Below are 225,601 nucleotides of genomic sequence, written 5' to 3' on the forward strand. Positions count from 1 at the left end.
GCCCCTGAAGCGACGGCGCTTTTGCAGCAGAGCCATGCCCTAATGCAGGAACTGTTTGATCCTGAGGACAATCACTTCCTCGAGATCGACGCCCTATGCGCGCCGCATATCCATTTTTTTGTCGGCCATACCTTTGGCAAGATCATGGGCTGCGCAGCTCTGGCGAATATGGGCGACTATGGAGAGATCAAGTCGATGTTTGTTGATCCTGATGCGCGTGGAACGGGTCTGGCGGATGCTTTGATGAGTGCTTTGATCGAAGACGCAGAAGCGCAGGGGTTGCCTGTACTGAAACTAGAGACCGGTGATCTTTTGAAAGCGGCCCATAGGCTTTACGCGCGACAAGGGTTTATGGAATGCGAACCATTCGGCGATTACACAGCCAACAAATCTTCGATCTTTATGACCAAGACATTGTGACCAAAACGCTGGGCGGGTCAGAAACACTCTAGGCTGACATTGCGCCAGTCGCCCCAATGCGACGCCACGCTTTCCCCTTGGCAACGCAGCCCGCGTTTGCGCGGTGCTTTCCATGCGGCCCATTCCCCAGCGACGGGTCGCTTGGTGCAATCGAGTTGGCCCGTCAGTAAGGCAACATCGCCTTGGATTTCGGTCACCGAACAACCGCTTGCCGTTTCAATCGCGGTTTCAGCTTGGCGCGCGATGGTGCGGATGTCAGGCCGAGGTGCAAAGCTTGTTCGGATGGCCTGCGCCTGCGTTTCCGTGACATAGACAGAATACTGATTGCCGCCAATCACGTGCTTCGTCGCATCGGCATTCCGAAAGGCAGGGGCCGGAGAGTCACAGGCCAAAAGCGCCGTGCACACAGAAAAACAGAGAGGAAACCGCATGGTCCCTCTCTGCCAAATCTTGCTTAAGAAACTTCTAACTTCGAGGCTGGGTCTTAGAGAAGCCCCTTGATCACCGAACTCAGGCGGCGGATGCCTTCGCGGATGGTGGCTTCGTCAGCGCAGGAAAACGCGAGGCGCATGGTGTTCTTGCCGGTTCCGTCGGCGAAAAAGGCCTGGCCAGGGACAAAGGCGACTTTCTCGGTTTCCAAGGCGCGTTTGAACACCTCATTGGCTTCTAGATGCGCCGGCAGGGTGATCCAGACAAACATGCCGCCTTCTGGTTTGGTCCAAGAGACACCTTTGGGCATCATCTCTTCCAGTGCCGCCAGCATGGCATCGCGGCGCACGGAATAGACGCTGTGCAGCGTCGCGACGTGCTGATCGAAATGGGTTTCAGCAACGGTATTGATGGCCATCTGGTTGATCGTCGACACGTGCAGGTCCCCCGCCTGTTTCAGCAGCACCATTTGCGAAATCAGTGGCATCGCCCCGCACACCCAGCCGATCCGCAGCCCCGGTGACAGGGTTTTAGAAAAGCTGCCGCAATAGACAGTCCGGCAGTCTTCGATGCTGCCTTTACGCGCAATTTCAAGAGCAAGGATTGGAGGAATAACCTCGCCATCGTAGCGCAGTGACTGATAGGCCCCATCTTCGATGATCAGACAGTCAAGTTCATCTGCTAGATCGATCAGGTTCTCGCGCCCGCGCTGGTCGACGGTTTCCCCAGTTGGGTTGGCAAAATCTGCAGAGAGGTAAGCGAACTTCACGCGCCCGCCTTCGGCCTCGGCAGCGGCCGCAAAGTCAGCAGCCGAGCGATTGCCGTTGATGCTGAGTTTGTCATAGCGCGGCTCATATGCGTTGAAGGCCCCGAGCGCGCCCAGATAGGTCGGCCAGTTGATCAGCGCCGTGTCGCCCGGCGACAGCAGCATCTTGCCCAGATAATCAAGCGCCTGCTGCGAGCCAGAGGTGATCATAATATTGTCGACTGTGCAGTCGACACCCAGCTTTTGCATCTCTTTGGCCAGCCATTGGCGCAGCGGCTTATAGCCCTCACTGATGGAATACTGCAAAGCCGTCGCCGAGGTTTCAGCACTCAGGGCTGCTTGGTAAGCCGCGCCAAATTGCTCTGCTGGGAAGTAGCTTGCGTCTGGGATACCACCGGCAAACGAGATGATCCCCGGCTGATCAAGCAGCTTTAGAAGCTCCCGAATTTCAGAGGCCTTCATCCGCGATGTGCGGCGCGCAAATACATGTTGGAAGTCCATCGAATCCTCTCCCGTCAGACGCAATGGGCGGACAGTATGCTTGCCGAAATTAAAGTCAACTATTCTGTCCTAAATTCGAGTTTGCACGCGGCGTCACTTGCGGCGCAGAGGCTGACGTGGTCAAATGACCTGACCAATAACGACCAAGTGCCTTTCACCTCATCATGCCATTCCAAAAAGTCACCCCTGAAAAGCTGTCGACCTCTGTCGTGAAGCAGATCGAGCTTCTTATTCTGCGCGGCGTCCTGCGCCCCGGTGAGCGTTTGCCTGCTGAACGTGAACTCTCTGACAAACTCGGAGTTTCACGGCCTAGCCTTCGCGAGGCGATCTCAGAGCTGCAAGAGCGCGGCCTGCTAGCGGCCAAGGCCGGTGCCGGGGTGTTCGTGGCCGATGTGCTTGGCAATGCGTTCTCGCCTGCTTTGGTCAAATTGTTTGCAGCTCATGAGGAAGCGGTCTTTGACTACGTCTCCTTCCGCCGCGACATGGAGGGCCTCGCGGCAGAACGCGCGGCAATCTACGGGTCTGACACCGATTTGCAGGTGATCAATGCGGTGTTTGAAAAGATGCAGCAAGCCCATCCCAAACGGAACCCGGCAGACGAAGCACGGCTGGACGCGGATTTTCATCTGGCCATCATCGAAGCCAGTCACAATGTGATCATGCTGCATATGATGCGGTCGATGTATGACCTGCTGCGCGAAGGGGTGTTTTACAACCGGACCATGCTGTTCAAACACCGGGCCAGACGATCTGAGCTGCTAGAGCAGCACCGCTTGATCAATGACGCGTTGCAGGCACGGGATTCCAAAGGCGCGCGCGCCGCCGTCGAGGCGCATCTGACATTTGTGGAACGCTCGCTTGCTGACCACAGCAAATCGCTGCGCAATGAGTTGGTTGCTCAGCAACGGCTAGAACACGAAAGCGGACGTGCCTAGCACCGCGATCAGTCATTAAGACACAAAAAAACCCGGCCACTTGGACCGGGTTCTTTTAAATTATTCTAAGCGGAGCTTAGTGCAGCTTTGCGTCCACGTCAGCAATAGCCGCGTCGATCAGCTTGTTGCCGTCCGCAGCGGTCATGCCATCGGCGATGACTTGACGCGCAGCACTCACAGCAATCACGATTGCTTGGTCACGCACGTCTTTCACAGCAGATGCCTGAGCGGAAGCGATCTGATCTTCTGCCGCAGCCATACGGCGTGCGATCGAAGTTTTCAGGTCTTCTTTCGCCTGATCAGCCGCTGCCTGAGCGTCTGTCTTGGCTTGCGCCACGATGCGCTCTGCCTGTTCCTGTACTTCTTTTTGCTTACGCTCATAAGAGGCGAGGATGGTCTGCGCTTCTTCACGCAGCGCGCGGGCTTCTTCCAGTTCGGACTGAATGCCTTCGGCGCGCTTGTCCAACATCCCTGCCAGCATGCCTGGTACTTTGAAGTACACAAGAACCGCAATGAACAGCAGGAAGGCCAACAGAACGACGAAGTCGGTGTTGCCGAGTGAGAAGAACGGACCGGAGGCTGCAAAGGCAGGGGTCGCGGCGGTCAGGGCAAGAAGAGTAGCCAATTTACGCATGTCTCTTACCCTTTCATCCGTGTGTCTACCGCAGCTTCAACAGCTTTGGCATCCGCCTTGCCGCCCAGAGCGGAAACGATTTCTTTTGCCGTGTCGGCTGCAACTTCGCGGATGCTGTCGATAGCGCCTGCACGGATTTCGGCGATTGCCTTCTCCGATTCAGCTGCCTTGGCAGCGATCTCTGCGTCCGCTTTCGCGGTGGCTGCATCCAAGTCGGCCTGAATTTCAGCTTTCGCTTCGGCCACGATGCGTTGTGCTTCCGCACGAGCATCAACGAGCGCCTTATTATAGGCCTCTTCGGCTTCAGCCGCTTTCGCCTTCAGCTCTTCAGCTGCGGCGATGTCATTTGTAATTGTCCCCTGACGCTCGGCCAGAACCGCAGCAATGCGCGGCAGCGCGATGCGCGACAGGACGAAGTAGATCACAACAAGTGTGACCAAAAGCCAGAAAATCTGGTTGCCCCAGTTCGAGAAATCCAGCTGTGGCATGCCGGGAGCAGATGCAGCCTCTGCTGCGTGACCCGCGGCGGCGTGTGTATCAGTCGCCATAACGTCCTCCTGGGAACTTCCGTTTGATTACGGGTGGGGCGTCAAAGCGCGCCCACCCGCACGTAAGGATGGTTCCGCTAGATTAGACGGCGAACATCAGCAGAAGTGCAACCAGGAACGAGAAGATGCCCAGTGCTTCTGCGAACGCGATACCGATGAACAGTGTCGCTGTTTGGGATGCTGCTGCGGATGGGTTGCGCAGTGCGCCTGCCAGGTAGTTACCTGCAACGTTACCAACACCGATAGCTGCTGCGCCGGAACCGATTGCTGCAAGACCTGCGCCGATGTGTGCGAGTTGACCTTCCATGGTGAATTCTCCTTACGTTGGAAGTTTGGAATAAGTAGGTGAGTGTTCGACTTGTGCAGGCCGGGCTTCGGCCCGGCACATACTTAGTGCGATGGATGCAGAGCGTCCTTCAGGTAAACACAAGTCAGAATGGTGAAGACGTAGGCCTGGATGAAGGCCACGAGGACTTCAAGACCGTACATTGCAGTGATCGCGACGACGGACACCGGGGAAACCACGGCGATGGCAGCGAAGCCTGCAAAAACTTTGATAACCGCGTGACCCGCCATAACGTTGCCCGCCAAACGAATGGAGTGGCTGACAGGGCGCACGAAGTAAGAGATCAGTTCGATGATCGCCAGAATGGGGCGCAGTGCCAGAGGCGCAGAGCTGACCCAGAAGAGACCAAGGAAACCCAAACCGTTCTTGACGAAACCTACGATGGTCACAGTCAGGAACACCAGCAGTGCCAGAACCACAGTTACAGCGAAGTGCGATGTTGTGGTGAAGGACATCGGCAGAAGGCCAAGGAAGTTGGCGAAAACGATGAACATGAAAAGCGTCATGATATATGGGAAGAACTTCACAGCGTCTTTGCCGGCGACGTCTTCAACCATTTTGTAGACAAAACCATATGCCAGTTCCGCGATGGACTGACCACGGCCCGGCACGATTTTGCGGCTCGAGGTGCCGAAAACCATCAGCGCAACAACTGCAACAACCGCGAGGGCCATCCAGAGGGTCACGTTGGTGATGGTGAACATGCCAATAGCGTCACCACCAAACAGTGGCTTCACGATGAACTGATCCATCGGGTGGAAAACAAGGCCACCCTCTTCTGCGCCGTGTGCTTCGCTTGCCACGTCTAGTCCCTCTCATCCTTTTCGGCCTGTTCGGCCAATTGTTTCGCCTGGATTTCTTTCGCGCTGCGGATCATCACGTTGACCCCGGCGGCGAAACCCAAAAATATAAACAGAATTAGGAAAATCGGCTTAGTCCCGAACAGGGTGTCTAGCCCCAACCCAACTCCAAACCCGATCAAAAGACCGGCGACAAGCTCAATCACCATCCGCCAGGCCAGCTGTGCCTGAGAATAGTGTTCCTCCATGTGGTCTTTGGGTGCCTGGGTCTTTTTGACCGCCTCGATCCGTTCCTCAAGCTGCCTTAGGCGCTCTTTGTCTTCAGGATCGGTCACGCGCATTCCCACCGGTTGAACTTGCGCGCATTCCTAGGCGCGAGGGGGCCATGAGTCAATGTGAGTCTGGGCGCGAAATGACACAGGTGTAACTCATTGATATTTATAAAACTTCAGCGCAGATCGGCACAGATAATTTAGCCGTGAATTGCGGCTTATGCGCTGATCTGGCTAAAATCCAGTATTCAACTACCTGGTTGAATATCCCGCGGCCGAAAAATCCGCCCGTCCACAAAGAGCATCCCGAAGAAGATCACCACCATCCCGAGATACTGGATGAGGGCGAGAGTTTCATTCAGGATAAGCACGCCAAGCAGGACAGATGACACCGGCGCGATGAAGGTAATGGTCGAAGCCGTTGTGCCCCCGACCAGCGGGATCAGCCAGAACAAAAGGATGAAGGCCGCCGAGGTTAGAACAAACCCAATGGTGAAAAGCGCATACCATGTGGTGGCTTCTTGGATGACCGGAAGCCCTTCGCTGATCAACGTGGATGGCAGCAGCAAGATCGCCGCAAATGTCAGGGACCATGTGGTCAGTAGAACCCGGTCCATGCCATCCATCCAGCGGATCAGGTTCAGGGCAATCGCATAGCAAAGCGGCGCGCCCATGGTGGCAAAAAGCGCCAGCGGGTCGGACTCCCCCTGCCCTTGCAGCGCGGGAACGGCAAGCAGGACAATACCGCAAAACCCAAGGCCAACCCCGATGCTGCGCAGGGAGGTCATCTTTTCACCCTGTGGCCAAAGGTGACTGACAATGACAACCATGATGGGCGTCATGGCATTCACAACGCCTGCCGCGGAAGAGGTGATGTATTGTTGGGTCACCGGGTACAGCGTCAGCGGGATTGCGTATTGGAAGGCGCTAAAAAGGAGCAGCACGGTCAGATTGACGTTGCCAAGGCCGACGCGCCCGCCTTTGATCGACTTTCGCCCCAACAGCCAGATCCAGCAGCCAAGCGCGCCAAATGCAACCCGGCCGAGGCCAACGGTCAAGGGACCGAGTTCCCGCAGCAGAATTTCGTTGAAAAAGAAGGATGACCCCCACCCTGCCGCCAGAAGCAGAATGATGGCCCAATATCGCATTGGCATGGTGCAGTCTCATGGTCGAACTCGCGCCACTATGCAGGAGTTATAGACGAAGTCGACCCGTTTGTTGACCATGCGGTCAAATGATCAGTGCTTTCACTTGCCAACCGCAATCAGTAGGATCAGCGCAATGAGCGATCTGGATATCAAATTTGCGGCCCTCGCCGACGCCACCCGGCGCAGCATCCTGACAATGCTGCTCGAGGACGATATGGCTGTCACCGATGTGGCGGAACCATTTGATATGTCGCTTGCCGCGATTTCCAAGCACCTGATGATCCTCGCCAATGCGGGGCTGATCAGTCAGGAAAAGCGTGGGCGCGTGAAGTGGTGCAAGCTGGAACCTGACGCATTGAAAACCGCGAGCGTTTGGATGCAGGGCTTTGGCCAGTTTGAACCTGTGAACCTCGACGCCTTTGAAAGGTTCCTTGAAACGGAACTGCAAGACACGGCGACACAGGGTGAGGACGCTCAGCCGCAATCTTCTCCGTAGCACTTCCAATCTTTGGACCGCTGCTTGAGATAGGTCAGAAACGATTGCACTTTTACCGTGCGGTGCAGGTCCACATGGGTCACGAGCCACACTGCCCCATGCCAGACCGGATCTGCAGGCCAGACCTCTTCCAATTCGGAATAGTTGTGCTGATACCAACGCGGTAAAAATCCGATGCCCGCGCCGCTTAGAACAGCTTGCTCCATCGCATTGGCATCGGTCGCACGGAAAGTGATGTTTTCACGGGGCACGACGTTGCTGAGCCACTGCAAGAATGGCGCGCGGCTTTTCTCGTTGTCGTTGCCAACAAAGCGATGCTTGGTGAAATCCTCTAGGCTTTCGGGTTTGCCGTTTTGCGCCACGTAATCCTTTGTGGCAAACAGTCCGACCTCCATCTGAACCAGCGGCTGGACAACATTGTCAGGTTCCTGCGGTGTTGATCCGGCGCGGATGGCGACATGGGCCTCGCCATATTCCAGCCGAAAGACCCGGTCGTCGGTCAAATAGCGCACCATAAGGCCCGGATGCATGGCTTGAAATTCGGCCAAGACGGGCGTGACAAGCCGGGACATATTGGCAAGAGAAGTGACCACCAACTCACCGGAGACGTCATTTCCACGGCCTTTGATGCGGCCCTCAAGCTGGCCAAATTGGTCGTCTGTCGCCTGTCCGACCCGCATCATATCCTGCCCGGCTTCGGTTGGCGTATAGCCCCGTGCATGGCGTTGGAACAGCTTAACACCCAGCCGCGTCTCTAGCGCATCGATGTGCCGGATCACGGTCGCGTGGTGCACGCCCAGAACATCAGCGGCCCCGCTAACAGTCCCGTGGCGTGCAACCTGATAAGCCGTCCGAATTTCATCCCAATTGTCCATTTGGCGCCTCCGGCTCGCAACAGAGATGTGTGCGAAATCACACATCATGCGTTCATATTCTGATATTGTGTTTGAATTTGCAATGGCCAAATTTGTGTCATCAACCAAAGGAACTGTCTCATGACACATACTGTTCTACACATCGACGCCTCCGCCCGCGACAATGGGTCGGTGTCTCGCACGCTGTCTTCTCAACTGGTTGACAGCCTTCGCCCTGCGCAGGTTATCCGGCGCGACTTGAAAGACGGTCTCCCATTTCTGAGCGAAGATTGGGTCAGCGGAACGTTCACACCGGTCGCAGAGCGGTCCGACGCACAGAACGCCATCCTTTCTCAATCGGATATTCTGGTGGCAGAAGTCCAGGCCGCCGATACAATTGTCATCGGCACCCCAATCTACAATTTCAGCGTCCCGGCGGTTCTGAAAGCTTGGATTGACCAGATCGCACGTGCCGGCGTGACCTTTCGCTACACCGAGAACGGTCCGGAAGGGTTGCTATCTGGAAAGTCCGTGATTGTGGCGGTCGCGAGCGGGGGCGTGAAAATCGGCACTGACTACGATTTCGCGACGCCATATCTGAAATTCGCCCTTGGCTTTCTTGGCATCACCGACGTTCGGTTCGTCGATCAAGACAGCTTGGAAGAGCTTGGCTTGCAAGCGGCATAAAACTTCACCCGGAGCCTTGGCTTTAAGGCCAAGGCTCTGTCATCTCTCAAGTCGCCAATTTAGGCACGTTTGGGGATCTGCGCAGGCTCGTCATTTGCGACACGTTTGGCATCGGCACGTTGCAGGGTGAAGGTGAAGGAACTGCCTGCGCCCTCTTCGCTTTCCACCCAGATATCACCGCCATGCATTTCGACAATCTTTTTGGTGATCGCCATGCCAAGGCCGGTGCCTCCTGCCTTACGCGTAGAACTGCTGTCGACCTGCGAGAACTTATTGAACACCTGATTGAGGTGCGCCGCCGGGATGCCGCAGCCGGTGTCTGACACAGTTACATGCACGCGCGCACCCCGATCATCGGCAGAGATGCGAATGCCGCCTTCGTCGGTGAATTTAAAGGCATTCCCAAGAATATTGATAAAGACCTGCCGCAAGCGCAACTCGTCCGCTTCGACAAAGATGTCGCCAACTTCGCTTTCCAGGTAGAGCGACTTTGACTCTGCTTTTAATGAGAATTCCTCGATCAGGTCTTCGACCAGATGCGCCAAATTGATCGGCTCTTGGCTGAGGTCCATGCGCCCCGCTTCGATCTTAGAGAAATCAAGCACGTCATTGATCAGTGTCAGCAGGTGTTTCGCTGAGCGGTCAACCTTACCGGCAAGCGACTTCAGCGACGCCAGCAGCGCCTCGACTTCTAGCTTTATGTCCTCTGCTTCTGCGCCCTTGGCTTCGAGCGTGCTAAAGAGTTTCGTTGCCGCAGGCAGAAGCTCAGGTCGGCACAGAAATGGCGTGCCGCCCAGGACAACGGTTAACGGGGTGCGCAATTCGTGGCTCATCACATCCAAGAATTCCGATTTTGCGCGGTTGGCTGCCTCAGCCTCATCCCGCGCGTTCTTCAGTTCGGTGATATCAACCCGGAATCCAACCGTGCCGCCATCAGGCGTTTTCGCCTCAACAATCTTCAACCAACGCCCGTCATCAAGCTGTTGTTCAATGTTAACCCCACCAGCCTTATGGGCTGCAAGCCGCTCTCGTAGGAATTGGGACTCTCGGCCAATGGCTTCAGAGTATTGCTTGTGTTCAATCCCGAACCGGATGATCTCTTCAAAGGTGGCACCCGGCACCATCGCTTCGGCAGAAAGTGAATACATTTCTTTGTATTTGGTGTTGCACAGTACCAAACGATCATCGCGGTCATAATAAGCGAAACCATCATTGATGCTGTTCATCGCAGCGGTAAGCTTGGCGTCCGCACGCATCCGAAGCTGCACAAGCCGCATCACACCCCAAACCAAGATGATCAGCGCCATAGCGCTTAGCAAAAAGCCAAGCCGTGGGCTGAGGAACGTCACGTGCGAAACCGTCCAGCCATCTTTCGGCACCGCGCCAATGAACCAACTGCCATAGGGCAAATCGACATCAACCGTCACCGGATCATGCGCGAACAAGGATGGAGAGCCGCGAATGATGCCGCCACCGCTGCCAAGGCCATCCTTACCGCGCAAGGCGAGGTCAAAATCGACGTCATAGGCACCGACATTTTCAAGGATCGTGTCAAGATCGATCACCATCGAAACGATGCCCCAATCGCGTGGACCGAACGCGCCAAAGTCCGTTGTTTTTACAGCGCGCCTTGCAATTAAGGCCTGACCGCCCTGAATCAGATCAACAGGCCCGGCAATGACAACGTTATCCGCCGCCATCGCACGCTTAACCGCAGCCAACTGAGCAGGAATTTCGTTGTAATTTGACCCGATCACGGCCTGATTACCCTCGAAGGGAAAAACATCCGCCACAACGAGGTCGGGCGCCAACGCCACAAGCTTGAACTCTGGGATGTGCGAAAATGTCCGACGCGCGAAAGCGCGAAATTCTTCTTTGTCCACATCCGGATGCAACGAAATATGCGTTGCCAACGCATCAATGGCGAGTGAGTCGCGTAAGATCGCGTTCTCGATCCCTTGCGCGATCATATCGATTTCGGACTTGACCGATGCACGCATCTTTTCAATTTCGACGATCCGTGCTTCGCGTTCGTACAGCACCCATGTCGTTGCAGTGATCAGAATGATCACCGCAGCCGCCATGAAATAGCTGGCCGCCCAGGCCCATCTACCGCGTAATCTGTTCATCATTCAGCCTTTATGCTCGACTGGACAAATCATATTGTTCTTGCCTCGCTTCCATTTAAGGCATCTCGCGAAGTAGAATCAACTAAAGGTAGAAATTATCCTTACCTTTTCAGCATATTTGCCGAAAATCGCGGCCAAAATGTGACTGAATCCGACCCGGCCACGTCACTTTTCTAAGGATTCAAAGAGAATTTGCATTGGCAACAGCAGTTCAGAGGGATAATGCACACCAAAGGCGTGCTCATGTATTTCCCGTCGTCCGCAAGTTTCTGAAACATATTACGCTTCTTTGTTTGCGATATCAGGATGACACCCGATAGCTGTGCAATAGATATCTTTGCAACGTCACACATCTTTCTGCGGCGACTGGGGATTTCTACGATGGTGCGAATGATATAAACGGCATACCAGCCCCTGAAACCGCTATTCTACCCCGACGCGAATGACGGTGTTTGATCCGCGTTCGGGAGAGACCCACCCAAAGTTTAGCTCCCATTTTCCGGTTCGCCTTCACCGGGTGGGTGATACCATACTTGGAGGCTCACGCGTCCCTGTAGAAATCCCCCCGCGCCTACAAACACCAGAGCAGCCACGCGCGTAATCGTTTGAATGACTTGACTCATCCCGGCACGCAGAGTATCCGCGCACACATTCCGGGAGTCCCACAAAGCTTCCGGTCCTAGGCAGATAGCCAGGATCGCCCCCCGTCAGCGAGTTTCGCCCACGGGGGCCTTCGTGCATTTGCTCTGGTGTCAGGTCGGATCGTGCCTATCTTCGGTCCATGTCGAAACGGTCAATAAGGAGCCGAAAAAGATGTTTGAGAATCTAAGCGAACGCCTTTCCGGGGTCTTTGACCGTCTGACGAAACAGGGTGCGCTGTCTGAAGACGACGTCAAAGCCGCTCTACGAGAGGTCCGCGTTGCCCTGCTAGAGGCAGACGTTTCCTTGCCGGTGGCCCGCGACTTTGTCAAAGCGGTGCAGGACAAGGCGACAGGTCAAGCCGTGACCAAATCGGTCACGCCCGGCCAACAAGTTGTGAAGATCGTCCATGACGAATTGCAGCATGTTCTGGCAGGCAATGATGACAATCCGGGCGAGTTGAAAATCGACAACGCCCCGGCGCCGATCCTAATGGTCGGTCTGCAGGGTTCTGGTAAGACAACCACAACCGGTAAGCTGGCCAAGCGCCTGAAGGAAAAGAACGGCAAACGCGTTCTGATGGCCTCACTGGACATCTACCGCCCAGCGGCGATGCAGCAGCTTGAAATTCTTGGCACCCAGATCGGCGTTGATACGCTGCCCATCGTGGCAGGCGAATCCGCAGTTCAGATCGCCAAACGCGCCAAACAGCAAGCGACGCTGGGTGGCTATGACGTCTATATGCTCGACACTGCGGGTCGTTTGCAGATCGACGAGACCCTCATGCAAGAGGTCGAAGATGTTCGCGACGCGGTGAACCCGCGCGAAACGTTGCTCGTGGTTGACGGCCTAACAGGTCAGGTCGCTGTTGAAGTTGCCGAAGAATTTGACGGCAAGATCGGCATCTCTGGCGTGGTCCTGACCCGTATGGATGGTGACGGTCGTGGCGGTGCGGCGCTGTCGATGCGTGCCGTTACCGGCAAGCCCATCAAATTCGTCGGTCTCGGCGAAAAGATGGACGCCCTGGAAACCTTTGAACCAGACCGGATTGCAGGCCGAATCCTTGGCATGGGCGACATCGTCGCCTTGGTCGAAAAGGCACAAGAAACCATCGAGGCTGAACAAGCCGAAAAAATGATGAAGCGCTTCCAGAAGGGTCGCTTCAACATGAACGACCTAAAGATGCAGCTTGAACAGATGATCAAGATGGGCGGCATGGAAGGCGTCATGGGCATGATGCCCGGCATGGCCAAGATGAAGAACCAAGTCGCGGCTGCAGGCATGGACGACAAAGTCCTGAAACAGCAGATCGCCCTGATTCAGTCGATGACCAAAATCGAACGCGCCAACCCACAAATCCTGCAGGCGTCCCGCAAAAAGCGGATTGCAGCGGGCGCAGGCATGGATGTGTCTGACCTTAACAAGCTTCTGAAAATGCAGCGCCAAATGGCGGACATGATGAAGAAGATGGGCAAAATGGGCAAAGGCGGCATGCTGAAACAAGCCATGAAAGGCATGTTCGGCAAAGGCGGTATGCCAGACATGCCAGCTGGCATGGACCCGTCCGCAATGGACCCAAAAGCCCTAGAAGCGGCTGCTAAACAGCTTGGCGGCAAAGGCATGGGCGGCCTTCCCGGTCTCGGTGGAAGCGCATTGCCCCCTGGTCTCTCTGGCTTTGGGAAAAAGAAATAAGTGACCAACACGCCCACCATAACCACAGACCGCCTGATCCTGCGCAAGCCAGCGGCGCGCGACGTTGATACTGTCGTGGCGTTTTTCTTGTCTGACCGCGCAGCCCATGTGGGCGGGCCATATACACTTGGCAAAGCATGGCGACAGTTTGCGGCAGAGGTGGGTCATTGGGACCTGCTTGGATTTGGCATGTGGGCGGTCACTACAAAAGAGAGCGATCAGATCATTGGCCTTATCGGCCCTTGGTGCCCGGCAGATTGGCCTGAAACTGAAATTGGCTGGCTGATGTTTGAAGGTTCCGAAGGCAAAGGTTACGCCTTTGAAGCTGCCCAAGCGGCCGTGCGCCATGCCTATGAGGTGCTCGGTTGGGAGACCGCTGTCAGCTACATCGACCAGGATAACAAACGGTCTATCGCCTTGGCGGAGCGTTTGGGCGCAGTTTACGACCCAGAGGCGCCGCAGCCGAAACCTGATCAGCCGTGCCTGATCTACCGCCACCCGCGCCCTGAGCCCGACGGAAGTGTGGAGGCCTACGCATGATCGACCATCCTCAGGAGACACCAATGACGGACGCCGCAGAACGCGCAGCTGAACTGCTGAAAGAGCACCGCGACAGCATTGACCGCCTCGACGCGATCCTTGTCTACACATTGGGTGAGCGCTTCAAACACACACAGGCTGTCGGCAAATTGAAAGCCGAACATGACCTCCCGCCTTCCGACCCGGCCCGCGAAGAACTGCAAATCGCGCGCCTTGAAGATCTGGCGAACCGGGCCCACCTGGACCCCGATTTTGCCAAGGCTTTTCTGAATTTCATCATTCAGGAAGTCATCCGACATCACAAGAAACACCAGGAATAACAGAGCCGAGGCTCTGCTCACGCCATCATAGGAGAAACACACCATGGCAATGAAAATTCGTTTGGCCCGCGGCGGCTCTAAGAAACGTCCATTTTACCGTATCGTTGCAGCGGACAGCCGCATGCCACGCGACGGCCGCTTCATTGAGAAGCTGGGCACCTACAACCCGCTGCTGCCAAAAGACAGCGAAGAGCGCGTCAAGCTGGACCTAGAGCGCGTCAAATACTGGGTTGGCCAAGGTGCACAGGTCACTGACCGCGTTGCACGCTTCCTCGAAGCGGCTGGCGTGAATGAAAAAACCGAGCGCAGCAACCCTAAGAAAGCGGTTCCAGGCAAGAAAGCCCAAGATCGCGCAGAAGAAAAAGCCGCGAAAGCAGCTGAGGCAGCGGAAGCTGCAGCAGAAGCCGAAGCAGCACCTGCAGAAGAATAAGAAGGGCGGGGTCGGAATGCAGTCTTTTTCCAAAGACTTCCAATCCGAATTGACCCGACTTCTTCGGTGGCGGCGTGATGTGCGCCGCTTTCGCACCGATCCGGTGGACGAGGCGCTCTTGTCAGAGTGCCTCGACGCCTTTCTACTCGCCCCCTCCGTTGGCCTTTCAGAACCTTGGCGCGTTGTACGTGTCGAAAGCCAAGCAGCGCGGGCGGCAGCTTATCATAATTTCGAAGCCGCCAACCAAGAGGCACTTGCCGGTTATGCTGGCGAGAAAGCCAAGATCTATTCAGGTCTGAAGCTTTCCGGCATGCAGGATGCTCCGGTGCAGCTGGCGATCTACTGCGATGAAAGCACCGCAAAGGGCGCAGGGCTTGGCGCGAAAACCATGCCAGAGATGCGCCGCTATTCGGTTGTGGGCGCGATCAACCTGTTTTGGCTGACAACACGCGCACGCGGCTTGGGTGTGGGCTGGGTTTCCATCCTCGACCCGAAACAACTTTCCCAAGACCTGAGCATTTCGAAGGACTGGTCCTTGGTGGCCTACCTTTGTGTCGGCTGGCCGGAAGAAGCCTCAAACACGCCGGAACTTGAACAGCTTGGCTGGGAAGACCGCCGTGGCGACCTGCCGATTGAAAGGCGATAGCAAAACGCGATTGCGCTTAGCCTCGCGACAGGCGCTTGAACATCGCCCGGACAATCCATCGGTGAGCCACACCGACGGGGAGCATGTAGACTCTGCCAAACCAATTGTGGACGCAAACCGACGACGTCACCAATAGCTCTCCCGTATCCGTCGAAATACAGGTCATGACATCAAGGTGGCGGTCTCGTGCTGTCAGGACCAGACAGCTGTCTTCAATGTGCTCTACGAGAAAAAAATCTAGGTGTGTCCCGACTTGGACGTTTTGGGCTGAGCCTCCACTGAAACCGCCGATCTTCTTGACGCCAAATAGGGCAGAAATTGCATCGCGCACTCGAAATGCCGTCTGCAAAAATGGCACAGGAGTTCGCATGAGGCAGTTCCACGCCTCTAATGCGGTCATATCGTGGGGCATCTGTGTTCTTTGCTCATCGTAATAATAAAGCTGTGATACCGGCTTGAGCAGCCAGATGTTGGTATCCGGCAAAAGAAACATTTCGCCTTTTGATGACATCTTTGAAATTGTCAAAGAACGGTATCCTTTCAGTTCGCGCGACGTCGCGCTTCAAAATATGTCTGCCCAGCCCTTGCGCGCATGAATTGCAACCACCCGAATGAAAAGGTATCACCTCGCTATATCACAGAGGTGACGACTGTCATGGCTAATGTAAATGATCTAATTTGTGTAGGAGCCATCGGCGGCGCTTACGGCGTGCAGGGCGAGGTGCGCCTGAAAAGCTTTACGGCAGAGGCCCAGGCGATTGCGGATTATGCTCCGCTTTCGACCGAGGACGGCAGTCGTGAATTTGACCTTGTCATCACGCGTACGATCAAAAACGGGCTTGCTGCACGCGTGTCAGGGGTCATCACGAAAGAGGATGCCGATGCCCTAAAGGGTACACAGCTTTATGCGCCGCGTGACCGTCTGCCGGAACTGCCTGAAGATGAGTTTTACTATACCGACTTGATCGGGCTAGAGGTCCGCGACACGGGCGGGACTGTGTTGGGCAAGGTCAAATCTGTGCAGAACAATGGCGCGGATGACCTGTTGGAAGTGCACGGGCCCGGATTGAAAAACACCGTCCTTCTGCTTTTCACGCGAGCGGTCGTTCCAACAGTGGACCTAAAGGCAGGTCGCATTGTGGCGGACCCACCGGCCGGGCTTTTTGATTAACGAACGGCACCCAGCCCGCATTAATATCCCGCCTCGCGCAAAGATCGAAAGATGTGCTTCATGGCTTTGAATCGCACTTTGGTCCGCGCGCCTTCCTCGGTTTGCCGTGACCAATCTCTCAGGATTTGGAAGGCAAGGCAGAGGGCAAGCACCGGCGTGTCTCGTAAATCACGCCCATATCCGATTGCCAGATTGTCCCAATCGCTTTCTGCTATTCCGCCAAGCCCAGCACTGCCGGGCGCAGTTTCAAACCGGTAGGCCACGCGCGTCATCAGACGCACAGCATCCAGTTCAACCGGCCCTTGGCCCCTGCCGGTAAAGTCAATGGCAAAGAGGCCCTGCGACCCATAGATGAAGTTTCGTAAATGCGGATCACCATGCAAAGTCGCAGTAAGGGCGCCGTGGCCTTCGGTCGCGCGTATCAGCCTGTGAATCATGGCGCATTGCCCCAAGAACATGCGGGGCGACGGGGGCGACAAATACCCTTGCCGCGTTTGCTCTGCCAGGTTCCGCGCCACGCGTCCCATCCAGCTAAAGGACGAGTTTCGCTGCCCGTTCGACCCAAAGTGATCTTGCGTCGCCTTGTGAAACTGTGCCAGCCAACCGCCGCAGTCCTGCAAGACATCGGCCCGCTGCTGCGCCGGGTTCGGCGCATAATCCAGCCGATCAAACGCCGTCGGGCCGGGCACATACTCCAACAGGTGCGCCCTTTCCTTTTCAGAGTTCCAAAACTGCTGCGGTACTTTGTAGGTCGCTTCAGACGCCATCGCCATCTGCGCTTGAGCGAGAGCGTCAGACACGCGCCGAAAGTCAGCAACCGACAGCCCGGGTTCATATTTTAGAACATAACCCTGATCGCGGCCTGTTTGCGCCAGCAATACGATCTTGCCGTGCTTCCCGTTTTCTGCTGTCTTAATCGGCCAAACGCGTGATGACTCTGCCAAAGCTGGCGTGCCGACCTCGGTCAATGCGCGCGACATGATCGACCGCGCCTGCGTTTCCAGTGAAAAATGGTCCAAGTTGCAGCTGCTCTGATTGGGCTCTTGTCATAATATGCGTTTGGCTTACCGCCTTGCCCTTGCTAAAGCAAACACAGCAAAAATGGGCCTGCGAATATGAGCGAACCAAAAAACAAATCTCACGGTCGCAAGTCGATTTCCGTGTCGTTCAAACCGCGGGAATTGATGACGCATAATCCGACTTTGGCGAATGCATGGACAGCGCGGATCATCACGTTGTTTCCGCAGGCCTTTCCCGGCGTGCTGGGCGAAAGCCTGACCGGCAAGGCGCTGAAAGACGGGAAGTGGCAGATCGAAACCACGGACCTACGTGTTTTTGGCGATGGCAAACATCGCAACGTCGACGACACACCGGCAGGCGGTGGCGCGGGCATGGTGCTGCGCCCCGATGTGCTGGGCAAAGCCATCGACCATACACTGCGTGGTGTGCGCGGCACGGTGCCGCTCGTTTATCTTAGCCCGCGCGGAGCACCCTTCACACAGGCCATGGCGCGACAATGGAGCCAATGTGACGGGGTTACGTTGCTCTGTGGCCGGTTTGAAGGCGTCGATCAGCGCGTGCTGGACCACTACAATATCCAAGAGGTCTCGCTTGGGGATTTTGTCCTGACGGGCGGAGAGATCGCAGCACAGGCGATGATTGATGCGACCGTGCGGCTGCTGCCGTCGGTGCTAGGCAATGCCGATAGTATCGAGGACGAAAGCCACTCCAACGGGTTGCTGGAACACCCGCAATACACGCGCCCGACCGAATGGATGGGCCGCGAAATTCCCGAAGTTCTGATGTCAGGTCACCACGGGAAGGTCGCCGCATGGCGGCAAGAACAGTCTGAGGCACTGACCAAGGCACGCCGCCCGGACATGTGGGAAAAGTGGCTCGCCAGAAAACCTAGCTGAGTAGACCCTTACGGATCAGGTTCAACCCCGCAAGGATCAAGACCACCAGCGTGACTTTGCGAAAGACATTCTGGTCCAGCCGGTCTTGGATACGAAACCCGATCCACAGCCCGATCATGGCAATCGGCAGGAGCGCGGCAGACAAAGGCGCGGTGTCGCGGTTCAGGATGCCTGATTGCAAATGCGCGGTGATCAACGTGATCGAGCCCAGACCATAAACCACACCCTGCACGACCATCTGCTTTGCCTTGGGTGTGTCAATCGCCATAAGGTAAAGCACAGTCGTCGGGCCCCATGTCCCGGCAAATCCGCCAAGAACACCGGAAATAATACCAAGCCCCCATTCAGCGCGCCGCCGATACTTTGGCGCGACAGTCATTCTTACACCAGCCAGCTGCAGAACGGACAATGCGACGACCGGGATGCCAAGGACCCAATAGAAAACCGTCGTCGAAATATGCGGCACCAATTGCGCCGAAAGCGCGATAAATACGCAGACCACAAGCAAATACCGCCAATACTCCCGCGCGGCCTCAAGTGCAGGGGTGACACCCTTGCGGAAGGTTTGGAACAGATTGCTTAGGACCGTCGGCAGCAACATAGCCGCAATCGCCAGCTTTGGGTCGGTCAATGAGCTGATGCCTGAAACAAGGATCAAGGGCATGGCAAATCCGATGGCCCCCTTCACGACCCCCGCGATCAATGCCACGCCAAAAGCCAGCAATAGGGTGATCGGTCCGATCTCAGATACTACGCCTAGGTCCATGGTCACTCCGCGCGTGGGGATGCGAAATAGACCCCACGCGCAGCACCCTGCGGATATGTGCGCAGAATTCAAGCCGCAAACGGCACGCTGCGATCCATTGCGCCGATCAATCGTCTGTGGATTTGGCAGACATCTTTGCCATGAACTCTTCTTTGGCCTGGTGCCCAAGCATCGCCGGATAAGCCAAAGCCGTTAGAGTCAGGACACCAAACTTGTTCAACGCGGCGAAGGCCAAAGCGTCGATAAACCAACTAAGTGGCACGGCGGCTGGTCCCCAGAATTCGGGCAGCTGTACAAAGCCCGCGATAAACCATTGCCCCGTTACTGCGTGCAACAAAAGCCCGATCCAGAACCCAGCGCAATAGGGGCAGCGCCATTGTTCATAGAGAGTCTGCAATGGGCGAGGCAACACACCTAGAAGCCGCGAGAACCAAGTTCCCCAATGCGGCAGGTGTTCCCACAGCAGCATGTGTAATGAGACCCCAAGGATGAGGGTTGGGATATTGAGTACGTCTGTCATTTTACTTTCCTTAAGTTAGCCTAACTTACATTTAAGCGCTTAGAAACCGCATACCGGTGGTTTCGTTTCACTCATTCGTCGAATTCAAACGCGCGGCCACCCGTTCATAGACCGCTTCGCCCTGAGCCATCAAAGCCCGTCCCGCGTCGGTCAAAACAATATGCTGCGCGCGTGCATCAACTTGGCACTGAAAGCGCGTCACCAATCCGCGTCCTTCAAGCTTGGCGATCATCGTGCTGGCAGAGGCTTTGGTCACTCCGAGCGTCGCGACAATGTCCTGAAGGTGTTGCCCGTGCGCGTCCTCGATCCGCATACGGTCTTCTTCGGCCTGTACTGCCGAGAGATACTCAAACTCATTGAAACTCAGATCGAGTTTGCGCGCCGCCGCCGTCCATTCGCGATGGGCAAGCCTGTGGATGCGGTGTATGTGCTCTTTGGTCATCATCATGAGGCACAAATAAGTTAGCTAACCTAACCATTCAAGCCCCATTTGCTAGAAAACCCAGTGAAAGTTGGGTTTAGCCAAAACGGTACGCTTGCCAAACGCCTCGTCTTATCCTACACCCCGCCTGTCCGAGGCTCGTTTGAGTCGTGCGGACCTGTTTTGGTTTGGCTAACCGCTTTTTCTTCGAAGGGGCCGCCGGGTGAAACAGCACAAATAAGTAACGACGGACACCCTCTGGCGGGCGCTCTTGAATGAAAGACGCGGACCCGGTGAAGACACAGAGTTCTTGGACGGCACCTAACTTCGTGGGCAAACCACGGGCAACATAGGAGATGGTCATATGGACCTGATCGCACAGCTCGAGGCGGAACAAATCGCCTCCCTGGGAAAAGACATCCCAGACTTCAAAGCGGGTGACACCATCCGCGTTGGCTACAAAGTGACCGAGGGCTCCCGCTCTCGTGTTCAGAACTACGAAGGCGTCTGCATTTCCCGTAAAAACGGTGCAGGCATTGCCGGTTCTTTCACTGTTCGCAAGATTTCCTTTGGTGAAGGCGTGGAACGTGTGTTCCCACTGCACTCCACCAACATCGACAGCATCACCGTGGTTCGCCGTGGTCGCGTGCGTCGCTCCAAACTGTACTACCTGCGCAGCCGTCGTGGTAAGTCCGCACGTATCGCAGAACAAACCAACTATAAGCCGCAAGCGTAAGGATTGGTCTGATGAAAAAAGATACGCACCCAGATTACCACTTCATCGACGTCAAAATGACCGATGGCACCATCATCAAGATGCGCTCCACCTGGGGCAAAGAAGGCGACACAATGTCCTTGGACATCGACCCATCTGTGCACCCAGCATGGACAGGCGGCAACTCTCGCCTGATGGACGCGGGCGGCCGTGTTTCCAAGTTCAAAAAGAAATACGAAGGCCTGGGCTTCTAAGAGCTTTCACCTTATCGATTTCGAAAACGCCGTTCCCTCTGGAGCGGCGTTTTTTGTTTGGCGTGCCAGTTCATGACAGAGACGAGTGCCCGGTACGAAGTTATTGTGCGATTTCGTCATTTTCGCGGATTGCAGCTTCGAATTTCGCCCTGTCCGACTTCACAGTGTCATAAGCTTCATTCTTTGGGCTGTCCGACTCGTTATAAGCGCCTCCCCAAAGAATAATTTCTGCCAACACTGGCGCGAGGTCTCGGCCTTTCGGCGTCAACTCGTAGATTGAGCTTCTCCAGTTGGCCGGGTTCTTTCGCTTTTCGACAATTCCATTGCTTTCGAGATGCCTCATGCGTTGCGCAAGAATATTCGTTGATATCCCCTCCCAACCATCGAGCAGCTCTGCATAAGTCTTTGCGCCCCTAATTGCTAGGTCGCGCACGATAATCAAAGACCATCGATCTCCGAGTACGCTTAGCGCGTAGTCAATCGGGCAGCCTGACAGATTTCGTTTGGATTTTGTACTCATTCTCTTTCGATAGATTATCTACTTGCATTTTGCAATCACATCGATCAAACACCTATCAACTTGCATATTGCAAGTTGATAGGAGATAATGATGCATACTTCAAACCCACCCCATGAATACAAGCTCTCGCGTCGCGCGCTACTGGTAGCTAGCGCCGGAGCGGCCTTGGCACCTTCAATTATTCGAGCAAAGGAACACCAAATGACACCAAAAGCGTTCGTTTACACCGAAGTCGCGATTTCGGTCCCATTCGACAAAGCCCCGTGGCCAACCATCAACGACGAAATCAAGAAACAACCCGGTTTCTTAAACAAAACGTGGTTGCACGGGCATGGGACTGGCTCAATCGGCGGGTTTTACTCATTTGACAGTCTTGAAAATGCGCGCAGTTTCGTCACCGGATATTTCCCGACCGAGCCACGCTCATTTGGCGTCGCTCACAACACACGCGTGTTCGACGCTGCGATCGTTCGGGAAGCCAGCGAAGACTTGGGCGCAGTGCATTATGGGGCTGACCCCAAAGCAAAACCGGGTGCATTCGTCTACACTGAACTACAATTCTCTCAGCCATTTGAGAATTTTGATTGGCGCTCCCGCAACAGCCAGCTGAAGCAGGTGCCCGGTCTACAAAGTAAAATTTGGCTCAGCGGATTGTCCACACATACTCTTGGAGGTTTCGACGCGTTCGACACCGTCGAACATGCGCTTGACTACGCTATCAACCAGTTCCCTGAGGTCGCGCGCAACCTTGACGCTGCATTCTATACAAGAGTGTTCGATGCGACGACTACAGAAGTTGCAAGTCGTCAGATGCAATCACCATTTTATCTTTGAGTTTGCTGTTGTGTTGCGCCTCGGTTCAGTCCGAGGCGCAACCGCTGCGAATGCAAATATAGAATTTCTGCGCTCGTGATTGACGCGCCAAACAATTGTTTATCGCTGAGCAAAGCGCGTCAATTTCGCCCCCTCCGATCCAAAACACCCTTCGCCACCAACCCCAGTAACAGCCCCCAGACGGGTGCGCCGATGTTCAGGAAACTCACGCCGCTTACGACCATCATAAAGGTCAGCACCGCCGCGTCGCGGTCTTGGGTATCTGTGATGGCGGCCGAAAGGCTGGAAGTGATGATCCCCAACAAGGCAATGCCGGCAATCGCCAGAACCAAAGCTTCTGGTGCCATCAGGAACAGGCTTATGACGGTTGCGCCAAACAGGCCTGCGATCAAATAAACCACGCCTCCGATAAGAGCGGCTTTGTACCTCTGCCCTGGATCAGGATCGGTGTCTGGCCCGGCGCAGAGCGCGGCGGTGATGGCTGCGAAGTTGAAAGCGTAGCCGCCGAAAGGTGCTAGGATGAGGGATGTCATCCCGGTGACAACCAGTGTCGCGGAGACAGGCGGCTCATAGCCTGCTGACTTCAGGACCACAACGCCGGGCATATTCTGCGAGGTCATCGTGACCAGATAAAGCGGCAGACCGAGGCTGATCATCACGGCCCAGTTGAGATCTGGCATCACGAACACTGGCGTCGCGAGGTCCAAAGACACGCCCACCGCAGGATTGTACTGACCGGTTGCCGCGCAGAATGCGGCCCCAACAAGCAACACCGCCGCAACCGTCACCTGCGGAAACCAAAGCCGCCCAGCAAGCCATGTGGCGAGCATCATCAAGACCATCGCCGGGGCTTGTTCCATGGCTTCGAATGTCCCCAATCCAAAGCGAAAGAGGATACCCGCCAGCATCGCATTTGCCAGCGCCGGAGGGATCAAGCGGGTCAAGCGCGCGAAAAGTCCCGTCGCGCCGGTGAGGACCAAAAGCACAGCACAGAACAGGAAGGCACCAACCGCTTGCTCTAGCGGGATGCCTTCGGCTGAAACGGCAATCAACGCGGCCCCTGGCGTCGACCAAGCGGTGAGGATGGGCATTTTGTAACGCAGAGCGAGGATGAAGGAGCTGACCCCCATCCCGATGCCCAGTGCCCAAAGCCAGCTATTGGCCTGTGCTTGCGTTGCGCCCAGCGCCTCGATGGCGGCAAAGATCACAGCGATGCTGCCGGTGTAGCCCACCAAGGCCGGCAGAAGGCCCGAGGTGACATGGGTTAGTTTCAGTCCAAACATCCTTGGCAACCTTTCTGACCTTGGCGGCATCCCTTTTGTGCGTTATAACGCACGATAATTGGAGATGTCTACGGATGAAAAAGAGCAGCACCGATATTCAGATCAATTTGAAAGCCATCCGCGGTGAAGCCGGCCTCAGCCTGTCCGCGACAGAGGCGCTAACAGGCGTCAGCAAGTCCATGCTGGGTCAGATAGAGCGCGGCGAAAGCAGCCCCACAATTGCAACGCTTTGGAAACTATCCAAAGGACTGAAATGCCCGCTTTCTGCGCTCATCACAGAACCGCCTGAAACGGCGTATCAGTTTCAGGACAGCATCTCTGGGCAGACCCTTTTCCCTTTTGATCCGGCGCTCGGTTCAGAGACCTTTGTTATTGGTCTTGCGCCCGGTCTTAGCCACGAATCTGCCGCACACCGTGCGGGGGTGATTGAGGACATCTATGCCATTGATGGCGACTTCGAGGTCTTTATTGACGGCACCTGGCAGACAATCCGCAAGGGGGAGGCAAAAAGATTTGCCGCCGACCAGCCCCACGGCTACCGTAATCTCGGCCCATTTCCTGTGCATTTTCACAATACGATGCATTATCCAAGCTGATTAAAGCCGAGATTTTTATGAACAAAAGATTTTTCGCCCCGATAGTATTGCCGCTTTTTTTGATGAGCTGTGTGCAACCCACCAGTGCCCCCGAAGTGACCCGTGGCCCGCGTATTCTGGCGATGGGGGATTCGATGATGGCCGCGCACAAAGTGTCCGGGCGGGCGGTTGCTGATCATGTGGCGCGCGCCTTGAACGAGCCGATCAAAGACCATTCCATGATCGGGGCAAGCATGTCCTATGCGCTGCCCATCACCGGTGCGATGGGGTTGAATATTTCCAAACAATTCCGAGGCGGCCGCTGGGATTGGATTGTCCTGAATGGCGGCGGCAATGACCTATGGCTCGGCTGCGGCTGCCATTCTTGCGACAACAAGATGGAAAAGCTGATTTCGGCGGATGGGCGGATTGGGAAGATCCCAAGCCTCGTGGCGCGCCTGCGTGGCTCTGGCGCACAGGTGCTTTGGGTCGGCTATCTTCGCAGTCCCGGACGAGGCAGCCCCATTGAAGGCTGTCGCGAAGAAGGCGATGAACTGGAACGCCGCCTCGCAACGATGGCAGAGACGACCTATGGGGTGCATTTTGTCTCCATTGCCGACTTGGTCCCATTTGGGGACCGGTCTTATCACGGCATCGATATGATCCACCCGTCTTTGAAAGGCAGCGCAGAGATTGGACGGCGCGTGTCAGACTACATCCGCGCAGTTGACCCCACGCGCTAGGGTCGGTTGGCGGTGCTACTGCCCTAAGGCCTGTGCGAAATCGTCAATCAGGTCCTGAACATCCTCGATCCCCACAGAAAGCCGCAAAAGATTTTGCGGCAGCCCGGTATGGGATTCAACCGAATAGCGATGCTCTACAAGGCTTTCGACCCCACCCAACGAGGTCGCACGCACAAAGAGGTTCAGTCGACCAGCGACCGCAAGAGCGTTTTGCATGTCACCTTTGACCAGAACTGACATTAGTCCACCAAAGCCACCCGTCATCTGGGATTTTGCCAGTGCGTGTGCGGGGTGCGTTGGCAGCCCCGGATAAAGCACGTCCTCGACGGCAGGGTGATCGGCAAAATAAGTGGCCAAGGCTTGCGCGTTCTCACTCATCCGTTCCACACGCAGGGCCAACGTGCGCATGCCGCGCATCAGCAACCACGCCTCAAACGGGCCAAGCATTGCGCCCGAGTCCGCGCGGTCCGTGCGGATCGCCTCCCAAATCTCGCCCTGCTCGCGGCAAGACAAAACGCCACCCAAAACATCTGAATGCCCGTTCAGTGCTTTGGTCGCAGAGTGCATGACGATATCCGCACCAAGCGCCAAAGGTTTGCTGAGGATCGGTGTCGCTGCCGTTGCATCGACGACCAGAATGCCACCATTTGTATGGGCGGCTTCGGCGGCCTTGGCGATATCAGCAATCTTCAACCAAGGGTTTGACGGCGTTTCGACAAAAACCAGATCGACCCCATCCTGACAGATCGCGGCCAAAGCCTCTGTGTCGCTCGCATCGACGGTCAGCAACGTGATGCCGCGCCGCTGGCAAAAGGCCTGAATCCATTTGGTTGTGCCCCAATAGATGCCGTCTTGCAAAACCACGCGCGCGCCGTTGGGCAACCATCGAAAGGCTGCTGCAATGGCCGCCATGCCCGAGGGGAAAAGTAAGGTTTCGGCCGCACCTTCAAGCTTTTGGATGACCGCCTCTGCCTGCCGCAGGTTTTCACTGTGGGGCCGCAGGTAAATGTTATCTGGATTGTGCAGACCATAGTCGCTGTCGCGATAAAACGTCGTTGCAGGCTGAATTGCTGGGACAACACCGCCGCTGCTTTGGTCTTTGGCACCCCCAGCATGGGCCACCCAGGTTGCCGGCTTTACATCATGTTCCATCGCACGCTCCTTTGCGGCAAGTTAGATGACGAAATTTACCGCTCTGCAATAGCCAAGCGGTGGCGAACTCTGTAAAGCCACCACATGTCCAAAGTCATCCTGTTCAACAAACCCTTTGATGTGCTGTCGCAATTCACCGATCGCGGCACCGAAGGCAGCCCACGGCGCACCCTGTCTGATTTCATCTCGGTGCCCAATGTCTATGCCGCCGGTCGGCTGGACCGCGACAGCGAGGGCCTGCTGCTTTTGACGGGTGACGGCAAGCTTCAGCACAGGATCGCGGACCCAACGAATAAGATGTCCAAATGCTATTGGGCGCAGGTCGAAGGCGTGCCTAGCGACGAGGCGTTGGAACAGTTGCGTAGCGGTGTAAAACTCAAAGACGGGATGACCCGCCCCGCCAAGGCTGCGCGGATGGAGCCGCCCGCGACGCTGTGGCCCCGCACCCCGCCCATTCGGTTTCGCAAGAACGTGCCCGACAGTTGGATCAAGATCACCCTAACCGAAGGGCGCAACCGTCAGGTGCGCCGCATGACAGCGGCCATCGGTCACCCGACCTTGCGGCTGATCCGCTACCGGATCGGCGCATGGACGATTGATGGGATCAACAACGGCGACTGGGTTGAGATTGAGGTCTAAGTGACCTTTTGCACCGACAAACCTGTGGATAACCGCATCCATCGCGCTTCCCCTATTGCACACCACAACATATAGTGTAGCCACGCAGCCTCGGGCATTGGGACCGAAGCGAAGACGAAGACAAATGGGGATCGACGCATGGCACATATTATTGTCGTGGGGAACGAAAAGGGCGGCGCGGGCAAATCGACGGTATCGATGCATGTCGCAACAGCTTTGGCCCGCATGGGACATCGGGTTGGCGGCCTTGACCTTGACCTGCGCCAACGCACCTTCGGGCGCTATGTCGAAAACCGGAAAGCCTTTTGCGAAAGCGCCGGATTGGAGCTGCCAAGCCCCAGCTACCACACCCTGCCCGATATTGATCCAAGCACGGTGAAAGACGGCGAGAATATCTATGACTTGCGCCTGTCCGCCGCTGTGGCAGCGCTGGAGCCGGAAACCGATTTCATCTTGATCGACTGCCCCGGCAGCCATACCCGCCTCAGCCAGGTCGCGCATTCTTTGGCAGACACATTGGTGACGCCGCTGAACGACAGCTTTGTCGATTTTGATCTATTGGCGCATATCGACAGCACGGGTGAGAAGATCCTCGGCCCGTCGGTTTATTCCGAAATGGTCTGGAACGCACGCCAGCTGCGGGCGCAAGCCGGACTGAAACCCATCGACTGGATCGTTGTGCGCAACCGGCTTGGGGCGCAGCAGATGGTCAACAAGGAAAAGATGGGCAAAGCGCTTGATCGCCTTGCCAAGCGTATCGGATTCCGCACCGCACCGGGTTTCAATGAACGCGTGATCTTCCGCGAACTCTTCCCGCGCGGTCTGACACTGCTTGATTTGAAAGATATCGGGGTCAAGCAGCTCAATATCTCGAATGTGGCCGCACGTCAGGAACTACGTGAGTTGATCAAGGCGCTGGACCTGCCTGAGGTGGCTGCGGATTTCTAACCGCTTTCTCGCAATTTCGACCGTTATCTTGGAGAATCACACGCAAGCGCCCTTGCGCGGCCTTTGGCGGCGCGGCGCTTAGAATTTGCGACACCTGCTAAAAATGCGACTATCGCGGAAATCCATCCGCTAGGGCGCACAAAGCGCGCGCTACGGGTGAGATATCGTTGATCGAAATGCCCCATATCACAGGAATGCGTGGGCATTGGCCTTTTGTCCTGTGGAAAACAGCGCTAATAGGGCGCGTCCGAATAATGGAGATTTACAATGGGCTATCGCGTCGTTGTCGTTGGCGCCACAGGCAATGTGGGCCGCGAAATGCTAAACATTCTGGCGGAACGCCAGTTTCCGGTTGATGAACTGGCCGCTCTGGCGAGCCGTCGTTCTCTCGGCACCGAGGTTTCTTTCGGCGATAAAACCCTGAAAACCAAAGATCTGGACACCTTTGATTTCACCGGTTGGGACATGGCGCTGTTTGCGGTCGGCTCAGAGGCGACAAAGGAATATGCGCCCAAGGCGGCAGCTTCGGGTTGTGTCGTGATCGACAACTCGTCGCTCTACCGCTACGACCCTGACGTGCCTTTGATCGTGCCTGAGTGTAACCCAGAGGCCGTGCACGGCTATTCCAAGAAAAACATCATCGCCAACCCCAACTGCTCCACCGCGCAGATGGTTGTTGCGTTGAAGCCCTTGCACGATCGCGCAACGATCAAACGCGTTGTTGTGTCGACCTATCAGTCTGTCTCCGGCTCTGGCAAAGAGGCGATGGAGGAACTGTGGGATCAGACCAAAGCGGTCTATAACCCAACACAAGACGTGCCAGCCAAGGTCTATACCAAGGAAATCGCCTTCAACGTGATCCCGCACATCGACGTCTTCATGGAAGACGGTTCCACCAAGGAAGAGTGGAAGATGGTCGCGGAAACCAAAAAGATCGTCGACCCCAAGATCAAAGTCACAGCAACCTGCGTGCGCGTGCCTGTGTTCGTGGGCCACTCCGAAGCGGTGAACATCGAGTTTGAAGAGTTCCTCGACGAAGACGAAGCACGTGACATCCTGCGCGAAAGCCCGGGCATCATGGTGATCGACAAACGCGAAGACGGTGGCTACGTGACCCCGAAAGAATGCGTCGGCGACTTCGCAACTTTCATCAGCCGTATCCGTCAGGACAGCACGATTGAAAACGGCCTTAACCTGTGGTGCGTCTCTGACAACCTCCGCAAGGGTGCCGCCCTGAACGCTGTCCAGATCGCAGAACTGCTGGGCCGTGAGGTTCTGAAAAAGGGTTAAGTTGCCTTTGTTTGAGTTCTAGAGGCCCCGTCTGCGAAGGCGGGGCTTTTTTGTTGCGAAACTTCTGTTCTAGCGCCTCGAATCTGCCAGAATATCGTGCATAGTTACCTTTGATTTTTGAAGGTCATATTATGCGCAACAGTTTCATTTCGACGTTTCGTCTTCTTACTTTCCAGTCCCCTGTTACACCGGGCTTTAGTTATAGCGCCAAAGTCGCCACCATCGCGGTGCTTTTTAATATTGCACTTCGCTTGTCGCTACAGTTCATAGCGGCCCAGCCGTCCGCCGCATTTGATCTTTGGGGCATTCCTTATTTTGTCACAGTCGTGACTGCTGAATTGGGTTTGCTATTCAGTTTCATAGTCTTGATCGCACGCAGGGTAGCACCTTCACAGGTAATAACGGCGTACTGCCTATCTGCTTCAGTATTTTACTTGTTGGCAACGGGTCAGTTACTCTTTGAAGTCTCGGACCTTTGGCTGCAATGGATAAACTTTGCGATTGGTTGGGTGTTTGCAATATTTTTCAGCCTGCGCGTCAGGAAATTTGTCCTCAATGGCAGCTGGCGCCTGTCGGCGACAATTTTGGTTTCCCTTATTGCAACAGGCATCTTGATCACACCCTACTGGGAGTACAGAGCCGTTTTCTTTTCAGAGAAGCTGCAAGATGAACAAGCTGAAACACAATATTCAAGAGTGCCACTAGAAGACCTTTACTACGCACAAGAAAACCTAATGGCTACGCAACTCGCGAAGCTACAGACCCGCCAGTCAAATGCGCCACATCTATTCTCAATCGTTGCAGGTGGCACCGCACATCAAGGTGTCTTTCGGCGTGAGGTTGAAAAGATACCACCGATCCTGACGTCTCGCTTCGGGGAAAACTTAACCCAGCTACAGCTCCTCAACTCAAACACCGAGCCTTTCAGCTATCCGCTCGCCAACAAGCACAATTTGCGACGTGTTTTGAGCGAAACGGCAAAGGCTATGAATCCTGAAATTGACTTGGCATTGATCTACCTGTCTTCTCATGGCTCTCCGGATCTTTTCAGCCTGAGTTTTTGGGATGCGTTCACCACCGACATGTCGGCCCAAGATTTTTCTGAAATGTTGGATGCCTCCGGCATTCAGAACGCGATCATAGTGATCTCTGCTTGCTACGCAGGGTCGTTCATCGACGATATTTCAAACCCCGACCGCGTCGTCATAACAGCGGCGGACGCGAAAAGTACGTCCTTTGGTTGTTCCGACGACAGCGAATGGACATGGTTCGGGCGTGCGTATTTTGAAGAGGGCATCGCGGAAACACCGGATTTTCTGGCAGCGTTTGAAATCGCCAAAGACCGCGTTCAAGCATGGGAAATAGAAGGCGCGTTGTCGCCTTCTAATCCGCAGATTTTTGTGGGCGAGCATATGCGCGCAAAAATAGAAGCTTTCAGTAGCGTTCAAAGCGCGGCATCCATCCAGTAGGCGGCGCTAAGTGGGCCCTAACAAATCGCGCGCGATCTGGTGGAACAATGCCGCCCCGACCGGAATCAAATCGTCGGGAAAATCGTAGTCGGGATTGTGGAGGGCCGCGTGGGTCTCTCCTGCGCCGAGGCAGAGCATCGCGGATTTTGCCGACCACCCGAAGACGCCGAAATCCTCTGATGCGCGCATTGGGATGCCTGCGTTTGTGCTCGGAATGTCCAGAGTACCCGCTGCCTTGAGCGCGATTTCAGTTGCCTCTGTGTCATTGATCGACGCGGCGAAGTCGTCAAAAACCTCAACCTCCAAGCCAAGTCCGTGGCGCTTGGCAGCATCTTCAAGGATTGTGTTCGCCTGATCAGCAAGACCCGCCATCGCCGTGTCTTCCGCCGTGCGTAGCGTTGCAAAGAGATGCGCCTCACCCGGTGATATCCCAAAGCTGGGTGCCCCAACCGAAAGGTGCGTCAGGGTCACCAGTTGAAAACTGTCATCAAGTGCGCCGCCCTGGCCCAGCGCGGTCAGCGCAGGGATCAATTCTGAAATCGCCTGCATCGGCGACGTGCCATCCTCGGGCATGGCGGCATGGGCGGTTTTGCCTGTCAGATGAATGCGCAGACCGCGCGAGGCGCAGTTCATCAATCCCGGACGCGTTGCAAGTTGCCCCAAAGGGATGCCTGGTAAATTATGAATTGCGAAGGCCCAGTCAGGTTGGATGTCGGCAAACCGCGGGTCCGCGACCACCGCGCGCGCGCCGCTGCCATCTTCTTCAGCGGGTTGGAACAGCAGGACCACTCGACCCTTGGCAACAGGCTTGCGCCGCAACAACCGGCCCAGCGCCAAAAGCATGGTCATATGGCCGTCGTGCCCGCACAAATGCCCCTGCCCCGCGATCTCAGACCGCCAGGCCTTTTCTGAAATCTCTTGAATGGGCAGCCCGTCCAATTCTGCGCGAAATAGAACGGTCGGCCCATCCAGACCGCTGTCAAAAACCGCCGCCACGCCATGCCCGCCAAGGCCTGTGATGATCTGTGTAGGAGACAATGCGTTCAATGCGCGTCGTACCGTCTCAGCCGTCTCTTGCTCCTGACCAGAGACCTCCGGGCGGCGATGCAACGCGCGTCGGAGCTCCGTCAGTTCCATCAAATCGCTGTTTGTGAGCATTCTGGTGCCTCCGCCTTTGCCGAGACCCTGACATGTAGCGACCCTGATGAAAAGCCAGAGACGAAAAAAGCGCCCCGTGGGGCGCTTCTCAGGTCAATCTGCAAAGTTGATCACAGAGCGACAAAGGCTTTCTTTTCAGAGTCATAAACCTCGACACCACCAGCCGCGATGTCGTGCCATGCACCGTGCAAGGTCAATTGACCGGCTTCGACGCGGTCTTTGACAAATGGGAAGGTCAGCAGGTTCTCGAGCGAGGCCAGAACCGCATGTTTTTCAAACTGGCGCGCCTGATTTTTTGGATCTTTGATATCAGCGACCTTGGAAAAGCGTGGCTTCAAGATATCCATCCAACGGCCCACAAAGCTTTCCTTGGCTTCAAGATGCGGCGCGTTGCCTTTGCACATGTCAATGCAGCCCTGAACCCCGCCGCATGACGAATGGCCGAGCACGATCACATGCGCCACTTTCAGCGCGGTGACCGCATATTCGATGGCTGCGGATGTCCCGTGGTGATCACCATCTGGCGCATAGGGCGGAACGAGGTTTGCGATATTGCGGTGGATAAAGAATTCGCCCTGATCTGCACCAAAAATCGACGTCACATGGACCCGGCTGTCACAGCAGGAAATCACCATCGCGCGCGGGTGTTGGCCTTCTTCACCAAGGTGGCGGTACCAGGATTTGTTGTTCTCATAGCTGGTCGCTTTCCAACCGTGGAAGCGTTGCACCAGATAGCTCGGCAGAGGTTTCGCGTGTTTCATTGTCCCTCCCATGATTTTGGGTTCTGCCCCTGTTAAAGACAATTTGGGTCATTTTCGAGAGAAATTTTGCGGCCTTTGAAACGATAGCATAACGCCAACTTCCTAGATTTGCGCCGGGGCCACAGCAAGAAAGGCAAAGCCATGGGAACAGTTGACGTTCTTTTCAATAATGAACCCATCCAATTGGAAAGCGCAAAGGTGCTTAAATTGAACAAAGCGCTTGGACCGAAACGATCGCAGATCATTGTGACCAATGCCATGGAAGATGTTGCAATGCGGATGAGCCATAGTGAGGCGTTGTTTCAGCAGGGCGATTGGGAAGGTCTTGGCAAGGCGGTCAGAACCATCGGAAAGATCAGCGGCCAAATCGGTATGCGATCGCTTTCTGCGGTCTGTGACGCCGCCTCTATCGCGCTCCAGAACGGGGATGCACCAGCCATCGCGGCCACTTACGCTCGATTGCTGCGCGTCGGCGACCAGAGCCTTTCAGAGCTTTGTGAACATCGTGATTTTCCCTGAGATCTTCTTCGATATTTTCCCGTGACAAAGGGCTTGCAGAGGTCGCCGATGTCGATAGGCTGAGGGGAAGTGACCTACATAAAAAGAAGCGCATATGCCTCCGACTTTCGCCACCCCCACCGCTGAAACACTGCCGCTCTATGTCGTGGAACATGACAGTTTTGAGCCATGGCAAGCGTCGCTTGATCCTGCGACGCGGGCTTGGGTTCAGGCCACGGATTTCAAACCGTCAATTGGCGCGGTTGCGCTGTTGCCCGGGGTCGATGGCACAATTGCGGCAGCAGTTGTTGGATACGGCAAGCCAGCAGAACGTGCGCGCGGACGGTTTGCCTTGGCCGCAGCTGTCGCGAAGCTCCCCGCGCGCGTTTTCTATTTTGAAACGACGCCGGAAGGTTTCGATGCCGAAACCGAAGCTTTGGGTTGGCTGTTGTCATCTTATGCGTTTGACCGCTACGCCAGCGCGCATGGCGCGAAAGCCGAGCTGATCTGTCCAGACGGCGTAGACGCCACGCGCATTGAAGCGATTGCCGCTGGTGAAATCCTGACCCGCGACTTGATAAACACCCCGGCCAATGACATGGGGCCGGATCAACTTGAAGCGGCGGCGCGGGCCCTTGCTGATCAATTTGGCGCGGCAATTATGGTCTGCGCCGGCGACGACCTTCTGGCGCAAAACTTCCCGATGATCCATGCCGTCGGGCGCGCGTCGACCCGAGCGCCGCGCCTGCTGGACATGACATGGGGCGATGCTGGCCCAAAACTGACCTTGGTGGGCAAAGGGGTTTGCTTTGATACAGGTGGTTTAAACCTGAAGCCCGGCAACTCCATGGGTTTGATGAAAAAGGATATGGGCGGGGCCGCTACGGTGCTGGGTCTGGCGCATATGGTCATGGCATTGAACTTACCGCTGCGTCTTCGGGTGCTTATTCCGGCGGTGGAAAATTCCGTCAGCGGCAATGCCTTCCGGCCCGGCGATATCCTGACCTCGCGCAAAGGGCTAACGGTTGAGATCAACAACACCGATGCCGAAGGGCGGTTGGTTCTGGCGGATGCGCTGGCGCTGGCTGCTGAGGACACCCCCGATCAGATCATTTCGATGGCGACGTTGACAGGCGCGGCGCGCGTGGCGGTTGGCCCTGACCTTTCACCGTTTTATGTCGATGATGACGCGGTCGCAAATGCGCTGATGCAGGCCGGGGCCAAGGTTGCTGATCCCCTGTGGCGCATGCCGTTCTGGGACCCCTACGAAAGCATGATCGAACCGGGCATCGCCGATCTGGACAATGCACCAAGCGGCGGTTTCGCCGGGTCGATCACTGCGGCGCTTTTCCTTCGACGTTTTGTCGAAGGCGGGCGTTACACGCATTTTGACATCTACGGATGGAACCCAAGCGCAAAGCCTGCGCGCCCCAAAGGAGGCGTGGGCATGGGCGCGCGCGCCATTTTGGAAGCTCTGCCAGAGGTTCTTGGATTATGAAAGACCGGCGGCTGACCCCTGCCAATAAACGCGTTGCGGACCCTGCTTTGCGGGCAGACTGGCCCGGCGTGACCTACGTGGAGCCTGAACCATTGGCGGTGCATTGGCCACTGGTTGATCTGATGAACGCGCCAGAAGGGCACCGGGACCGGCAGCTATTGTTCGGCGATACGGTCGGTGTCTACGAAACCCACGACGGTTGGGCCTTTGTGCAATCAGACAAAGACGGCTACGTCGGCTATGTCCCACGATCTTCGCTGGTTGCCCGTCCTGAAGCAACGCATCGTGTATCTGCCGCAGCAACGCATGTTTATGAACAGCCACAATTCAAATCACGCGACCGCATGCGCCTGAGCCATGGCTGCAAGTTGCACGCGCTTGGCAGCGAAAGCGGGTTTCTAAAAACGGCAGATGGTTACATACCCGAGGTGCATTGTGCCCCGGTAGACACCTATTCCCCCGACCCGGTCAGCGTTGCGAAAACCTTTCTCGACACGCCGTATCTTTGGGGGGGCAATAGCAGATTTGGCATCGATTGTTCCGGTTTGGTGCAAGCGGCCTTTCTGGCCTGCGGTCTGCCCTGTCCTGCCGACAGCGACATGCAAGAGAAATCTTTGGGAGAAGAGCTGCCCGATGACGTGCCGTTGCAGCGCAATGACCTCCTATTCTGGAAAGGCCATGTTGCATTGGTCGTTGATGACACGCGGCTGATCCATGCAAACGCACATCATATGGCTGTTACCTTTGAAGGCATCCAAGCGGCGATTGAACGGATTGAACAACAAGGCGATGGTCCGGTCACGCAGCGTAAGCGCGTCACCTTGTCTGCCGAAGGGACAGATTAGTCGAGATCCACCGCACGGATCAGCTTTCGCTCGAGCACCCGCAGAACCGTTTTCAGGTCATGCCCGCGCTTGAGTATCTGCCCATCCATTCCAATCACTGCGTAAAGCCCCTGCCGATTGCGCAGCTTGGGGCATTTTTCGATCCGGTAGAGCGGATGCTCTGCCGTGCGACGAAACACCGAAAACACCGCGACATCTTTCAGATGCGAAATGCCATAGTCGCGCCACTCTCCGGCGGCGACCATACGGCCATAGAGTGAAAGAATCATATTAAGCTCAGTACGATGAAAGGCCACTTGCGTCGGCGTGGCGCGATCTCCGGGGAAAGGTGTCATTGGAGACATGTTCATGTGATTAGATTCGCCTCGAAACGAAATAAAATCAAGCCTGCCTCGAATTTGCCGCAGATAAATCTGCAAATCGCCTCTGACCTTCCCCGAAAGCGCCCAAGGAGCGCGCGACAAAAGGATCAGCGAAGTTACCGCTACCCCGACGACGTGCATTTTCTTGCCCCCACCCAGTCGCGTCGTCGGGGGCTCTATTCCCCCCAAAAAAATTTCCGTGACTTCTGGAAAACACACCTCAGCTTTATGAGCGGTGCCGCGCCAGATGCGTTTGACTTTTGAGACGAGGACAACATCTTTCTGCGAAGGTGACTGCTGCGGCGCCCACCGACGGTAAAAGTTACGATAAAGGATGTGGTATGAAGGGTCTTGTTTGTTGCGTGGTTCTCTCGCTTTCTCTGGGTGGTGTCGCGATCGCCCATCAGGGCGTCATGGACAGCCAAGTCAAGGCTTGGATGCACGCGATGGGTGAGGCGGGCAAGGCAAGCAAGGTCCTTGGCAGCATGACGCGCGGGGCGGCTGACTACGATCCAGAAGCAGCACAAGAGGCGCGTGAACTCCTGATCACCGTTGCAGCGGATATTCCTGCCCTGTTTGAAGTACCACGACACGACCCTGTCAGCGAAGCACTGCCCACCATTTGGCAGGATTATTCCGACTTTACTGAAAAAGCCGAGGCCATGCGCATTGCTGCAGAGGCCCTGGATGTAAGCAGCCCCGAAGGCCTGCAACAGGGCCTTCGAAATCTCGGGCGTAGCTGCAGCGGTTGCCACCGGGACTACCGTGAATAACCCCTATGCGACGCAACTGTGAGGTTTCCCGTCGCAGAGCGTGTTGAATCGTTCTGCCGTTTGACGCAGAGTCCTGACAAATCATTTGGAGGATCAAAAATGATGCGGACACGCGCGGCAGTCGCTTTAGAAGCGGGTAAGCCCCTTGAAGTTATGGAAGTGAACCTTGAAGGCCCAAAGGCTGGCGAGGTTCTGGTGGAAATCAAAGCAACCGGTCTGTGCCACACCGACGAATTCACCCGGTCTGGCGCCGACCCAGAGGGGTTGTTCCCTTGCATCCTCGGCCACGAGGGCGCCGGTGTTGTGGTTGAGGTTGGTGAAGGTGTGACCACGCTGAAACCCGGTGACCACGTTATTCCGCTTTACACGCCAGAGTGTCGCGAATGTCATGCTTGCCTGTCTGGCAAAACCAACCTTTGCACCGCCATTCGCGGCACGCAGGGACAAGGTCTGATGCCTGATGGCACAACCCGTTTTTCGATGCTCGATGGCACCCCGATTTACCACTACATGGGCTGTTCCACCTTTGCGAACCACACGGTTCTGCCGGAAATCGCGCTCGCCAAAGTCCGAGAAGACGCGCCGTTTGACAAGATTTGTTATATCGGTTGCGGGGTGACCACCGGGATCGGTGCCGTCATCAACACCGCTGGCGTCGAAATCGGGTCGACTGCTGCCGTGTTTGGCTTGGGCGGCATTGGCCTGAACGTTATCCAGGGCCTGCGCATGGCCGGCGCGGATATGATCATTGGCGTCGATCTAAACTCGGACAAAGCGGAAATGGCGAAGAAATTCGGCATGACGCATTTTGTGAACCCGAAAGACGTCGACAATGTCACCCAAGCGATCATTGAACTGACCAAGACCGAGAAAGACCAGTTCGGCGGTGTCGACTATTCCTTTGATGCAACCGGAAACGTCCAAGTCATGCGCGACGCGTTGGAATGCAGCCACCGGGGTTGGGGTGTTTCGGTGATCATCGGCGTGGCCCCTGCCGGGGCAGAGATTTCAACCCGTCCGTTCCAATTGGTCACAGGCCGCGTCTGGAAAGGCACAGCCTTTGGTGGCGCAAAGGGCCGCACCGATGTGCCGCAGTTTGTTGATTGGTACATGAACGGCAAGATCGAGATTGACCAGATGATCACCCATAAACTGACGCTGGATCAGATCAACGAAGGCTTCGACCTGATGCACGAAGGCAAGTCCATCCGGGCGGTCGTTGAATTCTGAGGCGCCAGACAACTGACACACCCAATGCCCCGCTTTTGGTGGGGCATTTTTGGTTCAGTGCGGCGCGTAGGTCTTTAGAAACATGTCGACGGTCGCGTCAGAGACTTCACGAATTTCCGCGTCAGTGAACTCAGTCCGCACCCCGAAACAAGCCAGATTGAAGTTGCGCGCCTTGCAGAGTTCAGAGAACTGATAGGCGGCCATTTCAATATCGGGGATCACAAGCTCACCCTTGGCAACGCTTTCCTCCAAATGTTCAACCAACTGCTGATGCCCATTCCCTGGTCCGGCCTCATAGTAAGCCTGCCCAAGCTCTGGAAAGCGATCACTTTCTGCAACGCAGATACGGAAAACCTTCTGTGCAAAGTCCGAAACCAAGAATTTCGCCAGCCCATAAGAGGCACGGGACAGCGCCTCCCGGATTGGCATAGAGTCGTCGAGTTGCGACACAATTTCTGTCGACATCCGCTGGCATTCCGCCTGCACAACCTCTTTGAACAGCTGCCGCTTGTCAGAGAAATAGCTGTAAAGCGTGGCTTTAGAGACACCCGCAGCCTTAGCGATGTCATCGACGCTCGCCCCCTCAAATCCATCACGCAAAAAGACTTCCCGCGCCCCGGAAAGAACCTGATCAACTTTGCGTCCTTTTCGGTAAACGGGAGTTTGCGTGTTCATGGCTGCCTTAATAATGTGTTCTTCGAATATAAACTGATCAGTTCAATTTTGCCAAGCAAAGCCTTAGATTGCATTGGCAGAGTTCGGCCAATAGATTAGAACGATTCTAAAGAAAAGGGACAACATGCGATTTCTAAGTCAACGGAAACACTTCCGCGACCTTAGCGAGCAAGAAGTTCTCGCATTGGCAATTTCCAACGAAGAAGATGACGCACGCATCTACCGGAGCTTTGCGGAAGCGGTGCGGCAGGATTACCCGGCGACAGCCCAGATTTTTGAGGGCATGGCCGCCGAAGAAGACAGCCACCGCCAGCAGTTGATCGACATGCATGTGGCGCGGTTTGGAAAAACGATTCCGCTTTTGCGACGCGAACATGTGGCCGGCGCCTATGCGCGGCGCCCTGTCTGGCTGACTCGCAATCTGGACGTGGTGCGGATGCGCGCGGAAGCCACTGATATGGAGCGCACGGCAGAACGTTTCTACCGTGCGGCTGCGGCACGCAGCACCGATGCCGCGACGCGGAAACTCTTGGGCGACCTAGCAGCTGCCGAAGCTGACCACCAAGACGCAGCCAATACTTTGGAAGAAACACACCTTTCGCCTGACCGGAAGGAAACAGAGGCTGAAACCGCAAAGCGGCAGTTCATCCTCACCTGGGTACAGCCGGGGTTGGCCGGGTTGATGGACGGTTCGGTGTCGACACTGGCACCCATTTTCGCAACAGCCTTTGCGACGCAAGACACATGGACGACGTTCCTTGTTGGCCTGGCCGCGTCGGTTGGGGCTGGTATTTCGATGGGATTCACCGAAGCCGCAAGCGATGATGGCGAGCTTTCTGGGCGCGGCTCACCGGTGAAACGCGGCATTGCCTCGGGCGTCATGACCACGGTCGGTGGCCTGGGCCACGCCCTGCCCTATTTGATCCCGGATTTTTGGACGGCAACGATCATCGCAATCATCGTCGTGTTCATCGAGCTTTGGGCCATTGCATGGATTCAGAACCGCTATATGGAAACACCGTTTTTCCGCGCTGCCTTTCAGGTCGTTCTGGGCGGCGCGCTGGTATTCGCAGCCGGTGTCTTGATCGGCAGCGGATAACGCGGCAATAGGCGATGTCAGCAATTACTGGTAACCTTGCAAAATGTTCGAAGTCTTCCTTCAGACGCTCCCATTCTTTGCGATCATCGGCCTAGGGTACTTTGCCGTGCGCAAAGGCGTGTTTGATGAAGCCGCTGCCGCCTATCTGACGAAGTTCGTCTTTTACTTTGCGCTTTCTGCGATGCTGTTTCGTTTTTCGGCGAACTTGCAACTGTCTGAAATCCTCGATTGGAACGTGATCATGGCCTATTTGGCCGGAACGTGCCTGATCTATGCGCTGGCGATGGGTGTGGCGTTGCTCCGCCGTCAAAGCTTTGAGATCACCGCGTTTGAGGCGCAATGTGCGGTGATCGGCAACACCGGTTTCCTTGGCATCCCCATGCTGACGCTTTTGATTGGACCGCAGGCGATCGGGACTTTGATGCTCGTCCTTGCCGTGGATCTGATCGTTTTTTCGTCGCTCATCGTGATCCTCGTCAATGTGGCGCGCTCTGGTCGATTGACGTTAATGGTGTTCCGCATTGTCGGGCTTGGTCTGCTTAAGAACCCAATGATTGTCGCCATGGGCCTTGGATTGACCTGGTCAAGCCTATCCGCGCCCATGCCAGCGGTCTTCAACGAATTCCTCGTCACCCTCGGGGCCGCCGCCACGCCGGGCGCGCTTTTTGCCATTGGGGCCTCACTTGCCAGCAAATCGGTCGAAAACCTTAGCGTTTCTGGGTGGATCACATTTTGCAAACTGGTTTTGCACCCGCTTGCGGTTGCCGGGTTTGCCTTGTTTGTTTTTGACATCGGTGCTTTTGAAGCCACGATTATTATCGCCGCTGCCGCGCTGCCTGTTGCGGGCAACGTCTATATCCTTGCCCAGCACTACCGCATCGCGCCGCAATTGGTGTCGGCCTCTATTCTGATCTCGACCGCCATCTCGATCCTGACGTTTTCGATGACTGTTGGATGGCTTGCGGCGCTTTAACTGTGCAGATTGACGCAAATCGTCCGTAAGCCGCCGTGCCTTAGCTTGCCCCTGCCCGTCTCTATGGGTTAGCCATGCCTCAAACAATGTGAGGTGACGATGGAACTCCTGTCGGAAAACAAATGCTTTGGCGGCCAGCAAGCGGTCTACAAACATGCATCAACTAGCTGCAGTTGCGACATGACTTTTGGGCTTTTCCTACCAGAAGAAAGCCGCGACGGCCCGGTGCCGGTTTTGTGGTTTCTGTCCGGCCTGACCTGCACCCATGAAAACGCCATGATCAAGGCCGGTGCGCAAGCATGGGCCGCAGAGCAGGGCATCGCACTTGTTTTCCCTGACACAAGCCCACGTGGCGCAGCCGTTGCCAATGACGACGCTTACGACCTTGGGCAAGGCGCTGGCTTTTATGTGAACGCCACACATGCGCCGTGGGCTGCACACTTTAAGATGTGGGACTACATCGCGACCGAACTGCCAGAGCTGCTGGCCGAAAACTTCCCACTTGATATGGAGCGGCAGGCCATCACCGGGCACTCTATGGGCGGCCACGGCGCGCTGACCTTGGCGATGTCCCTGCCCGGTCGCTTCAAATCGGTCTCGGCCTTTGCGCCAATCAGCAACCCGACCCAATCCGACTGGGGCCGCAAACAGTTCACCGCCTATCTGGGCGACGATGAAAGCAAATGGACGGCGCATGACGCGTCGCTTTTGATGCAGGAAAAGGGCTTTGACGGGCCGATCCTGATCGACACCGGCAGCGACGACCAGTTTTATGATCTGCTGAAACCCGAAGCCTTTGCAGAAGCTGTGGCCAAGCGTCGTCAGCCGGCCACGCTGCGGTTGCAGAGGGGCTATGACCATAGCTATTTCTTCGTTTCGACCTTTATGGAAGACCACATCACGTTCCACGCCGAAGCCCTTTACGCGGAGTAACCAATGTCCCACTTTGATCTCATCGTCATCGGCTCTGGCCCGGCTGGACGCGCCGCTGCCATCCAAGCTGGCAAATTGCAACGCCGCGTTCTGGTGATTGACCGCAAGGACAGGTTGGGCGGGGTTTCCGTGCACACTGGCACAATCCCATCCAAAACCCTGCGCGAAACAGTGCTAAACCTTTCGGGCTGGCGCGAGCGCAGTTTTTATGGCCGCTCCTACCGCGTGAAGGATGAGATCAAAGCCGACGACCTGAAAGCGCGCCTGCATATGACGCTCGACTATGAGGTCGATGTTTTGGAGCATCAATTCAATCGCAACCATGTGGACACATTGAACGGCGTCGCGAAATTTATCGGTCCGAAGGAGATCGAGGTCGCGACCGAGGCTGGGGAAACCACAACACTGACCGCAGACAATTTCCTGATCGCAACCGGGACCAAAACCTATCGCCCGGATACGGTGCCATTTAACGGGGTCAATATTCTCGACAGTGATGAATTCCTCGACATGGCCAAAATTCCGCGCTCTCTGGTGGTGGTTGGTGCCGGGGTTATCGGCGTGGAATACGCCACGATGTTTTCGGCACTGGACGTGCGGGTTACGCTAATCGAACCGCGTGACAGTTTCCTCGATTTCATCGACAAGACTTTGATCCAAGATTTCACCCATCAGATCCGGGAAAACGGCGTTGACCTGCGACTTGGCTCTGCGATTGAAAAGATCGAAGAACACGGCGACATGGTTGAGGTCAGTCTTGAAAATGGCCGCCATGTCCGTGCAGAGATGCTGCTGTTTGCGGCGGGGCGCATGGGCGCAACTTCGAAACTGAACCTTGACGCGATTGGGCTGGAAACGGATCACCGTGGCCGTATCTCGGTCGATCGCAAAAGCTACCAGACGGCCATCCCGCATATCTACGCCGCTGGCGATGTGATCGGGCACCCGAGCCTTGCGTCGACGTCGATGCAACAAGGCCGCGTCGCAGCCTGTCACGCGCTAGAGACTCCCACCTTGGCCGAAAGCCCGTGGTTCCCCTATGGCATCTATTCGGTCCCTGAAATCTCGACCTGCGGCATGTCCGAAGAAGAACTACAGGAACGCGGGATCGCCTATGAGGTTGGCGTCGCACGCTTCCGCGAAACTTCGCGCGGACACATCATGGGGCTTGAACATGGCATGTTGAAAATGCTCCTCTCGTTGAAAACGCGCCGCCTTTTGGGCGTGCAGATCGTCGGCGAAGGAGCGACAGAGCTGATCCACATCGGCCAGGCGGTGATGAACCTGAAAGGCACCGTAGATTACTTTGTCCAAAACACCTTTAACTACCCAACCCTTGCAGAGGCTTACCGGGTGGCAGGTCTGGATGCCTTTAACCGGATGCCCATCCCCGAAGAATTCAAAGTGCGGCGCAAAGAGCGGATGGAAGAAAAGAAAGCCACCCAAGCGCGCCTGAAAGCCGAAGCGGACGCCAAATCGTGACTTCGATCTACGTGGATGCCGATGCCTGCCCGGTGAAAGCCGAAGTCGAACGCGTCGCGACACGCCACAAGGTCAAGGTTTATGTGGTCAGCAATGGCGGCTTGCGCCCTTCGATGAACCCGCTGATTGAAAACATCATCGTGCCCGAAGGCCCAGACGTTGCCGATATGTGGATTGCCGACCGGGCAAAAACCGGTGACGTAGTCATCACCGGCGATATCCCTTTGGCCGCGAAGTGCGTTGAAGCGGGTGCCAAGGTTCTCAAACACAATGGCGAGGCGCTGAACGACCGCAATATCGGTCAAGCGCTTGCTGTGCGCGACTTGATGAGCGACCTGCGGTCTGCTGATCCTTTCCGGCAAGGCGGCGGCAAAGCGTTTTCCAAAGCCGACCGCAGCCGGTTTCTTGACGCGCTGGAGCGTGACCTGCGCGCGGCCAAATCCCTTTGAAATCAGGAATTGATCTATGCCCATTGAAGCGGTGATTTTTGACGTCGGCAATGTTCTAATCGAGTGGCAACCGGAACGTGCTTATGACCGCCTGATCGGCGAGGCCCGGCGCAAAGAGATGTTTGCCGAGCTCGACATGCACGACATGAACAATGACATCGACCTTGGTGCACCCTTCAAAGAGCGTATTTATCAGTTTGCCGAAGAAAACCCGAAATGGCGTGATGAAATCCGCATGTGGCATGACAATTGGTTCGACCTTGCCAGCCCGGCGATTGATCATTCATGGCGTCTGCTGCGCGCCCTGCGCGCCAAGGGCATACCGGTCTTTGCACTGTCCAACTTTGGCGTCGACAACTGGCCACCGGCGGTCAAGGTCTACCCTGTTCTGGGAGAGTTTGACCGTGAATATGTTTCGGGCCGCATGGGGCATGTGAAGCCCTTCAACCGAATCTATGAGATGGTCGAGGAAGACTGCCAGATCGAACCGGACCGGTTGCTGTTCACCGACGACCGGGATGAGAACCTTGTGACCGCCCGCGCGCGCGGGTGGAAAACGCATCTGTTCGAAGGCCCGCAAGGCTGGGCCGACCGGCTTGTCTCAGAAGGGCTTTTGACCCGCGAAGAAGCTGCCTGATCTTAGGCTGCGAGCGCCGCAGGTGGTGGCCGGTTTTCGCGAATGGGAAGATGCACAATGGCGCTGAAGGCCCCGACGCCGACACCGATCCACCAGACCGCGTCATAGCTGCCGTAGGCGTCATACATCCGCCCGCCAAGCCAAACACCCAAGAAGCTGCCCAACTGGTGGCTGAAGAACACGATGCCATAAAGCGTCCCCATGTAGCGCAGCCCATAAAGATGCGCGACCAATCCAGATGTCAGCGGCACCGTCGCCAGCCACAATGACCCCATCACGATGGAGAATAAGATCACTGTGGTCGGGGTCATCGGCAGCAAAATGAAGGCTGCCGCCGCAATCGTGCGGCCCGTGTAAATCCCGGCCAGCAGATACTTTTTAGAGTAGCGTTTACCCAGATAGCCCGCATAAAGCGTCCCGGCGATATTCGCAGCGCCAATCAGCGCGATGGCCCAAGCGCCAAGCTGCGAGGTTGTACTGATCCCGACGGAGGCCAAGACGCCACTGGGGTCAATCGCGGCGCAAACCTCGGTGACGAAGGCTGGGAAGTGTGCAGTCACAAAGGCCAATTGATAGCCGCAGCTAAAGAACCCGAGGAAGATCAGCGTATAAGACGGGTCTTTGAAGGCGCGCAGCAGGATGGTGCCCATGCTTTCTTCCAACTCGGTTTTCGAGACTGCAGGCGCGCGCATCATTGGCAGCGTGAACAGGACAGCCAAAATGGCCACCGCAAAGATCAGGAAAGTGCTTTGCCAACTCATGATGCTCAGCATCCACTCGGCAACGGGTGCGCCAAACACCTGACCCGCGCTACCAGCGGCTGTCGCAATCGCGAGAGACATGGAGCGGTTTTCATCCGTACTGGCGCGCCCAACCACGGCCAAAATCACGCCAAAACCTGTGCCCGCCACACCAAAACCAACAAGAACCTCATAGAGTTGATGTGCTCCGGGTGTGACTGCAAATGACGACAGCACCAGCCCAACGGCATAGGTCAACGCGCCAAGAATGATCGCTTTACGATCCCCAATCCGTTCTGCAAGTGCGCCGAAAATCGGCTGCCCGATCCCCCAGGCAAGGTTCTGTATTGCGATCGCCAGCGAAAAGTCACTGCGCAGCCAGCCGAACTCTTCGGCGATGGGAATTTGGAACACACCGAAACTGGCGCGGATCGAGAAAGAAATCAGGATAATGATGCACCCCGCAATCAATACGGGCGTCATCAAAGGGGCGCGATCAGTCATGGTGAAACTCCTGCAGCAGCACGTGCATGATGGCCGCAGCAATGTGCCTTGGTCAAATCAGGATTTGTGAGGCAAAATCGCCATTTCCTGATGCTTTTGACCAGACTCCAATGTTGTCGATACGCGCTGAACGGATTGCTGAACTCGTCCGCACTGCAACACGACGGAACGTCTTGAAAAACACATCTTTTCTCAGCCGCAGCCAAAAGCTATGCACCCAGCATGACTTCTGTGCATGACATCTACGAAGCGCGTATTGCGGCGGGTGAGCTTGAACGTGATCCGGCGCAAGCTGCTGTTTTGGACGAATTCGAACGCATTCGCTCTGAACTGGCGCAACCACAGCAGCCTCAAAAGAAGGGCTGGTTCCGCAAAGCCAAGCCAGAGGCCGTCAAGGGTCTCTATCTTTGGGGCGGCGTTGGACGCGGCAAATCCATGTTGATGGATATGTTTGTGGAAACGCTTGAGGTGCCTGCGCGGCGCGTTCACTTTCATGCCTTCATGCAGGAAATTCACGCGGGCATGCACAAGGCGCGGCAAGACGGCGTCGACGATGCCCTCGCGCCTGTTGCCGCGAAGGTTGTCGAAGAGGTCAAGCTGTTGGCCTTTGATGAAATGCAGATCACAGACATCACAGATGCGATGATTGTTGGGCGGCTGTTTCAGTTTCTATTCGAGGCTGGCGTGACTGTCGTAACCACGTCCAACCGCATCCCGGATGACCTATACAAAGAGGGTCTGAACCGTCAGCTTTTCTTGCCCTTCATCGACATCCTCAAAGACAAGATGGTCGTTTGGGAGATGGTCTCTCCAACCGATTATCGCCAAAACCGCCTAACCGGAGAGCAGGTCTATTTCGTGCGCGGATCAGGCGGCGCGCGCAAACGGCTGCTGGCGCTTTGGAAGGATTTGGCGGGCACCGGTGCCCCGCCTCTGATCCTGACGGTCAATGGGCGTGAGGTCGAAATTCCGATGTTCCGCAATGGTGTCGGCAAAGCCAAATTCTATGATCTTTGTGGCAAGATGCTGGGACCAGCGGATTACCTCGCCATAGCAGAGGCCGTGCGGGTCTTGGTGATCGAAGATATCCCGCGCCTCAGCCGTCACAACTTTAATGAAGCAAAGCGGTTCGTGACGCTGATTGATGCGCTTTATGAGGCCAAAGTGCGCCTGATCTGCACAGCAGCTGCCGAACCAGAGATGCTTTACGTCGAAGGCACCGGCACCTTTGAGTTTGAACGCACCGCCAGCCGGTTGCGTGAGATGCAGGATGCCGATTGGGGTAAGAAGACCTAGCGCGAATCGCTGTTCTTAAATTGAAACAGGGGACGCCAAATGGCATCCCCTGATCTCGATAGACTTGCCTGTATTCAGGATTAGAAGCGCTGCTCGGCCACCTCTATCCCACTGCCTTTATTGAAAAAAGTCCTGCTATTGGGACTATACGCGCTGCGAATCGAATCGGTCAAGTGGCTGCGATTCGCTTTTTTCGAATCGGGGGAGGAATGATTCGCAGAACTGAGTCGTTTCAATCACTTAGCGGGTCAAAAAAATTCACCCGTTCTCTCGCAAGACGCCGCCTGCCAGGTAAAGCGACCCGCAGATCAGGATGCGGCAATCAGGCGATCCGGCGACAATCTCTTGTACGGCGTCTGCAACGCTCTCTGCGATTTGCGCCTTCATGCCGCTTTGCTGCGCGGCCAAGGCAGTCGCTTCAGCCGGCAGTGTGTTGGTTTCGCCCGGTATCGAGACTGCCGTCAGGCTTTTTACATGTGGTGCCAGCGGACTCAGATAGCCGCCAACATCCTTGGTGTTCAGCATTCCGCATATCAAATAGGTGTCGCGTTTTGGAAGGGTTGCCAATAGGTCTGCGATGGCGATACCAGCCGCCGCGTTGTGCCCGCCGTCGAGCCACAGTTCCGCCGTTCCAGCGATGTCCACCAATGGCCCCGTCTTCAACCGCTGCATGCGTGCAGGCCATTCTGCATTTGTCATAGCGGCTTCGCAGGCGGCGTCATCGGCCCCCAAATGACGCAGCACTGCCAGAGCAGCGCCCGCGTTCATCACTTGATGCGTGCCCAGCAGGGCCGGCATCGGTAGGTCCAAAAGGCCGCGATCATCTTGATAGACCAATCGGCCGCGCTCAGTGGTCACATGCCAATGCTGGCCATAAACCAACAGCGGGGCACCCAACCGCATGGCGGTTGCTTCGATCACCTCAAGCGCTTCATCTTCTTGTGGCCCCACAACGCAAGGCACACCGCGTTTGATGATGCCCGCCTTTTCGGCGGCGATTTTGGCCAGCGTGTTTCCGAGAAATTGTTCGTGATCAATCGACACCGGCGTAATCACCGTGACCTCTGGATCGATCACATTGGTTGCATCCAGCCGCCCGCCAAGGCCGACCTCAAGCAACGTGTAATCTGCGGGCTGACGCGCGAAGGCCAGCAATGCGGCGCAGGTCGTAATCTCAAAATAGGTGATGTCGATGCCGCCGTTCTTGGCGTAACACTCATCCAAAACCTCGGTCAGATAGGTCTCAGAAATCAGCTCACCTGCCAAACGAATGCGCTCGTGAAACCGTGCCAAATGCGGAGAGGTATAGGCGTGGACAGATTTGCCCATCCCCTCTAGCCCCGCGCGGATCATGGCTTGGGTCGATCCCTTGCCATTGGTGCCCGCGATATGGATGACCGGCGGCAGGTTTTCTTGCGGATTGTCCAATGCTTTAAGCAACCGCCACACGCGATCAAGCGTCAGGTCGATGACTTTTGGGTGCAGGGCCATCATGCGGTCTAGGATGGCATCAGAGGTTTTGGCGGTCATGGCAAATCTCGATTCAGCGGTTGGTGAAATCGCTATATAAAAAACGCGCCCGGCTCAATGCGGGGCGCGTCAGAATTTCAACGAAATGCGGAAGGCTTAGTCAGCTTTATTCGCCTTGGGTGCGTCTTCCTTTGCCGCAGGCGCAGTTTCGGCAGCCGGTACCGGTGCCGGGGCAGGCAAGTCGCCCTTAACGGCAGGGGGCAGCCCCAGCAGCATCCGTACAATCGTGATCAACTCATCTCGCATCTCTGTGCGTTTGGTCACACGGTCCAGCATGCCGTGATCCAGCAGATATTCCGCACGCTGGAAGCCTTCGGGTAGTTTCTCGCGGATAGTCTGTTCAATCACGCGTGCGCCAGCAAAGCCGATCAGCGCGTTTGGTTCTGCGATCTGCACATCACCCAGCATCGCATAGGACGCCGTCACACCGCCGGTTGTCGGGTGTGTCAGGACAACAATGTATGGCAGCCCCGCTTCTTTCAGCATCTGAACGGCGATGGTTGTACGAGGCATCTGCATCAAGCCAAGAATGCCTTCCTGCATCCTCGCACCACCTGCGGCGGAGAACAGGATCAGCGGACGCTTCATTTCAACGGCGCGTTCTGCTGCGGCCACGATGGCGTTACCCACATACATGGACATCGAACCGCCCATGAAAGAAAAGTCCTGCGCACAGGCAACGATAGGCGTGCGGCCGATCTCACCTTCGGCGACCAGCATCGCTTCTTTTTCACCGGTCTTTTTCTGCGCGGCTTTCAGGCGTTCAGGGTATTTCTTTTGGTCTTTGAAGTGCAGCGGATCAGCAATCGGTGCAGGGACGTCGATTTCGGTGAAGATCCCACCGTCAAACAGCGCTTCAAACCGCGCACGGGGCGAAATGCCCATGTGGTGATCGCACTGCGTGCACACATTCAGGTTTTCGCTGAGTTCCCGGTGGAACAGCATCGTGCCGCACTCATCACATTTCGACCACAGGTTTTCGGGCACTTCGCGGCGCGAGAAAATTGAATTGATCCGTGGGCGGACGTAGTTGGTGATCCAGTTCATGCACAAAACCCCTGAAGTCGTACAGCAGCACTGAGATAGTCCGCAATTCAGGGAATTGCAATCAACGCCTGATCGCAATCCGCGCGGTAAGCCAGAAACACAAGAGAACGGGGCCTTCGATCAGCAATGTCGCCCGCACAAGGTCGGTATCCTGCGGCCCATAAGGCATATTCAACAGGGCCAAGCCGTCCCAATGATCGCGCAGGGCGACGATCATTATGGCCAGAACGTTGTTCACAAAGTGAAGTGCGATGGCGGGACCCAAGTTTCCGCTGCGCGCAGTGATATCCGCGGCAACGCAGCCAAATGCCACGGCCCACAGCGCAATCAGCATTGCGTTTTCGCCATAGGCTTCTGGGCTGTAGTGAAGAAGCCCAAAGATCACGCTCGGCACAACAATCCACACCCAAGGCTGCGCAAATCGCGCGGCAAGCTGGCTTTGGAAATAGCCCCGAAAGATCACTTCCTCTGTGCTAACCTGAATAAAGATCGCCAAGAGTGCGGGAAGGACCCAAGGCAGCCACTCTGCAAACCGCATATGCGTGCCGGGGCTTTGCTCGGGCGTCGAGGGAAGCACAAGGAGCACCGCAGAGAGCACGATCAAGAGGCGAAAAACGCGGAAAAAGTCAGAGACTGTGGCTCCGAGAGGCCCCACCAAGCTTAGGAACGCCCGCCGGTGGAGCAGCCTAACGACCACCCACAATGAAGCGGCGGCCATCACGAAGGAAAAGAGCATGATCAGCATCGCACGCGGCGAATTGCCGACCATCAACTCATATTGCAGCCGCTCCCAGTCGGCAGACGATTGCAGTACCCCGACCAAGCTGAAATTCAATGCGATCACCGAGATCAGCAATAGGATCAGCCCAGCCACAAGCCGAAACAGCCCCGCGCTGGCTTTGGCAGGGGCAACAAGCGTTTGATGCGGCTCATAAGCGGTCATGTGTCATGCCTAGCGAGTAATTTCTCATGCGTATAGCCCCGGTTGCTGCGAACTTGCCGAACTGCGGAAGCTCCGATAAGCATGCTCTACTGTGAAAGAGGTTACAGGAATGCGGGCACTACGATTGCCGAAAACAACGTTGCTTGTTGCCTGTCTGATGGCGGCAGGTTGCATTGCCCCCGAGACAGATCAAGCCCAACCCTCCGCGTGGGTGAAAACCCATCGTTTGGCGGGTGGCGACATCATCGTTCGCGCACCAAAGGACTACTGCGTCGCGCGCAGCGCCAAGCCGACCTCTGACTTTGTCTTGCTTGCCCGCTGTGATGCTTTGACAGCGCAGGGCAATGTTTCTCCGCGATCAAGCGGCGTCCTGACCGTGAGCACAAGCGCCCCGATGCGCAATTCAGAGACCTCGCTGGACCTAGCGGCAGCGCTTGGTGATGACAGTGTTGCATCGAAGAAGGTACCGGACCTAACGCTCCGCAAGATGAATGCCCGCCCGGGCGGCCCTCTGCCCGGCGCAGCCGCAGAACATTGGCGCGGATTGCTGCGCTTCCAGAACCGCGTGATTAGCTTTGCCGCCTATGGGCCGGAAGGCAGCACTGTATTGGGTCAGTCTGGCTTGCGCCTGTTGGAAAGCTTGGCGCTTGAGACCGTGAAGGCAAGTGAAGCCACAAATCAGGCCGCAAACTAAGCGGCGCTTGACAACACAGCACCCCAAACTCGCGGGGCTGACGATTTAGACGTTTGTTTCAATTAAACCAATCCGCTACACAATAGGGAAACAGGTGGCGAATTGTCTTTGGTCGCACACCAAAGCTTGGGTAAGTCAGGGCAGCATGGGCACGCGATCAGCAAAACTTTGGCAACGGATTATGCAACGCGGTGTCCGCCGGTTTTGGGCGCAGGCCGCGCGTGAGGCGCATGAAACTGCCCTCCCCGTTCTGCGCCGTCGCCGCTTGGTTGCACGGCAGCTGCGCAATCAGCTGGACACGCTGATTTCTATAGCTGACGGGCGTCTGGCACTGCCGATCATCGGGTCAAACACCTTTCCCAAACCGCACGGAACGGACTGGGCGTGGCGGCCAACGGTCTGGCGCGAAAGCCTGCCAACCAAGGGCAAAGTCGCCGTGCAATCCAAAGAAGGCCTAGGCGACGAAGTCACGCTGTTTCACGACTGCACAGTCTCTGAACTGACACTCCGGCAGTTGCGCAACACCCGCGCGAAAGACCTTGCGCCTTTCGGTTTGCGAATGGACGTCTTCCGGTTTGACGGCTCGTTCCTGTCGCTGGTCATCGACTTTCCGCCAGAGGCGCTTGCTGGCTTGAACCGTCATTATCTGATCCGCATGGACACAATTGTCGAAATGGAGAAGCCGCTCGAAATCTTTGCGCGGTTCAATATCAAACACGGCCCGAACACGGAACAGATTGTGCGCGAACTGCCGCTGCATGAAGAAGACATCATGGTCGAATTCGACCTCGCCTATTCAAAGCTGAATGAAAAACGGATCGAACGGGCCTGGGTGGATTTGATTTTCGAAGGCCCGGAAATGAATCAGGTTATCCTACGAGATGTGACCTTCAGCCGTCGCCTGCGGGCAGAGATGTAAGGACCTATTATGAGCCGATATAGCATCAGCAAAACGCGCCTGTTTGAAGGCATCTGGGATGGGGTTGTCACCGCTGACGAAGCTTCCGACGACCAACCTCATCTGGAGGCGACCCACCTTGAAAAACCGCTTGAAGGCATGAAGCTTGTGGAGCTTGGCGAAGACCAATGGTCCCTGCGCCTGCCAATTCCCTCTGACATTTTAAGCGACGGCGTTCAGACGATCCTTATTCGCGATGTCCTTGCGCAGGAAACGCTTGAAGTCATCACGATCATGTCGGGCGAAGCCATTGCCGAAGACATCCGCGCGGAAATGGACCTAATGCGCGCGGAACTTGATATGCTGAAACGCGCCTTCAGGCGGCATTGTCTGGAAACCATGTAAGCGGTCGTTTACGCGACGTTGGCCGTGACATGCCTGCACGAGGGCGGCAGAGTTCCGCCTCGTTGACCGGAGACAGACATGACGCGCTACCCGCATCTTTTTGAACCGCTGGACCTTGGTTTTACCACGCTGAAAAACCGCGTGCTGATGGGCTCGATGCACACGGGGCTGGAAGAGACCAAGGATTGGAACCGGGTCGCTGAATTCTATGCAGAGCGCGCCCGGGGCGGCGTTGCCCTGATGGTGACAGGCGGCATGGCCCCCAATCGCGAAGGCGGTGTGTTTCCAGGCGCGGCAGGTCTGTTTTCTGACGAAGATGTCAAAAACCACCGGACGGTCACCAGCCGCGTGCACGAAAACGGCGGCAAGATCGCCATGCAAATCCTGCACGCGGGGCGCTATGCCTATGGTCCCGACTGCGTCAGTGCTTCTGCCATCAAATCTCCGATCTCGCCTTTCCCGCCCAAAGAACTCGATGAAGACGGGATTGAAAAACAGATCCAAGATTTCGTGACCGCTGCGGAACGCGCGCAGGAGGCGGGCTATGACGGGGTCGAGATCATGGGGTCCGAAGGGTATTTTCTGAACCAATTCCTTGTGACCCACACCAACAAACGCACGGATCGCTGGGGTGGGAGCTATGAAAACCGCATGCGCCTGCCGGTCGAGGTCGTGCGCCGCTGCCGGGAGGCTGTCGGCCCGGACTTCATAATCATCTATCGCCTTAGCATGATCGATTTGATCCCCAATGGGTCGACCCATGAGGAAGTTGTGCAACTGGCGCAGCGGATCGAAGCCGCCGGGGCATCCATCCTGAATACCGGCATCGGTTGGCACGAGGCGCGCATTCCGACCATCGCTACCAGCGTACCCCGCCGCGCTTTTAGCTGGGTGACCCAAAACCTGATGGGACAGGTGTCGATCCCCGTGATCACCAGCAACCGGATCAACACACCCGAAGTTGCGGAAGCGGTTTTGGCCGAAGGCTGCGCCGATATGGTCTCGATGGCGCGCCCCTTCCTTGCGGACAGCCAATTCGTTGTGAAAGCGCAAGCTGGCCGCGCGGACAGCATCGCGCCTTGCATTGCCTGCAACCAAGCCTGTTTGGACCACACGTTTGCGGGCAAGCTTTCAAGCTGCCTCGTGAACCCGCGCGCCTGCCATGAAACGGAATTGATGATCGCGCCCGCGACTACTCCGAAATCCATAGCAGTGGTGGGGGCTGGACCGGCTGGCCTGTCCGCAGCCCTGACTGCGGCTGAACGCGGTCACCGTGTCACCCTCTTTGATCGCGCCGCGCAGATTGGCGGGCAGTTGAACATGGCCAAAACCATCCCCGGCAAAGAAGAATTCAAAGGGCTGGTGGCTTGGTATGAAACCATGTTGAAGGAAATGGGTGTCACGACCCGCATGTCCCATGAGGTGACGGCGGCTGACCTTGCGGATTTTGATGAGGTCATATTGGCAACCGGCGTCACCCCGCGCGCGCCAGAGATCCCCGGTTTGGATCATCCCAAGGTTCTAAGCTATGTCGATGTGCTGCGACATGGTCATCCTGTCGGCAGCCGCGTTGCCATTATCGGCGCTGGCGGCATTGGCTTTGACGTCGCCGAATTCTTGGCTGAGGAAGGCCAAAGCCCGACCATGTCTCTACCGGACTGGATGAAAGAATGGGGCGTTACTGATCCAGCAGTCGCACGCGGCGGCATCGCGCAGGAAGGCCCGCAACCGACGCCGCCCGCGCGGGACATTGTGCTGCTGCAACGCAAGGCACAGGCTTTGGGCAAAGGATTGGGCAAAACCACCGGCTGGATTCACAGAATGTCCCTGCGTCACAAGAACGTGCGGATGATTGGTGGCGTAAACTATGAAAAAATCGACGACGCCGGTCTGCACATCTCCTTTGGTGCGGCGCGAGAGCAGAGTGAGATTCTTAACGTCGATCACATCGTGATCTGCGCGGGACAGGAGCCTGATCGCAGCCTATGCGACGACCTTGAAGCGCAAGGAATACCCTTTCACCTGATCGGCGGGGCGGACGTCGCGGCAGAACTCGATGCGAAACGGGCGATTGATCAAGGTGTTCGGCTTGCGGCTTCGCTATAGATCAATCGTGGTGTGAGCGGCTGTCCGACGGCGCCTCCGCGCGCTCCGTCATACCGTAGTCGCGCAGGACCTCGGCAACGCGCAACCTGTAGTCCGAGAAGATACCGCCCCGCCCGCGCGCCTGCGCGACGTGGTGTTCGGCAATGGCGCGCCACGCGGCAACGGCTGCCTCATCACGGAAGAAGGACAAAGACAATAGTTTCCCCTCTGTCGTGAGGCTTCCGAACCGTTCCACAGAAATGAAACCGTCAATCTCTTCCAAGATGGGTTTCAACTCCGCCGCCAGATCAAGGTAGGCCTCCCGCTGTCCTGCGGCGATTTCAACTTCGAATATAACTGCAATCATCTGGCGTCTCCATGCGGGTGCGAGGCCAGTTTCAGGAAGGTGCGGTCCTCTCGCAAGATAAACTTTTCGGATTGGGCAAACTGGTAGTTTTCCTGCCCCAATGGGTCAGCAGCAAGCCGCGCGCGGTAGGCTTCGTAGTCGGCAAGGCTGGCGACATTGTAAATGCCATAGGCCAAAGTGGTGCTCCCTTCGTGCGGGGCATAGTACCCGATCAGATCAGCGCCATTGCGCGGAATGGCTTGCCCCCAGTTGCGGGCGTATTGTTCGAACTGGGCTTTCTTCGTCGGGTCGATTTGATAGCGAATGATGCATGTCAGCATGGTGGTCTCCTAGATTTCACCTGACTCTATCCTGTTGCGTTGCGTAGATGCTTCGCCCATGATCGAAGTATGAAAGAAGGTCCTGACTTCACTCGCGTTGCAGCCCTGATCGGCGATCCGGCGCGCGCAAATATTCTGACCGCCTTGATGAGCGGTAAGGCATTGACCGCCAGCGAACTTGCCGCAGAGGCCGGTGTCAGCGCGCAAACAGCATCGGCCCACCTTGCGAAGCTGCGCGATGGGACCCTTGTTGCGGAACGCAAACAAGGACGGCACAAGTATTTTCGACTGGCCTCGGATGAGGTTGCTCAGGTGCTTGAGGCGCTCATGGGTTTGGCTGCCGGTTCCGGCCATCTGCGCACCCGCACCGGTCCCAAGGATCAAGCCATGCGCGAAGCGCGGGCATGTTACAACCATCTGGCGGGCGATATGGGCGTACATATGTTCAGATCAATGCGCCAGAATGGCCACCTGATTGGCCCGGAGGATGCGCTCCGCCTTTCAGAGACCGGGTCTGAATTCGTGAAAAGCTTGGGCATCGACTTGGAAAACCTACCCAGAAGCAAAGCGCCCCTGTGCCGCGCCTGCCTAGACTGGAGCGCACGAGACACGCATTTGGCAGGGCAGCTGGGCCGCGCCCTGTTGAATCAAATTTTATCGCTCGGTTGGGCGGTTAAGAACGCGGACAGCCGTGTCGTTATCTTCAGCAAAACCGGAAAAAGCGCCTTTTTTGAAACATTTAGGCCCTGAAATCACGCGAAATACCGGCACAAATTACGCGTGTTATGTTGTTTCCATGTGATTTACGATCATTGATAAAATCGCGATATTGTCCGTCCTCTGCCCCTTTCGCGCCTCATTTCACCGGCAAATCTAGGGTCAACAACGTATTGACCACAAGGACAGTCACATGGATCGCCTTACGGAAATGGAAGCCTTCGCCACGGTTGTCGACCAAGGCGGCTTCACGGATGCCGCGAAAAAGATGGGCATCTCCAAATCCGCCGTTTCCAAACATGTCTCCAGCCTCGAAGCACGGCTTGGCGCGCGTTTGCTGAACCGCACAACGCGACGCGTCAGCCCAACAGAGATTGGCTTGGCCTATTATGACCGAGCCCGCCGGGTTTTGAACGACGCCGGAGAGGCAGACGCGCTGGTGACATCAATGCAATCTGCGCCTTCGGGCCTGCTGCGCATCTCGGTCGCGACGGATTTCGGTGTGAATCATCTGAGCCCGGTGCTTGGCGAGTTTTTGGCCGATTTCCCTGAAGTGACGGTCAATATGGTGCTGAACAACCGCTATGTTGAATTGATCTCGGAAGGCTTTGATATGGCCATCCGTGTGGGTGAGTTGGAAGACAGCTCTTTGCGTGCGCGCAAGCTGACCGAAACAACGACTCGAATGATCGCGAGCCCAGAGTATTTTGAAAAACATGGCCGCCCGACCAAAATCGACGATCTGAACGAGCACAAACTTCTCCACTATTCCAGCCAGTCCAACGGAGCAGTCTGGAAACTGACCGCCCCATCCGGTGAAAAGCGCCAAATTCGCACCGCGGGCTGGCTGAGTGTAAATGATGGTCAGTCGCTGCTGAACGCTGCGATTGCTGGCCTTGGCATCGCCTACCTGCCCAGCTTCCTTTACGCAGACGCGATGGAGAAGGGCCTTGTCGAAGACGCCATCCCCGATCTGCCAACAGAGACGCAAGGCATCTACGCAGTCTATCCCCCAGGTCGCTTCACGCAGCCCAAGGTTCGAGCCTTCATAGATTTTCTGGTGCATTCCTTTGCGTCAAAGGGCCCGACAGACTGGTGAACTGAGCAGAACAAGTTCCAAAGCCCCGGCATAGCTTCCGGGGTTTTTTGCATGCGCCAGTCCACAAAAAAAGCCAGCCCAAACCGGCTGGCTTTCTAAGCATCACGATGTGGCGGTCTTAGCCTGCCTTCTTCAACTCTGTGATCAGCCCATCAATATTGCCGCGCTGTTTGTCCAGCATCGCGCCGATTTCGCTTTTTTCGGTCAAACGCAGGCTAATCCCTTCGATGATCATATCAAAGAACAGGTCTTTGCCAGATCTGTCTGACACCAAAAAGTTCAACTGAAATGGCGCTTCGCCTTTCAGGTAGGCCGTGCCCTGCACCTCGTAGAAGCTATTGACCTTGCGCGTGCCGTCCACTTCGATCCGACCGCCAACAAACTCATTAAAGCGTTTGCCGTATTTGCGAGAGATATAGCCTGTGAACGCGTCAACATAGGCCCGCTCTTGAGCGCCCGACAGACCGCGTGCATCTGGACCCAGAGCCGAAAGTGCGATGATTTTGACGTCGCCGTAGCGCTTAAAAATCCCTTCGAAATCGCGCACCATGGTCGACAGTGACTTGCCCGAGGCAATCACTTTGTTGATATCATCCACGAGACGTCCGACAAGCACTTCGGCCTGCGAACTGGTCAAGGCCATCAACTGCGATGGCAGCGCGGCAGTGGCGGCCAAAGCCGCAATAAATCCTCGGCGGTTCATAGCGAAACCTTTATTCTGCATAGGGATCATCATAAGGATCTAGATAAGCATCGTCTGCCGTCACTCCAAGCTCGAAGCGACGATTTTGTAGATAAAGAATACGTGTCTGCGCGTAGCTGTCAGCACTTTCGTAAAGCACCGAGTCGATCGTACCGCGCAATTCATAGCGATCGCCCATTCGATCTGCGATATTTGCCGCAGTACCGATGTAGCTTTCCGGGTTGGGCAGCAGAACCGACACGGGATCAAGCGTGAAATCGAGGATGGTGCCCATGGCGTCACGCTCTGTTGACGGCCCAAGCAGGGGCAGTTCGACATAAGCCCCCTCTTTCATGCCCCAGACGTGGAAGGTCTCGCCAAAATCGGTCTCCCGGCGCGGCATGTCGAAAGCATCAGACGGATCGGCGATCCCACCGAACCCAAAAACCGTATTGAACACAAAGCGGAAACTGTTTGCCCCCGCCCCTTTCAGATCACCCTGGAGGATATTGTTCACAATATCGGCTGGCAGAGAAAGGTGATCGGCGAAATTTGACACCAACAGTCGCGCATCTTCGTGCACGACATTGCCGTAGCCATTGGAGACCGGGCGGAACAACACCCGATCAACACCACGGTTGAATTCGTGCACCTTACGGTTGGAAACCTCTTGCGGGTCGTAAATTTCGCCCGCCGGCACAGAGCCATTGTTCGCCGCGCATGCGCTGACGACGCTGAGAGAAACAAACAAGAGGGCGCCACGCCACAATGGACGTGATTTTAATTGGCTTGACGGCGACACGGATTTTCTCGACTTAAAACTAATGAGTCCCATTTAGATTACAGTTTGAAATACACCACACCCAGCATTCTATTCACCTTATTGTTGTGGCACTAGGGACACAGGCAAATTCTTGCCATAGAAATAAGCCATTCTTAGCAGAGCAGCGGTATAAATTAGCGTCATGTCCAAGAATTCAGACCATATCGAAGCCGGATTAGAGGAATTGCGCGCTGCGCGGCGTGAAAGTCGACAGCTTTACTTGGCCGTCGGCCTCTTCAGCGCCTTTGCCAATCTTCTGATGCTGACCGGGCCGCTTTACATGCTGCAGGTTTATGACCGCGTACTTAGCAGCCGCAGCGTTGAAACTTTGGTCGCGCTGACCGTGCTCGTGGCGTTTCTCTATAGCGTGATGGGGATATTGGATTTCACGCGCGGTCGCGTTTTGGCGCGCATTGGCGCTCGGTTCCAGCGCCGGTTGGATCGGCGTGTGTTTAACGCGGTGATCGCAAACACAACGCGTGGACAAGCGGATCGTGCTCAAACGGGGCTGGCTGATCTTGAATCGATCCAGCGCTTTATTGCCTCCCCTGCCCCGACAGCAGCCTTTGACATCCCATGGACGCCGGTATTTTTGATCGGCATCGCGATTTTCCATCCGTGGCTGGGCTATTTGGCCGTTGTTGGCGGCGTCATATTGATCGGTCTGACATTGCTGAACCAAACGTTGTCGACTCAGCCTCTGAACCGCTCAAACATTACGGCCCACCGGGCGTCCCATCTGGGCGAACAACTCCGGTCCGAGGCAGAGATGGTGCAGAGCCTTGGCATGCAGCAGAACGCTTTTGAACGCTGGCAGGCGCGCCGCCGTCTGGCCCTCACTGAGCAACTTGATGCAACTGACATTGGCGGGCGTTTTACTGCACTAACCAAAACCTTTCGTCTGTTCCTACAATCGGCCATGCTGGGCCTTGGCGCATTGCTTGTCTTACGCGGAGAGCTCTCGCCGGGAGCTATGATCGCAGGATCAATTTTGATGGGTCGTGCGCTGGCTCCGATTGAACTGGCCATCGGCCAATGGCCCGTGTTCCAGCGCGCGCGCAAGGGGTGGGACAACCTCGCCAAGCTATTGACCGATACCCCAGAGATCGCGCCGCGCACGGACCTGCCTGTGCCAGCCGCGCGGCTTGAGGCGCAATCGCTCACCGTTATCCCGCCGGGGCAGGCACAAGCCAGCCTGCGCATGGTAAATTTCGCCATCGAACCGGGAGAAGCTGTTGGCGTGATTGGCCCATCTGGTGCGGGTAAGTCGACATTGGCGCGGGCCATCACCGGGACTTGGCGCGCCGCCGGTGGCAAAGTGCGCCTCGACCGAGCGGCGCTGGACCAATACGAACCTGCAAAGCTGGGCGAATACATCGGTTACTTGCCGCAGCGCGTGCACCTGTTTGATGGCACAATCGCTGAAAACATCGCCCGGCTGTCGCAAGCACCGGACGACGCCAAGATCGTGAAAGCCGCGCAGCAGGCCGACGCGCACGACATGATCCTGAAACTGCCAGATGGCTACGACACGCTCGTATCAAGCACAGGTGGGCGCCTGTCTGGCGGACAAATTCAACGCATTGGTCTTGCGCGGGCGCTTTACTCCGAACCTGTTCTTTTGGTTCTGGATGAGCCGAATTCCAATTTGGATAACGACGGTGCAGAGGCTTTGAACGCGACCATCCGCCGTATGAAAGCAGAGGGGAATTCCGTGATCATCATGGCCCACCGCCCTGCAGCGATCCGCGAATGCGACAAGCTTTTGGTACTGAAAAACGGGATTGTCGACGCCTTCGGTCCCCGCGATGAGGTGCTGCGCAAAACGGTCAGCAACCATCAAACGATCCAAAATGCGCAAAATGCCGGAGGGGTACAGTGATGCCAACGGATACCTCTTTCTCGGCCACCCGCTATTTGGTCGTCGGCTTTCTGGCCCTTGCGGCTCTGGTCGTTGGCTTTGGCACTTGGTCCATCGCCACGGAAATCTCTGGCGCTGTGATTGCGTCGGGCCGGATCGAAGTCGACCGCAACCGTCAGGTGGTTCAGCATCTGGATGGCGGTGTGGTGGAGCAAATCCTTGTTGATGAAGGGGACACGGTGGCGGCTGGCGACCCCTTGATTGTGCTGGACGATACCCTGATCAAATCGGAACTCACGATTTTGGAAGGCCAGCTTTACGAATTGATGGCCCGGCGGGGACGGCTGGTCAGTGAACGCGACGATGCTGATCAGATCAGCTTTGACGCAGAACTTCTGGAGGCCGCCGCCAAGAGCCCTGAGATTCAGGACCTCGTTGATGGTCAATCCCGCCTGTTTGCTGCCCGCAAAGTCACTCTGGAACAGGAAATCGAACAGCTCGGCAAGCGCCGCGAACAAATCACAGATCAGGTCGCGGGCATTCGAGCGCAAAGCGACGCGCTAAACAGGCAGCTCGAACTGATTGCCGAAGAACTTGAAGACCAGCAATCGCTGCTGGACAAGGGATTGGCGCAGGCCACGCGGGTTTTGAATTTGCTACGCGAAGAGGCGCGCCTCTCTGGTCAGGTCGGGGAACTCACGGCGAGCAAAGCGCAGGCCGCAGGTCGTATCACGGAGATCGACATAGAGATTCTTAAGTTGCGCACGTCACGCCGCGAAGAGGCCATTACCACCCTGCGCGATCTGCAATACCGCGAGTTGGAACAACTTGAAGCACGTAATGCCTTGAAAGAGCGCCTGTCGCGCCTCGCTATTCGCGCACCGGTGTCTGGCATCGTCTATGGCCTAAACGTGTTTGCGGAAAAGTCCGTGATCAGACCGGCTGACCCGCTGCTGTTTCTGGTTCCGCAAGATCGCCCGCTTGTGATCGCCGCGCAGATTGAACCAATCCATATTGAACAGGTACATGTGGGCCAAGACGTGATCCTGCGGTTTTCAACCTTTGATCAGCGCACCACTCCGGAGTTGAATGGTATCGTCAGCCAAGTTTCCGCAGATATTTTTGTCGATGAGGCCACGCAGCAAAGCTATTACCGCGCGGAAATTCTGGTCAATGAGGGGGAGTTGGACAAGCTAGGCGAAAACCTTGTGTTGATTCCCGGCATGCCGGTCGAAAGCTTTCTGAAAACCGATAATCGCACCCCGCTGGCTTACCTTGTGAAACCCTTCACCGACTATTTTACCAAGGCCTTTCGCGAAAGCTGATTGTCACAAATCTGCGCTTCTCAATCCTGCGTCACCAGTCTAGCTTCGGCGCAAAGACTCAGAGGAGAACCACAATGGGCACATTTGAAAACAAACTGGCTGACCTAGGCATCACATTGCCCGAAGCCCCCGCCCCGGCTGCCAACTACGTGCCATACGTTGTCGTTGGCGATCTTGTATTTGTCTCTGGTCAAATTGCGTCCGGGCCAAACGGGCCGATCATTGGAAAACTTGGCGCTGATATGGATGTCGCTGCCGGAGCAGACGCCGCGCGCAGCTGCGCGATTGCGCTATTGGCGCAGGTGAAGGCTGCATGTGGCGGCGACTTGGATCGACTGGTGAAAGTTGTGAAACTGACCGGCTTCGTGAATTCGACACCGGATTTCGGCGAACAACCCAAAGTGATCAATGGGGCGTCTGACCTTTTTGGCGAAGCTTTGGGAGAAGCCGGACAGCACGCACGCGCGGCAGTCTCAGCCCCAGCGCTGCCGTTTGGTGTCGCGGTGGAAATTGACGGTGTTTTCCAGATCAAATGACCGCGCTTGATCCCCGCTTTCTGGCCACCCCGATCGCGCACCGCGCATTGCATAACGTGACAGACGGCCGCCCTGAAAACAGCCGGGCGGCCATTCAAGCGGCGATTGACGCGGGCTACGGGATCGAGATCGATCTGCAACTGTCCAGCGATGGTGTGCCGATGGTGTTTCACGACTATCGCCTGAACCGTTTGGCGCATTCCAAGGGGGACGTTGTGGACCGCACAGCCAAGGAGCTTTCTGCAATCACCCTAAAAGGCGGTGATGAAGGGATTCCCAATCTGGCCGAGGTCCTGGCGTTGGTTGCGGCGCAAGTCCCATTGTTGATCGAATTCAAAGATCAGGATCGCGGAATGGGTCCGGCGATTGGCCCCTTGGAAGAAGGCGCATCACGGCTGTTGAATAGCTACCAAGGTCCTCTGGCTTTGATGTCGTTCAATCCCCATTCAGTCGCCCGCCTCGCGCAGCTTTGCCCCGAGATCCCACGCGGCTTGGTCACCAGCGCCTATGATCCAGACGTTTGGTCTCCGCTACCAGCGACAACTTGCGACCAGTTGCGCGATATCCCCGACTATGACCGCGTCGGTGCCTGTTTCATCAGCCACGAAGCCGAAGATTTGCAGCGTCCTCGCGTCGCCGACCTTAAGGCGCAGGGTGCCCATATTTTATGCTGGACGGTGACCTCTGCGGCAATGGAAGCCGAGGCGCGCAAGATCGCTGAGAATATCACCTTTGAGCAATACCTTGCCGCGCACCCCGCTTGAAGCGGGGCGTGGCAGAACCACATATGCTCTGTAAGGAGCCGTGATGTCAGAGACCGCAATAGAAATTCAGGCGCATGGGTCATTGCGGGACATCAAAGCATCAGACTGGGATGCTTGCGCGGGCGCTGACGGATCAGAGCGGCCCATCGATCCCTTTACCACCTACCGATTTCTGAAAGCCCTCGAAGACAGCGGCTCTGTTGGGCCGGGCACGGGCTGGCAACCCCAATATCTGACGGCGCATGCGGGCGGGCAAATGATAGCTGCGGCACCGCTGTATGCCAAAGGGCACAGCCAAGGCGAATACGTCTTTGATCACAATTGGGCCCATGCCTATGAACAGGCGGGCGGGCGCTACTACCCCAAACTCCAGATCGCCGTGCCCTTCACGCCTGTGACAGGTGCGCGATTTCTGGTACGGCCCGGCTTTGAAGAAGTGGGCCAAGCCGCGCTGATAGAAGGCGCCATGCGCTTGGCGCAGACGCATGGTGTGGGGTCGATCCATTGCACCTTTTGCACCAAGGAAGAAGCCGAGATTGGCCAGCACCTTGGACTTATGCATCGCACTGGTCAGCAGTTTCACTGGATGAACCGCAGCTATACGAATTTTGATGCTTTCCTGTCGGACCTCAGCTCTCGCAAACGAAAAAACATCCGCAAGGAGCGCGCGCAGGCGCAGGCTTTTGGGGGCGACATTCGCACCTACACCGGATCAGAAATCCAGCCCCACCACTGGGATGCAATGTGGACCTTCTATCAAGACACGGGCAGTCGCAAGTGGGGGTCGCCCTACCTGACCCGTCAGTTTTTTGACCAGATGCACGAGACCATGCGCGATGGTATCCTGCTGGTCTTTGCGGAACGCGACGGTAGGCCCATCGCAGGGGCAATGAATTTCATTGGGCGCGATACGCTGTTTGGTCGCTACTGGGGCTGTTTGGAACACCACAACTGCCTGCATTTTGAAATCTGCTATTATCAGGCCATTGACTGGGTCATTGCGCATGGGCTGCACCGCGTCGAAGCTGGAGCGCAAGGCGATCACAAACTGGCGCGCGGGTATTTGCCGGTTGAAACCCATTCCCTGCATTGGTTTGCCGACGAAGGTTTTTCAGATGCAATTGCCCAATATCTGACGGCGGAACGAGAGGCCGTGGCGGAGGAAATTGAAATCCTCACAGACTACGGCCCCTTCCGAAACGAAACACGAGAGGATCAAGAATGAACGAAAAACTCAGCAGCGCCGCCCGCGATGCCATCCTCGGCCCGCTTTTGGAAACTGGCTGGGAGATCGATGCGGGGCGCGACGCCATTGTGAAGACTTTTAAGTTCAAGACGTTCAATGAAGCCTTTGGCTGGATGACACGTGCCGCCCTTTGGGCCGAGAAGTGGAACCACCACCCGGAATGGCGCAATGTCTACAACACCGTCGACGTTTGCCTGACAACACATGATGTCGGTGGCCTTTCGTCTTTGGATGTCAAACTGGCCCGAAAACTCGACACGCTTTAGCAATTCTTCTCAATAATTTTCGTTTGCCCCCTTGAACGAGGCGCAGGCTTCCCTCATTTGAGTAATGAATATTCATTATTGATTCGAGATCATGCCGCGCCCTAGCAAAGAACAAGTCGCCGAAAACATTCGCAATGCCGTTGTGCGCGCCACAGCGGCCAAGGGGATCAGCGGTGTTTCGATGGCAGATGTCGCCAAAGAGGCCAAAGTCTCTGCTGGCACCCTGTATCTGCATTTCGACAACAAAACAGACATGCTGCAGCAAACATACCTGCACATCAAGCGCGCTTTCTATGCCTCGCTTACGGCCAGTATGACTGCCGCGACCAGCGCAGAAAAAATTCGCCAACTGTGGGTGGGCATGTTTGCCTTTGTCAGCGCCGACCCCCGAGGTTTCTTGTTTATCGACAACACAGGCGCCTTTGAAATCCTGACGGCAGAGCAGGCCGCCGAAGCCCAGATAATGCAGGAAGACATTCGCCAAATTCTGGCCGATGCAATCTCGGACGGCACGCTGGCTGACCTACCGCTAGACGTAGTGACAACCCTGCTGACGGCCCCGGCTCTTTTGATGGCACGCAGTAGCGTCATGCAGGATCGCACCTTTTCCCGCGCCGAATTGGAGCTGACCTTTGACAGGGTCTGGCTCTCTATCAGCGCTTCCCCAACAAACCCACATTAACTCCTTTGGAGAGAACAATGACAAAAGTCATCCTTGTGACCGGCTGTTCAACCGGTCTTGGCATCGCCATCGCGCTTCAGGCCGCAAAAGCAGGCCACACCGTCTATGCAACTATGCGCAACCTCGACAAACGTGCCGCACTTGATGCAGCCATAGCAGAAGCAAGCGTGTCGATGTCCGTCCTGCCACTGGACGTTCAAAAAACAGACACCGTGAATGCTGCTGTTGAACAAATCATCGCAGAACAGGGGCGCATCGACGTGCTGATCAACAATGCTGGCGCTGGCTACATCCGCTCGACCGAGCAGGCCAGTGAAGAAGAAGTTAACTGGGTCATGGACGTGAACTTCAATGGCGTCGTGCGTTGCACCAAAGCGGTATTGCCCCATATGCGCCAAAAGCGCAGCGGTCATGTCATCACAATCGGCTCCGTCGGCGGCCTGGTCGGACAGCCCTTCAACGACATCTATTGCGCGGCAAAGTTTGCCGTCGAAGGCTACACCGAGGCGCTGGCCTCTTATGTTGGCCCGGCATTCGGGCTGCATTTCTCTGTTGTGGAGCCGGGCGGCATTGCCACGGAATTCGCCAATAACGTGCTGAAACAGGTCGAAGAAACCGGTGGCATGTTGGACGATGAATACCTGCCGATCCTTCAGCAATATGTAGCAGGGGCGCAAAGCCGCGCAACGGATGGCGTGTATCAAACCGCAGACGAAGTGGCTGCAGTGGTCATGGATGTGATGAGTGCTGACGAACCACCAGTGCGTGTTCGTTCTTCAGAATGGGCTGAAAACTTTGCCCAGCACAAAACCAAAGCTGACCCAGATGGAAAAGCAGGACAAGCGATGGTGCAGAAATACCTGATGAACGTCGCTGAATAACGCCGAGACGATATGGGCGGGGATCACCCCGCCCGATTTACATTAGATCTTCTCTAACAATTCTTCGCCGGTTGTCAGGCTGCACGTTCCCGCCTGTTCTTCAAGGTTGAGGACCTTGACCTCCCCATCCTCTGCAAGCAGGGCAAACCGCTGACAGCGGTTGAAGAACCCTATCTGCGGCGCGTCAAATTCCAGCCCCAGCGCCTTGGTCAGTTCCGCTTGATGGTCGGCCAGCATTGTGATCCCAGCATCCGCCGCACCAGAAGTTTGCTCCCAACGCTTCATCACAAATGGGTCGTTGACGGCGATACAGATAATTTCTTCCACGCCTTTGGCTTTGAAGCCCTCAGCGGTGCGTATGAAACTCGGCAAATGCGCGCGATCACAGGTGCCAGTAAAGGCACCGGGCAGACCAAAAAGAACGATCGTGCGACCCTTGGACAAGCTTGCCAGTTCCACATATTCAGCGCCTGACTCCTCCATCGTTGAAAGTGTCGCGTTGGGCAAATTGTCCCCGACTGAAATCGTCATTCTGCTGTCTCCGTGATTGCGTTTTGGTCTTTAGCGGATATAGGTTTTCTGCCGCATTCGGCAATGCGATTTGGGAAGGAATACGTATGGAGCACGTGATTGTTGTCGGAGCAGGTCAAGCCGGGGCCTCCTGCGTTGCCAAACTGCGTGCCGAAGGCTTTGAGGGTCAGATCACCTTGATCGGGTCGGAAGCCGCCCTGCCCTATCAGCGCCCGCCGCTGTCCAAGAAGTACTTGCTGGGTGAATTTGAATTGGAGCGGCTCTATCTAAGACCGCAGAGTTTCTACGAGCAGAACAACATCACCTTGCGGCTTGGGCAATCCGTGGACGCCATCGACCCGGTCGCGCGCACGGTCTCTATAGGCGGGGAAACGCTGACCTATAGCGATCTTGTCTTTGCAACCGGATCTTCCCCGCGCCATCTGCCCGCCTCGATTGGAGGCAACTTGCAGCGCGTCTATACCATGCGTGATCTCGCAGACGCTGACGCCATGGCACCTGAATTCATCGCTGGTCGTCATGTTTTGATCGTCGGCGGTGGCTATATCGGGTTAGAGGCCGCAGCGGTCGCTGCCGCGAAGGGGTTGAACGTCACTTTGGTTGAGATGGCTGACCGCATCCTTCAACGCGTGGCTGCGCCTGAGACTGCCGATTACTTCCGCGCTTTGCATCAGTCGAATGGGGTCAAAATTCTTGAAGACACCGGCCTGAAAGAACTTATTGGAGACGGCGAAGTCAGTGGCGCGGTTCTAAGTGATGGCACCCAGCTTGATGTCGATTTTGTCGTCGTTGGGGTTGGTATCGACCCAAACACGACGCTGGCAAAGGATGCCGGTTTGAAACTGGAAAATGGGATCGCGACAGATGCCAAAGGCCAGACCTCCCATCCCCGTATCTGGGCCGCGGGCGACTGCGCTTCGTTCCCTTATCACGGCCATCAAATCCGGCTTGAGAGCGTGCCCAACGCGATTGATCAGGCCGAAGTTGTCGCCGCGAATATCCTTGGAGCCAATCGCGACTACCACGCCAAGCCTTGGTTCTGGTCCGATCAATACGATGTCAAACTGCAGATCGCGGGGCTGAACACGGGCTATGAATCGGTAGTAAAACGTGACCATGGTGAAGGCAGTCAATCTGTCTGGTATTATACGGGCGATCAGTTGATGGCGGTGGATGCCATGAACGCGCCGCGCGACTATATGATCGGCAAGCGCCTGATCGAGGCGGGAAAATCTGTGCCGGCTGAGGTCGTTGCGGATGCCGCCGCTGACCTCAAACCCTTTCTAAAAGCATGAGGATCATCGCCGGAGAATTTCGTGGGACGGCGCTTGCCTCGGTCGGTAAGGGCGACGCAGGGGCGCATCTACGGCCCACAACAGATCGGGTTCGGGAAAGCCTGTTCAACGTTCTCATGGGCGGTAAATTCGGCGATCCCATCTCGGGCGCGCGGGTGCTTGATCTGTTTGCAGGCACTGGCGCGCTTGGGCTGGAAGCGCTTTCGCGCGGGGCTGACAGTGTCTGTTTCGTGGATGACGGTCGCAAATCGGCGAACATTATTCGACAGAATATCCAAATCACCCGAAGCAAGACGCGGTGTCAGATCATCTCCCGTGACGCACTTCGGCTGCCAGCCAATACGGCCCCGCCCTATGACTTGATCTTTCTGGACCCGCCCTATGGCAAAAACCTTGGCCAAAAAGCGCTTAACACCGCTGCTGCGGGCGGATGGATTTCCAAAGACGCTTTGGTGGTGTTTGAAGAGAGTTCGCCGCAAATTCCGCCCGAGGGTTTCACAGCCTTGGATCACAGAAGATACGGCGACACACATGTGTCTTTCTTTGAGTATGCGGGGGCATAGCCCCTTCTCGCTGTGAACCTCACGCGGCTTTGTGAACGCCATGTTCTGAAAACATGCTATACTCCCACTAGATCGCGGGCCTAAGCGGAAGCACACATCGGCTCGTGGGATGACCTTGGCCATCCTGAGGAGCGTTTGTGTTCCGTGATCCCGGCCTGCTTGAACACTCAAGGAGGAAGAGATGGTTCAAACCATAGGAAACCCATTATCATGGGGGGCGCAGGCGCTTGGCGGGGCCGGACGTGCTGCGAATGATGTTGCCACTCACCTGGGCAGCGAAGAGGACATCCGCCCGACTGTCCTACCGCTCGACATTCACGATATCAGCACGGCGCTGAAACTCGGTTGGCAGGACGTGATGCGGTTTCGCAGCGATGTCTTTGCGCTTGTGGTTGTGTATCCGATGATCGGCTTTGCATTGGCATTTTTGGCCTTTGAGCAGGCGCTTTTGCCGATGCTCTTTCCGATGGCGGCGGGGTTTGCACTGCTTGGTCCGGTGGCCTGTATCGGCATGTATGAAATCAGCCGCCAGAATGAGGAAACAGGAAGCGCCAGTTGGGGCACTGCGCTGTCGGCCTTGCGAAGCCGTGTCATTGGACCTGTCATGGTCCTTGGCTTTTTCATGCTGGTTTGGTTCATGCTGTGGATGGCGGCGGCATTTGCGATTTATGCGATCACGCTTGGCCCAGCGATGCCCATAAGCACCATGGGATTCATATCTGACGTGCTTACAACCTCATCCGGTTGGATTATGATCCTGCTTGGCGTGGGCGTTGGTGCGGTGTTTGCCTTTGTGGTGCTGCTGGTCTCTGCGGTTGGGTTTCCGATGCTGATCGACAAGCCAGTTGGGCTGCCAATTGCGGTCGCTACCTCTGTGCGCGCGGTTCGGCTGAACCTAAAGCCCATGCTGCTTTGGGGACTTGTTGTCGCGGCGATGTTGGCGTTGGCGACAATCACGGTGTTCTTGGGGTTGGTTCTGGTGCTGCCGTGGCTTGGGCACGCGACATGGCACCTCTATCGACTGACAATCGCCTTTGACGGCTAACAAGAAAAAGGGCGCTTCATGCGCCCTTTGTCATTTCAAGTGGTTAGCTCTTGTAGGTCGGGTGATACATCCCCGCTGGCGACAGCGTGAAAATATCAAACCCATCTGAGGTCACCCCAATCGAATGCTCAAACTGCGCAGATAGGGATTTGTCGCGTGTGACTGCTGTCCAATCGTCGGCTAAAACCTTGGTTTCCGGACGGCCCAGATTGATCATCGGTTCAATTGTAAAGAACATGCCCTCTTCAAGGATTGGACCGGTGCCCGGACGCCCGTAGTGCAGCACGTTTGGCGGCTCATGGAATTGACGTCCCAAGCCATGGCCACAGAAATCACGCACAACACTCATCCGGTGGCCTTCGGCATAGGACTGAATAGCGTGGCCAATGTCGCCAAAGGTGTTGCCGGGTTTGACGGCCTCAATGCCTTTCATCAGGGCGTCGTGGGTCACCTGGATCAGCCGCTCTGCCTTGCGGGGTAGTTTTCCCGCCACATACATCCGGCTCGAATCGCCATACCAGCCATCGACAATGGTTGTGACGTCGATGTTCAGGATATCGCCATCTTTCAGCTTCTTGTCACCGGGGATGCCATGACACACCACGTGGTTCACAGAAATACAGCTGGCGTGCTGATACCCTTTGTAGCCGATGGTTGCCGAGGTCGCCCCAGCCGCTTCGACTTTTTCGGTGATGATCCGATCAATCTCACCGGTGGTCTGGCCCGGATAAACATGCTCCGCGATTTCGTCCAGAATACGCGCGGTCACCTGACCTGCGGCATGCATGCCTGCAAAGTCGGCTTCCTGATAGATCCTGATCCCGTCGCGGGTCTGTCCTGCCCTTCCAATCATCCGGCTGCTCCAAATCTTCATACGTTCCCCTTACTTAGGATGGATCAACCAGAAGGACCAGAGGGGGGCTAGCGATTAAAAGGTAGCCGACGACCAACGGTAATGCCTTGCGGAGAAATACGGCAATCATAGGCCAGCACCTCAACCCCCGCCGCTTGGGCCGTATCAAAAGCTGCGGCATAGGTCGGGTCGATATCTTCGGCCAAGGTCACATGATCGCAATCGGTCCGCTGCACGAGGTAAAGCATCATCGCCCTGCCGCCACTGCGTACAACCTCCGCCAACTCCTGTAAATGTTTGGTGCCGCGTGCTGTGACGCTGTCCGGGAACTCTGCCTTGCCGGGTATTCGCGACAGCGTGACCGACTTCACCTCCACGTAAAGGTCTTGGCCCGCACCATTGGAAAGCAGAAAATCAATCCGACTGTTCTGGCCATATTTCACTTCGGGGCGAACGTCTGTGTATGCCGCCAGCTCTGGTACCTCACCCGCCATCAAGGCTACGCGCAACGCGCGATTGGGGACAGAGGTATCGACCCCAGTAAAATGCCCATTCTGGTGATCCACCAACCGCCAGCCGTATTTCAGTTTCTTTTGCGGATCATCGTTGGGTTCGAGCCAAATGCGCAGCCCTTCATCCTTAAGGCCCATCATTGAGCCGGGGTTGGCACAATGGGCGGTGACTTCGGTGCCGTCGTCCAGAATGGCATCCGCAAGAAAACGTTTGTAGCGCCGCACAAGCGTTGCGGGGATCAAAGGCGTGCCGAATTCCATGTGCCCGTCATATCAGGCCCGCCGTGCATGAGAACCCCGGAAATCGTCAAAAGACAAAGGCGCTTGCGGTGGGAACGCGCAACGCTATCTTGCAGGAGGTTAGCCGGAGACACCCAATGCCAAACCCAACCGCAGCCATGATCGTGATCGGGGACGAGATCCTTTCTGGCCGGACCCGAGACGCCAATATGCACTACCTCGCAGGGCAGTTGACCGAGATGGGCGTCGATCTGAAAGAAGTGCGCGTGGTCAGTGACAGTGCCGCAGATATCTCAGAGGCAGTTCAAGCGCTCTCGCGGCGCTATGATCATGTCTTCACTTCAGGCGGCATCGGGCCAACCCATGATGACATCACCGCAGATTGTGTCGCTGCAGCCTTTGATCGACCCATTGATGTGCGCGACGATGCCAAAGCGCTGCTTGCTGCGCATTATGAAAAAACCGGGCGGGAACTCAACGCCGCCCGGCTGCGCATGGCGCGCATCCCCGAAGGCGCAGTGCTGATTGACAACCCTGTTTCCATCGCTCCGGGGTTTACCATCGAAAACGTCCACGTCATGGCTGGTGTGCCCTCGGTTTTCAAAGCCATGGTCGCAAGTGTCCTGCCCCAGATTACAGGCGGTGCGCCATTGCTGTCTGATACCCAGAGGATTGATCGCGGTGAGGGCGATATCGCGGGGCCTTTGGCGGCTCTGGCGGAAAAATTCAATGACCTGTCGATTGGCTCCTATCCGTTTCAGGACAATGGTGTCTATGGTGCCAACATCGTTGTGCGTGGCACCGACCGCGCTCGGATCAACGCCGTGATGGCGGAACTTAAGGACATCTTTGCGTGAGCTTACCTGATATCAAGACGCTTTATTCCGTTTGCGAGGCCACATGGCCACCTGCCGCGCGATCGAGTGCCGGGGGTTTCACCATTCGCGACGGAAAGCAGGGCGGAAAAAGAGTGTCTGCCGCGACCTTGGCAGACACGCTTGCGCAGATTGACCTCTTTGATGCCGAACACGCGATGGCAGCACTCAACCAACCGTCGCTTTTTCAGATCCGCGAGGGCGAGGACGCACTGGATGCGCTGTTGGAAACAGAAGGCTATGCAGTTGTTGATCCTGTCAATGTCTGGGCCGCGACAACGGAAACGCTGATGACCGAATTGCCGCCGCGCACCGTGGCAATCCCCGCTTGGGAACCGCTACAGATTATGAAGGAAATCTGGGCTGAGGGCGGGATTGGCACAGCGCGCATCGAGGTGATGCACCGCGTCAAGGGTCCCAAAACCGGCTTTCTAAGCCGCTGGAATGACAAGCCCGCGGGTGCCGCTTTCGCCGCCATGCACCGCGGCATGACAATGGTGCACGCAGTGGAAATCAAGCCCGAGTTCCGACGCAATGGACTTGGCCGCTGGGCCATGCGCCGTGCGGCCTATTGGACCCATGAAAACCAAGGCCACACGGTTTCTGTTATTTGCACGCAGGACAACGTTGCCGCAAACGCGCTGTATCAAGGATTGGGAATGACCCGGATTGGGAGCTATCATTACCGCATCAAACCCTAGAGAGCCGCACATCAGGAGAGTTGCAACGCAACAAATGCTTCGCCATACAGCGCGCATGAAGCCGATACTTGGATTGCTCATCGCCCTTATGCCCCTCAGTGCGACAGCGCTGGAACTGGCCATGCCAAGCGGCAGCACCCTTGCGTTTGATAGCGTCACCGAAGATGCAAGTTTTGCCTTGCCGGATAGCCCTTACATCGACGGCTATGTTTCAACGCGCCGAGTGACCGGGCAGGTCAGCAAACAGGTTTGGCAGCTACCAGGTAAGACAGCGACACCTGAACAAATGGTCGCCCCTTTGCGCAGCCAATTCGAAGCGGCCGGTTTTGCGATTTTGCTGGATTGTGACGCAGACAGCTGCGGCGGCTTTGACTTTCGCTTTTCCATCGACGTGGTGCCTGCGCCTGACATGTACGTGGATCTTGTGAATTACCGGTTTGTCTCAGCGCTCAAGGACACAAGCTCTGGTATCGAGGCGATCTCGGTTTTGGCCAGCGCGTCTGAGGCGCAGGGTTTCCTCCAATTGATTGCCGTTCAGCCGCAATCCGGCGGCACCGCAGTTGTCGCCCCCTCGACCAACCCGCCTGTGGTTGCGCCGAGCGACACATCAACGCTGCAGGCATCGCTTGTCGCCACCGGGCATGTTGTCTTGTCTGACTTGGAATTTGAAACCGGATCATCAAACCTCTCGGCCAGCACCTTTGGCTCTCTTCGCGACCTCGCGGCTTTTATGACAGAGAACCCTGCGCAGCGCATCGCCCTGGTCGGGCACACTGACAACGTCGGCAGCCTGGAAAACAACGTCGCCCTGTCCCAAAAACGCTCTGAGGCGGTTAAATCGCGATTGATCGAAGTTTTTGGTATCCCCGCCGATCAGATCGACGCAACCGGTGTCGGCTATCTTGCCCCCCTCGTGTCCAACCTGACCGACCAAGGGCGCGCGCAAAACCGCCGTGTAGAGGCGGTTCTGCTTTCGCAGTAATCAGTTGCCGCCGAAGATTCCGCGCAGCAGTTGCTCCAAGACATTGTCGCGATTGTTGGACCGGTTTGGCCGCGTTTGCGAAGGCTTGGGCTTTGGCGTGAATGCCGGCAGGGGCCGTGGCGTCATGCCTTCGGTCACGCGCGTCATCACCTCTTGCCAGATTTGTGCAGGCAGGCCGCCGCCGGTGACACCGGTCAATGGCGTGTTGTCGTCATACCCCATCCAAACGCCTGCCACGTAATCCGCCGTGAACCCGATAAACCACGCGTCTTTGGCCGCACTGGTGGTCCCTGTCTTGCCCGCGATTTGCCAGCCGGGAATTTGGGCGCGCGCACCGGTGCCTTCGGACACCACCTTGGACATCATATAGATCAACTCGCGCGCGGCATCTTCGCTGATCACGCGCTCTCGGATACCGCCGCCTGTGCCCATCAACGGCTCTGGGTCATCCAGCAGTTTCAACTCCACCAACCCAAAGGGCGTCACGGATGAACCGCCGTTGAGGATACCAGCATAGGCCCCGGTCATTTCCAAAAGCGACGCCTCAGACGCGCCCAGCGCAAGGGCTGGCCCAGCAGCAAGGTCGCTTTCAATTCCGAAATCTCCGGCGACTTTGCGCACGTTCTCGCGGCCCACCGCCTCGGAAATCTTGACGGCTGGCACGTTCAACGATTGCATCAACGCCCATTCCAGCGACACCTCACCGTAGTGTTTGTTGGTGTAATTGCGCGGACACCATTCGCCAGAGCCGGGAATGTTCAGACAATAGGGCGCATCGAGCACCGTATCGACATGGGAATAACCAAGTTCCAGAGCCGTTGCATAAACGAAGGGCTTGAAGGCGGATCCTGTCTGCCGCTTGGCCTGCACCGCTCGATTAAAGGCGCCCGACACTTTGCTTTGCCGACCACCGACCATGGCGCGCACCGCGCCGTCTGCAGACATGACAACAATCGCGGCCTCTGCTTCTGACCCTTCTTTGACTTTGTTTTCAAAAACCCACTTCAGACCCTCCTCAGCCGCCTTTTGAATGCGCTGATCCAGCGTGGTCGAGATGATCACATCTTCCGTCGTGTTATTGGTAAAGAACTCAGGCCCTGTCGACATCACCCAATCGGCGAAATACCCGCCAGCTTTGGCCTGCGCGGCCTCTGACAGGGTCGCTGGGTTGTTCTGCCACCGAGAGGTCTCTGCGTCCGACAGCAAGCCCTGTTCATTCATCAGACGCAGCACGGTTGCCGCCCGGTCCTGAGATCGTTTCAGGTTGTTCGTCGGCGCGAGACGAGACGGCGCAGTCAACAGACCAGCGATGGTCGCCGCCTCTGCTGGGTTCAAAGTCGCTGCGCTTTTGCCATAATAGCGCTGCGCCGCAGCCTCGGCCCCATAGGCTCCGCCCCCCATGTAGGCGCGGTTCAGGTAGATCGACAGAATATCGTCTTTGGCGTATTTCGCCTCCATGGCGAGGGCGAAAATCGCCTCTTTGATCTTGCGCGCCATCGAGCCACGGCGACAATCCGCGACATAGTCCGCTTCGCTCTTCCATTGGGTTTTATCGTATTCCACACCAAGACAAAGAAGCTTTGCGGTCTGCTGCGTGATCGTTGACCCGCCATGACCTGACAATGGACCACGACCTTCACGCAGGTTAATGCGCACGGCAGACGCCACGCCGCGTGGGCTGACGCCAATGTGGTTATAGAATCGTTTGTCCTCTGTCGCGATCACGGCGTTCTTGAGATGACGAGAGACACTGTTTGCCGTCACCGCACCGCCGAACTGATCCCCACGCCATGCAAAGACATCTCCGTTGCGGTCTTGCAAGGTGACCGACCCTTGCGCGCGCCCATCTAGCAGCTCTTCGAGGTCCGGCAGGGTCGTATAGACATAGGCAACGGCCAATCCGATGATCAGCATGACAACCATGGCACTGCGCCAAGTGATCTTCCAGAATAGCTTCAGCACCCAACCGATAATGCGGCCGAAGAAGCCAACAATACCGCCACGTCTTTGCTTTGCTTTCCGAGGCGCGCTGCGCCGTTTTGGTTTTGCCTTGGGTTTGGACTTTGTTTTTGGCTTTGCTTTCTTCGCAGCCGTCGGCTTTGCGCCATAGCGCTTTTCCGCCACCAACGGTGGTTTTCTTTTTCTGGAATCAGTCATCGCAAAGCCTGCCCGATGTGTTCGCTTTTGGCGCAGTCTAGCGAATGGATTGGGAAATGTAGAGCCGCACAAACCCAGAAAATCCCTTCTATTTCTGCCTATTTTTTAATCTTTTGTCTGGATTTGTGCAAAAATTGTGCGTTCTGCACCCCCTGAAAGCACAAAAAACCCGCATTTCACTTCGAAATCGACGCATCTGGCGGTTTTCTGCCGCTGCATCGACGTGATGGCCCATTGGGCTGTCAGCATCAGAAAAGGGGAACCGGGTGAAACTGATTATTGCGACAATCAAGCCGTTCAAGCTGGAGGAGGTCCGCGAGGCGCTGACCGACATCGGCGTGCGCGGCCTTATGGTGACCGAGATTAAGGGCTTTGGTGCCCAGTCCGGCCACACAGAAATTTATCGTGGTGCGGAATACACCGTGAACTTCGTTCCGAAAGTCAAACTGGAGTTGGTCGTGGCCGCCTCCATGGTTGAGCAGGTCGTCGAAACAATTTCGACCACCGCGCGCACTGGCAAAATCGGCGACGGCAAAATCTTTGTTCTGGACGTGGCACAGGCCGTGCGCGTGCGGACAGGTGAAACCAACGAGGACGCGCTGTAAGGCGCGCATGGGAAAGGGACACTATCCAATGAAACTCGCTACTAAATTTGGTCTGGCCGCTGCGCTGACCGCCCTTCCAACGCTTGGTTTTGCCCAAGACGCGGTTGCTGGCATAGACGCATCGTCTGACTCTATCTTTATCTTGAACTCCCTGCTCTTCCTGGTCGGCGGCTTCCTCGTTTTCTGGATGGCAGCTGGTTTTGCGATGCTCGAAGCGGGCCTGGTACGCGGCAAAAACGTGACCATGCAGCTGACAAAGAACATCGCGCTCTTTTCGCTGGCGGCGATCTTTTACTACCTGATCGGTTACAACCTGATGTACCCGCTGGGCACATGGTCTGTTGACGGCGTTCTTTCCGGCGTCTGGGGCCCTGGCGTTCTGGAAGCCGTTGGTGTCACACGTGATGCCGCAGACGACTACGGTTATGCGTCCACAGGTTCTGACTTCTTCTTCCAGCTGATGTTCTGTGCAACCACCGCGTCTATCGTGTCTGGTACCCTGGCAGAGCGCATCAAACTGTGGCCATTCCTGATCTTCACCATCGTTCTGACAGCTATCATCTACCCACTGCAGGCGTCTTGGAAGTGGGGCGGCGGTTTCCTTGACGAAGCAGGCTTCCTGGACTTCGCAGGTTCCACAGTTGTGCACTCTGTAGGTGGCTGGGCAGCGCTGACTGGCGCGATCATCCTTGGCCCACGTATCGGCAAGTACAAAGATGGCAAAACCGTTCCTATGCCAGGCTCTAACCTGACACTGGCGACACTGGGTACTTTCATCCTGTGGCTGGGTTGGTTCGGCTTCAACGGCGGCTCTCAGCTGGCGATGGGCACAGTTGGCGACGTTGCAGACGTTTCCCGCATCTTCGCAAACACCAACACAGCGGCTGCTGGTGGTGCAATCGCGGCGCTGCTGCTGACGCAGATCCTCTACAAAAAGCCTGACCTTACCATGGTTCTCAACGGCGCTCTGGCGGGTCTCGTATCCATCACGGCTGAGCCTCTGACACCAACTCTGGGTTCTGCAACCCTGATCGGTGCAGTTGGCGGTGTAATCGTGGTCTTCGCGGTTCCGTTCCTCGACAAGCTGAAAATCGACGACGTTGTCGGTGCGATCCCTGTTCACCTGATCGCAGGTATCTGGGGCACCATCGCGGTTGTCCTGACCAACTCTGACGCGTCTTTGGGCACGCAGCTGTACTCCATCGTAGTGGTCGGCATCTTCACTGTCGTGGCATCCGGTCTGGTCTGGTTCATCTTGAAAGTGACCATGGGCATCCGTGTCACCGAAGAAGACGAGATCAACGGTCTGGACATGGCAGAGCTGGGCATGGAAGCATACCCAGAGTTCTCCAAAGGCTAAGGTCTTCGGACATCGAATTGAGAAAGCCCGGGGCACACTGCCTCGGGCTTTTTCGTTGCTTTTGTCGGATGTTTGGCCCACCACAGGAATTCGGTGACATAGACGCGAACGGAGCACCAGATGGACACAGCCAGTTTTCAAGTTCAGAAACTTGCCGAGCAATTGAAAGAGCGCGGCTCTCTGGTCATCCGCACCATCGCCATGCCCTCGGACACGAACCCTTCAGGCGATATCTTTGGTGGCTGGCTTCTGGCGCAAATGGATTTGGCCGCGGGCAACATGGCCGGCCAGATCGCGCGCGGACGCTGTGCGACCGTTGCAATCGAAGGCATTCAGTTCGTGCGCCCCGTGCATGTCGGGGACGAGGTCACAATCTATGCCAAACTCGTGAAACTAGGGCGATCATCGATCACGATGAATATCCAAGCCTGGAGCCGCCCAAGGGATCAGGAGCACGCCGAGAATGTTATCAAGGCGAAGTTCATTTTTGTGGCCATTGATGAAAACGGGAAATCGCGCGCCCTGCCCGATAACGCGGCAGAGAACTTGGTGTTTACGCGGTTGCCGAAAGCCTAGTGCTCAGGCGCGATCTTCTGATAACTGAACCAAATCCCAAAGGTTCCCATAAAAGTCTTTGAACACCGCCACGGTGCCATAGGGCTCTTTCTGCGGAGCGCGGACAAACTCAACCCCGTGTGCGCGATAGGCCTCATAGTCACGCCAGAAATCATCCGTTTGTAAAAAGAGCATGACGCGCCCACCGGATTGGTCACCGATGTATTTGGCCTGATGAGCATCTGTGGCCTTGCCGAGAACAATCGAACATCCGCCGCCATTGGGCCGCACCACAACCCACCTTTTGTTCTGTTCTGGCTGAAATTCGTCTGCGACCAATTCAAATCCGAGCGTTCCGACATAAAAGCGTATTGCTTCGTCATAGTCGCGAACAACGAGTGCAATATGTGCGAGTGATTGTGCCACGGGACCTCACGGGTTTCGATTTTCCAACCCATACACCAGAAACGCAGAAGGCGCCCCTTTCGGAGCGCCTCCAAATCAAAATCTCAAATCGGCTTAGATGCCCGCGTCGACAATCGCCTTGGCCAGCAAAGGCACCGTGTCTTTGTTCAGACCTGCGATATTCATGCGGCTGTCGCCAACCATGTAGATACCGTTGTCGGCGCGCAGTTGTTCGACCTTATCGGGCGTCGTGCCAATTTGGCTGAACATGCCGCGGTGTTCGGCGATGAAGCCAAAACGGTCAGAGCCAGATAGCTTCTGCAACTCGTCGGCCAGTTGTTGACGCAGCTCCAACATGCCCAGACGGATTTCTTCCAGTTCCGCCGCCCAGTCCGCGCGCAGTTCTGGATCGGTGAGGATCATTGTCACCACACGCGCGCCATGGTCTGGCGGGAAGGAATAGTTCTGACGGTTCAGGTAGTTCAGGTTCTGCTGAACGATTGGTGTCAGCTCGGCATCATCAGAGATCGCCATAAGCAAGCCGGTCCGTTCGCGGTAAACGCCAAAATTCTTAGAGCAGCTGGCCGCGATCAGAACTTCTTTGACCGAAGATGCCACAAGACGCGTCGCCTCTGCGTCTTCGTCCAACCCATTGCCAAAGCCCTGATACGCAATGTCGACCATCGCGATCAGACCCTTTTCATTGATCAGGTCAATGACGGACTGCCACTGCGTTATGTTCAGGTTGGCACCCGTTGGGTTGTGACAGCAGCCGTGGAGCAATACCACATCGCCCGCTTTGGCATCGGCGAGGTCTTCCAGCATCCCCTCGAAATCTACCGCGCGCGATTCAGTGTCGAAATAGCGATACTCGATTGTAGGAATTCCTAGGAACTTCAGGATAGAAACGTGGTTCGGCCAGGTCGGGTTAGACACGAAAACGCGTGCGTCTGGGTTTGCCATTTTCACCAGCTCAAACGCTTGACGCACCGCGCCGGTCCCACCCGGAGTCGCGATAGCGGCGATGCGATCACGCTGAACGGAATCGCCAAGCACCAGATCGATCATCGCATCTGCAAAGGCGGGATCGCCGGGCAGCCCAACGTAGCTTTTGCTGGTTTGCTCTTCGACCAGACGGCGTTCTGCCGCTTTCACCGCACGCATGACCGGGGTCACACCTTCGGCGTTCTTGTAGACACCAACGCCCAGGTCAACTTTCTGGATGCGTGGGTCCTCTTTGAATTTTGTCATCAGGGCGAGGATTTTGTCTGCAGGCTGAGACTTTAGGTTGCCGAGCATAGTTAGGCTTCTCCAGTGGCAATTGGGACGGTTGGGAAGGCACCCCATTCGGTCCATGATCCATCATAAAGCGCATGGTCGGTTTTGCCCAACCGCTCCATGGCCAAAACAAGAATTGCAGCGGTGACACCCGACCCGCAGGTCGTGATCGCAGGTTTGGAAAGATCAACGCCTGCGGCCTCAAATATCGCGCGGGTTTCCTCAGGCGATTTCATCGTCTGGTCGGCGTTCAAGAGTGTCGAATAAGGCACGTTGCGCGAATTTGGGATATGGCCTGACCGCATGCCCTCACGTGGCTCTGCGGCCTCGCCGCGAAAGCGTTCTGCGGCACGTGCGTCAATGATAACTTTATCCTGCAGTTTTGACGCGTGGGACACCTGCGTCACGTCCTTCACCATATCGTGCTGAAACGACGCATACATATGGCGGTCACGGATCAGGGCTGGTTCTGTCGTCACTGGACGGTTTTCTGCGCGCCATTTGGGCAGCCCGCCATCCAAGACTGCGACGTCCTTATGGCCCATCAGTTTGAAAAGCCACCACACGCGCGCTGCCGAAAACAATCCCTTGGCGTCATAGACCACAATCTGGTGGCCATCGCCGACACCCATTGCCCGCACACGCGACAGGAATTTCTCAATCGGAGGCACCATATGGGGCAAATCCGATCGCAGGTCAGAGATTTCATCAATGTCGAAAAACCGCGCCCCAGGAATATGGGCTTCGGCAAACTCAGCCTTTGGATCGCGGCCTTCATTGGGCAAGAACCACGTCGCATCAAGAATGCGAAGGTCAGGATCTTTCAGACGTGCGGCAAGCCAATCGGTCGAAACCAGGGTTCTGGGATCATTCTGCGGCATGTTCGGCCTCAATTTCGGAATTCAGATATTGCCTACAACTGCCTCTGCCCAGAGGCAAGGCTCGCCCGCGCAAGATTCTTACGATCACGTCGAAAACTCGAGGATAGGCGGCAAATAACCGGGCGAAATGCGCCTATTGGCGCGTTTCACCGGGCTCTCCTCCGAAGACGTCGATCAGAGCCTGAACCACTGCCGTCTCCCGTGGTGTCGATTTTTTGCTGTCGGTCAGCAGAAACATCATTCCCTTTCTGATGTGTCGATCCGGGAAGACCTCAATCAAACGACCCTCTTTCAGGTCCTTCTCAACACTGGTGCTCAGACAGGCCACCAGACCAACGCCCTCGCGCGCCCATGCAAGGCGTGTCTGATGTGAGCTAGCTTGCAGCGTTTTCTTGAAGGTCACCAATTCATCCGGATTGGCCAGCGGGATGTCGATACCAGACTCGGTGCGTAGATTGCACAAGTAAGGCAATTGCGTAATGCGCTCTTTGTCGAGCGGGTCGATGTCGCCGATCAAATCGGGATGCCCAACGATCACAATGCGCATGAGGCGACTCCAGAGTTGGGTCAACCCCTGCACCGGTGCGCCAAGGCCCACACGCAGAAACAAATCCCGCGCGTGGCGGCTCGGATCAGTCAATGCATCCTCGATCAGAACGCTTAGACGCAGATTTGGGTGACGCTCTGCCAGCAAGGTTATGACCTCGTGAAACCCATTGTCAGAGACTTCCTGTGGCAGCGAAATTGTCAAAAGCCCTTCAACTCGGTCTGTGGCTTCAACATGCAGCGCTCTTTCCAGCGCACCGACAATCTGCGTCGCCTCCGAGTACATCTCGGTCCCGCGGCTGGTCGGTCGCACGCCGCCGCGAATCCGTTCAACCAGAGGTTCACCAATGTGGGTTTCAAGGATGCGAACAGAGTCACTGATCGAAGAGGCGCTGACCTCAAGCTTGGACGCCGCACCCGAAATTGATCCTGCTTCGATCACATAGGCAAAATTTGCTAAATGCCTCAAATATCCATGCATCGGAAATTCCGTGTTTCAGATTTTGTAAATTCAGGATATCCGAAGCACCGAAAAGAGACTAGAAAGAACTTAATTCGGCTGTTGAAGAAATTGTGAACACAACATTCTCATTTTTTGCTTTATGGTAAAAATCGGCTATATGATTCCTCTCTAAGAGGATTCGGAATACGAGTGCCAGGGAGTTATGAGTGCCCCCATGCTGTGAAAACAGCATGGGGTTTTATTTTTTCCTAGTCGCCGTGCCGCAACAATCTTTGCTTTTGCCGGCTCCAGTCCCGTTTCGCTTCGGTTGCACGTTTGTCGTGATTTTTCTTACCTTTTGCGATCCCAACCTTCAGCTTAACCAACCCCTTGTGGTTGAAATACATAACAAGCGGGACAATGGTCATGCCTTTGCGCTGAGTGTCATTCCAAAGGCGGGACAATTCGCGGCGGCTAACAAGCAACTTGCGGCGGCGGCGCTCCATATGGCTGAACATGGCGCGCTCATAGGGCGCGATATAGCTGTTCACCAGCCACAGTTCACCATCTTTGACCTCGGCATAGCTTTCCGCCACATTCGCCGAGTTCTCGCGCAGAGATTTCACCTCGGAGCCGGTCAACACGATCCCGCATTCAATGTCATCTTCGATGGCATAGTCAAACCGTGCGCGCCGATTTTCGGCGATCACTTTGTAATTCGGGTCGGATTTGTCTTTCTTGGCCATGGTCGGATTTGATTACAGGGTCACGCAAACCCTGTCCATCGGATTCACCGCCTCCAGATAGGAGGCGGCGCAATCCAGTTCAAACCCTAGTTTTGCAAAAGGCGACTGCCGTGAGGGTTATCGATAACCATCTTCCAGCCGCAGTCCCGCACCTGTTCGAAGATTTGAAGCATATCCATCGCCTGAGCCTATATCGAGCTAGACAGCATCGCGTGGCGATATGTGACGAAGAACCATAACATACTAAATTTTTTGTGCCGCCGCCTTGGATATCGTTATTCGTACAGGGAATGGCGCGCGTTGGATCAGAGGATCGTTTGATCACAGATGTGGCGCGAACTCCGCCACGACCTGCTCGTAAACCGCGCGTTTGAACGGGACGATATTTGCGACCAATTCGGACACCGGCAGCCAACGCCATTCGGAGAATTCTTGATGGTCGACTTCGATGTTGATCTGATTGTCGGTCCCGTGAAACCGGAAAAGAAACCATTTTTGTTCTTGGCCCTTATAGCGGCCTTTCCAGATACGCGGCACGATGTCATGCGGCAGATCATAGGCGATCCAGCCATCGGTTTCGGCAACCAAGGTAACCAGTTCAGGTGAAACGCCGGTTTCTTCTTCTAGCTCCCGTAGGGCAGCAGTTTTCGCGTCCTCACCCTTGTCGATCCCGCCCTGAGGCATTTGCCAAGCGGGCACTTCGCTATCAAGGCGTTGGCCGACAAAAATCTCTCCCTCCGCGTTCATCAGCATGACACCGACGTTTTTGCGATAGGGCAATCGGGCGATTTCTTCTGGCGTCATGCGAACCTCCGGCTTTCGCGCCTGTTAAAGCGAAGCCATGACGTGAGAGCAAGCAAAACGGGCGCCGAATGGCGCCCGCTGTTAAGAATTCTTGGTATCCGCCTTGTGAATTATTCCTGCGGACCCAGCGCTGACAGACCTTTGAGAATATCAATCGCGTAGGCCAGTTGATAATCGTCTTCGCGCAACTGCGCTGCGGCTTCGGCGACGGCGTTGTCTTCTTCGATCTGACGGATTTCATCCTCTGACAGGCTGTCGTTGTTCAGACTGCCGCGCAAATCGGCCTCTGTGCGATTGCGGCGGGTTTCTTCGTCCTCTTCGTCTGTCCGGCGGCGCGGTTGCTGGACCACGATGTCAGGAGAAACCCCCAGCGCCTGAATAGAGCGTCCAGACGGCGTGTAATAACGCGCTGTGGTCAGGCGCATCGCCCCTTCGCCGCGCAACGGCATCACGGTTTGAACAGAGCCTTTCCCAAAGCTCTTGGTACCGACAACAATGGCGCGGCGGTGATCTTTCAAAGCGCCGGCGACAATTTCAGACGCCGAAGCAGAGCCGCCATTGATCAGAACAACAATCGGTTTGCCGTCGATCAGATCGCCGGGTGTTGCGTTGAAACGCTCGCCATCTGCCGGGTCGCGACCACGGGTCGATACGATTTCGCCTTTTTCAAGGAAGGCATCAGACACGCGGATCGCTTGGCTCAAGAGACCACCGGGGTTGTTGCGCAGGTCCAAGACAAGGCCATTGAGGTTCTCGAGGCCGCCTGCGGCTTCGATTTCTTCAGCGATGCCATCCTTCAGGTTGGGGAAGGTTTGGTCGTTAAACGTTGTGACCCGCATCACCAAGGTATTGCCTTCGGTGCGAGATCGCACCGCCGTCAGCTTGATGGTGTCGCGAATGATCGAAACATCAAACGGCTCTGGCTCACCCTCGCGCGCAATGGTCACGATGATCTCTGATCCGACCGGGCCGCGCATCAGTTCGACGGCTTCATCCAAGGTAAAGCCAAGGACGCTCTCGCCATCCACATGCGTGATGAAATCGCCTGCTTCGATCCCGGCCTCAGATGCCGGCGTGCCATCAATTGGCGACACGACTTTGACAAAGCCTTCTTCTTGCGTGACCTCGATGCCCAGCCCGCCAAATTCGCCGCGTGTTTGCAAGCGCATTTGAGCGGCATCATCTGGGGCAAGATAGCCCGAGTGCGGATCAAGCGAGGTCAACATCCCGTTGATCGCCGCTTCGATCAATTCGCCCTCATCCACTTCTTCGACATACTGCGCGCGAATGCGCTCAAAGATGTCGCCAAAGAGATCAAGCTGCTCATAGACGCTGGCCTGCCGCTCATTTTCCTGGGCGATCAGCGGCCCCGCAATTTGGGTTGTCGCCAGAATTCCGGCCAGTGTGCCGCCAAGTGCAGCCACGACGAATCTTTTCATCTTCATCCATCCTTATCGGTTTGGAACCAATCCTCGGGGTTAACCGGAGTCTTGCCCTGTCTCACCTCTATATAGAGCGTTTCCGTGCGGTCCTGACCAGTGCCTTCACTGGACTGTGAAAGAATGGCATCAATCTTTGGATCATTTCCGCCCATCAACCCGACCGGCGCACCGCTCGCGACCACCTGTCCCACGTCTCCGAACACAGTTTCAAGCCCAGCAAAGACAAAAAGCAGCTGTGGCTGCGGTTCTAGGACGATCACATTGCCAAAATCCAGCAATGGACCGCGATAGCGAATCGTTGCCGCTGCGGGGGCCGTCACCAATGCGTTGGGGCGCGTCGCCAAAACCAAACCGGCCCGGACCAGCCCAGCGGCATCGGCTTCTCCGGGGCGCAGCAATATTTCAGCCTGCACCGGAAGTGGCAGTGCACCTTTGCGGTGCGAGATATCTGGCAGTGCCGAAATGCCTTCGGGCTCTGGGGTCATTTCAATCAAGCCACTGGCAAAGCCTTCCAATGTTTCGGTCGCCGCAATCAGCAATGCGGTTTGAACCGGATCTTCTGTAAAGCGTCGCGGCAAATCCGTGCGTTCTGAGATCGCTTCGGAAAGTGCCCGCCGCGCTTCTTGTGCGCCGCTAAGGCCAACTTGCAATGTCTCTGCCGCGCCTTCTTGCAACTCGCGCAGCACTTTCACTTCGGTCAAGAGATCGCGCAACTTGGCGGCTTCGGCGTCCATCGCGGGCGTGACATCCGCTAGGATCATCCCCGCACGCACGGTGCCTTCAGGGCCATCCGGGTGCAACAACACCGTCGGGTTTTCAGCGCGACCCACAGCTTGCAACACACCAAGCAATTGGGCGATTTCAGCTTCTTTGGATTGCAAAAGTCGGGTGAGTTGGGTTTCGCGAATGGAGGCGCGGCGTAAACCCTCGCGCAGCGCAGCTAAGCCACCTTCGTAGGCCTGAACGGTCTGCGTCAGCGCTTTGACACGGTTGCGCGACGTCTCTGCCTCGGCCAAGGAAAGCGATGCTTCTTCGAGTTTCAGGGCCGCCGCGCGTGCTTCTGCAGCAGCATCGACTTCCGCCGAGGCTGACACGGCGCAGAGCGCCAGCGCTGCGAAAACCGCGAGACCTTTCATCGCTGGATCAGACTCTCGCCTGTCATTTCTTCGGGCTGTGGCAGCCCCATCAGATCAAGCAACGACGGCGCCAAATCCGCAAGGCGACCCGCGGAAAGCGACGCGCCTTCCTGGCCGTTGACCAGAATAACCGGCACTAAGTTCGTGGTGTGCGCCGTGTGCGGACCTTTGGTTTCGGGATCGATCATCACTTCGCAGTTGCCATGGTCGGCAGTCACAATCATCGCGCCACCGACCTTCTCCAAGGCTTCGCGCACCGCGCCAAGCCCCTGATCCACTGCGGCACAGGCGGCTTTGGCCGCTTCCAAATCGCCGGTATGGCCGACCATATCGGGGTTTGCGTAGTTGGTGACGATCAGGTCATAGCCGTGCTCAATCGCGGCCACGAATTTCTCTGTCACCTCGGCAGAAGACATTTCAGGCTGCAAATCATAAGTCGCGACTTTTGGCGACTTTGGCATGTATCGGTCTTCGCCCTCAGATGGCGTTTCGGCACCACCGTTCAGGAAGAAAGTCACATGCGGGTATTTCTCGGTTTCCGCCAAGCGGAATTGCGTTTTGCCTTGTTTCGCGACCCATTCACCTAGCGTGTTCACGATGGCTTTTTTCGGATAGGCCGAGGTCATGAATTTCACATGTTCGTCTGAGTAATCGACCATACCCAACATGGTCAGTGCGGGCCGTGCGCCGATATCGAATGCATCAAAACCCGGCTGACCGATTGCAGCCAGAATTTCGCGCGCCCGGTCAGCGCGGAAATTTAAGCAGAAATAGCCATCGTTCTCTTTGACCCCTGCAAAATCGCCAATGACCGTTGCTTTGATGAATTCATCTGTTTCGCCCCGATCATATCCGTCTTGGACGGCTTTCTGGGCGCTGTCTGCCTTGAGACCTTTTGCAAAGATCATCGCATCATAGGCCTCAGATACGCGCTCCCAGCGATTGTCGCGATCCATGGCCCAGTAGCGGCCAATGAGGGTGCCAATCTTTGCATTTTCGGGCAATGCAGCCTCAAGCGTTTCAAGGTATTTCAACGCGGATTTCGGCGCGACATCGCGGCCATCAGAGATGGCGTGCACAACAACCGGAACACCCCGGTCTGCCACAGCTTTAACCGCTGCAATGATGTGGCTGACGTGACCATGCACGCCACCATCCGACACCACACCCATCAGATGTGCCGTCCCTCCGGTGTCTATCATCGTCTCTGCGAAGGCGACGATTTCAGCGTTGTCAAAGAACGAGCCGTCTTCGATGGCCAGATCGATCTGACCAAGATCCATCGCCACAACGCGACCTGCACCAATGTTGGTGTGTCCAACCTCGGAATTCCCCATCTGCCCCGATGGCAAACCAACGTCCGGTCCGTGCGTGATCAGCGTCGCGTTTGGGCAACCCGACATCATCGCGTCGAAATTTGGCGTTTCGGCCAGAACCGGCGCGTTGCCTTCGGTTGTGTCAGACAGGCCCCAGCCGTCAAGAATGCAAAGGACAACAGGTTTTGGCGTGGTCATGGCGTTGCTCCGGTGGATGATTTGCCCGTGTTCTACCGCGCTCTGCGTCGTGTTTGAACCGCATAGTTGCGACAATCACGCTATTGGCGACCTTCGCGCAGCCAAGCGCCGATGACAAAGGCAGAAATGACCAGCAAAAGGACCCATGCGGGCAACAAAGCCGTGCGCGAGACACGAAGCGTTTCAAAAGCCTCGCGCGGTGTGATGCCGATCCAACCTCGCCCTGCGGCTGGGCGTCCGGCGCGGACAGAACGTATATCAGGGACGCCTTCGGTCAACGCCACAATGCCGCCGCGTAGGGGCGTAATTGCAGGCGCGAGGGCTGCGCCCGTGGCCATGACGTCGGTGTATTCGCGCGGCGCGGCCGGGCCTAATCCAATCACCGCAGTCTGATCGCCATTGCTTAGGCGATAGAGACCGATCTCTGGCCCCTCATATTGCGCTTCAAATAGGCCCGGTTCGATCTCTCGCATGTCCAAGGAGACTTGATCACCTGACGGCGTCTCAATTTCGACCGAACCGACGTCCACAGACAGGGACCGCCTGAAAATCCGCATCTTTTGACCGTTGGCCTCGCCCCAAAGGGCTTCTTCTTCAAGGTCCGGCTCCGCCATCATCCAATGCGCCAGGCGGCGCAGCAGTTCAAGCTGCGGCCCACCCCCATCATAACCGCGCGCCCAGAGCCACGCCTGATCAGAGGCCAATAGCGCCACGCGCCCCTCCCCGACCCGATCCAGCATCAAAAGCGGGCGGTCTTCGGCCCCGGTCAAAACCACATTGCCGCGCTCCGGCGCGACCTCAACCAGCCGCAGCCATTCGCCCCAAGGGTCAATGTCGGGCAACCCTGCAGTCACAGGGTGGCGCTCGCCCACATCGCTTACCTGCGGCACATAGGCTTGGTTCACAACGCGCGCTGTTGGACCCGCTGGTAGAATTTCGGCAAGCGGTGAACGGTATAGGCTATCTGCCGAAGCAAAGTCAGGCCCTGCCGCCAGCAAAACCGCGCCGCCATTGCGCACATAATCCGCCACATTGCGCAGATAGAGCGCGGGCAAGATGCCGCGTCGTTTGTAGCGATCAAAGATGATCAGGTCGAAGTCGTCGATCTTTTCCAGAAACAATTCGCGGGTTGGAAAGGCAATCAATGACAACTCATCCACGGGCACGCCGTCTTGTTTCGCAGGTGGCCGCAGGATCGTGAAATGCACCAAATCGACGGAACTGTCGGACTTCAAAAGGTTGCGCCATGTTCGCCCGCCGGGGTGTGGTTCGCCCGACACAAGCAAAACGCGCAGCCGGTCGCGGACGCCGTTGATTTGCACGATAGAGGCATTGTTGCGGTCTGTCAGCTCGCCCTCTGCCGTTGGCACCGTGAACTGCAACACATTCCGCCCACCATGCTGTAGCGTCAGCGGAATCTCGATATCAACGCCAATCGGAACCCGGAAGCTTTGCGGAGGGCCGCCATCCACGGCAACCTCAAGCGGCGCGTCGACGGCCGATGGCGCAGCGCCGACATCTTCGACCCGCAGACGTAGGGTGATGGGTTCGTCCAAAATGGCAAAAGCCGGTGCATCGGCAACGATCAAGCGCCGGTCCCAATCACTGTCGCGCCCCGTGTGCAAAAGATGCAGCGGCGCAGGCAGGTCTGGCGTGGCCTCGATATCGTGAACCTGCCCATCCGAGACAGCAATGACACCCGCAATCCGGCCCAGCGGCTCCCGAGACATTGCGTCTTTCAGCGCCGCCATAAGGGCGGTGCCACTGTCGTCTTCGGCATCGTTGACTGCAATGCGACGCACCTCGGTCATGCGTCGGTTCTCGAGCCTGTTGACCAGCAGGTCAGTCGCGTCAGCCGTGCGGTCGGCGCGATCAGACAGGGCCTGACTTGCTGTTTTATCCTCAAGAACCAACACGATGTCGGAAAGCGGCGCACGGTCTTCACGGTGCAAAACGGGGCCAGACAATGTCGCAATGATCAAAGCCGCGCCAATCGAACGCAGCCACCAACCGGGCAGGCGGCGCCAAAGTGCAAACCCACAGACCGCAAGCATCACAAGTGCAAGCGCGACCAGGATCGACCAATCCAACAGCGGTGAAAATTCTATCGCACTGGTCATTGGCCCAACCGATCTAGCAAGGCAGGCACATGGACCTGATCCGATTTATAGTTGCCGGTGAGGACATGCATGATCAGGTTCACCCCAAACCGGTATGCCAGCTCTCGCTGCCGTTCCCCGGTGACGCCCCGACCAACCGGAAACAGATGTACACCAACGGTGTCCGTCGCCCATGCCGCCGCCCAATTGTTGCCGCCAATCACAACCGGGGTCACCCCGTCATTCAGGTTACGAAATGGCATGCCTTCGACCAGTTCCGCGTCCGGGGGCGCAGCTTCGACCCAGATATCGCGGCTGGCGTAGCGACCCGGAAAGTCCTGCAGCAGATAGAAGGTCCGTGTCAGCACATGGTCCGAGGGCACAGGCTCTAGCGCGGGAATAATCAGGCGGCTCGCAATCTCCTGTAACCGCCGCCCTGCCGGGCTAGACCGCCCGCCCAGCGCAACATCCGCGTCGCGAGTGTCAAACAAGATCATCCCGCCCGAGCGCAGATAGTCGTTCAACTTTTTAATCGCCGCGGATGAAGGCATCGCTTGATTGGCCGTCATTGGCCAATAGAGAAACGGGAAAAACGCCAGTTCGTCGCGTTCAATATCAACGCCAATGGGGTTCACGGGCTCGACCGAGGTCCGCAGGTACAAGACGTCGCTTAGCCCGTAGAGCCCGGCGTAAGAAACCTCATCAATCGAGGCGTCCCCAGTCAGCACATAGGCCAAGGCGACTTCGTCCGTCAGAGTGATCGGAGAGACATCAGTTTGGGCGGTCTGCGCATCGCTGGGCTGCGGGATTGCAAGCGCCATCGCGATAACAGCGGTTACGCCAAAGCCGCGCAGGCGACCGGACAGAACCAGAGACGCCAATGTATCGACGGCCAAAAGGCAAAGGGCCGCCACAAGGAATATCCATTTCAGATCAACCGTCGACGGCTTTTCAAAGCCAACCACAGGCACGCTGGCGGGCCAGCGATAGGGTGTTAGGTCTTCGTCTTTGGCAGCCGCGTTGCGGGCATATTGCTCGCTGCCATTCTGATAGAGGCCGGGTTGCAGATCCGGGCCAAGGGCAGCCGAAATCAAATCTTGTCCTCTGGCGCCGGAAAGCACCCGCCCATCGACCAGCCGACCTTGCCCGGTGATCACCTGGATCGGCTGCCAGATTGTCCCTTGCATCACTGCAGTCTCATCCTCTGCACGCGAAGACAGGACCGCGAGCCGGTCGAGCATCTGCACAAAAAGCCCGGACAGCGGCACATCGGACCATTCCGCATTGGCGGTCACATGAAACAGCACCACCTGCCCCTGATCCACTGCTTTACGTGTGACCAACGGCGTGCCGTCGCTCAGTTCTGCCAGCACCCGGTCTGCAAGGTTCGGATCAGGTTGTGCCACAACCTGCGCTGTCACACGTAAGTCATCAGGGATAACCAATCCGGCAAATGGGCTGTCGGGATCAAACGGCGCAAGCGTTTTGGGATCACCCCAACTCATCGCGCCGCCAACAGAGCGGCCACCGGCACGTAAGCGCACCGGCATCAGTGGGTCTTCTTCAAGGCGGCTTAGGTCGCTTCCGGCCATCTGCGGTCCGGCGAAGCGCAGCAACAGGCCGCCGCCCTTCACCCACTCCAACAGCTCTGCCTTTTCAGCAGGCGCGATGGTGGCCACATCGGCAAGCACAATCACATCTGGATTGGCGGGAATGACCTCAGGCAAGGCACCTTCGATCACATCTGTGGTCTCTATCAGTGCCTGTTTCAGGTAGTGCATCGGCGACAGCAGCTCTAATCCTTCGCGGGCGCTGTTGGACTGGATCAGTGCCACCTCCCGCCGTTTCAAGCTGTCGTCCGTGAGATACATTGCGCCAGCGGATGAGACGCCTTCGATCTGAACCCGCGTCACACGCGCGCGCTGTTCCGCAGGAAGGCTGAAACTCAGGCTTGCATCGCTTTCGCCGTCAAAGGTCAATCTGCCTTGTGACAGAACACGTTCGATCCCTTGCGGATCTTTCCCGACGACCTGCAGATCAAGCGCCGCTTGAAGGTCCACGGATGCGCGCGCCGTAACGGTGATTGCACCGTCTTCAAGTTGCATATCGGTCAAGGCGACGACAGGCTCTGCGGCTTGCAGAACCTGCACCGATCCCGCGCTTGAGAGCGCCTCAAGCAGTGCAGCACGCCCTTCATAATCAAGCCCGTCTGACACCCAAAGCGTGTCAAACGACTGGTCCGCCAATAAATCGAGTGACGCCGCGACCTGCAAAGCTGAGGGCCGCCACGACCGAGGCGCGAATTCTTCAATCCGTTCTGCCCAGACCGATGCCGGCTGGAATGCCAGAAGTTCCGGGGCGGTGATCTGCAGCACCGCTGCGGTTTGCCCGTTGCGATCAGCCTCTTTCAACCTGGCTTCCAAAACCTCGCTCTGTTGCCGCCAAGTTGCCGCCGAAGCCCAACCGCCGTCCATCAGAACAAGCAGCGGACGGTCCGATCGCGCCTGTGCAGCCGGGTTCAGCAATGGCCCTGCCAAGGCGATGATCACGCTTGCTACCAGCACGAGACGCAGTAGCAACAGCCACCAAGGCGTGCGATCCATGACGCTTTCGTCGTCTTTCAAGCCAAGCAGCAGCACCACGCCCGGAAAACGGCGACGGATCGGCGCTGGTGGGACCGCGCGCAGCAACCACCAAAGGACCGGCAGGCCAATCAATGCGGTCAGCAACCAAGGTGTGGCAAAGGCAAGCGGCAGCCCGAACATCAGCGTCCCCGTTCCATGGCATTGTAGAGCCACAACAAAGCGGATTGCACAGGCGCATCGGTCAAGTGGCAGGTGTATTGCCAACCGGTAATCCGGGCGAGTTTCTGCAAAGCAGCTTTGCGATCTTGCAGGCGCTGCAGATAGGCCTCTTGTAGTTCATTGGCCTTGCGCGTTTCGTGTGAGATTTGCGCCTTCATGCTTTCGAAAATCGCGCGGCCCGAGAATGGGAAGGCTTCTTCCGCCGGATCAAGCACCTGAAGTATCACACCCCGCACGCCACGATCCGCTGCTTTATAAAGCGCTTGTTCAACGTCTTCGAAGTGCCCAAAAAAGTCCGAGATGAACAGGGCGCGGGTATTCGGCAGCATTGCGCGCGCTTCCGGTGCGCCGTAGTCGCGGGTTTCCTCGGTTTCGAGCAACGCCTGCGACAAACGCCAAATCTGCCCATCGCCACGCCGTGGCGGCAAGGTTGTTCCTGCCAATCCAACCCGCTCGCCGGCGCGGATCATCAGGATGGCCACCGCCAAAGCCAGAAGTTGCGCCCGGTCCGATTTCGGAACGATGTCTTTCTGGCTGTGGTAAGACATCGACGCCGCATTATCGACCCAAAGGGTGATGGACTGCGCGATCTGCCATTCTTTCTGACGCACATATTGGGCACCGGTTTTCGCCGATTTGCGCCAGTCAATCATGCGATAGCTGTCACCCGCCTGCACGGGCCGGTACTGCCAAAAGTCATCCCCGAGGCCAGAGCGCTGCCGCCCGTGTTCGCCAAGCAAAACGGTATTGGCCAATGTCTCAGCACGCGCAAGCAACGGCGGAAACCGCGACGCGGCGGCCTCTGCTCTGCGGCGTAGCTGAGGGTGTGCGCTCATGCGGCGGCCTCATTCGCATCGGGGGAAGCAACGATCGTCTCAATCAGCTGTTCAAGGTTGTCGCCTCTGGCCCGCGCGGCGAAATTCAATGCCATGCGGTGGCTTAGAACCGGTCCAGCAAGGTCAACCACATCATCAGCCGATGGCGCAAGTCGCCCATCTAGCAGCGCCCAAGCCCGCGCCATCATCATAAACGCCTGCGCCGCGCGGGGGCCGGGCCCCCATGCCACAACATCTCTGACCTGTTCAGAAGCGGTCTCATCATCGGGGCGGAAAGCGCGCACGATATCGAGAATCCGTTCCATTACGCTTTCGCCGACCGGCATACGTCGCAGCAACGCCTGGGCCTTGATCAACTCGTCGGCAGTAAAGACCTGCGACAGTGTGCTTTCTTCGATGCCGGTGGTCGATACCAGAATATCGCGTTCGGTGTCGCGATCAGGATAAGGCACATCGATCTGCACCAAGAACCGATCCAACTGCGCTTCGGGCAGCGGATAGGTGCCTTCTTGTTCAATCGGGTTCTGCGTGGCCAGAACATGGAAAGGCTCATCGAGCGGACGATCTTCGCCTGCGACAGTGACCTTTCTTTCCTGCATCGCCTGCAGCAGCGCCGATTGCGTCCGTGGGCTGGCACGGTTGATTTCATCCGCCATCAAAAGCTGGCAAAAAATGGGTCCGGGCACAAATCGGAACTCCTTCACGCCGCCCTTGGCTTTCTCAAGGATTTCGGAACCCAAAATATCGGCTGGCATCAGGTCCGGCGTAAACTGCACCCGATTCCCATGCAGCCCCATGACAGTCGATAAAGTCTCTACCAACCGTGTCTTTCCAAGCCCCGGCAGACCGATCAGCAGCGCATGCCCACCACAAAGCAAGGCCGCCAAGGTGAGGTTCACAACCCTTTCCTGACCGATAAAGCGTTGATTGATTGTGGCCTTGGCCTGACTCAGCTTCTCACCCAGCGCTTCGATTTCGCCCAGCAAGTTGTCGGGATCGCTCATGACAAATCTCCTGCTTTGTCTATATTTAGGTGAAGTGTATCGCGTGCAGCGGAAATGGCAAAAACTATGAGTACACAAAATGTTGTTAAATCCTCGCCCAAAGGACTGAATGCCGCTGTTGAGCAATCCAAGGGGCGGAAACTGCCGCCTGTGCACCTTTGGAACCCGCCCTATTGCGGCGATCTGGATATACAGATCAAACGCGACGGGACTTGGATACATGAGGGCGGCAAGATCAATCGGTCAGAAATGGTTCGGCTGTTTTCATCGATCCTGCGCAAAGAGGGCGATTCTTATTTCCTTGTGACACCGGTTGAGAAAGTCGGGATCACGGTCGAGGATGTGCCATTTGTCGCGACAGACATGACCGTCTCTGGAACCGGATCAAAGCAAACCCTGACCTTTGAAACTCATGTTGGCGACAGCGTGGTGGTGGACGCGGACCATCCCATTCGTGTGGCGCTGGACAAAGATGGAGAGACCCCGTTGCCATACGTCATGGTACGGTCAAACCTTGAGGCGCGGATTGATCGCAAGACTTTTTATCGCTTAGTTGAGCAAGGTCACGAGGTTGACGGCTGGTTTGGCGTGACCTCAAGCGGCGTGTTTTTTCCATTGATCAAAGCAGATCAACTTGAGGCCTGATGCCGTTTCCTGACAGCGCGACACGATAGAGGTGGGCTCCTAATTTATCAGGAGCAACTGCATGACCTACCCCGTCAAAGACACACTCGTTTGGTGTGAGATTCCCGTGACCGACATGGCCGAAGGCGTCGCCTTCTACAGCGCGCTGTTTGACGTGCAAATGACCATTGAAGACGGTGGACCAAACCCGGTGTCGTTTTTTCCAAAGCAGGGCGATGACGACGTCGCGGGCCATATCTATCCCGGAAAGCCTGCGCAGAATGGCGAAGGCATCACCGTGCACCTGCACGCGCCTGATACGCTTGAAGCGACCGTGGGCCGCGCCCAAAAGGCAGGGGCCGAGATCATCGGCCCGGTGGTCGACCTGCCCTTCGGTCGCTTTCAATACGCGATTGATCCTTTTGGGAACTCGATCAGCGTCTATTCCAAATCCGGTTAATGCGCGTCGGCCCAGTTGTCCCCGACGCCCGCATCAACAATCAAAGGCACATCCAGCTTCACCGCTGGGTCTGCCGCCCCCTGCATGACCTCACGCGCCACAGCGATGGTTTCATCGACCTGCCCTTCTGGCACCTCAAAGATCAATTCGTCATGCACCTGCAACAACATTTTGCCATCCAGATGAGAGATCGCGTCGGGCATACGGATCATAGCGCGGCGGATGATATCTGCTGCAGTGCCCTGGATCGGTGCATTGATCGCTGCGCGCTGCGCGAAGCCCGCATGCGGACCTTTGGCATTGATTTGCGGCATGTGGATTTTACGACCAAAGAGCGTTTGCACAAAAAGGTTCTCTTTCGCAAAGGCTTTGGTGTCGTCCATATATTTTCGAATGCCCGGGAAGCGCTCGAAATAGCGGGTGATAAAGGCCTGCGCATCACCACGCGGGATGTGCAAATTGCGCGCCAGACCAAAGGCCGAGATGCCATAGATCACACCAAAGTTGATCGCTTTGGCCTTCCGGCGCACATCTGGTGTCATTTCCTCTAGTGGCACGTCAAACATCTCGGACGCCGTCATGGCGTGAATGTCCAGCCCGTCGCGGAATGCCTGTTTCAAGGCATCAATGTCGGCAATATGGGCTAAAATGCGCAGCTCGATCTGGCTATAGTCGAGGCTGACAAGCTTGTTGCCGGGCGCGGCTACAAAGGCTTCACGAATACGGCGACCCTCCTCGGTACGGACCGGTATGTTTTGCAGGTTCGGATCAGTCGATGCTAAACGACCGGTGTTGGCCCCGGTCTGAAGGTATGACGTATGAACCCGGCCACTGTCCGGGTCGATATGTCCCTGCAGAGAGTCGGTATAGGTCGACTTCAGTTTTTGCAGCTGGCGGTAATCTAGCACGAGCCGCGGGAATTCGTGTTCAACCGCGAGGTCTTCAAGCGCGTCAGCGGGGGTGGACCACTGGCCAGACTTGGTCTTTTTGCCGCCTTCCAGCGCCATGTCTTCGAACAGGATCTGACCGACCTGCGCTGGGGACTGCACGTTAAATGGTTTCCCCGCAAGTTCGTGCAGCTCTGCCTCGTACTGTGCCATTTTCTGCGCAAAAGCATTGGACATCCGGCTCAACGTGTCGCGGTCGACCAGCACGCCGTGCATCTCCATCTCAGACAGCACCGGCACCAGCGGGCGTTCCAACGTCTCGTAAACCGTTGTGACCTTTTTTTGGTGCAACTGCGGTTTGAACAGTTGCCACAGGCGCAGGGTGATATCGGCATCCTCAGCTGCATATTTCACCGCCTCATCCAGCGGCACCTTGTCAAAGGTGATGGCCGACTTGCCGGAACCAAGTAGCGATTTGATCGAAATCGGTTTGTGGCTCAGGTACGTCTCGCTGAGTGTATCCATCCCGTGATTGTGTATGCCTGCGTTCATCGCGTAGGACATCAGCATCGTGTCATCAATCGGCGCGACCGACACGCCATAGCGTTTGAAAATCTTGCAGTCGTATTTCGCGTTCTGAAAGATTTTCAAAACCGCTGGGTCTTCAAGCAGCGGTTTCAGCATCGCCACGGCTTCGTTCAAATCCATCTGACCTTCGGCGCGTTCATCGCTGCCAAACAGATCATCCGCGTCGCCCTTTTTATGATCAAGCGGGACATAACACGCTTCGCCTGCCTCAACACATAGAGAGATACCCACCAAGTCGACCTGCATTTCATTCAGACCCGTGGTTTCCGTATCCACCGCGATCCAGCCGCGTTTGTGTGCCTTGGCGATCCAGCTTTCCAATTCGAAGGCGGTGCGGACATGCCGGTATTTTTCGACGTCAAAGGGCAAAGCCACTGGCGCGTCTGCTGCGCTTTCAGATTTGGGGGCCTCAGCAATCACCGGAGCCTCAACGCCTAGCTGATCGGCCATGCGTTTTGCGAGCGTGCGGAACTCCATCTCGGCAAGGAACTGCATCAGTTCTTCACCAACGGGGTCGCGGACTTCAAGGCTTTCCAGCGTAAAGTCCAACTCCATCTCGCAATCAAGCTGCACGAGCGTTTTGGACAGTTCAATCTGTTCGCGGTTTTCGATCAGCGTCTGGCGGCGCTTGGGCTGCTTGATCTCTGCTGCGCGATCCAGAAGGGTTTCCAAATCGCCAAATTCGTTGATCAGCAAAGCGGCGGTTTTGATCCCGATGCCCGGTGCGCCGGGCACGTTGTCAACGCTATCGCCCGCCAAGGCCTGCACATCAACGACTCGCTCTGGCCCGACACCGAATTTCCCGATCACGCCGTCGCGATCAATGCGTTTGTTTTTCATGGCGTCGAGCATCTCGACCCCGTCGCCGACAAGCTGCATCAAGTCCTTGTCGGAACTGATGATGGTGCAGCGCCCACCCGCCTCGCGCGCCTGGCAGGCCAGCGTCGCGATGATGTCATCCGCTTCAAAGCCTTCGATCTCTTTGCAAGCAATGTTGAAAGCCCGCGTCGCGTCGCGGGTCAGCGGGAATTGCGGCACCAGGTCTTCGGGCGCAGGCGGGCGGTTGGCCTTGTATTGATCATATAGATCATTGCGGAACGACTTGCCGGAATAGTCAAAGATCACCGCGACATGGGTCGGCGCGTCAGGGCCAGTGTTGGCCTCTACATAGCGGTGTAGCATGTTGCAAAAGCCCGCCACAGCGCCGATGGGCAGGCCGTCGGACTTGCGGGTCAGCGGCGGCAACGCATGGTAGGCGCGAAAGATAAAGGCCGACCCATCAATCAAATGCAGATGGCATCCTTTGCCGAATTTCGCTTCGCCTGTTGCTGTCATTTCGCGCTCCCCGGTTGGTTGCGTACTTTTGCCATGCAACGCCGCCGTGGGCCAGACCACATTTCCATGTGCCACCACATGCTGCCAAAGTTCGGCACTATTTCTGCCGTGCAAACCTGCGCAACGGAATATCCTTTTGAACTGGCGCTGACCTTGCTGATTGCTGCAGGCTCGACTAGCGTTCCGCAAGCTTTCAATTGGACCCGGCCCCTTGATCCTTTCTCACCCCCTTCCCCCAACAAGAATACGCGCGCAGGTTTCGCGGTTTTTGCCATGGGCGGCAGAGGCGAGTTGGCAGGCGCTGTTCGGCGGCCGCACAAACGCAGCTTGGCTGGTTGAAGACACAGGTCAGGCAGCGGTCCTGAAACTGTACCGTCAGGGCACAGAAAACCCGCTCTTTCCGAACGATCCTGCTGCCGAGGCGCGCATGCTGTCGCATCTTGAAGGACACGCGCTTGCGCCACACCTGATTGCGCATTTCGAATGCGATGGTGTGGCTTGCAATCTTTACCACGCACTGCGCGGGAAACCTTGGCGCAGTGGGGTGACCGAGGTCGCGGATCTTATCAAGACGTTGCACCAGATACCACCACCCAGTGGGGTGCGGCGTATTCCCAATGGCGCAGGCGAAATCAGGCAGCACGCCGAACAAATATTGGCGTTGGCAGACAAGACGCTGCCGCAACCAGACAGTGTTGCCATGGCGACGACCGCGCCTGCGACAACCGAAGTTTTGTTGCACTGCGATGTTGTTCCGGGCAATCTGATCCGCTGCGAAAACGGGCTGCGCTTGATTGACTGGCAATGCCCCGCCGTAGGTGACGCGACAGAAGACATAGCTGTCTTCATGTCCCCTGCAATGCAGTTGCTTTACCGAGGCGAGGTGCTGTCAGCCACTGAAGAGAGCCATTTTCTCGCAGCGTTCCCGCAGGAACAACGGGATCGCTACGCAGCACTCGCGCCCATCTATCACTACCGTATGGCGGCCTATTGTTTGTGGCAGGTGTCACGCGGACACGCCGACTATCAAGAGGCGTTTGAGGCCGAATGCGCCGCGCTTTATCGCGATGACCGCAGCCGTTTGAGGATCGCCAAAGAGGCATAGCCGTCAGGTTCTAGCCCCTTGGACCGCTGGTAATCACGCACCGCGTCAATCGTCAGGGGGCCGATCTTTCCATCAATCTTGACCGTGTCAAACCCGGCGCTTGTCAGCCGCCGTTGTAACTCTTTGCGTTCTGAAAAGGTCAAGGCGCGGTCCTCACGCGGCCAGCGCGCCTTGATTTTGCCGCCGCCCTTGATGCGGTCACTCAAGTGGCCGACCGCGATCACATAAGCATCTGCGGTATTGTAGCGTTCGATCACGTCGAAATTCTTAAAGATCAGAAACGCCGCGCCACTGTGCCCTGCCGGCAGCAACAAAGACGCTTGGCCGTGGTTTGCGACGGATTTCCCGTCCAAACCTTTTACGCCCAAAGCGCCCCAGTCGCTTGGCATCTTTTTGATCCGCCGGTTGGCCAGCGCATAGTCAAAGCCACGCGGCAGGGTGACCTCGATCCCCCATGGCAAACCTGTGACCCAGCCATTGCGCTTCAAATAGGCTGCGGTTGATGCCAAAGCATCCGTCGGGTCGTCTGACCAGATGTCACGACGGCCATCGCCGGTGAAATCCACAGCGAAGGCCATGTAAGAGGTCGGAATGAATTGCGTATGACCCATGGCCCCAGCCCAACTGCCGACAAACCGGCGCGGGGTGGTCTCTCCGCGTTGCAAGATGGTCAACGCCGCCATTAGCTGCTGTTCAAAGAACCGCGCGCGGCGGCCCTCATACGCTAGGGTCGCCAAGGCTTCGATCACCGGAACATCGCCACGCACCGCACCATAGGCGCTTTCCAACCCCCAGATCGCGACGACCACTTCTTTGTCGACGCCAAACTGACGCTCAATCGCATCAAGGGTACGGGACGTTTTTCGCAGAGCAGCCTTGCCGTTTTTGACGCGTGCATCCGAAACGGCGGTATCCAGATAATCCCAAAGCGTTTTTGTGAATTCGGATTGATTGCGATCTCTGCGGACCACATCAGAGTTATAGCTAACACCGCGAAAGGCCCGATCAAACACCGCAGGTGAAATGCCCTGACGCAAGGCACGTGTCCTGAATGATTTGATCCACCCCTCAAACGATGCTTTCACCGGGTGGTTCAGTTGATCCAAGGGATGAGCAGCAGGCGGCAACCGAGGCGGGTCGCCCGCAGCGTTAAGACCACCTCCGAAAATCAAAGCACAAATCAGTACAACTTTGCCTGTCCAACCCATCTCGACTCACCACTCACTATTGCACTGAGTCTACCCAGAATTGTGCAACCTTATGAAGCTGCGTGTTCTGAGTGGGCCATTTTCTGCGCTTCTCTGCGCATTTGCTCCCAATAATCGCGCAGCATGCTGACACGTCTGGGGCGGAAACATTCCTCAAGAACATCTAAGGAGTCCATCCGATCCAAACGGAACACTCTGAAATCATTGCGTAAATGACACCAGGCCACAAGGCAGTGACTTGACTGCATAAAGACAATCGAAAGAGGATAGACCTCTCGGCTGGTTTTCGCACCGACGACATCAGAATAGTCAAAGCGGATACGCCTTTCATCCCAAGCGGCGCGGCGCAGGACGCCCGCGTCGACCTTTGGTGCAGGCGGTGGATTATAACTTTTGGCCGTTAGAACCGCATGTTTCAACCGCCGGGATTGCCCCTCTGGCAAGCGCGCGCCCAGCTTGGCCAATGCAGATTCCGCGCCCTTGGCAAGTGAGGGATCGCCGACCTGCATCACTTCCCGTAGCCCCAGAACAAGCGCTTCAAGTTCTTCGTCCTCAAAGCCCAAAGGCGGCAAGGTCGCGTCTTCGATCAGCGTGTAGCCAAAGCCCGCTTCGCCGTCGATCACGGCCCCAAGCCCACGCAGGCTATCAATGTCGCGATACATTGTGCGGATAGAAACATTGGTTTCATCCGCCAGCCGCTCCGCTGTCACGGGCGACGGCAGGCTCCGCAGGGCTTGCATCAATTGAAAAAGGCGCGCTGTTCTGGACATGGTCGACCTATAGTCCAGCATTCCTGACAGTTTTTGGCAAGAGCCCATGCCATATAACAGACCAATCAAAGGTAGACCGACTGTGCACTTCGAAGACCCTGACATCGCCACCGTTTTTAACGCCTATCCGCCTGACGTGCAGGAAGGATTGCTAAGATTGCGGGCATTGGTCTTTGAAGTCGCCGCGGAAACGCCGGAGATCGGTAGCCTGAAAGAAGTGTTGCGTTGGGGGCAGCCGAGCTACGTCACACCGGATAAGAAGGCCGCAACAACCCTTAGGCTTGGGCCCCACAAGGCCGCCCGTTTCGCGCTCTTTGCGCACTGCCAGTCGCGTGTCATTGCCGACTACGCTGCGCGATACCCCGGTTGGGATCGCATCGATGGCAATCGCGCCGTTTTGTTTGAGCGCGCGGATGAGATTGAACCCTTTCGCCTTCGGTCACTGATCAAAGACGCCCTAACCTATCACTTAGTTTAGCGCCGATTTCGCGCCACCTTGCGTTTGGTTTTCTGGCTTTTCTTCTTCGCTGCCGACATCTTGCGCTTCCCGCCACCACCACTGCCACGGCGCGCTTTACGCCCCTGCGACGGGCGTTTGCCATTCAGTTCCAGCAATTCGAGGATCAATCCACCGGTCACGGGCGCGGCCTCTGCCAAGCGCACGACAACACGTTGGCCCAGGCTAATGGTCAGACCTGTGTCTGACCCAATCAAGGTTGTGGTTTCAGGGTCGTATTTGAAATATTCCGTGCCAAGCTCGCGCATCGGGACAAGCCCATCCGCGCCGGTTTCATCCAGTTTCACAAACACCCCAAACCGGGCGATGCCACTGATCTTACCAGTGAATTCATTCCCCAGCCGCTCGCTCAGATAAGACGCGAGGTAACGGTCCGTCGTGTCCCGCTCTGCCAGCATAGAGCGGCGTTCGGTTTCTGAAATGTGGTTCGCCGTCTGTTCGAGGCTTTCGATATCCTGTGGCGTCAATCCGTCATCGCCCCAGCCATGCGCTGACACCAAGGCGCGGTGTACAATCAAGTCAGCATACCGCCGAATGGGTGAAGTAAAGTGGGCGTAAGCCTTCAACGACAGGCCAAAGTGGCCAAAGTTGTTGGGTGCATAATAGGCCTGAGTCATGGACCGCAAAGTTGTCAGGTTGATCAACTCTGCCTCGTCGGTCAGGGCGGCATCCTTGAGCAGCTTGTTCAGGTGCCGGGTTTGCAGCACCTGACCCTTTGCCAAGGTCAGGCCCGAGGAGCGCGCAACATCGCGCAGGCTGTCGAGTTTTTCTGGGCTGGGTTCCTCGTGAACCCGGAACAACAGGGGCGAACGTTTGGCATTCAGCGTTTCCGCCGCCGCCACATTCGCGAGGATCATGAATTCCTCGATCAAACGGTGTGCATCCAGCCGCTCTCTGAAATTCACCGACTCCACCTTACCATCATCTGAGAGGATGATCTTGCGCTCTGGCAGGTCCAGTTCCAGAGGCTGTCGCTCTGCCCGTGCCAATTTTGTGGCCTCATAAGCGGCATAAAGCGGCGCGATGACCTCTTCCATCAATTCGGCGCAGCGCTCATTCGGAGTGCCGTCTTGGGCGGCTTGCACTTCTTCGTAGTTGAGCGACGCAACAGATTTCATCATGCCACGTACAAAGCGATGGCCGATTTTGTTGCCCTGCGCGTCCAACTTCATGCGCACAGCGATACAAGCGCGCGGCACGCCTTCGTGCAAAGAACAAAGATCACCCGACAGGCGGTCCGGCAGCATTGGCACGACTCGGTCTGGGAAATAACTTGAGTTGCCGCGCTTTTTCGCTTCGCGGTCCAAGTCCGAGCCCGGCGTCACATAATGCGCCACATCGGCAATCGCGACCCAAACGATATGGCCCCCGATATTGTCGGGGTCGTCATCTGCATGCGCCCAACAGGCGTCATCGTGGTCCCGCGCATCGGCCGGATCGATGGTCACCAAGGGCATTTTGCGCAAATCCGTGCGGTCGCCGAGCGGCGCAGGTTTCGCAGCATCTGCTTCGACGATGACCGCATCGGGGAAATCATCGGGAATTCCGTGCTGGTGGATCGCAATGAGCGAAACCGCCTTGGGTGCAGACGGGTCTCCCAGACGTGACACAATTTTGGCTTTGGGCAAGCCCATCCGAGATTTTGGGCCGATCTGTTCGCCTTCGACCAGTTCCCCATCTTTGGCCCCGTTGACTTGCCCGTCAGGCACCAGCCATTCTTTGTCCATGCCCTTGTCGATAGGGACAATCCGACCGCCTTCGGTGCCCTTGCGGTAGACCCCAAGAACGCGTTTGGGATTTGTCCCGATCCGGCGGATCATGCGACCTTCGTAGGCGTGGCTTTCTCCGTCGACCGCAGTCAGACGCGCCAACACCCGGTCACCCTGCCCTAGCGCAGGATCAGAGGCACGTTCGACCATCAGAATGAACGGTTCTTCGCCTTCGCCCTGCCATTCCATCGGCCGCGCCAGCACGTCTCCGTCGGCATCCGGACCAATGATCTGCAAGACGCTGACTGGTGGCAAATGCTCCGGGTCGCGATAGCTGCGCTGACGCTTGGCCAAATGCCCTTCGGCTTCTAGCTCTCGTAGAATTCGTTTCAGATCGATCCGCGCAGCACCTTTGATGCCAAAAGCCTTGGCAATATCGCGTTTGCTGGTGAGGGTCGGGTTTTCAGAGATCCATTCCAGAATCTCATCTTTGGTCGGCATTTTCATATCTGCGCCCTAACACGTCGGACGCGGCCCGTCACCGGGAAAGCGCTTTGAGGTCGCTGAGCGTATCCACATCGCGCAGCGTTGCCACATGGGCAATCCGCATAGTGCCCAAACTGTGCGCGCTGTCCTGCAAGGCATGATCCGTCGACCACCGCACGCCGGTCAAAGCATCGTTTGGCACGCCGCCGCTGCGCTTCATACCGATCAGCCAATAGCCGCCATCATCCGCGGGGCCAAAGACAGCATCATGCGCGCCAAGCGCCGCAAACGCCTGTTCGATCTTTTCAGATGTAATGCCCGGAATATCGGCCCCAATAATGCAGACCGGTCCCGGCGGCATGAACCGCAGAATACGCGCCATGCGTGCCCCAAGGTCACCGCGACCTTGTGGAATACGGTGAAGATGCTCGGGCCAAATGCGGCTTGTCAGGCCTGCTACATCAGGGGCAACGGCCAAAACGAGCTCCCATTTTGGTGACTCTACACGGCGCAACAACGCCGTTACCTGGTGACGAAACCACCACGCCGACGCCGTCATGCCAATATCGCGCCCCAAACGGGTTTTCACACGACCGGGGCGTGGTTCTTTGACCATAACGACCAGCGTTTTCCTCATAAGAGGATTTCCATCTCTCGGTGGGGAATACCGGCGTCGTCATAAATGGGGCCGCAGACACGCAACCCTAATTTTTCATAAAAACCAATCGCATATTCCTGTGCGCCCAGCGCGATGCGCTTTAAATCGCCCCGCGCGCGCAGGTTGTCTATCGAATGGGTCACCAAAGCGGCACCCAGCCCGGTGCCGCGCTGGCTTTTCAACACACAGATGCGCCCGATCTTGCCTGTGGTGCCCGAAATCAGCAGCCGCGCTGTGCCAACCGGTGCGCCTTCAACGCGCGCGAGAATATGGGTTGCGCCATCGTCGAGATCATCAATCTCATCTTCCTCGGCAATCCCCTGTTCTTCGATGAAAACCGCGCGCCGCAATGCGATGCATGCAGCGATGTCATCTGTTTCCGCAATGTCCCACGTCACGCGAAATAGTCCCTTAGAATGCGGGTATAGATGTCTTTCAACTGATGGATTTGCGCAACCGGCACGTTTTCATCCACTTGGTGCATGGACTTGCCCACCAGACCGAATTCCACAACCGGACAATGGTGCTGCACAAAGCGCGCGTCCGAGGTGCCGCCGCTGGTCGACAGTTCAGGCGTCACACCGGTTTCGGATTTGACCGCGTTAGACACCAAATCAGACAATGCGCCGGGCGGGGTGATGAAGTTCTCGCCGGACACTTTGATCGTCACATCAATGTCGATCCCCGTCTGACTTTGCACCTCTGCTGCTTGCTCGTTGATCCAATCCGTCAAGCCGCCGCCAGAATGCGCGTCGTTAAATCGAATGTTCACGGTCGCGCGACACTCTGCCGGAATGACGTTGGTAGCAGGATTGCCCGTGTCCATCGTCACAACCGCAAGCGTTGAGGCATCAAAATGCGCGGTCCCCTGATCCAACTCATGCGATGCCAATTGGTGCATCAACTGCGCCATGGCTGGTAGCGGGTTCTTAGCCCGATGTGGATAGGCGGCATGGCCTTGTTTGCCCTTGAAAGTAAACCACGCGTTCATTGACCCGCGGCGGCCGATTTTCATCATCTCACCCATAGTGTTTGGGCAGGTTGGCTCTCCGACCAAGCAAACAGACATCTGCTCGCCTGTGGTGGCCATGTGATCCAGAAGCGCGGTTGTTCCGTCGATGGCATCCGCTTCTTCATCACCGGTGATTGCCAGAATGATAGCGCCATCCGGGGGTGTTTCGCGGACAAAATCAATTGCCGCCGCTGCAAAGGCTGCAACGCCTGATTTCATATCCGTCGCGCCGCGCCCATACAGGATGCCATCTTCGATGACAGCGCCGAAAGGTGGCTTGCTCCACGCACTTTCGTCGCCAACCGGGACAACATCGGTGTGCCCGTTAAAGCCAAAAGTTTTGGCATGGCCTTTGCTGCCCCAACGCGCAAAAAGGTTTGCAATGCCGCCACGATCAACGCGCTGGCACTCAAACCCCGCATCGCCAAGCAGCTTTTCAAGCAAGACAAGCGCACCGCCTTCCGCCGGCGTCACCGAAGGGCATTTGATCAGGTCGGCTGTCAGCGCGGCAGCATCAATCTTTGACATGGTCACCTCATTTGTCTTGAGCAAAGGCCTATCTTGAATCGTTTGGCTGTGCAAATGCGGTAGCACCCATTTTGACTTGTGCGACTGGTCGTCTTTTCAAGAGGATTTTGGTGCACCAGTAACTTCGAAAGCGCGATTGAAAGTGCCTACTGAGGCAGACCCTCATCCGTGGATTCTTCGCCATTAAAGAACGGCGTCATTTGCGCCACGATGACTGAATTTTCTTCCAATGCACGCTGCATCAGTTCGCGTTCATCCGCGTCAATCTCATGCCCCTGCGCCTCACGTTCTGGCAATGTGCCATAGCCCGTCACATCAAGCGGTGCGAGGTCAGCCTGCTTTAGGATCGCAACGGTTTCGCGCACAGCTTCCGCCTCATCCACGCCCGAGGCATAGATCATCAGCGCCCCACCGGTCGCGCCTTCAGGCAGACCATCACCGGTCTTGCGACCGACTTGAACAAGGAGCGTATAGACCTGCTGACGAGATGTTTTCTTGGGCTTTTCCATGGTCTCGCCTTAGCCTGCAAAGATGTACGGGGTCAACTGCTCTCCAAGACAGTGCGACGCGCAGAAAACCACCGACGATCCCCTCGGATTGGCCGGTTTTTGCTCAGCAAAGGCCGATTTACAAAGTGATTGGTGACGAAAATCACATAATTGTTTAAGCAACATTTAGTATGATTCCCAGCAACCTATACTAATGGTTGGGTAACCAGTCCTAAAGATACAGGCAAAGGACAGCAGTATGAAACAGGCCCTCATGTCTTTGGCTTTGGCAGCCGGAGTTTTCCTCGCATTCGGTGAAGCCGCGCAAGCAGCACAATGCGCGGATCGCGATGCCGTCCACCAAAAGCTGGTGAGCGACTACAAAGAAAATCCGACGACGAGTTTTAGTAACGCGACCAACCACCGTCTGGATATATATACTTCCCGCAACTCAAGAACTTGGTCGATCTTGCTGCATGTGCGGGATTCAAACATGGTTTGCCTAGCCGCTTCGGGCAAAGGCAAACGCCAGCTGAAAAAGACCCTCGGCGAATTGCACAGCAATCGCAGCATGGCGCGTGTAGACCTTCAGGGATAAAGCCCAAACAAAAAAGCCCGCCAAGCGGCGGGCTTCTTACCGTTCTGCGGCTTTGATCAATCGCGCAGCAACTCGTTGATGCCGGTCTTGCTGCGGGTTCTTTCGTCGACCCGTTTCACGATGACCGCGCAGTAAAGGCTTACGTTGTTCTTTGATGGCATAGAGCCGGCCACAACGACAGAATAGGGTGGCACTTCGCCATACATAACTTCGCCGGTTTCGCGATCCACGATCTTGGTGGACTTGCCGATGAACACGCCCATGCCGAGAACCGAACCTTCGCGAACGATGCAGCCTTCAACCACCTCAGAGCGCGCGCCGATAAAGCAGTTGTCTTCAATGATTGTCGGACCAGCCTGCATAGGCTCCAGAACACCGCCAATGCCGACGCCGCCGGACAGGTGCACGTTCTTGCCAATCTGTGCGCAAGAGCCAACGGTGGCCCATGTGTCGACCATAGTGCCTTCATCTACATAAGCGCCAAGGTTCACAAAAGACGGCATCAAAACCACACCTGGCGCAATGAACGCAGACTTGCGCACAACAGCATTCGGCACTGCACGGAAACCAGCCGCTTGCCATTGGTTGTCGCCCCAGCCTTTGAATTTGCTGTCGACTTTGTCCCACCAGCCGCCGCCTTGTGGACCACCTTCCTGCGCTTCCATATCCTTGATACGGAAGCCGAGCAGCACGGCTTTCTTGGCCCATTGGTTCACGTGCCAATCACCGCTGTCTTGTTTCTCTGCGACGCGCAGTTTGCCAGAATCCAGCGCGTTCAGCGTGTCCTCGATGGCTTCGCGGGTTTCGCCAGTCGTTGCCGGGGTAATCGTATCGCGCGCGTCCCACGCGGCTTCGATTGCGGTTTCCAGTTGCGCGTTTGACATGTGTTTCGGCTCCGTCTCTTAGGATTCGGGCTTACATAGCGAAACTGGGCCATTGCGTCACCCAATGTTCGCCCAATCGACCAGAAAAACCGACATAGCCGCATTCAAACACAGATTGGTGTAAGTAACGCTCGGTGCTGGCAATGAGCTGCAGATCGCGATACGCCTGGGGTAACAGGCATTGATCGCAGTGGAACATGCGCGCGGTCAATTGCGTTGGAAAGTAATTGGTAAGGACGCGCGATATGAAAGACGACCACAAGACCCCGTTTCGGGATGCCCACACAGATCGGGATACGGCTCAAGATGTGCCTGATACCCCCCAAACACGAGCCCCCGCTTACCGACTGGCTTTTGCCGATGATGATTTCTTGTGTCGCGAAGAATTGCGCCCCGTGCGCTTGCAGTTGGAACTGCTAAAGCCACAAATGAATTTAGATGAATATGGCGTTCAAAGCACCATCGTGATGTTTGGCGGCGCGCGTATTCCAGAGCCTGCACAGAAGGACAAAGCACGAACCAAAACACTGGCTGATCTTTCTTCGTTTTATGACGAAGCTCGAGAGTTTGCGCGGCTGATGACTGAACGCTCCAAAGCCTGCTCCGGTCGAGAGAACGTGATTGTGACAGGTGGCGGCCCCGGTGTGATGGAAGCGGGCAACCGCGGTGCGGTTGACGCGGGCGGTGTCTCAATCGGATTGAACATCGTGCTGCCGCATGAACAGGCGCCAAACGAATACGTCACCCCTGATCTCTGCTTTAATTTCCACTATTTTGCGATCCGCAAAATGCACTTTTTGATGCGCGCCCACGCGATATGTGTGTTCCCGGGGGGATTTGGCACTTTGGACGAGATGTTTGAAGCGCTGACTCTTATTCAAACAGGCCGCATGGACCGCGTGCCGTTCCTGCTCTTTGGTCAGGCGTTCTGGGAAAAGATCATCAATTGGGAAGCGCTGAGTGACGCGGGGACGATTTCTGCCGAAGATCTCGACCTCTTCCGATTTGTGGAAACCGCAGAACAGGCCATTGACGTGATCGACAATTGGGGCGACGTAAGCTGTCGCGACAGCATTCCGGGGCGCTGAAACGCATCCCTAGTGGCGCGCCCATCTTGGGAAATGCGCGCCAAGGCTGGAACCTGGGCCAAACTTTTGGCGCAGCGACGCAATAGACAATTGGCCGGTGCCCGGCCAATTGCGAAACTCGCCAGTGCTGAGCGACACGACACCAACCCCTTTGTCGCCGCGACGGATCATAAAACCCGCCCGAAGCATCCGGGCCTTGAGATCAATCCAGTCGACTGATCTGGCAATAACCCCCGTAAGATCGTGATGCCCGGCATGTGGTTGGGTTTCCGCGACGGCCTGCGACCTAAGACGCGAAACGTCGCGCGCTCGGTCCTGACCCGATGTGCTCGTCAGGTCCGCAACCTGTCGAGGTTCTTGCCTTAGATCTACACCTTCCATGGCTGTGATCCCCCCATAGGATTTGCCTGTACATGTGCCTCATTGAAATTGCGCAACTCTTTACCTTCGGTCCGCATCACAGCGCGGCCGCGAACGGCTGTCACAGATATAGTGGCCAATCTGCCCGCCATTACCAGAAATGGTAGAACCATTCGCCAGCGTAGGTCAAACGCAAATGCCGAAACACATACTGAAGTCTATAGAATTCAACTTAAAAGTGCGTTAATCCCCAAGGCCCGCCTCGGCTTCAATCTGTTTGCGGGATTTCCGAGCCCGCTCCGTTGCAGATTTCAACTGTCCACAGGCGGCCATAATATCATCGCCACGCGTTTTGCGGATCGGGCTGGCATAGCCCGCTTGGTAAATGATATTCGCGAAAGCTCGAATTCGGTTGTTCGAGGACCGTTTGTAGGGCGCGCCCGGCCACTCATTGAATGGGATCAGATTGATCTTGGCTGGGATCTTATGGCGCTTGATGTGGTCGATCAGACGGTGCGCGTCCTCATCAGTGTCGTTCACGCCATCCAGCATCACGTACTCAAACGTGATCCGTTCGGAATTCGACAGGTTGGGATAGGCCGCTAGCGCGCTAAGCAATTCTTCGATGTTCCAACGCTTATTGATTGGCACCAGCACATCGCGCACATCATCCGTTGTCGCGTGGAAGGAAATCGCCAGCAAACAGCCGATTTCTTCTGCGGTGCGCGCGATTTCTGGCACCACGCCAGAGGTCGACAGGGTGATGCGGCGACGGCTAAGCGAAATGCCCTCGCCATCCATCGCGATTTTCATCGCATCGCGCACGTTGTCGAAATTATAAAGCGGCTCGCCCATGCCCATCAGCACGATATTGGACAGCAAGCGCGTCTCATCTTTCGGCGCACCGGGCACTGGCCATTCTTCAAGGTCATCGCGCGCCATCATAATTTGCCCAACGATCTCACCCGCCGTCAGGTTGCGCACCAGTTTCTGTGTGCCGGTGTGGCAGAAGGAACAGGTCAAAGTGCAGCCCACCTGAGACGACACACAGAGCGTGCCACGATCTTCTTCGGGGATATAGACAACCTCAACCTCATGGCCGCCTGCGATCTTCACCAGGTATTTACGTGTGCCATCCGTGGATACCTGCTTGGAAACAACCTCTGGGATTTCGACCGTGAACTTCTCATCCAATTGCGCGCGATAGGCTTTGGACAGGTTTGTCATCTCGTGAAAATCACGCACGCCCCATTGGTAGATCCACTGCCAGATCTGCCCCACACGCATTTTCGCCTGCTTCTCGGGCGTGCCCGCGTCGATCAATACCTCGCGCAGCTTGTCGCGGGTCAGCCCGACAAGGTTCAGCTTGCCATCGGTCGGCAGCTTGCGCGGAATGGTATGTACGTCCTGCGTGATCGGTGCGCTGGCGGTCATGGTGTGAGTCTCCGGGAGTTCAGGCGCGTCTGATACACGATACAGCGCATTTTGCAAACCACACAGGCCGCTGCCGCTTTTTGTCAGCGCCTTGCGTCATAAGCAGCAGGCAAAGACAATACAGGAGACAACAATGTCTGTCATCGAAACCGTCCGCTACCGCCTGAAAGACGGCGCAACGCAAAAGGACGCCCTCGCCGCTTGGGAGGAAAGCCAAAGCTTCGCGCGCGCGCAAAACGGCTTTTTGGGTCGCAAACTCGCCGTGACCGCCGAGGGCGATTTTCTGGATCACGTCGAATGGGCGAGCATCGAAGATGCAAAATCAGCCGCCGCGAATTTCGATCCCAGCAAATTCCCTGAACTGCTTGGCCTTATGAAAGTGCTGGATGAAAGCAGCATGACTATGACCCATTACGAAGTTTTGGGCGAAGCGACCGCTTGAACCACATTGCATTACCAAAAATGGAAATTACCGAATGAAATCCTCCTATATCGTGCTTGGCACCAACGACATGACAGCAGGCGTCGCCTTTTATGACGCTCTTTTTGCGGACACCGCATTGACCCAAGTACATTCCGATCATCGCATGACCTATTGGCAATGCCCCGACCTCGCTTTTGCCCTGGCGCTGCCGTTTGACGGTGCACCCGCCACCAATGGCAACGGGACCATGGTCGGTCTGGACGTCGGGGCAAACAGCGACGTCGACAGGCTTTATGCCAAGGCTTTGGAGATTGGCGGCACAAGCGAGGGCGCGCCCGCCCAACGTGGCCCTTATTATTCCTGCTATGTGAGAGACCTCGACAAAAACAAACTCTGTCTTTTCTCGATGGCGGTGTGAAATCAAAAAAACCCCGGAGGTCACTCCGGGGTTTCGAATTTCGTCACGCGCGAAGCTTAGCTACAGCGCTGGCCCGCATCGTCGTGTGCGGCGGTGAAACCCAGAAGCGAAAACGTATCTTCGGTCCGCGTGCCTCGGCCGGATTCCCCGACCAGCACCGCTTGTTTGCCGCGCTTCATTGCGGCCACGATCTTTGCGTCATCTTCGACGCTTTGCGGCCATGCCCATTCACCTTCGGTGAAGAGGTCAAAGGTTTCGTCATCGACCTTCATGCTGACGGTTGAGCCAGATTTGAACGGATAGCCTCCGGTAAAACCAACTTGGCCCTTCACCCCGGCTTCGGGGCGGAAAAAGACCATCAGCAAGGTTTGCGTGCGACGCACAGCAACAACAGCACCGTTACGCGTATTCACGCTTTCTTTGAACGTAGAGACGGCCCAGCATTCTTTAGGGTCCGATTCCACAAACACGCTCCAGTCTGTTTGTGCGGCGACCTGATTGCTGCTTTCCTGCGCCATGGCAGATGAGCCAGCAAAGCTCAGCGCGCCCATCAGTGTCCCCAGAACGGTCGCGCGAAATGTCTTCGATCCCATATTTACAGCCTCCAAGCTGTCCAAGCCCTCAAATCCGAAATTGACCGCGCCGCTGCCCGGCTTTCATTTTGCGGCATTCCCTTCTCGATGCGCATACAATAGTCTGAATTCGGCGCGTGGCGAAAGCCCCGTTGGCACGAAATCGCCCATAAAATGTAGGTCACAATGACTGCCCCGGAAAACTTGGTCGAAATTTGGCGTGGGTCGCTTCTGGAAAGCATACACACGGGTCATGTCGTGGTCTGCGGACCCGATGGCGAAATCGTTCATAACTGGGGTAATGCAGACGCGCTGGTCTATCCGCGAAGCTCTGCCAAGATGATCCAAGCGCTGCCGCTTGTCGAAAGTGGTCTGGCCGAACGCAAGCGACTAACGGACGCGCATTTGGCTTTGGCCTGCGCGTCGCACAATGGTGCGCGAATACACACGGACCCAGTGCAGCGCTGGCTTTCGGACCTCGGTCTGGATGACGCGGCCTTGCGCTGTGGGGCGCATGCGCCGCTGGACACAAAAGAACGCCATCACCTGATCCGCGAGGGCAAAGCCCCCTGCCAGTGCCACAACAGTTGTTCCGGCAAACACGCGGGGTTTCTGACCTTGGCGCAATCCCTAGGCACGGATTTGGAATATGCAGACCCAGAACACGCCGTTCAGAAAGCGGTGTTTCAGGCCATTGATGAGGTTACGCAGTTCGCCAGCCCGTGCTTTGGCATCGATGGCTGTGCCGCACCCAATCCGGCGACCACCGTACATGCGATGGCCCGCGCCATGGCGTTTTTCGCAAGCGCAGATAGCAATGGGGATGCGCGCAGCCGGGCAGCGGTGCGGTTGCGCAACGCGATGATGCAGTTTCCAGAACTGGTCGCTGGTGAAGGTCGCCCCTGCACCCGACTGATGCGCGCTTGCCAAGGCAAAGCCGCGATCAAGTTCGGTGCCGAAGGGTATTTCATCGCCATTTTGCCTGAACAACAGTTGGGCGTGGCGCTGAAGATCAGTGATGGCAGCACACGCGCCGCAAATTGCGCGATTGCAGCGATCCTAGTGAAACTAGGCGTCCTGAACCCAAATCATCTGGAAGCGCAGGCCTATATCAATGAACCGATCAAAAACTGGCGGGGCATGCAGACCGGGTGGATGCGTACAGCCGCAACGCTGCAATAAAAAAAGGCGGCAGAAATGCCGCCCCTTTTCTTCTCAGCATCGCCAATCACATTTCAATGCATTCAGCGACTTCGACTGTGCCATTGTTGTTACCAATAATCGGGCAACCTTTGGCTAGTTCAAGGGCGGCATCCATATTGTCTGCTGTCACCATGGTGAAGCCTGACAACGGGTTTGACCCGCCGTTGTCCTCGACCCCGTTTGCTGTAACGGTTTTAGACATGCCAACCGGCGCGCCGCCATCGGCAAGCGCCGGGCCCATCGACTCATACCAAGCCATCCACTTGGCCATAACGGCTTGACCTTCTTCTGGTGTCTCTGGCTTGCCGCCACCGTGATATGCAAAAATAAACTTAGGCATCTTCTCTCTCCTACTGATTAAAATGACGGGCACACAGCCCTATTGGTTCGGGCAAACGGGGTGACCAGCCTGCCAGAAATCTTTGTTTGTTTGTTGCGCTCGATTTAGCCGTTCAAAATCTGGGACATTGTGTTCAATGCATAGGTCCAGCCGTTATTGTGGTTGTTTGCCGCTTCCTCATCACTGAACTCTCGGTGATCAATGATCAGCTTCGCACCAGCGGCCGATTCCGAAACGGTGAACATCACATGACTTTCAGGGCCGCGTTTGTCGTCGGGATCATGCCAGCCCCAGGTAAAGCCAACTGTCTTGGGGCGATCGACATGGGTGACATGGCCTGACAGTTTCAACTTGTTGCCGTCCTTGGTCAGCATTTCAACAAACCAAGGCCCCTTGCGCGAGAAATCCATCTCTTCCGCCGGGAAGGTCATGCCCTCGTAGCCAAACCATTCCAACACGCTCGCGCGTTTTGTGACGAAATCAAACAGCCGCTCTGGTGTTACCTTGAATTCGCGCTCAAGTTTTATGTCTGCCACGTGTCCTCCTCTGCCGCCAAGGCAGCTTCAATGCGATCAAGGCCGGCTTCCCAGAATGCGCGGTGATCAATTGTCCAATCCGAAATGGTTTTCAAAGCCTCTGGGCGTACTGAATAGAACCGCTTGGTTCCTTCGGCCCGTTGCCCCACCAGCCCCGCTTCGCGCAAAACCTTCAGGTGACGCGAAATCGCCGGGCCGCTGATCGCAGCATCTGTGACCAGATCACCTGCTGGCAACTCTCCGACTTTCATCAACCGCTCGACAATGTCGAAACGGGTTTCATCAGATAGCGCAGCAAAGACAGCTCTTAATTCATTCATGCCCAATATTTAACACATTCGTTAAATAAAGAAAGCGATTCTTTCTCACGTCCCTGTGATCTGTCCAGACACCCAACTGCGGAACGGCGGTAAAGCGCGGAGAAAGAGCGTCGGGAGGACTGCACAATCATTCCCTTACGGCATAAATTTATTCTGATTTCTCGCTATTTATGCATATGTTTGTTCAGTATCATTAAGATTACATGCCTAATTGTAATGATTATCGGAATCCGCACCTATGACCTCCGCAGAAAAATCAGCCGCAGACTTGGCGTCCTTTCAGTGGGACGACCCGTTCTTGCTGGACGCCCAACTCACCGAAGATGAACGCATGTTGCGTGACGCGGCGCACAGTTATGCGCAGGACCGTTTGCTGCCCCGGGTCACCGAAGCCTTCGAGTCGGAAACGACAGACACAAACATCTTCCGCGAAATGGGAGAGATGGGCCTGCTCGGTGCGACCATCCCTGAAGAATATGGTGGCCTCGGCACCAATTACGTCTCCTACGGCCTGATCGCCAGAGAGGTAGAACGCGTGGATTCCGGCTATCGGTCGATGATGTCGGTGCAAAGTTCCTTGGTCATGTATCCGATCCATGCCTACGGCACTGAAGCACAGCGGCAGAAATATCTGCCGAAGCTGGCAAGCGGGGACTGGATTGGCTGTTTCGGACTCACCGAACCCGATGCCGGATCAGACCCCGGCGGGATGAAAACAACCGCCAAGAAGACGGCTGATGGTTATGTGTTGAACGGCAGCAAGATGTGGATCACCAATGCGCCGATTGCGGATGTCTTTGTGGTTTGGGCAAAGTCCGAAGCGCATGGCGGCAAAATCAAAGGCTTTGTGCTTGAAAAAGGCATGGCAGGTTTGACAGCCCCGAAAATTCAAAACAAAGCCAGCCTGCGTGCGTCGATCACCGGTGAGATTGTGATGAAAGACGTCGCCGTCGGCGAAGACGCCTTGCTGCCCAATGCAGAGGGTCTGAAAGGACCGTTCGGCTGCCTGAACCGCGCGCGTTATGGCATTGCATGGGGCGTGATGGGCGCTGCCGAAAGCTGCTGGCACGCGGCGCGGCAATATGGACTGGACCGCAAACAGTTCAATAAACCCTTGGCGCAGACCCAGCTTTTCCAATTGAAACTCGCAAACATGCAGACCGAAATCGCTTTGGGCTTGCAAGCCTCACTTCGGGTCGGTCGCTTGATGGACGATAGGCAAGCCGCGCCTGAAATGATCTCTTTGATCAAACGCAACAACTGCGGCAAGGCGCTAGAGATTGCGCGGCATGCACGGGACATGCATGGCGGCAATGGCATTTCGCTAGAGTTCCACGTGATCCGCCACATGCTGAACCTTGAGACCGTCAATACCTACGAGGGCACCCACGACGTGCACGCCTTGATTTTAGGGCGCGCTCAGACCGGCCTGCAAGCCTTCGCGTAGGCATCGCAATGGATCGCGCCGATGTCGTCGATAAAGCCTTCCGAGAGCGACTTGCCCAGGGCAACCTGCCCCAAGGCACGCCGCCCGGTGGACCGTTAAACAACACCGAAGCGCTTGCGATTTTCCGCGCGCAGTGCCGCAGCCGCAACCTTGATCGGCGGTCGCGCAAGATGCAGGCCGAGGGGCAAGGGTTCTACACCATCGGCTCGTCTGGGCACGAAGGCATGGCCGCCATCGCGGCAGCGCTGCGGCCCACTGATATGGCGTTCTTGCACTATCGCGACGGGGCGTTCCAAACCCGCCGCTCTATGCAGGTGCCGGGCGTCAGCGCGGTTTGGGATATGCTTTTGTCCTTCGCCAGTTCATCAGAAGACCCAATTTCCGGTGGGCGACACAAAGTGCTTGGCTCAAAGGCGTTGTGCATTCCACCACAGACATCGACAATCGCCAGCCACCTGCCGAAGGCGGTCGGTGCGGCTTATTCTATCGGTCTAGCAAAGCGGCATCGGCCCGAATATCAGACGTTGCAGGATGACGGCATTATTCTGTGTTCCTTCGGGGATGCCTCAGCCAACCACTCAACCGCGCAGGGGGCGATCAACACTGCCTGCTGGACATCCTACCAATCTGTACCCCTGCCATTGCTGTTTGTTTGCGAGGATAACGGCATCGGCATTTCAACCCGCACACCACGCGGCTGGATCGGCGTGAGTTTCTCGCAAAAGCCGGGCCTGAAGTATTTCCAAGCCAATGGTCTGGACATGTTTGACACTTACCGCGTCGCCAGCGAAGCCGCCGCCTATGCCCGGCAACAGAAAAAGCCCGCGTTTCTGCATATCAACACCGTTCGGCTTTACGGCCATGCAGGGTCTGATGTGCAGCAAAGCTATTTGCCGACTTCTGTGTTCGAAGGCTGGGAAGCGGATGATCCTCTATTGCATTCAGCCCGTCTACTGCTGGAAAGCGGCGCAGCAGAAACAAAGCAACTACTGGCAATCTACACCGAAACCGAAGCGCAATGCGCTCGGGTTGCGAAAGATGTCATCAAACGCCCGAGGCTCAAATCCGCGTCAGATGTGATGCAGAGCATCATCCCCCCACGCCGCGACTGCGCCCCAACCAACGGCCCATCTGCCGAAGGGCGCCACAAAGCGTTCGGGTCAGACTCAAAGCAATTCGACACGCCGCAGCACATGTCGCGCCTCATCAACTGGGCTCTGACCGACTTGATGCTCGAACACCGTGACATCGTGATGATGGGCGAAGACATTGGCCGCAAAGGGGGCGTCTATGGCGTGACCCAGAAGCTGATGGATCGCTTTGGGTCTGATCGCATGATCGACACGCTGCTAGACGAGCAATCCATCCTTGGCCTCGCCATTGGGCTTGCGCATAATGGCTTTCTGCCCATGCCGGAAATCCAATTCCTCGCCTATCTGCACAACGCCGAAGATCAATTGCGTGGCGAGGCGGCGACGCTGCCCTTCTTTTCCAAGGGCCAATTCACCAACCCCATGGTGCTGCGCATTGCCGGGCTGGGGTATCAGAAGGGCTTTGGCGGGCATTTTCACAATGACAACTCTCTGGGCGTGTTGCGCGACATTCCCGGCGTCATCGTCGCCTGCCCGTCCCGTGGAGATGATGCCGCTAAGATGTTGCGCGAATGTGTGCGGCTGGCGCGCGAAGAGCAACGCGTTGTGGTCTTTGTTGAACCGATTGCGCTTTATGGTGCGCGGGATTTGCACGCACCCGGCGACAATGGCTGGACGGCGCGTTACCCAGCCCCGTCAGAACGCATTGCCTTTGGTGAGGTCGGCGTCGAAGGCAACGGCCCGCTGGCCATCGTGACCTATGGCAATGGGCGCTACCTCAGTACGCAGGCACAGGCGTCCTTGCAGAACGATGGTATCAACGCGCGCGTCATCGACCTGCGCTGGATTGCACCCCTTCCTAAGGAAAGCCTGCTGCGCGCCTTGGAGGGTGCCGAAAAGGTGCTGATCGTGGATGAATGCCGCCAATCTGGCAATGTCTCCGAAGCCTTGATGGCGCTTCTGCAGGAAGAGACCAAACTGCCCCATTGTCGTATCGCAGCCGAAGACAGTTTTATCGCAACCGGTCCGGCCTATGCGGCGACCATGCCCTCTGCCGATAGTATTACTGCGGCGGCACGCCAACTTTGGGAGATGACATGAAGAAAACCGCTGTTGTCATCGCCCCCGGTCGAGGCACCTACAACAAAAGCGAACTCGTGTATCTGTCCAAGCGCCATGCGGACAAGGCGGCGCTGTTCAGCACCTTCGACGATTTTCGCTCGAACCTTGGCCAGACCCCAATTTCGGACCTCGACGCGATGGCGCGTTTTCAGGCTGAGGTGCACACGCGTGGCGATCATGCCAGCCCTTTGATCTACAGCTGCGCCTATGCGGATTTTCTGTCCATTGACCGGGACGCATACGACATCGTCGCAGTGACCGGCAATTCCATGGGCTGGTATATTGCATTGGCCTGTGCCGGTGCCCTGACTGACATGGGCGGCTTTGAGGTCGTCAACACCATGGGCCGCCTGATGCAAGAGCAGATGATCGGCGGGCAAGTGATATACCCCTATACTGACCCCAATTGGGTCGAGGTCCCGGGTGAAAAGCAGCGTTTGTTGAACTTGTCTGCTGAAATTTCCCGGCGGCCCGAGCATTTTCTGGCGCTCTCCATTGATCTCGGCGGGCTGCTGGTCCTCGCTGGCAATGAGGCCGGAATGGCGGCCTTCGAAGGCGCGGTCGAGCCGGTTCAGGATCGCTTTCCCATGCGGCTGCGCAATCATGCGGGGTTCCATACCAATCTACAGGAACCCGTTGCCAAAATGGGGCTCGATGCGCTGCCGCAGACTCTGTTTCGGCAACCGCAGTTACCTCTGATCGATGGGCGCGGTGCCGTCTGGTATCCCGGCGCAAGCGATCTGGCCGCGCTGCGCGACTACACATTGGGGCATCAGGTGGTGCGGCCCTATGACTTTGCAACCAGCATTCGAATGGCCGCGCATGAGTTCGCCCCGGACGCCTTTATCGTCCTCGGCCCCGGCACAACGCTTTCGGGGTCCGTGGCGCAAAGCCTGATCCGCTGCGGCTGGCAAGGGTGGTGCGATAAAAGCAGCTTTCAGATGGCGCAGGCAGAAAGCGCCACGTTAATCACGATGGGGGCTTAAACGAGCACGTCGTGTCGAGTTTGCGCGCCAACATCAAACACACGTTTGTAGCGGTCGATTTGATCGATGGGCCCCATGGCTTTGTTCGGATTGTCCGATAGTTTGACGGTAGGTCGTCCATTTGCCGACACCGCCTTGCAAACCAGCGAAAACGGCGCGAGACGATCACCGGGAACCAACCCACGGAAATCGTTTGTCAGCAAAGTACCCCAACCAAAACTGGTCAGCACGCGGCCCTCGAATTGCGCCTGTAACTCTGTTATTTTGTCGACATCAAGCCCATCAGAGAAGATCACAAGTTTCTTCCTCGGGTCCTCACCGCGTGATTTCCACCATGCGATGGCGGTTTCTGCGCCCTTGGCGGGGTCCCCTGAGTCAATCCGAATACCTGTCCAGCTTTCCAGCCACTCTGGCGCGCGTTCAAGGAACCCTTCGGTGCCATATGTATCCGGCAATATGATCCGCAGATTACCGTCGTGTTCCTCGTGCCAATCGGCCAGAACCTGATAAGGCGCTTGCGCGAGATCTTCGTCCGTTTCGGCAAGCGCGGCATAAACCATCGGCAACTCGTGCGCATTGGTCCCAATGGCCTCTAGATCGCGGTTCTTTGCAATCAGGCAGTTGGACGTGCCGACAAACTTCGACCCAAGCCCTTCGCACATGGCCTGAACGGCCCAATCTTGCCACAGGAAAGAATGCCGTCGGCGCGTCCCGAAATCTGCAATCCGCAAAGTATCAACGCCACGCAGCGCTTCGACCTTTTCCCAAAGCTTGGTCATCGCGCGAGCATATAGTACCTGCAGCTCAAACTTCTCCATCTGATCCAGCACAGCGCGGCTGCGCAGTTCCATCAGCACTGACAGCGCAGGGATCTCCCACAGCATCACCTCGGGCCAGGTGCCTTCGAACGTCAGTTCATATTGGTCACCCACCCGTTCCAAGTGGTAGTCCGGCAAGCGCATGTTTTCGAACCATTCCATAAAGTCGGATCGAAACATTTGGCGTTTGCCATAAAACGTATTGCCGCGCAGCCAAGTGCTTTCGCCACGCGTTAACGAGAGCGACCGCACATGGTCCAATTGCTCGCGCAACTCGCCTTCGTCGATCAGGTCGGCCAAGGGGACAGTGGTCGTGCGATTGATCAGGGAAAACGCAACCTTCGTGTCAGGACGATTGCGAAAGACACTTTGGCACATCAATAGCTTGTAGAAATCCGTGTCGATCAAAGATCGCACAATCGGGTCAATCTTCCACTTGTGATTCCAAACGCGCGTGGCGATATCGACCATTCTGCCCTCCGGTCCCTAGCCCCGACGATCTTGGCGAAAGCCAAAGCCAAGAGCAAGCCGCTTAGCGCAGCGTCACTCCGGCCTCTCCCATGCCGTTGATGGCGGCCGCCAAAGAGCCTTCAAGATCAATCGCGCGGCAAAGCGACTGGTCCACTGTGACCGAGAACCCCAATCGCGCGGCGTCAACAGCGGAAAAGTTGACGCAGAAATCTGTGGCCAGGCCGACCATTGTCAGGTCGGTGATACCCCGCGTGCGCAGGTAGCCCTCTAGCCCGGTGGGCGTGGTTTGGTCGTTTTCAAAAAACGCCGAATAGCTGTCGATGGCAGGGTTGTAGCCTTTGCGAATAATCATATCCGCACGGTCGACATTCAGCCCCGCGTGAAACGCCGCGCCCTCTGATCCTTGAACGCAATGATCCGGCCATAGAACTTGCGGCCCAAAGGGCATGTCGATCAGATCATAGGGCGCCCGACCCGCATGCGAACTCGCAAAAGAGGAATGCCCTGCCGGATGCCAATCCTGTGTCAGGATCACGGCATCGAACTCTGCCATCAGCGCATTTATGCCCGGCACAATTGCATCCCCTCCCGGCACCGCAAGCGCCCCACCGGGGCAAAAATCATTCTGCACGTCGATCACGATCAGGGCTTTGGGCATCTGCGGTTCCTTCTGTTGCTTTATGGGTAGAAACTGCAGGCCAACGCGTCAATGGGCGGTCTTGATACGAGACTAAAATGGGCGTAATGGGCTGCGCATGTTTACAGTCTGCGCTCTATACCACTTTACCCGCTTTGATAATCACGTGGCCCTGCGCGCCCCGTTGCTGGATCTGTGCCAGAACGAAGGCATCACCGGCACGCTGCTTTTGGCGCACGAAGGCATCAACGGCACCATCGCTGGACCGCGCAAGGGGATCGACGCGGTGATTGTGCATATCCAATCATTGCCCGGCTGTGCAGATTTTGAATGGAAACTCAGCAGCTCTGCCGAAAAACCCTTCCCGCGCATGAAGGTGAAGCTGAAGAAAGAGATCGTCACACTGGGCCAGCCCAATGTCGATCCGACGGCGCATGTGGGCAACTACGTTGATCCGCAAGATTGGAACGAGCTGATCCAATCCCCGGACGTTGTGACCATCGACACTCGCAACGATTACGAAGTCGCGATTGGCACCTTCCAAGGCGCGGTTGACCCAGAAACCGCAACCTTCCGCGATTTCCCGGCGTGGTGGGAAGAAAACAAAGACCGATTTCACAACAAGCGCATCGCCATGTTCTGCACGGGCGGCATCCGCTGCGAAAAGTCGACCAACTATCTAATGAGTCAGGGCATTGACGACGTCTATCACCTCAAGGGCGGCATTCTGAAATACCTCGAAGAGATGCCACAGGAAAACAGCACTTGGGAAGGCGAATGCTTTGTCTTTGATGGCCGCGTGTCGGTCGGCCACGGGTTGAAAGAAGGGCCGCACGTGCTGTGCCATGCCTGCCGCCGCCCATTGTTGCCTGCGGACACCAAGCGAGCGGAATACGAGGCGGGCGTCAGTTGCCACCAATGCGTGGACGAATATTCAGAGACCGACAAAACGCGCTTCCGCGAACGTCAGAAGCAGATGGAACTCGCCCGTCAACGCGGTGAGCAGCACATTATCGGGGTGGATTGATTTTCACCCTTTGTTCCTGTTTGATGCGCTAAAACGGAGCGCAGCATGCAGGCACCTCTTAAAATCGACAATCGCACCGCGCGCTGGCTTTGGCTGGCATCGCAGGGCCTATCTGACACGCCAACCGGTGCCTTGGATGTCTATGGGACCATCTTAAAGCTAGGCATGGTGCAGCTGGACACCATTCAAGTCGTGGCCCGCGCGCACCATCACATCCTCTGGTCGCGCAATCAGAATTACCGCGAGAACATGCTGAACCCGCTGTTGGCCAAAGAGCGGGTGATTTTCGAACATTTCACCCATGACGCCAGTGTGTTGCCGATGGCCTTCCTGCCGGCATGGCAACGCCAGTTTCGCCGCATGGAGGTGACGGCGCGGCGCTGGCATGGAGATCTGGCCGACGATCCGTACCTGGAAGACGTAAAGGCTCGCATCCGCAAAGAAGGCGCTCTGTCGACCCACGAATTTGACACCAAGATCGAAGGCGAAAAGCAAATGTGGTCGCGCCCACCTCATAAGAAAGCGCTCGACTATATGTGGATGACGGGCCAGTTGGCGACCTGCTTTCGCGATGGGTTCACCAAGTATTACAACCTGCCCGAACGGGTCTTCCCCGAAGATTTGCGCAATCGTAGCCTGACGGAAACCGAAGAACTTGATTTCCTGATGCGTGACGCGATTGACCGGATCGCCGTGGGCACACAGGGCGAAATCCAGAAGTTCTGGGACACGACATCTGCCAAAGAAACCAAGGCCTGGCTGGACACGGCAAACCTTGTCCCAGTCGAGGTCCAAAACGCAGACGGGTCGATCACCGCCGCCTTCGGCGCGCCAGATATTGAGGCGCGCCTTGAGGCGTTGACAGCCCCCACCTCTCGCCTGCGCATCCTCAACCCCTTTGACCCCGCCGTGCGCGACCGTAACCGGCTGGAGCGGCTCTTTGGCTTCAACTACCGCAACGAAATGTTCGTCCCCGCCGCCAAACGTGTTTGGGGGTACTATGTCTTTCCGATCTTAGAAGGCGACCGCTTTGTCGGACGGATCGAGGCCAAAGCAGACCGCAAAGCGGCCACGCTCAACGTCATCAACTTCTGGCCAGAACCGGGCGTGACCTGGGGCAAGGCGCGTCACGCGAAACTGGAGGCGGAATTGGACAGGCTGGGGCGGTTTGTGGGGTGTCAGAGACTTGTCTGGCAACACTGAATCGCCGCCAAGAAATCGAACCACCTCGCCAAAACCTTATGCTGTCCGCGAACTTAGCCGAAGCGCATATTGTCCGACAAGCACACTCAGCAGAACAACCGCCATGCCTGCAAGTTGCGGTACGCTAAGAGTTTCATTCAGGATGAACCAGCCAAGAAGCGTAGCGCTAAGCGGGCTGAGAAGACCCAGAATTGAGGCGGCCGAAGGCTGAATAAGTCGAATGCCGCGCAGCCAGACAATGTAAGTCAAAGCTGCGCCAATCAAACCGAGATATGCGATCCCGAGCACATTGGTAACGTTGATCTCCGACCAAGCCGTCGGGGCAAAGGGTGCGAAGGGTAGTAATATCAAACCGCCTGCGGTTAGCTGCCAACTTGTGAATGTAAGAGCAGAGACGGGTGGCTGCCATTTGCGACTTAGGACCGTGCCAAGCGCCATAGATGTCGAACCTGCAATGCCCGCGATGACACCCCACTTATCTAGGCTTGCTTCCGGCGTTAGTACCAAGAGCGCAACACCCATGGCTCCAGCGGCGACTGCGACAAGCGAAAGCGATTTGATTGGGGATCCAAGCAAAAATCGAGACGCAAAGATCACGACAAACGGCTGCAATGCCCCCATAACTGCGGCAACCCCACCGGGCAAACGGTAAGCTGCAAAGAAAAGCAGCGACCAGAAAATAGCGAAGTTCAGCGCTCCGAGTACAAACATCTTCCAGATCCAATGCCCCTGCGGCAGCTGACGCACCACCGCCAAAAGGACCAACCCTGCTGGCAATGCTCGAAGAAATGAAACCATCAGCGGATCAAGGTTCGGCAAAAATTGCGTGGTGACGATATAGCTACTGCCCCAAATGAGCGGCGCAGAAGCGGTGATGACAAGATCAAGGGTACGTGACATGAACAATCCATTTTATCTTGATGTCAAGATAACCGCATTTAACTTGACGTCAAGATAAATTTCCGTTCACTATTCTCTTATGTTCAATATCGAAGACATCAGAGCGCAATGGGCGAAACAACGGCCAGATATCGACACGGCTCCCATGGCTACGATTGGTCGCGTTGTCAGACTGTCAGCCTTGTTATGCGAGCAGATGAGTAAGACCCATGAGAAACACGGATTGAATTCTGCCAGTTTCGACGTTCTGGCGACGCTGCTTCGGTCCGGGCCGCCTTATGCACTTTCCCCCAATGATCTGCTCGCAACAATGATGGTGACCTCGGGGACAATGACCAACAGGATCGACCAACTGGAAAAGGATGGTCTGGTCGAGCGTGTGCGCAACCCAAAAGACAGGCGCAGCGTCTTTGTGCAGCTTACTGAAACAGGGCGGAAAATTATTGATGCCGCAGTCACAGATCACGTTATGGTCCAGCGTAACCTGGTTGAAGGGCTATCCGATGAAGACCTCGCAACGTTAAATGGCATCCTCGACAAAGGGCTAGCCGCGCTAAGCCAGGACTAAATTGCCAAGCCACAGGCTTTGGATCGCGCATTGCTGCTTGTTCCAAGAGACCTTGCTTCCTTGCCGCGGCTTGCCACTCTCCATGATCGATGCAGATTAAGGTCTGCAAACGGATAGGATCTTTTCAACCAGTTCAGTGGGTCTAGAGAAATATGCCGAATGGCTCGCGTGGATGCTTTCTACGCGGTCGACACCGACCTCCCCTATACATCTGTCTTGCACCTGTCGCGTTACTGCACGATCTTCTGTCAGACGAATATACGCGCGAGGGACGCTCCCATAACGATCCTCTGACAAGACGAGCTTTGAAAGCGCTGGCCGCAAAGGCTCGCGGCACAAGAGACTGCTGGCCAGTGTCACATCCTCTTCAGAGCAGTCGTGGTAAAGCCCCTCACGATAGATGTCAGGGTGAAGTTCGTCCCAAAACCCCGCTTTGCTGATCGTCACATACGGCGTCAAAAGGGATGCTTTGTCGGCTCGGAAATAGCGCGCAGCTCTTGCTTGGTTCGGGATCATATAAGATGCCAGATAGACGACACGCTCGATCTGGTCGGGAAACATTTCGGAAAGGGCGGAGGCTAAAATCCCGTAGCGACTGTGGACCACTATTGTGGTTTTCCGGTCCTTGCAGAGCGTTCGGCCAATCTCTCGAACCATTGCCTTCAGACTGATCAACTGGGTCGCTCTCTTACAGTTCCCCCTGCCCAGAAGGTCGGGCACATCCACAGAGTGCCCAAGGCTTTTCAGCTGGGGGGCGACCTTGAACCAGCACCATGCACCGTGCCAGCTACCATGTATCAACAAGTAATGAGTCATTCGAAGCTCCAGTTTCAGATTACTCCTGAATGACTGGACGGCCTTCTGTCATACCGTTTCGTGCGCTTTCACACAGTGCCGGGTTTTATCTGCATCAGCAGACTACCAAAACGAGACACCGACGGATCACTTAAAGGCCCTGAACGCCACACGCGAACGGGCACACCTGGGCAGTGAGGCTAACCCGAAACAGCGCGCCGCCACAGCGTACCAACTAGGCTTCTGCCTCGAAACCTTGATCGGACAGTTCCCAAGCCAGCCGTCCTACAAACAAAAAGCCCCACCTTTCGGCGGGGCTTTCTGTATCTCAATCCAGCAAAGACTTATGCCGTCTTTTTGCCTTTGTGTGGTGCCCACAGACGCTTGTTGGTCAGGTAAAGCAGCACGGTCAGGATAAACAGAGCAAACACACCGATGAAGCCGGCTTGCTTGCGGGCCATCATCTTTGGTTCTGCGGTCCACATCAGGAAGGCAGAAACGTCTTCGGCCATGTGGTGCAGGTCATTGGCGTGATCATCGTCAAAGTCCACCAAACCATCTTCCAGCGGAGGACCCATTGCGATCCAGCCACCTGGGAAGGCGGTGTTTTCGTAGAAGGTTGTTCCCGCTTGTGTCTTTTCCTTACCGGTGTAGCCGGTCAGGATCGACGTGATGTATTCTGGACCACCCATGCCTTTAAAGAGCTGGTTCAGGCCAGTGCCCTCTGGGCCGTGGAAGCCCGCGCGTGCCTTGGCCATCAAAGACAGGTCAGGTGCGTTTTCCAGGTTAGAGCCGGGGAAGAAATCCGCTGGCTTCGCTGGACGGGTATCGTCAAGCTCTTCGTCGTAGACTTCAAAGTTCTCAGCCGCATAGGCGCGCACCTGTGCTTCAGAGAAGTGTGGGCCACCGTCATCAGACAGCGTCCGCAGAGGCACGTAACGCAGACCGTGACAGGCCGCACATACCTCTGTGTAGACCTTCAGACCGCGTTGCAGCTGGTTCTGATCGAAGGTCCCGAAAGGACCTTCGAAAGAGAAGTCGACGTCTTCGATGTGGCTTTCGCCACCCGCCGCCATTGCACCACCTGCCGCGAAGGTCAGGGCCGCTACTGCGGAAATCGCAAGTTTCTTAAGCATTATCCCTTGTCCTCTTATTCGGCCGGTGTGCCGTTGTGGTCGTTGAAATCGTCTTCGATGGTCGCCGGTGGGGTTTCGGGTGTTTCAAACACACCGAGCAGCGGCAGGATGACCAAGAAGTAAGCGAACCAGTAGGTCGCACCGATCAACGAAATGGTGGAGTATGGTGGCTCTGCTGGCATTGCGCCCGCCCACATCAGGACAAAGAAGTCCAAGATCAGCAGACGGAACCACCATTTGAACATCGGACGGAAGCGACCGGACCGCACGGTGGAAGTGTCCAGCCACGGTGTCAGCGCCATCACAGCAATCGCACCAAACATCGCCAGTACGCCAAAGAACTTCGCGTCGATGATGCCGCCAGTGATCCAGCTTGCGAACATCACAACCCAAACGTCGCCGGTGAAGGCCCGCAGGATCGCGTAGAACGGCAGGAAGTACCATTCAGGCACGATGTGTGCTGGTGTCGCCAGTGGGTTTGCTTCGATGTAGTTGTCTGGGTGACCCAGATAGTTTGGCATAAAACCAACGATCGCGAAGAAGATGACCAGAACCACGCCCAGCGCGAACAGGTCTTTGATCACGAAGTAGGGCCAGAATGGCAGCGTGTCTTTTTCGGCTTCTTCTTTGGAACCACGACGCACCTCAACACCGGTTGGGTTGTTGTTGCCCGTGTGGTGGAAAGCCCAGATGTGAAGGATCACAAGGCCCGCGATCACAAACGGCAGCAGGTAGTGCAGCGAGAAGAAGCGGTTTAGGGTTGCGTTATCAACCGCTGGTCCACCCAGCAGGAAGGTCTGCAGCGCGTCGCCCACAAATGGAATCGCCCCAAACAGGCCGGTGATAACAGTCGCACCCCAGAAGGACATCTGACCCCAAGGCAGAACATAGCCCATAAAGCCGGTTGCCATCATCAGAAGGTAGATCAGCATACCGATGATCCATGTGACTTCGCGAGGCGCCTTGTACGACCCATAGAAGAGACCACGGAACATGTGGATGTAAACGGCCGCAAAGAACAGCGACGCACCGTTCATGTGCAGATAGCGGATCATATGGCCGCCGTTCACGTCACGCATGATGTGTTCGATTGACGCGAACGCCATATCTACGTGCGGCGTGTAGTGCATCACCAGAACAATACCGGTGACGATTTGCAGCGCCAGACAGAAGGCCAGAACGATGCCCCAAATCCACCACCAGTTCAGGTTTTTCGGGGTTGGGATCATCAAAGTGCCGTAAATCAAGCCAACGATGGGCAGGCGGTGGTGAAGCCACTTTTCTGCGCCAGTCTTTGGCTCGTAATGATCGTGTGGAATACCGGACATATGCGCGTTCCTTATCCAAGCACCAGTTCGGTGCCTTCAAAGCGGGCAACCGGAACAGGAAGGTTTTCAGGAGCCGGACCTTTGCGGATACGGCCGGAGGTGTCGTAGTGCGAGCCGTGGCATGGGCAGAACCAACCGCCAAAATCGCCAGCGTCGCCAAGCGGCACACAACCGAGGTGCGTACACACACCGATCATCACCAGCCATTCGCCCGCTTCGTCCATCGCGCGGTTTTCGTCCGCGGCGTCGGTGCCAGGCTTGTTTGCGTTCTGGGACGCGGCATCGATGGTCAGATCTTCCAAAGGCACAGCGCGTGCATCGTCGATCTCGGCCTGAGTACGGCGGCGAATGAACACCGGCTTACCAAGCCATTTGACCGTCAGCTGAGTGCCTGGCTCTACGCCAGAAACATCAACACGGATCGAGGCCAGAGCCTTAACATCTGCGGATGGATTCATCTGGTTGACCAAAGGCCAAACAGCGGCACCTGCGGTCACTGCACCTGCGCCTGCGGTGGCGTAATAGAGGAAATCCCTCCGGGTGCCTTCGTGATCTTCTGCGTGGGACACGAGGTTTACTCCAATTTCTTGGCCAGCTGGCCTATACCGGTTCGGGCCGCGTTCACGCACAGCCTCTCCAGCCCGCTTATTAACGAAGGCTTTTCAACCCGTCCAGATGACATTCGCTTGATATGGATCAAAGCGTTGATGTGTCGCGCTTGAGGACTATGTTATGCGGGTGTATTTGCTGTCTTGAGACGTAAATTTTAGAAAATGAAAGGTTCACCATGCGTAATTTGGGCATGAAAGCCGCCGTTGCGACGGTGATTCTTGCGACGCCAGCGGCGGCAGAGATGGAAGTCAGCTTCTATTTCGGCTCCCAATCCGTGCCACATAGCGTGCTGTCCGGCGATTTGGACGGAACCCCGGTGAACCGGACCATCGCATGGGAAGGCAAATCCTTTTCACCGCCTCCTTATTACGGCGTCAAAGCCGCCTATTGGCGCGACAGCGGCTGGGGCTATGGCGTGGAGCTGACCCATGCCAAGGCTTACGCGTCCGACGCAGATCGGGCGGCGCTTGGATTGGACACCTTGGAATTCACAGACGGCCACAACATCATTACCGCAAACATTCATCGCCGCTGGGAAGACCTGTGGTGGAATGGTCGCTTGACGCCCTTCGTGACCGCAGGTCTTGGCGTCGCCGTCCCGCATGTTGATATTCAGCCAACCGGCGAAGCACATACCTTTGGCTATCAATTGACAGGCCCGGCCGCACGTTTGGGTGTCGGGGTGTCCATGGACCTCACCGAACGGATGAGCGCCTACACAGAGTATCAGTTCACCTACTCTGACAACAAAGTCGAACTCGACAGCGGCGGAACACTTGAAACATCGCTGATCACGAATGCCCTGAATTTCGGGATCAACTACAGTTTCTGATCACGGCCACACCTGTCGGTCAGCGTTTCAGGTGTCTTTGGGTGCAGTGGCCTGCATTGACGGGCGCAGCTTGAAGGCATCATACCACGCAGCAAGTGAGGAATGCCCTGCGCGCCAATTTTGGGCATCAAGCCGAAAGTCCAGATACCCGAGGGCACATCCCACCGCGATGTGCCCCATGTGCGTGGGTGCGTTCAACTCGGTCATCCAATCCGTATCCAACGCCTGCAATGCGCCCTTGATCTTCTGCCATTGCGCGCTGATCCATGCGTTGGATTGCAAGGGTTCTGGCCGAAAACGCCGCTCGTACACCATCGACAGCGCCGAATCCAAAATCCCTTCGGCCGTCGCCTCGACAATTAAAACGTCCCAAAGTTTTTCGTCCGGGTAGAAGTTGCCCCCCGCTTGCTGATCCAAAAATCGGCAGATCACCCGGCTGTCATAAAGCGCGGGTGCATTGTCGCGGATAAGACAGGGGATTTTGCCAAGGGGATTCGCAGATTGCAGCTGTGGGTCAACAGCCGTTGGTTTTGTATTCACGGCAACCAAGTCCAACGCGTCTATCAGCCCTGTTTCATGCAACAAAACTTTGACTTTACGGCTGTAGGGCGATGCAGGGGAGGTCAGAAGTTTCAAAGAGACGGTCTCATACTGGGAAGTGTCGTATTTCATGTTGCAAGCCAAGGACGAGATTGGCAAGGTGCAGGCGTTCTCAGGGCGGGGCGAAATTCCCCACCGGCGGTATGTGGACCAGTTCACGAGCCCGCGAGCGGCCCAATTTTTGGGTGTCAGCAGATCTGGTGAGAGGCCAGAGCCGACGGTTAAAGTCCGGATGGAAGAGAATGAAGGCTCTGTGCGTCGCTTGGCGCGCGGAATCTTTGTGATCGCCTTGGGTGACGTGTCTGTTACTGAAAGGAGTTCATACGATGACACACACCCGATTTGCTTTCATCAAAGCGCAGTGGCACGCTGATATTGTCGACCGCGCGCTTGAAGGTTTCTGCGAAATCATTCCCGCAGAGCAAGTTGATGTTTTTGACGTGCCCGGCGCATTTGAAATGCCGCTGTTGGCCAAGGAACTGGCAGCGACCGGAAACTATGGCGCTGTTGCCTGTGCGGCTTTTGTTGTGGACGGTGGCATCTATCGCCACGACTTTGTGGCCCAAGCCGTGGTCGATGGGCTGATGCGCGCGGGCATGGACACAGGCGTGCCTGTGTTGTCGGTGTCGCTGACACCACATCACTATCAAGAGACAGACCACCACAACGCCATCTACCGCGCCCACTTCGTGGAAAAAGGTCGCGAAGCTGCTCGTGCAGCGCTGGGGGTTCTGAAAACCAAAGCGACGCTTGTCAAAGCCGCTTAAGCATAGGGGCTCTGCCCCTCGGGTGAAGCCACGGCTTCACCCTCACCCCGGAGTATTTTTGCAAAGGTGAAGAGACTACGCGGGGAAATAAACTGGGGCGTCGCCCGCTTCCCACTTTGGGTATTTGGCCATGATGGATTGAAAGCGATCAGAGGCCAGAAAACCCTCAAGCCAGCGTGATAGGTTCGGCCAATCTTCGGCATCAAAGCGCACTTTGTCGATAAAGGCGAATTGGCGCACGAAGGGCAGAATCGCCATATCCGCAAGCGTTGGGCTATCCCCGAAAAGGAAGGCGGCGATGAGTTGCGCGTCCAAGCGGTGCAGAAACGCATGTGCCTTGGCGCGCTGCTCTTCCGGGTCTTCATCTGGGTAGCGCGTCGCGTATTTCGTGCGATCGAGCGCTTGCTTGAAAGGGCCATCAGCCTCTGCAATCAAGTCATGTCCTGCTTCTGGCATTCTGAGCCAGCCCTCTGGGTCCGACAAGTCCAGGGCCCATTTCATCACATCGAGGGATTCATCAATCACGACCTCGCCTGCTTTTAGGCAAGGCACTGTGGCGTTGGGGCTTGATTCAAGGAATTCAGGCGCTTTGTCGCGCAATACGATCTCTCGTAATTCCACGCGTTGGCCCGAAGCCGCAATCGCGAGGCGCGCGCGCATGGCATAGGGGCAGCGTCGAAAACTATAGAGGATGGGCGTCATACCACCAGCTGTCCGTCGCGCTGACCTGTGATGGTGGCGGTTACAACCGAGCCTTCAACTTGCGGCGCGTCAAACTGCACTTCAGTAAACTGTTCGGTCCGGCCCATGTGCGGGTTCTCCATCAGAATATGATGAGTCCTGCCGATCTGAGACGCCAAATGCGTCGCGACCTGCGCATCGCCTGCCGCACGTAATTGAGCGGCCCGGGCCTTGATCACTGGACCGGGCACTTGGCTCGGGATTTTCGCCGCCGGCGTGCCTTCGCGTTTGGAATAGGGGAAGACATGCAGCCACGTCAGGTCGCAGTCCGTCACCAATTTCAGGCTGTTTTCAAAGTGCGCATCGGTTTCAGTCGGAAACCCCGCGATGATATCCGCGCCAAAGGTCATTTCTGGGCGCAGGCGTTTCGCTTCTTCGGTAAAGCGGATCGCATCGTCGCGCAGGTGCCGCCGTGCCATACGTTTCAGGATCAGGTCATCGCCGTGTTGCAGCGACAAATGCAAATGCGGCATCAGACGAGGCTCTGTCGCGATGGCCTGCATCAGGTTGTCATCGACTTCAATTGAGTCAATCGAGCTGATCCGCAAGCGCGGTAGATCAGGCACCAGCTTCAGAATGCGCATGACCAAATCGCCAAGCTTTGGTGTGGCAGGCAAATCAGCGCCCCACGAGGTCAAATCAACGCCGGTCAGCACAACTTCGTTGAAGCCTTTATCCACCAGCCGCTTGATCTGATCCACAACAACGCCCGCTGGCACGGATCGTGAATTCCCACGGCCATAGGGAATGATGCAGAAAGTACAGCGGTGATCGCAGCCATTTTGCACCTGCACATAGGCGCGGCTGCGCGTGCCGAAACCATCAATCAGATGACCGGCCGTTTCAGTGACAGACATAATGTCATCGACCTGAACCTTTTCGGTCTGACCAATAAAGTCGCCCGCCATTTGCTTCCAGGTGTCTGGCTGCATCTTTTCGGTGTTGCCAATAACGCGGTCGACTTCGGCCATGTTAGCGAAGGTCTCAGGCTCGGTCTGTGCCGCACAGCCAGTGACGATGATCGTGCTGTCTGGGTTCTCGCGCCGCAACTTGCGAATCTCTTGTCGCGCTTTGCGCACGGCCTCTGCGGTTACCGCGCAAGTATTCACCACGACAGCATTTGAAAGCCCTGCCTGCTGGCTGAGGTCTTTCATCGCTTCGGTCTCGTAGGCGTTTAGCCGACAGCCAAGCGTGGTGAATTTGGGCGGCTGAATCACTGCGACGCTTCCACGAAATCTACGGTGAGGACACCGGAAAAGACATGCATCGTTTCCCCCGTCATCCAGACACCATCGTCGGCCCAGTCGATATGCAATGTGCCGCCGTCCAGATCGATTTGCACCTGCCGCCCAGTCAGCCCGCGCCGCGCTGCTGCCACAGCCGTAGCACAGGACGACGAGCCGGACGCAAGCGTTGGCCCCACGCCCCGCTCCCACACACGCATGCGCAGGTGGTTTTCACCCAACAAAGACGCGAACTGAACATTCGTGCGCTCTGGGTAAAGTGGGTGGTGTTCCAACTTTGCGCCCAAGGTTTCCAAATCGACCTTCTCAGCATCTTCAACAAAGAATGTGCAATGCGGGTTTCCCATGCCGGTCGCGGTTGGCGTGCCTTCGATGGGCAACTCCAAAGTGTCCATTTCGCGGGCCAGAGGAATTTCATGCCAGTGCAACTGCGGATGCCCCATATTGACAGCGACCAGCCCATTCCCTGCCTCTTTCGCTTTCAACGTGCCCCGGGCTGTTGTCAGGACCAGATCCGATTGACCCGACTCATCCAATAGTTTGCGGCTGATGCAGCGAGTCGCATTTCCGCAGGCGGCCGAGGTCGACCCGTCGGCATTATAAAAAACCAAATGCGCGTCCGCATCCTGCGCCGCTTCAATGACAGCAAGCTGATCAAATCCCACGCCAAAATGGCGATGCGCAATCGCTTTGATCAAAGCTTCGGACAGCCCCGATTCCCGCCCGCGCGCGTCGATCACCACGAAATCGTTGCCGAGTCCGTGCATTTTTTCGAATTGGATATGGTGTCGTACAGCTGTCATGTGCGCGCATATAACCTTGTCGAATGGGTAATTCCAGTCAGCCACGTTTTTTGTGCTTTTTTGGGTTGACCCTTTTCATTGTAATTCATAGAAGCCCCCTCACGCACAGCGAAGTGGGCCGTTAGCTCAGTTGGTAGAGCAACTGACTTTTAATCAGTAGGTCGAAGGTTCGAACCCTTCACGGCTCACCACTTTGTTTCAAAGGCTTAGGCAGAAATGCCTGAGCCTTTTGCGTTTTCAGTGAGATCGTTTCGAGTTGTCGTCAGGATTGGTGCGATTATCTGGCCCTCGCCGGGCCAGAACTTAAGCATTGCAGAGCAATAGCCGCACCTAAGTGCGGGCTTTTTCAAACTCCGCCCAGGCTTCGGCAAAACGATCGAAATCGAAACCTTCTTCTTCGGCTGCATCCAGAATGATCCGCTCGGTTCGCAAAAGAGTTTGAATGGCGTCTTCAAGCTGTGGAATCACCTCGGGCGGGATCACCACCGCGCCGTGCCGATCTGCGTGGACGAGGTCACCGTCTCGCACAGGCATGCCTAAGATGTTTACGGCAGTACCGATTTCTTTGACGTGTACAAAGCCATGGCTGGGACCGATGGAACCAGCGATGACAGGGTAGCCTTCTGGCACGTCTCCAAGGTCACGCATAACGCCATTTGTGAGCGTGCCTGAAACACCAAAACCTTTGTGGATTGTCGTGTTGATCTCTCCCCAGAAGGCACCGATGCAGTCGGGGTAATCGAGGTCCTCGATGACAGTCACAGCCGGGCGTGGCCCGGTCGCCATATGTTTGTAATAGTCCATCCGGCGCGCCTTGATAACATCGGCAGGTTCGCTGGGCGGGGCAATTGCAGCGATTTTGGCCGTGCGCGCATAGCCCACAATAGCGCCCGCTTCAGGATGCGAACTAAGCATCGTGCCGCGTGTGAACCCATTGAACCCGCGTTTGCCTTGCGCGACTTCGATGGCGTTGCAGACGGTGGGGGTGTCAACGGATTGCAGGAGTTTCAAAAGCGATGGTGTCATATTAGGTCTCCAACCAGTGGCGCAGGGCGGCAGTGGTGTCTTGGGGTTGTTCAAGCGTTGGCAGATGGCCGGCGCCTTGAATGACGGACAGTGTGCTGTTGGTCAGGAGGTCATGCATCAAGGTGTGACGGTCCATTGGGCAAAGCGAGTCGTCCTCACCCATCAGAACGAGGGATGGACCCGCGTAAGCACGCAACGTGTCGCATTGGTCACGCCGCGCAGCGAGGGCGCGCGATTGGTCGACAAAGACCTCTGGCCCAAGATCGGTTGCCATGACCATGCAGAGGTCAAGAATGGCCCCTTGGTTGGGGCCATCAGCAAGGTAATTGGGTTTCATTTCGTCTCGCATTACGCGCCGCAATTCACCGCTTTGGGCGGCCTTGATCTGCGGGAGGCGCTTGGCTTTGACGTCGTCTTTTTCGGCCAACGGATTGGTGTCCAAAAGCGCAAGCCGATCAACACGATCAGGCGCTTGTCGCAAAATTTCCATCGCAACAATGCCGCCCATCGACAGCCCTGCCAATGCAAAGCGTTGCGGCGATGCATCCAAAACCTGCCGCGCCAGGCCTTCGATGGTGTCTGTTCCAACAAGTGGGTGACACATCACAGGGTAGCGCGCAGACAGCGCATCAATCTGCGGGCCAAACAACCGCGCGTCGCACATCATTCCCGGTAGAAAAACGACAGGTGTCACAAGCGCCCTGCCGCCAGTTCTGCGCCGTCAGACATGGCCTTCAGCTTGGCATAGGCGATGTCGGGATCAACCGCGCCAAAGCCTGCAAAGGTGCCAAAGCCGCAGTCGGACCCTGCGATCACACGGTCCGCGCCGACAATATCCGTGAACCGTTCAATACGTTGCGCGACAAGTTCGGGGTGCTCGATAAAGTTGGTGGTTGTGTCCACAACACCCGGCACAAGCACCTTGTCCTCTGGAATCTCTGATTTGCGATCCCGGAACACGGTCCATTCGTGTGCGTGACGCGGGTTTGAGGTTTCAAACAGCACATAGCGGGATTTCGTCGCCATTAGCGTTGAAAACACCTTGTCCATCGCGATATCGCAGCAATGCGGACCTTCATAGTTGCCCCAGCAGATATGCACGCGAACTTTATCCGCAGGCACATTCTGCAGCGCATGGTTCAGTGCTTCGACATGCATTTGCGCGATCTTGAGGAATTCGTCATCGGTCATGTCGGCAAAGAGCATGTGACGGGACAGCGCAAGGTCAGGACAATCGAGTTGCAGATCCAGACCAGCGGCAACGATGGTTTCGTATTCCTCTTTCATGGCGTCGGCGAGTGCGGCCAAATAGGCCTCTCGCGTTTTGTAGTGACTGTTCTGCAAGAAAAGCGAAATCACCCCCGGCGAGGCGGCATTCATAAAGCCACGGGTCGCGCCGTGGGCCTCCATCGCCGCCTTAAGGTTGGCGATGTCTTTGTTCAACTCGTCTTGCCCCTTGGATGTCACATCGCCCGTGCACATCGGACGCGCATATTGGGGGGTGCCACCGTCATCAGCCAGCCGCTGCAAAAAGCTTGGGAACATCTTAAGGTCCGCCGGGGCATTGCGCGGGCTGTCCCCTGAAAACCCGGTGTAGCGGTCTTTGACGTAGGTCGCGTAAGAGATCTTGGACGTCTCGCCGTCGCTGACGATGTCGACACCCGCTTCGACCTGTTTGCGCACGGTTTCAGAGACCGCCGCAGTCATGCAGGCGTCAAATGCTGCTTGATCGAAGGGCTGTTTGTTTTCGCGGGCGAAAATGAAATCGACCACCTCTTGGGTGCGGGGCAAAGAGCCCACATGGGTTGTATTAATCTTGGCCATATGGGCTCTCCCTTATTTTAGTTGCCGGTCCAGGTTGGGCCAGCCGGATCGTCGGTTGCCGTGATCCGGTAGAGACCCGCAGTGCCGGTCATGGATGGCTCAACAGAGTATGTTTCTCCTGCCAATACCAAAGCTGTGTCGCCGTTAGAGATTGTCGCCTCATAGCCATCAATCGAGACACGCCAGTGCCCGCTGGCCGGCATCAAGACAACGGGTTTCTCGGCTTTCACACCCTCGGCAACGCTGGAGCCACGGCTGAGGAAGTCGACTTCAAAGCCCGGCTTGTCTTTGATAAGGCCGTTTTCGCCGATCACTACGGCAGGCTTTTTCGCGGACAATGCCATCAGGTCCCAGAAGCGGGCAACGTATTTGCCAACCACATCTTCGACCGGCACTTCTGGGAAGCCCTTCAACTGCTCCTCGGTCAGCAAAGGCATTGGGCGCACGTTATGCGGCAATTCCTGCCCCTTCTTGCTGTCATAAAGCACGCCATTATCGCCCAGCATCAGACCATGGGCCTGCGCGTCCTGAATGACTTGCGGCGCCCAGGTGACACCGCCACCGGCATCATCGCCGCCAAGCATCGACATGATCATGCCGTAGTCTTGACCAACGTTTTCAAAGCCACGGAAAATGCCCGTTGGGATGTTGAAGATATCGCCTTCCTCGGCAATGAATTCACCCGCGGTGCCATAGCGCCCCCAGAAAAAGCGCCAGCGGCCCTTGGCGACAAAAAACACTTCGGCGGTGGTGTGGGAATGCAACGAATTGCGGCACTTCGGCGGCTGACCCGCAGCGCCAATGTTGAAGCCGACCTTGTCAGTGATGTGCACGTGCTGGTCAGGGCTTTCTGACACCCCGCCGCCGATGATGGTGAAGTTTTCCTTCTGGTCGCTGCCCGGTGTGTGGGCATCGATGAAGGCGGTTTTGCAGGGCCGCAGCTCGCCATAGCGAACGATGCGGCTTGGGATCGAAGATTTTGACATGTCGGTATTCCTAAAATTTCCAGAGTGGTGCGCGTTTCCAAGAGGGAGCCGCGCCTATCCGGGTGGGTGCAAGTTCAACCGTCGCGACCGCAGACTTTGGCGATGCCGATGAAACCGCCGCATCGCCTTTGTTTCAATGATCCCAGCCATCTGGGATCGATATCGACGCTCTTGGTGCATCAGAGGTCACCCGTCTGGAGCAATATCTGTTTCCAGATCGCGAGCTCATCAAATAGCGAATATTCGCGGCGGATCTTTGGCTCTCCGCTAATCAACGCGCCAAACTCGGCGTGGCTAATACCAAGCACATAAACCTCCGCCCCGGTCGGAGCGCCAAAAATGCCCCAACCTTCGTGCTTGCCTTGCAGGCTCCACCGGATCGCGGCGCGCGGCGGCATCATTGGGTCGTCGCGACCGATCTGGTGATCGATCTGGAAGGTGGCGTTGGGGAATGAGGCGCGCAGCCCCATCCAGAACCGGTCGACTGCAGGCCAACTGTGGCCTGTTTCACCGCCGGGATATTCGCCTTGCACGGCGCGGTCGTATTCTTGGGGAATAACGGCAAGGTCAGCGCCCATGATCCGCGTCAGGATATCAGCATATCGCTGGCCCCATTCGTTGTCATTTCCACGCCCCTTGTAAGGACCTTCCAGATCGTTGGTGGGCGTCAAAGGTTTCACGCAGCTCTCTGGCCCGCCTTCGCGCGCAATTTGGTCGCGGGTAAACTCAACAGGGTCCCAGCCCATCTGCCGCACCACCGCGCTGTTGTCGCGGATCAACCATTCGTCGTTGATCGCGTTGTTGATCGCATGGCAATCGGCGAGAATGCGATAGGTCAGTGGCTTTCCGGTCGCCTTGCCAAAAGCGCCATCGCCAAGGTGTGTGGCGGTCGACAGGATGCGGTGCGAACTGAGCATGCCCTCTTCTGGCGTGCCGGACCAGATCACGTCTTCGCCAAACAAGGTGCGGTCTGGGAATTCGGCCAGTGTCTGCATCGTCGCGCCGATCACGCCCTGATTGCCGGTCGAGACCGATCCGGGCATGCGCACGACAATATCGGGTGCATAATATTCGTGAAGTGTCGCGAGGCCGCGATCTTCCCAGATTTCCTTGGTGATCCCGACGATATAATCCGGGAAATCTTTAAACTTAGGATCGAAGCCCTTCATCTGACTCTCATGCTTTCTTTTGTTCGTTGGGCACACGGGCGGAACCGCGCACCACAAGCGGCCCGTCAATGGCAACCCGGCGTGGGCGTGCCTCTTCGGGCGATTGAATATGCGACATCAATGCGTCCACGGTTTCTTCGACCATCGCGTTGGCGCGCTGGCGCATTGTTGTCAAATTGTAGCTCGGCCACGAAGACGGCGGCACATCGTCGTAGCCGACAACCGAAACGTCCTCTGGGACGCGGAGGCCCAGTTCATGGCGCAGCACATCCATGACCGCAAAGGCCATGTGGTCGTTGGCGACAAAAACTGCATCCGGGCGCGCCTCTGCCGCGGCGCTGAACATCTTACGAGCAGCCGCGCGCGCCGTTTCGGTTTGGAAATTACCTTCTTCACGCGCGAATATCTCACGGCCCATCTCTTGTAGTGCGGCCCGAAAGCCTGCCTCGCGGTCGCGCTGCGTCGAGGCCCCGTCCCATCCCGCGATATAAGCGATGCGTTCGTGCTCACCTTCAACCAAAAACTGCGCGATCTTGCGCCCGCCCGCATAGTTGTCGGAGGTGACCGAGGTGATCCCGTCGATGTCTTGGCTCCGGTTGAAAAGAACGATGGGCACCCCGGCTTGCTGACAGCGCGAGGCGATATCTGACGACATCGCAACCGACGCCATCACAATGCCATCCACTTGATAATCAAGAATTTCCTCCATCACGTCATCGATGTTCTGTGCTGTCTGTTTGGTCATGAAAACCAAGACGTGATAACCCTGCTCCTGCAGCGCGTTTGAGAGTTTCTCTAAGGTCTCTGGGTAAAAGAAGTTCTCCAGATAGGCGACGACAAGGCCGATGATGCGGCTTTTGCCTTTGACCATAGCGCGCGCCAAAACATTAGGGCGATAGCCCAGTTCCGAAGCCGCTTTGCGCACCTTATCGGCGGTTTTACTGGACACAGATGCTCCGGGTGTGAACACACGAGAGACCGCCGACTGGCTGACCCCTGCGCGTTCCGCAACCTGAAGTGATGTGACCTTTTCCGCCATCAACCCGCTGTCCAACCTCCATCGATCAACAACGACGTTCCGGTCACCATGGCGGATGCGTCAGACGCGAGATATTGCACTGCACCCATGATGTCTTCGACCTCGCCGACACGATCAAGTTTGATCTTTTGCATGATCCAAGCCAGCCGCTCTGGATCAGAGAACGTCGCTTCGGTGAAGGGCGTACGAATGAAGGTGGGGCAAATCGAATTGATGCGAATGCGCTGCTTGCCCCACTCCATCGCCATGGATTTGATCATACCTTCGAGCCCGTGCTTTCCCGCGCAATATAGCGCGCGATCAATGCCACCCGTGTGGCCCATTTGGCTAGAAATATGGATAATCGACCCGGGTTTGCCTGCGTCGATCATGGCCTTGGCCGCCTGCGCCGATAGGAAATAAGCAGAGCGCAAGTTGATGTGCATGACCGCGTCATAGTCTTCTGGCGTGGTCTCAATCGCCGCGCTGTGCCGTGCGATGCCTGCGGAATTCACAACCACATCAAAGGCGTGTTCGGCCAGGGCCTTTGACATGGCTTCGATGTCACTTTGATCCATTGGCAAGGTCTCGGCGCTATAGCCTGCGGCCTGCATCGCCTCAACCGCCTGGGTCAGGCGATCCAACCCGCGCGCGGCGCAATAGGTCTGTGCCCCAGCTTCCGCCACCGCAACAGCACAACCCAATCCGATGCCAGAGCTTGCACCTGTCACGAGAACCTTCTTTCCCGAAAGGTCAAACGAGGGCGTTTTTGGTAGGTTCGTCATTCTTCCATCCCTGTGGGCACATTTAGCGGCCCAACGTAGCGCGCTTTGTTGAATTCTCGCATCCGCGCGAAGACATCGACGCCAAGTTGTCGGTAGACATCCAGCAGGTCGACCAGAACCCAGTTCTCTCGAATCTTGCCATTTTCGACACGCCAGAAGTCGAGAGACCGCAGCGTGATCTTTTTCCCGGTGGGTGGCAAGCCCAGCCAGCCATCTGCGCTATGGGTTTGCGCCATATCAGGCCAGCCTGTGACTGCTGCAAACGGACCATCCCCAAAGAAATGATGCGTGACGTCGTCCGAATACAACCCACGATCCGGCATCGCATTTAAGAACGGGATTTGATGCCAGTTCCTGAACCCGGCGACCCCACGAGCGGTGCCGATCCCTGCCGGACCATACCAGCTCATTTTTGGATGCCAGAATCGATCCAGTTCCATCACCTCAGGCCCACCCTGCGACGGGTAGCGCACAAGGTGCGTCAGCATGTCGAGAATTAACTGACAAGACGCGGCGCTTTCGGCCTCGTTGCGAGGGGCGCTTACCAGCCCGTTCTGCAGCGCGGGCGCAGGTGCCAGCCATTCACGGCCCAAGGAGGGTGCCATCGGCCAAGCGCTGGCTTGCAGCATGACCTCAGGAATGTCCCAGATGGCCTGAACTTCGACGACCTTACCGTTCTCAAATCGGTAGAACTCGTGGAAGCGCATCGCGACCTGATGGCCCGTTGCCGGGATATCCAACCAGGGCGCGAGAAATGTCCCGGTGTAGTAGCCCGCACAGCCGACCCAATCTGCCCCGTTTATGTCAGGGCCCGCGGCCACGATGTAGTCGCGTCGCTCAACATCGGGCCACGCCGCACTTAACCCGGCGAAAGCGGATTGATAGAAGGCGTCTGGCCCAATCACATCGCCAAATGGATGGCACATGTGCACAATCGCGTCGGCAGCCATGACATCTGTCATCGCTGCCTGAACCTGCTTTGGTTCAAAATCATACAGGGCGCCCCGGAGCGGAGCCAAAAGCGCCTTGTGCTGATTATGTCGATCCATGGATCACTCTTATGTTGGCCAGAGCGTTACTCGGCTGGTTCCCGAAAAGCCGCTGCTTCGCCGTAGGGCACATTGATGCCACCAAAGCGACGCACGCGGATGTTGCATTGCTCGGCATGGCCGACAAAGCCTTCCAACATGCAAAGTCGCGAGCCGTATTCACCGATCAACGTTGCCGCCTCATCGGTTGTGATCCGTTGGTAGCTGTGGGTCTTCAGATATTTCCCGACCCAGAGACCACCTGTGTACCGGCCGGCTTTCTTGGTTGGCAATGTGTGGTTGGTGCCAATGACCTTGTCGCCATTGGAGACATTGGTACGTGGACCTAGGAACAAAGCTCCGTAGCTGGTCATGTTTTCAAGGAACCAGTCGTCGCGATCTGTCATCACCTGCACGTGTTCGGACGCGATATCATCGGCGACCTCAAGCATTTCGTCATAGGTGTCGCAGACAATCACTTCTCCGTATTCTTCCCAGCTCACGCGCGCAGTCCCCGCAGTCGGGAGAATGCCAAGAATGCGGTCAATCTCAGACAAAGTTTCCTCAGCCAGTTTCTTGCTGTTGGTCAGCAAAACGCAGGGGCTGTTGTAGCCGTGCTCGGCTTGGCCCAGCAAATCCGTCGCGCAAAGTTCGGCATCTGCAGCGGTTTCGTCTGCAATCACCATGGTTTCTGTCGGGCCGGCAAAAAGGTCGATGCCGACGCGACCAAAAAGCTGACGCTTGGCTTCCGCCACAAAGGCGTTGCCCGGACCAACCAGCATGTGCACCGGATCGATGGTTTCCGTACCGATCGCCATGGCGCCGATGGCCTGAATGCCGCCCATGACATAAATCTCATGCGCGCCACCCAGATGCATCGCTGCAATAACGGCTGGGTTTGGTTTCCCTTGGAAAGGCGGGGTACATGCGATGATACGCGGAACGCCTGCAACAGAGGCCGTCGCCACGGACATATGCGCCGACGCCACCATAGGGAACTTGCCCCCTGGAACATAGCAGCCCACGGATTGCACCGGGATGTTCTTATGCCCAAGGATCACGCCGGGCATGGTTTCCACTTCGATATCCAGCATGGAATCGCGCTGCGCCTGCGCGAAGTTGCGCACCTGCGCTTGTGCAAACTTGATGTCGGCCAGCTCGCGCTCGGTCAGTTGCCCCATCAGTTCTTCGATCTGCGCTTCGCTAAGACGGAAGCTTTCCGGAGAATAGTTATCAAACTTCTCAGACAATTCCCGCACAGCCGCATCGCCGCGCGCTTCGATGTCCTTTAGCGTCGCCTCGACAACGGCGCGTGTCTTTGCATCGTCCTCAGCGCGATCCGCTTCGGGTTTTCCGCGTTTCAGATATTCGATGGTCATTACATTAATCCTTAGTCTTGAGGGCGCGGAGCGACTTTCTCTCCGCGATCAAATGCTTCCCAGCCATGGCCGTTGAAAAGATCGACACCCAATTGGGCTGCGACATGGGCGAAGTCCACATTCACCCAGTTGTCCACGATCTTGCCGTCGACAACTTTCCAAAAGTCCATGTAGCGGATTTCGACCCGCTTGCCGGTTGGGGCGATCCCCAGAAATTCACCACTGTGCGTGGCCTCTTGGCGACCAAAAGCAGCCGCCCATTCGCCCATGTATAGGCGCGCTTCGTCGATACAGGTCTTGTCGGAAAACGCCGCTTGGAAGGGGCGCTGCCAGTTGTCCTGAAATTCTTGCAACCCGGTCTTTGTCCCGCAGCCTTGGTTTCCCATCCAACGGAAACCTTGGGCGAAATACTCACCGATGTCGTCAATGCGATGGTCGTTCAAACCATCCACCATACCCTCGATCACGGCGCGGGTTTCTTCGGTTTTGCTTAGGTCGGTGTCTCTTGACAGCACGGCCTGTTCTGGGCGAGAGCCTTTCATGTTGTGTCCTTTTCAGAATGCCAAGGTAAGTTTTGAAGTAAGGGGGAAGAGGGTAGGATCTACTTCAAAAAATCCCTTGGCATCCTGTTGAGCGCCGGATGGCGCCCCATGGCGCCATGGCGGAAATTCGAACTCATCCTTTGACGGCCCCTGCAGTCAGGCCAGACACGATCTGACGCTGGAAGAAGAGAACCAACACGAAAAGTGGTGCCGTGGCTGAAACAACCGCCGCAACGGCGAACATCACGTTGCCTTCTTCCAGAGTCGAGCCGAGGAAGCCGGCAATCGCGGGCACCATGGTGCGGTTATCTTCGCTGAGCAGCATCGAGGTCACGGCAAAGTCGTTGTAGGCCAACAGGAAGCTAAAGAGGCCTGTGGTGATCACGCCCGGCCACATGACGGGCATGATGACATGGCGGAACGCTTGAATTTGCGTGCACCCGTCGACCCGCGCGCTTTCATCCAAATCCTTTGGGATATTCAAGAAGAAGGAATGTAGCATCCACAGGGTGAAAGGCTGGTTGATCGCAACAAGCACGATGATCGCGGTAGGCAGTTTCCCCCAAAGGTTCCACTCAAAGAACGGCAGCAGATAGCCCGACACGAGGGTGATGTGTGGCATCGCGCGGAATACCAGAGCGATCATCAAAAGCCAGAATGCGTATTTATGACCAGAGCGCGCCAGCGCATAGCCACCGAGCGTTCCGAAGGTCAAAGAAATGATCACGGTAAAGAACACAACGATCATGGTGTTGATCGTGGCGCGCCAGAACTCTTCCTGGATCCAAGCGCCTTCATAACCTGCCCCGGTGAACGTGCCGCCGGTTTCAAGCAGTGTACGTGTACCCCAGAGGGCGTTGCGCCAATCGGCTTTGGAAAAGAAGTCGCCTTGCACCTTGAAGGAGCCCCAGAGGGTCCAAAGGAACGGGAAGGACGCGATCACGACCCACAGCAGAACAAAGGCTGAGGAAAAGATTACGACAGAGCGCGAGGAACGGTTAGCTACAGAAGACATTAGACAGCCTTTCCTTTGAAGTCGCGCCAAGTGCGCAGCAGGACGGGTGACAATAGGATCGCCACACCAAGCACGGTCAGCACCGAAGTTGCCGCCGCAGAGTTGTACCGTATGATGTCGCTGCGCATGTCAGCGAAGATGATGTAAGACAGCGACGGTGCGTTTGCCCCAGCCTTGAAGCCAATGACAGGTTCAAAGACTTTGAAGTTGTCCATCAGCTGGATCAGCGAGATGAAAACCACCAGCGGCATCAGATGCGGAATCACCACAAATCGGATTTGCTGCCAACGAGACGCACCGTCGATTTGTGCGGCTTCCAGAGAGTCCGTGTTGACGGTCTGAAGACCCGCATAGAAAACCACGAAGGCAAAGGGGGCAGAGCTCCAGACGCCGTAAACCATCAATGTGATCCAAGTCAGAGCAGGCGACGCCTTCAGCGACAGCTCCGGGTCATCAAAGATGAATTGCAAGGTTTTGCCAATCACACCCTGAGCGTCGATCATCCAGAACAGGATCAAGGACCCAACAAGCGGTGTGATCATCATGGGCAGAAGGGAAACGAAGATGGTCGGCCCCTTCAAAACTGGCGTCACGCGGTTCACGCCCAGCGCGATCAACAAGCCAAGAACGATAACAAGCGGGGTCACGATAAATGTGTAAGCAAGCGTAAATGTCAGCGCCTTGTAGAACGGGAGGTTGAAAATCTCGCCGAAGAAGTCGCCGAAGCTATCGTTTGTTCGCCAAGCTTCGGCAATTTCTGCCGTCGCAAGGTGACCCCGATCAAAATAGGTGCTTAGCCCGGCAAACCGGCCAAGGGGCTTCTCGGCGCGCAACTGTTCTGTCGCCTCAGTGTCAACAGAGCTTTCCTGCTTACACCCGAATGGGCCGCAGTTTTCTGTGACGACAATAACTTGTTCATGTTCGATGTGCAGCGATTGAACCACCACGGAAACAAGAGGCAGGGCGATGAACAGGAACATCGCTGCCAGACTGGGCAGAATGAACCAGAAGAACGTTTTATGGCGCATGTGAAATCCGTCCGCTTCGCGTGGGGTTAAGTCAGAGCCAACCGGGCGCTGGCTCTGACAGAGGTCTTCCTGATTAGTTCAGGAAGCCTTTTTCTTTTGCAGCTGTGGTGTAAGCCGCTTCGACGTCAGCCAGTGCTTGCTCAGCGGATTCCGATCCTTGTAGGAATTCGTTCAGCTCTGCGCCCAACGCAGTGTGCATCAGACCCATGAAAGGGATCATTGGATAAGGCTGAGTGTTGCCAGACGCCGTCGCAAAAACGCCTGCCGCCGCCGGGGTTGGCTCATAGCCATCAACCAGCCAAACTGCCGCGTCGTTATTGGCTTTCACGACGTCTGGGCTGATGCCCTTAACCATCGCGATAAAGCTCGCTTCCGCGTCTGCATCGCTCACGTTTTTTGCAATTGCGAAACCATCCCACCACAGTGTGGAGGCTGGGACATCGCCGCCACCAACGGTCGGAGAGCTGACCAGCATGGTGTTGCTGACAACTTCGTCGCTGGAGCCTTCGTCATCCAAGATGCCTGTGCCGCGAGACCCCCAGAGGTGCGCGATTGCGAGATCACCAGATTCCCAGTTGGCCTGGACCGCGTTAGAGTCAAAGGTCAGGAAGTCCGGGTTGGACAGCTCTGTCAGCGCCTTCAGCGTGTTCAACGCTGCGACACCGGTTTCGTTGTTGATGTTCGGCTCTGCAGACCCCGGCTTGAAGAACTCACCGCCGTGGCCAAGGAACATGTTCACGAACTCTTCGCCAAGGTTCCAACCAGTCGCACTTGTTGTCGCAAACGGATGCGCCATGATACCGGCATCTTTGATGGCCTGCGCAACAGCAATCACTTCTTCATAGGTGGTCGGTACTTCGACACCGGCCTGCTCAAGGATGTCCTTGCGCACAAACAGGTGCTGCGCGTTTGCCATAAACGCCACCGCCATGACTTTGCCGTCGACGGAAATCATCTGGTTCTTAGACAGATGTTGACCGTGCTTGGCGATCAGATCGTCCAGCGGACGGATCAGGTCTTCACCAAGTAGCGGAACGATAGCGCCGTTGTTGGTAACCACAACGCTATACTGCGCAGGGTTCGCGGTCAGCGCTGCAACCTGCAATTCACGGTAGTCTTTATTGAGGTTGCTTTCGACCGTGACGGTATCGGTTGCACATGCTTTTGCGCCGTCAACGACCGCCTGGATCGCAGAGAATTCGTTCCCTACGATGTTGATATTTGCGCTTTCGATACCGCAGTCCGCATAGGCTGCAGTACCCATGAAAACGGCGACCGCACCGATTGTAGATAGTTTTTGAATAGACATATTTGTCTCCCTGTAGTGGGTCATAAGTCCGGACAAATGACCCGGTTGGCCCTCACTGCATGCGCGAGGACGTCTTTACGGCCGGGTTACTCCCCGATCCGTGCGCCATCGTTCGCATTGAACAAATGGCAAATTTCGTTTGGTACGCTGATCGAAACCATATCGCCGATTTCAGCCCGGTAGGTCTTGTCAGCTTTGACTGACACAAGTGCGTCTCCGACCCGAACAGAGATCATAGTCGCGTCACCCAGAAGCTCGAGCGTATAGATCGGCGCATTGATCTGACCGTTTCCATCACTGGCCAGCGACGCGTCTTCGGCGCGGTAGCCAAGAGTGAGCGGGCCGTCAGGTGCGTTCAGACCTGTGATTTTGACATTTGGTGCCGTGAACGTGCCGCCCGACATCGCGCCATCCATCAAGTTCATGGCAGGGGAGCCAATGAAGCTCGCCACAAAGGCGTTGGCAGGTTTGTCATAGATATCGGTTGGGGAACCGACCTGCTGCACAACTCCGCCCTTCATCACCACAACCCGATCCGCAAGGGTCATCGCCTCGATCTGGTCATGGGTCACGTAGATCGTGGTGACGGCCAATTCATGGCTCAGGTTTTTGATCTGGGCACGGGTAGAAACGCGAAGCTTGGCGTCGAGGTTGGACAGCGGTTCATCCATAAGGAAAACGTTTGGCTCGCGGACAATGGCGCGCGCCAAAGCCACACGCTGGCGTTGACCACCAGACAGCTCTGCAGGTTTGCGATGCAGGAAGTCGTCAAGTTCCACCATCGCTGATGCGCGACGTACTTTCTCATCATGTGTGGATTGATCGATCCCACGCACCCGCAGTGGGAAGCGGATGTTTTCATAGACGTTCATGTTTGGGTAAAGCGCATAGCTTTGGAACACCATGGACACATCGCGGTCCTTTGGTTCCAATTCGTTCACGACTTTGCCGCCGATCAGGATTTCGCCCTCGGTCACATCCTCAAGGCCTGCGATCATACGCATCGTTGTGGTCTTGCCGCAGCCGGACGGACCAAGAAGCACAAGGAACTCTTTGTCTGCAATTGTCAGGTCAAAATTGTCGACGCCAACGAAACTTCCCCAACGCTTTCCAACGTTGCGCAATTGAATTTCAGCCATTTGGTCCCCCTGAAGGATTTTTTTTGCATACGCTTGCAAAAACGGTAATGCCCCAAGGTCACTTCTGGCAAGACATTTTTGCATACGTATGCAAATATCAGCAAGACTTGCGAGTCGCCGCAAAAAGTCACATAACTCAAGCATCGAAAAACAAAGGAAAAACCGTGTCCTTCCTCCCCCAAAAGCATCTGGTGCTGAATTTCTACGCAGCGCTCGACGAAACGGACGCCGAGACAGTTGTTAGCGCTGTCAGTCAGTTCTGCAGCCCGGATTTGCTTTGGCGTGGCTATCACCCGTTCAATGAGATTCGGGGCGCTGAGTCGGTCGCGACCCGCTTTTGGCAACCTTTAAAAGCCAGCCTGACGGGCATGCAACGCCGCCTCGATATCTTCTTCGCAGGCGACAATATATATGCAGAGCCTGGTGAGGTCTGGGTCTGTTCCATGGGGCACGTTATGGGGCTCTTTGACAAACCATGGCTTGGTATTCGCCCGACCGGAAAACTGACGTTCCTGCGTTATTCAGCGTTTCACAAGATCGAAGGCGACAAGATCACTGAAACGGCGATGTACTTTGATATCCCGCATTTCATGGTTCAAGCTGGGCTTTCACCCTTCCCGCCTCAGACCGGAGCGCAATTGGTGCAACCCGGCCCACTCATGCACAACGGCCTGCTTCTTGAAGACAACGACCCGGCCGAAGGTCAAAAGACGCTCGCTGTCATTGATAAGATGGCCAAAGACCTCGGCCAGTGGAACTCTGGCATGCCACTTGAGGAGGAACTGCGGCGCACGTGGCATGAGGACATGCTGTGGTGGGGTCCGACCGGTATTGGCGCGACCTACACGATCCCGCGTTACGCGCAACAGCACGCCCGTCCCTTCCGCACGTCCTTTGCCGAACGCAGTAAGACAAAGCACCTTTGCCGCATTGGTGAAGGACAGTTCGGCGCGTTCTTTGGCTGGCCGAACTTTACCGCCATTCCAACCGGTGGCTTCATGGGGATGCCCGCGACCGGCAAACCTGGCGAATTCCGCGTAATCGACCTCTATCGGCGCGAAGGGGACAAGCTGAAAGAAAACTGGATCTTCATCGACTTGCTGCATTTCTGGAAAAGTCAGGGCGTGGATATCCTTGAACGCACGGTGGGGATCAGCCAAGCATGAGGATCGACGCGCATCACCATCTTTGGGACCTGAAGGCCGTATATTACCCTTGGCTGATGGCCAAAGGGGAACCCCGTTTTTTTGGCGACCCAGCCCCAATCCAGCGCGACTACCTGATTGACGAATTTACCACGGATGCAAAAGCACACGGGTTTGCCGGCTCTGTCCATATTCAAGTCGGGGCAGAAAACCCGTTGTACGAAGCACGTTGGGTACAAAGCGTCGCCCAAGCCAACCCAGATTGGCCGCTTGTCCAAGTGGCCTTCTGCGACTTGACGGCGGACAGCGCAGAAAACGACCTTGATCAGCTGCAGTCACTAACCAGCCTCCGTGGCGTGCGCCAAATCGTCGGCCGCGCACCAGGGGAAGACGCGCAAAGCGGTACGAACTTTCTGCTCGATGATCCCCGATTTGCAGCCGGGTTAAAGGGGCTGGCGCAGCGCGGCCTTGGTTTTGATTTGCAACTTTTGCCCGAGTTAATGGAAAAAACCGCAAAGGTTCTGGAACAGGCCCCAGACACCAAAATCGCCCTTTGCCACGCAGGGTCCCCCCATGATCGCAGCGCCGCAGGGCTGGCGGAGTGGTCCAAGAACCTGCAACACCTTTCCGCCTTGCCAAACGTTGTTTGCAAATTGTCAGGTCTTGGCATGTTTGATCACAGTTGGACGGCCGAAAGCATTCGCCCAATTGTCGAAACGGTTCTCGAACAATTCGGACCAGAGCGCGCGATGTTCGGCTCAAACTTCCCGGTGGATTCCCTGCCTGCCACCTATGCTAAGATCGTCGAAGCATATGAGACCCTGATCCCCACAGAGATGCAATCAAAGGTGTTTGCCGAGACCGCGATTGAATTTTATGACATCCCGGTTCCGAAGGCATGATCTAAAAACCTCAGCTAACAAGAAAATCCAAAGCGATACTTTACGCGCGAAGCGCCTGTTCAGTAAGGATGTTTGCGAAGGCAATCGCCCGATCAGTCGTTTTACATAGATAAAGAGTAGCGCCTTGGGAAAAGTTCTGAAGAAGCTCTACCTGTTTGCCATGACATTGGCGTTTGCAGGCATTTTTGGTTTGATCAGCATGCGCGTTTTCCCGCTCTCTCTGCAAACCAAAGCGATCGTCGGCCCCCTTATTATCCTGCATTTCCTCGTGATGGCGGTTGCAGTGTTGTTGAAAAAACCGCGGTGGCGTTCCCTGGATATGACCTCAGCTGCGCTGTTAGTTGCAGCGCTCGTGGTCGTGCTGCCGTTTAGCTTCATGAGCACCGCCTTCGGTGTTGGCGACTTCTCAAGTTTGTTAATCACTTTTGCTGAAAACCGTGCGGGTCAGATGTTTGCGGTCGGTCTCGAAGGGTTTGTCCCTGAGTTTTTGACCGAAGCGCTGAAGGGGATCGTAATTCTCATCGCAGGGTTTGCGATGGTGCGGTACGTCTCGATGGGGCGCGGCACCGTGATCGTGGCTTCGCTAGCTCTCTTGCTATTGAACCCTTTGACCTACTTCGCCTTCCGACTGTTTGTGCCGCACCCTGATCAACTGGCGATCCAGCAAGACGTAAAAAATCTCGCACCAAATATCCTGTCCAAACCAGAGGCGCAGAAAAACCTCGTAATTGTCTACCTTGAAAGCCTCGAACGCACTTATGCGGATTTGCCAATATCAGAAGCTGCTTTTGCACCTTTCGCAAAGTGGGAAGACCAGGGCTTGGCATTCAAGAATATCCAGCAGTCAAAATCCGTATTCTTCACCGCCGGCGGGCTAGTGGCGACACAATGCGGCGTGCCGATGCTGCCACGTGGCGTTTTTAACTCACAGAAACGAATTAGAGACGACCTAGACGTTATACCAGAAGAAACAGACTTTCTGCTTGGCGCGACATGCCTCGGCGATATTTTGACGCGCGACGGATATAATGCGAGCTATATCAACGGGTCAGCGCTTACGATATATTCCAAGGGCGCGTTCTTCAAAAGCCACAACTATCAGCGTGTGATGGGCTTCGAGTCTTACGAGGGACACAAAACAGAGACGCGCCGCAACGTTTGGGGAATGGATGACGACCTATTGTTTGAACGCGTTGAAGCGGAGCTTGCAGCTTTGGCGAGCGAAGGAAAACCGTTCCTCCTCTCCACCCTGACACTTGGAACGCATGGACCAACCGGCTACCCTGACGGGACCTGCCGAGACTCTACATTCACTTCAAACAAAATCTTGAATGCCATGGAATGTTCCGCTGGGCACGTCCGGTCCTTGGTCGAGAAGATCGACAGTTTAGGCCTTTCCGAAAGCACTATTGTTGTGCTGGCTTCCGATCATTTGGCATACCGAAACTCACTCGATGACCAGCTGATGGAGGTCAAAGACACTCGACGTAATTATTTCACTGTGCTCGGCGCAGACGCCGCCACCAATCTTCGCGAGGGAACTGCGCTTGATATCTATCCAACACTCCTAGAGCTGCTTGGATATGAACTTGAAGGCAACCGGGCGGGTCTCGGGCGATCGTTGATTGGGGAGAGCCCAACGCTTCCGGAAAGCATTGGCGCAGATCGCCTTGAAGAAGCAATCCGGTATAACACCGACCTCCAAAAGGCGATCTGGAATATTCCCTAGTAATCGCGCCGCATGCTTAGTTCGACCGCCTCTGGTTAGCGGAGACGTTTTTCCACGCCAAATCGAGCAGATCATGGCTCAACTCTGGCTCTTGATCCAAATAACGACAAGCTGCAAATATGTGGTTCACAAGGAAGCCCGGGTGTGCACCCGAAGTGATAAACCGGTCGCGTTCGTAGCGCTTTTCATAGAATTCGTCCATGATGTCCGCCTTCCACTCCAATCCGCGCTCATCGCAGACGTCACGGAAAATCTGCAAATAGTCTTCGCGGGTTGGGCTTGGTACGTGGATTTTGAAGTAAATCCGCCGCTGTGCCGCGTCATCACCAAGGTCCTCGGGGCGCGTGTTGGACGAGAACACAACCAATTGGTCAAAGCTGATTTGGAATTTCTTCCCAGTATGCAGAGAAAGAATATCAAACCCCTTCTCCAAGGGCACGATCCACCGGTTCAGGAAGCGCTGTGGCTCTTCTTTCTGGCGGCCAAAATCGTCCAAAACAAAAATGCCGCCAAGCGCCTTCAAGTGCATCGGGGCTTCGTAGAAACGCGCCGACGCTTCAAACCGCAGGTCAAGCATATCCAATGTCAATTCACCGCCCGCGATGACCACGGGTCTCTGACACAATACCCAGCGGGCATCATATTCACGGGAGTTCTCAAACTCCTCTACCGGCTGGTGCAATGTTTCGTCGAAGAAACGAATGATCTGGTTCCCGACCAAGATGGCATGAGGGACACTGATCGTATCGACGAAAGATGACCCAAGTGCTTCGGCCAATGACGTCTTTCCGTTGCCAGGTTCTCCGTAAAGCAGCATGGAGCGACCGGAGTTCGCCGCAGGGCCAAGTTGAGCCTTCAGGATCGAAGGAATAACAAGGTGCGAAAAGGCTTTGTCCAGTTCGGCGCGATGGACCTCTTCATGCTTAATCGATTGACGCTGCATCTGCGCTTCGAATTGCTCCAACGTCACCGGAGCAGGCCCGACGTATTGTGAGACCATCTGCGCATCCAGCGCCCATTTTTTCCCGAGATCCGTCAGGCTATAGCGAATGTCACTTTTTACATCTGCGCTTTCCAGACCCTGAGATTCAATCAGCATCAGACCCGTCATTTCCTTAAGGATCTGGCGGCAAACGAGTTTGGGGAGCTTGATAATCGCAGCAATCTGGGCGGGCGTCATTGTCCCGCCTTCATGCAAAATCTTTGCCGTCAGGTTGATGACAAAAGACATCGACAGGCCGGTTTCCTCGACCGTTTTCGGGGAGGGACCCGGCAGGAAATTGACTTTGCGAGTTTCCCTTACCTCGGGTGCCGGTGCCACGGACGCACTGTCACCTGCGTTAGGCACAACGGGCACTGCCCCTTCTTCAGAGGCCGTCACCTCTTCTTTCGCGCCCGCTTCGTTAAGCGTTTCTTCTTCGGCGGTTTCAGGAACTGCAACCTCTTCGCTCGGCGCCGGTGCGGTCTGATCTACCTTGATGTCAGGTGATTTCTTTTTCTTTCCGCCCAGCCCAAATACCATCGCTCATCACCCCATTAAGTTGTTTTCGCTTGCGCCAAGCTTAGACGCAATGCACGCCAATTTTCACCAGATTAATCAATATAACAAGCAAACCCAATATGTTTATTGGCACAGGGACGCGCTGAAAACCATTTGGACAAACCCCATCAAAACAGCGTTATCACAGAGAGATTGTATCAAAAAAACCGCAACTCTGGGGCTTCTAAGGGTCAGTTTGAGTTTAAAGTGGTTTCCGGAGCAACTTTATTATAATACAGCTACGGTAGGTTTAAGCTTCGAGAAAAACCGATATCAATTCGGGTGGGACAGTAAAATGCGTCTAGTAGCAGCAGCGGCAGTGATTTTGGCCCTCGCAGGGTGCGAAGGATTCAACGGTTCATTTGACGATGGCGAAGGGTCCGTCTTGGACAACTCCAATCGTGCTTACTATCGCGACGATGAGCCTCTTGTTCAGGCAAAGGTGCAATTCCTAGAAGGCAACTATGGCCGGTCTTACCGTCTCTTTGACAAAGCGCTGGATGTAACACCGGCTGACCCGGCGGCGCTGCTTGGATATGCAGCATCCGCGGACATGCTGGGTCGCTTTGATAAAGCTGACCGCGCGTATCAGAAACTGCGCCCAATCATTGGTAACCGGATCGAGTTCCACAACAACTATGGCTACTCCCTCCTTTTGCGGGGTGACCTCGTTGGCGCTCGTCAGCATTTCTTGATTGCCTATGAAATGGACCCAAGCAACGAACGGGCTACAAACAATCTGGAACTGCTCCGCAATTCCGTGAACTTCCCGAAACGGGCTCCGGGCGACCTGCGCGGCATCTAACGGGTAAGAACGCGTGTCCGCGTTAGGCATCCTTGAAATTTTGATCGAATTGGCGTGTGCAGCGCTATTGCTGCGCATTGCGGTGCGCGATTTCAAAACGCTCACCGTGTCCAATGCCGACAACCTTGCGCTCCTCGGGCTTTACCTACTTTGGGCGGCAACACGCGGGTTCCAAGATTTCTGGACCGACCTGTTGATTGGCGGATTGCTGTTTGGCGTAGCGCTGATCATGTGGCTTTTGCGCACGTTGGGTGCGGGAGATGTAAAGCTTTACTTCACACTCGGCATGCTGATCGGCATCAAAGCCTCGGCCTTGTTTGTGGTCATATTGCTGGTGCTTTCATTCCTTTTTGCGGCCATCTTGCGTTGGGTAAAGCTGCCAGACGCTGATCAAGCGACATCTCCGACCAAATGGCGCCTCCGCGAAATTCAGATCACGGGACGTTTACCCTATGCCGTGGTCATGGTGCTAGCCGCCGCCCTACCTTTGGCGCTAAGATTTGCAGGGGCAGCTTGAGAAAGCGCGCCCAATATGAGATGATTGCGCCAATTTCTTAAAGACTTACATGTGCGTGCGGAAAGGTAGCTCCATGAGACGGTTTACCAAAGACCAAAACGGATTCATCTTGGTTCTGTCCCTCTTGTCTTTGCCGATTTTCATTGGCTTCGGGCTTTTGATCATCGATTTGAGCCGAGTGAACAACGCCCACTCCGATCTGGCATTGGCTGCAGATGCGGTGGCTTTAGCCGGGGCGGGTGAGCTGGACGGCGGATCAGACGCCATCACCCGCGCGCAGGCCGCGATGAGCGCCGAAGGCCTGGTCAACACGGTTAGTATGCTCGCTACATCTGGGGATGATACGCACATCAGCCTTGAATACGAGGATGTTGATGGGAACGAGTTCACGGTCATTTTCCTGACCAATATTCCTGATGATGACAGAGACCCAATCGATCAAGCTTGGGTGAATGATTACGCGACGACAGACGGCACCGAGGCGGAATTTGTCTATGTGCATGCACAGTCGCGTGATCTGATTACAGCCTTCTTTAACCCGATCAGTTACCTTCGGGAAACCGTTCCGGTCGCTGCGATAGCGGTTGCGATGTCGGAGTCTGCGATTTGTGACATCCCGCCATTGTTTATGTGCAATCCGCTGGAAGACGATGGTTATGCGGGCGACGCGCTTCAAGAAGGTTTCGAAGCAGGAGACTTGCACGCACGCATCTTCAAGCTGCACCCCAAGGGGTCAGATACGGCTGCACCCGGCAATTTTGGCTACCTTTCGATTGATGGCACCTCCAGCGCGGATGCCTTGCGAGATTATTTCGCTGGCGCACAGGTGCCTCGTTGCTTTGCCGAAGGTATAGTCACCACAAAACCGGGGGCAGCCGAGTCCATCGCCCAAGGATACAACGTGCGTTTTGATATCTACGAAGGCAACTTTAATAGCCCAATCGGCACCCAACCCGGCGGCGACCCTTGGCCTGAAGCATATGGCAAGCCCGCTGTAAACGTACGCAAAGGCATTCGCCCTCGCGTGAACGGCAGTAATGTCAACCACTGCGTGACCACCACAGGTGGCGGCAGCGGCGGCACCATTGCGCAAAAACTTGGCGACGATCACATCAACGACGAAGTTGCTAGCTGGGATCCAATGGTAACCCATTTCGGCGATGACGGTCTCGATGATGATGTTTTTGGCCTCCCAGATGATTTCGTCATGGATTCTGGTGGAGTTGCTGCCGGCGCGGTTTCTGGGTCTGGTGGGTGGCCTATTGATGTCTATATGCAAGAAAACTACGGTCACCTGAATGTTCCGCCTGACTCTGTGAGCGGCGAATGGCCGACGTCATCGCATCCGGTGAATGCAACACCTTCACGCTATGACGTTTACCTTTGGGAACAGAACACGAGGCTTGACGCCACAGATGCCGACCTAGCGTCAGGGATAGAATACTTCTATCAGGTGCAACATCCGGGAACCTATGACCCCGCCGTCCCAAGCAGCGCACCGGACAGCGAAAATGGCGAAGCAATGTGTGGTCCTGAGGATACGCCAACACCGAAGAATTCTATTTCGGACCCTGATCGACGTGTCACCGTTGTCGCTATTATCGACTGCAATTCGGCATCAGCCGTCGCGGAAGGTGGTGGTGTCAACGATTATATCGTCAACTCGTATGCCAGCGTCTTTATGGTCCGCCCGATGATCGACACGATTGATATCGAAATTGTCGATATCACTGGCTATGGAGGCAATGGCACGCTTGATACCTTCATTCGCAAAGAGGCGATTCTCGTACGTTGATTCGGGAATCGCGTCTGCTCAGACACACAGTGAATTCGAGAGTGCGCGCACTTAAAAACACCCTATGGTTGCGGCCATGCATTGAATGTGGCGACAATTTCCTAAAATCGAGAGCATTGTTCATGTAAATCAAGGCGATAGTATGAAAAATGTGTTGAAAGTTTGACAGCAATAAGGCCTAAGCCTACTCTCGAATTGCTACTAAACTAACCTTTTGGGTAGGGGCAGAGGGCGATCATATCGCAGGTTGTGTGGCATAAATTTCTGCGTTTGTGACGCGTGTTAGGAGTACAAAATGAATATTACATCTTACCTCATGGGCGTCGTTGCACGCTTTAAATCTGAAGAAGACGGTCTGGCACTGACCGAATACCTGATCCTGTTGGGTCTGCTGACAGCGGCAGTTGTTCTGGCAGTTCAAGCATTCGGCGTGAACTTGGGCAATGCATGGCAAGCATGGTCTGATTGGATCACACAATTGGACGGCCCGCCATCGCTGCCATCCTAAACAGCACAGAGCTGGCTTATAGTCGGTAACTAGAAGCGTGGCACGACTGCATCGTGTCACGCTTTTTCAATTCTTGCGCGCAATATTTTGTCGCAATCAACTAGCCATCACCGGCGAATTCTTGCTATAGTGATGGAAAGATTACGGGTTACACCCTTGACAAAAAAGGGAGATAGCCCGCGTGCAGTTTCTGAAAGGGTCCGTCTCAGATGAGGTTTTCGACAGTCGCGAGTTTGCTGGTCGCCGTCATTTTGGCCGTGATCGCCGTATTTGGGTTTCAACAATGGCTTGAGGCCGAACGCACCAATATCCAAGATGATCTAGAACGGCGTTTGGCCCGCGAAGCGCAAGCTGAAGCTGAAGCGCCTAAAAACACCATCGTCGTGGCAGATCGCCAATTGGCCTTTGGGCATCTAATCGAAGGCAATGTCCTGCAAGAGATCGAATGGACCAGCAGCGTGCGTCCGGATGGATCATTTTCGAAAATCGAAGAAATCGTTGTCGGCGACACCGAAGAGACCCGCCGCTTTGCCCTGACGCAGATCGCACAGGGCGAGCCAATTTTGGCGTCCAAAATCACCGTTCCCGGCCAGCGCGCTAAATTGTCCGCTGCGCTGACACCTGGCCTGAAGGCTGTATCGATCCGCGTCAACGACGTGCTTGGTGTGGCGGGCTTTGTTCTGCCGGGTGACCGCGTGGACGTGATGCTGACACGCGGCGGCCGGTCCAATCCTTATGTCGACGTGCTGCTACAAGGCGTACGAGTCCTTGCAATTGACCAAGTTGCAGACGAGCGCCGCGACAAGCCAAGCGTTGTGCGCACAGTCACCTTTGAGGTGAACACCACGGAAGCGCAGAAACTTGTTCTGGGTGCGAACGTCGGTACACTTTCTTTGGCTTTGCGCAATGTCGGCTCCAACGACATCGAAAATATAGAACGTGTGACATCGCGCGATCTGAATGAACAGGATGCGTCAGACGATCTGATCCGTGCACAAGCCGAAGAACTTGCGTTAGAAGCAGAACAAGCAAACGAAGAAGCACGTTTTTCCAGCTTGGAAAACCTGATCCAAGACCTTTCCGAAGGCGTGAATCAGCGACTCGAAGGTGTGGAACAGAAAATTGAAGAACAAGAGCCTGTGATCATTGCGGCTCCTGAACCACAAATCGCGCCGACTCCGGCCCCAACTGTGTCCTTAGCGCCATCACGGGTCAACGTTAGCGTCATTCGGAACGGGAAGCGCGTTGACTATAAGGTCTCACGCGGAGACGATGCAGGCGAATTCTCAGCCGATGACGAAACAGGCAATGACTTGTCAGAGGCTGAAACTCAGTAAGGTGAGGGCAGAGCAATGAAACGAACTGAATTCGGGTCGGCGTCTCGGTGGCAGCTGCCGCTGGTATGCTTGCTTTCCGCCGTGATGGCGTTTGCACCCGTGGCGCGAGACGCCGAGGCGCAAACGCAAAACATTACAATTGATGACGGGCGAGTCAGCAACATCGTTATGGAATCCGGGCGGGTACTGACGGTGTCCACAGACAAACCGTTTTCTGAAATTATCATCGGTAACACCGAGATTTTGGATGTTTTCCCGCTGACGGATAACTCTTTATATATCCAGTCCAAGCGGTTCGGCATCACGAACATCACGCTTTATACCGAGGATCGCCGTATCCTTGAGGTCGTCGATGTGCGCGTCCGCGCTGATTTCAGTGATCTGGAAACATCAATTCAGGCCGCCGTGCCAAGCGCAAATGTCACGGTCACCAACGTCAACAACCGCATTCGCCTGACGGGCACCGCACGCAATGACGTTGACGCAAGCCGTATTGTTCGCATCGCAGAGCAATACACATCCGAGCCAGTTATCAATGCGATGCAGGTCAAGGGTGAACGTCAAGTTGAACTTGATGTGCGCATCATTGAAGTCGAACGCAGTTCTGGGCGTGAGCTTGGTGTTAATCTGACGGCAACCGGCGATTCAACTTTTGAAACGGGTGCTTTGCCAACGAGCATTCCATTTGGAACTGCAGTAGGCACACTTCTTCAGGTTTCAGGTACTCAAATCGACTTTTTGATCAATGCGCTCGAAGGCAAAGGCCTCGCCCGTCGTCTAGCGAACCCAAAACTGGTCACAACCAGCGGCATCGAAGCGAATTTCGTTGCTGGCGGTGAAGTTCCAATCTCGCGTTCAAGCACCAAAGATGGCGTGACATCTATCGAAACGAGCTATCGTGAGTTTGGTGTGAAACTCAACTTCCTCCCAGAAGTGTTGGACGACGAACTTATCCGCTTGCGCATTACACCCGAAGTTTCCGACATCGACGCATCAATCAACGTAAACGGTGAGCCGGGCTTTACCACCCGTCGCGCACAAACCACGGTGTCATTGCGTTCAGGGCAAAGCTTTGCAATTGCAGGTCTTTTGCAGACAAACAACTCCCGCAGCCTCGATCAGGTCCCGTGGCTAGGCAACGTCCCAGTCCTGGGTACATTGTTCCGTAGCTCTCGTTTTCAGAAAAAAGAAAGCGATCTGGTGATCTTGGTCACACCTCGTCTGGTTCGCCCAGCACGCCCAGGTGAACCTCTGGTCACGCCGTTTGACACAACTCGGTCCAGCGATGATGTGGAATTGTTCCTGATGGGCTTGTTGGAAGTCGATAAAGATCAAATTCGTAACTACCGCAATGGCGTTGGCGTTGTCGGTCCTTATGGTCACATGATTGATTTGGAGTTTGACGATGGCGTCATCACGAAAAAGTAAGTCCGTTGTCGCCACCTTGCTTGCCTGCCTGACATTGGCAGGCTGCTCGGCAGAGTATATGAACAATTGGGATCGTATCTCGACGCGCTCGGGCAACGCAAACCAAGCAAACACGGCCATTATGGAAGTGGAGCCGACCAACACTGGCGACGTCTCCACCAACGTTGGCGGCTAACAAGACCCGCTTGCCTAAAAGGCAGGCGGTTACGGTATCGGTACCTTGTCCGGGATCTCTGATTAGAGGAGCCTGTTTTTGTTGTTTAGAAGGAATAGGTCGCTAGCTAAGGACCAAGACGGTGCCGTTTTGGTTGAGGGACTTATTGCACTTCCAGTATTGGTTCTCTTCACGATGGGGCTTTTGGAATTTGGCAGCCTGATGTGGCAGCGGCAGCAGTTACAGGTCGGCGTTCGTGATGCGGCGCGTTATTGGTCCAAATGCCGGGAATTCCTGAGTTGCGACATCAATACTGCACGCGAGATAGCATTCTATGGCTATCCCGGCGGTGCATCGCAAACACGGGTACCCGGATGGGATGAAGCATCGGAACTGACGATTTCACCGGACCTCGCGAGCCTCCCAGAGGTGCCTGATATTGACGACGTTGTCATACTTGAAGCCAGCGTTCGTTACCAGGGGACCCCGTTCTTCAATGCAGTATTCAGTGACGATGTTCAGATCCGCTACTGGGCGACCATGAGGTACTACGGATGGTAAATTCCATGTCCCGGCTTCTGCGGTCGACCAGAGGAACAAGCTTGACCGAAGCGATGCTGGCCATGCCCATCGTATTGCTGATCTTCACGGGTATGATCGAATTTGGCGGCTTGCTCTGGCAATGGAACATGGCTGCCAAAGCGACTCAAATTGGCGCACGTTTAGCCGCTGTTTCAACCCCGATGATGGGAACGTCAGCCTATGAAGCAGCGATGACATCTGATTATGGCAGCGATGACATCGAAGGCAATGCTGTCCCTTCTGCGGTTGTGCGCGTTGCTTGTGGCGCGGGAACGACCGCCTGTGATTCCGACGCGATTTCACGCCTCGTTACTGGCGGCGATGGTATTTGTGGAACAGTTTCAGCAAATTCTTTGATTGGCATGTGCGACGTCGCACCTTTTCTCACATCAGATAACGTGCGCGTCACTTATTCGCGCTCTGGCCTCGGGTATGTTGGTCGCCCCTTCGGTGATGTTTCAACGATCACGGTCGAACTACGCGATATTAACTTTGATTTTTTGCTACTGGACAGTCTAGTCCCCGGCATCAACAACCTCCAGATCGCAGCCCATCCGGTTGCCATCACAAGCGAAGATTTGAGTGACTGCATCGATGGGGACCCTCCATGCTGACGCTCCTCGGGAATTGAGACATGAACGAAACGACAAAAACTCGAATTTTGCTGATCAACGGCGAAGGTACACATCCGAGCGATGTGTCTTCCGCATTGGAAAAGGCAAATTTCGCAATTGAAGCAATCGCTCCTCAGATGGTGGAAACTGCTCTGAGCGACGGTGTCTTTGATCTCGTGATCCTGGATTTCCTGACCTTCGGCGAAAACGAAACGCAGGTACTGACGTCGGTCAGTGGAAGTCAGGAAAGCCTGCCCGTCATTGCGGTCTCGCCGCAGCTCAACGCCGCTGAGACGCGACTGTTATTCAAGCATAAAGTCGCGGATTGGGTGAACAAGCCGCTCGAGAAAGACGTTCTTATCGCCTCTATCCGAGGTGCGGTTCAAACAAAACGGTTTGGCAGACATCAGGTGCATGCCGTTCTGTCCGCCGTCGGTGGCGCGGGAGCAACAACCGTGGCCGTCAGCCTAGCCGACCTCATTCAGACACAATACGGCAAGAAAAAGAACGCGTCGATTGCGCTCTTCGACCTCGATTTTTCGACGGGAAACTGCTCCTATGCATTGGACATGCCGAGCGACTTCAACCTCGGTTCCATTGCAGGTTCGCCAAGACGCGTAGACGCCGAATTCATGCGCGTGCTGCGTCAGACCCACGAAAACGGTTTCTTCCTCTATTCCTTCAAGCGGCCCGACTTGAACACAGAATTGAACGGCTATGAATTGGTTCTGAGGATGTTGGATACTGTGGTTATGGAACACGACCACACGATACTTGATATTCCGTATTACGAGACGGACTGGCGTGAAGATGTGCTTTCAGCGATCAACACCTGCACGATTGTGTCGGAGCTGAATTTGCCTGCGCTGAAGCACACATTGGAAATGGCCGAGCGCATCAAAGAGCTACGTGGGCCAAGCTTTCCGATCAACATACTGTTTAACAAACATAGAAGCAGTTTGTTCGGGCAGCGTATCGGCAATTCGAAACTGAAAGAGTTGTTCCCCGATACACCTTACTATTTCCTTCCGCAGGAGAATGACGTCCTCAGCGAGGCTCTTGATCGTGGCATGGTCCCCTCGGAGATCAAGCGCGGCAACAGCTTTACCAAGCGCCTGCGCAAATATCTGAATAACATTGATCTGAGCCACCGAGAGGAAGCTGCATGATGACAAATGTCACACGACGTTCCCTTCTGCTCGCCGGTGCAAGCACCATTTTTGCCGGCACAGCTGCCCTCGCCGAAGTCAAGAAGATCCCGCGCAGCCACGGACCGACCACGATGGAAATTGTGCCCTTCCAAAGTTCGGAGCGTGTCGGAACCATCATTATTTCCAACAAGGACCTCACGCTGCATCGTATTGTTGGTCAAGGCAAAGCCGAACGCTATAAGATTGCGGCGGGACGAGACGGATTCATCTGGGAAGGTACAACCACAGTTGGCCACAAGGCAAAATGGCCTGCGTGGCGCCCGCCTGCAGCCATGCGGAAACGGGACACATCGCTGCCCGCCTATGTCCCGCCGGGGCCCTACAATCCGCTCGGCGCGCGCGCTCTCTATCTCTATGACAATGGCCGCGATACACTCTACCGAATTCATGGCACCAATGACAATACCACCATCGGCGGTTTTGAGACCTCGGGTTGTTTTCGTATGACAAATGCAGACGTGATGTCGCTCTATAATAAGGTGCGCTCCGGCACCAAAGTGATTGTAAGGTAAAGGCAGGTTATGGTCGGTCGATTTTTTCGTAGTTCAGACTCCAAAGAAGCAACCAAGCCAAGCCCACGGGCTGGGAAAGGCGCTGCAGACAAGACGCCTGCCGAAGTCAAAGTGCCTGTTGAGGCACCAGCTGAACCGGATTTCATTTCTGAACGCGTCGAACTGCACCGCTACCTGATCGACAAAATCAACCTGTCAATCCTCGACACGATGGAAGAGGATGAAATTCAGGACGAATTGCGCCCTCTGGTCCGTGACTACGCGAAAGCCAATAACTTTCCGCTCAGTGCAACAGAATTGGATAGCCTGATCACCAGCATTGGTGATGAAATGCTCGGCCTTGGCCCGATTGAGCCGCTGCTGGCAGATGACTCGATTTCTGACATTCTGATTGTCGGCTCTGGACGCGTTTTCATTGAACGCGCTGGTCTGCTTTCGGCAACCAAAGTGCGCTTCAAAGACGAAGACCACCTGATGCGAGTGATCAACAAAATCGTGGCCTCGGTTGGCCGCCGTGTTGATGAAAGCTCCCCGCTTGTGGACGCCCGTCTGGCCGATGGCTCTCGTGTGAACGTCGCAATCCGACCTGTGGCGGTTGACGGCCCACAGGTCTCAATTCGTAAGTTCTCAAAACGACCTTACAGCCTGGAACGACTTGTCGAAGCCAACGCCCTGTCGCAGGGCATGGCGGACCTGTTGGCTGCTTCTGCCAAAGCGAAAATTTCGATGATTGTAAGCGGTGGCACAGGTGCTGGTAAAACCACCATGCTCAACGCGTTGTCGTCGTTCATTCCACATGAAGAGCGTCTTGTGACCATCGAAGACGCAGCAGAACTTCAACTGCAGCAACCCCATGTTGTACGCCTTGAAACGCGTCCACCGACGGTCGATGGCCGGAATGAGATTATGCAGCGTGACCTCGTGAAAAACGCGCTGCGTATGCGTCCTGACCGCGTGATCATCGGGGAGGTTCGGGGCGGTGAAGCCTTTGACATGCTGCAAGCCATGAACACCGGCCATGAGGGGTCGATGTCCACGGTGCACGCCAACAACCCACGCGATGCGATCAGCCGGATCGAACAAATGGTCGGTATGGCAGGCATGCCTATGAGCCAAAACGCGATTCGAGGGCAAATCTCATCAGCGGTGCGCCTGCTCATTCAGCTTGTGCGGCTGCGCGACGGCTCTCGGAAGGTGGTTTCGATCTCTGAGATTACGGGTATGGAGGGTGATATCATCCAGCTACAAGAAATCGCCAAGTTCAAACGCTTAGGTGTCGAAGATGATGGTCGTATCGTCGGCGAGTTCCGCGCCACAGGTATCAGGCCGACTTACTTGGATGACCTGGAAACCATGGGCATCTTCCTGCCGTCTGAAATTTTTGATCCGTCGCGAGTGCAATAAATGACTGACAATCTACTTCTTCTCTATGGTCTGGTCTTCGTTGCAGCCCTCTTGGGCGTGGATACCTTTCTGCGGTTTCTCGCATCATCGACGCGGCGCAAGAAGGACGTTTCCAATCGTCTTGAGGCTTTGAAACAGTCATCTAAGAGCGGCGAAGCACATCTTGATCTACTGCGATCACGTGGCTTGGCCAACCGCAAAGGCGAATTGGACATAAGCAATACAGTCAGTAGCTTTATGGGGCAAACTGGGCTTGTGATTTCTCTGCCGCGGATGATCGTTTACCTTGGCGCCTTCATCTTTGCTGGATTTGTTGTCGGTGGCCTATTAGTTGGTGTCGCTGGAATTACGCAGATCATTTTTGCCGTTCTGTTTGGTTTTGGGCTCGGCTTTCTTATTCTCTATGTGCGCCGCAGCCGACGCATCAAGGCCTTTACCAACCAACTGCCGGATGCGCTCGACGTCATGGTCCGCAGCTTGAACGCAGGTCACCCATTGAATTCCTCGATCGCTTTGGTGGCGCGGGAGATGCCTGACCCTCTTGGTTCTGAGTTTGGCATCTTGAACGACCAAATGACTTTCGGCGCAGAACTGGAGATCGCGATGATCAACATGTACCAACGTGTTGGCGCGCCCGAGATCAATATGGTGACGGTCAGCGTCAGCGTTCAGCGTGGCACCGGCGGCAACCTTGCTGAAATTCTGACCAACCTTTCCACAATGATCCGCGACCGGATCATGCTGAAACGCAAGATTCTCGCAATTTCTGCAGAAGGCAGGATCACCGCTTGGATCATGCTTTTATTCCCTTTCGGGCTCTATTACATGATCAAATTCCTGGTGCCGACCTACTTTGACCCGCTGTGGGAGACTGGCTATGGACCCTATGTGGTCTTTGGCTGCCTGACCGGGATTTTCCTAGGTATGATCGTCATTCGACGCCTCGTGAACTTTGACTACTAACGCGCCGGAGATAACGCATGTCTGAAAATCAACTTCTCGGCGTTGTTTTTGTCGGAGTTCTGGTCGTCGTCTTTGTTCTCGTGTCGATCATCCTCCGGCGTCGCGAATTGTCCCAGAACATCAGCCGAATTCGGAAAAATCGGGCGAATGTCGATCAGAATATTGATCGCATCCTCGGTTCCGGCAACGAACAAATCAAATATTATCTTGATGTCGTGCAGAACGAGCCTGCGGATTCCCTTCGAATGCGTCTTGTCCAAGCTGGATTCTTTTCCGAACGCGCGATCACAGTCTTCAACTTTATTAGATTTGGTGTATCTGCCGCGTTTATCGCGGGTGCACAGTTCGCAGCCAATATTCTCGCACCTGCCCTTGATCCGCTCTATATTCTTCTGCTGTCGTTCCTTGTCGGCGGCGTCATTTTCATCCTGTGTTCTGCAGTGCTGGAACGTCGTGCTAAGAAGCGCCAGTTTGAATTTCGTAAGATCTTCCCAGATTTTCTGGACCTGCTTCTGGTGTGTGTTGAGGCCGGCCTAGGCATTGATGCTGCCCTGGATCGCGTCACGCGAGAATATTTGCTAACGACGCAAGACTTCGGCATCCAGCTCTCAATTATCAACTTGGAAATTCGCGCTGGCCGCCCTGTTGACCAAGCTTTGATGAATTTCTCTAAGCGCATCAATGTAGACGAAGCACGGTCGCTGGCCATTCTCTTCAAGCAATCTCAAGAATTGGGCGCATCGGTGGCGCAAACTCTGCGCGTCTTCGGTGCCGAAATGCGACAGAGACGCCTTTTGAATGCAGAAGAAAAAGCGAACGCCCTGCCCGTTAAGATGCTGTTCCCGATGGCTGCTTTCATGTTCCCTGTGAACCTTGTGATCGTTCTTGTCCCGATTATGATCGCTATCCTCGAGATGCTTTTGACGCTGTCGCCCGGATAATTTTCAGGTCCGCAGCCTTAAATTCGCCCCAATATTACCTGCAAAACTCCCGATGCCGATCACCAGTTAGGCCCATTCTCCTCTCATAACAGAGTCGTGCGAAGGCATTCCGCGTCGCATGGTCAACTGTTGAAAGCAGAGAGGACGGACCGATGAAGAAACTATTTGGTACTGCAATTGCAGCGACTGTAGTTGCCATGTCTATGGCTACGTCTGCACAGGCCGCGACATGTGCAAACCGTACAGCCGTTGTAGATCGACTGAACAACAACTTTGGTGAAAGCCTGATTGCCAATGCTATGAGCGTGTCAAACAACGTCTTGGAAGTGTATTCCAAGCCTGACAACGCGACATGGACGATTTTGGTGACGCTGCCAAAGCGCCAGCTGACATGCTTTGTGGCTTCTGGCCGCGGCGAAGAGCGTCTACAGGCTTACCTAGCCGATCTTTGATGAAGTGATTTCCGGTTGCTCGTTATGACGGGCAACCCGGAGTTGCTGGATCGAGAGGGACCGTAAGTCCTATTTCGGCTTACGTGCGAACAGCACCTGAGGGCAATTTGGCTCTTCTATGATGCGGTAGTTCAGGCGCGGCAGAACAGTGTCGCGCACAAGTTCAAGTGGATGTGCTGCGATCTCATCTTTGTCGTATTCCGCAAGCTGCGCGGTCTGTCTCTGAAAGTAAGGCGATGATTCAATCGACCATTTCAGACCCGGCGCTATCATCAACCCTCCTGGGCGCAGCAAAATATCTGCCAAATAGGCCGTAAGTGCAACTGCATCCCAGCGCCGATTTCCGTTCAGGACGCAGATGTCAAAACGCGGGCGTCTTTCGTCATTTATCAGCCTTTGCAAAGCCCAGTGATATGACTTTCGAACCGGCATGATCGTCACGTGATCTTGCAGTTCATTCTGTCCCAAAAGTCGGTTGAATTTCTTTCGAACTGGCGATGGTCCCATTTCAAAGGCCGTGAGCACACCGCCCTGACCGCCAGCTTTGAGTGCCTCAGCCAACGCATAGGTTACTGCAGAAGGTACCCTGCAAATCTCCAGCACAGCCAACGGCGTTTCGCCCATTACTTTCCGGCGAAATGTCTCTCGATCCCCGCAGTCTGCGGGCAAAGGGAAGTCCTCTGTTTCAGGCGAGGATGTGATCGGATCATTCATTTGCGTATCGTTCGTAGTTAACAGAGCATACTCGACCTCAACAAAATAGAAAAGGCAGGGCGATGCCCTGCCTGTTTCCGCTTTTGATTAACGACAGGAGATTATGGCTTGTTGCCTTTGTCACCGTCGTTGTTGGAGTTGTCCTGGTCGGACGCGTCACAACCTTCAGAACCGTTACCGCCACCGTTGTTACAGTTGCCATCACAACCGTTGCCACCTGCGGCCGTCAGCCAGACCATGCTTTCTACGCTTTCACCTGTTGGCATATCAACGATGCTTGCGCGGATGGACATATAGGTCGCGATTGCAGCCGGCTCACCGATAGCAGTCAGAACATCCATCCAGTGCGCATCCAGAGCGGCAATTTCAATCGCCGACGCAGCTGAGTAGCTGAGTTCGATGGTTTCGGTCAGGTTCTGACGCAGATTAGCAGCTGCGATCATATCTTCAATGTGTGCGCTTAGCGGCACATTGCCCTGCGTGATCGGTGCCATTCCATCCTTTACAGACCGCCAAGTTTGGACCTGAGAGATGTGGTCGTCCATCGCAAGCGGTGCTGCAGACACAACGCGCGACAAACCAAACGCACCGAGTACAACGGTTTTGAAGATTAAGAGCGAGCGAGATTTTTTGAACTTAAACATGTTGACTCTCTTTACTCTACGATGATGCCAGCGATGGAGAAGTCGTTACTTGCGCTGAACGGCGCGAAGAATGACAGCCCGGTGGCTTTAAGATCAACGTCCAAGTCGTGGCCGACTTCGCCGTTTGACATGCGGATAGTGTCGCGTTTCTGGCGCGCGACTTGGAGCAGACGCTCGATGTTTTCTGGGTCCTCAGACACCGCTTTAATGATTTCAAAGTTTCTGGAACCAACCTCAAAGACAGGAGCGTCGCTGAATTCTTGCAGAATATCTGTAATGTCCAACTCAACGGTTTCCAGACCTGCAAATAGGGCGTTTTGCTTATCCTCGTCTTGCTCCAACGGCTGCGTCGGTGCGCTGAGAAGTAGGTCATCGCCAGGGATCATCACGCGAATTGTGTCGCCCGTGACAATGACGCGGCGGCGCAAGTCACCGTTCTCACGAAACCGTACGTCAACCTCTTGATTGAATGACGCCCAAGGCAAACGCTCTTCGCCGTTGATCGCGAGAGAGATCAGCTCCACATCACCATCCAACAGCGAAACGCCGGCAACCTCTGTATCTGCCGGCAAATCTGGCAACAGCCGATCAGCACCGTAGGTGCCGTAACGCACGTCCTCGGATACGAACAGGTCGCTTAACCAGATGCGCTTAACAGTGACAGCTTCGCCGAAGCTAACAAGAATACGTTCATCGATATCAATCTCATCGTTCTGCGCGCCATCTTGAACACCCAGACCATCGATCGGGTCCCAATAAAGGCTTGCGGCCAACCACGGCGAGTTCTGATCCTCCCGCCGCTCTGCTTGTATAGTGACAGAACCCACGGTGCAGCTTTCCTGATTCAAGCAGCCTGCGAAGGCCTGTGCTCGGAAATCAATCTGCTGGGCAAGTTCAGAGTCAATCGTCGCCGCGATCCCGGCGCTGGAAACAACCGGCAACATCGCGGAAGCCAGTGCTAACTTTTTAATCTTTGATACAAACATTTCGAATTTCCTAACGACTGAGGCGGTCGCCCTTGTGACACAGTTTCGCCCCAATGTTGAACGCATGCTGCCTACTTTGCCGCAAATTGCTTACAATTCAAAGAGGTAGTCGCTTATCTTACCATGATTCAGAGACAATAATTTCATTTTTGAAGGATTGTAGCGTGCCTGAGTGATAATTTAATGAATTATCACTCTCCCTAAAGTCGAACAATCGCCACAATTCACGACCTAGCGCGAATCAACTTAGGTTTGCGACAATCCCGCCTCACTTCTGCCAGATTCGCTCAGAACCAAGCAAACTGCGTACTTCCCTGAGGCCGTATCTGATGGCCGCGCGCTCATAGGCTGTCACCAATCTTTCGGTTCCTACATATTCATAAGTGAACTGGTATCGGCCCAAAAACGGTATGGCGTCAAAACGCGTGCACAAGAAAACGAAACGCGCAAACGGATCGCTTGCATGCGCAGTTAACAATGCGCGCAGACCGGTGCGAACCTCATCCTTACTAGCGTCAGGAACCAGAATGCCAACCACGGGCAGCTGCGCCGGGTTCTCTGCCCAAACAATGGTGCCAAGTGGGACATTCAGGGGCGGAAGCAGTTTCGCAACTGGATCATCCGTGATTGAAGTGGTCAGAACTTGCGGCGCTGGCACAGTGTCCTGAAAATCAATTTTCAGATCAAACAATTCGGGGTTTGCCAGTTCTTCAAGGAGGCGTCGATACTCGTGACGTGCCAGTGCACGCCCTTGATTTCGACTTTGCCTCAAAAGGCGACGCACATAACCGGGACTGATGTTCAGACTGTCAGATTTGGTAACCATGGCGTGTTAGTTCCGATATCTTTTCACGAGTGCATCTAGTTCCTGCACCATCTCAGTCTGCGGCAGGAACTCCTTAGGGCGCGTATCGACCGTTTCCCGTTTTTTCAGCATCCGCATGAACCGGGCGATAATGTCCGGGAAATCCTCCGGGCGGGTTGGATGGAGCACATCACACCACCCTTGATCCCCTGCATAACTGGCACGGGCAATCTGGTCGTCGATACGATCAAGATTGGTGGGCGCCAAGAGGACGGGTTTATCGTAGTTGATAAGAAGTTCGTGAAAACTGTTATACCCGGTCGCTGATATAACGCCGTCAAAGGCGCTTAGATATGGACCCAACGGGTAGATCTGGCGGATGACAGTATCTGCCTTTGAAGAGTCCGGTGGTGGTGACAGCGGCGACTGGGCCCAAACCAAGGTGACCCCATTCTTGCGAGCATTTTCTGTGACGGTCCAAAGTAGCTCGTCCCAATTGCCAAAGGCCCCGCCCAAGGACATGAGGCAATAGCGCCCCCAACGTTTCAAACCTAACCGCTTTCGCGCTTCGGCACGGCTATAGCTATTGAGGTAGGGGCGGAGTGTGACCGAGGGCACGACCAAAGATTCACAAAATCCTTGGTATTCGGCACGCCCGACGCGTGTCGGGCCTTTGTCGACCTCGACAGCAAGGTCGCCGGGTTCCAGAACCAAGTCAGAGAACTGTTCCGGGTTCAGCACGCTTTCGGGTGTCCCAGCGCTCATCATCCCGCGGCGCACCCACAAGACAGCATTCTTACCGCACCCCGGAGTACGCATGGCATTGATAAGGAAACGGTCAAAGGACCCGCCATCATACGAAACAATATCAGGTCGCACGTCGCGCAAGAGTTTAGCGAACTCTACGCGTTCCCACCAACGCCAATCCGGCGGGTGTGCATCGATGTGACCGAATGTCTGACGCAGCACCACCTCAAAGCCAGCGGCCTGTACGATGGCGGCCGCGCGCGAGAAGCACCAGAAAATCACCCGATAGCCGCGCGCCTTCCTAAGCTCCATGCCGATGGACATCATCCGTGTCACGTGCCCCAACCCAATGCCATTTGGCACCACAACGACCATAGTCGGTGGGCCCCCGCGCACCGCAGGAGCCGCGACACCAGCAACACCACGAGAGAACGTGACTATGTCTTCCATATCCAGATCGCGCGGGTCGGCCGCGATCAAAGTTGCAAGCCGTCTCAGGCGCACCCAATTGTAGACATTCAATTCTGCATGGCGTGTTTCACGCTCGCCGTTCTTATTGGTCACAGAAAAGCTGATAACCGGGTCATCGCGCCGAATGGCGACCGTCGGCTTTTCGCCTGTGATCTGATGCAATGGAGGCAAAGTTTTTATCGGTCGCTCGGTCAGCGTCTGAATGGCGCTGGCCGCTTCCGGCGTGATTGCAAACAAGTCAACTGTTTCGCTCTCTGACAGGTCAAGACTGTCCGCAAGCAAGCTGATGCTTTCTTCGGCCTGCGAGATCTGCCCCATGGATTCCGCGCGCCGCAATATCACGGCGCAGGGCAGCCCCATTGCAATAATTTCTGGCAGATGGGTCAGCGCATGACTTTGGCTCAGGACAACAAAGGCGTCAACCAATTCAGCCGCCGATGCCGGGTCCGTCACCCAGAGATAGCTGCGGTCCGCATCTTCCGGATAGTCTTCGAGAAGCTGAGAGACCGGATCACCGAACGGCCCGATAATCCCCAATCGTTTTACCTGTTCAGGAAACATGATCGACCCCCAAGGGTAATCCGAGATAGGACAGATAAGTGTCACGCCCAAGTTTCTCACGTGAGAACTTCTCTTCCACAAACCTTCGCAAAAGCATCGGCGGTGCGTCCGTCAAGGATTGCAGCCAATCGTTAATCTGCGCTGCAGCGACGTCAGGTGCCACATCCATCGGCATGACAAGCCCGGCACCCTTTCCGCCCGATTTCACGGCTTCAGCAGAACCGCCAACGTCGCAGGTCACAACGGGTTTGCCCATGGCTTGTGCTTCAAGCAAGACGTTAGGCAGACCTTCGACCGATGACATCAACAAAAGGACATCGAAAGACTCATAAATTTCTTTCAGATCGATCACCTCTTGACGAATGTCGAGATCATGCAGGCCAAGGCGCTCTGCTTCGGCTTCGACCTCGGACATCAATGGGCCCGAGCCAAACAGAACTGGCGTGAACTCAACATTGTAGATGCCCCTCAGATGCGCCAGCGTGCGCAACCAAAGCAAAGGCCGCTTGTTGATTGCCATTCGAAACACCCCGCCGATACGGAGTCTTTGCCCCGGTGCTGGGATCGGCATCGCAGCGCCGCCTGTCGGGACCACAAGATCCGGCAGTCCACCCGTATCCAGCGCATTGTATATGGTAAGCACTTTGCTCTCTTCCGAGCCAAGCCAATCGTCATAGTCTTTCGCAGCCCGGTTTGAGTTCGCGGTGAATACAAAGTTTTCCTTTTCAGCAAAAGCCTGAAACAGCGCCTGGTTCTCGGCGAGCGTGCCGATCCGCCGCGTGATAGGGCTCATGTTGCGGAAACTCATCACGACCCGTTCAACCGATTGGATTGTGCCAATCACACCGCTTGCCGCCGCGGACCGGTCTTGCCAGCCATGAAGCACATGCGGGTTCAATTGATTGACGAGCTTCCAAAGCGCAGTGCAATCCGCGCGCAACCTTGCAGGAAGAGCTTGCAGAAACACATTGATATCGTCGGGGATCGGAGCGGATGGGCGCGACTCATCTGACAGATCAAAAATATCAACGCCCAACGCCTCTAGCGCAGGTAAGAAATGTGCATGGCCGCGATCAGCAGCTAGTGAGAATATCGCGACATCAATGCGCTCTTTTGAAATACCCTGTTCGATCAAAGCACGCACCATCTCGACAAATTGCCGCTCAGCGCCCCCGATCCCTAATGTCGAGTTCACAAGCAGGATACGTTCTGGCTCTTTGCCGATGCCTGGCCATCCGGCGGGCTTATCGCTCATTTTCAGTGTGCGCTCGATGGGCAATAGGAAATTCGGGCTTCGAATCTCGCGCGCCTCTGCGACGTCATCGGGCATATCTCGGGCACCGCCAACTGCGAAACCGAGATTGTCGAGTAGATTTCGCGCGCGTGTGCTAAGGGTAAGACGCCGACGCCGCAACCAGACCACCAACCCGATTTCACCATGATCCAGCAATGCATCGCAGAACTGCTGCTGATCAGACCGCGAGAGGTCTTTGGCAGCCGTGCCATCCAACCCAATGTGTTCAGCCAACGCATAGGCCATACCAATTTGCCCTGCTTGCAACGCAAATCGCAGACGTTCCAACGGTGTGATCTTAGCCAAGACCAACTGCGACCGAATACGCGCAACGTCCTCCGCGCGCTCAAGCCGAGTATAGAGTATTTCTAATCGCAACAACGCTGTTCCAAGAAACCTTTCGCCTTCAAGGCAAAGGTCTTCCCAGACCTGCGCAGCACCTTTTAGGTCGTTGAGCATTTCGAGAATGCGCGCGTTTCGCGTGCGCAAGAACAGATCGTTAGGAAACATCTCTTGCCCGCGATCATTCACTTCCTTCGCCTTCGCGAATTCCTCAGAATTGCGCAGCAGATCGACGATCATTTTAACGTCGCTGGGAGTCTCCAGAGCAAAGTCAGCTGCAAGGTCAATCACAGCCTGCTTGTCAAAGCGGATACGTTCACCCTTCATCTCGAGAACCGACTTACGGAGGTAAATTTGACCCAAGCGGCGTTTGACTTCTGGGATTGTACTGTCAAATCCGAAAGCGCTGGTCAGGATGAACTCGGCTTCCTCCAGTTCATCGCGCGCTGTCAGGTAATCTACCTCTACAATCGCCAGTTCCCCCAAACGCACGCCGGCTGCCCAGATTTCTTGACGGATCTGATGCGCGAGCTTTTCGCTTCCGTTCTGCTTGCAATCGCGGGCCAAAAACTCCCAGAGCGTTGGGTTTTTCGCAGGATCATATCCAGCACCTGCCAGATAAAGCCGAGCCGTTGAAAAGCGTCTTTGATCACAAAGCTCCAGTAGCTGGGAGCGTACTTGAGTGTAGGATGATAACATTGTAATTTTTGCTCGAGCGCCCGCATTTTTCTTTGAGGCTACTATGAGCGATACAGCTATTCTTGACAAGGAATCACCAGCGGCGCCTGACATCCCCCGGATGCTTGGGGACGCGGATTTTGAACTTGTGAAATCTCGTGCAGAGCTAAGCAATGGCCCGATCCTCGAGATTGGTCCGTGGTTGGGAGCCGTAACTTTCGAATTGGCACAGATTGCGCCCGTAACAGTGGTCGATAACTTTTTCTGGTCTGAGTCTGAGGCAAACGCATATCCCGGTATTTCTGAGCCAAACGGCTCATTTCGAGCGGCCTTTGAAAGCCATGTGGCCGATACTCCGCATCCAGTAACCACACTTGAAATAGACGCGTCAGACTTTGCTTGGGACGACAGTGAATCCCTGTCACTACTGTTTTACGATGGCCCGCGCGATGCCGAGGCGTTGCATCTGATCCTCCGCCAAATTTCCAAAGCTTTGTCAGCGGAAGGCCAGATCTTAATCAAAAATGTATATGGCACCCGTGCACCCGCGATTGGTGCCTATGTGAATGCGCTTTTGGGAGCCAGTATTTGCGAGCTGATTCACACAGATCAGCCAAATTGGTGCAACATGGCTGTTCTGAAACCCAGTTCAGCTTGGGCGGACATTGACTCATTCGAAACAGCAGCTGATGCAATTTCGACGACCCCTCTTCCGCAAAGTTTCAGCGACCCGTGGTTCGGTCAAGCGACCTCTGTGATGCGCCTTTTTTGGCTCGCGCAATTGGGGAACTGGGGCGCCAGCTTTGCCCAACTGCATATGCTACCGGTTCACACCGAAAGCCCCACGCTTTTTGATGAATACGAACGTTTCTTAAGGCTGAACCAAACCGCTCCTGAAATGGCGGCGGTTTTCTCGGTATTCCGACAAATTCATCACGACACCGCTTTGCGGATCCCTACTACCGACCGTATCGGTGAGTCAGTAGATCTGCGGTTGCGTCGTCTTTGGGATACAATCAGTCCCGAACTTTGGGAAAGCGAAGCAATTGATCCCCGCCAAGCCTTTTCAAACCGGTTCGAAGTATTGCGCGCGGCGCTCGCGTCAGGTTTTGCAGTAAAGGTGGCAGGCAAAAGCATTGCTATCCTGGGACCGCTAGACCAAGCCCTGGAAATTCTTTGTCTGATCTGCGGCGCTACCAAAGTGATAAGCTTGATGACAAATGACCCTCTTTCAGAGGGCGATTTTCTTCAGACTGAGCAGCTGGCGCGACAGCCGGTCGAGGATGCGAAGTCAGATAATTTTGACTTGATAATATGCATTGGTGCGCAAGAAAGACTTGCGGCATTGCAGAGCGATCAGGAAACAATCCAAGTCCCCGAATTGTCACCCAATATCGCTTGATGGCACGCGTTCTATGGTGCTAACCACCAGAAAAATAAGACAATCACAAAGTTTCAAGTTATGATCTAAGGCGGAATGACAAAAGCCTAGTCGCAAATTTAGCAAGTGAGTTGAATTGATGGTACATAAAATGCGTAGCCTCCTCGGCGCTGTTTTCGTTGTTGCTGCCTTGTTTGGTAGCGTTGCTTATGCTCAGTCAGAGCGCTCGCTCTACCAGCAGGCCGAGGATCTCCGGCTTGGTATAAATGGACCCGTCGATCTTGGGCGCGCACTAGAACTTCACAAAGAGTCAGCCGACCTTGGTCGCGACACCTCGCTTGTTCGTATGGCGAGCATCTACATTGAAATGGGCGACCACGAAAAAGCAATCCAAGCGCTAGAGCGCGGCATCGTACGCGGCCATCAATTCTCTAAACAGGTTTGGGCAGGCAACCATATCAGCGGCAAATTCGGTGAACTTTCCGTACCTGAAAGCGGGGTGCTTGCTCTGCGCGAACTCATTGCGGAAACCGACAAACCCTGGGCAAGGTATCGACTGGCACGAGCCTACGAATTTGGCACAGGCGTTGACCGAGATATGGAAGCCGCCATCGCAGAATACGAACGTCTTGCTGATGAAAACTATGCCCCTGCACTAAAACGGCTGGCCGACTTTGCGCTGCGTGGAACTGCTCAGGACAAGGACCTTGAAGCCGCTGTCGCCCTTTATCAGAAAGCCATAGATGCCGGCGACAATCGGGTTTGGCTCAGCCTAGCGCAAGCCCATCTGGCGACCGGTGACGCAGAGGCTGCCTTTGCCGCCTATCAGTCTGCTATAGATAATGACATAGCCGGCGCTGAGGCGGAATTCGCGCGGCTCCACTTCCTTGGCGAATTCGCGGACAACTCGGACAAAGCCTTTGGCGCAAAATGGTTGGAAACGCAGGCCGAAGAAGGTGACCTTCACGCCGCTATGGAAGCAATTCAACTGTGGGAGCGCCGCTCTCGCCGCATTAACACACTGGACCTTGATAGTGTCCTCGCGACGATCAAATCCGCAGCCGACAACGGTGACCGCAGGGCGGCTCAAGCGTATCTGCGAGCCCTGCGTGTCCTTCGCTGGAAAATCCCCGGCGCGCGCGCGAAGCATGCTGCCGCAGTTCAGACCTATCGCCCGATCTTGTCCGGAAACACGCTTTATCGCGAGTTGTTCTTTGCGACCTACGACAGAGACAATCACAGCAAAAGCACACGGGACTCTGTTGCTACGGTGCGCGGCTTGGGTGGAGATGAGTTTGTATCCGGCGCAATGGGATTGAGATCCAATGAATTCACAGCCTTTGTTTATTTGGTGCAGGCGGAATTGCGCGATCTTGGGCTCTATTCAGGTCCAATCACAGGGCGAGCAACCTCATCAACTATCCGAGCGATGCTGCGACTATGCCGCGACGCCGGGGTCTATGATACCTGCATCCACGGACCACTGCTTTATAACTCGTCTTACGAAATCAGCCGTGCCATTGCCGAACGGCGCAACGTGAACTGAGGTCTTCGTAAAGTTCTACCCCGTGCGCCATGGTTCCCTTTGGCGCACGTGCATCATTCTCTTTAGAATTCGCATTCGCTCCATCGAAACGCTTTGTGTCCGCTGGCAGAGGATGTAACTTCACAAAAAACCTATTTGGGACGAGCACATGAAACGGCGCTTTTTTCTGCCAGCGGCAGTTCTTTCTTGCGTTGCAGCGGCCACCACCGCTTTCTCTGATGACGTAGATGATGGCCTTTATGATGCGCCCCCGCCCGAAGATGCTGGCTTTGTGCGCTTTGTCGGCTACGAGACGCTTGATGCACCCGACCTGTTCGGCCTTTCAATCCCGGACGACCTATTGGCATCTCAAGACTATCTCGTCGTTAGCGCCGCAAACCATGAAGGGTTAGAGGCAGGACAGTATGTCACCATCATTCCGGGACGCGACACCGCTCCGATCATTCATGTCGAACCTGCACGGAATCGGGAAAAGGTGTTGGCAACGCTGATCAACCTATCACCCGCCGAAGCCATTTCTCTCAAAACCGCAGACGGGAAGATCGCTGTCGTCGCGCCAATCGCCCCATTCGAAATCGCACATCGCGAAGTGAATCCCATTGCCGTTGAGCTTGCGATATTTGACGGAGACGCCATGCTAGGCGAACCAAGCAAGGTCATCTTCAAGCGCAATCAGCATGTGACCTACTTGGTTGGCAACGATGGATCCGTCAGCCGATTCACCAGTGGTTTTACATCAAATAAGAACTGATGGTCTTTTCCACTCATCTCTTTGTATTCCTTTTCCTCCCGGCGTTCTTGGCGCTCTACTACGCGAGTCCCTCGCGCCTGAAATCCTATGTCATCTGTGGCGCTTCTTATGCGTTTTATGGGTGGTGGCGCGTAGAATACGTGCTGCTGATCTTTGGCGTTTCTGCTCTGACTTACCTGGCTGCACAAATTACTCTGCGGAGCACCTCCGAGAAAGTTCGCAAGCGCGCGCTTGTTATGGGCGTTGTTTTTGACCTTCTGGTCCTTGGGTATTTCAAATACGCCGTATTCTTTGCGAACAACATCGACGGTATCCTGACGTTTGCGGGCCAAGATGGTCTCGATTTCTATGACGTGTTGCTGCCCATCGGAATATCGTTTCATACATTCCAATCGATCAGCTTCCTGATCGACATGTACCGCAAGGATGCTCCGCCCCCGGACAGGTTCATCGATTTCTTAGCCTTCAGTGCGATGTTCCCGCAACTGATCGCGGGACCTGTTCTGCGCTACAAAGATTTGGCGGAACAGTTCAAAACGCGGGTGCACAGCCTCGAGAAGTTCACCCGCGGCATGTACCGTTTTATCATCGGTCTCGCGATGAAAGTGCTAATCGCTGACAGCCTCGCCCCAATGGCTGACCTGATCTTTGCAAGCCAAAACCCAACGTTTGTCGAAAGCTGGCTTGGCGCGCTCGCCTATACGTTCCAACTGTTTTTCGATTTTGCAGGTTATTCGGCGATGGCCATCGGCCTCGGATTGATGATCGGTTTCAATTTCCCAGAGAATTTCAACCGACCTTATATTAGCCGGTCGATCACAGAATTCTGGCGACGGTGGCACATCACGCTGTCGAGCTGGCTCCGCGACTACCTGTATATCCCACTCGGCGGCAATCGCTTGGGCCAGTCAAAAACACTTCGGAATATTGTGCTAACAATGGTCCTTGGCGGCTTCTGGCACGGTGCCAACTGGACGTTCATCATCTGGGGATTTTGGCACGGCGGCCTTATGGCGCTGGAGCGTGTCATGGGTTCAAAGCAATCCAAATCCGTGTGGCCCGAGCGCATCGCCCTGCCCTTTACATTCTTTTTGGTGGTCCTTGGTTGGGTCATCTTTAGATCACCCACAGTCGCGCAAAGTCTGCAGATGTATCAGGGCATGTTCGGTCTGAATGGATTTGGGGTCTCTGACGCCATCGCATGGCAGCTTCGTACGAGCGAAATTGCGATCCTCGCACTGGCGTCGGCCCTCTGTTTCCTACCGCGCACAGCTAGTGACAAAGCTATCTTCAACACACCCGCGACGCGCACGGCCGCGCACACCGCCCTCCTTGCCCTCGTCACGGTAAAAATGAGCGCAAGCACCTACTCACCCTTCTTATATTTCCAGTTCTGATGCCAATGCTTGAGAAAATATCCGGCCTTTTGCTCATTGGATTGATTGGAGCGTTTGGCGTCACTTCCGCGATCAACTCCGATTGGTCCAGCGCAACACAAGCCCCATTTAAGGATGGCGAAACGCAAAACCAGCTGGAAACGGAATATACCAATGCCTTCCCTTTCAAGGACGCATCGATATCGCTGATCCGCGCATTTGAGTATCTGCTCTTTGGACAAGGCACTCAAAATGTCGTCGTTGGGAAGAATGGGTGGCTTTTCTCTGCGGAAGAATTTCAGATCCCCGCAGACTATGAAGAGCGGCTTCACACTAAATTCGGTCAAATCGTGGATTACACCCGAAAAGTTGAGGCGCATGATGTCGCTGTCATCATCGCGCTCATCCCTGACAAAGCGAGGATCATGGCCGACCAACTTTCTGTCGCCAGACCCGGCGTGTTGGACGGACGGTACGAAGCGACTTTGGCGGCTCTCTCCGCTGATGGGATCGCCTTTACCGATCTACGCCCAGCGCTTCATCAGGCGCGGCAAGGCGGTCAAGCTTACATGAAAACAGATACACACTGGTCTCCGGCTGGAGCCAGCGCCGCCGCTCAGGTCCTTGCCCCTGCCATTCGTGAAAAAGCCACGCAAAGCATCGATTTTCAGTCCCATAGCGCTGACGAAACGACCGAGATCAACGGAGATTTGGTGAAGTTCGTCGCGACGCCTCCCCTCGTATATTGGAGCGGTCCAAAGCCCGAAGAAATCTTGATCCTTGAAGTTACGCAGGACGGTAGCGACCTTGGACTTTTTGGCGATGCGCCTGAGCCAGAGGGACGTCTTGTAGGTACCAGTTTTTCCGCCATCGAGCATTGGGGATTTCTAAGCGCCTTGAAACTGTCGAGTGGCGTCGACATCCTTAATCTGGCACAGATGGGCCAAGGACCGTTCGCGCCTATGAATGCATTTATCGCTGAACTTGAAACGACCGAAAACAAACCGAGTCTGGTCATCTGGGAAATTCCAGAACGCTATCTGACCATCGACCCGAAGGAGCAGCCATGAAACACACACTCCTCGCCGCCCTTGCTCTATGCGCGCTGACCCAACCGGCTGCTGCGGAAAAGGTTCAACTCTTCTGCGATGCGCTGTTGAAGGAAGAAAGCTATGAGCCTGACAATCGCCACATGCGCTTTTTGACTGTCGATGAGGAAAGCGGCTGGATCAGTCGGACGACCGACATCAGATCAAACACTTATCGGCAAAGCGCCATCGATGTTCTTGCTGAAATTAGGCGCCGACTCGCCGACGATTTTGGCGCGACCCTCGTGATTGCCAATGCGCCGCAGCGCGGTATTTTCGTACCTTTCCTAGATGAGGTTGAAAAAGAAGACGCGCGTGCGATTTATCGTGAAATGCTCGGGCAACTAAATTCTGCAGGGATTATTACGCCAGATGCAGACGAGATTCTGACATCCGATATAGCACAAGGCGACAGCTTTTATTTTCCGCGAGACACCCACTGGACACCAGAGGGCGCAGGCGTAGTGGCGCGGTCCTTAGCCAAAGCACTTCAGAATGCAGGCAAAATCGACGTCTCCGATGATGAGCCTCGCTATATCTTCGGTGATTTTGAACTCGAAACATTCAAAGGCACGTTTAACAATTCAATTGAAGAAATCTGCGGGATTGAGCCACCTGAACATGAAATGATGGTGCCGAATGTTGTTCCTGTCGCTCACAGTACCGAAGAGCTCGCTGATCAACTTTTTGGCGACCCTGCTTTGGGAGACAGCAAGAAGATCGTTCTCTTGGGGACGAGCTTTGGGAACTCCTCAGGTGGTGATCGCTTTCGCTGGGCCGCGCAGCTTGAACATGCCCTGCAGAATAAGGTCGAGAACCTCTCTCTGACCGGCGGACTTACGGTGACAGCTTTCGAAGCATATGCCTATCGCGATTTGGCTCCGGGGTCAGCGGACATCGTGATCTGGGAGTTTCCAGCCGTCTATGTTTCAAACTGGATTGAGTACGATTTTCGGCAAATTTTAGGCGCGATTGCGGGAGAATGTTCGGCGGAAACAGAATCCCATGCACTAAGTTTTGAAGCAGGTTCAGACGCCGAAATCCGCTTTGAGAAACCCTTGCCCCTTCAAGAAACAGTAAGCTTGGACTTCACGGATTTTGAGATCGGCTCAATGCAACTGCTATTGCAAGACGAAAACGGGAAGAAATATACACAGCGCATTCGACGGCGTGATCGGTTTCCCGGCAATGCGCGAACAACAATCTGGCGTACGAGCACACACGGACTGTCAGGAGAGTTAATTGGTATCCGTATCGAAAACTTGGACAGCGATCTCGAGGGCGAACTCAAGATTTGCGACTAAATTGTTCCCGCGCTGCCCCCGTCACTGAACCGTCACATCTCTGTCGCGAATGCGTAACGTTGGCCTCATACTCCCGCCGGGCAATCCACCCTGAGGAAGTATCCCATGAAAACGAAATTCACCGCCTCCGCGATCGCGCTGATGGCTGCAACCGCAGCCGGTGCTGAAGGTCATCTGCCACAAGCCACCAACGCATGGTACGAAGCAGGCCAAGCACGTCTGGCTGCCGAACTGGCAAAAGAAATCAACACCAACCGCGCGAAAAACGTGATCCTTTTGATCGCGGACGGCAACGGCGTTGGCACCAACTACGCGACGCGTTTGTTTGCGGGTCAGCAAGCTGGCAACTTTGGGGACGAACATGTTCTGCCACATGAGTCGTTCCCAAACCTCGCGCTGGTCAAAACCTACAACGTCAACGCACAGACACCTGACTCTGCTGGTACCGGTACTGCGATGATGTCCGGTGTAAAAACCGACGCGGGCGTTCTGGGTGTGAACGAAGCGGTGAACCGCTCTGATTGTGCCTCAATCGAAGGCAACCTTGTTTCCACCATGAACGAAATCATGACCGAGGCTGGCAAATCCACAGGCGTTGTCTCCACCGCACGTCTGACTCACGCGACACCGGCCTCCGGCTACGCACATTCCGTTGATCGCAACTACGAAGCATCTCTTCCAGAAGGCTGCGAGACGCAGAAAGACATCGCGACACAGTTGGTCGACGCCATGGAAGCGGGCATCATTGATGTCGCCTTGGGCGGTGGTCGCCGCAACTTCATCGGCAAGGACATCACCGACGAAGAAGGCAAAACAGGTAAGCGCGCCGAAGGTGAAAACCTGATCGACCGCGCGAAGTCTTTGGGCATTCAATATGCTTGGAACGACGAGACCATCGCTGCGGCTACGACAGACGCACCAATCTTGGGTCTGTTTGAATCCTCCCACATGCAGTACGAAGCGGACCGCAGCGGTGAGCCTTCTTTGGCAGAGATGGTGGAAGTCGCCATCAAAAACCTGCAAGGCAACGAAAATGGCTTCTTCTTGCAGGTCGAAGCGGGTCGCGTTGACCACGCCAACCACGCCGGCAACCTTGCACGCGTTGTCCGTGACGGTATCGCCTTTACCGATGCAGTTGCCATGGCTGACAAGCTGACCAATGACGAAGACACTTTGATCATCGTGACAGCTGACCACGAGCACGCGATTGCGTTCTCCGGCTATGCAGGTCGCGGCGCGGATATCACTGGTCTTTGCATGGGTATCTCCAATACCACAACAGAGCACACTGGCGAGCCTTGCTTGGCGAAAGACGGCAAGCCTTACACCATCGCGACCTACCTGAATGGCGCAGGCTCCATCCTGCGTGAAGACATGAACTGGGCCGGCGTTCGCCCGGACCTGACACAGGAAGAAGCGACCGACTTGGACTACACCCAGCAGGCGCTGATCCCAATGTCTTCTGAAACTCACTCTGGTGAAGACGTCGCGGTTTACGCAAAAGGTCCTTGGGCACACCTGTTTGATGGCACCATCGAACAGAACTACGTGTTCCACGTAATGAAGCACGCGGCAGAAGTTAACGTTTCCAACTAAGCTTGCGACAGCTACAAACGGGGCGCGGTTTCTGGCCGCGCCCCGACTTTTTGCAGAAAGGGTTCAATGATGTTTACGCGCCGACACTTTACCACCGGGCTGGCGATGTCGCTGGGTTTTGGAACGTCAGCGACCGTTAGTGCGGCTGATACGCCTTTAAAGCTAAGAGAACTCTACAAACGGGACGGCTCCTTTTCTGCCCTCGCTTTGCAGCTTGAAGGTCAGCGTGTGACGGTCTCTGGGTACATGGCGCCGCCTTTAAAGGCGCAATCGAAATTTTTTGTCCTGACCAAGATGCCCATGTCGGTTTGCCCCTTCTGTGAAACCGAAGCGGAGTGGCCGGACAATATTCTGACGGTTTACACGAAACGGACGGTGAAGGTGATCCCATATACTGTCGGGATCAAAACCACTGGTGTGCTTGAACTGGGGGCGAAAACAGACCCTAACACAGGGTTTTTGTCCCTCATTCGGCTGGCAGGTGCCACCTATGGCTGACGCAATCGGCGCATTGTTTGTACGCGACCTAAAGGTCTCCAGCAACCGGGGCCGCATTTTGCTTTCCGCGCCGAAACTGGACATTGCGGCAGGCGCGGCTGTTGGCATCAAAGGGCCATCCGGGGCCGGGAAATCAACCCTCCTTTTTGCGCTGGCTGGGCTTCAGCAGAATTGCACCGGCGCGATAAAGTGGGGCAGCGTCGATCTGACTGCCGCAAACCAAACAGCAAAAGCAAAGTTTCGTCGCGATCATCTTGGCATCGTGTTTCAAGATTTCCTTCTGTTTGATGAACTCGGTCCACTTGAAAATGGGGCGATACAGTCTCTATTTCGGCCCAAAACGGCACGTGCGGGTTTGCGCACCGCCGCCAGCGCAACACTGAAACAGCTTGGGGTATCGCGCGATACCGGCGACGTCACGACCTATTCTGGCGGAGAGCGACAGCGCATCTCGGTGGCGCGCGCCCTGGCGCATGATCCCGCGATATTGCTAGCGGATGAGCCAACCGCCAATTTGGATCGGGATGCCGCAGATGCCCTTGCGACGGACCTCGTATCGCAGGCCAAAGGCAAAGGGCGCACCCTGATTGTTGTTAGCCACGACCAAAGTGTCCTGGACCAAATGGACCGTGTTATCACGGTAAAAGACGGGGTGGTGGCATGATGGATCTTTGGCACAGCCTTTCCGCAACGGCGCAGGATGTTGGTCTATTTGCGGCTCTGACCCTGCCGATTTTGGCGCTTGGTGTGGGATTGACCTATGGCTATGCCCCGTTGCCTCTGGTGCGGGCGATGCTGTGGCGGTTTCGCTGGGCGAATGGCATATTTGTCCTTCTGATTGCCATATCGGTTGGCATGGGAATTGGGCTGTTGGCGCAAGAACGTGGGCTGCGATTGGGGTCGGCAATGGCCGCAGACAAGTTTGACCTCGTGATCACTGCGCCGGGTTCAGAACTGACGATGATGCTGGCCACGGTCTTCCTACAGCCCAGTAACACGCCGTTATTGGATGGAGAGACATACGCCGAAATCGCCAACCATCCGCGCGTGAAAACGGCGGCACCGCTGGCGTTTGGTGACAGTTATGAAGGCAATCCTGTTGTCGGCACGACCGCTGCCTTTGTGGAACACCTGACGGATGGTGCCATCGACGGGCAGCAATTCGAGACCACAGATGAGGCGGTCGTCGGGGCTTTGGTTGACCTGAACATTGGCGATACGTTTGAACCCTCCCATGGCGTTGGTGACGCCGTTGAAGGCGGGCACGGTTTTGAGATTTCGGTGGTCGGGCGCATGCCTGTCACCGGGTCGCCTTGGGATCGGGCGCTGATAGTACCCATTGAAGGCGTTTGGGAGACGCACGGCCTTGCCAATGGTCACGCGCTTGAGGACACACACCTTGGCGCGCCTTTTGACCCAGAGTATTTCCCCGGCACGCCTTCGGTGATTGTTCAAGCGGACAGTCTGGCGGGAACCTATCTGTTGCAAAGCCAGTTCACGCGGGACCTAGAAACCATGGCCTTCTTTCCGGGGGCGGTCCTGTCGAACCTCTACCGCATCATGGGCGACATGCGGCAGGCAATGTCGATCATGGCGCTTGTATCGCAAATCCTTGTGGCGATTTCGGTGCTGTTGGGCCTCTTTATCCTAAGCCGTCTCTTTGCCCGTCAGTTGGGCCTACTGCGCGCCATCGGCGCGCCTCGTCGTTTCGTGTTGGGCGTGGTCTGGAGCTACGCAGCCACATTGCTAATCACGGGCAGCCTGCTGGGCGTCGCCTTAGGCCTTGTGGCAAGCGAGGTCCTTGGTCAGATCGTTTCGGAACGGACACAGATCTCTGTGCCAACTGGTCTTGGATGGACAGAGGTGCATCTGGTTGCAGCGTTTCTATCAGCAACCAGCGTGCTTTCGTTAATACCCGCATTTTCGGCTTTAAGAGGCTCTATTCTGGCAGCAATTCGCGCGTGACGGAGGCGGGCGCAAACTGGCGCCCGTCATACGCCACAGCCTCTGTGCCATAGTTGAACCAGAACCGTTCTGTCGCCGTGTCGCGCAGGCGCAACCCTTCGGGCAAAGACAGAGCGGTTAGACCAGCCGCTTCAATGACGGGCGTTAATACACGGCTCATACCGGCTTGATCAAGCCATGCGCCCAGATAGGTGATGTTTCCTGACGACATCGTCACAGGCACACCGTCCTCTGCAACCAAGCCCACTTCAGCGCCGCCCACAAGCATCTCGCGATACCCTGTGATTGCGCCGCCGCCCTGCATCGCAATGGGCGTATCCGGGCGAATGGATTCCACGCGGTCCACGGTCACATCCAGCCCCGGTAAGGCTGGCGGCAGCGGCGTTGGAATGGTCATCTCGCCATCCCGCGCCGCAGCGCGCGGTCCGATCACAGTTACAGAATTCGCCTGTGTTAGAGCCTGTTTTAGACCCTCAGGCATATGCATCAACCCCGGTGCCAAAACCACTTTGTAGCCGCTGAAATCTCGTGTTTCAGGGCGCAGGATGTCAATCGACAGCCCCATCTTGCGCAACGCCTGATAGGTTTCGAAGAACAGGCAGAAATAGCTCAGGCCCGCACCATGCGGCTGGACAGCCCATGCAGCTTCGGCGTCATAGTCGAATATCATCGCAACAGGCGCTTGCGCGGGCGCAACGTCCGGCGCCTTTGCGATCTCATCACGAACCTGTTTTGCCTCTGCCATGGCGGGCGCGTCCGCGCGATCCGGGCGCAATAGACCCGCATGCATCTGTTCCTGCGCCATTGGTGCCTGACGCCAGCGGAAGTAGCACACGGCCTCGGCACCATGTGCAAAAGCCTCCCACGACCAAAGCCGCACCATGCCGGGTAGCGGCGCTGGGTTGTAAGGCGCCCAATTCACCGGGCCGGGCTGCTGCTCCATTACCCACCAGCGACCCTTGCCAACCGCGCGGTAGAGATCGTGATGTAAGGCCTGAAAATCAGGGTGCCCCTGCCGCGCATAGGCGCGTTGCTTTTCGACCGATGCGCCAACGCGATCTTCAAGAAAGCCAAGCGGATAGCTGTCCCACGTGGCGATATCCAGATCGTCGCCCACTTTGAAATGGTCAAAATCGGTGATCCGCCCCATGTAATTATGCGAGGTCGGGGCCTTGGAATATTTGCGAATGATCTCTGCCTGCATGCGGTTGTAGCTGACAACCTGGTCAGAACTGAACCGGCGAAAATTCAAAGAATGGGCTGGATTAGGCTCTGTTACTGTCAAGTTCGGCAGGCCAATTTGGTCAAAATCATTGTACTCCATCGACCAGAACACATTACCCCAAGCCAGATTCAGCGCGTCGATCGTTTGGTATTTTTCGCGCAGCCATTTGCGGAAGGCCTGCAAGGCGGCATCGCTATAAGAGAGCGTCGTGCCATGGCAGCCATATTCATTGTCTGTCTGCCACGCCGCAACATAGGAGTTATCGCCATAGCGTTTCGCAAACAGCTCAACGATCCGCGCACTTTCGGCGCGATAGCCTGCGTTGCTAAAACAGTAGTGCCGACGAGAGCCAAACCCACGCGGATTGCCATTCACATCGACTGCAAACATGTCAGGGTGTTTGTCTGCCATCCAACGCGGCGGCGTCGCGGTAGGGGTGCCGAGAACAACCTTCAGCCCTGCTTTACCCAGCACCTCAATCGCTTGATCCAGCCAATCAAACCGCAGATCACCGGGGGTCGGTTCCAGTCGAGACCATGCAAATTCACCAATGCGAACCCACGTCAGGCCCGCATCGACCATTCGCTCAGCGTCCTTCGCCCAGAGCTCTGTTGGCCAGTGCTCCGGGTAATAACACGTCCCTAGTGTTCGCTTCATGTCTAACTCACAAGATAACTTGGTGTTCCGCTTGTCCGGTCGCGTCTGGCAGGGAGACCACAAAGGTTTTTCCTTCGGCGTCACCACTCAACCCTACGGCTGCCGATGTTGCGTAAAGATCATTGAGATCAGCGCCCCCGAAAGCCGGGCAAGAGATTTGTACGGCATCAAATTCAATCGCCGTAAGCAGCTGGCCATCTGGACTATAACATGCCACGCGATTCACGCCCCATTGCGCGTTCCAAAGGTTGCCAGCAGCGTCCACGACCGACCCGTCTGGGTTTAGGCCATCCTCGTTAACATCTACGAACACAGTTGGCTCTCCGACGGGCCATCCCGCCTCGTCCAATGCGACCTGCATGATGGTTTTCTTTGCTGTATCGCTGTAATAGGCCACGTCGCCCAAGGGACCGAAGCAGATGGAATTAGAGATCGATATATCGCCGAACAGCTTGCGCAACTCGCCGCGATAGTAGCGGTAAATCGCCCCTGCACCGGGTTCGCCGTTAAAGCCCATGGTCCCGATCCAGAAACCGCCTTGTGGATCTGCGCGCCCGTCGTTGGAACGCGTGGCCGCATTGTCGGCTTCCAAAGCGACCAACAGTTCGCGTTCACCTGAACTGAGATCAAAGCGATAAAGCCCGGTTTCAGACGCGATCATCAACGTGTCTGCATCGACCCATCCGGCGGCAGAAACGTGTTCGTCAAAGGTCCATTCCTGCTCGGCCCCATCAACGCGCGTTAAAAGCTTCTTGCCGAGAATATCGAACCAGAACATCTGCTGACGCAGAGGGTGCCACAGCGGACCCTCACCTAACTCGCAAATGCGGTTGTCAAAAACTTCTGCGCCCATCAGTCCATGACCTCATCATAGGCCGCGACAATTGCGTCTGCTTTTGCGCGGACGTCTGCAGCACTCATACCGGCCTTGTAGATGCCGCTGCCGATGCCGAAACCACTTGCACCAGCTTCTATCCACTTGCCGAAGTTGTCAGGACCGGCGCCACCGACCGCGTAGACCTTGGTGCGCTGCGGCAGGACGGCACGCATGGCTTTCAAACCCGCGATACCGAGAAGATCGCCGGGGAAAATTTTCAACCCATCCGCACCTGCGCGCAGGGCTGCGAAAGCCTCGGTTGGGGTAATCACACCGGGGAAAGATTGCATGCCCAGTGCCTTAGTCTTTTCAATGACCGGCACGCAGGCATCTGGCGATACAATCAACTCACCGCCCGCATCCTTGACGCTTTGCACATCTTCTGGTGTCAGCACAGTACCTGCCCCGATCAACGCACGGTCGCCAAATTCCTTGGCAATCGCTTCGATGCTTTGAAACGGCTGCGGAGAGTTCAGCGGAACTTCGATCCGGTCAATGCCTGCTTCAAGAATTTCAGCGCAGATGCCAACAACTTCGTCAGGCTTCACGCCACGTAGGATGGCAATGACTTCTCGGCTCATGGGTTCATTTCCTTCACATCAGAGTAGGCCGCTTTCAGGCCGCTCAGGGTCATGTCGCTGACGGAATGCAGAGAGGCTTTGACGCCCTGTGCAGTAAGTCCGTCTTGGTAAAGTTTACAAAGCGCAGGCGCGCCAATCAGGGCGACTGGCATGCCCAGCCAATAGGGCCGCGCCCCGGCCAGCTCGAGTCCGATCAGATAACCGGACAGGCGTGCCTTTCCCTGAGAAGGCGTCATGTCGCCAACAAGGAACTCTGCACGCAACCCAAAGAGTTTGCTGGCGATCGATTGTGGGCGGCTCATGGCATCCGACAGGGCGTCAACAAAGGCATCCGCATCCCAATCGTCACCGTTGACCGTGTGTCGCAGCACAGATTGTTTGGACAACAGTGCGAACAATTCGCCGGTCATATAGGTCTGAAAGCTGACGACCTCTTTGGCCGAAATCCGCGCCCATTTGGTGTGGGTGCCGGGCAGGCAAAGAACGCCATCAAAATCTGGGTTTTCTGCCAGAAACCCAGCGATTTGGGTTTCTTCGCCACGCATCACATCGCCCGGGTTGGTTTGTTTCAAACCGGGTAGAATCCAGACGGAAATGCGCGGGTCCTTGGCGTCGACCCGTGTGGCGCCTTTGCCGTCGGGCGGAGCGCAGGGCACCGCCTGATAGGTGGCTTCTTTCCAACCTTGCGCCGCCCCGACCATGCCGCAGCAAATCACAGGTGTGACTTTATTATCTGGCAGGTCTGCGTCGATCAATTCAAGCAGCGCACCTTCGAATTCAGACGGGGCCAAAGACCCCATCCCGCGGTCCGAAGACCGTTCGGCAAGTACCGTGCCGTCGTTATCCAGTAAAGACAGCCGCAAATTGCTGGTGCCCCAATCCACAGCCACCAGCGCAACGCTGTCTCGAATTGTATCTGTCATCCCGTTACTACGACTCCGCCGTCCACAACCATGGCCTGACCAGTCATCATCTTGCTTGCGTCAGACGCCAGGAACAGCGTCGCGCCGACGATATCTTCGGGCCCCAAAGTATCTTTCAGGCATTGACGGCCAAGGTGGTCTTCCAGCGCTTCAGGTGTGACCCAAAGTTCTTTCTGCTTGTCCGTAAGGACCCAGCCCGGTGCCAATGCGTTCACGCGGATCTTGTCCGGGCCGAATTCGCGCGCCAAGCTGCGGGTCATACCATTGATGCCCGAATTGGCGGTTGTGTAGGCCGGATAGCCCGCATTGCCCATCATATACGAGATCGATGTGAAGTTCACAATGGTACCGCTACCAGCCGCTTTCATACCCGGCATAACCTCTTGGCAAGCAAAGAAATAAGCCTTGAGATTGATGGCTTGAGACCAGTCCCAGAACTCTTCGGTGACTTCTTCGGTGCTGTGGCGCTTGTCATTCGCGGCATTGTTGATCAGCGCGGTCACCGGCCCATGGGCTTCAGAAGCCTGCTGAATAGCCGCCTTCAGCGCGGGAATATCGGTGATGTCACATTGGATGAACAATGGACGGTTGCCGTGCTTGGCTTCCATCTCATCGCAGAACGCCGTGCTGTCGGAGCGCTGAACAAAGGCGACTTTGGCGCCCTGCGCCAAGAAACCTTCGGTCAGGAACGCACCGATGCCAGAACCACCGCCCGTGATGAATACGGACTTTCCCTTGAGGTCATGGAATGTTGCATTGATTGCCATCAGTGGCTCTCCCTTGTCACAGGGCGGGTGTCTTTGCCCACCAAAAAGTCCAGATCGGCACCCTTGTCGGCCTGCAGCACGTGATCAACGTACATCTTGGCATAGCCACGGGTGTAATAAGGTTCCGGCGCGACCCAAGCGGCGCGGCGTTCGGCCAGTTCGTCCTCTGACACCAGCAATTCCAGAACGCCGGTCGACGCAGAGACTTTGATCCGGTCGCCAGTTTTCACAAGCGCCAATGGCCCGCCTGCCGTCGCTTCCGGGGCGACATGCAAGATGACCGTGCCAAAAGCCGTGCCCGACATGCGCGCATCAGAAACCCGCACGATGTCTTTGACACCCTGTTTGGCAAGCTTGGCCGGGATCGGCATATCGCCCACCTCGGGCATGCCGGGATAGCCTTTGGGGCCGCAGTTTTTCAGCACCAGAATGCTCTCTGCGGTGACGGGCAGATCTTCGCGGTCAATATTGGCTTTCAGCTCTTCGATGGTTTCAAACACGTAGGCCTCGCCCTCATGCTCCAGTAGGTGATCGCTCGCGGCGGAGGGTTTCACAATAGCGCCGTTGGGTGCCAAGTTCCCCCGTAGAACCCGCAGACCCGCTGCGGGTTTGCGCGGTGCATCATAGGCAAAAATCACGTCACGATTGTAACACTCGGCCCCGTCGAAATAATGCGAGATATCCTTGCCCATCACGGTGTTGGCGGGCTGCAGCTTGTGACTGATTTCTTTCAGCACAACCGGTACACCGCCTGCGTAGCAAAAATCTTCCATCAGGTATTTGCCCGAGGGCATGCAATTCACCAGTAGAGGTATTTCGCCGCCCTTTTCGAAGTCTTCCATCGTCAAATCGATGCCAACCCGCCCCGCAAGCGCCAGAAGGTGCACGACGGCATTGGTCGAGCCACCCAGCGCAGCGTTGGCGACAATGGCGTTGTCAAAGCTGGCTTTGCTGAGAACGTCGGACAGTTTCAGGTCTTCGTCGACCATTTCGACAATGCGTTTGCCTGTCATATGCGCCAGGGCCATGCGGCGCGCGTCGACGGCGGGCAATGTCCCGTTCATCGGCAAGGAAAGCCCCATCGCTTCGGACAATGACGAGGTGGTCGAAGCCGTGCCCATCGTCATGCAGACACCTTTTGAACGACTCATGCCAGACTCGGTTGCCATGAAGTCCTTAAGGGTCATTTCTCCGGCTTTCACGGCCGTGGCAAATTTGCGCACGTCGGTGCCGGACCCTAGGTCGCGGCCCTTCCATTTGCCATTCAGCATAGGACCGGCGGACACAACGATGGTCGGCAGATCAACCGACGCCGCACCCATCAATTGGCCCGGTGTGGTCTTGTCGCAGCCGCCCAACAGCACAACGCCATCCATGCCATAGGCGCGGATCGATTCCTCGACATCCATCGCCAGCAGGTTGCGAAACAGCATCGCCGTGGGCTTCATCTGGGTTTCGCCCAATGACATCACCGGGAATTCGACTGGGAAACCACCGGCTTCCCAAACCCCGCGTTTGACGCCTTCGGCCAGTTCTCTTAGCCCCGAATTGCAGGGGGTCAGTTCTGACCAAGTGTTGCAGATACCGATCACCGGACGCCCATCAAAAGCATGATCAGGGAAGCCCTGATTTTTCATCCAGCTACGCCGGATGAAACCATCTTTGTCCATCATGCCGTACCAGCTGCGATTGCGTCTGCTTTTGGTCATAGGCGTGTTCCTTCAAGTACCCACATCTTGTCCGGGAAGCTCCATGGCAGGGTCAGTCCCTGCGCCATCAGGTAGGCCCCGCTGGCGACCAGTGGTTCGGATTTTAACAATGGTGTGCCGCGAGACAGATAAGGCGCGTCATCTCGGTTGATCAATTCGACTCGGTACATCGCGTCCGGGCTAAGCCGGGTCAAGCGCAGAGGCCGCGGCGCGATCTGTGAGGATGTGCCTGCCAAACCGGCGAAGACAACAAAGCGACCGCCACCCTCGGCGAGTTGTTGCTCTGCAATCACCGCGGGATCAGAGCTATCAAGGCGCAGAATATCCGCCCGGTACATCCAGTCTCGGTTCTCTTTCCACCATGCGGTCACCTTGCTGAGCACCTCGACTTCGTCGTCGATCAGCTCGCGCGGGTCCATTTCAAACCCCATGTGGCGCTGAGCAGCAACCCACGCGCGGAACCGGATGTCGTAGACACGGCCCGACGTATGGCATTCACGCGGGCCAACGTGACTTCCGGTCACGGCGGAAGGAAGGAAGATCGCAGCGTTGTGCTGCATCTTCAGGCGTTCCAATGCGTCATTGGAATCCGACAGCCAAACGCGCTGCGTGCGGCTGAGGATGCCAAAGTCAATCCGGCCACCACCCGAGGCGCAGCTTTCAATTTCAACATGCGGGAAGGCCGCACGCAGACGATCCATCAACGCATAGGACCCACGGGTCTGCGCGGCATCCGGCAAAGGCAGCACGCGGTTGTGGTCCCATTTGATATAGTCGATCTCGTAGTCACGCAGGATCGCACCGATCCGATCAAACAAGAATTCCTGCACATCGGACCGCGCCATGTTCACTGCTTTTTGCTGACGTCCAAGGATCTGGTCTTCGGACCCCAATGCCCATTCGGGGTGCGCCCGGTGAATGTTGGAGTTTTCATTGATCATTTCTGGCTCAAACCAGATCCCAAAGGTCATACCTTCGGAATGCACATGGTCGATCAGCGGCTGCAGCCCTTCTGGGTATTTGCGCGCGTCAACTTCCCAATCTGACAGTGCCATCGTGTCATCATCACGATTGCCAAACCAACCATCATCCAGAACGAAACGCTCTGCCCCCAAGGCAGCGGCACGGCTGGCGATCTCTTTGAGTTCAGGCAGGTTGTGGTTGAAATAAACCGCTTCCCAGCAATTGTAGTGCACAGGTCGTGGACGGTCCGGATGGGGCCATGTCACCACGCGGTCGCGCAGGTGGCGCTGAAAGGCCACGGCACAGCCGTTGATTCCGTCATCAGAGAACACCGCATAAAGGGTCGCGGTTCCAAAACGCGTCTTTGCAGAAAGTTCGACGCGAGTCGCATGGCCGAACTGGATTTGGCGACGCCCATCGGGCAGCTCTTCCGCCGCCATACGGTGCCCACCGGACCAACCGTAATGGAAGGCGTAGGCATGGCCTGAGGCATTGGTCGCTCCGCCACAGGGAACAATTAGCCCTGGGAAATGTTCGTGGCCCGTGCGGCCTGTGCGATTTTCGCGGTAGCGCATGCCCGCAGACCACGGCGTGCGGTTCATCTGAAACTCGCCACACCAACGACCTGCGAAATCGATCATCTCGGTCGAGTTCTGCGGCGCCGGGAAAACGGGCGCAGACAGCCAGTGCAGGTGCACCGGATGGGCCGCGTCGACCCAGGCCTTCGCCTCGATCATGTGGGTTTGCCCGTCAATTGCAAAACGGGCGGAATAGGTCAGGATGCCTTCCTGATCTTTAAAGGTCAGCGTCAGGGCATCGTCTTCTTCCTTTGCCTCGGCAAAGCAGAATTTCGGCAGCATTGGCGTGCCGTCTTTGTCACGCAGGCTCATGCCCGGCTGGCCGGGAAAACTGCGCGTTGCCTCAGGACAAATTGAAAGTTCAGGGTTTTGGTCGAGCATGCCCCCGGTAACATCGAGGACATGAGCTTTGTAGAGCGTTGTCAGGTCTTCTTTGTCTGACAACCTGGGCCCCCAATAGACCACCTCGGCGAGGTGGTCATTGTGGGAACCCAGAACAAGCGTTTGACGTGAGTCATCAAGACGCCAGCATTGGATCATTTAACGGCTCCTAGAGTGAGACCGGCAATGAAGTGTTTCTGCATCAGGAAGAACATCGCCACAGGCGGAAGCGCTGCCACAATGGAGCCTGCACTCATCAGGTGATACGCGGCACGGTACTGAGCGTTAAAGCTCGTGATACCCGCGGTCACCGGCTGACTTTCGGCACCCTGTGTCAGGACAACTGCCCAGAAGTAGTCGTTCCAGATGAAAGTAAAGATCAGCACCGCCATGGCCGCCAACGCTGGTTTCATCAGCGGCAGCACCACGTGCCAGAAGATTTTCCACTCTGCCACGCCTTCAACACGTGCCACCTCGATCAGATCGAAAGGCAGCGCTTTGATGAAGTTCCGCATGAACAGCGTACAGAAACCTGTCTGGAATGCGATGTGAAAGAACACTAGCCCGGTTTTGGTATTATAAAGACCCATATCCAGAGTCAGGTCCCGTACAGGCACCATGAGAATCTGGAATGGCACGAAGTTGCCCGCGACGAACATGAAGAAGATCCAGATGTTCGAACGGAATTTGTAAACGCCCAGCGCAAAGCCGGTCATGGAACTTAGGACAACACAGCCGATCATGGTGGGTACCGTGATCAGAACAGAGTTCATCAGATAACGGGGCATGTCGGACTGAAAGAAGACCTTGCCGTAGTTGTTGACGAACTCAAACGAGGTCGGCAGACCCCAGTAGTTGCCGGTTGTGAAATCCGCATCCGGTTTGATCGAGAACACAGCAACCGCGATCAGTGGCAAAAGCCAGAGGACCAAGGCCGCAGGCAGCAGCGCCTGATAGGATAGCTGCCATGTGCGAGAGGATTTTTCGATTGGAGTCGGAAACATATCAGCGACCTCCCTTTTCATCTTTGTACATTGACCACAAGAAGTATGTGATGAAGCACAGCATGATCAGGAACAGAACAACCGCGATCGAGGCACCATAGCCCATGCGGAAGCCATATTCAGACAGGGCGACCTCGAACATGTAGAATGACAAGACGCGGCTCTCACCGAATGGACCGCCGTTCGTCATAATCGAAATCAAGTCAAAGGACCGCAACGCGCCGATGATCGTCACAACGAAGGCAATAAAGGTTGCTGGTTTCAACTGAGGAACGATGATGTGCCACAGCATTTTCCAACCTTTGGCACCGTCCAGTCGCGCGGCTTCGATCTGCTCTGGGTCAACGGCATTCAAACCGGTGAGGTAGAGGATCATACAGTATGCCGTTTGTGGCCAGATGCCTGCGGCAATAATCCCGTAGGTCACAAAGCGCTCGTCCCCAAGCACGTTGATTGGATCAATCCCGAACACCGCCAAGAATTGGTTCAAGAGCCCAAACGTCGGATCGTAGAACCAGGTAAACACGAGGCCCACAACGACTTGAGAGATCACGAAGGGGAAAAAGAAGAGTGACTTATAAAGACGGATGCCTGTGACGGTCTGGTTCAAGAAGAGCGCAATAAAGAGACCGGCAGGGATCGCCAATAGGTAAAGAACCAGCCAGATCAAGTTGTTGCGTAAAGACACGTAAAACGCATCGTCCCAATACAGTTCTTCATAGTTGCCCATGCCAACCCATTGGGCTTCGCCCAAACCGTCCCAGTCGTAGAAGGAGACATTGATGGATTGGAAGATGGGAAAGATGACGTACAGAAGAAACATCGCGACGCCGGGGATCAAAAAGAGCCATGGCGTGGCAGCTATCTCATTCCGCTTGTACCACGACGCTTTGGTCGCGGCTTCAGTGGATGAAGACATGTTCTATCTCCGAGGAGCTATGCACGGTTTTCCAAGAAAGTTGTTCAGAGGGGTGGAAAACACCGCGCTTTGAAAGAATGAGGGCGTAATGCGTCTATGCACTACGCCCTCAGAGATCAGATATTACTTGTAGATACGCTGAGCAGCTCGGTCGAGGCGATCAATGATCTTATCAAGATTGTCTGGTTTCACCATGAACTCCTGGAAACCTTCCATCGCAACTTTCGCCATTTCTGCTGGTGCGTCGCGGTCAAAGAACTGCGCAACACCACCTGGGCTGTTGGAGGAAAGCATCTCGAAGCCTTCTTTCAGGAACTTGTCGTCATCCACAGAGGATTTCGCATTCACCGGCAACTGACCCAGGTTGTCACCATTGTTGATAAGTGTCTGGTTTTCAGCAGATACGACGAACTTCAAGAAGGCTTTTGCAGCTTCTTTGTTCTTCGCACCGGATGGGATGTGGAACGTGTCGGTTGGCGCGTCTTCTGCGAGTTCAACATCTGGGTTGATCGATGGGAACTGGTAGAAGTCCAGTTTGCTGTCGTCCAGACCTGCTTCACGCAGTGGTGGCACCGCGAAGTTGCCTTTCAGGATCGCTGCTGCTTCGCCAGAGACGATGAACGGCAGGGATTCTTGCCAGCTGTATGCGGTGTGGTTGTCGATGAACGCGCCCATGTCGATCAGTTCACGCCAGTTGGCGAATGTCTTCGCAACACCTTCGTCTGTCCATGGGATTTCGCCACCGGTCAGCTTTGCGTGGTAATCATACCCGTTGGTGCGCATGTTTAGGTAGTCAAACCAGCCACCTGCGGTCCATAGGAACTTGGTGCCGATGGTGTAGCACTTGCGACCAGAGTCCAAAATGGTCTGGCAGTTGGACTTCATTTCTTCGAAGGTTGCAGGCTCGTTTAGGCCCAGCTCTTCGTAGATGTCTTTGCGGTAGTACACACCCCATTGGTAGTAGGTGTATGGTACGCCCCACTGCTTGCCATCCAGGGTCATCGCGCCCTTTGTGGATGCCAGATCAGCAAGTTCAGGGTCTTCCCAAACATCAGAGATGTCTTCAAACAACCCTGCGTCTACGTATGGACGCATGCGGTTTGCCGCATACCAGTTTGCAACGTCAGGCGCATTTGCTGTCAGGAAGTTCCGGATCTGAGTCTTGTACGCTTCGCGGTCAATCACCGTCAGCTCGATGTTCAGATCTGGGTGCATCTCACCGAAACGCTCAACCATGCCTTCCATAACCGCGCGCGGCGCCGGGTTGGACATGTCAGAGAAGATGACGAGATCGCCAGACAGCTTTGCATGGCTCCCTGCAAATGCACCGGTGGTGAGTGCAGCGGTCGCAGCCAAAGTCGCCAAGACGGACTTGGTTTTATGGAACATGGTTTTCCTCCCCATTTTGCTCCGTAGATGTTCCAAATAATGGAACTTAGTTTTAACTATTGAAAATAATGCGCCGACTCACTAGGGTTGTCAACATGTTTCGTCAGCTTTACGGCGGCGGAACAGGGAGGAAAAAACAATATGGCGCAAACTGTCAAAAAAGACGGGACGGTCGGTAAAGCGTTGGAAATTCTCGACTTGGTCGCGACTTTCAACCGCCCAGTTCGGTTCTCGGAGCTGCTTTCGATCAGCGAGCAGCCGAAAGCGACTCTGTATCGGTTTCTTCAGACTTTAACGAATCAGGGTATGTTGTCTTACGACGAAGACCGTCAGGTCTACAGCATGGGGCTGCGTCTCGTGCGCCTTGCCCATTCGGCCTGGCAAAGTGCGTCTTTGGCCCCACTCGCCTCAGAGATGCTGGACATCTTGGAAGAGGAAGTTGGCGAAACCATCCACCTCGCACAGATGGAGAACGGTCAGGTTCTATTCGTCGACAAGCGCCGCAGTTCTGTTTTGTTTGAAACGCTTGCTCAGGCCGGGCGAATTGCGCCCGCACATTGCACGGGGGTTGGCAAAGCCATTTTGGCCTTCATGGCACCCGAAAGGCTGGAGCGCGCTTTGAAACAACAGGCGTTTGTGCCATATACGGCGTCGACGCACAAAGATCGCGAAAGTCTGATAGCCGAATTTGACACGATTAGGGCAGAAGGTGTCGCATTTGACAGGGAAGAGCACGAGCGTGGAATCATTTCGATTGCTGCGCCGATCTTATTGAACAACGGCAAGGTCGTGGGTTCGGTCTCTATTGCGACCACAACTTCACGCCATAGTCTAAAGGATTTGGAAACCTTCAAACCTCAACTGCTACAAGCAACCAAAGCAATCGGTGATGCCGCGACAACGTGGCAATTTCCATCACCAAAATAACCTCGGGAGAGAGAAGTAAATGTCGGGTGTAGAACTCACGAATGTCATCAAGAAATATGGCGAAACGCAGGTCATCCACGGTGTGGACCTGAAAATCGAAGAAGGCGAATTCTGCGTCTTTGTTGGCCCATCGGGCTGCGGTAAATCCACACTCCTGCGTATGGTTGCGGGTTTGGAAGAAACGACCGGCGGTCAAATGACAATCGGGACACGTGATGTGACCCATATGGACCCTGCCGAGCGCGGCGTGGCCATGGTGTTCCAGACCTACGCACTATACCCACATATGACCGTCGAAGAAAACATGGGCTTTGGCCTGAAAATGAATGGCGTGCCCAAGGCCGAGATCGACAAGAAAGTCGGCGAAGCCTCACAGATTCTGCAGCTTGACCAATACCTCAAGCGCAAGCCCAAAGCGCTCTCTGGTGGTCAGCGTCAGCGTGTGGCGATTGGCCGTGCGATTGTGCGTGGCCCAGAGGTTTTCCTTTTTGACGAGCCTCTATCCAACCTTGACGCAGAACTGCGTGTCGACATGCGCGTTGAAATCGCGCGTCTGCACAGCGAAATCGGCGCGACCATGATCTACGTGACCCACGACCAGGTCGAGGCGATGACCCTTGCGGACAAAATCGTCGTTCTGCGTGCAGGCTACATTGAACAGGTCGGCGCCCCAATGGATCTGTTCCGCGACCCGGACAACAAATTCGTTGCTGGCTTTATCGGTTCGCCATCCATGAACTTCCTGAAAGGCGTGGTCGAAGGCGGCAAAGTCCGCGTGCCAGCACTGGATGATGAATTGGTTGACGCGTCCGTCAGTCTGCCAGCGGAGGGCACCGAAGTTCTCGTCGGTATGCGCCCGCAGCACCTGACTGTCACGGCTGCGGATACCACAGTTAAAGTTGATCTGGCCGAACAGCTGGGCGGTGTGTCCTACGAATACCTCTCGGCAAAAACCGGTGAGCGGATTGTCGTGGAAAGCAAAGAGGAAGAAGTTCTTCCCAAAGGCTCGACTGTGAAGGTGGCTTACCAGCCAGAGAAGGTTCTTTTCTTTGATGCGCAAACCGAAAAGCGCATTCGCTAAGTCAGACCCGCTTGGTTAAAAAGAAACGGCGCCCTCTGAGGCGCCGTTTTTGTTACGCGAAAGCCGCTGCCAAGGGCGCTGGTAGCTCAAATTCCCTAAGCACGCGGGCGCGACCCTCTGCCGACATCTTGCGCGCGGTTTTTTCGACGATGCGCAGAACTTTGTCGTCGGGATGTTTGGCCGCAAAGGGGGCGAAATACCATTTCAGAAACACGAAACAAATGATGTCCTCAAGCGCCTGCACATTGTCATCGCGCTTGATGCCTTCCTTGCGCAGCATTTTTTCGACGTCCGCACAGTCCTCAGCGCCATAGCCCGCAGCTGCCATGAACCCCGACACTCGGCTGGCATGATGCGCGCCAAGATCGCGACGCCATTTCAAATAGCCTGCGCGCCCCTCGGGATAGTCTGCGCGTTTCAAAACCCAACGCTCAATATGCTGGCCGCGCGCCGCGATCTGCAGGATTTCCGGCGCGTCTGGGAACAGCCGATCACATTCCGCACTCATGCGTTGTCCGTACAAAAGCGCTTCCGGCTGGCCTTCGTCCATACGCGGGTCCTGCGCGTTCGCCGCGTCGATTTCTGATAATACGTTTTGAAGTGCGTCGCTCATCCTGCCATCCTCGCTTGCTTGCCGCCAGCATAGCCAGTGCCGCCAGCATACAAAACCCAGCATTTCCCTGCTGACTGCAATTGAATAACCTAGGGCAAACCCGTAAGTCGGGCCTATATCCAAATCCGAGGTCATAATGGCAAACCATCTTTATCACGGCGATCTTCCCGACGGGCTGGATCTGGGCCCTGTTGTTGCAATCGATTGTGAAACGATGGGCTTGAACCCGCATCGGGATCGGCTGTGCGTTGTTCAGATGTCAGGCGGGGATGGCGACGCCCACATCTTGCAAATCGCTAAGGGGCAGACCGAAGCCCCCAACCTTTGCCGTATGCTTGAGGACCCCAATGTCCTAAAGCTGTTCCACTTTGGCAGGTTTGACATTGCTGCGATGCAAAACGCCTTCGGTACCCTCGCCGCGCCGGTCTACTGCACCAAGATCGCCTCGAAATTGATACGGACCTACACGGATCGTCACGGCCTGAAGAACCTGTTGCAGGAATTGCTCGGCATAGACATTTCCAAGCAACAGCAAATGAGCGACTGGGGCGCGCCAAACCTGACCGACGCGCAGCTAGAGTATGCGGCGTCGGATGTCCTCTACTTGCACCAACTGCGCGAGAAGCTGAACGCTCGACTTACACGTGAGGGCCGTATGGAACTGGCACAATCTTGTTTTGATTTCCTACCGACACGCGCGCAGCTTGACCTTGAGGGCTGGCCAGAGATCGACATCTTTTCGCACTGATGGCACGGCGCGGGCTGACATACACGCAGGTCATCAATGGCTTGAAGGTGCTGTTGCCCGTGACAGCCTTGGCATTGCTGTCGACGATGTTCCTCTTTGCGCGGTCCGTGACCCCGACCAGTCAAATCCCATTCGCCAAAATCGAATTGGAAGAGCGCGCCAGCGAGCAGCGCATCACCTCGCCGTTCTTTGCTGGACAGACCGTGGGCAACCATAACGTCCGCGTCACAGCGCGCTCGGCTCGGCCCGATCAGGAAAATGCAAGCCTGTCCCACGTCGAGGGGATGCAAGCCAACGTCGAATTCCAGGACGGGCAGACCTTGTCGCTGAGTGCCGAGACGGGCCAAATCAACAGCCTGTCGCTGGAGGCTGAGCTCTCCGGCGGCGCACGCGCGGAGGCATCCAATGGCTATAGCATTCAAACCGATGCCATTACCTTGAATTTGAACGAAGGCACCGCCAAATCTGACACCAAAGTTACAGGTTTCGGACCCGCCGGTGCGTTTGAAGCGGGCGCGATGGAGCTTACATATGATGAGGACGCGCCGGACGGGCGTTTCCTTTTCACAAACGGCGTTAAGCTGGTATACACACCGCAAAGTCCATGAGGGTCGCGTCTTGTTAAGGTTTTCAGCAATCGTTCTCGCGCTTGTCTTTGCGGCAGCCGCCTATGCCCAAGAGTTCAAAGTCAACTTTGGCCTGTCCAATGGCGACCCAAACGCCCCCATCGAGGTTGAAGCCGACTCTCTGAGCGTCGATCAGGCGACAGGAAACGCAGTATTCACCGGCAATGTGATTATCACCCAAAGCGACATGAGCTTTCGCGCGGCGCTGGTTGAAGTGACCTATCTGACCGAAGACACAGGCATAGCGAAACTGACCGGGTCCGGCGGCGTTGCCTTGCAAAGCGGAAATGACACCGCGCAGGCGGAAACAGCGGTCTATGATGTTGAATCCGGGCTGATCCACATGACAGGCAATGTGTCACTGGCCCAGCGTGGCAACACCATCACCGCGCAGCGCATGACAGTGAACACAGCAAACTCCACCGCTGAACTGCACGGGCGTGTGCGCACTGTCTTGCAACCGGCGGCGAACTGATGGCGGCTCCGCAATTCCAAGTGACCGAAGGCAGCTCCGGGCTGCGGGTGGAAAACCTGCGCAAGAGCTATCGCAAGCGGGTTGTGATCCGAGACGTCGGATTGGAATTGCAGCGCGGCGAAGTGGTCGCCCTGCTTGGTCCGAACGGCAGCGGCAAAACCACCAGCTTTTACGCCATCGCAGGACTTGTTGTGCCCGAAGGCGGGCGTGTGATGATCGACGGGCATGACGTGACAACCATGCCAATGTATCGGCGGGCGAAACTCGGCATCGGCTATCTGCCACAAGAAATGTCGATCTTTCGGGGCCTCAGCGTCGAAGACAATATCATGGCGATCTTGGACATCGCGCTAAGCGACCGCCACAAAAGGCGCGAGCGTCTGGAAGAATTGCTCTCCGAGTTTTCCATCGAACACCTGCGCCGCGCACCGGCCCTTGCCCTGTCGGGCGGTGAACGACGGCGTGTGGAAATCGCGCGCTGCTTGGCGGCAGATCCCAAGTATCTTTTGCTTGACGAACCCTTCGCAGGCGTTGACCCAATCAGCGTGGGCGATATTCGCCATCTGGTGGCCGACCTGAAGAAGCGTGGCATTGGTGTTTTGATCACGGACCACAACGTACGCGAAACGCTAGAGATCGTGGACCGCGCCTATATCCTGCATGACGGCAAGGTCCTGATGTCAGGCAGCCCGGACGAAGTGGTCGAAAACGAAAACGTGCGGCGCGTCTATTTAGGTGACAGTTTCAAAATCTCTTAAGGGCGTCGAAATCACGGTGATTTTTCGCCGCTCGTCATTCGCCAGATTGACATTTTGACGAATGCCTGCCCCAATAGAGATATGACGTTGGTGTTCCCCCAGTTGGCGAATCTGATGACCCCCTTCACGGGGCACGACGCTGAACTGGCCATATCAACGTCCAATTCCAACATTCCGACCTAAACTGCTGACCTGCCTTTGCGGGCTGGGCAGTCGGATTGGGCCTTCGGACATGTTCACTAATAAGGAGATAGAATGCGCTATCAAATCACCGGAAAACAGATCGATATCGGCAACGCGTTGCAGCAACACGTTGAGGGGGAGTTGGGCAGTATCATGGGCAAATATGCCGGTCGCCCAACCGACGCTCAGATCGTATTTTCCAAAAGCGCGCACGAATTTGTCTGTGAGACAACCGTACATCTGTCAACCGGCCTGACTGCGCAGGCCAAAGGGCGCGCAACAGAGATTTATGCCGCCTTCGAAAACTGCAGCGAAAAGATGGAAAAGCAGCTGCGTCGCTACAAGCGTCGGCTAAAGGATCACCACAAGGAGCGGGAAGTACCGGTTGAACTTTCCGGCGCTTCGTCTTATATCCTCGCCACTGAAAACACCTCGGAAGAGACGGAGCCGGACTCCCTGCAGCCTGTAATTGTTGCGGAGATGGAGGCCAAAATCCCGTCGCTTTCAGTTGGTGAAGCTGTGATGCAGATGGAGATTGCTGGAGCGCCAGTGCTGGTGTTCCGCAACGAGGGGAAAGACGGGTTAAACGTGGTCTATCGCCGTGATGACGGCAATATCGGATGGATCGACCCGCAATAAAAGCGTCAGGAAACTGATGCGGAGATACAGGCTAAATGGACTTATCTACCATCCTACGCCCGGAGGCGGTCAGAGTAATTTCGGCCGCCACCAGTAAAAAACGTTTGCTGCAGGATTTTGGCGATCTTGCAGCCTCGGCTTATGGTTTGGACGCGGTGAAAGTGGTTACCGCGCTGCAAGAACGCGAAAGCCTTGGCCCAACAGGTGTCGGCAACGGTGTTGCCCTGCCGCACGCCCGTTTGGACGGCATCGACTCTGTCAAAGGGGCGTTTATTCTTTTGGAAAAGCCAATTGAATTCAATGCCGTAGACCGTCAGCCGGTTGATGTTGCCTTTGCGCTCTTTGCCCCGCATGACGCGGGTGTGGACCACTTGAAAGCACTGGCGCAAGTGTCACGACGTCTGCGGGAAAGCAGCGTTTGTGCCAAGCTGCGCGCGAACCCGGAAACGGCAACGCTTTATACAATCCTGACCGAAGCAGACGCGATGCAAGCGGCCTAAGGGCTGCTTGTTTTCATTACGAGCGCCAAGAGCCAAACCCAAAAGTTGCGTAGTCTTTGTGATAGACCTCTTGGCATTTGGCCTCGATCACGTTGTCATAGATGTCTTGCAGCGGAAATGGCGCGTCGTCTTCAAAAGCGGCATAGGCTGGCGTCTTGCGCGCGCCGACTTTCGCGGCCAGTTCTTCTAGCCCTGTCGGCAGTTCGTCCTCTCTTAGAACAGCGTCCGGACTCGCAAATTGCGCGAACCCCGAAACCACTGCTGATTGTGTGGCCCAATTGGCGTCCTGACGAATCGCCGTCTGACCTGCGAGATTGGCCTTCACAAAATCGAGATAGGCTAGAAACGCTGTCCGATGCGCCGCGAGATCATATTGCGCGTCAGGCATGGTCTCAGGGATCGGCAGGTCAAACCGATTGCGCAGGGTTCGGCGGATTTTCATATAGCTGCCGGGTCCGGTGGAAAGAATGGTCCGGCAGAAGCTGTCGTGCGCCCGCGCCACCGGGTGACGTAACACGCAGAAGCTGCGGCTTGGCACATGTCGGTTCTTCCACTGGCGCAACGCCTTTTGGTTCATGCCAGAGGTCAGGCGGTCCGGCGTCGTCCCGTTTGTCCTTGCCAGCCAATCAATGACCGCCGCATCCGGGCCGCCGGGGATTGGCAGATACAGCAGACCGACGTCATCACCGGCAACATAACTTGGCACTGCCGCACCACGCCGGGGTTCAAAGTTCGGCGTCCGAGAGAGGTTAAAGCGATCGAGGTCGCGCAGGGCAAAGGGGATATCTTCAAAGTTTTCGACTTTGTCAGCAATCGAACTTGGGTTTTGGCGTTTCAACTGGCTGTCGAGGTCCTCGAGCCGCGCATCGACGCCCAGAAACGTCGCCAAACCGTTCATCACATCGATATCCTGCAGGTCCTCATAGGCGACATAGAACGCCGTCTGACCGGACTTTTGCAGCGTGTTCATCAAGAAGACCTGAAAGGCCTGTAGCTTTGCGACATGCTGCGCGAACTCTGGGCCGTCGAACCGGACTTTGCTGTCGCGACGTCGGCGCACATCGGTCAACTTCCACTGCCCCGTTGCCTGCGCGATTTTCAGGCTGACGTAGCTGTCCATTGGGTTGCGAGTCAGCACGATCTTGGCGCAACGAGGATCGTTCAGAATGGTGTCTAGCACGCGCGGGTCGTGGTCATTGAAGAACCGAAAGCCACCAAAAACGCCCTCTTCCGCTTTGATGGCTTCAATCAATTGATACGGGTCGGCGTCGCGTGCCGCCTGAGTGACACCCAAGATCTCGTTGCGGTTGGGATAGCCGATGAAATGGGCGTTAAACGCCTCGCCATGGCAGGCCACACCGGTCATGGCATTCAGGTTGGCCTCAAGAAAGTTCGACCCGGTGCGCATTTCTGCAAACAGCACAAAATAATCGAATTTGTCGCTCATATCACTTTACCAAATAGGGGCGCTGCTGCGGCGCGGGGGCGCTTGGCGTATCCGTCTCGACTGGGAAATCCCCCATAACGTTGGGGTGCATGCCTTGGTTGCGCAGGTCTTGAAGGAACTGGCCGAACCCTGTCAAATCGATCATGCGTGGCGCTTCGGACAGGCGGCGCGGGCCATGCACGCTGATCTCATCGACAATGGCCTGCATCGGCTCCATCGGTGCTTCGACAAATTCAGCGAGGGTCCAGATCCTGATCCGCGCTTTCGCCCAAGGGGACCGCAACACATCCAAAAACTCGGACTCGGTTTTTTGCAACGCCGCTGCCTCTTTGCGAACCTCCGCGAAATCGCGCTTGGATTTGAAAAGCGGGATCGCCCAAGCCCCCGAAATAACAGATATCTGCGCATTGGCATCCTTGGCCATCAACCAATTGTTCGCCTGAGAATCCCCCGGCCCATATTGGTAACACTGTCGCTGACCGCGTGTATTCCAGACTAGGTTCGTCAGAAATGCCTGCGAATTGTAGTCGCGCAGTTTGGCGTTGTCAGTCAGAACCCCATTGGCGGCGGTGTCTTGGTCAGCAAATTCTGCGCGGTCTGGCGCAAAAAGATGCCCATGCACGCGACATCCCGAAACCCGCGCCAACCAGTCTTCGAACCCATCAAAGACATCGGAAAACCCTTGAAAGACGGAATATGGCCCGGCGGTGACACCGTTTTCCCAATGCTGATCCAGAAACCGCGACTGCATATAGAGGCCCGCACGCCCAATGGTGCGCCTCTCCAGCGCTTTGGCGAAAATCCGATCGATCTTTGTTGGATCAGGCTCTGCAATCGTGGGCGCCGCAGCGTCCTTTGAGAGGAACGCATCATAAAGTCGGTTGGCTCCGGGCCAGATCTTACGTGCAACAAAGCAATGAGACCGCCGCAAAAGCTGCAAGTGATCGTCATAAAAGATATGTGGCTTGCCCTGATGATCAAACTTGGACAACGTCAGTGAACGGCTTTCGACCGTCTCTGAATGCCGCCGCACCAAAGTCTGGAAATAGCTTTCGTCCGGTATCCAGACCCGCTTGAAGTAGCGGTCAAAGGCGGGCCGCTCTGGGTCTTGCAAAATCGCGGTCAGCGTCGCGCGAGAGAGGCACCACCATTGTGATCCCATGTGGGGTTCGATGCCCTTTGGGATTTTGCGGCTGAACCCAAGGCGGCGTTGCAGATCAACGTATTTGTCAAACCAATAGCGTTGCGATTGCCATGAAAACGGAAACCGCAGCGCAAAGCGTTCTTCATTCAAGCCGCCAACCGTCCAAGGGACATCGGCAATTGTGGCCGATTCAATGAAATCAGTCTGCGGACGCGCCTCAAGATACGACACCAGCTCTTTGACCGGGCGCAGAGGCAGGCACGACCCAGACGCAAGATAGACATGCCCAACTTCGGGGAAGTCGCGCAGCAAGCGTTCAGAGGCAGATAGCGTGGCCGCCACCAAGCCCCACATGCCCCATTCGCATTTGTGGCGCTTGCTAAAGCGGATCCGTGGGGCATCCTTGAATTGCGCTTTGAACGCCTCAAACGTCTTTCGGTCCAACTTGGCGTCAACATGAATGACAACCGGACACTCTGCCGCCGCCCAATGTTTGGCCACTTGCGCGGCCCGATCCAACGCCGTGTGCACAAGCATGACGACACCCAGGGTCATGCCCAGTTTCCTTTTGACATCAGGCCCAAGATCTCAAGCTGTCGCCAGTTGATGTATTTCTCTGACCATTTGCACCAGAACTCTGGCTGGTCCTTTAACTGCGCGGCATAGGCTGCATATTCAAAGCTTTGGGCATAGTGCTGCTTGCGGCGCGTTTCCTCCTCCGCCTTGTGCACGAAGGTATCAAGGAACTTGGTGTGCAGAAGCACGCCGCTGGCTTTCTCACCCCCCCATTCTTCGTAGACAAGGTTCAAGCCGCGCGGCAGCAAGGCATGGGTCGAGCTGACAAAGGCATAGTTGCGATCCCATTTCACCAAGGGGATCTTGTTCAATGCAGGCGCGCGATACGGCGTGTCTGGAAAGAACTTCCGTGCGCGCGGCCCGCCTTGAATCCAGAGGTTGCCGTATTCAAGGTTCTTAGAAATCGTATAATTGCCCGCATCAAACCACGACGCGATTTCAAGCGGGTCTTGCCCTTCCCGGTACGGGAATTCATCCAAACGCCCTTTGGGATACATATCCAAAAGCATCGCAGAAAAACTGCGGATTGACGCATTGTCCAACCACCCTGTCAGCGCCTTCAACGGGCGGCTGTCGCAGAATGGATAGACAAAGAATTCGTCCGGATCGACAACGAGCGTCCAATGCCCATGCGCATAGCGCCGTTTCAAGGCGTTCATCCAATCAACGCCAAAATTGGCAGACTTGTAGCTGCCCTTTGTGTGCCAGACAGAAATGTCAGGCTGCCCCGCGAGGTGATCCATCAACCCGTCGGTGCTATCGTTGTCAATGATCAGGAAATGATCCACGCCGAGGTCGCGATAGTACTGCAGGAAATAGGGCATCCGCACCGCTTCGTTGCGGACTGTTGTGACCAAAAGCACATCATCGGGCCGGATCGCATTCGTTTGGTTCTGAACACGGCGCAGCTGTTGGGACTTGCGCACAGCACGAAGAATGCGCCGTTTACGGCGCAACCGCATACGATAGGAATCCCAAAGTCCCACTCAGATTACCGCTCTGCTTCTGCTGCGCAGGCCTTTTGGCCCGTTCTTTATATTCAAGCACGATTATGTCACGGAATTCTTACCTGAATCAATGATCTTGGGTGCTTCAAAACTCAAACCGTTGCCTGTTTGGCTATTTCTTTGAAACCATCCAGTCGCGTTTTGAGATCAGCCCCAACTCCGCCAATTGTGTAGGTCCGTCGTACCGCCGCGAGGCGCCGGAAAACAGAACCGGCGCTTCCTCAATCTGCCGGTAGTAGTCGTCGAAATCTTCCGGCGTATGAAAATGCTGACGACGCTGTCGTTCCTGCTGCGCTTTTTCCACGATTTCCGGCAGAAATTTCGTGTGCAACAACGCCCCGCTGGGTGTTCCCCCGCCGGGGCCATCGTAGAGAAAATTCAATCGGCGGGGTAAAAGCGCATGGCAGGAATTTGTCCAGGCAAAAGACCGCCGCCACTTGATCAATGGGATTTTGTTCAATGTCGGAGACCGTTCTGGCGCGTCAGCAAAGAACACCCTTTCCCGCGCCCCGCCCTGCACCCAAAGATTGCCACGCGGTTCCTGACGTGACTGCCGAAAGGGGCCGGGGTCAAAGTGCGTCAGTACCTCGCGCGGGTCCTGTCCTTGTTTGTAAGTGTCCGTGCCCAGCGCAGCTTGCGGATAAAGGTCCAACATCAAAGCGCCAAAACCACCCTGCCCGATTTGCTCAAGGCTTTCGGTCAACTGCGGCAAGGTGCAAGCATCGTCCCCGTCAAACACCAGCAGTTCGTCCGCATCCACCATCAGACACCACCGGCCGTGACCAAAACGGATTTGCAGCCAATTCAGCCAATCCAATCCAAAGCGCGCGTCGCGATAGCTTGCTGGCGTGGACCACAGCGAACAATCGGGCTGCCCAGCAAGGTACTCGGCAGTGCCGTCATCGCTCCCATTGTCGACAAAGAGAAAATGCGCCGAACCTAGGTTGCGGTAGAACTCTAGGAAAAACGGAAGCCGCGCGATCTCATTGCGCAGGACGGAAAACACCAAAACACCGGCATTCGGCACGGGTTTCTGGCTAATGAGTGAGAGTTGTCGCCGCGCGCGAATACACCTCCAAAGCAATCGCCGCCTCTTCAGCCGCAGCTTATATCGTGCCATGATGGATGGCGTCTGAGAATTGTGCACTGCCTGATCCCTACGGCGACGTTGCGCGCGGGCAACCTGAGCGTGCTATTGTTTGACCGTAAGCACCGTGTCATAGAAGCGAAAACTTCTCATGGCCGCAAGATGACACCAGCCAAACGCGCATTCGATTTGATATTCGCAGCCCTGATGCTGCCGTTTCTATTGCCTGTCATTGTGTTGACGGCAATTGCGGCGCTGGTCCTGCAAGGCCGTCCGATCTTTTATGTGTCAGAACGCATGAAGACCGCCGATCAGGGGTTCGCCCTCTATAAGTTCCGCACAATGACCAGCGACCCCAGCGATTCAGGCGCGAGCGGTGGCCACAAGGAAGCGCGTGTTACCCCTCTTGGACGGATCATGCGAAAATTCCGCCTCGATGAGCTACCGCAACTTCTTAACGTCATCAAAGGAGACATGACCTATGTGGGCCCCCGCCCGCCGCTCCGCCGGTATGTAGAGTTGCGACCCGACCTGTATAGCGAAGTCCTGAGCTGCCGCCCGGGCATCACCGGGCTTGCTTCGGTGGTGTATCACAAAGAAGAAGCGCGCCTTCTGAAGACCAGCAGATCAAGCGAAGAAAACGAGCGCATCTACCTAAACCGATGCGTCCCCCGCAAAGCGCGAATCGACTTGCTTTATAAGAAGCATCGCTCTGTTTGCCTCGACATGCGCATCATACTGGCAACTTTAAGCCGGAAAATTAGGCCTTTACCCAAAATTTGAACGAAAGTCGCGGATTATGTTAATCGGAGGCCACCAGAGCGGTTATGCTCTGTTAGCAAGCAAAAACATCGGTACGTGTCGACTCGGCTAAATTTTCACCTATAAGTAATGTGAATTTTCAGCGGTCCTTTCCCAAGCGGTCAAGCGAATGATTTATAAACTTTGCATGGATTTATCGCGCCCCCAGAAGGGTCGCATGATGTTTGCGATTGACCTCATTATTATGGGGCTTGCCTTTTTCGGTGCCGATCTTTTGTTGGCGAACGGCGCAATCGATGGACCGGGCAACAGCATCCTGTTGCTGTTACCTGCCATACTCACGGCATCCCTATTGATACGTGCTTTCGGCCTGCATCAAGCACGCCTTAAGGGATTTAGTATCCAGGGTGTGGCAGAAGTCTGGGCGGTCTCGCTCATGCTTGGTGCTACTGCATATGCTGCGCAATTTGTCCCACCCTTTGCAGCAACGCTCTCGCTCTCAAACGCGATCGTCTTCACGATGGTCTATTTTGTCATGGCAATTTGCAGCCGCATTATCATGCGCGAAATGGTGCTGAACGCCTATGCAAAGGCCAACTCCCGGAAGAAAGTCCTGATTTACGGTGCGGGCCAGACGGGTCAACAACTTGCGACCGCGCTGCTGATGGACGAAGAATTTACGGCCGTTGCCTTTATCGATGACAATACGGCACTGCGCAAAATGACGATCAGCGGATTGAAAGTGCATGCGCCAAGCGACATTGAGCGACTGGTCAAAAAGGACCGCATTGATCGCGTTGTGCTTGCCATGCCGTCGGTCAGCGAATTCAACCGGCTGCGCATTCTGAAATCGCTTAAGAAAGTCGGGTGCGAGGTTTTGGCCGTGCCGTCCTTTGCGGAAATGGTTCTGAAAGGCAGCAATATTGTTCCAAAGTTGCAGCCCGTGGACATGTCAATGATTCTGGGCCGCCAGAAGTTTGATGACGACATGCCGGAGTGTGCAGTCGCCTACCGGGGTCGGCGCATTTTGGTTACGGGCGCAGGCGGGTCAATCGGGTCGGAATTGTGTCGCCAACTTTTGTCCTGCAAACCTGACTGCCTCGTCATGTTAGATCACAGCGAGTTGGCGCTCTACAATATTTCGCGCGAGGTCGAGGAACTTGCGCGCGGGCTGCATGTGGTGCCCGTTCTGGGTTCTGTCACTGATGCGACGCTTGTGGTAGACCTGCTCACGTCAAACGAAATTGACGTCGTCTTCCATGCCGCTGCCTACAAACATGTCCCACTTGTTGAGCAAAACGCGCTTCAGGGCCTGAACAACAACGTTATCGGTACGCGCGTTGTGGCCGAAGCTGCGCGGAACGCAGGTGTGGAGCGGTTTGTGTTGGTTTCCTCTGACAAGGCCGTCCGCCCAACGTCAACCATGGGGGCCTCAAAGCGGCTTGCTGAAATGGTGGTGCAAGACCTTGCGACGCGCAGCACAAAAACACAGTTTTCCATGGTGCGCTTTGGCAATGTCTTGGGGTCGTCTGGCTCTGTCATTCCGCTGTTTCAAGACCAAATCCGGCGCGGTGGACCCGTCACGGTCACCCATGACAACGTGACCCGTTATTTTATGACCATTTCCGAGGCGGTGCGTCTGGTGCTTTTGGCCGGGACTTTCACACGCGGCGGAGATGTCTTTGTGCTGGATATGGGCAAACCCGTCCTGATCCAGAACGTCGCCCGCCAAATGATCGAAGGGTCCGGGTTTACAGTTCGCGATGATGAAAACCCCGACGGCGATATCGAAATCAAGTTCATCGGCCTGCGACCGGGTGAAAAGCTGCACGAAGAGCTGTTGATCGGCTCTGACATGTTAACGACGCCCCATCCCAAAATCCTGCGCGCGCAAGAGGGTCACCCGTCAGAGATCGAAGTGGCCAATCTGCTCGCAGAATTGCGCAAAGCGGTGGACTCGCGCAATGAGGGTCAAGCGTCTCAGATCATCGCAAAATGGGTTGAGACCGTCGATGCAGACCAGACGAAACGCGATACAGTCAACACTTAAGACGGAAGCGAATACAGTCAGCGCAGCTATAAACTGCGCCAACCGCTCGTGTAGTTATGCGGTCTTCAAATCAACGCCCGGCGCATAGGCGATGAAGAAGGGGTTTGCAAAATCCGCTTTGCCATAGGTGAGCGGCGTATGGTCGTCAAAACGCACAACGTCACCACCAGCACCCAGCAACACAGCGTGTCCGGCGGCCGTGTCCCATTCCATCGTGCGACCTACGCGCGGATAAATATCGGCTTCGCCTGTTGCGACCAGACAGAACTTCAGAGATGACCCGGCGCTCTTGCTGTCTTTGACCGCATATTTGTTGATGTAATCCTCGGTCGCCTGATCGCGGTGGGATTTTGACGCCACAATCATCAACCCCGCATTGTTTGGCGTTGCGACATTGATCGGTGCAAGCGGACCGACAGTGTCCAAATCGAATGCACCACTTTCTTCGACGGATTGGCCATCCGCTTGGGTAAAGAACATGCGGTCTTTGGCAGGCGCATAGACGACACCACGCTGAGGCACGCCGCTCTCGACGTAAGCAATGTTGACAGTGAAATCGCCACGGCGATGGATGAATTCTTTGGTGCCGTCCAACGGATCAACGATCAGAAACGTGTCGCCCTTGGCCTTATGGCTTTCGGCCTGCTCTTCAGTGACCAGCATCACGTCTGGAAATGCGGCGCTCAGACCCTTGGAAATAATCGCATCCGCGGCCTCATCGGCGATGGTGACCGGGCTGTCATCTGACTTCAATTTCACATCAAAATCGTCGGAGTTGTAGATATCCATGATCTTGCGACCGGCTTCGATGGCCAGACGGCGCATGACCGGGACGAGTTCTTCATAGTTCAAGGGATGCTCCCACTTAGGCATTTGTTGAAAATTAAACTGCGCCCCCTTATGGTGATCTCGACACGGAACAGCAAGAATTCCGTGCACTACCGCAGGTATATCACGCAGGAAGCCGCATGTTTCAGCAATCCGGCCCCAAGACCACAATGCAATCCGCGATCACGATCTTTGAGCTCGTGTATCACTCGATGGTGCGCAACGTCCGTAAAACACATGGCAATGCCATGATGTCGATCCTGCTCAATATGATGCAAACGGCCATTTTTGTGCTGGCTTTCTTCTTTATGTTCTCACTTTTGAACCTGCGCGGGGCCGCCATTCGCGGTGATTTTCTGCTTTATATCATGTCGGGCGTGTTCCTGTTTATGACCCACACCAAGACGATGGGGGCCGTTGTCGGGGCGGAAGGACCCTCCTCTCCGATGATGAAACACGCGCCGATGAACACCGCGATTGCCATTTTGGCCGCCGCTTTCGGAACGCTCTATATCCAAGCGCTTTCTCTTTTTGCGATCCTCTTTATCTATCACGTTGGCTTTACCCCGATCGAGGTGGATGACCCGATTGGGGCCTTGGGGATGCTGCTGATTTCCTGGTTTACCGGTGCGACTATCGGCTTGGTGCTTTTGGCGATCAAACCCTGGTATCCGACCTTTGTGTCCATCCTCAACACGGTATACGCGCGGGCCAATATGATTGCTTCGGGCAAGATGTTTGTGGCCAATACATTGCCGGGGTTCATGCTGGCGATGTTTGACTGGAACCCGCTGTTTCACACGATTGATCAGGCGCGGGGGTTTGTGTTCATCAACTACGCGCCGCGCAACTCCAGCCCCGACTACCCGCTTTATGTCGGGTTGGTCTTATTGATGATCGGGCTGATGGGGGAATTCTATACGCGCAAACAGGCATCACTCAGCTGGGGATCAAAGCGATGATCCGCTGGGCGCTCTGTTGTGTGACTTTGAGCGGCCCTGCACTCGCGGGCGGGCATGAAATGGATCAGTTTCCTGTTTTCGGACATGTCGCCAATGTGGCGGCGGATGATGTGCTGAACATCCGCATGTCGCCTGATGCTGGCTCTGAAATCTACGGTACGCTGGCACCTAACCAACGCGACATCGAAATCGTGGCGCAGGATGACAGCGGCAACTGGGGTCTTGTGAACAGCGGCGAAGGCAGTGGCTGGGTGCATCTCAACTTCATTGATATCCCCGACCAACCAAAATGGCATTCGTTTGAGCGCGCCTTGTCCTGCTATGGCGCAGAGCCATTCTGGGATTTCACGTTAGATGTTGGTGCCAAAGACGCGGTCTATGTGGGCTATGACTCCCAAAGTACGGCCTATTATGTGGATTGGCTCACCGATATCGCAGCGCGTGTTGGCGGGATCATTGGGCTTGGCGCGGGCGATGCGCAAAACGGATTTTCGGCCCTGATCGAAAACCAGATGTGCCACGACGGCATGTCAGATCGCGAAAGCGCGCTGCGTATTCGGCTGTTCCTTCATCAGGATGGCACATCCTATGGCTTGGATGGCTGCTGCAACATCGTCCCCTGATCAACCGCACGCAGGGTCAGATTGATCCGGCCACCGTTTGGCAACAGCGACGCGCTTTTGAACCGGATGCGGTCAATTCCGTGATAGCTCAGCCGCGCGTCCCCGCCCATCACAACCACATCGCCTGACGACAACCAGATCGACTCGGTCTTGCCGCCGCGCGTGGGGCTGCCCATGCGAAAAAGCGCATCGTCCCCAAGTGAGATCGACACCACCGGCCAGCGAAAATCGCCTTCGTCCTTGTCTTGATGCAGGCCCATGCGCGCGCCCTCGCCGTAGAAATTGATGAGGCAGCTGTCAGGCAGACGCGACGTATCTGCGACCGCGCGCCAGACATCCAACACCACTTCGGGGATGGCAGGCCAAGCAACACCATTCGGATGATTGGCCTCATAGCGATAGCCTGACCGGTCACTGATCCAGCCCAATTGCCCGGCAGAGGTCATGCGCACCGACATCTTTTGACCCCGCGAGGTCACAGGCGCAAAGAATGGTGCCGCTCCAGCAATGGCCCGCGCTTCGGACACAAGCGCTTCCTGAACCGAACGGTCAAGAAAGCCCTTATAAATCAGGAAACCGCGCAGATTTATGGGATCAATTTGTGCCATTTTCGCCTTCTCCGGCTGAATCCGGCAAAATTGCCGTTCTGCTACCAAACTGGCGCTTGCAGCACCTATTTTGCCTCCCTATATACCCTCCGAAGCGTGATGGCCAAAGGCCGTCGCAAACGGAATCGGGGCGGGGTGCCAAAACGGGTCTCGTCTCGGAATATCGCCTTAAGTTAGAAGGGATCAAAATATGGGCAAAGTTATCGGTATCGACCTCGGTACAACGAACTCCTGCGTTGCCATCATGGATGGCTCCCAAGCACGTGTGATCGAAAACGCGGAAGGTGCACGCACCACGCCATCGATCGTCGCATTCACAGAAGACGAACGTCTTGTCGGCCAGCCTGCGAAACGTCAGGCTGTCACCAACCCTGAAAACACTGTCTTCGGCGTAAAGCGTCTGATTGGTCGTCGTTTTGACGATCCGGCTGTCGAAAAAGATAAGAAGATGGTGCCATTCGCGATTGTGAACGGCGGCAACGGTGACGCATGGGTTGAAGCACGCGGCGAGAAATACTCTCCGTCTCAAATCTCTGCCTTCACACTGGGCAAGATGAAAGAGACCGCAGAATCCTACCTTGGCGAAGAAGTCACACAGGCGGTGATCACCGTTCCTGCGTACTTCAACGACGCACAGCGTCAGGCGACCAAAGACGCGGGCAAAATCGCCGGTCTGGAAGTTCTGCGTATCATCAACGAACCAACAGCGGCTGCGCTGGCCTATGGTCTGGACAAAGAAGAAACCCAAACCATCGCGGTTTATGACCTTGGTGGTGGTACCTTCGACGTAACCATCCTGGAAATCGACGAAGGCCTGTTTGAAGTAAAATCCACCAACGGGGACACCTTCCTTGGTGGTGAAGACTTTGACATGCGCATCGTGAACTACCTCGCGGATCAGTTCAAAAAAGAGCACGGCGTTGATCTGTCCAAAGACAAGATGGCCCTGCAGCGTCTGAAAGAAGCCGCCGAAAAAGCAAAAATCGAACTGTCTTCTGCCTCCCAAACAGAGATCAACCAACCGTTTATCTCAATGGGCAAAGACGGCGCGCCTTTGCACATGGTCATGAAACTGACCCGTGCAAAGCTGGAATCTCTGGTTGGCGACCTGATCAAGAACTCCATGAAGCCATGTGCAGCAGCTCTGAAAGACGCAGGTCTGACAGCCGCTGACATCGACGAAGTTGTTCTGGTCGGTGGCCAAACCCGCATGCCGAAGGTCATCGAAGAAGTGACCAAATTCTTCGGCAAAGAGCCGCACAAGGGTGTGAACCCTGACGAAGTTGTGGCGATGGGTGCTGCAATTCAGGCCGGTGTTCTGCAAGGCGACGTGAAAGACGTTGTGCTTCTGGACGTGACTCCTCTGTCCTTGGGTATCGAAACCCTGGGCGGCGTGTTCACCCGCTTGATCGACCGCAACACCACAATCCCAACGAAGAAGTCTCAGACTTTCTCGACTGCGGAAGACAACCAGAATGCTGTGACCCTGCGCGTGTTCCAGGGTGAGCGTGAAATGGCGGCGGACAACAAAATCCTCGGCCAGTTCAACCTGGAAGACATCCCGCCAGCACCACGCGGTATGCCACAGATCGAAGTGACCTTTGACATCGACGCAAACGGCATCGTGTCCGTTGGCGCGAAAGACAAGGGCACCGGCAAAGAGCAGTCGATCACCATCCAAGCCTCCGGTGGTCTGTCTGACGAGGACATCGAAGCCATGGTCAAAGACGCGGAAGCAAATGCTGAAGCGGATAAAGAGCGCAAAGAGCTGGTGGAAGCGCGCAACCAAGCGGAAAGCCTGATCCATTCGACTGAAAAGTCCATGGAAGAGCATTCCGACAAGGTTGACCCAACCACCATCGAAGCCATCGAACTGGCAATTGCGGCTCTGAAAGACGATCTGGAAGACGAAAAAGCCTCTGCCGATAAGATCAAGTCTGGCGTTCAGAACGTCACTGAAGCGGCCATGAAGCTGGGCGAAGCGATCTACAAGGCGCAGGCCGAAGAAGCAGACGAGCCTGCGGGCGCGGATGCCTCTGGTCCAGCAGACGACGATATCGTCGACGCTGACTTCGAAGATCTGGACGGCGACAAGCGCTAAGCGCGCGGTCGGAGCATGAATTCGGGCCGGTCCGGACGCCGGGCTGGCCCTTTTCATTTTTCCGACTCAGAGGAGTAACCAACCCATGGCAAAACGCGATTACTACGACGTGCTGGGTGTGGGCAAAGGCGCCTCTGCGGACGAAATCAAAAAGGGCTATCGCAAGAAAGCCAAAGAATTTCACCCGGACCGCAACGCCGACAATCCAGACGCCGAATCCAAGTTCAAAGAAGCAAACGAAGCCTACGAAGTCCTGAAAGACGCCAACAAAAAGGCTGCTTATGACCAATACGGTCATGCGGCTTTCGAAGGCGGCATGAGCGGTGGCGGTGCTGGGCGCGGCCATCCGGGCGGCGATTTCTCATCGGCCTTCTCCGATGTGTTCGACGATCTGTTTGGTGATTTCATGGGCGGCGGTCGCGGTGGCGGTCGCCAACGCGCGGCGCGCGGCTCTGACCTGCGTTACAACCTGCGTGTGACCTTGGAAGAAGCCTACTCCGGTCTGCAGAAAACCATACAGGTTCCGACTTCTGTATCCTGTGGGTCCTGCGACGGCTCCGGCGCAGAAGGCGGCGCAGAACCGACCACATGCCCGACCTGTTCCGGCATGGGTAAAGTCCGTGCGCAGCAGGGCTTCTTTACGGTCGAACGCACCTGCCCAAGCTGCTCTGGCCTTGGTCAGATCATCAAGAACCCCTGCAAAACCTGCGGCGGCGTTGGTCGGACCGAGAAAGACCGTTCTTTGGCGGTCAATATCCCGGCAGGCGTTGAAACCGGCACGCGCATTCGTCTGGCAGGTGAAGGCGAAGCTGGTCTGCGGGGTGGACCGACGGGCGACCTTTACATCTTTATCGATGTGGCCAAGCACAAGATCTTTGAACGCGAAGGCACCAATCTCTTCTGCCGCGTCCCGGTCTCTATGACTGCCGCCGCGCTGGGGGGTGATATCGAGGTGCCAACGATTGACGGTGGCCGCAGCCGGGTGAAAATTCCGGCGGGCAGCCAATCAGGTCGTCAGATGCGCCTACGGTCCAAAGGCATGCCTGCCCTACGCGGTGCAGGTCAGGGCGATATGTTCATTGAACTGGCAGTCGAAACGCCGGTGAACCTGACCAGCCGCCAGAAAGAACTGCTGAAAGAGTTTGACGACCTGTCAGAGGATAACAGCCCCGAAAGCAGCAGTTTCTTTAAGTCAGTCAAAGGCTTCTGGGATTCGATGAAATCCTGATCACCAGCACGAACCAAATGAAAGGCGCGTTTTGAACGCGCCTTTTTTCATGGGCGTTTACGATTTGCTAACCTTGCTTTCAGAGGGTGAGGTCATGTCTCAGCGTTACTCGCTTCAGGATCAGAGCCTCCCATTGTTGCAGAACGGCGTCCCTGCCGTGCCGCAGGGCGCGCGGTTGCCCTCTTATATCAAAGATCACCGGCGGCGCCTGCGAGAGCGGTTTATGAAAGGCGGGGCCACCGCCCTGCCCGATTACGAATTGCTGGAACTGGTCCTGTTCCGCGCGATCCCCCGGCAGGATGTAAAGCCGCTCGCGCGTCGCTTGCTGGATCGGTTTGGCACATTCAACGGCGTGATCACCGCGCCCATCGCACGGCTAAAGGAATCCCATGGCGTCGGCGACGCTGTGATTTGCGAGTTGAAAATCGTTGAGGCTGCTGCCCAACGGCTGGCGCAATCCCGCGTGCTGAACAAACGGGTCATCAGTTCTTGGGACGCTTTGTTGGACTACTGCCAGACCAGCATGGCGCATCTGGACACGGAACAGTTTCGTATCCTGTTCCTGGATACCAAAAACACGCTCATTGCAGATGAGGCGCAGGCCAAGGGCACTGTGGATCACGTGCCGGTTTACCCGCGTGAGGTTGTGAAACGCGCGCTGGAACTGAATGCCAGCGCGCTGATCCTTGTGCACAACCACCCCTCGGGTGATCCAACGCCCTCGCAGGCCGACATCGAAATGACATTGCAAATCCAAGATGCCTGTCAGGTGATGTCAATCACCCTGCATGACCACCTGATCGTCGGGCAATCCCGGCATCTGAGTTTTCGATCAGAGCAGTTGATCTAACGCACCCAGACCTCAACCCGCCGGTTGACCTGCCGACCCCACGCCGTTTCATCGCAAGCCATCGGAAGCGCCTCGCCATAGCCTTCGACGCTAACGGTCAGATTGGTTGGATCACTTTCAGTGGCAGCCAACACCGCATTGCGCACGGCCTCTGCGCGGCGCAGGGCGATGGTCTTGTTGGCCTCTGCACTGCCATCACCGTCACTAAAGCCAACAAACACCAATTCACGCCCGTCATAGGTGCCAAGTTCCAAGGACCGCGCCAGTTGCTGCACATTGGACAGCGACTGCGGATCAAGGGCCGAGACACCGGGACGGAAGCGGAAGGTTGTCGTCAGCCGCTTATGATTACCCAGCCGCGCGACCAGCGCCTGGACGTCGGCCAGTGGCACTGTTGAGTCGGCCAAGGCAATGGCATTGGCAAAGCGATCCCCCTGCTGCGCGATGGGCACCTCTTCGGGGGACTGGTCAACAAACCCCGCGCGCCGGATCACAATCTGCGCCGCTGGCCCGCGCGTATAGGCAAGAAAATCGCGCGCCAGTTTCGGCAACCGCCGCGCAGGCAGATACAGGAACATGGGCGCGGTCAGCGGGTAGTCTTCGGTCTTGATCCCGCGCCGGCTGGCTTCCACGGCGAACCCGCAGCCCCCCGCCAACGGCACCCGCACGGCTTGACCTGAACTCGCGTAAGTCGTGATCCCAATCGCAAAAGGATCGCGCGCAACAGCGCTGGTCAGGGCCGCCATCTTATCGTGGTATTGGGCATCCTCGGAAATCGCCTGCCCCGCTGGCTGCATCAACCGGTCTTCAATCGCCTGCAGCAAACCTGATTCCTGCTCCGGCACATGCACCGAAATCGGTGCGTCCGGCCCGCCCAGCGCTTGCCAATTGTCGATCTCACCGGACATCACATGCGCAAGATCCAAGGGCGTCAGTTTCTGTACAGGGTTGCCGGGCGCGACGATGGGCACCAGGGCGTTCAGCGCCAACACGCGGCTGCGGTTCTTGCCCCGCATATTGCCCAACCCAGCCTCATAAGCGCGGCGCGTTTCCTCTTTGCGGATTTCACGCAGCGACATGGCAAGGTCGGCCTCATTCGCCAGCAGGTCAGCAAAGCCTTCGTCCGTTGTCGTTGCCTTGAACGTCGCGCGCATAAGATGAGCGCTGGTGTTCGGATCACTGAGCACATAGGTGAAATTCGACGTGTCTGTGATGTCTCGTGTCACAGCATAGCCGTTGCGCAGCGCAAACCCATCGAGCAGCGCAGGCATCAAGAGTTCCGCCATGCCCGCGGCGCCAGAAATCGTGATTTCGGCCACAAAATCCGTCAGGTTCGGACAGGCCGGGCCTTCGCAGTTCACGCCAGAGCCATCGACGGTCAGTTCGCCGTAGACTGTCAGAACGCGATAGAATTCACCGTCAAAACCCAGCAAGTTACCCGAGATTTCTACCGCCCCGTCCGGCGAGGTCAGCGTGACGTCCTGCGCATTTGCACAGAGGGTCCAAAAAGAAAGTGCGGCTAGGCACGCCGCACGTAAAATTGTCATCGTTAGAAACCCTGATTTGCGCTTTTAGTTTTGCGCGATTGTCAGGTCTTGCAGCAGGTTTTTCAACACTAGAAAATCACCGGTCGCTCCGCAGTCAGGCATCGCGATGTCAAACTGGTTGGTGATCTTATCACCACCACCGTGAACTTCGATTGTGTCGGCCTCGATCCGCTTGTTGCAGTTGGCTCCGTTCACCTCAGCCTCAACCGAAAGGGCAACGCGTCCGTCGCGATTTGGATTGCCAGTCGGGAAGGTGTAAACCTCTGCCATGCGCGAAATCTCGCTGTTGCCCGACCCAAGGCGCATCAGGAAGCCGCCTTTGCCACCAATCACAGCAGTCAGGTCGCGCGGTGCGCCGTACCAAATGTGACCGTCTGTGCCGTAGTCCGCGTCAAATTCCAGCGCGTGAATTTGCAGACCCGTCTCGCCCAGCCACTGCACCGCGACGCGATCATAGAAAACGAGCGACGGCACGGCAGCTTCTGCGACAGAGGTTGTCCCGTTGGGAAACTCGACTGAAAATTGGGCGAATTCGTCCAAAGCAGGAACGCTGAGGATCAACTCGCCATCAGCATTCAATACCTCATGAAACCGCAAACCAGCGTGTTCAATGGCGACCCGCGCCTCAGGCATGCAAGACGCACGAATGGTAAGGTCCACAAGCGCGGCAATGGTCGCTTCGGCCTCTACCGAAATATCACATCCCAAGCTCGGCACCGGTTCCTCACTTGGCATTTGGGCGGTCGGGCGGTCTTCGGACAGGGTGAATGCCACCGTCTGAACCGGGAAAGGTGTCGAGAGTGCGGAAGGGGCGGTCGGAAGCCCGCTGGCGTTCACGGTGTTTGGCCCTGTCGCGGAAGCAACCTGAACCACGGACGTCGGCACCGCCGCCGCCTCGCTTGGTGTGCCGGTTTGCATCACAAGACCCATGATGGCCGCAACAGCGCTGACCCCGCCTGCGACCGCCAGCCTGATCACGCGTCCAGAAACTTTTCTCAGTTTGATGGGAAACATAGGCCCCTCCTACTCGCAGTATCCAGCAAGAGGTATGGGCATGAAAAAGGGCGCCGATATGGCGCCCTTTAGGAGTTTGTCAGACGTTTTCTGGCAGCTTAGGCAAGTTTGCCGTGGCAATGTTTGAACTTTTTGCCCGACCCGCAAGGGCATTCATCATTGCGGCCGGGGTTGCCCCAAGTGCTTGGGTCGTCTTCATTAAAGCCTTCGACCAAGGGCACGCGGCTGGCTTTTTCCACAGCTTCGGCCTGCGCCTGCATGGCTGCCACTTGCTGTGCCTGCATCTGGGCGATCATCGTGCGCTGTTCTTCTTCGGTCAGCGGGCGAATTTGGCTGAGATTGCGGGTTACATCGGTGCGCAGCCCATCCAACATGCTTTCAAACAGTTGGAAGGCTTCGGATTTATATTCGTTCAGCGGATCACGCTGCGCATAGCCCCGGAAGCCCACAACCGAGCGCAGGTGTTCCAGCGTCAGCAGGTGTTCGCGCCACTTGCGGTCGATGATCTGCAGCAGCAGTTGCTTTTCAATGCCGCGCAGTTGGTCGGCCCCGAACTGAACCGCCTTTTGGGCCATGTGTTCGTCAGCGGCCTTTTCCAGACGTTCGATGATGTCCTCATCATCGACGCCCTCTTCCTGCGCCCATTCGATCACCGGCACATCAATGCCAAGGTTTTCGATCACAGCCGCATAAAGGCCTTCGGTGTCCCATTGGTCCGCATAGGTTTTTGGCGGCATGTATTGGTCCACCAGATCGCCAATCACCTCGTGACGCATGTCTTTCACGATTTCAGACAGGTCTTTGGCTTCCATGATTTCGCGACGCTGCGAGAAGATCACCTTCCGCTGGTCGTTCATCACATCGTCAAACTTCAGCAGCTGCTTCCGAATGTCAAAGTTGCGCCCTTCAACCTTGGCCTGGGCACGTTCCAGCGATTTGTTGACCCAAGGGTGCACAATCGCTTCGCCCTCTTTCATGCCCAGCGTGGACAGAACTTTGTCCAACCGATCAGAGCCGAAAATCCGCATTAGGTCGTCTTCCAAAGACAGGAAGAAAGCAGACCGCCCCGGGTCACCCTGACGACCAGAACGGCCACGCAGCTGGTTGTCGATCCGGCGGCTCTCGTGGCGTTCGGTCGCCAGAACAAACAGACCGCCCGCCGCTTTCACGGCGTCTTCATCCGCCTTATGGCCGCCTTCGATCTGAGCACGGATTTCATCCGGGTTCGCCTCTGGGTCAGCCGCGATGGCTTCCATAATCTTGAACTCGACATTGCCGCCCAGTTTGATGTCGGTCCCACGGCCAGCCATGTTGGTCGCGATGGTCACTGCGCCCAGCTTACCGGCATCGGCCACGATCTGCGCTTCCTGCTCATGCTGGCGGGCGTTCAGAACGTTGTGCTTGATGCCTTCTTTGGTCAGCAGGTCTGACAGGTATTCGGATTTGTCAATCGAGGTGGTCCCAACAAGGGTCGGCTGCCCCTTTGCGCTGGCCTCTTTGATGGTTTCCACGATGGCCGTGTATTTCTCTTGCGCTGTGCGATAGACCGCATCGTCATCGTCCACCCGCGCAATTGGGCGGTTGGTCGGCACTTCGACCACGCCAAGGTTGTAGATTTCCTGGAATTCTTCTGCTTCGGTCAGCGCCGTGCCGGTCATGCCGCCGAGCTTGTCATAAAGTCGGAAGTAGTTCTGGAAGGTCACCTGCGCGAGGGTCACGTTTTCCGGTTTGATCGACACGCCTTCCTTGGCCTCAATCGCCTGATGCAGACCTTCGGACAGACGGCGGCCCGCCATCATGCGGCCCGTAAATTCGTCGATCAACACAACATCATCGTCGCGCACAATATAGTCTTTGTCTTTGGTAAACAGCTTATGCGCCCGCAGACCTTGGTTCACGTGGTGCACAATCGAGGTGCTTTCAGGATCATAAAGCGATTGCCCCTCGGGCAGGATGCCGCGCGCCAGAAGCTGTTCTTCGAGCCAATCGTTGCCTTCATCGGTGTAAGACACGTTCCGGGTCTTTTCGTCGAGCGTATAGTGTTCGTCGCTGATTTCGGGAATGACCTGATCAATGGCTTTGTAAAGTTCTGTGCGATCCTCGGCGGGGCCAGAGATAATCAGCGGGGTCCGCGCTTCGTCGATCAGGATCGAGTCGACTTCGTCCACGATGGCGAAATAGTGGTCGCGCTGCGCAAGATCCGAGAGTTCAGATTTCATATTGTCGCGCAGGTAATCAAAGCCCAGTTCGTTGTTGGTCGCATAGGTGATGTCACACTTATATGCGGCTTTCTTTTCGTCTTCGGGCTGCTGCGGGTAGATCACACCGGTGGTCATGCCCAAAGCGCCATAAACCTTGCCCATCCACTCTGCATCGCGCCGCGCGAGGTAGTCGTTCACGGTGACAATATGCACACCGCGCCCTGTCAGCGCGTTCAGGTAGGCGGGGAAAGTCGCGACAAGGGTTTTACCCTCACCGGTTTTCATCTCAGAAATATTGCCTTCGTGCAGGAAAATCCCGCCCAGCAACTGCGTATCAAAGGCCCGCAGGCCCAGCGCGCGCTTCGCGGCCTCGCGGCAGTTGGCAAAGGCTTCGGGCAGGATCGCATCCAGCGCTTCGCCTTCGGCCACACGTTTGCGGAACTCTTCGGTCTTTTCGATCAGCTGTTCATCGCTCAGCGGCTCGAACTCAGCTTCCAGCGCATTGATCTTTTCAACGGTCGGTCGGGTTGCTTTGATCTTACGGTCGTTCGGCGTTCCGAAGACCATTTTCGTCAATTTTCCAAAACCCAACATATTTGAATGTCCTTTGTTGACAGATTCTTGCGTCGCTTATGCTTGCCCGTTCCGCCCCCTGCTCATACAAACGGGGCAAAGGACTCTTGCGTCGGCCTCAAGGCGATGTAAGGGCCTTGTTATACAGTGTCAACGTCGCCAACCTGTGCGGCCCCCGGACGGGGTAAATCCAAGGACGAAACGATGTCAAAAACCCTCAATTTTCTGCGTGGCTCTGCTGTTGCGCTTCTGCTTGCAACACCCGCCTTTGCAGACGATTCGCCCAGTGCAGACACCGTTGTCGCCACGGTGAATGGGTCTGACATCACTTTGGGTCAGATGATCGTCCTGCGTGCCGGGCTGGACCCGCAGTATCAGTCACTTCCTGATGACGTTTTGTTCAACGGCATTCTAGATCAGCTTGTGCAGCAGTCCTTGCTGGCTGGCACCTTTGACGGAGACACGCCAAAGCGCGTCGCGTTGGAACTTGAAAATCAGCGTCTGGGCCTGCTGGCCGCGACCGTGCTGGAAAAGGTGATCACCGATCAGGTCGATGAAGCTGCGATTGAAGCCGCCTACACCGAACGGTTCGCAGACTTTAAAGGCGCGCCAGAATTCAATGCCTCTCATATCCTTGTGCCGTCGCAAGAAGAGGCGCAGGCCATTGCCGAAGAGATCCGCAATGGCGCGGATTTCGCTGAAACTGCAAAAGAGAAATCCACCGGCCCCTCCGGTCCAAACGGGGGTGAACTGGGCTGGTTTGGCCCCGGTCAGATGGTCGCCCCGTTTGAAGCCGCCGTTGAAACGCTTGAAGTCGGCCAAGTCTCTGATCCGGTTGAAACCCAATTCGGTTGGCACGTGATCATCCTGAACGACACACGCACCCAAGAGGCCCCTGCGCTAGCTGCTGTCCGTCAGGATATCGCTGCCGAGCTGCAGCGCGCAGCGATTGACGCCGAAATCACCCGCATTCGCGAGGCCGGCAGCGTAGATACATCGGGCAGCGTGGGCATGGACCCCGCCGTCCTGAAACAGGTCGACCTTCTGGAGAACTAATTTGGCTACGATCACCTCTGTCTCCCCGCTGGCCCCAGCGGGGTTTCCTGACCTTCCCGTTATTGATGGCGTTGCCTTTGCCTCTGGCGAGGCTGGCGTCAAATACGCTGGTCGCAAAGATGTTTGCCTGATCACCCTTGCGCCCGGCAGTTCAGTCGCAGGGACTTTCACCAAATCCGCCACGAGGTCCGCGAATGTTTTGGACTGTCAGCGGAAACTGGGCGGTGACAGCAGCGCAGGTGCCGCGTTCTTTATCAACTCCGGCAACTCAAACGCCTTCACTGGGCGGGCGGGCGAAGGCTCTGTGCAGGCCATCAGCGCAGCAATTTCGGCCGCAACCGGCCTGCCCGAGGATCGCGTGTTCACGTCCTCAACAGGCGTGATCGGGGAGCGGCTGCCGCATGAAAAGATTACCGCCAAGATCGGCGATCTGGTGGCTGGACTGGACGCAAATGGG

231 protein-coding genes, 1 tRNA gene and 1 riboswitch (2 of these 233 cut by a window edge) are annotated in these 225,601 nt (G+C 55.9%); of the genes, 118 read left to right on the forward strand and 114 right to left on the reverse strand.

What is annotated here, in order from left to right; all coding sequences use genetic code 11:
• Positions 1-420 carry the 3' portion of a GNAT family N-acetyltransferase gene (locus BUA39_RS06655; protein ID WP_072792132.1) on the forward strand. Its footprint begins 36 nt before the window's first position, so 420 of the gene's 456 nt are visible here — the last part of the coding sequence; its start codon lies beyond the left edge, outside the window; its stop codon occupies positions 418-420.
• Between the two features lie 17 nt (positions 421-437).
• Here BUA39_RS06655 and BUA39_RS06660 read toward each other — a convergent pair whose 3' ends face one another.
• Together BUA39_RS06660 and BUA39_RS06665 are read right to left on the reverse strand one after the other, a co-directional pair.
• Complete coding sequence (locus tag BUA39_RS06660; protein ID WP_072792133.1) at positions 438-851, reverse strand: hypothetical protein; 414 nt, start codon at positions 849-851, stop codon at positions 438-440.
• Between the two features lie 53 nt (positions 852-904).
• Positions 905-2,116, reverse strand: a complete 1,212-nt coding sequence (locus tag BUA39_RS06665) for an aminotransferase-like domain-containing protein (protein WP_072792135.1) — start codon at positions 2,114-2,116, stop codon at positions 905-907.
• Between the two features lie 164 nt (positions 2,117-2,280).
• Between BUA39_RS06665 and BUA39_RS06670 the strand changes: the two genes are divergently transcribed.
• The gene (locus BUA39_RS06670) at positions 2,281-3,051 is read left to right on the forward strand and encodes an FCD domain-containing protein (RefSeq protein ID WP_072792136.1); all 771 of its coding nucleotides are present in this window, start codon (positions 2,281-2,283) and stop codon (positions 3,049-3,051) included.
• Between the two features lie 76 nt (positions 3,052-3,127).
• On the opposite strand, the gene BUA39_RS06675 is transcribed toward BUA39_RS06670, so the two are convergent.
• From BUA39_RS06675 to BUA39_RS06700, 6 genes are all read right to left on the reverse strand, one after another.
• Entirely contained in the window at positions 3,128-3,685 is a 558-nt protein-coding gene (locus tag BUA39_RS06675; RefSeq protein ID WP_072792138.1) for a F0F1 ATP synthase subunit B, read from the reverse strand.
• 5 nt (positions 3,686-3,690) lie between these two features.
• On the reverse strand, positions 3,691-4,233 hold the full coding sequence (locus BUA39_RS06680) for a F0F1 ATP synthase subunit B' (RefSeq protein WP_072792139.1): 543 nt from the start codon (positions 4,231-4,233) through the stop codon (positions 3,691-3,693).
• 82 nt (positions 4,234-4,315) lie between these two features.
• Complete coding sequence (locus tag BUA39_RS06685; protein WP_022572950.1) at positions 4,316-4,540, reverse strand: F0F1 ATP synthase subunit C; 225 nt, start codon at positions 4,538-4,540, stop codon at positions 4,316-4,318.
• A gap of 83 nt (positions 4,541-4,623) precedes the next feature.
• The gene (locus BUA39_RS06690) at positions 4,624-5,331 is read right to left on the reverse strand and encodes a F0F1 ATP synthase subunit A (RefSeq protein ID WP_423219936.1); all 708 of its coding nucleotides are present in this window, start codon (positions 5,329-5,331) and stop codon (positions 4,624-4,626) included.
• Positions 5,332-5,384: 53 nt separating this feature from the next.
• Positions 5,385-5,714 carry an AtpZ/AtpI family protein gene (locus tag BUA39_RS06695; protein WP_072792710.1) on the reverse strand — a complete coding sequence of 110 codons (330 nt, stop codon included), beginning with the start codon at positions 5,712-5,714 and terminating at the stop codon, positions 5,385-5,387.
• Between the two features lie 185 nt (positions 5,715-5,899).
• Entirely contained in the window at positions 5,900-6,805 is a 906-nt protein-coding gene (locus BUA39_RS06700) for a DMT family transporter (RefSeq protein WP_072792142.1), read from the reverse strand.
• Between the two features lie 127 nt (positions 6,806-6,932).
• Between BUA39_RS06700 and BUA39_RS06705 the strand changes: the two genes are divergently transcribed.
• The gene (locus BUA39_RS06705) at positions 6,933-7,295 is read left to right on the forward strand and encodes an ArsR/SmtB family transcription factor (RefSeq protein WP_072792144.1); all 363 of its coding nucleotides are present in this window, start codon (positions 6,933-6,935) and stop codon (positions 7,293-7,295) included.
• Here the strand turns inward: BUA39_RS06705 and BUA39_RS06710 are convergent.
• The gene (locus BUA39_RS06710) at positions 7,274-8,170 is read right to left on the reverse strand and encodes a LysR family transcriptional regulator (RefSeq protein WP_072792145.1); all 897 of its coding nucleotides are present in this window, start codon (positions 8,168-8,170) and stop codon (positions 7,274-7,276) included. The two genes, BUA39_RS06705 and BUA39_RS06710, sit on opposite strands and share 22 nt — an antisense overlap.
• A gap of 120 nt (positions 8,171-8,290) precedes the next feature.
• On the opposite strand from BUA39_RS06710, the gene BUA39_RS06715 reads away from it, so the two are divergent.
• Positions 8,291-8,836 (forward strand): FMN-dependent NADH-azoreductase, encoded by a 546-nt coding sequence (locus tag BUA39_RS06715; protein WP_072792147.1) that lies wholly within the window; start codon positions 8,291-8,293, stop codon positions 8,834-8,836.
• Positions 8,837-8,895: 59 nt separating this feature from the next.
• Here BUA39_RS06715 and BUA39_RS06720 read toward each other — a convergent pair whose 3' ends face one another.
• On the reverse strand, positions 8,896-10,965 hold the full coding sequence (locus BUA39_RS06720; protein ID WP_165610491.1) for an ATP-binding protein: 2,070 nt from the start codon (positions 10,963-10,965) through the stop codon (positions 8,896-8,898).
• Positions 10,966-11,778: 813 nt separating this feature from the next.
• Here BUA39_RS06720 and ffh point away from each other — a divergent pair.
• From ffh to bluB, 5 genes are read left to right on the forward strand one after another with little or no spacing between them, the layout of a single operon-like run.
• Positions 11,779-13,296 carry a signal recognition particle protein gene (ffh, locus tag BUA39_RS06725; RefSeq protein WP_072792150.1) on the forward strand — a complete coding sequence of 506 codons (1,518 nt, stop codon included), beginning with the start codon at positions 11,779-11,781 and terminating at the stop codon, positions 13,294-13,296.
• A complete protein-coding gene (locus BUA39_RS06730; protein ID WP_072792151.1) occupies positions 13,297-13,836 on the forward strand; it encodes a GNAT family N-acetyltransferase in 540 nt (179 codons plus the stop codon).
• A 23-nt stretch (positions 13,837-13,859) separates the two neighbouring features.
• Positions 13,860-14,156, forward strand: coding sequence for a chorismate mutase (locus BUA39_RS06735; RefSeq protein ID WP_072792711.1), 297 nt, complete (start codon positions 13,860-13,862; stop codon positions 14,154-14,156).
• A 43-nt stretch (positions 14,157-14,199) separates the two neighbouring features.
• Positions 14,200-14,586, forward strand: coding sequence for a 30S ribosomal protein S16 (rpsP, locus tag BUA39_RS06740; RefSeq protein WP_072792153.1), 387 nt, complete (start codon positions 14,200-14,202; stop codon positions 14,584-14,586).
• Positions 14,587-14,602: 16 nt separating this feature from the next.
• Complete coding sequence (bluB, locus tag BUA39_RS06745) at positions 14,603-15,232, forward strand: 5,6-dimethylbenzimidazole synthase (protein WP_072792154.1); 630 nt, start codon at positions 14,603-14,605, stop codon at positions 15,230-15,232.
• A 16-nt stretch (positions 15,233-15,248) separates the two neighbouring features.
• Here the strand turns inward: bluB and BUA39_RS06750 are convergent, their stop codons facing one another.
• A complete protein-coding gene (locus tag BUA39_RS06750) occupies positions 15,249-15,758 on the reverse strand; it encodes a DUF2867 domain-containing protein (protein WP_242648548.1) in 510 nt (169 codons plus the stop codon).
• A 129-nt stretch (positions 15,759-15,887) separates the two neighbouring features.
• Between BUA39_RS06750 and rimM the strand changes: the two genes are divergently transcribed.
• Positions 15,888-16,403, forward strand: a complete 516-nt coding sequence (gene rimM / locus BUA39_RS06755; RefSeq protein ID WP_072792713.1) for a ribosome maturation factor RimM — start codon at positions 15,888-15,890, stop codon at positions 16,401-16,403.
• A 20-nt stretch (positions 16,404-16,423) separates the two neighbouring features.
• On the opposite strand, the gene BUA39_RS06760 is transcribed toward rimM, so the two are convergent.
• On the reverse strand, positions 16,424-17,422 hold the full coding sequence (locus BUA39_RS06760; protein WP_072792158.1) for an aminoglycoside phosphotransferase family protein: 999 nt from the start codon (positions 17,420-17,422) through the stop codon (positions 16,424-16,426).
• Positions 17,423-17,518: 96 nt separating this feature from the next.
• On the opposite strand from BUA39_RS06760, the gene trmD reads away from it, so the two are divergent.
• Positions 17,519-18,319 carry a tRNA (guanosine(37)-N1)-methyltransferase TrmD gene (trmD, locus tag BUA39_RS06765; protein ID WP_072792159.1) on the forward strand — a complete coding sequence of 267 codons (801 nt, stop codon included), beginning with the start codon at positions 17,519-17,521 and terminating at the stop codon, positions 18,317-18,319.
• On the opposite strand, the gene BUA39_RS06770 is transcribed toward trmD, so the two are convergent.
• From BUA39_RS06770 to BUA39_RS06780, 3 genes are all read right to left on the reverse strand, one after another.
• Positions 18,312-19,085, reverse strand: a complete 774-nt coding sequence (locus BUA39_RS06770) for a sulfite exporter TauE/SafE family protein (protein WP_072792161.1) — start codon at positions 19,083-19,085, stop codon at positions 18,312-18,314. The genes trmD and BUA39_RS06770 overlap by 8 nt on opposite strands.
• A 106-nt stretch (positions 19,086-19,191) precedes the next feature.
• Complete coding sequence (locus BUA39_RS06775) at positions 19,192-19,605, reverse strand: hypothetical protein (RefSeq protein WP_072792163.1); 414 nt, start codon at positions 19,603-19,605, stop codon at positions 19,192-19,194.
• Between the two features lie 67 nt (positions 19,606-19,672).
• Positions 19,673-20,050 (reverse strand): MarR family winged helix-turn-helix transcriptional regulator, encoded by a 378-nt coding sequence (locus BUA39_RS06780; RefSeq protein WP_242648549.1) that lies wholly within the window; start codon positions 20,048-20,050, stop codon positions 19,673-19,675.
• A gap of 340 nt (positions 20,051-20,390) precedes the next feature.
• On the opposite strand from BUA39_RS06780, the gene rplS reads away from it, so the two are divergent.
• On the forward strand, positions 20,391-20,762 hold the full coding sequence (gene rplS, locus BUA39_RS06785; protein ID WP_072792166.1) for a 50S ribosomal protein L19: 372 nt from the start codon (positions 20,391-20,393) through the stop codon (positions 20,760-20,762).
• Between the two features lie 11 nt (positions 20,763-20,773).
• Entirely contained in the window at positions 20,774-20,995 is a 222-nt protein-coding gene (gene rpmE / locus BUA39_RS06790) for a 50S ribosomal protein L31 (protein WP_072792167.1), read from the forward strand.
• Between the two features lie 100 nt (positions 20,996-21,095).
• On the opposite strand, the gene BUA39_RS06795 is transcribed toward rpmE, so the two are convergent.
• The gene (locus tag BUA39_RS06795) at positions 21,096-21,515 is read right to left on the reverse strand and encodes a winged helix-turn-helix transcriptional regulator (RefSeq protein WP_072792169.1); all 420 of its coding nucleotides are present in this window, start codon (positions 21,513-21,515) and stop codon (positions 21,096-21,098) included.
• 90 nt (positions 21,516-21,605) lie between these two features.
• Between BUA39_RS06795 and BUA39_RS06800 the strand changes: the two genes are divergently transcribed.
• On the forward strand, positions 21,606-22,349 hold the full coding sequence (locus BUA39_RS06800; protein ID WP_242648550.1) for a YdhR family protein: 744 nt from the start codon (positions 21,606-21,608) through the stop codon (positions 22,347-22,349).
• Positions 22,350-22,468: 119 nt separating this feature from the next.
• On the opposite strand, the gene BUA39_RS06805 is transcribed toward BUA39_RS06800, so the two are convergent.
• Positions 22,469-23,632: a benzoate/H(+) symporter BenE family transporter gene (locus BUA39_RS06805; protein WP_072792172.1), complete on the reverse strand. Its 1,164-nt coding sequence runs from the start codon at positions 23,630-23,632 to the stop codon at positions 22,469-22,471.
• Positions 23,633-23,706: 74 nt separating this feature from the next.
• Between BUA39_RS06805 and BUA39_RS06810 the strand changes: the two genes are divergently transcribed.
• Together BUA39_RS06810 and BUA39_RS06815 are read left to right on the forward strand one after the other, a co-directional pair.
• Positions 23,707-24,228 carry a helix-turn-helix domain-containing protein gene (locus BUA39_RS06810; RefSeq protein ID WP_072792173.1) on the forward strand — a complete coding sequence of 174 codons (522 nt, stop codon included), beginning with the start codon at positions 23,707-23,709 and terminating at the stop codon, positions 24,226-24,228.
• A gap of 62 nt (positions 24,229-24,290) precedes the next feature.
• On the forward strand, positions 24,291-24,950 hold the full coding sequence (locus tag BUA39_RS06815) for an SGNH/GDSL hydrolase family protein (protein ID WP_242648563.1): 660 nt from the start codon (positions 24,291-24,293) through the stop codon (positions 24,948-24,950).
• Positions 24,951-24,965: 15 nt separating this feature from the next.
• Here BUA39_RS06815 and BUA39_RS06820 read toward each other — a convergent pair whose 3' ends face one another.
• Positions 24,966-26,102, reverse strand: a complete 1,137-nt coding sequence (locus BUA39_RS06820) for a trans-sulfuration enzyme family protein (protein WP_072792176.1) — start codon at positions 26,100-26,102, stop codon at positions 24,966-24,968.
• A gap of 84 nt (positions 26,103-26,186) precedes the next feature.
• Between BUA39_RS06820 and BUA39_RS06825 the strand changes: the two genes are divergently transcribed.
• The 4 genes from BUA39_RS06825 (at position 26,187) to BUA39_RS06840 (ending at position 30,448) form a co-directional block, all read left to right on the forward strand.
• Positions 26,187-26,741 carry a pseudouridine synthase gene (locus BUA39_RS06825; RefSeq protein WP_072792178.1) on the forward strand — a complete coding sequence of 185 codons (555 nt, stop codon included), beginning with the start codon at positions 26,187-26,189 and terminating at the stop codon, positions 26,739-26,741.
• Between the two features lie 138 nt (positions 26,742-26,879).
• Positions 26,880-27,689 (forward strand): division plane positioning ATPase MipZ, encoded by an 810-nt coding sequence (locus BUA39_RS06830; RefSeq protein ID WP_072792179.1) that lies wholly within the window; start codon positions 26,880-26,882, stop codon positions 27,687-27,689.
• A 267-nt stretch (positions 27,690-27,956) separates the two neighbouring features.
• The gene (locus tag BUA39_RS06835; protein ID WP_072792181.1) at positions 27,957-28,979 is read left to right on the forward strand and encodes an aspartate-semialdehyde dehydrogenase; all 1,023 of its coding nucleotides are present in this window, start codon (positions 27,957-27,959) and stop codon (positions 28,977-28,979) included.
• A gap of 131 nt (positions 28,980-29,110) precedes the next feature.
• Positions 29,111-30,448 (forward strand): C13 family peptidase, encoded by a 1,338-nt coding sequence (locus BUA39_RS06840; RefSeq protein WP_084604783.1) that lies wholly within the window; start codon positions 29,111-29,113, stop codon positions 30,446-30,448.
• 6 nt (positions 30,449-30,454) lie between these two features.
• On the opposite strand, the gene BUA39_RS06845 is transcribed toward BUA39_RS06840, so the two are convergent.
• Together BUA39_RS06845 and BUA39_RS06850 are read right to left on the reverse strand one after the other, a co-directional pair.
• A complete protein-coding gene (locus BUA39_RS06845; RefSeq protein ID WP_072792184.1) occupies positions 30,455-31,606 on the reverse strand; it encodes an amidohydrolase in 1,152 nt (383 codons plus the stop codon).
• A 110-nt stretch (positions 31,607-31,716) separates the two neighbouring features.
• Complete coding sequence (locus BUA39_RS06850; protein WP_072792185.1) at positions 31,717-32,367, reverse strand: carbonic anhydrase; 651 nt, start codon at positions 32,365-32,367, stop codon at positions 31,717-31,719.
• A gap of 141 nt (positions 32,368-32,508) precedes the next feature.
• Between BUA39_RS06850 and BUA39_RS06855 the strand changes: the two genes are divergently transcribed.
• The 3 genes from BUA39_RS06855 to BUA39_RS06865 all read left to right on the forward strand — a co-directional run bounded on the left by BUA39_RS06855 (position 32,509) and on the right by BUA39_RS06865 (position 35,208).
• Entirely contained in the window at positions 32,509-32,886 is a 378-nt protein-coding gene (locus BUA39_RS06855; RefSeq protein WP_072792187.1) for a hypothetical protein, read from the forward strand.
• Positions 32,887-32,980: 94 nt separating this feature from the next.
• Complete coding sequence (locus BUA39_RS06860; protein ID WP_072792188.1) at positions 32,981-34,363, forward strand: leucyl aminopeptidase family protein; 1,383 nt, start codon at positions 32,981-32,983, stop codon at positions 34,361-34,363.
• Complete coding sequence (locus tag BUA39_RS06865; protein ID WP_072792190.1) at positions 34,360-35,208, forward strand: C40 family peptidase; 849 nt, start codon at positions 34,360-34,362, stop codon at positions 35,206-35,208. The genes BUA39_RS06860 and BUA39_RS06865 overlap by 4 nt, the downstream gene beginning before the upstream one ends.
• Here BUA39_RS06865 and BUA39_RS06870 read toward each other — a convergent pair.
• Complete coding sequence (locus tag BUA39_RS06870; protein WP_072792191.1) at positions 35,205-35,558, reverse strand: DUF2794 domain-containing protein; 354 nt, start codon at positions 35,556-35,558, stop codon at positions 35,205-35,207. The genes BUA39_RS06865 and BUA39_RS06870 overlap by 4 nt on opposite strands.
• Before the next feature lie 353 nt (positions 35,559-35,911).
• On the opposite strand from BUA39_RS06870, the gene BUA39_RS06875 reads away from it, so the two are divergent.
• Positions 35,912-36,343: a c-type cytochrome gene (locus tag BUA39_RS06875; protein WP_072792193.1), complete on the forward strand. Its 432-nt coding sequence runs from the start codon at positions 35,912-35,914 to the stop codon at positions 36,341-36,343.
• A 102-nt stretch (positions 36,344-36,445) separates the two neighbouring features.
• Complete coding sequence (locus BUA39_RS06880; RefSeq protein ID WP_072792715.1) at positions 36,446-37,573, forward strand: S-(hydroxymethyl)glutathione dehydrogenase/class III alcohol dehydrogenase; 1,128 nt, start codon at positions 36,446-36,448, stop codon at positions 37,571-37,573.
• A gap of 54 nt (positions 37,574-37,627) precedes the next feature.
• Here the strand turns inward: BUA39_RS06880 and BUA39_RS06885 are convergent, their stop codons facing one another.
• On the reverse strand, positions 37,628-38,248 hold the full coding sequence (locus BUA39_RS06885; protein WP_072792194.1) for a TetR/AcrR family transcriptional regulator: 621 nt from the start codon (positions 38,246-38,248) through the stop codon (positions 37,628-37,630).
• A gap of 124 nt (positions 38,249-38,372) precedes the next feature.
• On the opposite strand from BUA39_RS06885, the gene mbfA reads away from it, so the two are divergent.
• The 6 genes from mbfA to BUA39_RS06915 all read left to right on the forward strand — a co-directional run bounded on the left by mbfA (position 38,373) and on the right by BUA39_RS06915 (position 43,821).
• Positions 38,373-39,347 carry an iron exporter MbfA gene (gene mbfA, locus BUA39_RS06890; protein ID WP_072792196.1) on the forward strand — a complete coding sequence of 325 codons (975 nt, stop codon included), beginning with the start codon at positions 38,373-38,375 and terminating at the stop codon, positions 39,345-39,347.
• 43 nt (positions 39,348-39,390) lie between these two features.
• Positions 39,391-40,320, forward strand: a complete 930-nt coding sequence (locus tag BUA39_RS06895) for an AEC family transporter (RefSeq protein WP_072792198.1) — start codon at positions 39,391-39,393, stop codon at positions 40,318-40,320.
• Between the two features lie 99 nt (positions 40,321-40,419).
• A complete protein-coding gene (fghA, locus tag BUA39_RS06900; RefSeq protein ID WP_072792199.1) occupies positions 40,420-41,253 on the forward strand; it encodes an S-formylglutathione hydrolase in 834 nt (277 codons plus the stop codon).
• A gap of 3 nt (positions 41,254-41,256) precedes the next feature.
• On the forward strand, positions 41,257-42,735 hold the full coding sequence (gene sthA / locus BUA39_RS06905; RefSeq protein WP_072792201.1) for a Si-specific NAD(P)(+) transhydrogenase: 1,479 nt from the start codon (positions 41,257-41,259) through the stop codon (positions 42,733-42,735).
• Complete coding sequence (locus BUA39_RS06910) at positions 42,732-43,184, forward strand: YaiI/YqxD family protein (RefSeq protein WP_072792203.1); 453 nt, start codon at positions 42,732-42,734, stop codon at positions 43,182-43,184. Before sthA ends, BUA39_RS06910 begins: the two co-directional genes overlap by 4 nt.
• 16 nt (positions 43,185-43,200) lie before the next feature.
• Complete coding sequence (locus BUA39_RS06915) at positions 43,201-43,821, forward strand: HAD family hydrolase (protein ID WP_072792205.1); 621 nt, start codon at positions 43,201-43,203, stop codon at positions 43,819-43,821.
• A 2-nt stretch (positions 43,822-43,823) separates the two neighbouring features.
• On the opposite strand, the gene BUA39_RS06920 is transcribed toward BUA39_RS06915, so the two are convergent.
• Complete coding sequence (locus BUA39_RS06920; RefSeq protein ID WP_072792207.1) at positions 43,824-45,065, reverse strand: MFS transporter; 1,242 nt, start codon at positions 45,063-45,065, stop codon at positions 43,824-43,826.
• A 222-nt stretch (positions 45,066-45,287) separates the two neighbouring features.
• Between BUA39_RS06920 and zapE the strand changes: the two genes are divergently transcribed.
• Positions 45,288-46,361 (forward strand): cell division protein ZapE, encoded by a 1,074-nt coding sequence (zapE, locus tag BUA39_RS06925; protein ID WP_072792209.1) that lies wholly within the window; start codon positions 45,288-45,290, stop codon positions 46,359-46,361.
• Between the two features lie 258 nt (positions 46,362-46,619).
• Here zapE and BUA39_RS06930 read toward each other — a convergent pair whose 3' ends face one another.
• The 3 genes from BUA39_RS06930 to BUA39_RS06940 form a co-directional block, all read right to left on the reverse strand.
• The gene (locus tag BUA39_RS06930; protein ID WP_072792211.1) at positions 46,620-47,891 is read right to left on the reverse strand and encodes a bifunctional folylpolyglutamate synthase/dihydrofolate synthase; all 1,272 of its coding nucleotides are present in this window, start codon (positions 47,889-47,891) and stop codon (positions 46,620-46,622) included.
• A gap of 96 nt (positions 47,892-47,987) precedes the next feature.
• The gene (gene accD, locus BUA39_RS06935; protein ID WP_072792214.1) at positions 47,988-48,938 is read right to left on the reverse strand and encodes an acetyl-CoA carboxylase, carboxyltransferase subunit beta; all 951 of its coding nucleotides are present in this window, start codon (positions 48,936-48,938) and stop codon (positions 47,988-47,990) included.
• A gap of 61 nt (positions 48,939-48,999) precedes the next feature.
• Positions 49,000-49,881: a CPBP family intramembrane glutamic endopeptidase gene (locus BUA39_RS06940; RefSeq protein ID WP_072792215.1), complete on the reverse strand. Its 882-nt coding sequence runs from the start codon at positions 49,879-49,881 to the stop codon at positions 49,000-49,002.
• 109 nt (positions 49,882-49,990) lie between these two features.
• Between BUA39_RS06940 and BUA39_RS06945 the strand changes: the two genes are divergently transcribed.
• The 4 genes from BUA39_RS06945 to BUA39_RS06960 all read left to right on the forward strand — a co-directional run bounded on the left by BUA39_RS06945 (position 49,991) and on the right by BUA39_RS06960 (position 53,984).
• Positions 49,991-50,575, forward strand: a complete 585-nt coding sequence (locus BUA39_RS06945; protein ID WP_072792217.1) for a hypothetical protein — start codon at positions 49,991-49,993, stop codon at positions 50,573-50,575.
• Between the two features lie 145 nt (positions 50,576-50,720).
• Positions 50,721-51,494 (forward strand): DUF6478 family protein, encoded by a 774-nt coding sequence (locus BUA39_RS06950; protein ID WP_072792218.1) that lies wholly within the window; start codon positions 50,721-50,723, stop codon positions 51,492-51,494.
• Between the two features lie 9 nt (positions 51,495-51,503).
• Positions 51,504-51,878 (forward strand): hypothetical protein, encoded by a 375-nt coding sequence (locus tag BUA39_RS06955; RefSeq protein WP_072792220.1) that lies wholly within the window; start codon positions 51,504-51,506, stop codon positions 51,876-51,878.
• A 78-nt stretch (positions 51,879-51,956) separates the two neighbouring features.
• Positions 51,957-53,984: an NADPH-dependent 2,4-dienoyl-CoA reductase gene (locus tag BUA39_RS06960; RefSeq protein WP_072792222.1), complete on the forward strand. Its 2,028-nt coding sequence runs from the start codon at positions 51,957-51,959 to the stop codon at positions 53,982-53,984.
• A 1-nt stretch (position 53,985) separates the two neighbouring features.
• Here BUA39_RS06960 and BUA39_RS06965 read toward each other — a convergent pair whose 3' ends face one another.
• Both BUA39_RS06965 and BUA39_RS06970 read right to left on the reverse strand, forming a co-directional pair.
• Positions 53,986-54,330 (reverse strand): antibiotic biosynthesis monooxygenase family protein, encoded by a 345-nt coding sequence (locus BUA39_RS06965; protein ID WP_072792224.1) that lies wholly within the window; start codon positions 54,328-54,330, stop codon positions 53,986-53,988.
• Positions 54,327-54,650, reverse strand: a complete 324-nt coding sequence (locus BUA39_RS06970; RefSeq protein WP_072792225.1) for an NIPSNAP family protein — start codon at positions 54,648-54,650, stop codon at positions 54,327-54,329. The genes BUA39_RS06965 and BUA39_RS06970 overlap by 4 nt, the downstream gene beginning before the upstream one ends.
• A 69-nt stretch (positions 54,651-54,719) precedes the next feature.
• Here BUA39_RS06970 and BUA39_RS06975 point away from each other — a divergent pair, with 69 nt between their 5' ends.
• A complete protein-coding gene (locus BUA39_RS06975) occupies positions 54,720-55,400 on the forward strand; it encodes an ArsR/SmtB family transcription factor (RefSeq protein ID WP_072792227.1) in 681 nt (226 codons plus the stop codon).
• 160 nt (positions 55,401-55,560) lie between these two features.
• Positions 55,561-56,466 (forward strand): LysR family transcriptional regulator, encoded by a 906-nt coding sequence (locus BUA39_RS06980; RefSeq protein ID WP_072792229.1) that lies wholly within the window; start codon positions 55,561-55,563, stop codon positions 56,464-56,466.
• 118 nt (positions 56,467-56,584) lie between these two features.
• On the opposite strand, the gene BUA39_RS06985 is transcribed toward BUA39_RS06980, so the two are convergent.
• Together BUA39_RS06985 and BUA39_RS06990 are read right to left on the reverse strand one after the other, a co-directional pair.
• Positions 56,585-57,190 carry an MlaC/ttg2D family ABC transporter substrate-binding protein gene (locus BUA39_RS06985; RefSeq protein ID WP_423219930.1) on the reverse strand — a complete coding sequence of 202 codons (606 nt, stop codon included), beginning with the start codon at positions 57,188-57,190 and terminating at the stop codon, positions 56,585-56,587.
• Positions 57,180-57,899 carry an MlaA family lipoprotein gene (locus BUA39_RS06990; RefSeq protein ID WP_242648552.1) on the reverse strand — a complete coding sequence of 240 codons (720 nt, stop codon included), beginning with the start codon at positions 57,897-57,899 and terminating at the stop codon, positions 57,180-57,182. The genes BUA39_RS06985 and BUA39_RS06990 overlap by 11 nt, the downstream gene beginning before the upstream one ends.
• 214 nt (positions 57,900-58,113) lie before the next feature.
• Here BUA39_RS06990 and BUA39_RS06995 point away from each other — a divergent pair, with 214 nt between their 5' ends.
• The 8 genes from BUA39_RS06995 (at position 58,114) to BUA39_RS07030 (ending at position 65,532) form a co-directional block, all read left to right on the forward strand.
• Positions 58,114-59,853 carry a type I secretion system permease/ATPase gene (locus BUA39_RS06995; protein WP_072792235.1) on the forward strand — a complete coding sequence of 580 codons (1,740 nt, stop codon included), beginning with the start codon at positions 58,114-58,116 and terminating at the stop codon, positions 59,851-59,853.
• Positions 59,853-61,157, forward strand: a complete 1,305-nt coding sequence (locus BUA39_RS07000; protein ID WP_072792236.1) for an HlyD family type I secretion periplasmic adaptor subunit — start codon at positions 59,853-59,855, stop codon at positions 61,155-61,157. The genes BUA39_RS06995 and BUA39_RS07000 overlap by 1 nt, the downstream gene beginning before the upstream one ends.
• 74 nt (positions 61,158-61,231) lie before the next feature.
• On the forward strand, positions 61,232-61,693 hold the full coding sequence (locus BUA39_RS07005; protein ID WP_072792238.1) for a RidA family protein: 462 nt from the start codon (positions 61,232-61,234) through the stop codon (positions 61,691-61,693).
• Positions 61,690-62,457 (forward strand): glycerophosphodiester phosphodiesterase family protein, encoded by a 768-nt coding sequence (locus BUA39_RS07010; protein ID WP_072792239.1) that lies wholly within the window; start codon positions 61,690-61,692, stop codon positions 62,455-62,457. The genes BUA39_RS07005 and BUA39_RS07010 overlap by 4 nt, the downstream gene beginning before the upstream one ends.
• 43 nt (positions 62,458-62,500) lie before the next feature.
• The gene (locus tag BUA39_RS07015) at positions 62,501-63,682 is read left to right on the forward strand and encodes a GNAT family N-acetyltransferase (protein ID WP_072792249.1); all 1,182 of its coding nucleotides are present in this window, start codon (positions 62,501-62,503) and stop codon (positions 63,680-63,682) included.
• Positions 63,679-63,969: a 4a-hydroxytetrahydrobiopterin dehydratase gene (locus BUA39_RS07020; RefSeq protein WP_072792251.1), complete on the forward strand. Its 291-nt coding sequence runs from the start codon at positions 63,679-63,681 to the stop codon at positions 63,967-63,969. Before BUA39_RS07015 ends, BUA39_RS07020 begins: the two co-directional genes overlap by 4 nt.
• A gap of 91 nt (positions 63,970-64,060) precedes the next feature.
• Positions 64,061-64,651 (forward strand): TetR/AcrR family transcriptional regulator, encoded by a 591-nt coding sequence (locus BUA39_RS07025; RefSeq protein ID WP_084604787.1) that lies wholly within the window; start codon positions 64,061-64,063, stop codon positions 64,649-64,651.
• A 17-nt stretch (positions 64,652-64,668) separates the two neighbouring features.
• A complete protein-coding gene (locus BUA39_RS07030; RefSeq protein ID WP_072792253.1) occupies positions 64,669-65,532 on the forward strand; it encodes an SDR family oxidoreductase in 864 nt (287 codons plus the stop codon).
• A 42-nt stretch (positions 65,533-65,574) separates the two neighbouring features.
• On the opposite strand, the gene BUA39_RS07035 is transcribed toward BUA39_RS07030, so the two are convergent.
• On the reverse strand, positions 65,575-66,063 hold the full coding sequence (locus BUA39_RS07035; RefSeq protein WP_072792255.1) for a peroxiredoxin: 489 nt from the start codon (positions 66,061-66,063) through the stop codon (positions 65,575-65,577).
• Positions 66,064-66,149: 86 nt separating this feature from the next.
• Between BUA39_RS07035 and BUA39_RS07040 the strand changes: the two genes are divergently transcribed.
• The 3 genes from BUA39_RS07040 (at position 66,150) to BUA39_RS07050 (ending at position 68,966) form a co-directional block, all read left to right on the forward strand.
• Positions 66,150-67,358: an NAD(P)/FAD-dependent oxidoreductase gene (locus tag BUA39_RS07040; protein ID WP_072792257.1), complete on the forward strand. Its 1,209-nt coding sequence runs from the start codon at positions 66,150-66,152 to the stop codon at positions 67,356-67,358.
• Positions 67,355-67,921 carry a 16S rRNA (guanine(966)-N(2))-methyltransferase RsmD gene (gene rsmD / locus BUA39_RS07045; RefSeq protein ID WP_072792259.1) on the forward strand — a complete coding sequence of 189 codons (567 nt, stop codon included), beginning with the start codon at positions 67,355-67,357 and terminating at the stop codon, positions 67,919-67,921. Before BUA39_RS07040 ends, rsmD begins: the two co-directional genes overlap by 4 nt.
• A 181-nt stretch (positions 67,922-68,102) precedes the next feature.
• Positions 68,103-68,966, forward strand: a complete 864-nt coding sequence (locus BUA39_RS07050; RefSeq protein WP_072792261.1) for a DUF2189 domain-containing protein — start codon at positions 68,103-68,105, stop codon at positions 68,964-68,966.
• Between the two features lie 43 nt (positions 68,967-69,009).
• Here the strand turns inward: BUA39_RS07050 and map are convergent, their stop codons facing one another.
• Both map and sfsA read right to left on the reverse strand, forming a co-directional pair.
• Entirely contained in the window at positions 69,010-69,840 is an 831-nt protein-coding gene (map, locus tag BUA39_RS07055; RefSeq protein ID WP_423219931.1) for a type I methionyl aminopeptidase, read from the reverse strand.
• Positions 69,841-69,887: 47 nt separating this feature from the next.
• Positions 69,888-70,592: a DNA/RNA nuclease SfsA gene (gene sfsA / locus BUA39_RS07060; protein ID WP_072792265.1), complete on the reverse strand. Its 705-nt coding sequence runs from the start codon at positions 70,590-70,592 to the stop codon at positions 69,888-69,890.
• A 116-nt stretch (positions 70,593-70,708) separates the two neighbouring features.
• On the opposite strand from sfsA, the gene BUA39_RS07065 reads away from it, so the two are divergent.
• The 3 genes from BUA39_RS07065 to BUA39_RS07075 are packed head-to-tail and all read left to right on the forward strand — an operon-like array spanning position 70,709 to position 73,129.
• Entirely contained in the window at positions 70,709-71,428 is a 720-nt protein-coding gene (locus BUA39_RS07065; protein ID WP_072792267.1) for a competence/damage-inducible protein A, read from the forward strand.
• Positions 71,425-72,147: a GNAT family N-acetyltransferase gene (locus tag BUA39_RS07070; protein WP_072792268.1), complete on the forward strand. Its 723-nt coding sequence runs from the start codon at positions 71,425-71,427 to the stop codon at positions 72,145-72,147. The genes BUA39_RS07065 and BUA39_RS07070 overlap by 4 nt, the downstream gene beginning before the upstream one ends.
• A 34-nt stretch (positions 72,148-72,181) precedes the next feature.
• The gene (locus tag BUA39_RS07075) at positions 72,182-73,129 is read left to right on the forward strand and encodes an OmpA family protein (RefSeq protein ID WP_084604789.1); all 948 of its coding nucleotides are present in this window, start codon (positions 72,182-72,184) and stop codon (positions 73,127-73,129) included.
• Here BUA39_RS07075 and BUA39_RS07080 read toward each other — a convergent pair whose 3' ends face one another.
• The gene (locus BUA39_RS07080; RefSeq protein ID WP_072792270.1) at positions 73,130-75,286 is read right to left on the reverse strand and encodes a transglycosylase domain-containing protein; all 2,157 of its coding nucleotides are present in this window, start codon (positions 75,284-75,286) and stop codon (positions 73,130-73,132) included.
• A 266-nt stretch (positions 75,287-75,552) separates the two neighbouring features.
• On the opposite strand from BUA39_RS07080, the gene BUA39_RS07085 reads away from it, so the two are divergent.
• The 3 genes from BUA39_RS07085 to BUA39_RS07095 all read left to right on the forward strand — a co-directional run bounded on the left by BUA39_RS07085 (position 75,553) and on the right by BUA39_RS07095 (position 77,827).
• On the forward strand, positions 75,553-75,891 hold the full coding sequence (locus tag BUA39_RS07085; protein ID WP_072792271.1) for a P-II family nitrogen regulator: 339 nt from the start codon (positions 75,553-75,555) through the stop codon (positions 75,889-75,891).
• Between the two features lie 28 nt (positions 75,892-75,919).
• On the forward strand, positions 75,920-77,251 hold the full coding sequence (locus BUA39_RS07090; RefSeq protein ID WP_072792273.1) for an ammonium transporter: 1,332 nt from the start codon (positions 75,920-75,922) through the stop codon (positions 77,249-77,251).
• Between the two features lie 120 nt (positions 77,252-77,371).
• Positions 77,372-77,827 carry an acyl-CoA thioesterase gene (locus BUA39_RS07095; protein WP_072792274.1) on the forward strand — a complete coding sequence of 152 codons (456 nt, stop codon included), beginning with the start codon at positions 77,372-77,374 and terminating at the stop codon, positions 77,825-77,827.
• 3 nt (positions 77,828-77,830) lie between these two features.
• On the opposite strand, the gene BUA39_RS07100 is transcribed toward BUA39_RS07095, so the two are convergent.
• From BUA39_RS07100 to BUA39_RS07160, 13 genes are all read right to left on the reverse strand, one after another.
• Positions 77,831-78,232, reverse strand: coding sequence for a VOC family protein (locus tag BUA39_RS07100; RefSeq protein WP_072792276.1), 402 nt, complete (start codon positions 78,230-78,232; stop codon positions 77,831-77,833).
• 93 nt (positions 78,233-78,325) lie between these two features.
• Positions 78,326-79,510: an amino acid aminotransferase gene (locus tag BUA39_RS07105; RefSeq protein ID WP_072792278.1), complete on the reverse strand. Its 1,185-nt coding sequence runs from the start codon at positions 79,508-79,510 to the stop codon at positions 78,326-78,328.
• Between the two features lie 2 nt (positions 79,511-79,512).
• Complete coding sequence (sseA, locus tag BUA39_RS07110) at positions 79,513-80,370, reverse strand: 3-mercaptopyruvate sulfurtransferase (RefSeq protein ID WP_072792280.1); 858 nt, start codon at positions 80,368-80,370, stop codon at positions 79,513-79,515.
• A 133-nt stretch (positions 80,371-80,503) separates the two neighbouring features.
• The gene (locus tag BUA39_RS07115) at positions 80,504-81,397 is read right to left on the reverse strand and encodes a LysR family transcriptional regulator (protein WP_072792281.1); all 894 of its coding nucleotides are present in this window, start codon (positions 81,395-81,397) and stop codon (positions 80,504-80,506) included.
• A gap of 230 nt (positions 81,398-81,627) precedes the next feature.
• Positions 81,628-82,104 (reverse strand): SsrA-binding protein SmpB, encoded by a 477-nt coding sequence (smpB, locus tag BUA39_RS07120; RefSeq protein WP_072792283.1) that lies wholly within the window; start codon positions 82,102-82,104, stop codon positions 81,628-81,630.
• 321 nt (positions 82,105-82,425) lie between these two features.
• Positions 82,426-82,908 (reverse strand): RNA pyrophosphohydrolase, encoded by a 483-nt coding sequence (locus BUA39_RS07125; protein ID WP_072792284.1) that lies wholly within the window; start codon positions 82,906-82,908, stop codon positions 82,426-82,428.
• A gap of 110 nt (positions 82,909-83,018) precedes the next feature.
• Positions 83,019-84,347, reverse strand: coding sequence for a S41 family peptidase (locus tag BUA39_RS07130; protein WP_072792722.1), 1,329 nt, complete (start codon positions 84,345-84,347; stop codon positions 83,019-83,021).
• 2 nt (positions 84,348-84,349) lie between these two features.
• Positions 84,350-85,486, reverse strand: coding sequence for a murein hydrolase activator EnvC family protein (locus tag BUA39_RS07135; RefSeq protein ID WP_072792286.1), 1,137 nt, complete (start codon positions 85,484-85,486; stop codon positions 84,350-84,352).
• Positions 85,483-87,000: a 2,3-bisphosphoglycerate-independent phosphoglycerate mutase gene (gpmI, locus tag BUA39_RS07140; RefSeq protein WP_072792287.1), complete on the reverse strand. Its 1,518-nt coding sequence runs from the start codon at positions 86,998-87,000 to the stop codon at positions 85,483-85,485. The genes BUA39_RS07135 and gpmI overlap by 4 nt, the downstream gene beginning before the upstream one ends.
• A gap of 80 nt (positions 87,001-87,080) precedes the next feature.
• Positions 87,081-89,120 (reverse strand): hypothetical protein, encoded by a 2,040-nt coding sequence (locus tag BUA39_RS07145; RefSeq protein ID WP_072792289.1) that lies wholly within the window; start codon positions 89,118-89,120, stop codon positions 87,081-87,083.
• On the reverse strand, positions 89,117-91,864 hold the full coding sequence (locus BUA39_RS07150) for a DUF4159 domain-containing protein (RefSeq protein WP_072792290.1): 2,748 nt from the start codon (positions 91,862-91,864) through the stop codon (positions 89,117-89,119). Before BUA39_RS07150 ends, BUA39_RS07145 begins: the two co-directional genes overlap by 4 nt.
• Positions 91,864-92,739, reverse strand: coding sequence for a DUF58 domain-containing protein (locus tag BUA39_RS07155; RefSeq protein WP_072792292.1), 876 nt, complete (start codon positions 92,737-92,739; stop codon positions 91,864-91,866). The genes BUA39_RS07150 and BUA39_RS07155 overlap by 1 nt, the downstream gene beginning before the upstream one ends.
• Positions 92,736-93,743: an AAA family ATPase gene (locus BUA39_RS07160; RefSeq protein ID WP_072792293.1), complete on the reverse strand. Its 1,008-nt coding sequence runs from the start codon at positions 93,741-93,743 to the stop codon at positions 92,736-92,738. The genes BUA39_RS07155 and BUA39_RS07160 overlap by 4 nt, the downstream gene beginning before the upstream one ends.
• A 66-nt stretch (positions 93,744-93,809) precedes the next feature.
• Between BUA39_RS07160 and BUA39_RS07165 the strand changes: the two genes are divergently transcribed.
• Together BUA39_RS07165 and BUA39_RS07170 are read left to right on the forward strand one after the other, a co-directional pair.
• The gene (locus tag BUA39_RS07165; RefSeq protein ID WP_072792295.1) at positions 93,810-94,388 is read left to right on the forward strand and encodes a DUF1285 domain-containing protein; all 579 of its coding nucleotides are present in this window, start codon (positions 93,810-93,812) and stop codon (positions 94,386-94,388) included.
• A 61-nt stretch (positions 94,389-94,449) separates the two neighbouring features.
• A complete protein-coding gene (locus BUA39_RS07170; RefSeq protein WP_072792296.1) occupies positions 94,450-94,827 on the forward strand; it encodes a VOC family protein in 378 nt (125 codons plus the stop codon).
• Here BUA39_RS07170 and polA read toward each other — a convergent pair.
• On the reverse strand, positions 94,824-97,637 hold the full coding sequence (gene polA, locus BUA39_RS07175; protein ID WP_072792298.1) for a DNA polymerase I: 2,814 nt from the start codon (positions 97,635-97,637) through the stop codon (positions 94,824-94,826). The two genes, BUA39_RS07170 and polA, sit on opposite strands and share 4 nt — an antisense overlap.
• A 211-nt stretch (positions 97,638-97,848) precedes the next feature.
• Here polA and BUA39_RS07180 point away from each other — a divergent pair, with 211 nt between their 5' ends.
• A complete protein-coding gene (locus BUA39_RS07180; protein ID WP_165610492.1) occupies positions 97,849-98,742 on the forward strand; it encodes a phosphotransferase in 894 nt (297 codons plus the stop codon).
• Here BUA39_RS07180 and BUA39_RS07185 read toward each other — a convergent pair.
• Entirely contained in the window at positions 98,697-99,950 is a 1,254-nt protein-coding gene (locus BUA39_RS07185; protein ID WP_084604793.1) for a lytic murein transglycosylase, read from the reverse strand. The two genes, BUA39_RS07180 and BUA39_RS07185, sit on opposite strands and share 46 nt — an antisense overlap.
• Positions 99,951-100,000: 50 nt before the next feature.
• A complete protein-coding gene (locus tag BUA39_RS07190; RefSeq protein WP_072792729.1) occupies positions 100,001-100,720 on the reverse strand; it encodes a helix-turn-helix transcriptional regulator in 720 nt (239 codons plus the stop codon).
• 46 nt (positions 100,721-100,766) lie between these two features.
• On the opposite strand from BUA39_RS07190, the gene BUA39_RS07195 reads away from it, so the two are divergent.
• Complete coding sequence (locus BUA39_RS07195; protein ID WP_072792299.1) at positions 100,767-101,198, forward strand: DUF1801 domain-containing protein; 432 nt, start codon at positions 100,767-100,769, stop codon at positions 101,196-101,198.
• Here the strand turns inward: BUA39_RS07195 and rnr are convergent.
• The 5 genes from rnr to BUA39_RS07220 all read right to left on the reverse strand — a co-directional run bounded on the left by rnr (position 101,195) and on the right by BUA39_RS07220 (position 106,139).
• Positions 101,195-103,453, reverse strand: coding sequence for a ribonuclease R (rnr, locus tag BUA39_RS07200; protein WP_072792301.1), 2,259 nt, complete (start codon positions 103,451-103,453; stop codon positions 101,195-101,197). The genes BUA39_RS07195 and rnr overlap by 4 nt on opposite strands.
• A gap of 31 nt (positions 103,454-103,484) precedes the next feature.
• A complete protein-coding gene (locus tag BUA39_RS07205) occupies positions 103,485-104,069 on the reverse strand; it encodes a TIGR04282 family arsenosugar biosynthesis glycosyltransferase (RefSeq protein WP_072792302.1) in 585 nt (194 codons plus the stop codon).
• Positions 104,066-104,488: a GNAT family N-acetyltransferase gene (locus BUA39_RS07210; protein ID WP_072792303.1), complete on the reverse strand. Its 423-nt coding sequence runs from the start codon at positions 104,486-104,488 to the stop codon at positions 104,066-104,068. The genes BUA39_RS07205 and BUA39_RS07210 overlap by 4 nt, the downstream gene beginning before the upstream one ends.
• Positions 104,485-105,630, reverse strand: a complete 1,146-nt coding sequence (gene dapE, locus BUA39_RS07215) for a succinyl-diaminopimelate desuccinylase (protein WP_072792305.1) — start codon at positions 105,628-105,630, stop codon at positions 104,485-104,487. The genes BUA39_RS07210 and dapE overlap by 4 nt, the downstream gene beginning before the upstream one ends.
• Before the next feature lie 146 nt (positions 105,631-105,776).
• Entirely contained in the window at positions 105,777-106,139 is a 363-nt protein-coding gene (locus BUA39_RS07220; protein WP_072792306.1) for a hypothetical protein, read from the reverse strand.
• A 238-nt stretch (positions 106,140-106,377) separates the two neighbouring features.
• Here BUA39_RS07220 and BUA39_RS07225 point away from each other — a divergent pair, with 238 nt between their 5' ends.
• Positions 106,378-106,716: a hypothetical protein gene (locus tag BUA39_RS07225; protein ID WP_072792308.1), complete on the forward strand. Its 339-nt coding sequence runs from the start codon at positions 106,378-106,380 to the stop codon at positions 106,714-106,716.
• Positions 106,717-106,772: 56 nt separating this feature from the next.
• On the opposite strand, the gene dapD is transcribed toward BUA39_RS07225, so the two are convergent.
• Positions 106,773-107,600: a 2,3,4,5-tetrahydropyridine-2,6-dicarboxylate N-succinyltransferase gene (dapD, locus tag BUA39_RS07230; protein WP_072792309.1), complete on the reverse strand. Its 828-nt coding sequence runs from the start codon at positions 107,598-107,600 to the stop codon at positions 106,773-106,775.
• 245 nt (positions 107,601-107,845) lie between these two features.
• On the opposite strand from dapD, the gene BUA39_RS07235 reads away from it, so the two are divergent.
• Complete coding sequence (locus tag BUA39_RS07235) at positions 107,846-108,688, forward strand: LOG family protein (RefSeq protein ID WP_072792311.1); 843 nt, start codon at positions 107,846-107,848, stop codon at positions 108,686-108,688.
• 9 nt (positions 108,689-108,697) lie between these two features.
• On the opposite strand, the gene BUA39_RS07240 is transcribed toward BUA39_RS07235, so the two are convergent.
• Positions 108,698-109,069, reverse strand: coding sequence for a hypothetical protein (locus BUA39_RS07240; protein WP_072792312.1), 372 nt, complete (start codon positions 109,067-109,069; stop codon positions 108,698-108,700).
• Positions 109,070-109,291: 222 nt separating this feature from the next.
• Entirely contained in the window at positions 109,292-110,482 is a 1,191-nt protein-coding gene (gene rlmN, locus BUA39_RS07245) for a dual-specificity RNA methyltransferase RlmN (protein ID WP_072792313.1), read from the reverse strand.
• A gap of 133 nt (positions 110,483-110,615) precedes the next feature.
• Between rlmN and BUA39_RS07250 the strand changes: the two genes are divergently transcribed.
• Together BUA39_RS07250 and BUA39_RS07255 are read left to right on the forward strand one after the other, a co-directional pair.
• Positions 110,616-110,924, forward strand: coding sequence for an antibiotic biosynthesis monooxygenase family protein (locus BUA39_RS07250; RefSeq protein WP_072792314.1), 309 nt, complete (start codon positions 110,616-110,618; stop codon positions 110,922-110,924).
• 34 nt (positions 110,925-110,958) lie between these two features.
• Positions 110,959-111,324: a VOC family protein gene (locus BUA39_RS07255; protein WP_072792316.1), complete on the forward strand. Its 366-nt coding sequence runs from the start codon at positions 110,959-110,961 to the stop codon at positions 111,322-111,324.
• Positions 111,325-111,380: 56 nt separating this feature from the next.
• Here BUA39_RS07255 and BUA39_RS07260 read toward each other — a convergent pair whose 3' ends face one another.
• Complete coding sequence (locus BUA39_RS07260; RefSeq protein ID WP_072792317.1) at positions 111,381-111,917, reverse strand: invasion associated locus B family protein; 537 nt, start codon at positions 111,915-111,917, stop codon at positions 111,381-111,383.
• Between the two features lie 165 nt (positions 111,918-112,082).
• On the opposite strand from BUA39_RS07260, the gene BUA39_RS07265 reads away from it, so the two are divergent.
• Positions 112,083-113,078, forward strand: coding sequence for an asparaginase (locus BUA39_RS07265; protein WP_072792319.1), 996 nt, complete (start codon positions 112,083-112,085; stop codon positions 113,076-113,078).
• 46 nt (positions 113,079-113,124) lie between these two features.
• Here BUA39_RS07265 and BUA39_RS07270 read toward each other — a convergent pair whose 3' ends face one another.
• The 3 genes from BUA39_RS07270 to BUA39_RS07280 form a co-directional block, all read right to left on the reverse strand.
• Positions 113,125-113,439 (reverse strand): YciI family protein, encoded by a 315-nt coding sequence (locus tag BUA39_RS07270; protein ID WP_072792321.1) that lies wholly within the window; start codon positions 113,437-113,439, stop codon positions 113,125-113,127.
• 104 nt (positions 113,440-113,543) lie between these two features.
• Positions 113,544-113,975, reverse strand: coding sequence for an SRPBCC family protein (locus BUA39_RS07275; protein ID WP_072792323.1), 432 nt, complete (start codon positions 113,973-113,975; stop codon positions 113,544-113,546).
• Positions 113,963-114,295: an ArsR/SmtB family transcription factor gene (locus BUA39_RS07280; protein WP_072792731.1), complete on the reverse strand. Its 333-nt coding sequence runs from the start codon at positions 114,293-114,295 to the stop codon at positions 113,963-113,965. The genes BUA39_RS07275 and BUA39_RS07280 overlap by 13 nt, the downstream gene beginning before the upstream one ends.
• A 238-nt stretch (positions 114,296-114,533) precedes the next feature.
• Here BUA39_RS07280 and BUA39_RS07285 point away from each other — a divergent pair, with 238 nt between their 5' ends.
• The 3 genes from BUA39_RS07285 to BUA39_RS07295 are packed head-to-tail and all read left to right on the forward strand — an operon-like array spanning position 114,534 to position 118,941.
• A complete protein-coding gene (locus BUA39_RS07285) occupies positions 114,534-115,742 on the forward strand; it encodes an acyl-CoA dehydrogenase (RefSeq protein WP_072792324.1) in 1,209 nt (402 codons plus the stop codon).
• Positions 115,743-115,750: 8 nt separating this feature from the next.
• Positions 115,751-117,934, forward strand: coding sequence for a dehydrogenase E1 component subunit alpha/beta (locus BUA39_RS07290; protein ID WP_072792327.1), 2,184 nt, complete (start codon positions 115,751-115,753; stop codon positions 117,932-117,934).
• Complete coding sequence (locus BUA39_RS07295; protein WP_072792329.1) at positions 117,931-118,941, forward strand: acyl carrier protein; 1,011 nt, start codon at positions 117,931-117,933, stop codon at positions 118,939-118,941. The genes BUA39_RS07290 and BUA39_RS07295 overlap by 4 nt, the downstream gene beginning before the upstream one ends.
• Here BUA39_RS07295 and pncB read toward each other — a convergent pair.
• Both pncB and pncA read right to left on the reverse strand, forming a co-directional pair.
• Complete coding sequence (gene pncB / locus BUA39_RS07300) at positions 118,938-120,230, reverse strand: nicotinate phosphoribosyltransferase (protein WP_072792331.1); 1,293 nt, start codon at positions 120,228-120,230, stop codon at positions 118,938-118,940. The two genes, BUA39_RS07295 and pncB, sit on opposite strands and share 4 nt — an antisense overlap.
• A gap of 61 nt (positions 120,231-120,291) precedes the next feature.
• On the reverse strand, positions 120,292-120,888 hold the full coding sequence (pncA, locus tag BUA39_RS07305) for a bifunctional nicotinamidase/pyrazinamidase (protein ID WP_084604795.1): 597 nt from the start codon (positions 120,886-120,888) through the stop codon (positions 120,292-120,294).
• Positions 120,889-120,985: 97 nt separating this feature from the next.
• On the opposite strand from pncA, the gene trhO reads away from it, so the two are divergent.
• Positions 120,986-121,894 carry an oxygen-dependent tRNA uridine(34) hydroxylase TrhO gene (gene trhO / locus BUA39_RS07310; RefSeq protein WP_072792335.1) on the forward strand — a complete coding sequence of 303 codons (909 nt, stop codon included), beginning with the start codon at positions 120,986-120,988 and terminating at the stop codon, positions 121,892-121,894.
• 45 nt (positions 121,895-121,939) lie between these two features.
• Positions 121,940-123,097, forward strand: coding sequence for a winged helix-turn-helix domain-containing protein (locus tag BUA39_RS07315; protein ID WP_072792337.1), 1,158 nt, complete (start codon positions 121,940-121,942; stop codon positions 123,095-123,097).
• A gap of 36 nt (positions 123,098-123,133) precedes the next feature.
• On the opposite strand, the gene BUA39_RS07320 is transcribed toward BUA39_RS07315, so the two are convergent.
• Positions 123,134-123,997: an EamA family transporter gene (locus BUA39_RS07320; RefSeq protein ID WP_072792339.1), complete on the reverse strand. Its 864-nt coding sequence runs from the start codon at positions 123,995-123,997 to the stop codon at positions 123,134-123,136.
• Between the two features lie 196 nt (positions 123,998-124,193).
• Between BUA39_RS07320 and BUA39_RS07325 the strand changes: the two genes are divergently transcribed.
• Positions 124,194-124,565, forward strand: coding sequence for a MarR family winged helix-turn-helix transcriptional regulator (locus tag BUA39_RS07325; protein WP_341349539.1), 372 nt, complete (start codon positions 124,194-124,196; stop codon positions 124,563-124,565).
• 96 nt (positions 124,566-124,661) lie between these two features.
• Here the strand turns inward: BUA39_RS07325 and BUA39_RS07330 are convergent, their stop codons facing one another.
• From BUA39_RS07330 to petA, 4 genes are all read right to left on the reverse strand, one after another.
• On the reverse strand, positions 124,662-125,381 hold the full coding sequence (locus tag BUA39_RS07330; RefSeq protein WP_072792343.1) for an alpha/beta fold hydrolase: 720 nt from the start codon (positions 125,379-125,381) through the stop codon (positions 124,662-124,664).
• Between the two features lie 323 nt (positions 125,382-125,704).
• Positions 125,705-126,496: a cytochrome c1 gene (locus BUA39_RS07335; RefSeq protein ID WP_072792345.1), complete on the reverse strand. Its 792-nt coding sequence runs from the start codon at positions 126,494-126,496 to the stop codon at positions 125,705-125,707.
• Positions 126,497-126,510: 14 nt separating this feature from the next.
• Complete coding sequence (gene petB, locus BUA39_RS07340) at positions 126,511-127,824, reverse strand: cytochrome b (RefSeq protein WP_072792347.1); 1,314 nt, start codon at positions 127,822-127,824, stop codon at positions 126,511-126,513.
• An 11-nt stretch (positions 127,825-127,835) separates the two neighbouring features.
• On the reverse strand, positions 127,836-128,393 hold the full coding sequence (gene petA / locus BUA39_RS07345) for a ubiquinol-cytochrome c reductase iron-sulfur subunit (RefSeq protein ID WP_072792733.1): 558 nt from the start codon (positions 128,391-128,393) through the stop codon (positions 127,836-127,838).
• Positions 128,394-128,611: 218 nt separating this feature from the next.
• Here petA and BUA39_RS07350 point away from each other — a divergent pair, with 218 nt between their 5' ends.
• Positions 128,612-129,268 carry an outer membrane protein gene (locus BUA39_RS07350; protein WP_072792349.1) on the forward strand — a complete coding sequence of 219 codons (657 nt, stop codon included), beginning with the start codon at positions 128,612-128,614 and terminating at the stop codon, positions 129,266-129,268.
• 27 nt (positions 129,269-129,295) lie between these two features.
• Here BUA39_RS07350 and BUA39_RS07355 read toward each other — a convergent pair whose 3' ends face one another.
• A complete protein-coding gene (locus tag BUA39_RS07355; protein ID WP_242648553.1) occupies positions 129,296-129,940 on the reverse strand; it encodes a glutathione S-transferase in 645 nt (214 codons plus the stop codon).
• 32 nt (positions 129,941-129,972) lie between these two features.
• Positions 129,973-130,116: riboswitch (FMN riboswitch) on the forward strand.
• 78 nt (positions 130,117-130,194) lie between these two features.
• On the opposite strand from BUA39_RS07355, the gene BUA39_RS07360 reads away from it, so the two are divergent.
• On the forward strand, positions 130,195-130,635 hold the full coding sequence (locus tag BUA39_RS07360; RefSeq protein ID WP_072792351.1) for a 6,7-dimethyl-8-ribityllumazine synthase: 441 nt from the start codon (positions 130,195-130,197) through the stop codon (positions 130,633-130,635).
• 75 nt (positions 130,636-130,710) lie between these two features.
• On the opposite strand, the gene BUA39_RS07365 is transcribed toward BUA39_RS07360, so the two are convergent.
• From BUA39_RS07365 to dapF, 3 genes are read right to left on the reverse strand one after another with little or no spacing between them, the layout of a single operon-like run.
• A complete protein-coding gene (locus BUA39_RS07365) occupies positions 130,711-131,337 on the reverse strand; it encodes a glutathione S-transferase (protein WP_072792352.1) in 627 nt (208 codons plus the stop codon).
• Positions 131,334-132,590: a tRNA (N(6)-L-threonylcarbamoyladenosine(37)-C(2))-methylthiotransferase MtaB gene (gene mtaB / locus BUA39_RS07370; protein ID WP_072792737.1), complete on the reverse strand. Its 1,257-nt coding sequence runs from the start codon at positions 132,588-132,590 to the stop codon at positions 131,334-131,336. Before mtaB ends, BUA39_RS07365 begins: the two co-directional genes overlap by 4 nt.
• Positions 132,590-133,423 carry a diaminopimelate epimerase gene (dapF, locus tag BUA39_RS07375; RefSeq protein ID WP_072792354.1) on the reverse strand — a complete coding sequence of 278 codons (834 nt, stop codon included), beginning with the start codon at positions 133,421-133,423 and terminating at the stop codon, positions 132,590-132,592. The genes mtaB and dapF overlap by 1 nt, the downstream gene beginning before the upstream one ends.
• A gap of 115 nt (positions 133,424-133,538) precedes the next feature.
• On the opposite strand from dapF, the gene BUA39_RS07380 reads away from it, so the two are divergent.
• Positions 133,539-133,614, forward strand: a tRNA-Lys gene (locus tag BUA39_RS07380).
• Positions 133,615-133,753: 139 nt separating this feature from the next.
• Here the strand turns inward: BUA39_RS07380 and BUA39_RS07385 are convergent.
• The 14 genes from BUA39_RS07385 to BUA39_RS07450 all read right to left on the reverse strand — a co-directional run bounded on the left by BUA39_RS07385 (position 133,754) and on the right by BUA39_RS07450 (position 147,671).
• The gene (locus BUA39_RS07385) at positions 133,754-134,449 is read right to left on the reverse strand and encodes an RraA family protein (RefSeq protein ID WP_072792355.1); all 696 of its coding nucleotides are present in this window, start codon (positions 134,447-134,449) and stop codon (positions 133,754-133,756) included.
• A 1-nt stretch (position 134,450) separates the two neighbouring features.
• The gene (locus BUA39_RS07390) at positions 134,451-135,143 is read right to left on the reverse strand and encodes an alpha/beta fold hydrolase (protein WP_072792357.1); all 693 of its coding nucleotides are present in this window, start codon (positions 135,141-135,143) and stop codon (positions 134,451-134,453) included.
• A complete protein-coding gene (locus BUA39_RS07395) occupies positions 135,140-136,273 on the reverse strand; it encodes a cobalamin-independent methionine synthase II family protein (RefSeq protein ID WP_072792359.1) in 1,134 nt (377 codons plus the stop codon). Before BUA39_RS07395 ends, BUA39_RS07390 begins: the two co-directional genes overlap by 4 nt.
• 17 nt (positions 136,274-136,290) lie before the next feature.
• Positions 136,291-137,259, reverse strand: a complete 969-nt coding sequence (locus BUA39_RS07400; protein WP_072792361.1) for a cupin domain-containing protein — start codon at positions 137,257-137,259, stop codon at positions 136,291-136,293.
• A 179-nt stretch (positions 137,260-137,438) separates the two neighbouring features.
• A complete protein-coding gene (locus tag BUA39_RS07405) occupies positions 137,439-138,428 on the reverse strand; it encodes a nuclear transport factor 2 family protein (RefSeq protein ID WP_072792363.1) in 990 nt (329 codons plus the stop codon).
• A gap of 7 nt (positions 138,429-138,435) precedes the next feature.
• Positions 138,436-139,467 (reverse strand): LacI family DNA-binding transcriptional regulator, encoded by a 1,032-nt coding sequence (locus BUA39_RS07410; RefSeq protein ID WP_423219932.1) that lies wholly within the window; start codon positions 139,465-139,467, stop codon positions 138,436-138,438.
• Positions 139,467-140,231, reverse strand: coding sequence for an SDR family NAD(P)-dependent oxidoreductase (locus BUA39_RS07415; protein WP_072792364.1), 765 nt, complete (start codon positions 140,229-140,231; stop codon positions 139,467-139,469). The genes BUA39_RS07410 and BUA39_RS07415 overlap by 1 nt, the downstream gene beginning before the upstream one ends.
• Positions 140,228-141,280: an ester cyclase gene (locus tag BUA39_RS07420; protein WP_072792366.1), complete on the reverse strand. Its 1,053-nt coding sequence runs from the start codon at positions 141,278-141,280 to the stop codon at positions 140,228-140,230. Before BUA39_RS07420 ends, BUA39_RS07415 begins: the two co-directional genes overlap by 4 nt.
• A gap of 26 nt (positions 141,281-141,306) precedes the next feature.
• Entirely contained in the window at positions 141,307-142,638 is a 1,332-nt protein-coding gene (gene hisD, locus BUA39_RS07425; RefSeq protein ID WP_072792367.1) for a histidinol dehydrogenase, read from the reverse strand.
• A gap of 11 nt (positions 142,639-142,649) precedes the next feature.
• Positions 142,650-143,180, reverse strand: a complete 531-nt coding sequence (locus BUA39_RS07430) for an ester cyclase (RefSeq protein WP_072792369.1) — start codon at positions 143,178-143,180, stop codon at positions 142,650-142,652.
• Between the two features lie 133 nt (positions 143,181-143,313).
• Positions 143,314-144,195: a carbohydrate ABC transporter permease gene (locus BUA39_RS07435; protein WP_072792371.1), complete on the reverse strand. Its 882-nt coding sequence runs from the start codon at positions 144,193-144,195 to the stop codon at positions 143,314-143,316.
• The gene (locus BUA39_RS07440; RefSeq protein WP_072792373.1) at positions 144,195-145,223 is read right to left on the reverse strand and encodes a carbohydrate ABC transporter permease; all 1,029 of its coding nucleotides are present in this window, start codon (positions 145,221-145,223) and stop codon (positions 144,195-144,197) included. The genes BUA39_RS07435 and BUA39_RS07440 overlap by 1 nt, the downstream gene beginning before the upstream one ends.
• A gap of 73 nt (positions 145,224-145,296) precedes the next feature.
• On the reverse strand, positions 145,297-146,532 hold the full coding sequence (locus BUA39_RS07445) for an ABC transporter substrate-binding protein (RefSeq protein ID WP_072792375.1): 1,236 nt from the start codon (positions 146,530-146,532) through the stop codon (positions 145,297-145,299).
• Positions 146,533-146,618: 86 nt separating this feature from the next.
• Entirely contained in the window at positions 146,619-147,671 is a 1,053-nt protein-coding gene (locus tag BUA39_RS07450) for an ABC transporter ATP-binding protein (protein ID WP_072792377.1), read from the reverse strand.
• A 164-nt stretch (positions 147,672-147,835) separates the two neighbouring features.
• On the opposite strand from BUA39_RS07450, the gene BUA39_RS07455 reads away from it, so the two are divergent.
• The 3 genes from BUA39_RS07455 (at position 147,836) to BUA39_RS07465 (ending at position 151,447) form a co-directional block, all read left to right on the forward strand.
• Positions 147,836-148,837 (forward strand): nuclear transport factor 2 family protein, encoded by a 1,002-nt coding sequence (locus BUA39_RS07455; protein WP_072792741.1) that lies wholly within the window; start codon positions 147,836-147,838, stop codon positions 148,835-148,837.
• Positions 148,834-149,718 carry an amidohydrolase family protein gene (locus BUA39_RS07460; RefSeq protein WP_072792379.1) on the forward strand — a complete coding sequence of 295 codons (885 nt, stop codon included), beginning with the start codon at positions 148,834-148,836 and terminating at the stop codon, positions 149,716-149,718. Before BUA39_RS07455 ends, BUA39_RS07460 begins: the two co-directional genes overlap by 4 nt.
• Positions 149,719-149,884: 166 nt before the next feature.
• Entirely contained in the window at positions 149,885-151,447 is a 1,563-nt protein-coding gene (locus BUA39_RS07465; RefSeq protein WP_165610493.1) for a sulfatase-like hydrolase/transferase, read from the forward strand.
• A 16-nt stretch (positions 151,448-151,463) separates the two neighbouring features.
• On the opposite strand, the gene BUA39_RS07470 is transcribed toward BUA39_RS07465, so the two are convergent.
• Positions 151,464-152,969: a hypothetical protein gene (locus tag BUA39_RS07470; RefSeq protein ID WP_084604799.1), complete on the reverse strand. Its 1,506-nt coding sequence runs from the start codon at positions 152,967-152,969 to the stop codon at positions 151,464-151,466.
• Between the two features lie 313 nt (positions 152,970-153,282).
• Here BUA39_RS07470 and BUA39_RS07475 point away from each other — a divergent pair, with 313 nt between their 5' ends.
• The 15 genes from BUA39_RS07475 to BUA39_RS07540 all read left to right on the forward strand — a co-directional run bounded on the left by BUA39_RS07475 (position 153,283) and on the right by BUA39_RS07540 (position 166,210).
• Complete coding sequence (locus tag BUA39_RS07475) at positions 153,283-153,792, forward strand: tetratricopeptide repeat protein (protein WP_072792381.1); 510 nt, start codon at positions 153,283-153,285, stop codon at positions 153,790-153,792.
• Between the two features lie 13 nt (positions 153,793-153,805).
• Complete coding sequence (locus BUA39_RS07480) at positions 153,806-154,309, forward strand: prepilin peptidase (RefSeq protein ID WP_072792383.1); 504 nt, start codon at positions 153,806-153,808, stop codon at positions 154,307-154,309.
• Positions 154,310-154,382: 73 nt separating this feature from the next.
• Complete coding sequence (locus BUA39_RS07485) at positions 154,383-156,104, forward strand: pilus assembly protein TadG-related protein (protein WP_072792384.1); 1,722 nt, start codon at positions 154,383-154,385, stop codon at positions 156,102-156,104.
• Positions 156,105-156,399: 295 nt separating this feature from the next.
• A complete protein-coding gene (locus BUA39_RS07490; protein WP_072792386.1) occupies positions 156,400-156,612 on the forward strand; it encodes a Flp family type IVb pilin in 213 nt (70 codons plus the stop codon).
• A gap of 209 nt (positions 156,613-156,821) precedes the next feature.
• Positions 156,822-157,949, forward strand: coding sequence for a Flp pilus assembly protein CpaB (gene cpaB, locus BUA39_RS07495; RefSeq protein ID WP_072792387.1), 1,128 nt, complete (start codon positions 156,822-156,824; stop codon positions 157,947-157,949).
• Positions 157,950-157,964: 15 nt separating this feature from the next.
• The gene (locus tag BUA39_RS07500) at positions 157,965-159,377 is read left to right on the forward strand and encodes a type II and III secretion system protein family protein (protein ID WP_072792389.1); all 1,413 of its coding nucleotides are present in this window, start codon (positions 157,965-157,967) and stop codon (positions 159,375-159,377) included.
• A complete protein-coding gene (locus BUA39_RS16715; RefSeq protein ID WP_131814576.1) occupies positions 159,355-159,552 on the forward strand; it encodes a hypothetical protein in 198 nt (65 codons plus the stop codon). The genes BUA39_RS07500 and BUA39_RS16715 overlap by 23 nt, the downstream gene beginning before the upstream one ends.
• Before the next feature lie 129 nt (positions 159,553-159,681).
• Positions 159,682-160,092 (forward strand): TadE family protein, encoded by a 411-nt coding sequence (locus BUA39_RS07505; RefSeq protein WP_278246304.1) that lies wholly within the window; start codon positions 159,682-159,684, stop codon positions 160,090-160,092.
• Positions 160,093-160,133: 41 nt separating this feature from the next.
• Positions 160,134-160,727, forward strand: coding sequence for a TadE/TadG family type IV pilus assembly protein (locus tag BUA39_RS07510; RefSeq protein ID WP_165610494.1), 594 nt, complete (start codon positions 160,134-160,136; stop codon positions 160,725-160,727).
• Positions 160,728-160,747: 20 nt separating this feature from the next.
• Positions 160,748-161,896: a CpaE/TadZ family protein gene (locus tag BUA39_RS07515; protein WP_072792394.1), complete on the forward strand. Its 1,149-nt coding sequence runs from the start codon at positions 160,748-160,750 to the stop codon at positions 161,894-161,896.
• Entirely contained in the window at positions 161,896-162,450 is a 555-nt protein-coding gene (locus BUA39_RS07520; RefSeq protein ID WP_207546200.1) for a L,D-transpeptidase, read from the forward strand. The genes BUA39_RS07515 and BUA39_RS07520 overlap by 1 nt, the downstream gene beginning before the upstream one ends.
• Positions 162,451-162,459: 9 nt before the next feature.
• A complete protein-coding gene (locus BUA39_RS07525) occupies positions 162,460-163,854 on the forward strand; it encodes a TadA family conjugal transfer-associated ATPase (protein ID WP_072792397.1) in 1,395 nt (464 codons plus the stop codon).
• On the forward strand, positions 163,855-164,817 hold the full coding sequence (locus BUA39_RS07530; protein ID WP_072792399.1) for a type II secretion system F family protein: 963 nt from the start codon (positions 163,855-163,857) through the stop codon (positions 164,815-164,817). It abuts the gene before it with no gap.
• A 17-nt stretch (positions 164,818-164,834) separates the two neighbouring features.
• A complete protein-coding gene (locus BUA39_RS07535; RefSeq protein ID WP_072792400.1) occupies positions 164,835-165,758 on the forward strand; it encodes a type II secretion system F family protein in 924 nt (307 codons plus the stop codon).
• Between the two features lie 152 nt (positions 165,759-165,910).
• A complete protein-coding gene (locus BUA39_RS07540) occupies positions 165,911-166,210 on the forward strand; it encodes a hypothetical protein (protein WP_072792402.1) in 300 nt (99 codons plus the stop codon).
• 69 nt (positions 166,211-166,279) lie between these two features.
• Here BUA39_RS07540 and BUA39_RS07545 read toward each other — a convergent pair whose 3' ends face one another.
• From BUA39_RS07545 to BUA39_RS07570, 6 genes are all read right to left on the reverse strand, one after another.
• Entirely contained in the window at positions 166,280-166,924 is a 645-nt protein-coding gene (locus BUA39_RS07545) for a hypothetical protein (protein WP_131814577.1), read from the reverse strand.
• A 101-nt stretch (positions 166,925-167,025) separates the two neighbouring features.
• Positions 167,026-167,568 (reverse strand): hypothetical protein, encoded by a 543-nt coding sequence (locus BUA39_RS07550; RefSeq protein WP_072792405.1) that lies wholly within the window; start codon positions 167,566-167,568, stop codon positions 167,026-167,028.
• Positions 167,569-167,579: 11 nt separating this feature from the next.
• Entirely contained in the window at positions 167,580-168,554 is a 975-nt protein-coding gene (locus tag BUA39_RS07555; RefSeq protein WP_072792407.1) for a hypothetical protein, read from the reverse strand.
• Between the two features lie 268 nt (positions 168,555-168,822).
• Positions 168,823-169,380, reverse strand: a complete 558-nt coding sequence (locus BUA39_RS07560) for a hypothetical protein (RefSeq protein ID WP_072792408.1) — start codon at positions 169,378-169,380, stop codon at positions 168,823-168,825.
• Between the two features lie 6 nt (positions 169,381-169,386).
• A complete protein-coding gene (locus BUA39_RS07565; protein ID WP_072792410.1) occupies positions 169,387-171,138 on the reverse strand; it encodes a hypothetical protein in 1,752 nt (583 codons plus the stop codon).
• Complete coding sequence (locus BUA39_RS07570) at positions 171,128-173,473, reverse strand: glycosyltransferase (RefSeq protein ID WP_165610495.1); 2,346 nt, start codon at positions 173,471-173,473, stop codon at positions 171,128-171,130. The genes BUA39_RS07565 and BUA39_RS07570 overlap by 11 nt, the downstream gene beginning before the upstream one ends.
• A 43-nt stretch (positions 173,474-173,516) precedes the next feature.
• Here BUA39_RS07570 and BUA39_RS07575 point away from each other — a divergent pair, with 43 nt between their 5' ends.
• From BUA39_RS07575 to BUA39_RS07620, 10 genes are all read left to right on the forward strand, one after another.
• Positions 173,517-174,854: a hypothetical protein gene (locus BUA39_RS07575; RefSeq protein ID WP_072792413.1), complete on the forward strand. Its 1,338-nt coding sequence runs from the start codon at positions 173,517-173,519 to the stop codon at positions 174,852-174,854.
• 130 nt (positions 174,855-174,984) lie between these two features.
• Positions 174,985-176,379 (forward strand): tetratricopeptide repeat protein, encoded by a 1,395-nt coding sequence (locus BUA39_RS07580; protein WP_072792415.1) that lies wholly within the window; start codon positions 174,985-174,987, stop codon positions 176,377-176,379.
• A gap of 148 nt (positions 176,380-176,527) precedes the next feature.
• Positions 176,528-177,130 carry an alginate O-acetyltransferase AlgF gene (locus BUA39_RS07585; protein WP_072792417.1) on the forward strand — a complete coding sequence of 201 codons (603 nt, stop codon included), beginning with the start codon at positions 176,528-176,530 and terminating at the stop codon, positions 177,128-177,130.
• Positions 177,130-178,527 carry an MBOAT family O-acyltransferase gene (locus BUA39_RS07590; RefSeq protein WP_072792419.1) on the forward strand — a complete coding sequence of 466 codons (1,398 nt, stop codon included), beginning with the start codon at positions 177,130-177,132 and terminating at the stop codon, positions 178,525-178,527. Before BUA39_RS07585 ends, BUA39_RS07590 begins: the two co-directional genes overlap by 1 nt.
• Positions 178,528-178,532: 5 nt before the next feature.
• Entirely contained in the window at positions 178,533-179,576 is a 1,044-nt protein-coding gene (locus tag BUA39_RS07595) for an alginate O-acetyltransferase AlgX-related protein (protein WP_165610496.1), read from the forward strand.
• Between the two features lie 86 nt (positions 179,577-179,662).
• Positions 179,663-180,898: an alginate O-acetyltransferase AlgX-related protein gene (locus BUA39_RS07600; protein WP_165610497.1), complete on the forward strand. Its 1,236-nt coding sequence runs from the start codon at positions 179,663-179,665 to the stop codon at positions 180,896-180,898.
• Positions 180,899-181,003: 105 nt separating this feature from the next.
• On the forward strand, positions 181,004-182,494 hold the full coding sequence (locus BUA39_RS07605) for an alkaline phosphatase (RefSeq protein WP_072792425.1): 1,491 nt from the start codon (positions 181,004-181,006) through the stop codon (positions 182,492-182,494).
• A 69-nt stretch (positions 182,495-182,563) separates the two neighbouring features.
• The gene (locus tag BUA39_RS07610) at positions 182,564-182,992 is read left to right on the forward strand and encodes a hypothetical protein (RefSeq protein WP_072792745.1); all 429 of its coding nucleotides are present in this window, start codon (positions 182,564-182,566) and stop codon (positions 182,990-182,992) included.
• On the forward strand, positions 182,985-183,656 hold the full coding sequence (locus BUA39_RS07615; RefSeq protein WP_072792427.1) for an ABC transporter ATP-binding protein: 672 nt from the start codon (positions 182,985-182,987) through the stop codon (positions 183,654-183,656). The genes BUA39_RS07610 and BUA39_RS07615 overlap by 8 nt, the downstream gene beginning before the upstream one ends.
• The gene (locus BUA39_RS07620; protein WP_072792429.1) at positions 183,653-184,957 is read left to right on the forward strand and encodes an FtsX-like permease family protein; all 1,305 of its coding nucleotides are present in this window, start codon (positions 183,653-183,655) and stop codon (positions 184,955-184,957) included. The genes BUA39_RS07615 and BUA39_RS07620 overlap by 4 nt, the downstream gene beginning before the upstream one ends.
• Here the strand turns inward: BUA39_RS07620 and BUA39_RS07625 are convergent.
• From BUA39_RS07625 to BUA39_RS07670, 10 genes are all read right to left on the reverse strand, one after another.
• Complete coding sequence (locus tag BUA39_RS07625; RefSeq protein WP_072792431.1) at positions 184,932-186,839, reverse strand: beta-galactosidase; 1,908 nt, start codon at positions 186,837-186,839, stop codon at positions 184,932-184,934. The genes BUA39_RS07620 and BUA39_RS07625 overlap by 26 nt on opposite strands.
• 7 nt (positions 186,840-186,846) lie before the next feature.
• Positions 186,847-187,692, reverse strand: a complete 846-nt coding sequence (locus BUA39_RS07630; RefSeq protein WP_072792433.1) for an SMP-30/gluconolactonase/LRE family protein — start codon at positions 187,690-187,692, stop codon at positions 186,847-186,849.
• Complete coding sequence (locus tag BUA39_RS07635) at positions 187,692-188,297, reverse strand: 2-dehydro-3-deoxy-6-phosphogalactonate aldolase (protein WP_072792435.1); 606 nt, start codon at positions 188,295-188,297, stop codon at positions 187,692-187,694. The genes BUA39_RS07630 and BUA39_RS07635 overlap by 1 nt, the downstream gene beginning before the upstream one ends.
• Positions 188,294-189,220: a 2-dehydro-3-deoxygalactonokinase gene (locus BUA39_RS07640; protein WP_072792437.1), complete on the reverse strand. Its 927-nt coding sequence runs from the start codon at positions 189,218-189,220 to the stop codon at positions 188,294-188,296. The genes BUA39_RS07635 and BUA39_RS07640 overlap by 4 nt, the downstream gene beginning before the upstream one ends.
• Positions 189,217-189,987, reverse strand: a complete 771-nt coding sequence (locus BUA39_RS07645) for an SDR family NAD(P)-dependent oxidoreductase (RefSeq protein ID WP_072792439.1) — start codon at positions 189,985-189,987, stop codon at positions 189,217-189,219. The genes BUA39_RS07640 and BUA39_RS07645 overlap by 4 nt, the downstream gene beginning before the upstream one ends.
• Complete coding sequence (locus BUA39_RS07650) at positions 189,987-191,696, reverse strand: IlvD/Edd family dehydratase (RefSeq protein WP_072792441.1); 1,710 nt, start codon at positions 191,694-191,696, stop codon at positions 189,987-189,989. The genes BUA39_RS07645 and BUA39_RS07650 overlap by 1 nt, the downstream gene beginning before the upstream one ends.
• The gene (locus BUA39_RS07655; protein ID WP_072792443.1) at positions 191,693-193,777 is read right to left on the reverse strand and encodes an alpha-galactosidase; all 2,085 of its coding nucleotides are present in this window, start codon (positions 193,775-193,777) and stop codon (positions 191,693-191,695) included. Before BUA39_RS07655 ends, BUA39_RS07650 begins: the two co-directional genes overlap by 4 nt.
• Entirely contained in the window at positions 193,774-194,622 is an 849-nt protein-coding gene (locus BUA39_RS07660) for a carbohydrate ABC transporter permease (protein WP_072792445.1), read from the reverse strand. Before BUA39_RS07660 ends, BUA39_RS07655 begins: the two co-directional genes overlap by 4 nt.
• 1 nt (position 194,623) lies before the next feature.
• Entirely contained in the window at positions 194,624-195,541 is a 918-nt protein-coding gene (locus BUA39_RS07665; RefSeq protein WP_072792448.1) for a carbohydrate ABC transporter permease, read from the reverse strand.
• Between the two features lie 123 nt (positions 195,542-195,664).
• The gene (locus tag BUA39_RS07670) at positions 195,665-196,930 is read right to left on the reverse strand and encodes an ABC transporter substrate-binding protein (RefSeq protein ID WP_084604810.1); all 1,266 of its coding nucleotides are present in this window, start codon (positions 196,928-196,930) and stop codon (positions 195,665-195,667) included.
• Positions 196,931-197,071: 141 nt separating this feature from the next.
• Between BUA39_RS07670 and BUA39_RS07675 the strand changes: the two genes are divergently transcribed.
• Together BUA39_RS07675 and BUA39_RS07680 are read left to right on the forward strand one after the other, a co-directional pair.
• Positions 197,072-197,857: an IclR family transcriptional regulator gene (locus BUA39_RS07675; RefSeq protein WP_072792450.1), complete on the forward strand. Its 786-nt coding sequence runs from the start codon at positions 197,072-197,074 to the stop codon at positions 197,855-197,857.
• Between the two features lie 19 nt (positions 197,858-197,876).
• Positions 197,877-198,938, forward strand: coding sequence for an ABC transporter ATP-binding protein (locus BUA39_RS07680; RefSeq protein ID WP_072792452.1), 1,062 nt, complete (start codon positions 197,877-197,879; stop codon positions 198,936-198,938).
• Positions 198,939-198,990: 52 nt separating this feature from the next.
• Here the strand turns inward: BUA39_RS07680 and BUA39_RS07685 are convergent, their stop codons facing one another.
• Positions 198,991-199,551, reverse strand: coding sequence for a DUF4202 domain-containing protein (locus BUA39_RS07685; protein WP_072792454.1), 561 nt, complete (start codon positions 199,549-199,551; stop codon positions 198,991-198,993).
• Positions 199,552-199,687: 136 nt separating this feature from the next.
• On the opposite strand from BUA39_RS07685, the gene BUA39_RS07690 reads away from it, so the two are divergent.
• The 6 genes from BUA39_RS07690 to BUA39_RS07715 all read left to right on the forward strand — a co-directional run bounded on the left by BUA39_RS07690 (position 199,688) and on the right by BUA39_RS07715 (position 203,480).
• Entirely contained in the window at positions 199,688-200,299 is a 612-nt protein-coding gene (locus BUA39_RS07690) for a ribonuclease D (protein ID WP_072792456.1), read from the forward strand.
• Positions 200,299-200,907, forward strand: a complete 609-nt coding sequence (gene lptC, locus BUA39_RS07695; RefSeq protein WP_072792458.1) for an LPS export ABC transporter periplasmic protein LptC — start codon at positions 200,299-200,301, stop codon at positions 200,905-200,907. The genes BUA39_RS07690 and lptC overlap by 1 nt, the downstream gene beginning before the upstream one ends.
• Before the next feature lie 10 nt (positions 200,908-200,917).
• Complete coding sequence (lptA, locus tag BUA39_RS07700) at positions 200,918-201,400, forward strand: lipopolysaccharide transport periplasmic protein LptA (RefSeq protein WP_072792459.1); 483 nt, start codon at positions 200,918-200,920, stop codon at positions 201,398-201,400.
• The gene (gene lptB / locus BUA39_RS07705; RefSeq protein ID WP_072792461.1) at positions 201,400-202,158 is read left to right on the forward strand and encodes an LPS export ABC transporter ATP-binding protein; all 759 of its coding nucleotides are present in this window, start codon (positions 201,400-201,402) and stop codon (positions 202,156-202,158) included. The genes lptA and lptB overlap by 1 nt, the downstream gene beginning before the upstream one ends.
• A 255-nt stretch (positions 202,159-202,413) precedes the next feature.
• Entirely contained in the window at positions 202,414-202,980 is a 567-nt protein-coding gene (gene hpf, locus BUA39_RS07710) for a ribosome hibernation-promoting factor, HPF/YfiA family (RefSeq protein ID WP_072792463.1), read from the forward strand.
• A 35-nt stretch (positions 202,981-203,015) separates the two neighbouring features.
• Positions 203,016-203,480, forward strand: a complete 465-nt coding sequence (locus tag BUA39_RS07715; protein WP_072792465.1) for a PTS sugar transporter subunit IIA — start codon at positions 203,016-203,018, stop codon at positions 203,478-203,480.
• 16 nt (positions 203,481-203,496) lie between these two features.
• Here BUA39_RS07715 and BUA39_RS07720 read toward each other — a convergent pair whose 3' ends face one another.
• The 4 genes from BUA39_RS07720 to BUA39_RS07735 form a co-directional block, all read right to left on the reverse strand.
• Positions 203,497-204,927, reverse strand: a complete 1,431-nt coding sequence (locus BUA39_RS07720; RefSeq protein WP_072792467.1) for a nodulation protein NodH — start codon at positions 204,925-204,927, stop codon at positions 203,497-203,499.
• Position 204,928: 1 nt separating this feature from the next.
• Complete coding sequence (locus BUA39_RS07725; RefSeq protein WP_072792469.1) at positions 204,929-206,626, reverse strand: DUF5927 domain-containing protein; 1,698 nt, start codon at positions 206,624-206,626, stop codon at positions 204,929-204,931.
• Entirely contained in the window at positions 206,623-207,609 is a 987-nt protein-coding gene (locus tag BUA39_RS07730; protein ID WP_072792470.1) for a glycosyltransferase family 2 protein, read from the reverse strand. Before BUA39_RS07730 ends, BUA39_RS07725 begins: the two co-directional genes overlap by 4 nt.
• A gap of 157 nt (positions 207,610-207,766) precedes the next feature.
• The gene (locus tag BUA39_RS07735; protein ID WP_072792472.1) at positions 207,767-208,774 is read right to left on the reverse strand and encodes a glycosyltransferase family 2 protein; all 1,008 of its coding nucleotides are present in this window, start codon (positions 208,772-208,774) and stop codon (positions 207,767-207,769) included.
• A 75-nt stretch (positions 208,775-208,849) separates the two neighbouring features.
• Here BUA39_RS07735 and BUA39_RS07740 point away from each other — a divergent pair, with 75 nt between their 5' ends.
• Positions 208,850-209,524: a sugar transferase gene (locus BUA39_RS07740; RefSeq protein WP_341349540.1), complete on the forward strand. Its 675-nt coding sequence runs from the start codon at positions 208,850-208,852 to the stop codon at positions 209,522-209,524.
• 196 nt (positions 209,525-209,720) lie between these two features.
• Complete coding sequence (locus BUA39_RS07745; protein WP_242648554.1) at positions 209,721-211,553, forward strand: polysaccharide biosynthesis protein; 1,833 nt, start codon at positions 209,721-209,723, stop codon at positions 211,551-211,553.
• 54 nt (positions 211,554-211,607) lie between these two features.
• On the opposite strand, the gene cysQ is transcribed toward BUA39_RS07745, so the two are convergent.
• The gene (cysQ, locus tag BUA39_RS07750; protein WP_072792475.1) at positions 211,608-212,405 is read right to left on the reverse strand and encodes a 3'(2'),5'-bisphosphate nucleotidase CysQ; all 798 of its coding nucleotides are present in this window, start codon (positions 212,403-212,405) and stop codon (positions 211,608-211,610) included.
• Between the two features lie 116 nt (positions 212,406-212,521).
• Here cysQ and BUA39_RS07755 point away from each other — a divergent pair, with 116 nt between their 5' ends.
• Together BUA39_RS07755 and BUA39_RS07760 are read left to right on the forward strand one after the other, a co-directional pair.
• Positions 212,522-213,343, forward strand: a complete 822-nt coding sequence (locus tag BUA39_RS07755; protein ID WP_072792476.1) for an ABC transporter permease — start codon at positions 212,522-212,524, stop codon at positions 213,341-213,343.
• 59 nt (positions 213,344-213,402) lie between these two features.
• Entirely contained in the window at positions 213,403-213,966 is a 564-nt protein-coding gene (locus tag BUA39_RS07760) for an SH3 domain-containing protein (RefSeq protein ID WP_072792754.1), read from the forward strand.
• Here the strand turns inward: BUA39_RS07760 and BUA39_RS07765 are convergent.
• Entirely contained in the window at positions 213,930-214,574 is a 645-nt protein-coding gene (locus BUA39_RS07765; RefSeq protein ID WP_072792478.1) for an alpha-ketoglutarate-dependent dioxygenase AlkB family protein, read from the reverse strand. The genes BUA39_RS07760 and BUA39_RS07765 overlap by 37 nt on opposite strands.
• A gap of 190 nt (positions 214,575-214,764) precedes the next feature.
• On the opposite strand from BUA39_RS07765, the gene dnaK reads away from it, so the two are divergent.
• From dnaK to radC, 3 genes are all read left to right on the forward strand, one after another.
• Positions 214,765-216,675: a molecular chaperone DnaK gene (dnaK, locus tag BUA39_RS07770; protein ID WP_072792481.1), complete on the forward strand. Its 1,911-nt coding sequence runs from the start codon at positions 214,765-214,767 to the stop codon at positions 216,673-216,675.
• 85 nt (positions 216,676-216,760) lie between these two features.
• The gene (gene dnaJ, locus BUA39_RS07775) at positions 216,761-217,903 is read left to right on the forward strand and encodes a molecular chaperone DnaJ (protein WP_072792483.1); all 1,143 of its coding nucleotides are present in this window, start codon (positions 216,761-216,763) and stop codon (positions 217,901-217,903) included.
• Between the two features lie 94 nt (positions 217,904-217,997).
• On the forward strand, positions 217,998-218,753 hold the full coding sequence (gene radC, locus BUA39_RS07780) for a RadC family protein (protein WP_072792756.1): 756 nt from the start codon (positions 217,998-218,000) through the stop codon (positions 218,751-218,753).
• Here radC and BUA39_RS07785 read toward each other — a convergent pair.
• From BUA39_RS07785 to secA, 3 genes are all read right to left on the reverse strand, one after another.
• Positions 218,750-220,300 (reverse strand): substrate-binding domain-containing protein, encoded by a 1,551-nt coding sequence (locus tag BUA39_RS07785; protein WP_072792485.1) that lies wholly within the window; start codon positions 220,298-220,300, stop codon positions 218,750-218,752. The two genes, radC and BUA39_RS07785, sit on opposite strands and share 4 nt — an antisense overlap.
• A gap of 24 nt (positions 220,301-220,324) precedes the next feature.
• The gene (locus BUA39_RS07790; protein ID WP_072792486.1) at positions 220,325-221,314 is read right to left on the reverse strand and encodes a hypothetical protein; all 990 of its coding nucleotides are present in this window, start codon (positions 221,312-221,314) and stop codon (positions 220,325-220,327) included.
• Positions 221,315-221,412: 98 nt separating this feature from the next.
• Positions 221,413-224,109 (reverse strand): preprotein translocase subunit SecA, encoded by a 2,697-nt coding sequence (secA, locus tag BUA39_RS07795; protein ID WP_072792488.1) that lies wholly within the window; start codon positions 224,107-224,109, stop codon positions 221,413-221,415.
• Between the two features lie 183 nt (positions 224,110-224,292).
• On the opposite strand from secA, the gene BUA39_RS07800 reads away from it, so the two are divergent.
• Together BUA39_RS07800 and argJ are read left to right on the forward strand one after the other, a co-directional pair.
• Complete coding sequence (locus tag BUA39_RS07800; protein ID WP_072792490.1) at positions 224,293-225,144, forward strand: peptidylprolyl isomerase; 852 nt, start codon at positions 224,293-224,295, stop codon at positions 225,142-225,144.
• A gap of 1 nt (position 225,145) precedes the next feature.
• Positions 225,146-225,601 carry the 5' portion of a bifunctional glutamate N-acetyltransferase/amino-acid acetyltransferase ArgJ gene (gene argJ / locus BUA39_RS07805; protein WP_072792492.1) on the forward strand. 774 nt of this gene lie beyond the right edge of the window, so only the first 456 of its 1,230 coding nucleotides appear in the window; its start codon is at positions 225,146-225,148; the stop codon falls past the right edge of the window.

Origin of the sequence: Cognatishimia maritima (genome assembly GCF_900129685.1) — a bacterium.
GTDB lineage: Bacteria > Pseudomonadota > Alphaproteobacteria > Rhodobacterales > Rhodobacteraceae > Cognatishimia > Cognatishimia maritima.

Bases quoted from the DNA above. Each gene is read 5' to 3' on its own strand.
- BUA39_RS07330 (WP_072792343.1), bottom strand. From the start codon at position 125,381: ATGACTCATTACTTGTTGATACATGGTAGCTGGCACGGTGCATGGTGC.
- BUA39_RS06845 (WP_072792184.1), bottom strand. From the start codon at position 31,606: ATGCTCACAAACAGCGATTTGATGGAACTGACGGAGCTCCGACGCGCG.
- rpsP (WP_072792153.1), top strand. From the start codon at position 14,200: ATGGCAATGAAAATTCGTTTGGCCCGCGGCGGCTCTAAGAAACGTCCA.
- cpaB (WP_072792387.1), top strand. From the start codon at position 156,822: ATGAGGTTTTCGACAGTCGCGAGTTTGCTGGTCGCCGTCATTTTGGCC.
- BUA39_RS07225 (WP_072792308.1), top strand. From the start codon at position 106,378: ATGAAACAGGCCCTCATGTCTTTGGCTTTGGCAGCCGGAGTTTTCCTC.
- BUA39_RS07675 (WP_072792450.1), top strand. From the start codon at position 197,072: ATGGCGCAAACTGTCAAAAAAGACGGGACGGTCGGTAAAGCGTTGGAA.
- BUA39_RS07170 (WP_072792296.1), top strand. From the start codon at position 94,450: ATGACCTACCCCGTCAAAGACACACTCGTTTGGTGTGAGATTCCCGTG.
- smpB (WP_072792283.1), bottom strand. From the start codon at position 82,104: ATGGCCAAGAAAGACAAATCCGACCCGAATTACAAAGTGATCGCCGAA.
- BUA39_RS07720 (WP_072792467.1), bottom strand. From the start codon at position 204,927: ATGAGCGACAAATTCGATTATTTTGTGCTGTTTGCAGAAATGCGCACC.
- BUA39_RS07395 (WP_072792359.1), bottom strand. From the start codon at position 136,273: ATGGCCAAGATTAATACAACCCATGTGGGCTCTTTGCCCCGCACCCAA.
- ffh (WP_072792150.1), top strand. From the start codon at position 11,779: ATGTTTGAGAATCTAAGCGAACGCCTTTCCGGGGTCTTTGACCGTCTG.
- BUA39_RS07445 (WP_072792375.1), bottom strand. From the start codon at position 146,532: ATGTCTATTCAAAAACTATCTACAATCGGTGCGGTCGCCGTTTTCATG.
- BUA39_RS07075 (WP_084604789.1), top strand. From the start codon at position 72,182: ATGCTTCGCCATACAGCGCGCATGAAGCCGATACTTGGATTGCTCATC.
- BUA39_RS06685 (WP_022572950.1), bottom strand. From the start codon at position 4,540: ATGGAAGGTCAACTCGCACACATCGGCGCAGGTCTTGCAGCAATCGGT.
- BUA39_RS06885 (WP_072792194.1), bottom strand. From the start codon at position 38,248: ATGAACACGCAAACTCCCGTTTACCGAAAAGGACGCAAAGTTGATCAG.
- BUA39_RS06770 (WP_072792161.1), bottom strand. From the start codon at position 19,085: ATGGACCTAGGCGTAGTATCTGAGATCGGACCGATCACCCTATTGCTG.
- BUA39_RS07185 (WP_084604793.1), bottom strand. From the start codon at position 99,950: ATGGGTTGGACAGGCAAAGTTGTACTGATTTGTGCTTTGATTTTCGGA.
- BUA39_RS07015 (WP_072792249.1), top strand. From the start codon at position 62,501: ATGTCAGAGACCGCAATAGAAATTCAGGCGCATGGGTCATTGCGGGAC.
- BUA39_RS07745 (WP_242648554.1), top strand. From the start codon at position 209,721: ATGATGTTTGCGATTGACCTCATTATTATGGGGCTTGCCTTTTTCGGT.
- BUA39_RS07020 (WP_072792251.1), top strand. From the start codon at position 63,679: ATGAACGAAAAACTCAGCAGCGCCGCCCGCGATGCCATCCTCGGCCCG.
- hpf (WP_072792463.1), top strand. From the start codon at position 202,414: ATGCGCTATCAAATCACCGGAAAACAGATCGATATCGGCAACGCGTTG.
- gpmI (WP_072792287.1), bottom strand. From the start codon at position 87,000: ATGACCACGCCAAAACCTGTTGTCCTTTGCATTCTTGACGGCTGGGGC.
- BUA39_RS07105 (WP_072792278.1), bottom strand. From the start codon at position 79,510: ATGCTCGGCAACCTAAAGTCTCAGCCTGCAGACAAAATCCTCGCCCTG.
- BUA39_RS07450 (WP_072792377.1), bottom strand. From the start codon at position 147,671: ATGGCTGAAATTCAATTGCGCAACGTTGGAAAGCGTTGGGGAAGTTTC.
- BUA39_RS06850 (WP_072792185.1), bottom strand. From the start codon at position 32,367: ATGAAACACGCGAAACCTCTGCCGAGCTATCTGGTGCAACGCTTCCAC.
- BUA39_RS06980 (WP_072792229.1), top strand. From the start codon at position 55,561: ATGGATCGCCTTACGGAAATGGAAGCCTTCGCCACGGTTGTCGACCAA.
- BUA39_RS07500 (WP_072792389.1), top strand. From the start codon at position 157,965: ATGAAACGAACTGAATTCGGGTCGGCGTCTCGGTGGCAGCTGCCGCTG.
- BUA39_RS06985 (WP_423219930.1), bottom strand. From the start codon at position 57,190: ATGCAGAATAAAGGTTTCGCTATGAACCGCCGAGGATTTATTGCGGCT.
- BUA39_RS06720 (WP_165610491.1), bottom strand. From the start codon at position 10,965: ATGAACAGATTACGCGGTAGATGGGCCTGGGCGGCCAGCTATTTCATG.
- dnaJ (WP_072792483.1), top strand. From the start codon at position 216,761: ATGGCAAAACGCGATTACTACGACGTGCTGGGTGTGGGCAAAGGCGCC.
- BUA39_RS07580 (WP_072792415.1), top strand. From the start codon at position 174,985: ATGCGTAGCCTCCTCGGCGCTGTTTTCGTTGTTGCTGCCTTGTTTGGT.
- BUA39_RS06780 (WP_242648549.1), bottom strand. From the start codon at position 20,050: ATGATGACCAAAGAGCACATACACCGCATCCACAGGCTTGCCCATCGC.
- BUA39_RS06875 (WP_072792193.1), top strand. From the start codon at position 35,912: ATGAAGGGTCTTGTTTGTTGCGTGGTTCTCTCGCTTTCTCTGGGTGGT.
- BUA39_RS07610 (WP_072792745.1), top strand. From the start codon at position 182,564: ATGTTTACGCGCCGACACTTTACCACCGGGCTGGCGATGTCGCTGGGT.
- BUA39_RS07690 (WP_072792456.1), top strand. From the start codon at position 199,688: ATGGCAAACCATCTTTATCACGGCGATCTTCCCGACGGGCTGGATCTG.
- BUA39_RS06955 (WP_072792220.1), top strand. From the start codon at position 51,504: ATGAGCCGATATAGCATCAGCAAAACGCGCCTGTTTGAAGGCATCTGG.
- rnr (WP_072792301.1), bottom strand. From the start codon at position 103,453: ATGAAAATGCCGACCAAAGATGAGATTCTGGAATGGATCTCTGAAAAC.
- BUA39_RS07665 (WP_072792448.1), bottom strand. From the start codon at position 195,541: ATGTCTTCATCCACTGAAGCCGCGACCAAAGCGTCGTGGTACAAGCGG.
- zapE (WP_072792209.1), top strand. From the start codon at position 45,288: ATGACTTCTGTGCATGACATCTACGAAGCGCGTATTGCGGCGGGTGAG.
- BUA39_RS06670 (WP_072792136.1), top strand. From the start codon at position 2,281: ATGCCATTCCAAAAAGTCACCCCTGAAAAGCTGTCGACCTCTGTCGTG.
- accD (WP_072792214.1), bottom strand. From the start codon at position 48,938: ATGAACTGGATCACCAACTACGTCCGCCCACGGATCAATTCAATTTTC.
- BUA39_RS07010 (WP_072792239.1), top strand. From the start codon at position 61,690: ATGACCGCGCTTGATCCCCGCTTTCTGGCCACCCCGATCGCGCACCGC.
- BUA39_RS07320 (WP_072792339.1), bottom strand. From the start codon at position 123,997: ATGTCACGTACCCTTGATCTTGTCATCACCGCTTCTGCGCCGCTCATT.
- BUA39_RS07220 (WP_072792306.1), bottom strand. From the start codon at position 106,139: ATGGAAAAGCCCAAGAAAACATCTCGTCAGCAGGTCTATACGCTCCTT.
- rplS (WP_072792166.1), top strand. From the start codon at position 20,391: ATGGACCTGATCGCACAGCTCGAGGCGGAACAAATCGCCTCCCTGGGA.
- BUA39_RS07525 (WP_072792397.1), top strand. From the start codon at position 162,460: ATGGTCGGTCGATTTTTTCGTAGTTCAGACTCCAAAGAAGCAACCAAG.
- BUA39_RS07285 (WP_072792324.1), top strand. From the start codon at position 114,534: ATGACCTCCGCAGAAAAATCAGCCGCAGACTTGGCGTCCTTTCAGTGG.
- BUA39_RS07315 (WP_072792337.1), top strand. From the start codon at position 121,940: ATGCAGGCACCTCTTAAAATCGACAATCGCACCGCGCGCTGGCTTTGG.
- BUA39_RS07190 (WP_072792729.1), bottom strand. From the start codon at position 100,720: ATGTCCAGAACAGCGCGCCTTTTTCAATTGATGCAAGCCCTGCGGAGC.
- BUA39_RS07405 (WP_072792363.1), bottom strand. From the start codon at position 138,428: ATGAAGGGCTTCGATCCTAAGTTTAAAGATTTCCCGGATTATATCGTC.
- BUA39_RS07335 (WP_072792345.1), bottom strand. From the start codon at position 126,496: ATGCTTAAGAAACTTGCGATTTCCGCAGTAGCGGCCCTGACCTTCGCG.
- BUA39_RS07485 (WP_072792384.1), top strand. From the start codon at position 154,383: ATGAGACGGTTTACCAAAGACCAAAACGGATTCATCTTGGTTCTGTCC.
- BUA39_RS07550 (WP_072792405.1), bottom strand. From the start codon at position 167,568: ATGTTTAAGTTCAAAAAATCTCGCTCGCTCTTAATCTTCAAAACCGTT.
- sthA (WP_072792201.1), top strand. From the start codon at position 41,257: ATGTCCCACTTTGATCTCATCGTCATCGGCTCTGGCCCGGCTGGACGC.
- BUA39_RS07095 (WP_072792274.1), top strand. From the start codon at position 77,372: ATGGACACAGCCAGTTTTCAAGTTCAGAAACTTGCCGAGCAATTGAAA.
- BUA39_RS06860 (WP_072792188.1), top strand. From the start codon at position 32,981: ATGCCTCCGACTTTCGCCACCCCCACCGCTGAAACACTGCCGCTCTAT.
- BUA39_RS07680 (WP_072792452.1), top strand. From the start codon at position 197,877: ATGTCGGGTGTAGAACTCACGAATGTCATCAAGAAATATGGCGAAACG.
- BUA39_RS07590 (WP_072792419.1), top strand. From the start codon at position 177,130: ATGGTCTTTTCCACTCATCTCTTTGTATTCCTTTTCCTCCCGGCGTTC.
- BUA39_RS07290 (WP_072792327.1), top strand. From the start codon at position 115,751: ATGGATCGCGCCGATGTCGTCGATAAAGCCTTCCGAGAGCGACTTGCC.
- BUA39_RS07530 (WP_072792399.1), top strand. From the start codon at position 163,855: ATGACTGACAATCTACTTCTTCTCTATGGTCTGGTCTTCGTTGCAGCC.
- BUA39_RS06710 (WP_072792145.1), bottom strand. From the start codon at position 8,170: ATGGACAATTGGGATGAAATTCGGACGGCTTATCAGGTTGCACGCCAC.
- BUA39_RS07625 (WP_072792431.1), bottom strand. From the start codon at position 186,839: ATGAAGCGAACACTAGGGACGTGTTATTACCCGGAGCACTGGCCAACA.
- BUA39_RS06805 (WP_072792172.1), bottom strand. From the start codon at position 23,632: ATGTTTGGACTGAAACTAACCCATGTCACCTCGGGCCTTCTGCCGGCC.
- BUA39_RS07730 (WP_072792470.1), bottom strand. From the start codon at position 207,609: ATGCGGTTGCGCCGTAAACGGCGCATTCTTCGTGCTGTGCGCAAGTCC.
- BUA39_RS07515 (WP_072792394.1), top strand. From the start codon at position 160,748: ATGAACGAAACGACAAAAACTCGAATTTTGCTGATCAACGGCGAAGGT.
- pncA (WP_084604795.1), bottom strand. From the start codon at position 120,888: ATGCCCAAAGCCCTGATCGTGATCGACGTGCAGAATGATTTTTGCCCC.
- BUA39_RS07135 (WP_072792286.1), bottom strand. From the start codon at position 85,486: ATGAAAGGTCTCGCGGTTTTCGCAGCGCTGGCGCTCTGCGCCGTGTCA.
- trhO (WP_072792335.1), top strand. From the start codon at position 120,986: ATGTTTACAGTCTGCGCTCTATACCACTTTACCCGCTTTGATAATCAC.
- BUA39_RS07475 (WP_072792381.1), top strand. From the start codon at position 153,283: ATGCGTCTAGTAGCAGCAGCGGCAGTGATTTTGGCCCTCGCAGGGTGC.
- BUA39_RS07630 (WP_072792433.1), bottom strand. From the start codon at position 187,692: ATGGGCGCAGAAGTTTTTGACAACCGCATTTGCGAGTTAGGTGAGGGT.
- BUA39_RS07080 (WP_072792270.1), bottom strand. From the start codon at position 75,286: ATGACTGATTCCAGAAAAAGAAAACCACCGTTGGTGGCGGAAAAGCGC.
- BUA39_RS07735 (WP_072792472.1), bottom strand. From the start codon at position 208,774: ATGGCACGATATAAGCTGCGGCTGAAGAGGCGGCGATTGCTTTGGAGG.
- BUA39_RS07520 (WP_207546200.1), top strand. From the start codon at position 161,896: ATGACAAATGTCACACGACGTTCCCTTCTGCTCGCCGGTGCAAGCACC.
- sseA (WP_072792280.1), bottom strand. From the start codon at position 80,370: ATGCCGCAGAATGATCCCAGAACCCTGGTTTCGACCGATTGGCTTGCC.
- BUA39_RS07250 (WP_072792314.1), top strand. From the start codon at position 110,616: ATGTCTGTCATCGAAACCGTCCGCTACCGCCTGAAAGACGGCGCAACG.
- BUA39_RS06975 (WP_072792227.1), top strand. From the start codon at position 54,720: ATGAAAGAAGGTCCTGACTTCACTCGCGTTGCAGCCCTGATCGGCGAT.
- BUA39_RS06870 (WP_072792191.1), bottom strand. From the start codon at position 35,558: ATGAACATGTCTCCAATGACACCTTTCCCCGGAGATCGCGCCACGCCG.
- radC (WP_072792756.1), top strand. From the start codon at position 217,998: ATGTCTCAGCGTTACTCGCTTCAGGATCAGAGCCTCCCATTGTTGCAG.
- BUA39_RS07755 (WP_072792476.1), top strand. From the start codon at position 212,522: ATGTTTCAGCAATCCGGCCCCAAGACCACAATGCAATCCGCGATCACG.
- BUA39_RS07440 (WP_072792373.1), bottom strand. From the start codon at position 145,223: ATGCGCCATAAAACGTTCTTCTGGTTCATTCTGCCCAGTCTGGCAGCG.
- rsmD (WP_072792259.1), top strand. From the start codon at position 67,355: ATGAGGATCATCGCCGGAGAATTTCGTGGGACGGCGCTTGCCTCGGTC.
- BUA39_RS06690 (WP_423219936.1), bottom strand. From the start codon at position 5,331: ATGGATCAGTTCATCGTGAAGCCACTGTTTGGTGGTGACGCTATTGGC.
- polA (WP_072792298.1), bottom strand. From the start codon at position 97,637: ATGACAGCAACAGGCGAAGCGAAATTCGGCAAAGGATGCCATCTGCAT.
- BUA39_RS07005 (WP_072792238.1), top strand. From the start codon at position 61,232: ATGGGCACATTTGAAAACAAACTGGCTGACCTAGGCATCACATTGCCC.
- BUA39_RS07160 (WP_072792293.1), bottom strand. From the start codon at position 93,743: ATGAGCGATCCCGACAACTTGCTGGGCGAAATCGAAGCGCTGGGTGAG.
- BUA39_RS06865 (WP_072792190.1), top strand. From the start codon at position 34,360: ATGAAAGACCGGCGGCTGACCCCTGCCAATAAACGCGTTGCGGACCCT.
- BUA39_RS07430 (WP_072792369.1), bottom strand. From the start codon at position 143,180: ATGAAAGGCTCTCGCCCAGAACAGGCCGTGCTGTCAAGAGACACCGAC.
- dapF (WP_072792354.1), bottom strand. From the start codon at position 133,423: ATGACAGCTGTACGACACCATATCCAATTCGAAAAAATGCACGGACTC.
- BUA39_RS16715 (WP_131814576.1), top strand. From the start codon at position 159,355: ATGGCGTCATCACGAAAAAGTAAGTCCGTTGTCGCCACCTTGCTTGCC.
- BUA39_RS07560 (WP_072792408.1), bottom strand. From the start codon at position 169,380: ATGGTTACCAAATCTGACAGTCTGAACATCAGTCCCGGTTATGTGCGT.
- BUA39_RS06835 (WP_072792181.1), top strand. From the start codon at position 27,957: ATGGGCTATCGCGTCGTTGTCGTTGGCGCCACAGGCAATGTGGGCCGC.
- BUA39_RS07615 (WP_072792427.1), top strand. From the start codon at position 182,985: ATGGCTGACGCAATCGGCGCATTGTTTGTACGCGACCTAAAGGTCTCC.
- BUA39_RS07555 (WP_072792407.1), bottom strand. From the start codon at position 168,554: ATGTTTGTATCAAAGATTAAAAAGTTAGCACTGGCTTCCGCGATGTTG.
- BUA39_RS07650 (WP_072792441.1), bottom strand. From the start codon at position 191,696: ATGACCAAAAGCAGACGCAATCGCAGCTGGTACGGCATGATGGACAAA.
- dapD (WP_072792309.1), bottom strand. From the start codon at position 107,600: ATGTCAAACGCGCAACTGGAAACCGCAATCGAAGCCGCGTGGGACGCG.
- BUA39_RS07655 (WP_072792443.1), bottom strand. From the start codon at position 193,777: ATGATCCAATGCTGGCGTCTTGATGACTCACGTCAAACGCTTGTTCTG.
- BUA39_RS06840 (WP_084604783.1), top strand. From the start codon at position 29,111: ATGCGCAACAGTTTCATTTCGACGTTTCGTCTTCTTACTTTCCAGTCC.
- BUA39_RS07360 (WP_072792351.1), top strand. From the start codon at position 130,195: ATGACACACACCCGATTTGCTTTCATCAAAGCGCAGTGGCACGCTGAT.
- BUA39_RS07035 (WP_072792255.1), bottom strand. From the start codon at position 66,063: ATGACGATTTCAGTCGGGGACAATTTGCCCAACGCGACACTTTCAACG.
- BUA39_RS07385 (WP_072792355.1), bottom strand. From the start codon at position 134,449: ATGACACCATCGCTTTTGAAACTCCTGCAATCCGTTGACACCCCCACC.
- hisD (WP_072792367.1), bottom strand. From the start codon at position 142,638: ATGACCATCGAATATCTGAAACGCGGAAAACCCGAAGCGGATCGCGCT.
- BUA39_RS06960 (WP_072792222.1), top strand. From the start codon at position 51,957: ATGACGCGCTACCCGCATCTTTTTGAACCGCTGGACCTTGGTTTTACC.
- BUA39_RS07235 (WP_072792311.1), top strand. From the start codon at position 107,846: ATGAAAGACGACCACAAGACCCCGTTTCGGGATGCCCACACAGATCGG.
- BUA39_RS07760 (WP_072792754.1), top strand. From the start codon at position 213,403: ATGGATCAGTTTCCTGTTTTCGGACATGTCGCCAATGTGGCGGCGGAT.
- BUA39_RS07565 (WP_072792410.1), bottom strand. From the start codon at position 171,138: ATGTTTCCTGAACAGGTAAAACGATTGGGGATTATCGGGCCGTTCGGT.
- BUA39_RS06810 (WP_072792173.1), top strand. From the start codon at position 23,707: ATGAAAAAGAGCAGCACCGATATTCAGATCAATTTGAAAGCCATCCGC.
- BUA39_RS07685 (WP_072792454.1), bottom strand. From the start codon at position 199,551: ATGAGCGACGCACTTCAAAACGTATTATCAGAAATCGACGCGGCGAAC.
- BUA39_RS07435 (WP_072792371.1), bottom strand. From the start codon at position 144,195: ATGTCTTCTGTAGCTAACCGTTCCTCGCGCTCTGTCGTAATCTTTTCC.
- BUA39_RS07280 (WP_072792731.1), bottom strand. From the start codon at position 114,295: ATGAATGAATTAAGAGCTGTCTTTGCTGCGCTATCTGATGAAACCCGT.
- BUA39_RS06855 (WP_072792187.1), top strand. From the start codon at position 32,509: ATGGGAACAGTTGACGTTCTTTTCAATAATGAACCCATCCAATTGGAA.
- BUA39_RS07800 (WP_072792490.1), top strand. From the start codon at position 224,293: ATGTCAAAAACCCTCAATTTTCTGCGTGGCTCTGCTGTTGCGCTTCTG.
- BUA39_RS07115 (WP_072792281.1), bottom strand. From the start codon at position 81,397: ATGCATGGATATTTGAGGCATTTAGCAAATTTTGCCTATGTGATCGAA.
- BUA39_RS07570 (WP_165610495.1), bottom strand. From the start codon at position 173,473: ATGTTATCATCCTACACTCAAGTACGCTCCCAGCTACTGGAGCTTTGT.
- BUA39_RS07255 (WP_072792316.1), top strand. From the start codon at position 110,959: ATGAAATCCTCCTATATCGTGCTTGGCACCAACGACATGACAGCAGGC.
- BUA39_RS06820 (WP_072792176.1), bottom strand. From the start codon at position 26,102: ATGGAACATGATGTAAAGCCGGCAACCTGGGTGGCCCATGCTGGGGGT.
- BUA39_RS07620 (WP_072792429.1), top strand. From the start codon at position 183,653: ATGATGGATCTTTGGCACAGCCTTTCCGCAACGGCGCAGGATGTTGGT.
- BUA39_RS06915 (WP_072792205.1), top strand. From the start codon at position 43,201: ATGCCCATTGAAGCGGTGATTTTTGACGTCGGCAATGTTCTAATCGAG.
- secA (WP_072792488.1), bottom strand. From the start codon at position 224,109: ATGTTGGGTTTTGGAAAATTGACGAAAATGGTCTTCGGAACGCCGAAC.
- BUA39_RS06700 (WP_072792142.1), bottom strand. From the start codon at position 6,805: ATGCCAATGCGATATTGGGCCATCATTCTGCTTCTGGCGGCAGGGTGG.
- BUA39_RS06970 (WP_072792225.1), bottom strand. From the start codon at position 54,650: ATGCTGACATGCATCATTCGCTATCAAATCGACCCGACGAAGAAAGCC.
- BUA39_RS07325 (WP_341349539.1), top strand. From the start codon at position 124,194: ATGAGTAAGACCCATGAGAAACACGGATTGAATTCTGCCAGTTTCGAC.
- BUA39_RS07260 (WP_072792317.1), bottom strand. From the start codon at position 111,917: ATGGGATCGAAGACATTTCGCGCGACCGTTCTGGGGACACTGATGGGC.
- lptC (WP_072792458.1), top strand. From the start codon at position 200,299: ATGGCACGGCGCGGGCTGACATACACGCAGGTCATCAATGGCTTGAAG.
- BUA39_RS07765 (WP_072792478.1), bottom strand. From the start codon at position 214,574: ATGGCACAAATTGATCCCATAAATCTGCGCGGTTTCCTGATTTATAAG.
- BUA39_RS07595 (WP_165610496.1), top strand. From the start codon at position 178,533: ATGCTTGAGAAAATATCCGGCCTTTTGCTCATTGGATTGATTGGAGCG.
- BUA39_RS07090 (WP_072792273.1), top strand. From the start codon at position 75,920: ATGAAACTCGCTACTAAATTTGGTCTGGCCGCTGCGCTGACCGCCCTT.
- BUA39_RS07470 (WP_084604799.1), bottom strand. From the start codon at position 152,969: ATGGTATTTGGGCTGGGCGGAAAGAAAAAGAAATCACCTGACATCAAG.
- BUA39_RS07155 (WP_072792292.1), bottom strand. From the start codon at position 92,739: ATGAGCGCACACCCTCAGCTACGCCGCAGAGCAGAGGCCGCCGCGTCG.
- BUA39_RS07490 (WP_072792386.1), top strand. From the start codon at position 156,400: ATGAATATTACATCTTACCTCATGGGCGTCGTTGCACGCTTTAAATCT.
- BUA39_RS06775 (WP_072792163.1), bottom strand. From the start codon at position 19,605: ATGACAGACGTACTCAATATCCCAACCCTCATCCTTGGGGTCTCATTA.
- rlmN (WP_072792313.1), bottom strand. From the start codon at position 110,482: ATGACCGCCAGCGCACCGATCACGCAGGACGTACATACCATTCCGCGC.
- rimM (WP_072792713.1), top strand. From the start codon at position 15,888: ATGGCTAATGTAAATGATCTAATTTGTGTAGGAGCCATCGGCGGCGCT.
- bluB (WP_072792154.1), top strand. From the start codon at position 14,603: ATGCAGTCTTTTTCCAAAGACTTCCAATCCGAATTGACCCGACTTCTT.
- dapE (WP_072792305.1), bottom strand. From the start codon at position 105,630: ATGTCAAAGATTGATGCTGCCGCGCTGACAGCCGACCTGATCAAATGC.
- BUA39_RS07040 (WP_072792257.1), top strand. From the start codon at position 66,150: ATGGAGCACGTGATTGTTGTCGGAGCAGGTCAAGCCGGGGCCTCCTGC.
- BUA39_RS07605 (WP_072792425.1), top strand. From the start codon at position 181,004: ATGAAAACGAAATTCACCGCCTCCGCGATCGCGCTGATGGCTGCAACC.
- BUA39_RS07355 (WP_242648553.1), bottom strand. From the start codon at position 129,940: ATGAAATACGACACTTCCCAGTATGAGACCGTCTCTTTGAAACTTCTG.
- BUA39_RS07025 (WP_084604787.1), top strand. From the start codon at position 64,061: ATGCCGCGCCCTAGCAAAGAACAAGTCGCCGAAAACATTCGCAATGCC.
- BUA39_RS07670 (WP_084604810.1), bottom strand. From the start codon at position 196,930: ATGTTCCATAAAACCAAGTCCGTCTTGGCGACTTTGGCTGCGACCGCT.
- BUA39_RS07715 (WP_072792465.1), top strand. From the start codon at position 203,016: ATGGACTTATCTACCATCCTACGCCCGGAGGCGGTCAGAGTAATTTCG.
- rpmE (WP_072792167.1), top strand. From the start codon at position 20,774: ATGAAAAAAGATACGCACCCAGATTACCACTTCATCGACGTCAAAATG.
- BUA39_RS07145 (WP_072792289.1), bottom strand. From the start codon at position 89,120: ATGACCAGTGCGATAGAATTTTCACCGCTGTTGGATTGGTCGATCCTG.
- BUA39_RS07365 (WP_072792352.1), bottom strand. From the start codon at position 131,337: ATGACGCCCATCCTCTATAGTTTTCGACGCTGCCCCTATGCCATGCGC.
- BUA39_RS07400 (WP_072792361.1), bottom strand. From the start codon at position 137,259: ATGTCAAAATCTTCGATCCCAAGCCGCATCGTTCGCTATGGCGAGCTG.
- BUA39_RS06825 (WP_072792178.1), top strand. From the start codon at position 26,187: ATGTCCAAAGTCATCCTGTTCAACAAACCCTTTGATGTGCTGTCGCAA.
- BUA39_RS06950 (WP_072792218.1), top strand. From the start codon at position 50,721: ATGGGCACGCGATCAGCAAAACTTTGGCAACGGATTATGCAACGCGGT.
- BUA39_RS07540 (WP_072792402.1), top strand. From the start codon at position 165,911: ATGAAGAAACTATTTGGTACTGCAATTGCAGCGACTGTAGTTGCCATG.
- BUA39_RS07065 (WP_072792267.1), top strand. From the start codon at position 70,709: ATGCCAAACCCAACCGCAGCCATGATCGTGATCGGGGACGAGATCCTT.
- BUA39_RS07125 (WP_072792284.1), bottom strand. From the start codon at position 82,908: ATGACGCCAGAAGAAATCGCCCGATTGCCCTATCGCAAAAACGTCGGT.
- BUA39_RS07585 (WP_072792417.1), top strand. From the start codon at position 176,528: ATGAAACGGCGCTTTTTTCTGCCAGCGGCAGTTCTTTCTTGCGTTGCA.
- BUA39_RS07050 (WP_072792261.1), top strand. From the start codon at position 68,103: ATGGTTCAAACCATAGGAAACCCATTATCATGGGGGGCGCAGGCGCTT.
- BUA39_RS06940 (WP_072792215.1), bottom strand. From the start codon at position 49,881: ATGACCGCTTATGAGCCGCATCAAACGCTTGTTGCCCCTGCCAAAGCC.
- BUA39_RS06715 (WP_072792147.1), top strand. From the start codon at position 8,291: ATGACACATACTGTTCTACACATCGACGCCTCCGCCCGCGACAATGGG.
- BUA39_RS06660 (WP_072792133.1), bottom strand. From the start codon at position 851: ATGCGGTTTCCTCTCTGTTTTTCTGTGTGCACGGCGCTTTTGGCCTGT.
- fghA (WP_072792199.1), top strand. From the start codon at position 40,420: ATGGAACTCCTGTCGGAAAACAAATGCTTTGGCGGCCAGCAAGCGGTC.
- BUA39_RS07635 (WP_072792435.1), bottom strand. From the start codon at position 188,297: ATGAGCCGAGAAGTCATTGCCATCCTACGTGGCGTGAAGCCTGACGAA.
- BUA39_RS06880 (WP_072792715.1), top strand. From the start codon at position 36,446: ATGCGGACACGCGCGGCAGTCGCTTTAGAAGCGGGTAAGCCCCTTGAA.
- BUA39_RS07460 (WP_072792379.1), top strand. From the start codon at position 148,834: ATGAGGATCGACGCGCATCACCATCTTTGGGACCTGAAGGCCGTATAT.
- lptB (WP_072792461.1), top strand. From the start codon at position 201,400: ATGGCGGCTCCGCAATTCCAAGTGACCGAAGGCAGCTCCGGGCTGCGG.
- BUA39_RS07420 (WP_072792366.1), bottom strand. From the start codon at position 141,280: ATGGATCGACATAATCAGCACAAGGCGCTTTTGGCTCCGCTCCGGGGC.
- pncB (WP_072792331.1), bottom strand. From the start codon at position 120,230: ATGGTCGATATCGCCACGCGCGTTTGGAATCACAAGTGGAAGATTGAC.
- BUA39_RS07790 (WP_072792486.1), bottom strand. From the start codon at position 221,314: ATGTTTCCCATCAAACTGAGAAAAGTTTCTGGACGCGTGATCAGGCTG.
- BUA39_RS06680 (WP_072792139.1), bottom strand. From the start codon at position 4,233: ATGGCGACTGATACACACGCCGCCGCGGGTCACGCAGCAGAGGCTGCA.
- BUA39_RS06895 (WP_072792198.1), top strand. From the start codon at position 39,391: ATGTTCGAAGTCTTCCTTCAGACGCTCCCATTCTTTGCGATCATCGGC.
- BUA39_RS07265 (WP_072792319.1), top strand. From the start codon at position 112,083: ATGACTGCCCCGGAAAACTTGGTCGAAATTTGGCGTGGGTCGCTTCTG.
- BUA39_RS06945 (WP_072792217.1), top strand. From the start codon at position 49,991: ATGCGGGCACTACGATTGCCGAAAACAACGTTGCTTGTTGCCTGTCTG.
- BUA39_RS06930 (WP_072792211.1), bottom strand. From the start codon at position 47,891: ATGACCGCCAAAACCTCTGATGCCATCCTAGACCGCATGATGGCCCTG.
- map (WP_423219931.1), bottom strand. From the start codon at position 69,840: ATGAAGATTTGGAGCAGCCGGATGATTGGAAGGGCAGGACAGACCCGC.
- BUA39_RS06675 (WP_072792138.1), bottom strand. From the start codon at position 3,685: ATGCGTAAATTGGCTACTCTTCTTGCCCTGACCGCCGCGACCCCTGCC.
- BUA39_RS07410 (WP_423219932.1), bottom strand. From the start codon at position 139,467: ATGGCGGAAAAGGTCACATCACTTCAGGTTGCGGAACGCGCAGGGGTC.
- BUA39_RS07000 (WP_072792236.1), top strand. From the start codon at position 59,853: ATGCCAACGGATACCTCTTTCTCGGCCACCCGCTATTTGGTCGTCGGC.
- BUA39_RS07030 (WP_072792253.1), top strand. From the start codon at position 64,669: ATGACAAAAGTCATCCTTGTGACCGGCTGTTCAACCGGTCTTGGCATC.
- BUA39_RS07205 (WP_072792302.1), bottom strand. From the start codon at position 104,069: ATGAGGAAAACGCTGGTCGTTATGGTCAAAGAACCACGCCCCGGTCGT.
- BUA39_RS06735 (WP_072792711.1), top strand. From the start codon at position 13,860: ATGACGGACGCCGCAGAACGCGCAGCTGAACTGCTGAAAGAGCACCGC.
- BUA39_RS07415 (WP_072792364.1), bottom strand. From the start codon at position 140,231: ATGACGAACCTACCAAAAACGCCCTCGTTTGACCTTTCGGGAAAGAAG.
- BUA39_RS07640 (WP_072792437.1), bottom strand. From the start codon at position 189,220: ATGACAGATACAATTCGAGACAGCGTTGCGCTGGTGGCTGTGGATTGG.
- BUA39_RS07535 (WP_072792400.1), top strand. From the start codon at position 164,835: ATGTCTGAAAATCAACTTCTCGGCGTTGTTTTTGTCGGAGTTCTGGTC.
- BUA39_RS07165 (WP_072792295.1), top strand. From the start codon at position 93,810: ATGAGTACACAAAATGTTGTTAAATCCTCGCCCAAAGGACTGAATGCC.
- BUA39_RS06800 (WP_242648550.1), top strand. From the start codon at position 21,606: ATGCATACTTCAAACCCACCCCATGAATACAAGCTCTCGCGTCGCGCG.
- BUA39_RS07130 (WP_072792722.1), bottom strand. From the start codon at position 84,347: ATGAAAAGATTCGTCGTGGCTGCACTTGGCGGCACACTGGCCGGAATT.
- mbfA (WP_072792196.1), top strand. From the start codon at position 38,373: ATGCGATTTCTAAGTCAACGGAAACACTTCCGCGACCTTAGCGAGCAA.
- BUA39_RS07545 (WP_131814577.1), bottom strand. From the start codon at position 166,924: ATGAATGATCCGATCACATCCTCGCCTGAAACAGAGGACTTCCCTTTG.
- BUA39_RS07195 (WP_072792299.1), top strand. From the start codon at position 100,767: ATGCCATATAACAGACCAATCAAAGGTAGACCGACTGTGCACTTCGAA.
- BUA39_RS06665 (WP_072792135.1), bottom strand. From the start codon at position 2,116: ATGGACTTCCAACATGTATTTGCGCGCCGCACATCGCGGATGAAGGCC.
- BUA39_RS06815 (WP_242648563.1), top strand. From the start codon at position 24,291: ATGAGCTGTGTGCAACCCACCAGTGCCCCCGAAGTGACCCGTGGCCCG.
- BUA39_RS06830 (WP_072792179.1), top strand. From the start codon at position 26,880: ATGGCACATATTATTGTCGTGGGGAACGAAAAGGGCGGCGCGGGCAAA.
- BUA39_RS07350 (WP_072792349.1), top strand. From the start codon at position 128,612: ATGCGTAATTTGGGCATGAAAGCCGCCGTTGCGACGGTGATTCTTGCG.
- BUA39_RS06920 (WP_072792207.1), bottom strand. From the start codon at position 45,065: ATGACTGATCGCGCCCCTTTGATGACGCCCGTATTGATTGCGGGGTGC.
- BUA39_RS07645 (WP_072792439.1), bottom strand. From the start codon at position 189,987: ATGGCAATCAATGCAACATTCCATGACCTCAAGGGAAAGTCCGTATTC.
- BUA39_RS07150 (WP_072792290.1), bottom strand. From the start codon at position 91,864: ATGTTCGGGCTGCCGCTTGCCTTTGCCACACCTTGGTTGCTGACCGCA.
- BUA39_RS06995 (WP_072792235.1), top strand. From the start codon at position 58,114: ATGTCCAAGAATTCAGACCATATCGAAGCCGGATTAGAGGAATTGCGC.
- BUA39_RS06965 (WP_072792224.1), bottom strand. From the start codon at position 54,330: ATGATTGCAGTTATATTCGAAGTTGAAATCGCCGCAGGACAGCGGGAG.
- trmD (WP_072792159.1), top strand. From the start codon at position 17,519: ATGAGCGAACCAAAAAACAAATCTCACGGTCGCAAGTCGATTTCCGTG.
- petB (WP_072792347.1), bottom strand. From the start codon at position 127,824: ATGTCCGGTATTCCACACGATCATTACGAGCCAAAGACTGGCGCAGAA.
- BUA39_RS07660 (WP_072792445.1), bottom strand. From the start codon at position 194,622: ATGTTTCCGACTCCAATCGAAAAATCCTCTCGCACATGGCAGCTATCC.
- dnaK (WP_072792481.1), top strand. From the start codon at position 214,765: ATGGGCAAAGTTATCGGTATCGACCTCGGTACAACGAACTCCTGCGTT.
- BUA39_RS07240 (WP_072792312.1), bottom strand. From the start codon at position 109,069: ATGGAAGGTGTAGATCTAAGGCAAGAACCTCGACAGGTTGCGGACCTG.
- BUA39_RS07270 (WP_072792321.1), bottom strand. From the start codon at position 113,439: ATGCCTAAGTTTATTTTTGCATATCACGGTGGCGGCAAGCCAGAGACA.
- BUA39_RS07295 (WP_072792329.1), top strand. From the start codon at position 117,931: ATGAAGAAAACCGCTGTTGTCATCGCCCCCGGTCGAGGCACCTACAAC.
- BUA39_RS07785 (WP_072792485.1), bottom strand. From the start codon at position 220,300: ATGACAATTTTACGTGCGGCGTGCCTAGCCGCACTTTCTTTTTGGACC.
- BUA39_RS06795 (WP_072792169.1), bottom strand. From the start codon at position 21,515: ATGAGTACAAAATCCAAACGAAATCTGTCAGGCTGCCCGATTGACTAC.
- sfsA (WP_072792265.1), bottom strand. From the start codon at position 70,592: ATGGAATTCGGCACGCCTTTGATCCCCGCAACGCTTGTGCGGCGCTAC.
- BUA39_RS07575 (WP_072792413.1), top strand. From the start codon at position 173,517: ATGAGCGATACAGCTATTCTTGACAAGGAATCACCAGCGGCGCCTGAC.
- BUA39_RS07725 (WP_072792469.1), bottom strand. From the start codon at position 206,626: ATGACCCTGGGTGTCGTCATGCTTGTGCACACGGCGTTGGATCGGGCC.
- BUA39_RS06705 (WP_072792144.1), top strand. From the start codon at position 6,933: ATGAGCGATCTGGATATCAAATTTGCGGCCCTCGCCGACGCCACCCGG.